Source organism: Streptomyces luomodiensis (assembly GCF_031679605.1).
Taxonomy (GTDB): Bacteria; Actinomycetota; Actinomycetes; order Streptomycetales; family Streptomycetaceae; genus Streptomyces; species Streptomyces luomodiensis.
In genome coordinates, this window is record NZ_CP117522.1 from 343,428 (window position 1) to 574,113 (window position 230,686).

Below are 230,686 nucleotides of genomic sequence, written 5' to 3' on the forward strand. Positions count from 1 at the left end.
CCTCACCTCGTACACGCTGGGCGCGGGCGACTGGCTGTGGGTGTGGCCAGGGCAGGTGCTGCGGTTCCCGGACGGAGCCGGTGCCGGCGACGCCACCGCGCTGGTCTTTCCGTCCGGCTTCCCCAGTGCGGCGACGGACGCTCTCATCCGGGACGGCGAAGACGTCCCGCACCGTCTCATCACACCGGACCCGCCCCGTCAGGCCGCCTTGCTCGGCCTCCTGGACGCGCTGGTGGCGGAGCACGCCGAGCTGTCCGGTCTGGCGCTGGAGGCGTACCTCGAGACACTGCGCAACCTGCTGTCGGTGATCGTCATCCGGCTGGTCCATCTCGCCGACCCGCGACGGCGGAGGGACTCCGGCAGCAGCGAACCGTTCCACCGGTTCCGGCGGGCTGTCGAGGAGGACTTCCACCGCACCCACCGCGTGGAGGACTACGCCGCCCGGCTCGGCTACAGCGCCCGCACGCTCACCCGTGCCACCCGGGCGGCCGTCGGCTGCGGCGCCAAGCGCTACATCGACGACCGGGTGGTGCTGGAGGCGAAACGCCTGCTCGTCCACACCTCGCTGGCACAGGCCGTCATCGGCGAGCGCGTCGGATTCGCCCTCCCGACGGTCTTCAGCGCGTTCTTCCACCGGCGCACCGGTATGACGCCGACCGAGTTCCGGTCGGTGGCCAGACCTTGAGCAGCGGTCCTCGGCGACTGTCGCCGAGATCGGCGGAGAAAACGGTGCTGTTCGACGGCGCCTTCGACGGGCCGGGAGCCGCGGTCGCGTGGGACGCGATGTCCCTCACCCCTCTCCCCGCGGATCTCCGCCGCCACCTGGACCAGCATCTGCCGGCCGGACCCCGGACGGCATCGCCGGGTGGCGGCCGAGCACGACGACCCCCGCCACCACGGCGAGCAGACCCCCCGCCTGCCAGGCCAGCGCGGCAGGATCGAGACGCAGCCGGTCGCCGAGGAAGCCGACGCCGCAGACGATCCCGGCCAGGGGCTCGGCCGCGGTGAGGCCCGGCAGGGACATCCGCAGCGGACCGGTCTCGAAAGCGCTCTGCACCAGCATGAGCCCGGTCACCGCGAGCGCGACGATCGTGTAGGGCTGCCAGCTCGTCACCACCGCCATCACACCGCCCGCGCCGAACAACTCGCTCGACATCCGGGTCAGCGCGTCCTGTAGGCCGTACAGCACACCCGCCGCGGCGGCCAGGAACGGCGGCTCCTCCGCCAGGCGCAGATGGCGAGCGACCACGACCAGCGCGAGAGCCGTGGCCAGCACACCGCCGAAGACCAGCCAGAACCGCAGCGCGCCGATCTCCGCCCTGGAGCCGCCGGCCGGCCGGCCGGCCAGCATGAACGCCGCCACCCCACCGCTGAGCAGCACCACGCCCGCCCATCCCGACCAGCCCAGACTCTGACCGCTGAGCCGCCGGGCCAGGGCCATGGCGAACAGCAGATTGGTGGCCAGCAACGGCTCGACCATGGACACATCGCCCTGGGCGAGTGCCAGCGCCCCGAAGATCTGGCCGACCACCATGCAGCCGATACCGGCCAGCCACACCCGGTCATGGAGCAGGTCGAGGAGCAGCCGGAAGGACAGCAAGTCGGCCAGGGGCGCGCTCTGCGCCGCGTGCTGCTGAAGCACGAAACCCAGTCCGAGCAGGCAGGCGGCGGTGAGTCCGTACGCGTAGACCACGCTGCCACATCCCGTTCGATGGAGTTACTCGCCGCCCGGCGCAGCGGGCTGTCCGCCCACGTCGGCACACGGGAGGTACCCCGCGACCGCGCGGCGGATGCCTCGCCGCGCCCCTCCTCGGCTATCTTTCGCCCGGTTGCCGGTGACCGTCCCTCGATGGTGTGACGGAGGGAAGGTCCCCGTCGCCCAGCAGGTCGGAGCGCGCCAGCACGAGCACGGAGAAGACCAGCAGCGCACCCCCGGCCATCGCGAGCAGCAGATATGTGCCGCCCCGCACCCGCTCGCCGAACACCGCGACCGCCCACATGACGGAGACGAGCGGATCGGCCAGCGTGAGAGCGGGCTGGGCGGCGATCAGGCGCCCGGCATGCATCGCCGACTGGAGCAGGAACATCGCCACCAGGCCGGAGACGGCCATCGCGTACACCTCCCACCCGGTCAGGACGGCCCCGATGCCGTGCCCCAGCCGGAGCGTCATCGCCTTGACGAACGCGGCCGTCATGCCGAACTGGCACCCCGCGGCCAGTCCGAACCCCGCCGCCCGCCGGGCGCTGCCCACACGCTGGTCCGTCGCGATGTCACCGCGGCGTGCCCACTCGAACGCCGCGAGCGTCAACGCCTCCGTGGCGCCGGTCGCCATCAGCCAGACCTGCCACGGCACGGATCCGGGTGGGCCCGAGGAGGGGGCCAGAAAGTACAGGACCGCGGCCAGTCCGGCCGACATCCCCAGGCAGGCGGCCCACTCGCGGTGCCGCAGCGGCGCGTGGAAAACGCGTGCCGCGATCATCAGGGTCAGCGGCAGTTCGAAGGCGAGGATCGGTGCCACCACGGACAGCTGCCCGCGGTGCAGCGCCGCCGCCTGGAGCAGGAATCCCGCGATCACCCCCAGCACCCCGGCCACCCACACCGGGCGGCGCAGCAGCTGCGTGATCAGCTGCGGCTTCAGCTCGAACTCGACGGGTACTTCCCGGTTCGCCTTCCGTTGCAGCACCGACGCCACGGCGTTGGCGCATGCCGCCAGCACCGACAACACGTACGTCAGCACGGCCATGAAGTGCACCTCGTGACGCTGGAGCCGTACCTCCCCGGGGAGCCCGCCCCCGGTGCGGGGGATGCCTCCAATCTACGGGCCCGCGGCCACCCGGGCTTCCCGGCGGGCGGCCCCCGCCGGGCTGGGCACCGGCGGCCGTGAACGCCTCCCGCGGGTGCGGCGGAGGTGTCCGGTCGGTGACCAGGACATCGGCGAGCGAGAGGTCGCCCAGTGTCATTCGGCGGACAGGCCGCCGCAGCCGAGGATCAGGACGTCGAGGTGGACGTGCGGCCGCTCCTGCGCGGCACTGATCACTGTCAGGTCGTCCCGGTGCGCGCACTGCGCGGCGACAGCGGCGCAGGTGGTACCGGTGCCGATGCCGACGGCGGCGCCGCCCTCGCGGGCTAGGCGGTCGCCGGGAGCGGATGATCGTCAGCGGGGCCGGGCCGGTCGGCATGATCGTGGCACACCTGGCACACCTCATGGGCGCCGCGTACGTGATCGTCGGCGGGCAGTCCCGGCCGGCAGGCCGGCCGGGACGCTGGGCTTCTCAGGTTCTCGAGGCGAGTGCTGTGCGGTCCGCACCGTCGAGTTCCTCGGAGTCCTCAGAAGGCGATCGCGGTGAAGCGGTAGCGGGTCTCGAAGAGCTCCGACAGGAAGGCCGACTGCGAACCGAGCATCGCGCTCTGTCCGACGCCGTACGCGACCGTCATGGCGAGCACGATGAGCACCGACTGCTCGGACCGCAGCAGGAGGAAGTACGGCGGAATGAAGAGCGCGGTGAAGACGGCGCCGCCGGCCAGGACCGGTATGCGTCCCACCCGGTCGGAGAGCCGGCCGAAGAGGGGCACGGTGAAGATGCTGCTGCCCATGGCGACGACCACACCGACCGTGGCCACGGTGCCGGACACGTCCAGGGTGTTCTTGAGGTAGCTGAGCGAGAAGGTGTTGACGAGGTAGCCGGCCACGTTCAGGCCGGAACCGCACAGCAGTCCGACCATCAGGTGGCGGGGGCGTTCCCGCATGGCCTGGACGACGGGGATCTTGCGGGCCGGGGGCTTCTTCCCCTCCTGGACCCGTACGGCTTCCCGGGCCTGGACGAAGTCCGGGGTTTCCTCGATGCGGCGCCGGATGAACAGGGCCACGGCGAAGATGACGACGCTGGCCAGGAAGGGGATGCGCCAGGCCCAGTCGAGCAGGACGTGCTCGGGGACGGTGCCCAGGATCGAGAAGAAGCCGGTGGAGAGCACGAAGGCGGCACCTACGGAGGCCTGGGCGAAGGAGGTGTAGAACCCGCGCTGCCGACCGGTGCGTATTCGGCGACGGTGGTGACGGCGCCGGCGAACTCGGCGCCCGCGCCGATGCCCCGGAGGATGCGGGTGAGCAGGAGCAGAACCGGGGCCCAGGCGCCCACGGCGTCATAGGTCGGCAGCAGACCGACCGCCACGGTGGCCGCTCCCATCAGGGTGATGGTGAAGACCAGGACCGGCTTGCGTCCGACGCGGTCACCGACGTGTGCGGCGATGAGGCCGCCGAGGGGCCGGACGAAGAACGCCACGGCGAAGACGGCGAACGAGGCGAGGGTGCCGGCCACCGAGCTCTGACTGGGGAAGAACAGCGGTCCGAAGACCAGCGCTGATGCCACGCCGTACAGGGCGAAGTCGTACCACTCGATGACGGTGCCGATGGAACTGGCGACGACGACTCGTCTGATGGCTTTCGGGTCGACTTCGGGCGCGGAGGGTGTGTGGGTCATGGGGACTCTCTTCAGGATCGCCTTGCGGATCTCACCGTTGAAGTGCAGTGCGACGCCGCTGTCCGGGGGTGCGGCTGGTGCGGTTCTCGGGGGCTGGAGGTTCCCGCGGCGGTCAGGACAGGGGTGAGCGGGGCCCTGCCGTGCAGGACGGTGTTTCTCGTCGCACGGGGCTCACCGCCTCCCGCAGCCGGGGAAGGGCGGCGGGGTCGGCCAGCGCCGACCCCACGGCGACGGCGGCGCACCCTGCCGACAGGAAGCCGGCGGCGTTGTGCGCACCGATGCCTCCGGTGGCGACGAAGTGCACATCGGGGAACGGCGCGCGGTGCGCGGTGATCCAGCCCGTGCCGAGCTGCTCCGCGGGGAACGCCTTGAGCCAGGTCAGGCCGGTGGCGGTGGCGTTGGCGACGTCGGTGGCGGTGGCGACGCCCGGCAGGTGGGGCAGCCGGGCCTGGGTGGAGGCCTCGACGACCTCCGGATGCAGACCGGGGGCCACGGTGAAGGCGGCGCCGATGTCCTGGACCTGCCGCAGGCGTCGCGCGGTGGTGACCGTGCCGGCCCCGACCTGCTTGCCGTGGGCGCGGGCCGCTTCGACGGCGGCCTCCAGGGAGGGCAGGGCCGATTCGGACTGTACGGGGATTTCGACGAGTGTGACGCCGAAGTCCCAGGCGCGGCGGCACAGTTCGACGGTGGTGGCCGGGTCCTGGCCGCGGAAGATGCCGATCACGGGGATGGCGGCCAGGTGCCGGGCGAAGAAGCCGTTGCTGAGGTCGGCGGCGGTCATGGGGTGTTTCCTTTCCAGCCCAGTTCGGTGCTGATCTGCTGGGCGGCCGAGCGGAATTCGTCGAGATGGCCACGGAGTTCGGCGAGCGGGGCGACCGCGGCCAGGGCGGTGACGGAGATGCCGTGGGTGACCTTGCCCCGGGCGTCGAAGACGGGCACGGCGACGCAGTTGATGTAGCCCTCGTGTTCGCCGTTGTCCTCCGCCCAGCCGCGGGCGCGGGTCTCCCGCAGATCCGCCACGAGGGACTCGCGGCTGGTGTGTGTGGTGTCGGTGTAGCGCTCGAACGTGGCCTGGTCGAGGATGCGTTCCTGCGCCGCCGGGTCCTGGTACGCGGTGATCACCTTGGCGACGCCGGCGGTGTGGGTCTGGGCCTGGAGGCCGATGCGGGAGCCCATGGCCACGGTGCCCTTGCCGTCGACCTTGTCGATGTAGACGACGCGGTCGCCGACGAGTTCGCCGAGATGGACCGTGTGGCCGTACCGCGCGGCCAGTTCCTGGAGGACGGGGTGGGCCAGGGAGCGGGCCTCGACCTGGTCGAGCGCGAGCTGGCCGTAGGCGATGAGCTGGAAGCCCATGGCGTAGTGGCCACCGGCGTCCTTGCGGACGAATCCGGCCTCCTCCAGGGTCTGGAGGAGTCGCAGAGCCGTCGACTTGTGTACACCGAGGTGTTCGGCGACATCGTTGAGCGAGCGCGGCTGGTGGGAGACGAAGCCGATGATGTCGATGGCGCGGGCGACGGTTTGCGACATGAAGGGGTTCCTCAGTTCCTGTCCTGGGAGCTGCTGCCGGACTCATCCTCCAGCAAGGTGATGACGTCCCCGGCCGCCGGGAGTGTCGTCAGATCGGAGGCGGACGCGAGGACCCGCGAGGCGGCATAGTGTCCGAGTCCCAGCCGCAGGCTCTCCCGCTGTCCGTGGAGCCAGCCACTCAGCCAGCCGGCCGCGAAGGCGTCTCCGGCGCCGACCGGGTCGACGACGCGGACCCGGCGGGAGGGCATCCGTACGGTGCCGGCGCCGGTGAAGGAGACCGCCTCGACGGCGGCGTCCTTCACGATGAGGTGTTCCGGCTTGTCGATCAGGGCGCGGACGCTCTCGGCGTCGGTGGTGCCCCACAGGTCGGCGGCCTCGTCTCGCCCGACGAAGACGATGTCACTGTGCTGGGCGAGGTCGTACAGCGTGTCCGCGGCCCGCTCACCGGGGGCCGGGGGGCCGTCACCCGCGCGCTGCCACAGTACGGGGCGGTGGTTGACGTCGAAGCTGACGGGTGTGTTGGGCCAGGGGCGGTCGAACACGATGTGGCGGGTGAGTTCGGCGCAGCTCGGTGAGAGGGCCGGCAGCACGCCGGACAGGTGGACGACGCGGGGGCTGAGGCTGGTCCATGCCGGGAGGTCGGCGGTGCTCAGGCCGGTGGCCGCCGATCCGCCGCGGTAGTAGGCGACCTGTGTGCCCTGCGGCGTGGGGTCCTTGAAGTAGACGGCGGTCGGGCGGTGGGGGTCGCGGCGCACCAGAGAGGTGTCCACTCCGTGGCGGGACAGTACGGTGGTGACGATGTCGCCGAGCCGGTCGGTGCCCAGGGCGCCGGCCCAGTGGGTGGGGTGGCCGAGTTCGGCGAGGAGCGCGGCGACGTTGGACTCGGCACCGCCGGGCCGCAGGACGAAGCTGGACTCGGCGTCGAGCCGGCCGCCTTCCTGAGGGGTGACCATCACCATGGTCTCGCCGATGGTGAGGGCGTCGGTGGTGTGCGGGTGGGTCCGGTTCATCGGGTGGCCTCCGCTTCCCCGGTGCGGACCACGTTGCGCAGTGGCCGTCGTGTGGCCAGGCGCGTGAGGTTGTCGGCGACTTCCCCTGCCCGGTCGCGGTAGGTGTCCTCCGCGGTGGCGGAGTAATGCGGTGTCATGATCACGTTGGTGAGTTCGTGGAAGGGCAGGGATGAGGGCGGGGTGGGTGCGGGGCCCGCCGGTGTCGTCCAGACGTCGAGCGCTGCCGCGCCCAGCCGCCGGGTGCGCAGTGCCTCGTACAGGCTCCGTTCCTGGACCAGTGCTCCGCGGCCGACGTTGACCAGGAGTGCGTCGGGTCCGAGCAGGTCCAGTTCGGTGGCACCGATCAGGTGGCGGGTGGTGTCGTCCAGGGGGCAGGCCAGCACCAGGACGTCGCTTTCGCCGAGGAGGTCGGGCAGGGCGTGGGGGCCGTCCACCCAGGCGAGGTCGGGGTCGTCGGTGCTGCGTTCGGCCGCCGAGCGCCGGATGCCGATGGGGCGCATGCCGACCGCCGAGCACAGCCGCGCGATGGACCGTCCCATGTGGCCGAGTCCCACGATTCCGACGGTGGTGCCGGGAAGGGTGCGAAAGGTGGGTGCCTCGGGGTCGGCCAGCCGGCTGTGCCAGTGTCCCTGGCGCAGCCGCGCATCGTGCCACAACAGGTGTCTGCGGGCGGCCAGCACGGTCATCAGCACGTGTTCGGCGACGGATCGGCCGTGGCCGAAGGAGTTGGCCACCGTGATCGTGGCGGGGAGATCCTGCCAGGCGATCTGGTCGGTGCCGGCCGCGGTGATCTGCAGCAGTCGCAGCCGGTGGACGGCGACGGCGAGCGGCTCGGCCAGGCCGGTTAGCTCGTCGGGCACGTCGCCGCGGATGGGGCGGGCGGCGTCCGCCCGGACCAGGACGTACTGGGCCAGGCCGCCCGGTTCGTCGACGCCGTAGAGGCCGAGGTGGGCGCAGACGTGGGAGTTCGCGGAGGCGCAGGGCCGGCACGGCGATGTGGTGTCCCGGTCGTGGCAGGAGATGAGGGGGCGGATGGCGACGTGTGTGCCGGTTCCGAGCGCCGTGTTGTCCGGTGCCGCCGCGACGACTCCGACGAATTCGTGGCCGATGATGACTCCGGGCCGGGCGCGGGCGTGCTCGCCGTGCCAGATCGCGAGGTCCGAACCGCAGATGCCGACCCGGGTGACCTCGACCAGCACCCAGTCCGGTCGAGGCGTGGGAGTGGGCACGGTGTCCTGCGCCAGCCGGCCGGCGCCGGTCCACCTGATGGCCTGCATGGTCTGTGTGGTCACTGCCAACCGCCTTCTCGCTGTCTGTGGCTCTGTTCGCCTCCGGGGCGCGTCGCTGCGGCGAGTTCCGGGTGCACCTCCACCCAAACGATCATGTTGCAATATTTGCAATACAGTGGCAGCATATGCAAAAACTAGGTTGCTTCTGCTGAACATGTCAACGGGACGGCAGCGCGTATCCCCTGGGCGCCGCGCCGGACGACCTGTCTCACCGCCACCGGCACCGCCCCTCCAGCAACGAGGTTCCACCTGAAGATCGCCAGCGTTGAAGCACGCCATGTCCCCCGCTCGATGTGGGGGAACGTCTGGCAGCAGCAGAAGAGCGTCCGCGGACCGAGTCCGATGAACGAGTTCCCCCGCCGGGGCTACGGCTGGTCCTGGTAACACCTGGCCGCAGGGCGTGGTCGTCGTCCGCGTCACCCTGGAGGACGGCACCACCGGGCTCGGCTACTCCGAGGACGGCATCGGCGCCGCCACCTTGATGGTCAACGCCCACCTGGGCCGCATCGCGACCGGCCTGGACGCCACCGCCACCGAGCAGATCTGGGAGCAGATGTACCGCTCCTCGATCGTCTACGGCCGCAAGGGCGCCGCCATCGAGGCCATCAGCGCCATCGACATCGCCATCTGGGACGCGGTCGGCACGTCGGCGGGCAAGCCGGTGTACCAGCTGCTCGGCGGCCCGTCCGGCAAGACCGTCCGGGCCTACGCCAGCAAGGTGCAGCCCGACGACGACCTGCGCGAAGTGCGCCGTATGGCACGGGACTACGCGGAGCGCGGCTACACCGGCGTCAAGGCCAACTTCCCCTTCGGTCCCGCCGACGGACGCACCGGACTGCCGGCCAACCTGCCACTAACGCGCAACGGGAGTCGAAGCCGGGCGGTGTCGGCCCGCACGGCGACACCACCCGGCTCCCGGTCCCGGCCTCACCCCTTGCCGAAGTGCACCGCGGGGAAGGCACCCGCCGCCCTGAGGGTTGCGGTGAAGCCGCCGGCCAGCTCGGTCAGGCGCGCGGTGGCGGCCGCACCGAGGTGGTCGTACGGGGCGGCGTCGAGGCGGTCGGTGAGCGCCTCGGCCTCACCGCGCAGGGCCGCGCCCGCCTTGGTGAGCTCCCCGGCCTCGTCCAGCAGACCGCGCTCGCGCAAGCCGTCCCGGGCGTCGGCCCACTGCCGGGCGGACCACCCGCGAGTCCGCATGAACAGCGCCGATGTCGGCGCCTTGCCGGTGGCGTTGTGCAGGACCAGCGCCTCGATCCCGGACAGGCCGGCGACCGCCAGGGCGGCGAGGTGACCGTCGCCCCGGTGCTCGCGCAGCAGTGTCGCGGCGTGCCACAGGGTCAGATGCGGCTCCCCGGGCACGGGCAGGTCGGCGTTGGCGGCGTACAGCGGGCGCGCCTCTCGGCGGCACGCCTCGGTGGCCCGCATCGCCAACTCGGCCGCCTCGGCCATCTCCTTCGAGGTGAGGGCCTCCTCCCCGAGCAGCCGTCGCAGTGTTCTGTCCGCGCCGCGCAGCCGGGCCGCGAGCACCGCCTCCGGTGTGGCGAGGGCCCACGCGGCGGGGATGTACCGCTTCACGTGCTCGGGGTTGAAGTTGTAGAACGTCGCCGTGACGGTGCCCGCGCCCACCGCCCCGAGCGGTGCCGCGCGGCCCGCGAAGTAGGCCATGGCGCCGGGCTCCAGCCCGAGCGCCGCGAGTTCGTCCTGCCGTTCCGGCGCGAAGTACACGCATGAGTGCAGGGGACCGACGGCGTCGTGGCAGTGGCGGCCGGCGCTCGCCTCGTACGACGTCATGCCACAGCTCCGGTGCCGGCGCTCAGGTGCGGCCGTCCGGCCAGGTCGGCGAGGTACATCAGACTTCCTCCGCGGATTCGTGGTGGGTACGGCCGGTCAGCACGGCCGCGGTCATGGTGAGGTGCTGGGCCAGTACCTCGGCCGCGGTGTCGGCGTCGCGGGCCAGCGCCGCCTCCTCCAGCCGACGGTGCTCGGCGGCGCCGTCCCGGTCGGGGTTGCGGTGCGCCGACCAGCGGCGGGCCAGCTCGCTCGCGGTCCACAGCCGGTCGAAGGTCTCCAGCAGGACCGGATTGCCGCACCCCTCCAGCAGGGTGCGGTGGAAGACCCGGTGCGCCTCGGACCACGCGCCGCTGTAGTGCGCGCCCTCCTCCGGCACGTACGGCGGGGTGCGGACCAGACGGTGGTGGGCGGCCCGCACGCGGGTCTCCCAGTCGAGGTCGCCGCGCTCGACGGACATGCGCAGCACGACCGGTTCGATGGTCCGGCGAGCCTCCGCGATCTCCTGCCAGCGGCGATCGGAGAAGGCCGGGACGGCGAAACCGCGGTTGGGCAGCCGGTCGGCGAGGCCCTCGCCGACCACCCGCACGAGCGCCTCGCGCACGACGGCCAGGCTCACGCCCTGTTCCTTGGCGAGGTCCTGCGGTTTGAGGGCGTCGCCGGGGGCGTAGTCCCCGCGCATGATCGCGTCCCGCAGATGCGCGTAGACCTGCTCGGAGAGCATCCGCTTCCCCGGTGGGGTCGAGGTGGGGGTTGTCTGGGTCATGCACTCAGGATAGATGATGGCCTCGATAATCGATTATTGCTGCTATGGTCGATCCATAGTCGATGACCGGTGACGACGGCGATACATACCGCCGCGCCACGTCGCGGGCCCTTCGCCGACCGCGTCATCGCCACCCACGGCACGGCCGGGCATCACGCCCACCCACAGCACGGCCTGAAAGGAACGACGCCATGAGCGCCAACGACCCCTTCGCCCGCCTCCCCGAGGCGGCCTCCTTCACCGTTACCAGCACCACCGTCACCGACGGCGCCGCCTGGCCGCTCGAGCAGTTCTCCGGTATCTCCGGCGTCCCCGGCGGCAAGGACATCTCCCCGCAGCTGTCCTGGAGCGGCGCCCCGGAAGGCACCAAGAGCTACGCCGTCACCGTCTACGACCCCGACGCCCCCACCGGGTCCGGGTTCTGGCACTGGGCGGTCGCCGACATCCCCGCCACCGTCACCGAACTGCCCGAGGGCGCCGGTGACGACACCGGTTCCGGTCTGCCCGAAGGCGCCTTCCACCTGCCCAACGACGCCCGCGCGGCCCGCTTCATCGGGGCCGCCCCGCCGGCCGGGCACGGCCCGCACCGCTACTTCATCGTGGTGCACGCCCTCGACGTCGAGTCCATCGGTGTCCCGGCCGACGCCACCCCGGCCGTCCTCGGCTTCACCATGGCCGCCCACATCCTCGGCCGCGCGGTCCTGACCGTCACCGCCGAAACCCCCGCCTGACGAACAGCGACGGGGAGGGTCCTCGACCGCTGGGGTGGAGGATCGTGCTCGCGGACCATGCCCGTCGCGGCAACCGCGAGGTCCCCGTGTCCAGGCCGCGACGCCCCTCCCGGCGCGGGCGGCGGTAGACCGCGCGGTGCCCTGCGGCCGGGTTCTGGGCGCCGCGACGGAGCCACCACATCGTGACCGCGGCTCAGCCCCGGGCCGGGAAGACGTCGCCCTGGGCTGTCCTCGATCGGCTCGCCCTCGCGGGGCGGACCACGCGCTCAGCTCACGGCGGCGCCGAACCACTCGGGCATCCGGCCGAGCAGATCCCGCTGGTCCTCACCGGCCCATGCCACATGGCCGTCCGGCCGCAGCAGCACCGCGGGCACATCGAGTTCCTCACTGACGTCGACGACGTGATCGACCCGGTCCGCCCAGCCCGCCACCGAGAGCCGGCCGGTCCGGTCGAGCAGCAGTCCGCGCCCGCCGTGCATCAGCTCGTACAGGCGCCCCCGCTTCAGCCGTACGTCCCGCATCCGCCCGCCCAGCAGTTCGTGACCCTCACCGAAGTCGTAGCGGACCCCGACCGCGGTGATCATCTCGGTCACGTACCGGTTCACCTCCTCGAAGTCCATCAGCTTCGAGAACAGCTCCCGCAGCGCGGTCGCACCCGGATCGGTCCCCAACAGGGTGATCTGCGCACGGGTGTTGTCCAGTACGCCGGCGCCCACCGGGTGCCGTTCGGTGTGATAGCTGTCCAGCAGCCCCTCCGGCGCCCAGCCGCCCACCTCGGCGGCCAGCTTCCAGCCGAGGTTGAACGCGTCCTGGATACCGAGGTTGAGCCCCTGCCCGCCGGTCGGCGGGTGGATGTGCGCCGCGTCGCCGGCCAGCAGCACCCGGCCGACCCGGTAGCGCTCGGCCTGCCGGGTGGCGTCGCCGAACCGGGACAGCCAACGCGGCGAGTGCACCCCGAAGTCGGTGCCCGCGACCGCCCGCAGCTGTCGCTTGAACTCCTCGAAGGTCGGGACGGTCGCACGGTCCTCGGCCACACCGTCGGCGGGCACGATGAGGCGGTACACCCCGTCCCCTTCGGGGATGGCGCCGAACCGCAGTTGGGTCCTGCGGACCTCTGCTACGACGGCGGCGACCGTCGCCGGATCCTCGATCACCTCCATATCCCCCAGCAACGTCTCCACCTGGGCGGGCTCACCGGGGAAACCGACACCGAGCCGCTTGCGCACCGTGCTGCGGCCGCCGTCGCACCCGACGAGGTAGCGCGAGCGCAGCCGCGTGCCGTCCGCCAGTTCGACGGTCACCCCGTCCTCGTCCTGGCTCAGCCCGGCCACCTCGCAGCCGCGCCGGATCTCGGCACCGAGTTCGAGGGCACGCTCGGTGAACAGCCGCTCGGTGACCGACTGCGGGGTGGCGAGGCCGTACGGGTGAGCCGTGTCCAACCGGTCCGGCCACGGCTTGACGATGCCGCCGAAGAGACCGCCGGCCTGGAACTTCTCACTGACCGCGAGGAACCGGTCCAGCAGGCCGCGCTGGTCCATCATCTCGACGCTGCGCGCGTGCAGACCGCGTCCGCGGGACTGCCCGGTCGGCTCGGTCAACTTCTCCAGCACCACCACGTGCACACCGTGCAGTCGCAATTCGCAGGCCAGCATCAAACCGGTCGGTCCGCCGCCGACCACGATCACGTCAATCATCAAACCCCCCATTGACCACGGTTGCATTTCAGCCAGCTGCTCCGGCCGGAGATTGTGCAGCACCGCCGGGGCCTTGCCGCAAGGCCCCCCGTGCGCTATACGTTGAGAGTGGCAAGGAGTGGATAACGCTCCTTGCCTTTGTCTTTTGCCGTCCGCCTTTGTCTTTTGCCGTCCGCCTTTGTCTTTTGCCGTCCGCTGTGGGCGGCCGGCCTCCTCCCGAAGCGGTGACGCGCCCCGTACGGAGCGGACGCAGTCGGCAGTCGAGGGGGCTGACAAGGAGTCACCCCATGGCCGAATCGCCGCTACCCGAGGAGGGTGAAGCGGCGCATCGCAGGACGCGGGAGGCGGATACTGAGCCTCACGGAACTCGACGCGTATGGGGTGGAGCATGCCGCGTTGGAAGGAATTACCGGATTCGCTCGACGAGCGGGTGCGGAAACTGATCATCCAGTTGCGCCGGCTGAAGGACCGCAGCGGGCTGAGCCTGGTATCGCTTGAGTCCAAGACCGGATACAGCCGCGCCTCCTGGGAGCGCTACTTCAACGGGAAGGCGCTGCCGCCACGGCAGGCGGTGGAGGCACTGGCGCGGGTCGTCGGGACGGAGCCGACCCAGGTGCTCGTCCTGCACGAGATGGCCGAGCAAGCGTGGCAGCAGCGAGAGGCCCGGTCCCCGGCGGCCGACGTGCAGGACGGCGGCGAGCAGGCGGCAGCGGAGGAGGAACGGCGCACGGCGGTGGGGACCGAGCGGCCGCCTGGGGTGCGCAGGCCCATCGCCCTCGCCGCCGTCGTGGCCGCCGCGCTCGTGGGGATGGGCGCCGGAATGCTGATCGCCGCGCCCTGGGGCGACGACGACGGCGGGGACGGGAAGGCGAAGACGGCCGTGGACAGCCCACGGCCGAGCGGCAGCACCGGCACCGCCACCGAGGGGCCAGGCCCGTACGTCTACCAGCTGGGCAAGACCTACCCCTGCGACGTGCGCAGGTCCCGGGCGGTGGGCGGGGGACTGACCGCGCGGTACAGCACCACGCGCACCGCCATCCTCGCGGGACCGGGCTGGGACGTGGTGGAGGCCCAGTGCCTGCTGCGCCATCACAAGGTGGATCCGGGCGTCGTCGACGGGATCTACGGGCAGCAGACCATCGCAGCAGTGGTGCGTCTCCAGAAGAAGGCCGGACTGCCGGAGGACGGCATCGTGGGCCCGGACACCTGGCAGGTGCTGCGAAAATGACCGGTCCCGCACCGGAATGTGCGGCGCTGGCCGAAGGACTCCGCGACGTACGGGCGCGCACGGGCCTGAGCCTGGCGGCGCTGGCCGAGCGCACCGCGTACAGCAAGTCCTCGTGGGAGCGCTACCTCAACGGCAAGAAGCCCGTGCCCCGGCAAGCCGTCCTGGCCCTGTGCGCACTGGCTCAGGAGCCCACCGGGCGGCTGTTGGCACTGTGGGAACTGGCGGACGCGGAGTGGAGCGGGCGCGCCCGGCACGCCCCCTCCACCTCCACCCCCTCCACCCCGGCCGTGCCGCCGCCCGTACCTGCCCCGGCTGCCGCCGGCGCCCCGAGCGCCACGGCCGTCCTGACCGCCACCGGCGCCACGGGCATCACCACGGCCGCGCTTGGCAAGGCTTGGCACAGGTGGCTGTTCCTCCTCGGCGCGGGAGTGGCCGCGTTGGCCGCCACCGCGGTGATCACGGCGCTGTCCGTGCAGGACTCGGGTGCCGGACAGGCGACGAGTCTGGCGTCCCCCGTCCTGGAACCCCCTGTCGGTTGCCGGGGGAAGACGTGCGAGGGGAAGGACTCCGGCGCCCCCACGTTCTGCTCGTTACCCGATCGGTCGGAGGTGCTCGGGCCCAAGCACCGCACCCGGACCGGTGCTTTCGTGCAAATCCGGTACAGCAAGGTGTGCGCGGCGGCATGGGGCCGGTTCTGGCATGCGAAGGTGGGAGACGCGATCGAGATCTCGGCTCCCGGCAGCCCGTCGCAGCGAGAAGAAGTCGCCGACGTCCACGACACCAAGGCTTACCTCTTCACCTACATGGTCGACGCGAGCGAGACCACCGGACTGCGGGTGTGCTTCGACCCGGTGGGCGTCGGCCGCCCGGAATGTTTCCGTCCCTGACCGGTCACGGCAGCGGGTTCGGAAGCGGCCGGGCGGCGGTCCGCGGTCTGACCGCCCGCGTTTCTATGCTGGTTCTCCGTCGGCGTGCAGATCAGGGGGGGACACGACATGACGACGGTGCGGTTCGAGCTGTGGGGGCCCATGCGGGTGTTCGTCGACGGCCGGGAGGCATCGATTCCGGCCGCGAAACACCGCGCCCTCCTCGCGGCGCTGCTGCTCAGGGCGGGCCAGTCCGTCCCGGTGAGCGACCTCGTCGACCGGTTGTGGGACACCGATCCCCCGCTCAGGGCCAAAGCTGTGCTACAGACCTATGTGTTACGCGCGCGCCGAGCACTGGGACCTGCCGCCGATCTGCTGCGCACGACCACCGGGGGGTACCTCCTCGCAGTGGAGCCGCACGCCCTGGACGTCACGGAGTTCCGGGACCTGACCGCACGAGCGGCCCGCCACGCGGGCAGCAAAGAAGCCACCGCGGAGGAGGCCTGCCTGGCACAAGCGGTGGCTCTCCGCCGCGGCCCCCTGCTCGCGGACGTCCCCTCCGAGGTGCTGCACCGCGAGGAGGTGCCCCACTGGGAGGAGCTGCACCTGACAGCGTGCGAGCGGCTTGCCGAGCTGGAGCTCGAGCAGGGCCGCCTCACCCAGTCGCTCGCCCGTCTCACAGCGCTCTCCGCCGCCCATCCGCTGCGGGAGCGACTGTGGTACCTGCGCATGCTCGCCTTGTACCGCGGCGGACGGCAGGCCGACGCGCTGCGCGCCTACCGCGAGCTGCATCGCCTTCTCGACGAAGAACTGGCGGTCGCCCCATCGGCCCGCCTGCAGGATCTGCACCAGGCCATCCTGGCCGGTGCGCCCGAGCTGCTGCCGCCGGCACCGGAACAGGCGACCACCGCCCCACCCGCTCAGGACGGAACGTCTTCAAGGACGCCTGTGTTCTCCCCCTGGACGGCGGCGTGCCAACTTCCTCCCTCACCCTCGGCCTTCGTCGGCCGGACGGCGGCCCTGTCGGCGATATCGCGGCACTTGGCGCCGTCCGCGCGCACCGAGGGCAACGTCCCCGTGCTCAACGTCTGCGGGCCGCCCGGCGTCGGCAAGACGGCACTGGCCGTCACGGCCGCCCACAACCTCAGCGGCCACTACCCGGACGGCCAGTGGTACCTCCCCCTGGCGGGGGCCACGCCGGCCCCCCCGAGACCCCGCTGAGGTGCTGGCCGATCTGCTGCACCTGGCGGGCTACCAGGGGCCGCTGCCGCAGACCCTGGAGGCCCGGACCGCGGCACTGCGCGGCCGTCTCACCGGGCGCCGCGTCCTGCTGGTGCTCGACGACGCCCGCGACACCGAACAGATCATGTCCCTGCTGCCTGGGACCGCCGGGTGTGCCGCGCTGGTCACCAGCCGCCGCATGAGTACCGCGTCAGCGGGCATCCATGACCTGCCGCTGTCCTCGCTCAGCCCGGACGAATCCGTTGAACTGCTGGAACGGCTGCTCGGGCGGCGACGCGTCCACGACGAGCCGGCGGCCTGCCGGGAGACCGTCCGGCTGTGCGGTCACCTCCCCTTGGCCCTGCGCGTCGCCGCGGCGCGGCTGTCCCGCCGCCCCGATGCCAGTCTGGCGTCCTTCGTGGCCCGGCTGGACAGCCCCCGGCGCCGTCTGGACGAGCTCTCCGAGGACGACGTAGGACTGCGCACCCTGTTCGACTACTCCTACGCGGTCATGACGCTGGGTGATCAGCGTGCCTTCCGGATGCTCGGTCTGCTGCCGTATCCCCACTTCGCGTGCTGGATGCTCGGTGCCCTGCTGGGCGGCGACGGTGAGCGCGCCACGGAGCGTCTCGTCGCGGGCAATCTGGTGGAGCCCGCCGGCACCGATCTGGCAGGCGAACCCGTCTACCGCCTCCACGACTTACTGGCCGTCCACGCCCGCGAACGCGCCACCCTCACCGACGGGCCCCGGGACGCCACGGAGATCGCCGCCGCACAGGACCGTCTGCTGGACGCGGTGGTCCTTCTCGCGACCACCGCCTACGCCCGCGGCGCCCGGTCCTCGGACGACCTGCCACCGGACGATACCCCCGTGCCTCCGGTACTGGCCGGCCATGACGTCGAGCGGCTTCTCGCGCACCCCACCCGCTGGATGCGCGCCAACCGGTCGCACCTCGAGGCGCTCATCGAGGACGCCTGCGCGCGGGGCCGCTACCCGGCCGCGGCGCGCCTGACCGACACCGTGCTGGCCACCCTGGGGGAGCCCGGCGACGCCCCCAGGCTGCTCCGGCATTACCGGGCCGTGGAGCGGACAGCCGCGGCCGCCGGTGACGAGCGCCTCGCCTGGCGTGCCGCCTACGGACGCGCCCAGTCCCTGCTGTACGAGGACGCCCCGCGCGCACGCGACATCTTCGCCGAGTGCGTCCAGGCCTTCAAACGACTCGGTGCCCAGCGGGAATACCTCTACGGCCTCTCCGGACTCTCCTACTGCGAGGAGACGCTCGGGAACACCGAGGCTCAGCTGTACCACGCCCGGGAGGCGGCGAGACTCGCCGATCGCTCGTTCTCGCCGGACGACAAGGGAGTCGCGCTGCGTGCCCTGGGGGCAGCGCTGCACACGGCCGGACAGTCCCAGGAGGCTCTCACCGTCTACGAGGAAGCGGCCGACATCGCCCGTGCCCAAGGACTCGCCCAGGCGGAAGCCACGACACTCTACGGCCTGGCCCGCAGCGCGGTCGCGGTCGGCCGTCTCGCTCGGGCTCGGTCCGCCTGCGGACGTGCGCTCACTCTGTACGAGGAGGTGGGAAGCGCGCACGGCGCCGCCTGGATAACGCTCATGACCGCGACCGTCGCCCTGGAGGACGGCACACCGAGGGAGTCGGCTTCGCTGGCCGCCCGTGCGATGGTCCTGCTGCGCGAATGCGGTGATCTGCGGGGTGCGGCGACCGCGATGCTGCGGCGCGGCGAAGCGCTGTTGGCCGACGGCCGCCCGGCAGAAGCGCGTGCGGTGCTGCGTGAGGCCGTCGCCGAACTCGACAGGACCGGCGCGCGAGGCCACCACGCCAGGGCGGTCGCCTTGCTCACCAGGGTGGAGGGGGAGACGCCCGGCGCGTCACCCGCTCAGCCGTGAACGGCCGAGCCGGCGTGGCGTGACAGACTTCTGATGCTCGCCCTGGGCGAGCCCCGTTCCACCGCAGAGGAGCATTCCGCGTGACCGCCACGCTCGACCACCCCCTCGTCACAGCGGCCCGTCGGCTGGCCGACGACGTCCTCTCCCCCGCCGCCGAGGCGCACGACCGGGAGGGCGTCACGCCCGCGGCCATCGACTCCGTCAAGGCGTCGGGCGTGCTGGGGGTGAGCGCACCGGCGGCGTACGGCGGCGCGGAGGCTCCGGCGGCCGTCGGCCGGGAGATCGCCGAGATTCTCGCGGGCGCCTGCTGCTCGACGTTCTTCGTCCAGGCCCAGCACCACACGCCGGTGCGCATGCTGGCCGAGGGCGAGGAGGCGATACGGAGGCGGTGGCTGCGCCCGCTGAGCGAGGGCACGCTGCTCGCCGGAATCGCCTTCTCGCACCTGCGCGCCTACCCGGAGCTGCCCGTGCGGGCCACCCGGGTGGCGGGCGGCTGGCGCTTCGACGGACGTGTGCCCTGGTACACCGGCTGGGGGCTGAACGACGTGTTCCTGCTGGGCGGTGCGACCGAGGACGGCGAGGTGGTCTTCGCCGGCGTCGCCGCCCGCGAGCAGCCGGGCCTCACCGCCACGGACCCGCTCCAGCTCGCCGCGCTCACCGGTGCGCGGACGGTGGGGCTGTTGCTCGACGGGCTCGTGCTGCCCGACGAGGCGGTGGTGGTGCGCCTTCCGTACGAGCGCTGGGCGACGGAGGACCGCCCGAAGAACACCAACACCAACCCCGCCGTCTTCGGCGTGGCCCGCGCCGCGCTCGACCTCCTCGACGCGTCCGGCGACGGCGAGGCCAAGGAGACGGCGGGTGTGCTGCGCGAACGCCTGGCCGCGGCACGCCGCGACGCCTACGCCCTGGTCGATGAGGTGCCACCCGCCGAGCGGCTGGACGACAGGCTCGCGGTCAAGGTCCGGGCCTACGACCTGATGCGCGCCGCCACCACGGCCGCGATCGCCGCGGGCGGCGGTCGTGCCTTCGGCCTCTCCCACCCGGCCCAGCGCCTCGCCAGGGAGGGCCTGTTCCTCGTCGTCCAGGGCCAGACCCGCGAGGTCCGCACGGCCCACCTGGAGGCCCTGCGGTCCTGACGCGGTGCGGCTCCCAAAAAACCGGGTCCGGTGCTTCGGGGCTTGGGGACTTCGGAGCTTGGGGACTTCGGGGTGTCCTTCCGTGGGTCGGCATGGGCACGGCGCGGTGACCGCCATGCGGACGCATGTGCGAATACCTGCCTGGTCATGCATACGATCCCGCGGTACGTCCCTGCACCACCGGAAGGCTCCCGTGAGCTCCACCTCTCCCCAACCCGCCACCACGTCGTCGAAGACGGCGTCCGGCACGGCGCTGATCCGTTCGGCGGCCGACGTCTCCGATCTGGTCAATTCGGGCACCGCACGCGGCCGGCACGCGCGCATGATCGTGATCATCGCACTCGGCGGGATCTTCCTCGACGCCTACGACCTGAGCTCCCTGGCGTACGGCCTGCCCGACATCACCCAGCAGTTCGGCCTCAGCTCCAGCCTGGCCGGGCTGGTCACCGCCTCGATCAGCATCGGTTCGCTGCTGGGTGCCCTGGTCGGCGGCTGGCTGGTGGACCGCATAGGCCGCTACCGGGTCTTCATGGCCAACATGCTCTTCTTCGTCGTCACCGCCCTGGTGTGCGCGGTGGCCCAGGACACGTGGACGCTGATCGCCGCGCGCTTCGTGATGGGCATCGGCGTCGGCATGGACATCCCGGTCGCCATCGCGTTCCTCGCCGAGTTCTCCCGGCTGCGGGGCAAGGGGAGCAAGGGCTCGCGCACGGCCGCCTGGTCGCCCGCCTGGTACGCGGCGACCAGCGGCTGCTACCTGGTGATCATGCTGCTGTACTTCCTCCTGCCCCACGCCCAGCTGGGCTGGCTGTGGCGGTTCACCGTCGGCTTCGGAGCGGTGCCCGCGCTGGTCGTGCTGCTGCTGCGCCGGCGCTATATGAACGAGTCCCCGACCTGGGCCGCCGACCAGGGTGACCTGGAGGGCGCGGCGCGGATCCTGCGTGAGTCCTACGGTGTGGACGCCCGTGTCGCCGACGGCGTGCCCGCGCGGACACCCCGTCCGCCCCGGCCCGGACTGAGCGCCTACGCACGGCTCTTCACCCCGCCCTACCGCGCACGCACGATCCAATCGGTGACGGTCGGGGTGGCCGAGACCTTCGGCTACAACGCGGTCGCGTTCGGGCTGCCGATCATCATCGCCACGCTGATGACCCAGGGCCCGCTGACCACGATCGCGTCCTCCTTCGCCCTGAACCTCGTCTTCGCCCTGACCGGCGGGCTCCTCGGCATCCGCTGGGCGTCGACCCGTGGCGCCTGGCCGATGATGACGCTGGGCTTCGCGATCCAGCTCGTCGCCATCGTGGTGCTCGGCCTGATCGGGAAGCCGTCCGGGACGGGCGTGGTGACGGCGTCGATCCTGATGCTCGGCGCCTTCATGTTCGCCCAGGGCTTCGGGCCGGGCGCGCACATCATGAGCTATGCCTCGCTGGGCTTCCCGACCTCGATGCGCGGTGTCAGCATCGGCTTCAACCAGGCCGTCCTGCGCCTCGGGTCGACGCTGACGCTGTTCTTCTTCCCCATCCTCAGCAGCGGCCTCGGAACGGACGTGTACTGGGTCATCCTCGCCGCTCCCGTCCTCGGCCTGACCGCCCTCCTGGTGAAGCGCTGGGAGCCGGTCGGCTTCGACGCGGACGCGGAGGAGCGGGCCCGGGTCGGGGCCGAGACGGCCCGGGGCTGAACCCCGGGAAACCCGCCCGGAATGGTGTGTCCGGCTTCGGGCCGGTCCAGGGGGCACCAGGGAGAAGGTCCGCATCGGGACCGCCGGCGAGGCGGTCCCGATGCGGACCCGGCCTAAGCGATACCGAACACGCGCTCGGCCGTGCGGTGGCCGATCGCCGTCCGCTGATCATCGGTCAGCGGCGCTTCCCGCAGGAAGGCCACGGCAGCCGCCGGGTCCTCGTACGGCCAGTCGATCGCGAACATGATGTTGTCCTCGCCGACCGCGCGCAGCGCCAGCCCGAGCACGTCCGGATCATCGATGCCGCTCGTGGTGACCACGAAGTTGCGCCGGAAGTACTCGCTCGGTGTGAGCGACAGTCGCGGCATCGGCGTGGCCGCCCCGGCCGTCCGGGTCGCGAACGCGTGCCGGTTGTCGATCCGCCGCAGCCAGTACGGAATGCCTTCGCCGAGGTGTCCGAGCACGACGGTCAGCCCCGGGTGGCGGTCCAGCGTGCCGCTGAGGATGAGCCGCATGGCGTGCAGCCCGGCCTCGGCCTGGTAACCCCAGATCGCCCCGAGCATCCCGTGGTCGCGGTAGGGGGCCGGCATGCTCGGTGCCCGCGGGTGCAGATAGACCGGCGCCCGGTTCGCCTCGGCCGCCTCCAGCAGCGGCGCGAACTCCGGCTCGTCCAGGTAGCGCCCGCCGGTATGCGAGTTGATCATGATGCCGTTGAGGCCGAGCGGACCCATGGCCCGCTCGATCTCGGCGGCCGCGGCGGCCGGGTCCTGCGGCGCCACCGTGGCCAGCCCGCCGAACCGGTCCGGGTGCCGCCGCACGATCGCGGCCAGCGCGTCGTTGAACTCCCGGGCCAGCGGCACCGCGTCGGCCGCCGGATAGGGCTGGACCCCGGGCGGATTGAGGCTGAGCACCGCCATGTCCTGTCCGAGCGCGTCCATCTCCCGCAGCCGGGCATCGAGATCGACGAGCCGGGCGCGCAGAGGGGGAGCCTTCTCCACCCTACGCATCAAGGCCATCTCGGTCTCGTCGCCCGGCACCACGTCCAGGCCGTGCGCGACCCGCAGGAACGCCTCGGTGGTCAGGTGCTCCTCGACCGCGACGACCCTCATGCCCGCCGTCCGCCGTCGACCGACAGGGCGATCCCGGTGACGTAGGACGCGGCGTCCGAGCAGAGCCAGACCGCCGCCGCCGCGGCCTCCTCGGGCGTGGCCATCCGGCCGAGCGGAGTGATCGCCTCCTGCATCGCGATCATGTCGGTACCGGCCGCCACCTGCTCGAACCCGGGGGTGCGGGTGGGGCCGGGGCAGACGGCGTTGACCCGGATGCCGTCCGGCGCGTAGTCGACCGCGGCGACCTTGGTGAGCCCGACGATGCCGTGCTTGGCGGCCACGTAGGCGGGGGCGGTCGGGATCGCGTACAGACCGCCGTTGGAGGCGACGTTGACGATCGCGCCGCCGCCCTTGAGCAGGGGCAGTTCGTACTTCATGCACAGGAAGGTCCCGGCCAGGTTGACGTGCACCACGCGCTCGAACTCGTCCAGGGTCATCTGGTCGAGCTGCCGGTGGTGCGAGGCCAGACCGGCGTTGTTCACGGCGAAATCGAGGCCGCCGTACGCCGCGACCGTGCGCTCGACGGCCGCCCGGACCGACTCCTCGTCGGCGATGTCGACGCGGACCGCCAGTGCCTCCCCGCCGTCCTTCCTGATCATCTCGGTGGTCTCGGCCGCCGCGCTCTCGTCGATGTCGAGCACGGCGACCGCGGCGCCGCTCCGGGCGAACTCCAGCGCCGCCGAGCGCCCGATCCCGCTGCCGGCGCCGGTGACCAGTCCCACCTTCCGGGGTCCGCCGCTCATGCCAGCGGCTCGTGGTTCGCCCAGGCGACCTTGTACGGGTGCCGCGCCTGCCAGCGGGCGATGACCTCGTGCGCGCCGGGCGCGGCGAACGCCTTCGCCAGCGCGTCGGTGTCGGCCACGGCGAACTGCACGATCGCGGTCGCGATCAGTGCCGGAATGTTCTCCTCGCCGGGGATGGGGATGTGGCGCCGGGCCACGGCCGACTGCACGAAACCGGTGTCCAGCATGACCCGTTCGATGTCCGCGAGGTATTGGTCGAGTTCGGTGGTCGGCAAGGGCTGATCGAAGGAGACGATCATCGTGTGGTTGATCATGCTTCGATTCTTCAGGACAGAGGCCACCGACGTCCAAGATCAGTTCGGAATCCGGCGATAACCTGGAGGCATGATCGAACTGGAGACCCGCGAGCTCGAGTACTTCATGGCGGTCGCCGACGAGCTGCACTTCGGCCGGGCCGCCGTCCGGCTCTCGATCGCCCAGCCGGCCCTGTCGAAGGCGATCCGGCGGATCGAGACCCGGCTCGGCGTCCAGCTGTTCGTCCGGTCCAGCCGGCACGTCGAGCTCACCCCGGCCGGGGAGGCATTGCAGGAACACGGACGGCATGCGCTCAACGCGGTCGGCGCCGCCGTCCGGAACGCCCGGCGCGCCGGCGACGCCCAGGCCCATCTGCGGCTCGTGCTCAAGCCCGGCGGCGACGCCGGCCTGCTGTCCGGGATCCTGGCCGAGTACGCCCACCAGCCCGACGCCCGGCGGGTGGACATCCTGTTCAGCGGCCCCGCCGACCGCGCCGACTTCCTGCTCGACGGCCGGGCCGACGTCGGCCTGCTCTACGCGCCGTTCGACGCTCTCGACGGACTGGCCCACGAGACGCTGCTCACCGAGGACCGCGTGGTCATCGTCCCGTCCGGGCACCGGCTGGCCGGGCACGCCTCGGTGCGCATGTCCGATCTGGAGGGTGAGACGCTGCCGCGGTGGAAAGGGGTCCCCGGGGGTGACGGCACCGGTCCCGAGGTCGTGGACGTGGTCCAGATGCTCCACATGATCACGGTGAGCCGGATGATCGGGGTACTGCCCCGCTCGCTGGTCGAACCGCTCCCGGCCGGCCTGGTCTGCGTACCGGTGACCGACGCACCGCCCAGCCGCCTGGTACTCGCCTGGAACGAGCAGGACCGCCGGCCGCTGGTCGCCTCGTTCGTGGCCGCCGCGCTCGGGACGCGCCGGCACGGAACCCGATACCGGTGACCCACGGCGGCCGACGGCGTACCGCTGCCGTCGCCGCACGCTCCAGCGGAACGGCCATGGGCTGCCGCAGAGCGCCTGACCTCCCCCGGCGTGCCGCATTGGCAACGCCACACCCGGAAGGCACGGTGGAGCCCGCGGCCGGTTCCCGGCCTGCGCGTCGCCGGCCCGCGGCCGGTGAATCAGCGGGCCGGTGGCCGGAAGCGCGGAAGGCCGCTGACAGCCGGCGGACCGCGCAGGAGGACGCATGACCGCATGGCTCTCACCGGCAGACGTGAACATGGTCGCCGGATACCTCGACCTCGCCGGGGTGCTCATCTGCGGACTGCTCGGTGGCGCGGTCGCCCGTGCCGAGGGGCTCGACCTCTTCGGCTACCTGGTCGTCGGCACCGTCTCCGGCCTCGGCGGCGGAATCATCCGCGACACCTTGCTCCAGCGCGGCACTCCGGTGGCGCTGACCGACGCCGCGTATCTGCCCACCGCCTTCGCGGGCGCCTTCCTCGCCTTTCTCATCGCCATCGGAGAAGAACACTGGCATCGCCTGTTCACCGCACTGGACGCGGCCGTTCTGGGTTTCTGGGCCATCTCCGGGGCTCAGAAGACACTGGCCGCCGGATTGGCCTGGCTGCCCGCCGTGCTCGTCGGCACCGTGACCGCTGTGGGCGGCGGGGCGGTCCGCGACTTGCTGCTCACCCGGATTCCGGCTGTGCTGGGAGGCAACGGGCTCTACGCCACGGTCGCGGTGGTGGTGTCCGGGCTGTACATCGTGTGCGCCCACTTCAGGATTCCCGCCCTCGGGATCGTCGGCGGCGTCCTGGGCGCGGTGCTGCTGCGCCTGGTGGCCAACCGCCGCGGCTGGTCCCTCCCGGGTGGCCTTCCGCTGGAGCCGTCCAGAGCGCTCGCCAGGATGCGCCGCCGGTCCAAGGGCGGGCGCCCCTCCGACCCGCCCGAGGAGTTCCCGCATGACCGTCGCGATTGACACCGTCCTGAGGGGCCTGGACGGGATCAGAACACAGGTCGAGGACCTGTACCGGGATCTGCACGCCCACCCCGAGCTCGGCCTGGCCGAGACCCGGACCTCCGCGCGGGTGGCCGAGCGCCTGCGCGCTGAGGGCTACGAGGTCATCGACGGCATCGGCGGCACCGGTGTCATCGGCGTCCTGACCCGCGGCGACGGGCCCACCGTGCTGCTGCGCGCCGACATGGACGCGCTGCCGGTGGCGGAAGCCACCGGGCTCCCCTACGCCTCGACCGTGACCGCCACCGACCGGTCCGGCCGCGCGGTCCCGGTCATGCACGCGTGCGGCCACGACGTCCATGTCGCCTGCCTGCTGGGCTTCGCGCAGCTCATGGCCCAGGCGGCCCCGGACGCGTGGCAGGGGACGCTGGTGGTGCTGTTCCAGCCGTCGGAGGAGAACGGCGACGGCGCGGACGCGATGCTCGCCGACGGTCTGGTGGACCGGATCCCGCGTCCGGACGTCGCCTTCGCCCAGCATGTGCTGCCCTACCCGGCCGGCTACGTCGGCGTCCGGGCCGGCGCGTTCCTCAGCGCCGCCGACAGCCTGCGCATCACCCTGCACGGTCGTGGCGCCCACGGCTCCATGCCGCACGCCGCCGTCGACCCGGTCGTGCTCGCCGCGATGTGCGTACTGCGGCTCCAGACCATCGTCTCCCGCGAGGTGCCGCCCACCACACCGGCGGTACTGACGGTCGGCAGCGTCACGGCCGGAGCCGGCCCGAACGTGATCCCGGAAACCGCGGTCCTCGAACTCAACGTGCGCAGCTACGACGACGCCACGCGGCGGCGGATCCTGGAGGCGATCGCCCGCTGTGTCCGCGCCGAATCCGACGCCTCCGGGGCTCCGAGGGAACCGAGCATCGAGAAGCTGGCCCAGTTCCCTCCCACCCGTAACGACGCCGAGGTGACCGCGCGGCTGGACCAGGCGTTCCGCGCCCACTTCGGCGACGGTGCGGGCACCGTGGACCCGCAGACCGCCAGCGAGGACTTCAGCGAGATTCCCCGGGCCCTGGGCGCCCCGTACTGCTACTGGGCCATCGGGGGCGCCGACCCGGACCGCTACGCCGAGGCCGAGCGCAACGGCACGGTCCACCAGGACATCCCGGTCAACCACTCGGCGCACTTCGCCCCGCTGATCCAGCCCACTCTCGACACCGGCATCACCGCACTGGCCGTCGCCGCCCTGGCCTGGCTCGGCCACGAAGCCGCCTGACGTCCGTACCCGGCCTGGTGCGTCGACAACACGGTGGTTCAGCCCCGGCGCCAGTCGTCGTTACGCAGATGGGAGCCGGCCATCGGGCCCATGCGGAGCATGCCACCGTCCACGGCCCAGGAAGCGCCGGTGACATAGCCGGCGTCCGGGCCGGCGAGGAAGGCGATCACGGCCGCGACCTCCCGGGCGTCGCCGGGCCGGCCCGCCGGCACCCCGGGGCGGTCCTCGGTCCGGACGTCGGTGCCCTCCTGGCCGGTCATGGGTGTGGCGATCTCGCCCGGTGCCACCGCGTTGACCTGGATGCCGTGTTCGGCCAGCTCAAGGGCCATCACCTGGGTGAGCAGGCCGAGTCCGCCCTTCGCCGCGCAGTAGGGTGCGGCGCCCACGCGCGGCTGGTGCTCGTGCACGCTGGTGACGTTGACGATACGGCCGCCTCCGCCTTGGCGGATCATGTGCCGGGCGGCGCGCTGACCGCACAGGAAGGGGCCCACCAGGTCGACGTCGAGCACCCGCCGGACGGTCGCCAGGTCGATGTCGAGGAACGGGGTGGCGGTGCCGGTGCCCGCGTTGTTGACCAGCACATCGAGGCGGCCGAGGCGGTCGGCGAGCCGGTCGATCACGTCTGCGGCCTCCGGCAGCCCGGTCAGGTCCATGTGCTCGACAACGGCCCGCCGTCCGAGCTCCCGGACCTCGGTCGCGGTCCGCTCGGCGCCCTCGCGGTCACTGTGCCAGGTGATGCCGATGTCCATGCCTTCGGCGGCCGGCCGTACGGCCGTGGCCCGCCCGATGCCGGAGTCCGCGCCGGTGAGAACGGCGACGCGGGCGATGCCCTCGGGTCCGGTGTTCTGGTGGGTGCTCATCCGTCGACTCCGTTGGAGAGTGGCCGGGCCGGCCGGGACGCCTTCCGAGGCGCACGGGTACCCGCCCCTCGCGGGCCGTAACCGGGGTCAGGGCCGGCGGGACGTCCGCGAGCAGTGCGAACGCAGGCTTCCCGGCCCGAGACCGCCGAAGCAGCCTCTGCCGCGGCCAACCGATACTGTGCCCCGGGACAATGAGGCTGATCCACTACCGCGACGCATCTCCTTGGGGGGACCACATGACACCCAGCCGCCGGCTGACCGCCATCCTGAGCGTGCTGCTCGGCACGATACTGCTGCTGGCCGCGCCCGCATCGGCGGTCGCCGCCCGGCAGCCCACGGCGCAAGGACAGACGGTCAACACCATCGCCGACACCGTCCTGTCCTCCACCCCGCGGAGCCACAAGCACACGGGCACCGCCCACCACCCCGCCACGGCCAAGCCCGTCCACAAGGCGTCGGTGAGCAAGGCGTCGGTGAGCAAGGAGAAGGTCAAGAAGCAGGGCAAGAAGAAGAAGCGCGGGTTCTTCAAGAAGCTGGGCATTGCCCTGATCGTGCTCCTCATCGTCCTCATCGTCATCGTGGTGCTGGTGATCTGGCTGATCGTCCACTTCGTACGGAAGGCGTTCCGCCGCCGCGGCTGACACACCGAGCCGGTCGAGGCCGAGGACGCGGCCCGTCACCGCAGACCGCGGAAGGCCTCCCGCAGCTCCCGCACCAGCAGCTCGGGCTGTTCCAGCCCGGGGAAGTGACCGCCTCGGTCCATTTCGTGCCAGGAGCGCAGGTCCGTGTAGCGTCGCTCGGCCCACCGCTTGGCCGTTGGCCATGGCTCGGCCGGGAACAGCGAGCACGCCGTCGGCACGGTCACCCGCAGGGCGTTCTCCTCTTCGGCGCTGCGCGGCACCCAGCGCAGCGCCTCCCAGTACCAGCGGGAACTGGATGCCCCGGTCCCGGTGAGCCAGTACACAGCGATGTTGTCAGCCTGCCGGTCAAGGCTCACTCCCCCGCCGGCCTCGGCCCGGGTGTCGGCGTAGGCGGCGAACTTCTCGCCCAGCCAGGCGGCCAGGCCGGCGGGTGAGTCGACCAAGGCGTAGCCGAGGGTCTGGGGGCGGGTGCCCATCTGGATTCCGAATCCGTAGCCGTCGGCCAGGTGCAGATCACGCCGTTCGATCAGCCGCGCCTCCGCGGGTGTGGCGGTCTCCCGGTCCTGTGGGAGGGGCGAGGCTATCGGCATCGTCAGGTGCAGGCCCACCACCCGTGCGGGAAACCGGCGGGCCAGCTCGGTGCTGACGTACGCGCCCCAGTCTCCGCCGTGCGCGCCGAAGCGGTCGTAGCCCAGCCGGCTCATCAGCGTCGCCCAGGCGCTCGCCGTGCGAGCGGGGTTCCATCCCGGCCGCGCGGGACGGCCGCTGAATCCGAACCCGGGCAGCGACGGAATGACCACGTCGAAGGCGTCCGCCCGGTCGCCGCCATGGCCGACCGGATCGGTCAGCGGGCCGATGACCTGCTCGAACTCCAGGATCGACCCCGGCCAGCCGTGCGTCAGCAGCAGTGGCAGCGCGGCCGGCTCCGGCGACCGCACATGCCAGAAGGCCAGTTCCAGGCCGTCGATGACCGTGCGGTAGTGGCCGATCTCGTTCCATGTCTTCTCGCGTGCTCGCCAGTCCACAGCGCGCAACGCCGCCAGGAGCGCCTGCATGTGGTCCCACCGCACGCCCTGGGACGCGTCCGGCACGGTCTGCGGTTCGGGCAGGCGGACCCGTTCCAGTCGGGCCCGCAGATCCTCGAGGTCGGCGTCGGGAACACAGATGGCGAAGGGTTCGATGTCGGGCGTCACTCCGCCCGTGGAGTAAGTCGGCACACCACGAACGCTAGAACCGATCCAGGGACACGGGAATGCGCGCGATTGCCGTTCACCGGTCATCAATTGCGGTAGGCCGACGGCCGCACCCCCGTGTGCCGCAAGAACGCCGTGGACAGTGAGCCGGGACTTCCGAAGCCGCACCGCGTGGCGACCTGAGCGACGGACAGCCCACCTGCCCGGAGGAGCCGCTGTGCCTCCTCGACCCGCAGGCGCGTGAGGTAGCGGTGCGGCGTCTGCCCCGTGGCCTCCTTGAAGACCCGGATGAAGTGGTACACGCTGAAGCCCGCCTCGGCGGCCATGTCCGCCACCGTGACGGGGTCGCTCAGCCGGTCCCGCATCATCGCCACGGCCTTGTGCAGCCAGGGCCCTTCGGCGTTCGCGCGGCTCACCTTCGGTGGCCGGACACCGCGGGTCAGCACATGCACGGCGAGAAACGCCGCCGCCGACTCCGCGTACAGGTCATCGACGGCGCCGGCGCCGGCCGCGCCCAACGCTCGCATCGTGTGTTCGACGAGCGGATCCCCCGAAGCCACCGCGGCGGCCGCCCGCTCATAGTCGATGCGTGCGCCGTCCACCTGCGCGACCGTACGCTCGACGACGACGCGCGGAACGTGCACCTGAAGGGTCCGCAAGGGAACCACGGACCGGTAGCGGCGCACCGACGCCACCCCCGGAACCGGCATCTCGAGCCCGCCGGGCATCCAATGCCGCCGCTGCCAGCGCCCACCGGTATGGGTCTCCATGGACGCATCACCCGCGACGGTGAGAACGAGATGCAGATCTCCGGTGGCGGGCAGGGCCACCTCCTCCGCTCGCGCGGTGTGATGGAACCGCTGGAGCAGCAGCGAGCGCCACCCCAGGCTGTCCCAGCTGCTGAACGTCCGCTCGACATACGGGTCCGGGTCGAATCCCAAATACGGCTCGAGGTCGAAATCTGGAGCGTCACACACCACGTCGAGCATAGCCACGAGCGGGGCCGGGTGCCGGGGTGTCAGGCGTCCCGGCGGTGCAGCGTGCACCAGCCGGCCAGCAGCGCGGCCGCTGCCCACAGCGCCGTCACCGCGAGGCCCGGCCACGGAGCGAGACCTCCCGCCGGGTCCTGGTGCAGGACTTGTTGTCCGGCGCGGTCCGGAAGGTAGCCGGCGGCGCCCCCGGCGACGTCTCCCACCACGAAGGACACGATCAAAATGAACGGGACGAGCAGGCTCAGCACCGCGACGGCGCTGCGCAGCAGGAAGGTGAGTCCCGCGGCGAACAGGGCCATCAGCGCCAGGTAGATGCCCGCGCCGAAGCAGGCCCGCAGCGCTCCCGGCTCGCTGAGGCCGATGGCGTACCGTCCCAGGAACGCCTGGCCCACGAAGAAGGTGGCGAATGTGGTGGCGAGCCCCACGGTGAGGGCGGCGGTGGTCACGACCGCGGTTTTCGCCGCGTAGAACAGGCCCCGGTGCGGCACGGCCGCCAGGGAGATCCGCAGGGCACCGCCCGCGTACTCGGAGGACACGGCCGTGGCCCCGAAGGCGATGGCGGCGATCTGTGCGAAGTTGATCGCGTAGAAGGCTCCGAAGACGGGATCCCCGCCATTGTCCGCCTCCGCTCGGCCCACGGTGGGGAAAACGAGCAGGGTGACGGCCAGCGTGGCGGCGAAGACCGCGATGAGCGATCCGAAGCTCGCCCGGACGGACCTGATCTTGATCCACTCGGAGTGGAGCACCGCGGTGACGGACATGTCAGACCTCCTGCGGTGTGGTCGGGGACGTGTGAGGCGCGGCGGCGAATTCCGTCTCGTCCGTCGTGAGAGCGAGATAGGCCTGCTCCAGGGAGGCGCGCAGCTCGACGAGTTCGAGGACGGGGATGCCCTCACGGGCGGCGATGGCCCCGATCTGTTCGGCTCTGGCGCCCTCCACGACCCATCCGCCGTCGTCGTCCGCCACGACCGGATATCCCTCGGTGATCAGCGTGGCGCGCAGCCGGGCGGGGTCGCCGGCGCGTACGCGGACACGTGCCTGGCTGTGCTGTTCGATGAAGTCCCGCATGGGGGTGTCGGCGAGGAGCCGGCCCCGGCCGAGGACGACGAGGTGGTCGGCGAAGGTGGCGGTCTCGTTCATCAAGTGGCTGGAGACCAGGACCGTGCGGCCTTCGCGGGCGAGCCGGCGCAGCAACTGGCGCATCCAGACGATCCCTTCCGGGTCGAGGCCGTTGGTGGGCTCGTCCAGCATGAGGACGGGCGGATCTCCGAGGAGCGCGGCGGCGATGCCGAGGCGCTGGCGCATGCCGAGCGAGAAGGTTCTGATGCGGCGGCCCGCGGCAGTGGCGAGCCCGGTGTCCTGGAGGACCTCGTCGATGCGGCGGGCCGGGATGCGGTTGCTGACGGCGAGGAAGCGCAGATGGTCGCGTGCGGTACGGGAACCGTTCGCCGCCTGCGCGTCCAGCAGGGCACCGACCGTGCGCAGCGGCTCGTGCACCATGGCGTACGGGCGGCCGCCGACCGTGGCGGTGCCGGAGGTGGGGCGGTCCAGGCCGAGGACGAGGCGCATGGTGGTGGACTTGCCGGCGCCGTTGGGGCCGAGGAACCCGGTGACCCGGCCCGGTTCGATACGGCACGTCAGCTGGTCAACGGCCCGGGTGCGGCCGTACTCCTTGGTGAGGTCCTCGATGTCGATGCGGCTCATGGCTTCAGCGTGATGGGGTGCGCGTGAGCGGACATCCCCCGCGGGAGGAGACCGTCTCCCCCGCCGGGGGCAACCGTCTCCCCCGCGCGGGGGAGACGCCGGCACCGTCCGCTCTGCCAGCATGACGGCATGGTGCGCCTCCTTCTGCCGCTGACCCATGCGCTCACCTACACCCGCTGGCTTCACCTGCTGGTGGGAGCGATCGTGCCGTTCGTCTGCGCCATGGTCTATCCGGGGCTGAGCAGTCCGTCGCCGGGGGACTGGGTGCTGATCGCGGTCCTTCCGGTCCCCTTGGTCCTGGCCGTCGCCATGGTGCCCTCGGCTCGCCGCGCGGAGGGGCTGCAAGCGCGACTGATGCTGTTCCCCGGTCCGCTCGCACGCGTGAGGAGCGACGAGGAGCCGGGTGTCTCCGCCGCTCCGTCCGCTTCGTGGTCCGACCGGGCCAGAACCGCTGTCTGGATGGTGCTGCGGCTGGAAACGGGGCTCGTCATCGCGCTGGTGACGGGGCAGTTGATGGCCCTGTCGCTGTCGCTGGCCGGGGCGGCCGCCGGGGATCCGGGTTTCGCCGACCCGCTCGTGCGCGTTTCCGGCGGCAGCTGGGGATACGTCCTGCTGGCACCGGTGCCCGTGCTGGCGCTGGTCGCGGTGGCCGCCGGGGCAGGCGCGCTCATGGCTCAGGCTGCCCGGCGGCTGCTCGGGCCGTCGCTCAAGGAGCGTCTGTCGGCGTTGGAGGAGCGCACCGAGCGGCTGCTGGAAGGCAACCGCATCGCACGGGAGTTGCACGACACCCTCGGCCATGCGCTGACCCTCGCCGTGGTGCAGGCGGGTGCCGCCCGCGCGGCAGCCGACCCGGAGTTCACCGACCGGGCGCTGGAGACCATCGAGGAGACGGGCCGGGCCGCGCTGGAAGACCTGGAACGCGTTCTGGCCGGGCTGCGCGAGACGGGGCGGCCCCTGGGTAGCCGCCCCGCTCTCGACGAGGCGGGCCGGTTGCTGGAGTCCGCGCGGTCCTCGGGTGCGCGGGTCGACGCCGAGGTGACGGGACCGTTGGAGAAGCTGCCGGGGCCCGTCTCCCGTGAGGCCTACCGGATGCTCCAGGAGGCCCTCACCAATGTGCTGCGGCACGCGGGCCCCGTCCGGGTCGGCGTCCGTATCGCCGTGGAGGAGGCGTGGCTACGGCTCGAGGTGCGCAACCCGCTGGCCGAGGCGGCATCAGCGGTATCGGCGGCCGGCGTGGGCGGCGGCAGCGGGCTGCGCGGAATCCGCGAGCGCGCCACGCTGCTCGGAGGCGAGGCCCGAGCGGGACAGGACGGCCGCGAGTGGCTGCTGCACGTCGACCTGCCGCTGCGATGACCTAGGCTGACCGTATGCCGCTCACCCTTCTCCTGGTCGACGACGAGCCGCTGGTCCGGGCCGGCCTGCGGGCGGTGCTGGAGGCTCAACCGGACATCGAGGTGGTGGGCGAGGCGGCCGACGGGGCCGCCGTGATCCCCCTGGTGCGGCAACTGCGCCCCGATGTCGTGGCCATGGACGTGCGGATGCCGCTGATGGACGGCATCGAGGCCACCCGGGCAGTGCTGCGCACCGTGCCCGACCCGCCGAAGATCGTGGTGGTGACGACCTTCGAGAACGACGAGTACGTGTACGGGGCGCTGCGCGCGGGAGCCGACGGCTTCCTGCTCAAGCGGGCACGGCCGGCGGAGATCGTGCATGCCGTGCGGCTGGTGGCCGAGGGCGACTCCCTGTTGTTCCCGGCGGCGGTACGGCGGTTGGCCGCCTTCCACGGCCAGGCTCCCGGCAACGCCGCGGCCCGGACGGCCATGGAGCGTGCCGCGCTGACCGAACGGGAGGAGGGGGTGCTGCGTCTCATGGCGCGCGGCCTGTCGAACGCGGAGATCGCCGCGTGCCTGACGGTGGGGACCGAGACCGTCAAATCCCATGTGAGTTCCGTGCTGGCGAAACTTGGCGCACGGGACCGCACGCAAGCGGTCATCGCGGCGTACGAGTCCGGCTTCGTCTCCCTGTCCGAGGACCAGGCGGTGCCCGACGACCGCACCGTGCGCGGCTTTGACCCTCGTGGCGGCCGCCGGCCGATGTCCTGACGAGGCCGATCAGACTGTCAGCGGCTATCCGGGGTACGCCGGCGAATCGAGGGGGCATGAGGCGCCCGTCGACCCGGGCGCCGGAATCGACAAGTGCGGGGCCGTAGGGCAGGGCGCCCCGCGGTGGCCCGAGTGAAGTGGTACGCGCCCGCGCCAGGCGCCGATGGCTCGGCCTGACGATCATGCGGCTGCCTCTGGCCTGAGCCGTGCGCGTTGCCGACGGCCGCGTGGACGGGCCCCGGGCCGGCCGGGACCCCTGCGGGTTTCCGCAGGTCCGCGCTGCGGAGAACACCACCGCTTCGGGCGGCAATCCTCATGTCGCCGCTGAGCTGCGGTTTCTAGCATTGCCAGGCGTCGGGTACCGGAAGGCGTCCCCGGCACCGACCGCCATGTTGGAGACCACGCATGCACTTGATGACCCTGGCCCTGCCTCAGGAGCCCTCGGGCGGCATCGCCGGCTGGGCCGCGGACCTCGTGGACGCGATGGGCGGGCCGGGAGCCGGTCTGGCCATCGCGCTGGAGAACCTGTTCCCGCCGCTGCCCAGTGAGGTGATCCTGCCCCTGACCGGCTTCGCGGCGGGGCAAGGCGTGATCAGCCTGGCCTCGGCGCTGTTCTGGACCACACTCGGCTCGGCCGTGGGGGCCCTGGTCCTGTACTGGATCGGCATGCTGGTCGGCCGCCGGCGCATGTACGCGATCTGGGCGAGGCTGCCGCTGGTGAAGGCGTCGGACCTGGAGCGTACGGAGAAGTGGTTCCAGAAGCACGGCACCAAGGCGGTGTTCCTCGGCCGCATGGTGCCGATCTTCCGCAGCCTCATCTCCATCCCGGCCGGGATCGAGCGCATGCCGCTGCCGGTTTTCGCCCTGCTGACCACGCTGGGCAGCCTGATCTGGAACGCGGTGCTGGTGATGGCCGGTTACTGGCTGGGCGACCAGTGGGACGAGGTGGAGTCCTACGTCGGCGTCCTGTCCAAGGCCGTCCTGGTCCTGGTCGTGGTGGCTCTCGCGGTCTACGTGGTCGTGCGCTTCCGCGGCCGTGACCGGCAGGGGCGGCACCGCACGTCATGAGTTCCGCCGCGCGCCCCGGCGGGTCCACGCTGCTCGCCACACCAGCCAGGCGATCTTGCTCCGGCTGTGGGGCCGGGCTAGGCTTGGCGCCCGTGCAGGGGGATTTGACCAATATCGCCACCCATGGCCTGTTACCCGGCTCATCCGGCCAGAGTTCCGCCCAGGGCGCCGTCACGGCGGCGAGGGCACCGTCGTGGCCGCGCAAGATCCCGGGGATGCTCGTCGGCTGTTGCACGGCCCTGCTCGGATGTGTGTACCTGCTGATCGTCGGCCTGGCCGTGGCGGTCTTCCTGCCGTGGCCGCGCACCCGGTCCCGCGCCCTGGCCGTCCTCATGTCCGGAGCCCGCCGGATCACCGCGCTGGACCGGGGGCGCCGCTTCATCTTCTTCGGCGACCGCTTCCCCGAGCACTACAAGGCGTCCGACCAGAAGGTCCTGCGCTATCTGGCGATCCACAGCTACATGGGGCTGGTGTGCAGCGTCGTGGTCGGCCTGTTGGGCGTCGGCGCCATTCTGGCCGCGGTGCTGGCCGTGCGGCTCTTCCAGGGCTATCTCGACCTGCCGGAGCTCCTCACCCAGTTGTTGCTCGGGGGTGTGCTGCTCTTCCTCGACGTGCAGGGCATCTACTCGCTGATGGCGCTGGACGCCCGGCTGGCGCGCGAGTGCTTCGGGCCTTCCGAGGGGGAGTTGCTGCGGCAGCGCATCGACGAACTGGCCACCAGCCGGGCCGCGGTCGTCCAGGCGGTCGACGCCGAGCGCCGCCGCATCGAGCGCGACCTCCATGACGGCATCCAGCAGCGCCTGGTGGCGCTCGCCATGCTGCTCGGCCGGGCGCGCCGCAGCCGCGGCCGCAGCCCCGAGCAGGTGGACGCGTTGCTGCGGCAGGCGCATCAGGAGTCCCAAGAGGTCATCACCGAACTGCGCGAGGCGGCCTGGCGGGTCTATCCCTCGGCACTGGACAGCCTGGGACTGGAGGAGGCGCTCAGCGGGGTCTCCGAGCGGTGCTCCCTCCCCATCCGCATGGATTTCGAGGTCGGCCGCCCGTTGCCGCAAGCGGTGGAGACCGCCGCGTACTTCGTGGTGTCGGAGTGCGTGACCAACGCCGCCAAGCACTCCGGCGCCACGGCCGTCTCCGTGGGGCTCGCACTGCACGGCGGGGTGCTCGTGGTGCGGATCCAGGACAACGGCGGCGGCGGAGCCGATCCGGCGGGCAGCGGACTGACCGGGCTGCGCGGCCGGGTGGGCGCGCTCGACGGTCTGCTCCACATCGACAGCCCCCTCGGGGGACCCACGACCATTACCGCGGAGCTTCCATGCGCCTGATCATCGCGGAGGACTCGACCCTGCTACGAGAGGGACTGGTGCGTCTGCTCCTGGAGGAGGGTCATGAGGTCGTCGCGGCGGTGGGCGACGCGGTGTCCCTGATGAAGGAGGTCGAGGAGAGGACGCCCGACATGGTCGTCGTCGACATCCGCATGCCGCCGACCCACACCGACGACGGGCTGCGGGCCGCGCTGGAGATCCGCAAGCGCTGGCCCACCATCGGTCTGCTCGTGCTGTCGCAGCACGTGGAGCGCAACTACGCGGCTCAGCTCCTGGCCTCCAACGCGGAGCGGGTCGGCTATCTGCTGAAGGACCGTGTCGCCCAGATCGACGAGTTCCTGGACGCGCTGGAGCGGATCCACGCGGGTGGCGCGGCCATCGACCCCGAGGTGGTGCGTCAGCTGGTCATCCGTACCACGCACGGTGACCCGCTCGCCCGGCTCTCGCCGCGCGAGCGCAGCGTCCTGGGGGCGCTGGCGCAGGGCCACACCAACACGGCCATCGCGCAGAAGCTGCACATCTCACTGAGTTCGGTGGAGAAGAACCTCAATACGATCTTCGACAAGCTCGAACTGTCGCACACCACCGGCTACAGCCGGCGGATCCTGGCGGTCCTGCGGTATCTGGAGTCCTGAAGGCCGCGGTGTCCTCGGGGTCCTGAAGGCCGCGGTGTCCTCGGGGTCCTGAGGCGAGCGGCCGGCGGCGTCGGGCGGAGTGCCGAGGCGCTCGACGACGCATGGCGGACGTCGTCGAGTTCCTCTCGGCGTCGGGGGCGCCGCCGGGCTGCCCATGACCCCACGTCCGGGCGGGCAGGCACAGCCCGGCGCCGTCACTGGAAGGAGTACGGGTTCAGCGCGTCCTCCGGCAGGTGTTCCACCTGCACCCGGTCGCCGATGGCGGCTTCCTCGGCGAGTTCGAGGAGCACGTCGAAGGCCACGTGGTCCTCCAGTCCGAATCCGGTCGAGTCGAAGACGGTCCGCTTCTCCCGCTGCGCCTTTGCGAGCGCCGGGGCGGCGCACAGCGCGGGCAGGTCGGGGCCGAGGTCGCTGTCCTCGAGTTGCTGGCACTCGCCCTCACGCAGCGCCTGTTCCCGGTGGTCCGGGGTGACGAAGGCGGACTTCAGCACCGACCGGGGCACCTCGTACTTGCCGATCAGGTCGGCGCCGATGGCGTTGATGTGGACGTGCGGGCGCAGGTTCGCGCCGTGGAGGACCGGGCCGTCACCGACCCCGACCGAGGTGACGGTGCAGATGATGTCCGCCTCCGCCTCGATCTCCGCGACCGGTGCCACCCGCACGTCGATGCCGAGGAATTCGGCGCGCTCGGCGAAGGACCGGGCGTGAGCGGGCTCGATGTCGTGGACGAGGATGCGCTCCAGCGGGAAGACCCGGCTGAGCGCGTGGGCCTGGGTCACCGCCTGCGCACCGGCGCCCACGAGGCCGAGGACCCGGCTGTCGGGGCGGGCGAGCAGCCGGCTCGCGATGGCGGATGCGGCACCGGTACGGACGGCGGTGGGCAGGATGCCGTCGCAGATCGCCAGCAGGCTGCCGGTCACATCGTCGTAGCGGGTCAGCGTGCCGACGATGGTGGGCAGCTGGTGGGTGGCCGGATTCGTGGGCGTGTACGCCACGGTCTTGATGGTGATCGCGTCACCGGGCTGGTGGTGCGGCATCCATTCCAGGATGGCCGTGTTCTCGGGACCACGCAGGAATCCATCCCGCGCCGGGGTGATGCCCCGGTGGCTTTCTTCTCTGAACGCCTCGTCGAGACGGTCGATCATCCTGTCCATGAAAAGGTCTAACCCCTTTTCCTGAACGATCTTGGCAACATGTTGCCGAGTAATGACCGCGGTTTCCATTGTTTCCCCTTGACTTGCCTCACGGTGCGACATTTACTTGCCAATGGATTTCTGAATCCATCTGAATCCACCGGAAAGTCCGACCGGAATATGAAAATAATGGCTTCTGTTTCACCCGGTCAAGCTATTCCCTGGCGATTACGGTTTTCCTCAACCCGCGCGCTACGGGTTCCCGCAGGGTGCTGACTGCGGGAAACAACGACCACCTGGGCGGTTTACCTCGTATCCATATCCAGGCCGTGGAACTAGCGTTTCAGCGTCACAACCCCGGCAGCCGCCCCAGCGGTTCCGCGACATTGGGAGGACGCAGACGGTGCGAAAGAATCCGGCAACGCTACGGGTTGCGCGATGGAGCGCCACCCACCCGTGGTCCGCGATCGGACTGTGGGTCGTGTTCGTCGCCCTGTGCATCTTCCTCGGCGGCGCCGCCGGCACGAACAAACTCGATTCCGAGGAGTCCGGGGTCCGGGAGTCGGGGCGCGCGGGCAAGATCGTCGCTTCGGGGGACTTCCCCGAGAAGCCCGAGGAGAACGTGCTCATCACCGCCGAGTCGGGCGGCCGGCTGGACCGGACGGCGGCGCTGCGGGCGGCCCGGGACGTGACCGGCCGGATGGACAAGCTCTCCGAGGTGGAGAGCGTCGGTGACCCGGTCCCCGCGCCGAACGGCAAGGCCCTGCTGGTGCCGGTGACGATGAAGGGCGACAAGGACGACGCCGCGAGCCGGGTCGTACCGCTGCTCGACGAGACCGCCGAGGCCGATGAGGCCCATCCGGGGCTCAAGATCGAGCAGGTGGGCACCGGGTCGACGGCGAAGGGCATGCAGGACACCATCGGCGAGGACTTCAAGCGGGCGGAACTGATCAGCGTTCCGCTGACCCTGCTGATCCTGCTGGTGGTGTTCGGCGCGATCATCGCCGCCGGAGTGCCCGTGCTGCTCGCCCTGTCCTGTGTGGTCTCCGCGATGGGGCTGTCGGCGCTGGCCTCCCACGTCCTTCCGGAGACCAGCGCGGTGAGCAATGTCATCCTGCTCATGGGCATGGCCGTCGGCGTCGACTACTCGCTCTTCTACCTCAAGCGGGAACGCGAGGAGCGCCGTAAGGGGAAGTCCCACCTCGACGCCATCGAGATCGCCGCGGAGACGTCGGGACACACGGTCGTGGTGTCCGGCACCACCGTGATCGTGGCGATGGCCGGGCTCTACCTGGCCCAGGAGTCCACCTTCGCCTCCCTGGCCACCGGTTCCATCATCGTCGTGGCGGTCGCGGTCCTGGGCTCGGTGACCGTGCTGCCCGCCCTCCTCGCCAAGCTGGGCCGCTGGGTGGACCGCCCCCGGGTGCCGTTCCTGTGGCGGCTCACGATGCGCTCCGGCGAGTCGCGCACCTGGCAGGTGCTGCTGCGCCCGGCGCTGCTCAGGCCGGTGCTCACGCTGGTGGTGTCGGTCGGCGCGCTCCTGCTGCTCGCCCTGCCCGCACTGGACATGAAGCTCAAGCAGCCCGGCCAGGACGACCTCTCCCGGGACATCCCGGTGGTGCAGGCGACGGACCGGCTCACCGACGCCTTCCCGAGCGAGGGAACCGTGCACAAGGTGGCGGTGCGGGCTCCCGCCGACGAGGCCGGCCAGGTCAAGGCCGCCCTGCGGGAGCTGATCGCCCGCACCGACGGCAACAGCCTGTTCGCGCACGACCAGCAGCCGGTGGTCAAGGAGTCCGGGAACCACCGGGTGCACACGGTCGACGTGGGCACGCCGTACGCGCCGAAGAACCCCAGGGCCACCGAGTCGCTCGAGGTGCTGCGCGAGTGGCTGCCCCAGGCGCTGGACGAGGTCCCGGACGCCGAGAGCGCGGTGGGCGGCACGGTGGCCCAGAGCGCGGACTTCACGACCCATCTGGAGGAGCGCATGCCGTGGGTGGTGGGCTTCGTCCTGCTGCTCACCTTCGCCACCATGGCGGTGATCTTTCGCTCTCTGGCCGTGGCGGTGTCCGCGGTGCTGCTGAACCTGCTCTCCGCGGCGGCCTCGTTCGGTGTCCTGGTGGCGGTCTTCCAGCACACCTGGGCGGAGGGCCTGCTCGACTTCGACAGCACGGGCACGGTCGTGTCGTGGCTTCCGCTCTTCCTGTTCGTGGTGTTGTTCGGGCTGTCCATGGACTACCACGTGTTCGTGGTCAGCAGGATCCGGGAGATGGCGCAGGAGGGCGCCTCGGTGAAGGACTCCGTACGCGAGGGCATCACGCGCTCGGCGGGCGTCGTGACCAGTGCCGCGATCGTCATGGTGGCCGTGTTCTCGATCTTCGGCACCCTCAACGCGGTCGAGTTCAAGCAGCTGGGCGTGGGACTGGCGGCAGCGATCCTGCTGGATGCCGTGGTCATCCGGATCTTCGTGCTGCCGGCCCTGATGACGGCGCTGGGCTCGTGGAACTGGTGGCCGGGCGGCACGGGCCGGCGGCCCTCGGCCGTGCCGGCCCCGGGCGGGAACGAGCCCGAGACCGCGACCGCGGCCAAGGCCCCCTGAGCGAACCACGACCCCCTGAAACGAGGAGGGAGGGCCGTCCGGTACCCCCGGCCGGAGGCCCTCCCTCCTCCCTTTCGCTTCCTCGTTCACCGCCCGGCCCGCGGTGTTCAGCGGGCCGCCGCCCCGGTGAAGAACTCCACGATCGCCTTGTTGACCGCCGCCGGGTCCTCCAGATAGCCGTAGTGGCCGCATCCGTCGATGAGTTCGTACCGTGCTCCCGGAATGGCGTCGGCGACCTCGCGGGCCAGATGCGGAGGGGTGATCAGGTCGTCGGCGAAGGCGATCACCTGACAGGGGACCCGGATGCCGCGGTAGGCGTCGAGCCGGCGGTCCAGCTTGCTCACCTCCATCTGGGCCCGCTGTCCGGGACCGGGCCCGGCCGACAGTTCGAACAGGTCGAGCCAGTCGGCCATCGCCGCGTCGTCGTCGAGGGTGCGCGGGGACAGCGACTTCAGGGCGCGCATGACGGCGGCGTACCGGACCGGGAGGTCCAACCCGGCGTCGTACAGGTCGATCTCGGCGCGGGTGATCGCGGCCCGCAGCGCGTCGGTACGGCCCCGGGTGGCCATCAGGACCGCCTGGCGCACCAGATCGGGCCGGGACAGGGCCAGTTCCTGGGCGATGAAGGCGCCCAGGGATGTGCCGACGATCCGGCAGGGGCCGATCCCGAGGTGCTCGATGAGCCCCGCCACGTCACCGACCATGTCCTGGAGGGTGAAGCCTCCGGGGCACTCGGACGTCGGCGGTATGCCCCGGTTGTCGAAGGTGATCACCCGGAAGCCGACGGCGGTGAGCGCGGGCACCTGGTGCAGTTCCCACACGGTGCGGCCGCCGCCGGTTCCCTGGATCATCAGGACCGGCTCACCGGCCCCGGTGTCGTCGTAATGGAGCTGTATTCCGTTGACGTGCACGACCGGCATCTCGGTCCTCTCCCTCGTTGGCCGTCCCCCGGACGTACGCCCCCGCCCTACCGGCAAAGGCGCGGCCCGCCCTTTCGGGTACGACGCGTCAAAGGCGTCCCGGCGGGGCGGGCCACTGGGTGGTCCGGGCGGTGCGGCGGCGCGGCTCAGGCCGCGCCGGCCTCTTCCATGGCCTTGATCAGGCTCTTGGGACGCATATCGGTCCAGTGGGTGTTGACGTATTCGAGCGCCGCGTCGCGCGTCGCGTCGGTGAGGACGGCGCGCCATCCGTCCGGAACCTCGACGAACGCCGGCCACAGGGAGTGCTGCCCCTCGTCGTTGACGAGCACGTGATAGGTGCCCTCGGGGTCCTCGAAGGGGTTGGTGCTCATGCGAATCGCTCCTTCTCGAAGGTTTTCTGCTCTGCCGTTCGGTGTCTGTTCGCCGCTTACAGCCGGTCCGCGATAAAACGGCCGATGCGGGCCGCGTGACGGGCGTCGGTCATCAGATCCGCGTGGTTCGAGTCTATGGGGCAGATCTCGATCGACCCGCCCACCAGGGGTTGCCACAAGTTGACATTCAGGAGGGTTTCCCGGTGGGCCTCCGGCTTCCGTTCGGCGGAGACGAAGAGCATGTCCCCGTCGAAGAACTCCGGCGTAAAACGCCGCATGATCCGGATATTGTTCACATAGACGTCCTTGAGGGACAGCACGTCCTGTGCCTCGAGGTGGCCGAGGTGGGCCATGGGGTGATGTCCTGCTTGCAGGAACTCCCGGAAGCGCAGCAGAACCCCCTCCTGGTCTGCTATGAGCTCCGCCATGTCGACGGTGAACCCCATGGCCTGGAGGTTGTTCGCGACGACCTCGTGCTCCACCGGCTCGGAGTGGTCGCTGTGTTCCCCCGGCGGATAGGAGTCGAGCACGGCCAGCAACCCGACCTCCTCGCCCTCCGCGCGCAACCGGACAGCCAGGGCGTGCGCGGTCAGCCCGCCGAAGGACCAGCCGGCGAGCCGGTAGGGGCCGTGCGGCTGCACGGAGCGGATCCGGGCGAGATAGTCCTCGGTCATCTCGTCCATGGACTCCGGGAGCCGCCCGGTGCCGTCCAGGCCGCGGGCCTGGAGGCCGTAGACCGGCACATCGGCGCCGAGGTGGCGGACCAGTCCCGAGTAGCACCAGCTGAAGCCGCCGCCCGGGTGCAGGAAGAACAGCGGCGCCGCCGTGCCGCGGGCGCGCAGCGGCAGCAGTACCCCGGTCGAGTCGCGCTCCGCGGCCGTCTCGTCCGTCAGCCGGCGCGCCAGCGCGGCCGGTGACGGGGCGTCGAAGACCGCGCGCACCGGCAGGTCGCCGCCCATCTCGTCGCGGATCCGGCCGACCAGCCGGGCGGCGAGGAAGGAGTGGCCGCCGAGTTCGAAGAACCCGTCGTCGACGCCGACCCCCGCCACGCCCAGGACCTCCGAGAACAGGGCGCACAGCGCGCGCTCCTCGGGCGTCCTCGGCGGTCGCGACGCCGCGCCGGCCCGGTACTCGGGCGCCGGGAGCGCGGCCCGGTCGAGCTTGCCGTTGGGTGTCAGCGGCAGCGCGTCCAGGACGACGAACGCGGCGGGCACCATGTGGTCGGGCAGATGCCGGGCGGCGTGCTCGCGCAGCCGGTCCGGCCGGGGCTCTCCGCCGCTCCCGGCGGCCACGTAGCCGACCAGCCGCCGGTCCCCCGGCCGGTCCTCGCGCACGACCACGGCCGCCCGCGCCACCCCCGGGGCCGCGGTGAGGACCGCCTCGATCTCGCCCGGCTCGATGCGGAAGCCGCGCACCTTGACCTGGGCGTCGGTGCGCCCCAGGTAGACGAGGTGTCCGTCGCGGGTGAGCCGGGCCAGGTCGCCAGTGCGGTACATCCGGGTGCCCGGCGGACCGTAGGGGTCGGGGACGAACCGCTCGGCGGTCCGGTCGGGGCGGCCGATGTACCCGCGGGCCAGAGCCGCTCCGGCGATGTACAGCTCGCCCGCGACGCCCGGCGGCACCGGGTTCAGCCAGGCGTCGAGCAGCCGCACGGCGGTGTTGTCGACGGGCCGCCCGATGGGCGGGGCGCCGGGCGGCCAGGCGGCCGGATCCGCCGGGAGCGGGCAGGCCGTCACCACATGGGTCTCGGCGGGCCCGTAGTGGTTGTGCAGCCGCCGGCCGGGGCGGTCGGCGCAGAACGCGCGGATGGCGCCGTGCGGGGTCAGCGCCTCCCCGGCCTGCACCAGGTCGGTGAGGTGCGGCAGCTGAAGCCGCTGGGCGGTGGCGGCCTCGCACACGGCGTCGATGACCAGGTTGGGCGCGTACAGCTCCTGGACGCCGGTGTCCTGAAGCCACCGGGCCAGGCGGGCCGGGTCGCGGCGGATGTCCTCGGGGCAGACCACCAGGGTCTTGCCGTGGGTCAGCGCGGAGAGGATCTCCTGGACGGAGACGTCGAAGCTGACCGCGGTGAACTGCGCCACCCGGGTGCCCGGCCCGCCCGGCAGCTGGGTCCGGTGCCAGTCCAGGAGGTTGCCGAGGGCTGCCGCGGGCATCGACACGCCCTTGGGGCGCCCGGTCGAGCCCGAGGTGTAGATGACGTACGCCGGGTGCGCGGGGGCGAGCGGCCCGACGCGCTCGGCGTCGGTGACATCGGTGGCCGGCTGGGCGAGGAGCGCCGAGGCGGTCTCCTCGCCGTCGACCACGATCGTGCGGTCGGCGAGCGCCTCCGGCAGGGCCGCGGCCAGCTCTCGGGTGATCAGCACCAGCGCCGGGCGGGCGTCCTGGAGCATGGAGGTGATGCGGCCGGCCGGGTACTCGGGATCGACGGGCAGGTACCCGGCGCCGGCCTTGAGGACCGCGGTCAGGGCGGTGACCAGGTCGGCGGACCGGTACATGGCGACCGCGACCAGGTCCTCGGGGCCCACTCGGCGGTCGATGAGCAACCGTGCGAGGCGGTTGGCGCGCGCGTTGAGCTCCGCGTAGCCGATCGCGCCGGCCGCGGTCTCCACGGCGACGGCGTGCGGGGTGCGGGCGACGGCCGCCTCGAACCGTCCGGGCAGCGAGAGGTCATCCGCCCGGCGGGCGGCGCCCTGTGCCCGGCTCAGCGCCTCGGCCCGCTCACCCGCTTCGAGCAACGGCAGCTCACCGAGCCTGATCTGCGGATCCTCGGTCACGGCCGCCAGCAGCCGCAGGAACCGCGCGACGAGCCGCTCCGCGGTGTCCCGCTCGAACAGGTCGGTGCTGTACTCGATGCCCGCGTTCAGCCCGTCGGGGGCGCCGTCGGGGCCGTGCCGCTCGGCGAAGGAGAGCAGCAGGTCGAACTTGGCCGTCCCGGTGTCCGAGGCCATGCGCTCGACGGTGAGGCCCGGCGCCCCCAGGCCGTCCCCCAGGGCCGCCGGATCCGCCTGCGCCTGCCGCTGCTCGGTGTTGTTGAAGGTGAGCATGGTCTGGAACAGCGGATGCCGTGCCTGCGAGCGCTGGGGGTTGAGCGCTTCCACCAGCCGCTCGAAGGGCAGGTCCTGGTGGGCGTACGCCGCCAGGTCCGTGTCGCGCACGCGGGCGATCAGCTCGCGGAAGGTGGGGTTGCCCGAGGTGTCGGTGCGCAGCACCAGGGTGTTGACGAAGAAGCCGACGAGGTCGTCCAGGGCGTCGTCAGTGCGCCCGGCCACGGGCGTGCCCAGCGGGATGTCGGTACCCGCCCCGAGCCGGGTGAGCAGCGCGGCGACCGCGGACTGGATCACCATGAAAGGGCTGGCCTTGGTGGCGCGGGCCACGGAGCGGACCCGCTCGTACAGCGGTGCGGGCACCTGGAACGGGAGGCGTTCGCCGCGATGGGCCGAGGTGGCGGGGCGCGGCCGGTCGGCGGGCAGGGTGAGTTCGTCCGGCAGTCCGGCCAGGGCGCGCTGCCAGTAGTCGAGCTGGCGGGCGATCAGGCTGTGCTCGTCGTCCTCCGAGCCGAGCACCTGGTGCTGCCACAGACTGTAGTCGGCGTACTGGACGGGAAGCGGCCGCCAGGCGGGCGCGGTGCCGGTGCGCCGTGCCGCGTAGGCGGTGACGATGTCGCGGGCCAGCAGCGGCACCGACCAGCCGTCGCCCGCGATGTGGTGGACGAGGAGGAGCAGTACCCGCTCCCGCTCGCCGGTCCCGAACAGCCAGGCCCGCCAGGGGAGTTCGCCGGACAGGTCGAAGGCGTACCCGGCGGCCTCGGCGAGCTCCCGCTCCAGGCGGTCCGGCGGCACGTCGGGGACGACGGTCAGCTCGGGCCGGGCCTCCAGGCCGTGCCGCACCACCTGGTACGGGCCTTCGTCGTCCTCGGCGAAGACCGTGCGCAGCGACTCGTGGCGCCCGGCGACGTCGGCGAGCGCGTCCCGCAGGGCGGCGCGGTCCAGATCGCCGGTGAGCCGCAGCGCGAAGGGGATGTTGTACGTCGGGGAGGGGCCCTCGAAGCGGTGCAGGAACCACAGCCTGCGCTGCGCGAAGGAGGCGGGTATCCGGCCGGGGCGCGGCTCGGCGGGTGCCGGCGCCGGCCGGGCCGACCCGGCCGTGTCCAGGGCGCGGGCGAGCCCGGCCACGGTGGGGGTGTCGAAGAGCTGCCGCACCGCCAGCTCGGCGCCGAGCACCGAACGGATGCGCCCGGCGAGGCGGGTGGCCAGCAGCGAGTGTCCACCGGACTCGAAGAAGTCGTCGTCGATGCCGACCGACGGCAGGCCGAGGACCTCCGCGAAGAGCCCGCACAGGATCTCCTCCTGGGGGCTGCGGGGGGCGCGGCGCACCCCGCCGGCGGCCGGACCGGCATCGGGCGCCGGCAGGGCCTTGCGGTCCACCTTCCCGTTGGCGGTCAGCGGCAGCGCGTCCAGGACGACGAACGCGGCGGGCACCATGTAGTCGGGAAGTTCGGCGGCGATGTGCGCCCGCAGGTCCTCCGGGGACGGGGTGGTGCCACGCTCGGGGACGAGATGGGCAACGAGGCGTCTGTCGCCGGGGCGCGGCTCCTGGACGGTGACGACGGTCTGGGCGACGTCGGGGTGGCGGCCCAGCAGCGCCTCGATCTCGCCGAGTTCGATGCGGAAACCGCGCAGCTTCACCTGTTCGTCGGCGCGCCCGAGGTATTCCAGGACGCCGTCGGAGGTCCAGCGCACCAGGTCGCCGGTGCGGTACATGCGTGAGCCCGGGGGCCCGTACGGATCGGCGACGAAGCGTTCCGCGGTGATCCCGGGGCGTCGCCAGTAGCCGCGGGCCAGGCCCGCGCCGGCGATGTGCAGCTCGCCCGCCGTACCGGGCGGCACCAGGCGCAGACCGGTGTCGAGGACCATGAGCCGGGTGTTGTCCAGGGGACCGCCGATGGGGACGGAGGCCGGCACCTCCCGCCCCCGGGGAAGCGGGTGGCGCACCGCGAACGTGGTCGTCTCGGTGGGCCCGTACACGTCGATGACGGTCGTGTCGGGGCAGGCCCGCATCACACGGCTGATCGACGCCGCGGGGACGGCCTCGCCGCCGGTCCACACCTCGGCGAGGCCCGCGAAGTGTTCCGGCGCCTCGTCGGCGACGAGCTGGAAGAGCCCGGTGGTCAGGAACAGCCCGGTGATCTCGTACTCGGCGAGCAGCTTGCCCAGGAGCGCGGCGTCCAGGTCGCCGGGCGGGGCGACGACGGCGGTGCCGCCGGTCAGCAGCGGCACCCACATCTCGTAGGTGGAGGCGTCGAAGGCGTGCGGCGAGTGCACCAGGACCCGGGTGTGGGCGCCGCCCGCGAACGCGCGGTCGTGGACGAGTTCGAGCACATGGCGGTGGGTGGCGGCGACGCCCTTGGGGGTGCCGGTGGAGCCGGAGGTGTGGGTGACGTAGGCGATCTGGTCCGGATGCACGCGCGCCCACGGCTCCGGGGCTCCCGGCGCGGGGCCGGGCTCCGCCGGGTCGTCGTCCACGACGACCATGGCGAGCCCGAGTGCCGCGGCGCGGTCGGCGTTCGCCCGGTCGGTCAGCACCAGGGAGACGCCCGCGAGGCCGGTGAGCTGCCGCAGCCGGTCGGCCGGGTCGCGCTGCCGCAGCGGGACGTACGCGCCGCCCGCCTTGAGGATGCCGAGCGCGGAGACGATGACGTCCGCCGAGCGCTCCATCAGCAGCGCCACCGGGATTTCGCAGCCCACTTTGAGCCGGGTCAGGCGGTGTGCCAGCGCGTCGGAGCGGGCGTCGAGTCCGGCGTAGTCGAGCGCGTCGGTGGCGGTGCGCACCGCGATGGCGTGCGGGGTGCGGGCCGCCTGGGCGCGGAACGCCTCGGGCAGGCTGAGGCCGGGGACGCGGGTGTCCGCGCCGCGGCCGAACTCCGAGACGGTGCGGTGCTCCTCGGCGGAGAGCAGGCCGAGCCGGCCGACGGGCCGCCGCGGGTCGGTGGCGACCGAGGTGAGGACGCGGACCACGCGGTCCAGGACGGCGCGGGCCGAGGTCTCGGGGATCAGATCGGGCTGGTGGTCCAGGCGCAGCCGCAGCCCGCCGCGGCCGATCGCGACGAGCGCGAGGGGATAGTGCGCGGCGTCGCGGTTGCGGGCGCCGACGATGGACAGACCGCTCGCCCCGCCGGGGCCGTCGGTCCCGGCCCCGAGGTCCACGGGGTAGTTCTCGAACACCATCGTGGTGTCGAAGAGCTCACCGGCTCCGGCGAGCCGCCGCACTTCGGCGAGGTCGATCTGCTGGTGGGCCTGGAGCCGGGCCTGCTCGTCCTGGACCCGGCGCGCCAGGTCCACCAGCGGCTCGCCGGGGCGCAGCCGTACCCGGACGGGCAGCGTGTTGATGAACAGGCCCACCATCGTCTCGACCCCGGCGAGTTCGGGCGGCCGTCCGGAGACGGTGGCGCCGAACACCACGTCGTCGCGGCCGGTCAGCCCACCCAGGACGATCGCCCAGGCGCTCTGCACCAGCGAGTTGAGGGTCAGCGCGCGCTCCCGGGCCAGGGCGGTGAGCGCTTGGTACGCCCCAGGGTCGAGCTCGGTGTCCAGGCGTCCGGGCACGACCGCGGGCCGGTCGCCGGCCCGGGGCGCGACGAGGGTCGGGCCGTCGACTCCGGCCATCGCCTCGCGCCACGCGGCCACCGCCGCGTCCCGGTCCTGGCCGGCCAGCCAGCTCAGGTAGTCGCGGAAGGGCCGCACCCGGGGCAGGCCGCTGTCGTCGCCACGGGCCGCGTACAGCGCGAGGAGTTCGCGCAGCAGCATGGGGCGCGACCAGCCGTCCAGCAGGATGTGGTGGTTGGTCAGGACGAACCGGTGCCGGCCGTCGCCGAGCCGTAACAGGGTGAACCGCATCAGCGGCGGTCTGCCGAGGTCGAAGCGGCGCCGCCGGTCCTCCTCCAGCACCCGGTCGGCGGCCGCGGCGCGCTCGTCCTCGGGCAGCGCGGCCAGGTCGGTCTCCGCCCAGTCCAGGGCGACCTCGTGCGGGATGAACTGGACGGGCCGCCGCAGGCCCGCGTAGCGGAAACCCGCGCGCAGATTGGCGTGGCGCCGCAGCAGGGTGCGGCAGGCGGCGCGCAGGGCCTCGGGGTCGAGGTCGCCCTCCAGGTCCATGGTGTCCTGCACGACGTAGACGTCCGGCGCCGCCTCGTCGTACACGCTGTGGAACAGCAGGCCTTCCTGTAGCGGGGCCAGCGGCAGGATGTCCTGAAGTCCGGACTGCGTCGCCATCACATGGTCCTCCACTCGTCTTCCAGCAATTCGATCTCGTCCTGGCTGAGCAGGCTCAGGGACACGTCGGAGACGGTGAGCCCGCCCGCGCCGGGACGTTCGGCGTGTTCGGTGATGGCCTCCAGGGCCTGGAACCACAGGTCCGCGAGGGTGCGGACCTCGGTCCGGTCGAGGATGCCCTCCGCCCAGGTCCAGGTGGCGGCCAGTTCGGGTCCGCGCGGCCCGTCGTCGGTGCGGGCGTTGAGCTCCAGGGGGTGGGCGAGCGGGACCCGGGGGTCGGTGCCGCCGATGCCGGCGGCGCTGGAGAGCACGGTCCAGTCGGGGATCGTGGCGCTGCCCGCCTCCTCGACGTCCGCGACCGTGAACCGTCCGAGGTAGTTGAACGCCACCTGCGGCTCGGGCAGGCCCTGGAACCCCGGTGCGGTGGCCGGGTTGAGATACCGGGCCAGGCCGTAGCCGATGCCCTTGTCGGGCACGGCCCGCACCTGCTCCTTGGTCCGTTTGACGGCCTCGCCCGCGGCCGGGCCGCCCGCGAACGCGTCGGCGAGATCGACGGCGCCGGGATCGAGCCGCACCGGGTAGAGGCTGGTGAACCAGCCCACGGTGCGGGACAGGTCCGCGGCGCCCGCGAGGTCCTCCGCACGCCCGTGGCCCTCCAGGTCCAGCAGCGTCCCGGCCACCCGGCCGCCCGTGCCCCGGCCACCGCGCCAGCGGGCCCACGCCAGCGCGAACGCCGCCAGCAGGACGTCGTTGACCTCGGCGGTGAACACCGACGGCACACGGGTGAGCAGCTTCTCGGTGACCGCCACCGGCAGGGTGACCGTCAGATGCTCCGCGCTCCCGTAGGTGTCCCGGGCCGGATCGAGCGCCCGCCGGCCCAGGCGCGGGTCTTGGGGCCGCAGCACCTCCTGCCACCAGAGGGCCTCGGCCGCCCGCGCGGGCCGCGCCGCCGCCTCCGTCAGGCGCTGCGCCCAGCGGCGCAGCGAGGTGCCCACGGGCTGGAGCTGCGGCGTGCGCCCGGTGCTCACGGCCCGGTGCGCCTCCGCCAGGTCGGGCACGAGGATACGCCAGGACACCCCGTCGACCACCAGGTGGTGGACGAGGAGGAGCAGCAGGCCGGGCGTATCGGCGCCGCGGTCGAACCAGACCACCTGGACCAGCCGCCCCGCGTCCAGGTCCAGGCGCTCCCGGGCGGCCTCGGTCTCCCGCCGGACGAGGTCCCGCTGTTGCCGTTCACCGAGTCCGGCGGCGGCCACGCGGTGGACGAGGGAGGCGGCGTCGACCGTGCCCGTCTCCCGGATCTCCAGCCGCCGTTCGGAGCCGGCGGAGAGCCGGGCCCGCAGGGCGCCGTGGTGGTCGAGTACCGCCTGCACCGCGGACCGCAGGTGCTCATGGCGGAGGGTGGCGGGCACCTGGACCAGCCGGGACTGGTTGAACTGGTCGGCGGGGCCGCCGCGCTCCAGGAACCAGCGCATGATCGGGGTCAGCGGTACGTCGCCGATGTCCGCCCCCGGCTCCTCCGCGGCCACGCGGACGGTCTCGGTGGCGATGCCGGCGAGCGCGGCGACGGTGCGGTGCTCGAAGATGTCGCGGACCGACAGTTCGAGTCCGGCCCGCCGGGCGCGGCTCACCAGCTGGATGGACATGATGCTGTCGCCGCCGAGGTCGAAGAAGCCGTCGTCGATGCCGACCCCGTCGAGCCCGAGGACATCGGCGAACAGCCCGCACAGCGTCTTCTCCCGCTCGGTGCGCGGGCCCCTCCGGTCCGCCTCCGGCCTTCCGCCGTACGCGGGGGCGGGCAGCGCGCGCCGGTCGAGCTTTCCGTTCAGGGTGAGCGGCAGCGTGTCCAGGACCACCACGGCCGACGGCACCATGTGCTCGGGCAGGGCGGTGGCGAGGTGGGCGCGCAGCGCGTCGGGCTCGGGGGCGGCCCCGGCGTCGGCGGCCGGCACGGCATAGGCCACCAGGCGTTTGTCGCCGGGCCGGTCCTCCCGCATGATCACCGCGGCCTGGGCGAGCGCGGGGTGCGCGGCGAGCGCCGCCTCGATCTCGCCGAGCTCGATGCGGAAGCCGCGCAGCTTGACCTGGTCGTCGACGCGGCCGTGGTACTCCAGGCGCCCGTCGGCCAGCCGGCGTCCGGTGTCGCCGGTGCGGTACATGCGGCCCTCGCCGAACGGGTTGGCCACGAAGCGCTCCGCGGTGAGTCCGGGCCTGCCGAGGTAGCCGCGGGCCAGACCGGCGCCGACGACGTACAGCTCCCCGACGACGCCCTTGGGCACCGGCCGGAGCCGGTCGTCCAGTACGTACACGGCCAGGTCCGGGATCGGTTCGCCGATCACCGAGCCGGGCGCCGCGGCGGCGGTCGCCTCGTCCAGGGCGATATGGGTCACGTGCACGGTGGTTTCCGTGATGCCGTACATGTTCACCAGGGACGGGGCGTCATCGGGGTGCCGGGAATACCAGTCGGCCAGCCGGCCCGGTTCGAGCGCCTCGCCGCCGAAGACGACGTGCCGCAGGCCCAGGCGCGCGGCGTCCGCCGGGTTCTCCCGGTCGGCGGCCATGAGCTGGTAGAACGCCGACGGCGTCTGGTTCAGCACGGTGACCCGCTGGTCCGCCAGGAGTTTCAGGAACCGGTCCGGGGCCCGGCTGGTCTCGTGGGAGACGACCACCAGACGCCCGCCGTGCAGCAGCGGGCCCCACAGCTCCCAGACGGAGAAGTCGAAGGCGTAGGAGTGGAACAGCGTCCACACGTCGTCGGGGCCGAAGCCGAACCAGTGGCCGGTGGCGTCCATCAGGCGGATCACGTTGCCGTGCGGCACCACGACGCCCTTGGGCCGGCCCGTGGAGCCCGAGGTGTAGATGACGTACGCCGTGTCCAGGGGCGAGAGGGCCACGTCCGGGTCGGCCGCCGGATGCCGCTCGGACTCGGCGAGCACGTCGGGCGTCACGGTGAGGATCGGCCGGGCGTCGGCGTTCATGTACGCGATGCGGTCGGCCGGATAGGCCGGGTCCACCGGTACGTACGCCGCACCCGACTTCAGGACGCCGAGGACGGCGATGACCAGCTCCTCGGTGCGCGGCATGCTCAGCGCCACGTACCGCTCCGGCCCGGCTCCCCGCTCGCGCAGCAGATGCGCCAGCCGGTTGGCCCGCGCGTTCAGCTCGCGGTAGGTGAGGGAGGTGGTCCCGTACGTCACCGCGATCGCGTCCGGAGTCACGGCCGCCTGCCGTTCGAACCGGGACACGATCGTCTCCCCGGGGGCGGAGGTGTACCGCGGCCGCGGGGTCAGCTCGCGCCGCTCGGCCGGGTCGAGGAGCTGGAGGTCCTCGACCCGGACGGCCGGGTCGGCCGCCACCTGCTCCAGTACGCGGACGAAGCGGTCGGTGATGCCCCGCGCGGTGGCCCGGTCGAACAGGTCCGTGCTGTAGTCCAGCGCGCAGCCCAGCTCGCCGGGGGCCCCGGCCGTCGGGGCGGTCTCGGAGAACTCGAAGGACAGGTCGAATTTCGCCGACGGTGCCCCGAGCGGGCGTCCGGCAACGGTGAGCCCGGTGTCCGCGGTGGTGGGCCGGGCGGCGTTGTCCAGGTTGAGGACCGTCTGGAAGAGGGGATGCCGGGCGAGTGAGCGCTCCGGGTTGACCACCTCGACCAGCCGCTCGAAGGGCAGGTCCTGGTGGGCGTACGCCTCCAGGTCATGGGTCCGGACGCGGTCGAGCAGTTCGGTGAAGGTGGGGTTGCCGGAGGTGTCGGTGCGCAGCACCAGCGTGTTGACGAAGAAGCCGACCAGGTCGTCCAGCGCGTCGTCGGTACGGCCCGCGACCGGCGTGCCGAGGGGGATGTCGGTGCCCGCCCCGAGCCGGGTCAGCAGGGTGGCCAGGGCCGCTTGCAGGACCATGTGCAGACTCGCGCGGTGCCGGCTCGCGACCCGCACCAGCCTCTCGTACAGCCCCGGCGGCAGTTCGAAGCCGACCCGGTCGCCCCGGTAGGAGGCGGCGGCCGGCCGTGGCCGGTCGAAGGGCAGGGCCAGTTCCTCCGGCAGCCCGTCCAGCGCCCGCGTCCAATGGGCGAGCTGGCGCGAGATCTCGCTGTCGGGGTCGGACTCCTCGCCGAGGGCATCACGCTGCCAGAGGCTGTAGTCGGCGTACTGCACCGGCAGCGGCTCCCAGGCGGGGGCGCGACCGGTCGTCACACGCTCCGTGTACGCCGCCGTCAGGTCCCGCACCAGGATGCCGCGCGACCAGGCGTCACCGACGATGTGATGCGTCAGCAGCAACAGGGCCGAGCGGTCGGGCCCTCCGTCATCGGGCAGCCGGAACAGCGAGGCACGGATCGGGATCTCGGCGGTGAGATCGAAGGCGTACCCGGCGGCGGCGCGCATCATCCGGTCGACGGACGCCTCGTCGGCCACCTCGACGGACAGCGGCACCCGCGCCTGGTCCGGTGCGAGCACCACCTGGTAGCCACCGCCGCCCGCGTCGTCGGCGAAGACGGTGCGCAGGCTCTCGTGCCGGGCCACCACATCGCCCAGGGCCAGGCGCAGCGCCTCCTCGTCGAGCGCGCCGGTCAGGTCGAGGGAGACGACCATGTTGTAGGCGTTGCTCGGCCCCTCCAGGTGCTGGAGGAACCACAGGCGTTGCTGCGCATGGGACAGCGGCACCCTGGCGGGCCGCTTCCTGCGCACCACCCGGCCTCGTACCGCCGTGGAGTCGTCGAGCGCGGCATCGAGTTCGGCGGCGAGTTCGGCGACGGTGGGTGCTTCGAAGACGCGGCGGACGGCGAGTTCGGTGTCCAGGACGGTACGGATACGGCTGACCAGCTTGGTGGCCAGGAGTGAATGTCCGCCGAGGTGGAAGAAGTCGTCGTCGATCGACACCGACTCCAGGCCGAGAACCTCGGCGAACAGCCCGCACAGGATCTCCTCACGCGGCGAGCGCGGAGCACGGCCTGAGGTGTCCTCCGAACCGTAGTCGGGCGCGGGCAGCGCACGCCGGTCCAGCTTCCCGTTCGCGGTCAGCGGGAACGCGTCCAGGACGACGAACGCGGAGGGCACCATGTAGCCGGGCAGCTGGGCGGCCACATGTTCGCGCAGCACTGCGGCCTCCGGCCCTGCCGCTGTTGCGGCCGTTGCCTCTGTCGTTGTCGTTGCCGCTGTCGTCGCCGTCGCCGCCGCTGTCGTCGCCGTCGCCGCCGCTGTCGTCGTCGCCGTTGCCGCTGTCGTCGCCGTCGCCGTCGCCGTCGTCGTCGCCGTCGCCGTCGCCGTCGGGATGAGGTAGGCGACCAGGCGTTTGTCGCCCGGCCGGTCCTCACGGACCAGCACCGCCGCCTGAGCCACCCCCTCACACCCCGCCAGCACCGACTCGATCTCACCCAGCTCGATCCGGAAACCCCGCAGCTTCACCTGATCATCAACCCGCGACAAGTACTCCAGCTCACCCTCAACGGTCCACCGCACCACATCACCCGTGCGATACATCCGACCGCCCACCGGACCCCCGAACGGATCAGCCACGAACCGCTCCGCGGTCAACGCCGGGCGTCCGTGATAACCACGTACGACACCCTCACCCGCGATATACAGCTCACCGGCCACACCCACCGGCACCGGACGCAACCCACCATCCAGCACATACACCCGCGTATTGGCAATCGGCCGCCCGATCCGCGGCACACCCGCACCCACACCCTCCCGGGGCACCGGCCACACCGTCGACCAGATCGTCGTCTCCGTCGGACCATACAAATTCGTCACCGACCCGGCCCGCTCCACCAACGCCACCGCCAAATCCGCCGGCAACGCCTCACCACCCACCAACACCCGCACCCCCGCCAACACCGAACCATCCTCAGCCAACACCGCCCGCCACAAACTCGGCGTCGCCTGCATCACCGAAATCCCCTCAGCAGACACCAACCCACACAACGCCACCGGATCCCGCACCACATCCCGCTCAGCCACCACCACCGCCGCACCACTGACCAACGGCACAAACAACTCCAACCCCGCAATATCGAACCCCACCGTCGTCACCGCCAACAGACGATCCCCACCCACCAACCCGAACCGACCCGCCATCGACACCAAGAAATTCACCAACGACGCCTGCGGCACCACCACACCCTTCGGCCGCCCCGTCGACCCCGACGTGTAGATCACGTAGGCGGAGGTACGGGGGTCCGTGGCCGCCCGTGGGGCATCGTCGTCGGCCGGGGTGTCGAGTGCGGTCCGCACGGCCTGGTCGTCGAGCAGCAGACGCGGGATGGGTTCGGTGTCGGGCAGGTCGGCAGCGGACTCCGTCGTGGTGAGCACGAGCGCGGGAGCCGCGTCCCGAAGCATGTACGCCAGCCGGTCCGCCGGATACTCGGTGTCCAGCGGCAGATACGCCCCACCCGCCTTCCACACCGCCAACAACGCCACCACCAGATCCACCGACCTCGGCAACGCCACCGCCACAAACCGCTCAGCACCCACCCCACGCTCAACCAACAACCGCGCCAAACGACCCGACCGAACAGCCAACTCCCCATACGACAACGACACCCCACCCCCAACCACCGCCACCGCATCCGGAGCAACCACCACCCGCTCCCCGAACAACTCCACCACCGACCGACCCGGCACCTCACACGCCGTGTCATTCCACTCGGTCAACACCGACCGCGCCTCGGCCTCATCGAGCAGGTCGATCACGTCGAGCGGGGTATCAGGGGCGTCGACCATGCCCTGGAGCACACGCAGATAGCGCCTGCCGAGCGCTTGGACGGTGCTCCGGTCGAACAGGTCGGTGCTGTACTCCAGCACCCCTCGCAGTCCGTCGGCGCCGTCCGGCTGTTCGGTGAAGGCGAAGGACAGGTCGAACTTGCCCGCGCCGGTGTCGGCCGTGACCGGCGACACGGTGAGATCCGGGATGTGCGCCACGGCCTGGTCGACCGCCGCCGTGTCGGTGTTGTTGAAGGCCAGAAGCACTTGGAAGAGGGGGTGGCGAGCGAGCGAACGCTCCGGGTTGACCACCTCGACGAGCCGCTCGAAGGGCAGGTCCTGATGGGCGTAGGCGGCCAGGTTCCGGGTGCGCACGCGCTCGATGAGCGCGCGGGCCGTGGGACGTCCCGAGGTGTCGGTGCGCAGCACCAACGTGTTGATGAAGACGCCGACCAGGTCGTCGAGCGCGGTGTCGGTGCGGCCGGCGATCGGCGTGCCGATGGGAATGTCCGTCCCCGCGCCGAGCCGGGTCAGCAGCGCCGCGAGACCCGCCTGAAGCACCATGAACGGACTCGACTGAGTCCCGCGTGCGAGCGCGGCCACCCGGTCGTAGAGGTCGGCCGGGATCTCAAACGGGATGCGGTCGCCGCGGTAGGAGGCGACGGACGGCCGCGGCCGGTCGTACGGCAGCTCCAGCTGGTCCGGCAGGCCCGCCAGGGCGGAGGTCCAGTAACCGAGCTGGCGGGAGATCTCGCTGTCTGGGTCGGACTCCTCACCGAGGACCTCACGCTGCCAGAGGCTGTAGTCGGCGTATTGCACGGGCAACGGCTCCCACTCAGGAGCCTCACCGGTGGTGAGGCGGGCGGCATAGGCCGCCGTCAGGTCGCGCGCCAGCGGGGCACGCGACCAGGCGTCGCTCACGATGTGGTGCAGGACCAGAAGGAGAATGTGCTCGTTGCCACCGTCGAGTGCGAACAGCGTTGCTCGGAAGGGGAGTTCGTCCGAGTCGGCCGACAGCTCGAACCCGCGGCGGGCGGCCTCACGCAGCCGGCCTTCGACCTGTGCCCGGTCCGTCTCGACCGTCGTCAGCACGGGTCCCGCCTCGTCCAGCGCACGGACGACCTGGTACGCGCCGTCGGCGTCCTCGGTGAAGACGGTGCGCAGGCTCTCGTGGCGGGCGACCACATCGCCCAGCGCGAGGCGCAGCGCCTCCCGGTCCAGCGGACCGGTCAGCCGCAGCGCGATCGGGATGTTGTAGGTGGCGCTGGGGCCTTCGAACTGGTTGAGGAACCACAGACGCTGCTGGGCGTACGACAACGGAACGCGCACCGGGCGCGGGTCCACCACGGCCACCCGACGGCGCACACCATCGGTCGCCAGGGCCGAGGAAATACCGGCAACGGTCGGGGTCTCGAAGAGCTGCCGGATGCGCAGCTCAGCGCCCAACGCGCTCCGGATCCGGCTGACCAGCCGAGTGGCCAGCAGCGAATGCCCACCGAGCCGGAAGAAGTCGTCGTCGATCGACACCGACTCCACGCCGAGAACCTCGGCGAACAGACCGCACACGATCTCCTCGCGGGGCGAGCGCGGGGCACGTCCGACGGCGGTGCTCGGACCGTAGTCGGGCGCGGGCAGCGCACGCCGGTCCAGCTTCCCATTCGGCGTCAACGGCAACCCATCCAGAACCACGAACGCCGACGGCACCATGTAATCCGGCAACAGACCCGACGCATACTCCCGCAACACGGTCTCGGAAACCGCCTGAGCCGCCACCACATAGGCCACCAGACGCTGATCCCCAGGCCGGTCCTCCCGCACGATCACGGCCGCCTGAACCACATCCGGGTGACCCCTCAGAACAGCCTGGATCTCCCCCAGCTCGATACGGAAACCACGCACCTTGACCTGGTCATCAACCCGCCCCACATACACCAACTGACCATCCGCACTCCACCGCGCCACATCCCCCGTGCGATACATCCGCGCACCAGCAGGACCATACGGATCAGCCGTGAACCGCTCCGCCGTCAAACCCGCACGACCCCAATAACCACGCGCGAGAACCACACCCGCCACATACAGCTCCCCCACCACACCCGGCGGCACCGGACGCAACGCCGCATCCAGGACGTAGGCCCGGGTGTTCCAGAACGGCCGGCCGATCGGCACCGCACCACCAGCAACCTCCTGACCCGGCTCGATCCGGAAATCCGTGCAGTTGACCGTCGCCTCCGTCGGACCATAAGCATTCACCACCGTCACACCCGGATGCGCCAACCGCCACGACACCAACGCCTCACCCACCAACGCCTCACCACCGGTCATCAACATCCCCGACGGCGACACCACCCCCGGCAACGCCTCCAACAACCCCAAATGCGACGGCGTCACCTTCATAAACGACGGCCGACCCACATCCGCCGCACGCTCATCCAGCTCACCCAACACCACCCGACCACCGCTGACCAACGGCGTGTACAACCCGGTCACCGTCAGATCGAACGCCACCGACGAATGCAGCAACACCGTCCCCGACGCATCCGGATACACCACACGCGCCCGCTCCAGATACGCCCCCACCGAACGATGCTCAACCACCACACCCTTCGGACGCCCCGTCGAACCCGACGTAAAGATCACATAGACAGGCGTATTCAGATCCACCGACACCCGCACCGGCTCAGCCGACAACCCATCAGCCGCCGCGAGATCCGCCACATCATCAATCACCAGAACCGGCTCTGCGTCGTCCAGGATGTGAGCCCTGCGCTCCGCCGGATACTCCGGATCCACCGGCACATACGCACCACCCGCCTTCACCACACTCAGCAACACCACCACCAACTCCACCGACCGCGGCAACACCACCCCCACAAACCGCTCCGGCCCCACACCCCGCCCGACCAGCCACCGAGCCACCCGGTTCGACCACGCATCCAACTCCGCATATGTCAGAGCACGATCACCGGCGACAACCGCCACCGCGTCCGGCGTCCGGGCCGCCTGCTCGGCGAACAACACCGGCAACGACACACCCCGCACATCCCGCGACTCACCGTTCCACTCCACCAGCACCCGCTCCCGCTCCACCGCATCCAGCAACTCCACCTCACCGATACGACGGTCAGGGTGCTCGGCGAGTGCGGTCAGAAGGCGGACGAAGCGGTCGGCGATGCTCTGCGCGGTGGCCCGGTCGAACAGATCAGTGCTGAAGTCCAACGCCCCATCCAGGACCACACACTCGTCCCCTTCGCCGCGACGCTCGGCGAGCCGGAAGGACAGGTCGAACTTCGCCGCGCCCGCGGCCACCGGCTCGCCGGTCACCGTCAGGCCGGGCAGGGAGGCGACGGCCGACGCCCCAGCCTGCTCCGTGTTGTTCAGGGTGAGCATGGTCTGGAAGAGCGGGTGCCGGGACAGCGAACGCTCCGGATTGACCACCTCGACCAGCCGCTCGAAGGGCAGGTCCTGATGCGCGTACGCCTCCAGGTCACGCACCCGCACCCGCTCGATCAACTCGGTGAAGGTGGGGTTGCCGGACGTGTCCGTCCGCAGCACCAGCGTGTTGACGAAGAAACCGACGAGATCGTCCAGCGCGTCATCGGTACGCCCGGCGATCGCCGTGCCCAGCGGGATGTCCGTCCCGCCGCCCAGCCGCGTCAGCAACGCCGACAGCGCCGCCTGCACCACCATGAACAGACTGGCCCGGGACTCACGGGCGATCCGCGTCAGATCGTCGTGAAGGGCGGACGGCAGCTCAAAGGTGATCCGATCGCCCTCGAACGTGGATGTCGCCGGGCGCGACCGGTCGAAGGGCAGCGACAACTCCTCCGGAAGGTAGGCCAACCTCTCCTTCCAGTAGGCGAGCTGGCGGGAGACCTCGCTGTTCGCATCCTGTTCCGCCCCCAGCACCTGGCGCTGCCAGAGGCTGTAGTCCGCGTACTGAACAGGCAGCGGTTCCCACACGGGAGCGTCACCGGTGGCCACGCGAGCCGCGTACGCCGCCGTCAGATCACGGGCCAAGGGGCCCATCGACCACGCGTCACTCGCGATGTGATGCGCCACGACCAGCAACACGTACTCGTCCCCGCCGAGCTCGAACAACCACGCACGCAGCGGCACATTGTCCGTGAGGTCGAAGGGAGTCCGTATCGCGTGATGCAGTTCTTCCGGCACGGCTTCCCGGTCCACGGCGGCCACCGCCAGTTCCACCTCGGCGGTGTCGAGAATCATCTGGTACGGGCCGTCGGCGTCCTCGGCGAAGACCGTGCGCAGGCTCTCGTGCCGGGCCACCACATCCCCCAGCGCCCGCCGCAGCGCGCCATGGTCCAGCGCGCCCGTCAGCCGCAACGCCACCGGAATGTTGTACGTCGCACTCGGCCCCTCGAACTGATGCAGGAACCACAGACGCTGCTGCGCCAACGACAACGGCAACCGCGCCGGCCGCGGCACCACCGCACGCAGCCGCGTCCGTGCCACCGCCGAGTCGTCCAGCAGGCCGGCGAGTTCGGCGACGGTGGGTGCTTCGAAGACGCGGCGGACGGCGAGTTCGGTGTCCAGGACGGTACGGATACGGCTGACCAGCTTGGTGGCCAGCAGGGAATGCCCGCCGAGGTGGAAGAAGTCATCGTCGATCGTCACCGACTCCAGGCCGAGGACTTCGGCGAACAGCCCGCACAGGATCTCCTCACGCGGCGAGCGCGGAGCACGGCCGCCCGTCGAGCCCGGACCGTAGTCGGGGGCGGGCAGCGCACGCCGGTCCAGCTTCCCGTTCGCGGTCAGCGGGAACGCGTCCAGGACGACGAACGCCGAGGGCACCATGTAGCCGGGCAGCCGCGTAGCCACATGCTCCCTCAGGACCGCGGCCTCCGGCCCCGCCGTCGCCGTCGCCGTCGCCGGGATGAGGTAGGCGACCAGGCGCTTGTCGCCCGGCCGGTCCTCACGGACCAGCACCGCCGCCTGCGCCACCCCCTCACACCCCGCCAGCACCGACTCGATCTCACCCAACTCGATCCGGAAACCCCGCAACTTCACCTGATCATCAACCCGCGACAAGTACTCCAACTCACCCTCAACGGTCCACCGCACCACATCACCCGTGCGATACATCCGACCGCCCACCAGGCCCCCGAACGGATCAGCCACGAACCGCTCCGCGGTCAACGCCGGGCGCCCGTGATAACCACGCACGACACCCTCACCCGCGATATACAGCTCACCGGCCACACCCACCGGCACCGGACGCAACCCACCATCCAGCACATACACCCGCGTATTGGCAATCGGCCGCCCGATCCGCGGCACACCCGCACCCACACCCTCCCGGGGCACCGGCCACACCGTCGACCAGATCGTCGTCTCCGTCGGACCATACAAATTCGTCACCGACCCGGCCCGCTCCACCAACGCCACCGCCAAATCCCCCGGCAACGCCTCACCACCCACCAACACCCGCACCCCCGCCAACACCGAACCATCCTCAGCCAACACCGCCCGCCACAAACTCGGCGTCGCCTGCATCACCGAAATCCCCTCAGCAGACACCAACCCACACAACGCCACCGGATCCCGCACCACATCCCGCTCAGCCACCACCACCGCCGCACCACTCACCAACGGCACAAACAACTCCAACCCCGCAATATCGAACCCCACCGTCGTCACCGCCAGCAGACGATCCCCACCCACCAACCCGAACCGACCCGCCATCGACACCAAGAAATTCACCAACGACGCCTGCGGCACCACCACACCCTTCGGCCGCCCCGTCGACCCCGACGTATAAATCACATACGCCGCACGCGACAACACCGAACCACCAACACCCGACAACACCTCCGCACACCCAAGCTCCTCAACCGTCGCCGGATCATCCAGCAGCAGACGCGGGATGGGGTCGATGTCGGGCAGGTCGGCAGCGGACTCCGTCGTGGTCAGGACGAGCGCGGGAGCCGCGTCCCGAAGCATGTACGCCAGCCGGTCCGCCGGATACTCGGTATCCAGCGGCAGATACGCCCCACCCGCCTTCCACACCGCCAACAACGCCACCACCAAATCCACCGACCTCGGCAACGCCACCGCCACAAACCGCTCAGCCCCCACCCCACGCTCAACCAACAACCGCGCCAAACGACCCGACCGAACATCCAACTCCCCATACGACAACGACACCCCACCCCCAACCACCGCCACCGCATCCGGAGCAACCACCACCCGCTCCCCGAACAACTCCACCACCGACCGACCCGGCACCCCACACGCCGTGTCATTCCACTCGGTCAACACCGACCGCGCCTCGGCCTCATCCAGCAGATCGATGCGGGCCACGGGGGCGGTCGGCTCGGCCACGGCCTCGGCGAGGAGCCGGAGGAGTCGTGCGGTGAAGGACTGCGCGGTCTCGCGGTCGAACAGGTCGGTGCTGAACTCCAGGACACCGTTGAGCGCGCACACCCGCCCGTCCTGGTCATGGCTCTCCACGAAGCCGAAGGCGAGGTCGAACTTGGCCACGGACGTCTCGATCTGCTGCCGAGCTGCGGTGAGTCCGGGAAGACCGTCCAGGGAGTCCAAGGCCCCCTGGTAGTCGGTGTTGTTGAGGGTCAGCAACACCTGGAAGAGAGGGTGGCGGGCGAGCGAGCGCTCCGGGTTCAGCACTTCCACCAACCGCTCGAAGGGCAGGTCCTGATGGGCGTAGGCACCGAGGTTCGCCTCACGGACACGGTCGAGGAGCTCGGCGAAGCTGGGGTTCCCCGAGGTGTCCGTACGCAGTACCAACGTGTTCAGGAAGACGCCCACCAGATCGTCGAGCGCGGTGTCGGTGCGGCCGGCGATCGGCGTACCGATGGGGATGTCGGTGCCCGCGCCGAGCCGGGTCAGCAGCGCCGCGAGACCCGCCTGCAACACCATGAACGGGCTGGCTTGCGCCTCCCGGGCCACCTCGCTGATCCGCGCGTACAGCTCCGGGGACACCTGGAAGGGCACGCGGTCGCCGCGGTAGGAGGCGACGGACGGCCGCGGCCGGTCGTACGGCAGCTCCAGCTGGTCCGGCAGGCCCGCCAGGGCGGAGGTCCAGTAACCGAGCTGCCGCGAGATCTCGCTGTCGGGGGCGGACTCCTCACCGAGGACGTCACGCTGCCAGAGGCTGTAGTCGGCGTACTGCACGGGCAGCGGCTCCCACTCAGGAGCCTCACCGCTGGTGACCCGAGCCGCGTACGCCGCTGCCACGTCGCGCGCCAGCGGAGCGCGCGACCAGGCGTCGCTCACGATGTGGTGCGTCAAGGCGAGCAGTACGTGCACCTCCTCCGCGACCGCGAACAGCACGGCCCGGAAGGGGATTTCGGTGGCGAGGTCGAAGGGACGGGCCGCCGCTTCGGCCAACGCCTCGTCCAGCCCCTGCTCGTCGGTCTCCACGGCCGGAAGCTCTGTCCGGGTCTCGTCCATGGACAGGACGATCTGCCGGGAGCCGTCGGCGTCCTCAGTGAAGACGGTGCGCAGGCTCTCGTGGCGGGCGACCACATCGCCCAGCGCCAGGCGCAGCGCCTCCCGGTCCAGCGGACCGGTCAGCCGCAGCGCGACCGGGGCGTTGTAGGTGGCGCTGGGGCCTTCGAACTGGTTGAGGAACCACAGACGCTGCTGGGCGTACGACAACGGAACGCGCACCGGGCGCGGGTCCACCACGGCCACCCGACGGCGCACACCATCGGTCGCCAGGGCCGAGGAAATACCGGCGACGGTCGGGGTCTCGAAGAGCTGCCGGATGCGCAGCTCAGCGCCCAACGCGCTCCGGATCCGGCTGACCAGCCGAGTGGCCAGCAGCGAATGCCCACCGAGCCGGAAGAAGTCGTCATCGATCGACACCGACTCCACACCGAGAACCTCCGCGAACAAGTCGCACAGGATCTCCTCGCGAGGTGAGCGCGGAGTACGGCCTGAGGTGTCCTCCGGACCGTAGTCGGGCGCGGGCAGCGCACGCCGGTCCAGCTTCCCATTCGGCGTCAACGGCAACCCATCCAGAACCACGAACGCCGACGGCACCATGTAATCCGGCAACAGACCCGACGCATACTCCCGCAAAGCCGCGTCACCAACACCATCCGCCACCACATAGGCCACCAGACGCTGATCCCCAGGCCGGTCCTCCCGCACGATCACGGCCGCCTGAACCACATCCGGGTGGCCCCTCAGAACAGCCTGGATCTCCCCCAGCTCGATACGGAAACCACGCACCTTGACCTGATCATCAACCCGCCCCACATACACCAACTGACCATCCGCACTCCACCGCGCCACATCACCCGTGCGATACATCCGCGCACCGGCAGGACCATACGGATCAGCCGTGAACCGCTCCGCCGTCAGATCCGCACGACCCCAATAACCACGCGCGAGAACCACACCCGCCACATACAGCTCCCCCGCCACCCCCGGCGGCACCGGACGCAACGCCGCATCCAGGACGTAGGCCCGGGTGTTCCAGAACGGCCGGCCGATCGGCACCGCACCACCAGCAACCTCCTGACCCGGCTCGATCCGGAAATCCGTACAGTTGACCGTCGCCTCCGTCGGACCATAAGCATTCACCACCGTCACACCCGGATGCGCCAACCGCCACGACACCAACGCCTCACCCACCAACGCCTCACCACCGGTCATCAACATCCCCGACGGCGACACCACCCCCGGCAACGCCTCCAACAACCCCAAATGCGACGGCGTCACCTTCATAAACGACGGCCGACCAGCGTGGGCCGCACGCTCATCCAACTCACCCAACACCACCCGACCACCACTGACCAACGGCGTGTACAACCCGGTCACCGTCAGATCGAACGCCACCGACGAATGCAGCAACACCGTCCCCGACGCATCCGGATACACCACACGCGCCCGCTCCAGATACGCCCCCACCGAACGATGCTCAACCACCACACCCTTCGGACGCCCCGTCGAACCCGACGTAAAGATCACATAGACAGGCGTATTCAGATCCACCGACACCCGCACCGGCTCAGCCGACAACCCATCAGCCGCCGCCAGATCCGCGACATCATCAACCACCACAACCGGCTCTGCGTCGTCCAGAATGTGGGCCCTGCGCTCCGCCGGATACTCCGGATCCACCGGCACATACGCACCACCCGCCTTCACCACACCCAGCAACACCACCACCAACTCCACCGACCGCGGCAACACCACCCCCACAAACCGCTCCGGCCCCACACCCCGCCCCATCAACCACCGAGCCACCCGATTCGACCACGCATCCAACTCCGCATACGACACCTCACGCCCACCACACACCACCGCCACCGCATCCGGCGTCCGCTCCACCTGCTCGGCGAACAACACCGGCAACGACACACCCCGCACACCCCGCACCTCACCATTCCACCCCACCAGCACCCGCTCCCGCTCCACCGCATCCAGCAACTCCACCTCACCGATACGACGGTCAGGGTGCTCGGCGAGTGCGGTCAGCACACGCACGAAGCGGTCGGCGATGCTCTGCGCGGTGGCCCGGTCGAACAGATCGGTGCTGAAGTCCAACGCTCCCTCGAGCACCACACCCCCGTCCGCCTCGTCGTCCCGACGCTCAGCCAGCCGGAACGAGAGGTCGAACTTCGCCGCCCCCGCCTCCACCGGCTCGCCGGTCACCGCCAGGCCCGGCAACGAGGCCACCGCCGACGCCGCGCCCTGGTCCGTGTTGTTCAGCGTGAGCATCGTCTGGAAGAGCGGGTGCCGGGACAGCGAACGCTCCGGATTGACCACTTCGACGAGCCGCTCGAAGGGCAGGTCCTGATGCGCGTACGCCTCCAGGTCACGCACCCGCACCCGCTCGATCAGCTCCGCGAACGTCGGATCGCCGGACGTGTCCGTCCGCAGCACCAGCGTGTTGACGAAGAAACCGACGAGATCGTCCAGCGCGTCATCGGTACGCCCGGCGACCGGTGTGCCCAGCGGGATGTCCGTTCCGCCGCCCAGCCGTGTCAGCAACGCCGACAGCGCCGCCTGCACCACCATGAACAGGCTGGCCCGGGACTCACCGGCGATCCGCGTCAGCCGCTGGTACAGCTCGGGAGCGAGGTCGAGGGTGACGGCGTCACCCTGGTAGGAGGACACCGCCGGGCGGGGACGGTCGAAGGGCAGCGACAACTCCTCCGGAACGTCGGCCAACGCCGCCTTCCAGTAGGTCAGCTGGCGGTTGATCTCACTGTCGGCATCGTCCTCAGCGCCCAGCAGTTCACGCTGCCAGAGGCTGTAGTCCGCGTACTGAACAGGCAGCGGTTCCCACGCGGGAGCGTCACCGGTGGCCACGCGAGCCGCGTACGCCGACGTCAGATCACGGGCCAAGGGGCCCATCGACCACGCGTCACTCGCGATGTGATGCGCCACGACCAACAACACGTACTCGTCCCCGCCGAGCTCGAACAACCACGCCCGCAGGGGGGCTTCGGACCGCAGGTCGAAGGCGTGGCGGGCCGCATCGAGGAGTTCGGCACGCAGACGGGTCTCGTCGGTCCGGGCAACGCTGAGCTGGACCTCGACGGTGTCGAGGATCATCTGGTACGGGCCGTCGGCGTCCTCGGCGAAGACCGTGCGCAGGCTCTCGTGCCGGGCCACCACATCACCCAGCGCCCGCCGCAGTGCGCCGTGGTCCAGCGCGCCCGTCAGCCGCAACGCCACCGGAATGTTGTACGTCGCACTCGGCCCCTCGAACTGATGCAGGAACCACAGACGCTGCTGCGCCAACGACAACGGCAACCGCGCCGGCCGCGGCACCACCGCACGCAGCGGGGACCGCGCCGTCGCCGAGGCGTCGAGTACGGCGGCGAGTTCGGCGACCGTGGGTGCCTCGAAGATCCGCCGCACCGCCAGTTCCACGTCCAGCACCGAGCGGACCCGGCTGACCAGCTTCGTCGCCAGGAGTGAATGTCCACCGAGTTCGAAGAAGTCGTCATCGATCGTCACCGACTCCAGGCCGAGGACTTCGGCGAACAGCCCGCACAGGATCTCCTCACGCGGCGAGCGCGGAGCACGGCCGCCCGTCGAGCCCGGACCGTAGTCGGGGGCGGGCAGCGCACGCCGGTCCAGCTTCCCGTTCGCGGTCAGCGGGAAGGACTCCAGCGTCATGAACGCCGACGGCACCATGTAGCCGGGCAGCTGGGCCGCCATGTGCGCGCGCAGGTCGGCAGTGCGCAGCAGGACGCCGGCGCCGCCGCTGTCCACGGCCGGGATGAGGTAGGCGACCAGGCGTTTGTCACCCGGCCGGTCCTCACGGACCAGCACCGCCGCCTGCGCCACCCCCTCACACCCCGCCAGCACCGACTCGATCTCACCCAACTCGATCCGGAAACCCCGCAACTTCACCTGATCATCAACCCGCGACAAGTACTCCAACTCACCCTCAACGGTCCACCGCACCACATCACCCGTGCGATACATCCGACCGCCCACCGGACCCCCGAACGGATCAGCCACAAACCGCTCCGCGGTCAGACCCGCGCGCCCGTGATAACCACGCACGACACCCTCACCCGCGATATACAGCTCACCAGCCACACCCACCGGCACCGGACGCAACCCACCATCCAGCACATACACCCGCGTATTGGCAATCGGCCGCCCGATCCGCGGCACACCCGCACCCACACCCTCCCGGGGCACCGGCCACACCGTCGACCAGATCGTCGTCTCCGTCGGACCATACAGATTCATCACCGACCCGGCCCGCTCCACCAACGCCACCGCCAAATCCCCCGGCAACGCCTCACCCCCCACCAACACCCGCACCCCCGCCAACACCGAACCATCCTCAGCCAACACCGCCCGCCACAAACTCGGCGTCGCCTGCATCACCGAAATCCCCTCAGCAGACACCAACCCACACAACGCCACCGGATCCCGCACCACATCCCGCTCAGCCACCACCACCGCCGCACCACTGACCAACGGCACAAACAACTCCAACCCCGCAATATCGAACCCCACCGTCGTCACCGCCAACAGACGATCCCCACCCACCAACCCGAACCGACCCGCCATCGACACCAAGAAATTCACCAACGACGCCTGCGGCACCACCACACCCTTCGGCCGCCCCGTCGACCCCGACGTATAAATCACATACGCCGCACGCGACAACACCGCCCCACCAACACCCGACAACACCTCCGCACACCCAAGCTCCTCAACCGTCGCCGGATCATCCAGCAGAAGCTGGGGCACCTCCAGATCGCTCGGGAGCGTCGAACGCAGTTCACCCGTGGTGAGGACGAGCGCGGGAGCCGCGTCCCGAAGCATGTACGCCAGCCGGTCGGACGGATACTCGGTGTCCAGCGGCAGATACGCCCCACCCGCCTTCCACACCGCCAACAACGCCACCACCAGATCCACCGACCTCGGCAACGCCACCGCCACAAACCGCTCAGCCCCCACCCCACGCTCAACCAACAACCGCGCCAAACGACCCGACCGAACATCCAACTCCCCATACGACAACGACACCCCACCCCCAACCACCGCCACCGCATCCGGAGCAACCGCCACCCGCTCCGCGAACAACTCCACCACCGACCGACCCGGCACCTCACACGCCGTGTCATTCCACTCGGTCAACACCGACCGCGCCTCGGCCTCATCGAGCAGGTCGACACGGCCGACGGGCAGCTCGGGGTCGGCGGCGAAGGCGTGCAGAACCCGTACGAAGTGGTCCAGGATCCGCTGGGCGGCGGGCTCGTCGAAGATGTCGGGCCGGTAGTTGAGCCTGAACAGCATGGTGTCGCGCGCGGAGCCGACCAGCATCAGCGGGTAGTGGGTGGCTTCGCGGTCCTTGCCGGGGACGAGGCGGACGGCGGCGCCGATGCCCTCGCCCGCGGTGGTGGCGCGGTCGACGGGATAGTTCTGGAACACCATGGAGGTGTCGAACAGCTCGCCGTGTCCCACCGCGCGCTGGATCTCGGTGAGTTCGAGGTGCTGGTGCGGGTTGAGCCGGGTCTGCTCGCCCTGGACGCGGGTGAGGAGTTCGGTGAGCGGTTCGGCGGCGCGCAGCCGTACCCGGGTGGGCAGGGTGTTGATGAACAGGCCCACCATCCGTTCGACGCCCTCGATCTCCGGTGGCCGCCCGGAGACGGTGGTGCCGAAGACGATGTCGTCGCGTCCGGTGTGCCGGCCGAGGACGATGGCCCAGGCGGTCTGCACGACGGTGTTGAGGGTGAGGCCGCGGCTTCGGGCGATCTCGGTGAGGGCGGCGGTGTCCGACCGGGAGAAGGAGGCGAGGACCTCGGCGGAGGCGACCGTGGTGCGGGCGACTCCGGGGGCCATCAGGCTGGGTTCGGCGAGGTCGCCGAGCGCCTCGCGCCAGGCGGTGCGCGCCGCCTCGCGGTCCTGTGCCGCCAGCCAGGTGAGGTAGTCGCGGTAGGGGCGCACGCGGGGCATGGCGCCGGCGTCGCCGTGGGCGTCGTACAGCGCGCACAGTTCGCCCATGAGGACGGGGAGCGACCAGCCGTCCAGCACCAGGTGGTGGTTGGTGAGCACCAGGCGGTGCAGCGATGCGCCGAGCCGGATGAGCGTGAAGCGCAGCAGCGGGGGCCGGGTGACGTCGAACCGTGTGCTCCGGTCCGCGGCCATGGCCTCGGCCACGGCCGCGGACCGCTCCTCCTCGGGCAGCGCGCTCAGGTCGGTCTCGGTCCAGGGCAGCGGGACCGCGCGCATCACCACTTGCGCCCAGTCGCCGTTTTTGCGCTGGCGGAAGGCGGCGCGCAGGATGGCGTGGCGGGCCAGGAGGGTTTCGGCGGCGCCGCGGAGGGCGGCCGTGTCCACCGGGCCCTCGATGTCGAAGGACGCCTGGACGACGTAGGGGTCGAGTTCGCCCTCGTCGTAGACGCTGTGGAACAGCAGGCCCTCCTGGAGCGGGGCCAGCGGCAGGATGTCCTCGATCTTCCGCGGGGTGCGACTCACTTCGGCCTCTTCTTCGTCTTCAGGTGCGTGTACGTCGTCGGATGCGGTCGGCTCGTCGTCGGCCGGGGCGCGGGAGGGTCATTCGAAAAGGTCGTCGAACTCGTCCTCGAACGCCTCGATCTCGTCCTGCGTGATCGAGGACAGGGAGACGTCGGAGGGGGTGAGCCCCCCGGCGTGGGGGTTCTGGGCATGGGCCACGAGGGCTTCGAGCGCCTGGAACCACAGGCCGGCGAGTTCCCGGACCTCGGTTTCGTCCAGGAGGTGGCCGGCCCAGGTCCAGTACGCGACGAGTTCCGATCCTTGCGGGGAGTCGTGCGTACGGGCGTTGAGCTCCAGGGCGTGGGCGAGCGGCAGATGCGGTGGATCGCCCGCCACGCCGTCGATGCCGATGAGCGGGGTCCAGTCGCCGGTCTGCCCGGCGGCGGTGGAGAAGCGTCCGAGGTAGTTGAAGGAGACCTGGGGGTCCGGCAGGCCCTGGAACCCCTCCGCCGTGCCGGGGTTGAGGTGTCGGACGAGGCCGTAGCCCATGCCCTTGTCGGGCACGGCCCTCAGCTGTTCCTTGATCCGCTTGAGGATGTCCCCCGCGCTCTGTCCGCCGGCGAAGGCGTCGGTGAGGTCGGCGGTGCCCGTCTCCAGGCGTACGGGGTACAGGTTGGTGAACCACCCCACCGTGCGGGACAGGTCGGCGCCCTGGACCAGGTGTTCCTCGCGGCCGTGGCCCTCCAGGTGGAGCAGCAGTCCGGGGTTGCGCCGCCAGCGCTCCCACGCCAGGGTGAACGCGGTCAGCAGGACGTCGTTGACCTCGGCGTTGAACGCGGCGGGCACCTGGGTCAGCACGGCTTCGGTGACGCCGGTCGGCAGGGTGAGGCTGATCCGGCCGGCGGTCGCGGTGGTGTCCCGGGCCGGGTCCAGCGCCCGGCGTCCGAGCCTGCGCTCCTCGCTCCGCAGTGTCCGCTGCCACCAGGCCGCGTCGGCGACCCAGGCCGGTTTGCCGGCCTCCTCGGTCAGCCGCTGGGCCCAGCGGCGCAGTGAGGTTCCCACGGGCTGGAGTTCCGGGTCGCGCCCGGTGGCGACGGCCTCGTAGGCTTCGGCGAGGTCGGGCACCAGGATCCGCCAGGACACCCCGTCCACGACGAGGTGGTGGGCGAGGAACAGCAGCAGGCCCGGTGTGTCCGTGCCGCGGTCGAACCACACGAACTGCGTGACCGTGCCCTGGTCCAGGTCGAGCCGGTCCCTGGCGGCTTCCCCCGCGGACCGCACCAGGGTGCCCAGCGCCTCGTCGTCGAGGGCAAGGCCGTCCGGTCCGGTGGCCGCCACGCGGTGGACGAGGGGTGCGGCGTCGACCGCGCCCGGTTCCCGGATCTCCATCCGGCGCTCCGGGCCGGTGGTGAGCCGGGCGCGCAGGGCGTCGTGGTGGTCCAGGAGGGTCCGCAGGGTCCGGGTGAGGGTGTCGGCGCTCAGTGCGGCGGGGGTCTGGAGGAGGACGGACATGTTGTACCCGTCCAGGTCCTCGCCGCGCGCCAGCAGCCAGTGGGCGATCGGGGTGAGGGGGACGTCGCCGATGCCGGCGCCCGGCTCCTCGGCGGCCGTGTCCGCCACCTCGGTGACGACGTCGGCGAGCGCGGCGACGGTGCGGTGCTCGAAGATGTCGCGGACCGACAGTTCGAGCCCGGCCCGCCGGGCGCGGCCGACCAGCTGGATGGACATGATGCTGTCGCCGCCGAAGTCGAAGAAACCGTCGTCGATGCCGACCCCGTCGAGCCCGAGGACCTCGGCGAACAGCCCGCACAGCGTCTTCTCCCGCTCGGTGCGCGGCCCTTGGCCCGTGCCGTCGGGGAGGGTGGAGGGGGCGGGCAGTGCGCGCCGGTCGAGTTTTCCGTTGGCGGTGAGGGGCAGTTCCTCCAGGACCGTCACGGCCGACGGGACCATGTAGTGCGGCAGGTGCTGTTCGAGGTGGCCGCGCAGGGTGCGGACGAGGTCGGCGTCCTCGTGGGGACCGTCCGGTACGACGTAGGCGACCAGCCGCGTGGTACCGGTGTCCTCGCGGGTGACGACCACCGCCGTGTCGACGGCCGGGTGGTCGCCGAGCACGGCCTCGATCTCGCCCGGTTCCACGCGGAAGCCGCCGATCTTCACCTGGTCGTCGGCTCGGCCCAGGAACTCCAGCTGCTCGGAGCCGGTCCAGCGGACGATGTCGCCGGTCCGGTAGATGCGGTCGCCGGGGGCGCCGAACGGGCTGGCGACGAAGCGTTCCGCGGTGCGGCCGGGCCGGTTCAGGTAGCCGCGGGCGAGCTGGGCGCCGCCGATGTAGAGCTCTCCGCGCACACCGGGCGGCACCGGCCGCAGGTCCGCGTCGAGCACGTACACCCGGGCGTTCCACAGCGGCTGGCCGATGGGCGCGGAGGACGGCCACTCGTCGGTGTCCGCGGGGAGGGTGGTGGACGTCGCCGCGTGGGTCTCGGCGGGGCCGTAGATGTTGTGCGCCATGTGCCGCCAGTCGCCCTGGCAGAACCGGCGCAGTTCGCCGCTGAGCCGGAACTGCTCACCGCCCTGGAAGATGTCGGTGAGCGAGTCGAGCGGTTCGCCGAGGTCCTCCGCGGCCGCGAGCACCGCGTCGATGACGAGCGTGGGCGCGAACAGCTCGTTGACCTCGTGGCGGGTGATCCAGCGGACCAGTTCGTAGGCGTCGCGCCGGACGTGTTCCTCGGGCAGGACGAGCGTCTTGCCCGCCACCAGTGCCTGGAGGATCTCCTGCACCGCGAAGTCGAAGGAGACGGCGAGGAACTGGGCGGTGCGGGTGTCGACGCCGCCGCTGTAGGTGTTGGTGTGCCAGGCGAGGAGGTTCATCAGTGACGCCATGGGCATCACCACGCCCTTGGGGGTGCCGGTGGATCCCGAGGTGTAGACGACGTAGGCCGGATGGCGCGGGTCGAGCGCACGGCCGCGGTCGGCGTCGGTGAGGTCGGCCGCCGGGGCGCCGGCGAGCGCGCGTACGGTCGCCGGGTCGTCCAGGACGAGAGGACGGACCGGCCCGGCGGTGCCCAGGAGGGGGCGGGTGGCCGCATCGGTGATCACGGCGCGGGGCGCACAGTCGTCGAGGACGGCGCGCAGCCGCTGCTCGGGAGCCGAGGTGTCGAGGGTGAGGTAGGCGGCCCCCGTTTTGAGGACCGCTACCAGGGCAGTGATCATCTCCGCCGACCGGGGCAGGGCGATCGCCACGATGTCCTCGCCCCCGACGTCCTGGGCCGCCAGCAGCCGGGCCAGCCGGTTGGCGCGGGCGTTGAGCTCCTCGTAGGACAGGGTGGTGTCCTGGGAGATCACCGCGGTGGCGCCGGGCGCCTGGGCGGTCTGCCGCTCGAAGAGCACGGGCACGGTCTGTGGCGGCACGGGGTGCGGGTCCCCGTTCCAGTCGTGCAGGATCTGCCGGGTTTCGACGGGCGTCAGGACGTCCAGCCGCCCGATGGGGCCGTCCGGTTCTGCCGTGACGCCTTCGAGCACCCGCAGCAGTCGTTCGGCGAAGCCATTGACGGTCTCGCGGTCGAAGAGGTCGGCGTTGTACTCGACGGCCGCGTGCATGCCCGCCGCCTCGCCCGTGGGCCCGTAGGTCTCGTCGAAGAAGAACGCGAGGTCGAACTTGGCGCGCCCGGTCTCCGGGGCCCGTACGTCCACGGTCAGGCCCGGCAGCCGCAGCACATCAAGGGCTTCCTGGTTGTTGTCGAAACCCAGCAGCACCTGGAACAAGGGGTGCCGGGCGAGCGAGCGCACCGGGCTCAGCACCTCGACGAGCCGTTCGAACGGCAGGTCCTGGTGTGCGTACGCGCCGAGGTTCGTCTCGCGGACCCGGCCGACGAGTTCGGCGAAGGTGGGGTTGCCGGAGGTGTCGGTGCGCAGCACCAGCGTGTTGACGAAGAAGCCGACCAGCTCCTCGACGGCGGCGTCGGTGCGGCCCGCGATGGGGCTGCCGATGGGTATGTCCGTACCGGCCCCGATCCGGGTCAGCAGCGTGGCCAGGGCGGCCTGCACCACCATGAACAGGCTCGACCGGGTGTCGCGCGCCAGGTCCACGAGGCCCGCGTGCAGCTCGGCGGGGACCTCGAAGGTCACCCGGCCGCCCTGGTGGGACTGGCGCGGCGGACGTGGCCGGTCGGTGGGCAGCTCCAGTTCCGCCGGCAGATCCGCCAGCGCCCGCTGCCAGTGGGCGAGCTGGCGGGAGATCTCGCTGTCGGGGTCGGACTCCTCACCGAGCACCTCGCGCTGCCACAGTGTGTAGTCGGCGTACTGCACCGGCAGTGGCCGCCACCGAGGGGCGTCGCCGGTGGTGACGCGGGCCGTGTACGCGGCCGACAGATCACGGGCCAGCGGGCCGAGCGACCAGCCGTCGCCCGCGATGTGGTGGACCACCACGACGAGGACGCGCTGGACGCCCTCCTCCGACTCGGCGGTGAACAGCCAGCCACGGACGGGGAGTTCGGCGGTCAGGTCGAACGGGTGGGAGGCCGCGGTGCGCACCTTGTCGTCCAGTTCCGCGGGCGCGACGGTCTCCTCGATCAGCTCCGGCCGTGCCTGCGGGGCGGGCAGGATGACCTGCCGCGCGCCGGCTCCTTCCTCCGCGAACAGGGTGCGCAGGCTCTCGTGGCGGGCGACGACATCGGCCAGGGCCAGGCGCAGCGCGGCGCGGTCCAGCGCACCGTCGAGCCGCAGGGTGACCGGGATGTTGTACGTGGCGCTGGGGCCTTCCAGATGGTGCAGGAACCACAGCCGCTGCTGGGCGTACGACAGGGGGATGCGCGGCGGGCGCTGGGCGGGAGCCACGGGACGCCGGGCACCGGACGCTTCGTCGATCGCCGCGGACAGCCCCGCGACGGTCGGGGTCTCGAAGAGCCGGCGGATGGAGATCTCCACCCCGAGCACCGAGCGCACGCGGCTGAGCAGCCGCACGGCAGACAGCGAGTGGCCACCGCGGGCGAAGAAGTCCTCGTCGATGCCCACGGAGGACACGCCCAGCAGTTCCGCGAAGATGGTGCACAGGATCTGTTCCCGCGGGCTGCGCGGAGCTCGGTACGGCGCGGCCCCCCGGTCCGGTCCGGCGGTCCCGGCCGGCTCCTCGGCGGGAGCCCCGACCAGCCGTAGCTCGCCGTCGTGGGACCAGCGGGCCGTCCGGCCGGTGCGGTACATCGTGCTGCCGCCCTCGAAGGGGCATGGCACCAGCCGGTCCTCGTGCGCGGCGTCGGGGCCGTCGGCGGGGCCGGTGCCGTCCGCGTCGGCCGGGGCCGGGCCCTCCTGCGCCACGTACAGCTGCCCGGCCACGCCCGGGACCACCGAGCGCAGGGCCTCGTCCAGCACATAGACCCGGGTGCCGGTCACCGTGTCGGGCAGGTCCGCCCGCGCCAGCGCGGCGGCCACTTCTGGACGTCCGGCCTGGCTCCAGTTCTCGACAACGGTCGCCCGCTCGGCCGTGTCGAATATCTCGGCCTCGGAGATCCGCAGGTCCGGCCGGTCGGCCAGGGCGGCCAGCAGTCGCAGAAAACGGTCCCGGAGGGCGCGGACCGTGCGGGGCTCGAACAGATCGGCGCTGTACTCCAGGTCGGCGGCGATGCCCGCGGGCCTTCCCTCGGTGTCGAACCGCTCGGTCAGCTCGAAGTTGAGGTCGAACTTGGTGTCCTCGATCGGCAGCCGCTCCAGCTCCGCGGCGAGCCGCGGCAGCCGGGCGACCTCGGCGACCGTGGCCCGGGGGTCGGTGTGGTGGAGCGACAAGGACACCTGGAAGAGGGGGTGGCGGGCGAGCGAACGCTCCGGGTTCAGCACCTCCACCAGCCGCTCGAACGGCAGGTCCTGATGCGCGTACGCGCCGAGGTCCGTCTCGCGCACCCGGCCCACGAGTTCGCTGAACGCCGGATCGCCCGAGGTGTCCGTGCGCAGCACCAGTGTGTTGGCGAAGAACCCGACCAGTTCCTCGACCGCGGTGTCGGTGCGGCCGGCGATCGGGGTGCCGATGGGGATGTCGGTGCCCGCGCCGAGCCGGGTCAGCAGCGCCGCGAGCCCCGCCTGCAACACCATGAACAGACTGGCGCGGGTCTCGCGCGCCAACGCGTAGAGCGCCTGGTGGAGTTCGGCCGGAATGCGGAAGGAGTCCTGGCCGCCGCGCTGGGTCAGCTCGTCGGTGCGCGCCCGGTCGACGGGCAGCGCGAGTTCGTCCGGGAGGCCCGACAGGGCCCAGGACCAGTAGGCGAGCTGGCGGGAGATCTCGCTGTCGGGGTCGGCCTCGTCGCCGAGCACCTCGCGCTGCCAGAGGCTGTAGTCGGCGTACTGCACGGGCAGCGGCTCCCACCGCGGGGCCTCGCCCGTGGTGACACGTGCCGTGTACGCCGCCGTCACATCCCGCGTCAGCGGCCGCATCGACCAGCCGTCGCCCGCGATGTGGTGCAGAAGCAGCAACAGTACGTGCTGGTCGGGACCGCATGCGAAGAGCGTGACCCGCAGCGGTGGCTCATGCGACAGGTCGAAGACGCACCGGGCCGCGGCGACCAGCTCGGCCGCGACCCGGTCCTCGTCCACCGTCCGGATATCGATGTCGACCAGCGCCTGGCGCGGTTCGAGGACGACTTGGGTGAAACCCTCCTCGTCCTCGGCGAAGACGGTGCGCAGGCTCTCGTGGCGGGCGACCACGTCGTCCAGCGCCAGGCGCAGCGCCTCCCGGTCCAGCGGACCGGTCAGCCGCAGCGCGCCGGGCGCGTTGTAGGCGGTGCTCCCGTCGCCCAGCAGATCCAGGAAGCGAAGGCGCGCTTGTGCGTACGAGACGGGGATGCGGGACGGACGTGGGGCCGCGGTCAGCGCGGGGCGGGGGGCGGCGGTGCCGGGGGCCAACCGGTCCAGGGTGGGTGAGATACCGGCGACGGTGGGGGTCTCGAAGAGCTGCCGGATGGGCAGTTCCGCGCCCAGGACGGTACGGATCCGGCTGACCAGTTTGGTGGCCAGGAGTGAGTGGCCACCGAGCCGGAAGAAGTCATCGTCGATCGACACCGACTCCAGACCAAGGACCTCGGCGAACAAGCCGCACAAGATCTCCTCGCGGGGCGAGCGCGGAGGACGGCCTGAGGCGGCCTCCGGACCGTAGTCGGGCGCGGGCAGCGCACGCCGGTCCAGCTTCCCGTTCGGCGTCAACGGCAACCCATCCAGAACCACGAACGCCGACGGCACCATGTAATCCGGCAACAGGCTCGACGCATACTCCCGCAAAGCCGCGTCACCAACACCATCCGCCACCACATAGGCCACCAGACGCTGATCCCCGGCCCGGTCCTCCCGCACGATCACGGCCGCCTGGGCCACATCCGGGCGGCCCCTCAAAACAGCCTGGATCTCGCCCAGCTCGATACGGAAACCACGCACCTTGACCTGATCATCAACCCGCCCCACATACACCAACTGACCATCCGCACTCCACCGCGCCACATCCCCGGTGCGATACATCCGCGCACCGGCAGGACCATACGGATCAGCCGTGAACCGCTCCGCCGTCAGATCCGCACGACCCCAATAGCCACGCGCGAGCACCACACCCGCCACATACAGCTCCCCCGCCACACCCGGCGGCACCGGACGCAACGCCCCATCCAGGACGTAGACCCGGGTGTTCCAGAACGGCCGGCCGATCGGCACCGCACCACCAGCAACCTCCTGACCCGGCTCGATCCGGAAATCCGTGCAGTTGACCGTCGCCTCCGTCGGACCATAAGCATTCACCACCGTCACACCCGGATGCGCCAACCGCCACGACACCAACGCCTCACCCACCAACGCCTCACCACCGGTCATCAACATCCCCGACGGCGACACCACCCCCGGCAACGCCTCCAACAACCCCAAATGCGACGGCGTCACCTTCATAAACGACGGCCGACCCACATCCGCCGCACGCTCATCCAGCTCACCCAGCACCACCCGACCACCACTCACCAACGGCGTATACAACCCCGTCACCGTCAGATCAAACGCCACCGACGAATGCAACAACACCGTCCCCGACGCATCCGGATACACCACACGCGCCCGCTCCAGATACGCCCCCACCGAACGATGCTCAACCACCACACCCTTCGGACGCCCCGTCGAACCCGACGTATAAATCACATACACCGGAAGCGACAGCTCACCCGCCACCTCTACCGGCTCAGCCGACAACCCATCAGCCGCCGCCAGATCCGCGACATCATCAACCACCACAACCGGCTCTGCGTCGTCCAGAATGTGAGCCCTGCGCTCCGCCGGATACTCCGGATCCACCGGCACATACGCACCACCCGCCTTCACCACACCCAGCAACACCACCACCAACTCCACCGACCGCGGCAACACCACCCCCACAAACCGCTCCGGCCCCACACCCCGCCCCATCAACCACCGAGCCACCCGATTCGACCACGCATCCAACTCCGCATACGACACCTCACGCCCACCACACACCACCGCCACCGCATCCGGCGTCCGCTCCACCTGCTCGGCGAACAACACCGGCAACGACACACCCCGCACACCCCGCACCTCACCATTCCACCCCACCAGCACCCGCTCCCGCTCCACCGCATCCAGCAACTCCACCTCACCGATACGACGATCGGGGTGCCCCGCCACCCACTCCAGCACCCGCACCAGCCGCTTCTGGTGGGCAACGAGTTCACGCTCGTCGTAGAGGCCGGGGTCGGCGTCGAATTCCACGCGGATGCCGGTGCGGGAGGCCGCCGTGCCATAGAAGTTGATCTTCAGGTCGTTGACGGGCCCGGTGGACAGCGGGTGGCCGATGGCCCGGGTGTCGCCGAAGGACAGTTCGTGGGCGAAGGCCAGGACGTTGAGCGTCGGGCCGAGGCGGGTCAGGCGGCCGCCGGAGAGCCCGAGTTCGGTGACGAGTTCCTCACCGCGGAAGCGCTGATGCCTGATGACGTCGGCCAGCGAGTGGGAGACGGATGCCACGAGTTCGGCGAAGGTGGTCCGCGAGGTGACGTTCACGCGGATGGGCAGGACGTTGACCATCACGCTCGGCGTGGTCAGGGACAGGCGGCCGGTGCGGCCGGCCAGGGGCAGCGAGAAGGTGAAGTCCGTCCGGCCGGTCATGCGGTGGAAGAAGACGGCGGTGGCGGCGATGGCGAGGGCGGGCCACTGCGCCTGGAGCCGGTCGCCCAGCGCGGTGAGCCGATCGGCCAGGGCGGTGGGCAGGGTGAGGATGCGGCGCAGGCTGCTGTGGGTGCTGCCGGTGGCGCGTCCCGCGAGTGCGAGCGGGTCGGGCAGGTCGCTGAACAGGTCGAGCCAGTAGGCCCGGTCCTGGGCGTGGCGGCGTGAACCCGGATAGGCCGCTCCCTCGTCGGCCACCCGGTCGAGGGTGACGAAGTGGGTCGCGGTGGGCTCGGCGCCGGTGGCCAGGGCGGTGTAGAGGGCCGCTACCCGGTCGGCGTACACGGAGTGGCCGAACCCGTCGAGGACGGCGTGGTGGTAGCGGTGGAAGTAGAAGGACCGGTCGTCGGCCAGGAGCAGCAGGGTCTGCTCGCTCAGCGGACCGTGCCCGAGGTCGAAGGGGGTGGCCATCTTCTCGTTCATCCACTGGTGCGCGGCGGCATCCGCATCCGCGGTGGCGCGCAGGTCGCGCACGCGCAGGGGCGTGGCCTCCGCGGCCTCGACGATCTGGTGCAGCCTGGTCTCCTCGCCGTGGGCTTCGGCCCCGGGGGGCGCGGTGTCCTCGGCGAAGTGCGACCGCAGCGCCTCGGTCTCCTCGACGGCCCGCCGTACCGCCTCTTCCAGGACGCCGATGTCGATCGGGCCGTCGATCTGGAAGTAGGCGCCGCAGTTGTAGAGGGGGCTGTCCGGCTGCAGTTGCTGGGCGACCCAGATGCCCAGCTGGGCGGCGGTGACGGGTCGACGGAGCGTACGGGCGGCGTCGGACATGAGGGGGCGGTCCTCTCGGTTCTGCCAAGTGGCGGACTGCGGGGGCGGAGGCGGTGGCGGATGCGGTGGACGTGCCCGTCAGGCGTACTGGGCCAGTTCCTTGACGAGGGCCTCGCTGAGTGCGTCGATGGTCGGGTTGTCCCACAGGAGCGTCGGGTCGAGGGAGATGTCGAGGTGGTCCTCGAGCTCTCCGGCGACGGACAGCACGTACAGCGAGTCGAGTCCGTAGTCGGAAAGCCGTGCGCCGGGGTCGATGGCGTCGGCGGGCCGCCCCAGGTGGGAGGCGACGCAGTTGATCAGCCATGTCCGCAGGCTGTCGACGGTATGCTGCGCGGCGCCGGGGTCGGTCATGGGTGTCTCCTCAAGGTGGCGACGGTCGGAGTGCGGCTGGGGGCTAGGGACGGTCGGGCAGGGAGCGTTCGGCCAGGTCGAACGAGCGGCCGGTGTCGTACCGGCGGTTGAGTTCCGCGTACAGCCGCTCCTGGGCGGGGCCCGTCGGCTGCGGTGTCCGTCGCGCTCGTGTGGTGAGGGTGCCGCCGGGCGCCGCGGCGAGCAGTTCGGGGTCGTACAGGGCGGTGATGGCCGGTGCGGTGACGAGGTCGGTGACGGTGATGCCGGTGAGCGGGGCGGTGTCGGCGGGCGCCGCCGGCCGGGCCGGTCGGCCGGCGGCCGTGAAGAGGGATGCCTGCATCTCGTTCAGCAGCAGGGGGAAGGCGGCGTGTTCTCCTTCCGTGATGTAGAAGCGCGAGCCCATGGCGATCGAGAGGCGGTCCATCGCGCCCTGGAGGACGCGTGGTACGAGGGCCCGGACCAGCTCGGCGTGGGCGCCCGGCCGCGTGGGCAGGACGTCGGTGCCCCGGGCCGCGAGGGTGGTCAGCGCGTCGCACAGCAGCAGGTCGGCGTAGGCCCCCGCGAGCACGGCGCGCAGCTGGGGGATGTCGACGGCCGCCGCGCCGTACAGGCGCCGGGTCCGCAGGTGGCGCAGTGTCATGCGCAGACCGGAGTCGAGGGTGCCGACCGCCGCCCCGGCCGTCATGGCGCCGCTCCCCCACCGGGCCGTGTGGCCGGTCCGGGTGAGCGCGGGCGATCTGCGGTATCCGGCGCGCAGGGCGTGCAGCAGCGCTTCGGGATCGTCGTCGCCGTCCGCGGCGCCGATGACGTCGATGGCGTCGATGGCGTCAAAAGCGTCAAAGGGCGTGTCGTCGAGCGGCTGCCGGGCCTCCCGTGCGGCGAGGATCGCCCGGAAGCCGTACGGGTTCGCGGGGTCGTAGGGGTCGCCGAGGCGTTCCTCGAGGGTGGCGGCGAGGGCGACGGGGCCGGAGGTGGTGTTCACTGGGCGGTCCCCTCGGGGGAGCCGGTGGGCTCCAGGCGGTCGTGGATCGACGGGAAGGGGGCGGACGGGTGGGCGAGAACCTCGTCGGCGAGGTCGTCGAGGACGGCGCGGTCGGCGTCGTCGACGGGCTCGCGGAGGTCGGTGAGGGCCTTGACGAGACACCCCAGTAGCCAGGTTTCGGAGCGGGGGTGTTCGGCGCGGGTGGCGGCGCGCAGCCACAACTGGAGCGCCGAGGCCGCCGCGAAGCACAGCTCGAACCGCTCGGCGAGCTCGAAGGCCCGGACGGGTACGGCGCGGGGTGAGAACCGGATGGCCGCCATGTCCTCGTGCAGCCGGTCGGCCGCGTCGAACAGGCGCCCCGCCAGGGTCGTGAGCGGCGCGGAGGCGTGGCCGCGACCGGCCAGGTCGCGCAGCTCGGCGACCGCCGCGGGCAGGCCGGCGACGACGGAGCAGCCGCCGCTGGAGACCAGGCCGAGCGCGCGGGGCCGGAACGGGCGCAGGGGGACGTGCGGGCTGGTGGCCTCGGCGAGGCCGTCGGCGTCCCACCGGCCCTTGGCGTAGCCACGGGCGATGCGGGGGAACTGTTCGATCAGCGCGTTGCGGTTGACCAGGCTGCTGCCGTCGAAGATGCCGATGATGCGGTGGTCGCGTTCCACCTTGGCGAGGCCGCGGTGCGGGTCGTCGGGGTCGAGCAGTCCGTAGGGGCCGAGGAGGTGCAGCAGGCGCGCGATGAGGTCGTCGACCTCGGCGGGCACATAGGCCTTCGCGACGGCGGAGACGACGCTCATCTCGCCGGTGAGCGCGTGCAGGGAGCGCGCCGCCACCAGGCCGGTCGCGTCGGCGAGCAGCAGTCCCGCGGCGGCCTCGCCCAGCTCCCGCCGCAGGTGCGGGCCGGGCGCGAGCCGTCCGCCGTCGGCCCCGGCCAGGAACGCCCCGGCCAGGAACGTGGCGGCCAGGGCGAGCGCGTGGTCTCCCGCGCCCAGGGACATCGCGGCGCAGCCGGTACGGGTCAGGTGCAGCGCCTTCACGATGATCTCGATGCCCTCGCCGGGCCGCCCGATGAGTGCGTCCTCGGGCAGCGGTGCGTCGTGGAACGCGATGCCGCTGATGTCCGCGCCCCGGATGCCGTAGGTGGGCACCTTGGGCAGGTGGCTGAAGTGCTCGGGGGCGAGGCGGGCCTTGTCGACGAGGAAGAGGCTGAAGCCGCGCGGTCCGCCGTTGTCGTCGGTGCGGGCGAGGACGGTGACCAGGTCGGCGCGGGTGGCGAGGTTGATCAGCCACTTCTCGCCGGAGAGCAGCCAGCCGCCGCCGGGGGCGGGAGTGGCGACCACCTCGCCGGCCAGCAGGTCGCTGCCGTGGTGGCGTTCGGTCAGGGCGCAGGAGACCGACGCCCCGTCGGATATCCGCCGCCCCAGCCGCCGGGCGGCCTCCGGTTCCCCCGCGATCCAGGTGGCGACGGCCCCCAGGTAGGTCTTGCCGTGCGAGACGGCCACGGTGAGGTCGGTCCGGGACACCGTCCGCAGCAGCCGCATGACGGTGCCGAAGTCGTCGAGTGTGCCGCCGTGTTCGGCCGGCACGTAGCGGCGGCGCAGTCCGAACGTGTCGAGGGCCTGGCACGCCGCGGCGGGGAAGTCCTGCGTCCGGTCGAGCGCGGCGAGCGCCTCGGGCGAGAAGGGCAGTCCGGGTCCGGTGAGCTCGTCCAGCAGCCGGGTGAGCCGCTCGACGGCCTCCGTGCCGTGGGTGGGTGTGGCGCGGGAGGCGGTGGTCATACGGAAGCCTCCCGGGCCTCGGGTAAGGGGCGGAGCAGGCTCTCCTCGTAGGCGGCGTACGTGGGCCGCAGCGCGCCGGTGCGGAACAGGTCGCGCATCGCCGACCGCTGGATCTTGCCGCTGGTGGTGCGGCGCACCCCGCCGGGGCGCAGCAGCAGGACGGCGCCGACGGGGGCGCCGAATTCCCGGGCGACGGTGAGCCGCATCTCGGCGGCGAGTTCGCGCAGCCGCTCCTCTTCCTTGATACCGCGCACCTCCTGGGTGACCACGAGCACGTCGTCGCCCTGTGGGCCCTCGCCCGGTACGGCGAAGCAGGCGCCGACGAGGTTGCCCAGCTCGGGCCACTGGGTGCGCAGTTCGTGCTCGATGTCCTGGGGGTAGAGGTTGCGGCCACGCAGGATGAGGACGTCCTTGATGCGGCCGGTGATGTGCAGTTCGCCCTCGTGGAGGACGCCGAGGTCGCCGGTGCGCAGATAGCCGGTGTCACCGTCGACGGTGGTGGCGCGGAACTCGGCCTCGTTGGTGGCCTCGCGGTTCCAGTAGCCCCGGCCGACGATCTCGCCCCGTATCCAGATCTCGCCGACGGCCCCTTCGGGCAGGACGCGCCGGGTGTCCGGTTCGACGATGCGTACCTCGGCGCCGAGCGGCGGGCCGCAGCCGACGACGGCGCGGACGGGCTCGTCGGGGGCCGCGGGCCGGAACTCGTGGCGTTCCAGGAGGCCGGCGGCGACGTGCCGGATCCGGGGCGGGGTTCCGACGGCCCCGGAGATGAAGAGGGTCGCCTCGGCCATGCCGTAGCAGGGGGTCAGGGCGTCGGGGCGCAGGCCGTGGCGGGCGAAGCGCCGCTGGAACCGTTCGAGCACGGCGGCGCGTACGGGTTCGGAGCCGTCCAGCGCGTGCCGCCAGCGGGACAGGTCGAGGCCCTCGCTGTGTGCTTCGGTGACCCGGCGGCTGCACAGGTCGTACGCGAAGTCCGGCGCCGCGGAGGCCTCGATGCCGAAGCGGTCGATCATGTGCAGCCACAGGTGGGGGCGTTTGAGGAAGGTGCTGGGACTCATCAGGACGGTCGTCGAGCCGAGCAGCAGCGGCGGGAGGATCGAGCCCATCAGCCCCATGTCGTGGAAGTGCGGGATCCATCCGCCGATGGTGGTGGTGTCGTGCAGGTCGAGGGCGGCGGCGAGGTTGGCGCTGTTGTGCAGCACATTGCCGTGGCTGATCATGACGCCCTTGGGGTCGCCCGTGGAGCCGGAGGTGTACTGGAGCACGGCCAGGGTGTCGTGGCCGGCGGGCGGCATGGTCCACTGCCGGGGGCCGGGCCCGGTGTCGTCGTCGGTGACCAGCAGGGGGATGGTGCCGAGTCCCTCCTCGGCGGTCCACGCCTCGATGTCGGGGCGGGTGGCGGTGTCGGTGAGGATCGCCGTGGCGCCCGCGTCGTCCGCGATGCGCTTGACCCGGTACCGCTCGTGCCGGTACCGGCCGGGCAGGGAGGAGGGGACCGCGACGGCGCCGGCGTACAGGCAGCCGACGAAGGCGGTGAGGAAGGCGAGCCCGGCGGGGTGGAGCAGGAGGACGCGGCCGCCCGGGGGGACATGGGCGCGGAGCCGTGCGGCGACGCTCCGGGCCTGCGCGTCGAGTTCCGCGTAGCTGAGCCGGCGCGCTCCGTCCTCGCGCAACGGGTCCGTCACGAATACGGCCGCCGTCTTTTCCGGGCGCTTTTCCGCATGCTCCCGGAGCACTGCGCCAACGCTGGGGGCGGTGATGATTCCCGCCATATCCGAGGCCTGCCCTTCGTGTCCGCGAACTGAATATCCGTGCGCCTTACCGGCACTGCCGTGCATTTCTACCGAGGGCTTCGGGACAAGGGGAAGGACGCTGACAACAAGTGGCACCGTGTACCTCACCCCCTCGGGACAAAAGCACCAAAACACCCATACAGCAGGGAGATTCCTGGGCGAGCAGGCCAGTACTGGCCAGGAATTGCCCCGTCGGGACCATTTCCGCGCGATAGAGTCGGAACGCGATCGTATGGACGACGCAGCTTTCCAGCACATCCCCCCGACGCCCAGTCATCGCGCAGCCGGTCATGGCGGCGGATCATTTCATCCTGCCTTTTTCGATGACTGCTCCAGGAATTGGGCGCGCCATTCCGCGCGCACGCGGGCGCACGACTCCCGGAGGACATCAATGACCCTTGCCACCTCGCTGCCAAAGGCCGGCGCCGCCGCTCCCGCATGGCACGGCAGCGGCCCCGGAACGCAGCTGCTGATCCTCACCCAGCGGTCGGTCAAGGCCCATCTCGCACACCGCCGGACGCTGGTGCTCGCCATGTTGCAGCCGGTTTTCATGCTGCTCCTGCTCAGCCAGGTCTTCGGCAGCATCGTCGACCTCGGACATCTGCCCGACGGCGTCTCCTACCTGGACTACCTGCTGCCCGCGCTGCTGGTGACCACGGGCATCGGACCGGCGATCGCCTCGGGCATCGGCCTGGTCCGGGACATGGACAACGGCGCGGTGGCGCGGCTGCGCACCCTGCCCATCAACGCCTCACTGCTGCTGTTCGCCCGCAGCTTCGCCGATCTGCTGCGGTCCACCGCCCAGCTGGCGATCCTGGTCGTGGTGGCCGTGGTGTTCATGGGCGCCGACCCGGCGGGCGGCGCGCTGGGGCTGATCGCCGCGCTGCTGCTGACCTGTGTGGTGGTGTGGGCGCTGACCTGGATCTTCCTGGCGCTCGCGGCCTGGCTGCGCAGCGCGGAGGCGATGCAGTCCACCGCGTATCTGGTGACGTTCCCGCTGATGTTCGCCTCCAGCGCGTTCGTCCCCGTGGACCGCATGCCGGGCTGGCTACAGGTGCTGGCGACCTGCAATCCGCTGTCGTACGCGATGGACGCCTCGCGTGCGCTCTGCCTCGACCAGCCCCTGGGTGCCCAGGTGTGGTCCTCCCTGGCCGCGAGTGCCCTGGTCGCGCTGGCCGGATCGAGCGCGGCGGTATGGGGGTTCCGGCGGCCCCTGGTCTGACCGGCGACCCCTTACCGCTCCCCCTTCCTGTCCCCCCAGATGAAACGGAGAGCCCTCATGCCCGAGCCACGACCGGATTCCCTGCGGCTGCTGGACGCCGCCCCGGAGCCCGGCACCGACGCCACGACCTGGGTCACCGAACACCGCGCGGAGATACGGGCGCTGGTCGCCCGGCACGGTGCCGTGATGGTCCGCGGGCTGCACCTGGACGATGCCGGTCACGCCGTCTCGGTGGTCCGCCGGATCATCGGCGACGGCATGGCCGAGCGCGAGGGGTTCGCTCCCCGCGACACGTACGGACCGGGACTGTACTCGTCCTCGCACTGGCCGGCCGACCAGCCCATGTGCATGCATCATGAGCTCAGCTACGCGGCCGAGGCACCCCGGCTGATGGTCTTCGCCTGCGTCACCCCGCCGTCGGCCGGCGGGGTGACGGCCGTCGCCGACGCCCGTGCCGTACTGCGCGATCTGCCCACCGGGCTGGTCGAGCGCTTCGAACGCCACGGCTGGCTGCTGACCCGCCACTACAACCCGTTCGTCGGGCTCGGGTGGGAGGACGCCTTCGGCGCCAAGGACCCCGCCGAGGTGGAGCGTTACTGCGCCGCCCAGGGCATCGAGGTGCGCTGGGACGCGGACGGCGGCCTGCGCACCCGGCAGACCCGCCCGGCCGTCCGCACCGACCCCGAGTCGGGCGAGCGGTCCTGGTTCAACCAGATCGCCTTCCTGAACGAGTGGACGATGGCGCCCGAGGTGCGCGAGTTCCTCACCTCGGAGTTCGGCCCCGACGGGCTGCCGTTCAACACCTTCTACGGCGACGGCTCGCCCCTGGACCGCGCCACCGTCGACCTCATCAACGACGTCTACGCGCAGCACACGGTGCGCGAACCCTGGCAGCGGGGCGATGTGATGGTCGTCGACAACATCCGCATGGCGCACAGCCGCGAACCCTACCGGGGCGCCCGGGAGATCATCGTCGGCCTCGGCGAACCGTTCCGCGCCTAGCCCGGGGCCGGTCCCGGTCCCGGTTTCGACGGCCACGGACGAGGGGGTGTCCCCAAGGCTTGCCCTGGGGACACCCCCTCGTTGACGTCAGCTCGCCAGTCCGGGCCGGTCCCCCGGCTCCGGCGGTGCGGCGCAGGCGCGCCGTACCAGCGCGGCGGTCTCCGCCGGCCGGGCGCGGACGAAGTAGTGGCCGCCGCCGTCGAGTTGGTGGAGGGTGATCCGGTCGGAGACGGCCTTCCAGCCGCCGTGTCCCTCGGCGAAGGCCGCCGTGGCGGCGTCGTCCCGTGCGACGACCACCTCCACCGGGGCGTCGAGGCGGTAGCCGTCCGGGTCCTCGCGCACCGCGCGCAGATGGCTGCCCGCGGTCAGTACGTCGTGCTGGTAGGCGCGGGCCACCACCTCGGCGCGCTCCGGCCCCAGCTCGTCCAGCTCCGCGTAGACCTCACCGGCCCGCAGCCGGGTCAGCAGGCCCTGCGTGTCCGCCGTGGCCGCCTGGGCCATTTCGGCGGCCAGCGTTCCGGCGTCCCCCAGTAGCAGCGCGCCGATGAAGAAGCGCTCGACGGGGCGGTCCGCCTCCGCCAGCAGCCGCGCCGTCTCCAGCGCGGCGGCCGCGCCCGTGGAGTGCCCCCAGATCGTCACGGGCGTGCTGACCTGCGCGGTGATCTCATCCCGTACCCACCGGGCGAGGGTGGGCACATCCTGCATCGGCTCGCCGTCGCCCGCGAAGTCGTGGCCGGGCGGCTCCACCCCGAGGACCGCGACGCCGTCCCGCTGGAGCTCCGCGGCCAGGGGCCGGAAGTTGAGGGCGTTGCCGCCCGCGAAGGGGAAGCAGACCAGGGTGTGGTGCGGGTCCGGCACGGAGGACAGCGGTTGCAGCAGACGGGTGTGCACCGGGCGCGCGAAGGCGCCGCGGCCACGGGGTTCGAGCGCCGCGGCGCAGTCGGCGAGCACCGGGTTGGCGGCCAGGTCCTTCAACGACAGCGCCCGGTCCAGCCGAACCAGGAGCCGGACCGCGGCCAGCGAGGTGCCGCCGAGTTCGAAGAAGTCGTCGGCCCGGCCGATGCGCTCCGGCGGTATGCCGAGGACGTCGGCCCACAGCGCGGCCAGCCGCTGTTCGGCAGGGGTGCTCGGGGGGACGTGGCCGGCGCGTCCGGCCCCCTCACCGGCCGGCCGGGCCAGCGCCTTCTTGTCGACCTTCCCGTTCTCGGTGAGCGGCAGCCGGTCCACCCGGTGGATGTGGGTGGGCACCATGTAGTCGGGCACGACGGTGGCGAGGAACGCGCGGACGCCCTCCGCGGACACCTCGTCGGCGCCGCTGAAGAAGGCGACCAGGACGCGCTCCTCGCCGACGTCGCCCTCGGTCACCACCGCCGCCTCGCGGACACCGGGCATCGACAGCAGCCTGTTCTCGATCTCGCCGATCTCGATGCGGAAGCCACGGATCTTGACCTGTGCGTCGCGGCGGCCCAGGAACTCCAGGCGGTCCTCGGGCAGCCAGCGGCCGAAATCGCCGGTCCGGTACATCCGGTTGCCGGGCCGGAACGGGTCCGGTACGAACGCCTCCCTGGTGCGCTCCTCGTCGTTGATGTAGCCGCGGCCCACGCACACCCCGGCGAACGCGATCTCGCCGGGCGTGCCCAGCGGCGCCAGCGCGAGGTTCTCGTCGAGCACATAGGTGTGGACGTTGCGCAGTGCGCGGCCGACGGTCACGAAGTCGCGTTCGGGCACACCGCGCAGCACCTCGTGCATCGGGTCGTCGGACGTCTCGGTGGCACCGTAGGCGTTGACCAGCTGGATGTCCGGGTAGGCGGCGAACCAGCGCTGCACCGACTCGTAGCCGAGCGCCTCGCCCGTCACCGACACCGAGCGCAGGGCGTCGAGCGGGCGGGGGTGCTGTTCCAGATGGGTGAGCAGCACCTCCAGATACGACGGGACGATCTGCAGCACGGTCACCCGGCCCTGGACGATCTCCTCCACGAAGGCGCCGACGTCGAGCTGGGTGGCGGTGTCCACGATGCGTACGGTGCCGCCGAGCAGCAGCGGCGCGGCGAACTGCCACAGGGAGATGTCGAAGCACTGCGAGGCGATCTGGGCGACGACGTCCCCGGCACCGGCCGTCATCCCGGTGTCCTCGATCTTCGCGTACAGGTGGTTGAGGAAGCCGGCGTGCTCGCACAGGGCTCCCTTGGGGCTTCCGGTGGAGCCCGAGGTGAAGTAGATGTAGGCCGCCTGTCCGGGCGTCACCGGCACACCGGGCGGCTCCGTCAGGCCGCCCCGCGACTGGATCCGCCGCACGGACAGCGTGGTGAGCGGGGCGGCCAGCCGGGCGGAGGCCGCGCGCACCAGCTTCTCGCTGCCCGGCTCGGTCAGCGCGACGGCGCAGGCGCTGCGCTCCAGCTGGGTGACCACGCGCTCGACCGGGAAGTCCGGCCGGACGGGCAGGTAGACGCCGCCCGCCAGGAAGACGCCGAGGGCGGCCGCGATCCAGTCCGGGGAGCGGTCCATCACGACGGCGACCACGTCCTCGCGTGCCACCCCGGCCGTCAACAGCGTGTGCGCGATCCGGTTGGCGCGGTGCTCCAGCTCCCGGTACGTCCACCGGACGGAACCGTGCTCGACCGCGATGGCGTCGGGGCAGTCGCGCGCCCGCTGCTGGAACAGGTCCACGAAGGTGGCCTCGGGCAGTTCGACGCGCGGCCCCGCGAGCCCGTGCAGCTGTTTCTCGGTCTCCTCGGGCGACAGCAGGCTCTTCCGCTCGTGGCTCCCGTGCGGATCGGCCACCAGCAGCCGCAGCGCGGCGAGGTGGTACCCGGCGAGGCGGCGCGCGTAGGTGCCGTCGACCGCCGCGCGGTCGTGCAGCACCCGCAGCGCCAGGCCCTGTGCGTCGCGCGTCCAGGCCACGCGCAGCACGGCGCCGTCGTCCGGGGCGGCGGACGGGTCGTGGCCCGGGGCCGGGGTGGGCTCGTCCCCGGCCAGCCCGGACAGGTCCAGTACGGCCTCGGGCCGGATGCCCTCGGCGGGGCGCACCTCCTCCAGGGCCTTCGCCGCGTGCGCCGCCAGCTCCGCCCAGGTGGAGTCGGTGACGGACAGGCTGAGCGGTCCCGCGGGGCCCGGCCCGTCCTGGGGCACACAGCCGATGAGCAGACTGCGCTCGGCGGCGACGGTCGCCAGGACCCGGGCGTGGCCGGCGAGCAGCAGGGCGGGCAGGGTGGTGTTCAGTCGTGTGGCCGTAACTGCCAACGCGTCCGCGAGCTCCGCGTCCAGCCGTACGCCGTGCACCGCGGTGCCCGTCTCCGCCTGGGACGGTGGGGTCCACCGGGGGACCCGGGTGAACGCCAGGGTCTTCGGGTCGTCGCTCATCGGCCCGCGACTCCTTCCTCCGGCTTCGCCGGCTTCTCCAGCTCGATCCTGATCAGCCGTGCGGCGGCCGCCGCGCGTGCTCCGGCCTGCTCCCCGTCCGCCCCGGTGGCGACCACGCATCCCAGGCGGTCCTGGAAGGAGTGCGTCACGCGGACCGTCCGCCCGGGGGCGGTGCCGACCGCGACGGCCACGACACCGGGCGCCGCCTGTGCGGCCTCGACGCCCTCGACGGCCGTGACCCGCCCCTCGCGCTCGTTGTGCAGGAAGCGGACCGCGGCGTGGCCCCGGCCCGCCACCGCGGGCGTCCGGCTCTGGCCCGCCGCACGGGCGATCACGGCGTCGATCAGGTCGATGCCGAGCGCGGCCCGTACCGCGACGGGGATCATGCCGCCCGCCAGCCGCGGGTTGACCTCGATGACGACGGGGCCGTCCGGGGACATCCGCAGTTCGGTGTGGGCGGATCCCCAGCCGAGGCCCAGCGCGGCGAGCGCCCGCAGGGCGGTGTCGCCGAGGGCGGCGGCGGTCGTCCCGGGCACGGGTGCGGGCACCTGGTGCCCGGTCTCCACGAAGAACGGCCGGGGGCCGATCCGTTTGGCGACGACGGTGACGACGGCGTCGTCGAAGGTCTCGACCGAGAACTCCGGCCCCTCGACGGCCGACTGGACGAGGATCCGGGCCGGCACCGGGTTGCCGCGTTCGTCGGTGGCCCTGCCCAGCAGTTCGCCCGCCCACGACCGGGTCTCCGCCGGGGTCCGGCACAGCCGGACACCCACCGAGCCCGAACCGAGGACCGGTTTGAGCACGACCGGGTGGCCGATCCGGTCGGCGGCGCGCACCGCGTCGGCCACCTCGGTGACGGCCTGCGAGGCGGGCACCGGAACGCCGGCCGCCGCGAGCGCGAGGACCTGCGCCGCCTTGTCCCGGCACCGGGCGATGGCGTCCCCGTCCGCCGCGGGGAGGCCGAGCTTGGCGGCGGCGCGGGCGGCGGTGGACACGAAGTACTCGGAGCTGGAGGCGACTCCGGCGAGCCCGCCGTCCTGGGTGAGCTCTGCGCAGCACTCCACCACGGCGGCCGTGTCACCGGTGTCGAGCACCCTGGTGTCGATGCCGTCCCGCTCGACGTACACATAGCGGCCCGGGTCCCGGGTCAGCAGCACCGGCCGCAGGCCCCGGGCCCGCGCCGCCACGCAGAACTCCCGCCCCGTACCGGTGGTGTTGCTCTCCACGAACGCGAGCCACCGCCCGGTCGCGGTCTCGTTCCCGTTCACGTTTGTCCTTCCCTTCCGTCCGCGGGTCCCCGGCCCGGCAGGAGGGCGTCGACCGCCGCGCCCAGTGTCCGCGCCGCGTCCCGCGTCCGGCCCCGGTGCTCGGCGAGCCGCCGTCCGTGGGCGGAGAGCCGCTCCCGCAGCAGGCGCACGGTGGCGTCGCACTCACCGGGGCCGCCGCCGCGGTCGTGGGCGTCGACGACCTCGCCCAGGGAGGGCAGTTCGGTGACCACCCCGGCGGGGGCCCCGTCCGGCAGGGCGATTTTGGTGAGTTCGGTGGCCCCGCTCTCGATCGCCTCCCGCACGGCGGCGCCCACGATGTGGTGCGCGGTGCGGAACGGAACCCCTTGGGCGACCAGCCGGTTGGCGATCACGGTGGCGGTCACGAAGCTCTCCCGTGCGCGCCGCGCCATCCGCTCCGCGGCCGGCCGGGCGCCGCTGACGAGCACCTGGGCGAGGAGGACGGAGTCCCGTACGGCGGCCAGCGCGGGCCAGGCCGGGGCCACGGCCTCGGTGCCGACCTCGATGGAGTTGGTGAACGGCGCCGACTTCATGGCGGAGGCGGAGGCGGTCCAGGCGCCGATGGCGGCGCCCGCCTTGGCCTTGACGTGTTCCAGCAGGAACGCGTTGCGCTTCTGGGGCATCGCGGAGCTGCCGCCGACCAGCCGTTCCGGGAACTCCACGAGCCCGAACTCCTGGGTGCTCCACAGCTGGAGGTCGGTGGCGAGCCGGCTGAGCGTCACCCCGGCTGAGGCGGCCGCGGCGAGGGCGCGCAGCAGCGTGTCCCGTGCGGCCACCGCGTCGGTGGCGTGCAGCGGCGGACCGGAGAACCCCAACAGGGAGGCGGTGCGCGCGGGTTCGATGGGCAGGTCCGTGCCGGACACCGCCCCGGCGCCCAGCGGGCACCGGTCCAGTTCGTCCAGCGTCTGGCGCAGGGCGGTGATGTCGCGGTCGAGCGCGGTGGCGATGCCGGCCAGGTAGTAGCCGTAGCTGACCGGCATGGCGGGCTGGAAGTGGGTGTAGACGGGCATCACCACGGCGCGGTGGGCGCGGGCCCGGGAGAGCAGGACCGCCTGGAGCCGGAGCACCTCGCCGAGGAGGTCGGTCAGTTCGGCGCGCAGTCGCATCGCGGTGACGGTCGCCTTGATGTCGTTGCGGGAGCGTCCGGTGTGCAGTTTGCCGCCCACGTCCGCGCCGAGTTCGGCCACCAGGTGGCCCTCGTACATCAGGTACAGGCCGCGCGGGGCGGGCAGCCCGTCCAGTGCGCGGAAGCGCTCCGCCCGCAGTCGGGTGATGCGTTCCAGGAGCACGGTGGCCGTGTCGGCGGGCAGCAGCCCGCATTCGGTGAGCATGACCACGTGTGCCAGGTCGATGGTGCTGATGGGCTCCAGTTCCTCGCGGAGGGACTGGGGGCTCGGTTCGCCGTAGACGACACGGCGGGTGCGCGGGCCGAGGGTGCGGGTGAGCCGTCCGGTGGAGGTCACGACATGGCCCGCTCGGCGAGGGGGTGGGTCACCCTGGGCACCACGCCGGGGACCTCCTCGTAGGAGCGGCGGCCCCAGGCCAGCCGGGTCCAGGTGTCGCCGGCCTCCGCCGGGGAGGAGACGGTCACCGGCTCGGTGGGACGTTCGGCGAGCAGGAAGCCGTTCTCGGCGAGCCACGCGTCGTCGTAGACGGTGGCCTGGTAGCGGTATCCCTCGTCGGGCAGCATCACCACGCACAGTCCGTCCGGGTTCCGGTCCGCCCACCACTGGGCGACCAGGTGGGCGGCACCGCTGGTGGGGCCCTGGAAGAGGGCGGATTCGGCGTGCAGGGCCCGGGTCTGGGCGTAGGCCTCGGCCGCGGAACACCAGTGGATCTCGTCGAAGAGGGTGTGGTCGAGGTTGGCGGGCCACAGGCTGTTGCCCAGACCGCGCAGCGAGCGGGGCCCGTCGGGCTGGCCGAACAACACGCTGCGGTGGCTGTCGACGCCGATGACCTGGGTGTGCGGGCTGTGTTCGCGCAGGCCACCCGCGGTGCCGCACATCGATCCCGCGGTGCCGACGGTGCCGACCAGGCAGTCGACGGTGCCGAAGGTGCGCAGCAGCTGTTCGGCCACCACGTGGTAGGAGCGGGCGTTGTCGGGGTTGTTGTACTGCTCGGGGCAGAAGGTGGACGGCAGCGAGGCGCGGATCTCCGCGAGCCTGACCAGCCGGGCTCCCTGGTATCCGCCGACCGGCGCGGGCTCCAGGCACATCTCCACCCGCGCGCCGAGATCGGTCAGTCTGCGGTGGAGGTTGGCGTCGATCGCGGGGTCGCTCACCAGGATCAGGTCGCGCTCCATCAGCGCCGCCTGCATGGCGAGGGCGAGCCCGAAGGTGCCCGAGGTGGTTTCGACGATCACGGTGTCGTCGGTCAGCTCGCCGCGCTGCAGCGCGCGACGCAGGATGTACTGGGCGGGCACCAGTTTCATCAGGGTGAAGACCGCGCCGTACAGATTCGGGCCGAGCCGGATGAGGCGTGGCAGCATCTGCGCCTCGGTGATGGAGCGGTACGTCAGGGTGGACAGCGTCATGGAGACTCCTCTGGATCCGGAGGCGGGGCTAAGGGGCCGGGGACGGGGCTTCAGGAGAGGACCGGCAGGTCGGGGAGTCCCTCGGCAAGGGCCACGTAGACGTCGTCGAGGGTCGGCTCGGACAGCGAGATCCCGGTGATCGCCACTCCCCCCTCGTCCAGGGCCCGTACGACGGCGGCGAGGGCGGCGGACTCCCGGACCGGGACCCGGACCGTGCCCGCGGGCTCGCCGGGCTGCGGCTCCAGGCCCGCCGCGCGCAGCGCGGCCAGTGCGGCCGGTACGGCCGTCGGTGTGGCGAGGGTGGCGCGGACCGAGCTGACGCCGAGCTGTTCCTTGAGCTGTGCCACCGAGCCGTCGGCGATGGTCTTGCCGCGGCCCAGCACGATCACGCGGTCCGCGAGCTGTTCGGCCTCTTCGAGGTACTGAGTGGTCAGCAGGACGGTGGTGCCGCCGGCCACCGCCGACCGGACCGAGTCCCACAGCCCGCTGCGGCTGATCGGGTCGAGCCCGGTGGTGGGCTCGTCGAGGAACAGCACCTGGGGGCGGCCGACGAAGCTGCTGGCCAGGTCGAGGCGGCGGCGCATGCCTCCCGAGTACGTCGCGGCCGCCCGGTCGGCCGCGCCGGTCAGGGCGAAGACTTCCAGCAGCTCCTGCGCCCTCGCCCTGGCCTCGGTACGCCTCGCGCCGAGCAGCCGGGCCACCAGGATGAGGTTGTCGCGGCCGGAGAGGGTTTCGTCCACCGCGGCGTACTGCCCCGTCAGGCCGATGCGCCGACGTACCTCACGGGCCTCGCGCACCACGTCGTACCCCGCCACCCGCGCGGTGCCCCGGCTGGGCGGCAGCGCGGTGGCGAGGATGCTCACCAGCGTGCTCTTGCCCGCTCCGTTGTGGCCCAGCAGACACAGCACCTCACCTTCCCCGATCCGGAAACTGACACCGTCCAGAGCCCGCGTGCTGCCAAAGGACCGGCCTAATTCCATCACTTCGATCATCACGCTGTTCACCAGACGTCATTCCTCGCAGGGAGCGGACCGGGCAATGCCGTGAGAGACTGGGAAATTCCTACATTCGCGGCTCTGCCTCGGCAAGGTGCCCTACAACAAGTTGCCAGGCGCCACGGGGGCAGGTGAGGGAAGCAACTCGGCCTGACAGCTTGTTACCGCGAACGAATGATTACGCGGGCCGCTGGTCCCCCTCGTCGGTCAGCTCCGCATAGAACAGCAGACCGAGCTCCACCGCTCGGGCGCCCGCTTGAAATCGCGAATTTGCGCCGAGTTCACGAGTAATCTCGGCCACATTTCTCCGGTACGTGCGAACCGACATACCGATTTCCCGCGCGGCGGCTTCGTCCGTGCGTCCCGAACTGAGGGCCTGGAGTATCCGCCGGGCCATGGCACTGCGGGTCCGGCTGCTGAGGCGGCGGTGGTCCGCGAGCGCCGCACTGCCGCCCCAGGAGACCATGAACAGGGTGCGCAGGTTGCGCAGCACGGCCGGCGCCCGCACCACCACCGCTTCGCGCGAACGCTTACCGGAGCCGGACCACACCACGCTCACCGAACCGTCGGCCAGCACCATGTCGTGCAGCGGCGCTTCGACGAGCCGGACGTCGACTCCGGACGCGTACTTGTCCAGGGCCTTCAGCAGATAGCGCTCCTCCACCAGCCCCACCCGCCCCAGCAGCCGGACGTCCACCCCCCGGGCCACGGCCCTGCCCAGCAGCGCGACCAGCCGGGCGGTCCCCTGATCACTGCCACCGGTGAGCACGACATCGAGGGTCCGCTCGGCCGACTCGACGACTTGCTCGGCGGCGTCCACGCCCTCCTCCGGCTCCATCGAGGTGAGGAGCCGTTCTTCGTGGCGATGGCGGTCGACAGCCGTCTTGACCAGCCTGCCCGCCTCCAGCAGCATGCGTTCTATCTCTCCGCTGGAGAACCTGCCGCCCGGTCTTAACGGCGTGATATCGGGGTCTGGTTCGGGGTCCTGCCCGGCAAAACTGCCGGCGATGATGAACGCGTCATTGCAAGAATTTGGCACAGCTCCCCCTGAAAGAGCATGGCACTGACACCCTAATCGGACATACCCACCAAAAAGCGAGGGTCGCGACTCACGCATACGCCACGGAGGTCAAGGCAGCCCGGAGAGAATGGAGAGCGCACTATCGACCGCTGCCCCCGTGGTCGATACGCGGGTCATGCTCTCCATGCCCACCGCACGGGCTAAGCGGAAACGATACGACCTTGACCATCCATGGCGTTGGACTATACCCACCCGCCGCACACTCGCGAAATGGTCGATCCCCTAAAGACAATGGGGGAAACCTCATTGCCGCAATGTGGATTCACGCATCCGGACCATGCGGGAACCCGCACCACCTGCCACCGCACCAGGGACTCAGGGGGATACGGCGCCCGGCCGGCGGGTTCCGGCGACTCCTCGCGAAGAGTCGCCGGAACCCATTATTCCGACTCAGGACAACTGGCCGTCGTAGTCAGGCAGTTTGAACGTCCGTTCGGCGTGTCCGCCCACAAGATCGCTCGTATTATTCCCTATGTTGGCGATGATGGTGTAGCCGAGGGACTCGATCTCCGCCCGCTTCGCCGTCTTGAACTCGGCGGCGTCACCGAAGATGTCACCCAGCGGCCGCTGGTACAGACCGGTGATGGGGTAGTCGACGTACTTGAGGTTGCCCCGGGTCACGTCATCGAGGACATCCGGGCGCGCGGTGATGAAGAAGACGCCCACGCCGTGCTCGTTGGCGTACTTCGCGAGGTCCAGGACCGGCTGGACGGCGGGGGTCGGCGGGAAGAGCTGGAAGTAGGTCTCCAGCGAGGTGTTGTCGATGTCGAGGACGATCGCCTGCTTCTGGCCACCGCCGTTCTGGATGCGCTGTTCGAGGTAGGGCCGGGCCTCCCCGTCGATCACCTTGGTGACATCGGCCTTCCACGTCTCGTAGTCGACGGCGGCAGCGGCGCTGGGCACCGTGACAGCGGACGAGGCGCGCGCCCGGTCCCCGTCAAGGGCCTGCGCGTCGACCGTCCCCGCCAGCCCCAGAAGGGCCGCCGTGGCGACGACGATCCCCACGCGCGCCTTGCGTAACGCCACGCTCATGGTTGGTTCCTCCATTCCGTCAGGACGTGACCGGTGGTCACGATTCGGCTCGAAGCTAAGGCCGCTACCGGCGGTTTTGCGAGTCCGTGGCCGCAACCGGAGCGAGCCACCCGGACTGCACGCGGGCACCGCGAGCGCAACCCCGCGCTTCTTGCCAGTCCGGCCGATATCGTGGCCAGTACTTGCCACCGGACGGCGGAAGACAACCGCGGCGCCGTCGGTTCGCGGTGTCGTCGGTTCGAGTCCGGGCCACCCCCCTTCGCAGCAGCACGAAGTGCTGTAAGGAGCACCAGGAATGACGCACGCACACGCAGCCAAGTTCGACTGGGACGTAACCAGATCCCGCGCACGGCGAACGAAACGCTGGTCGGTGTACGGCGATGACGTACTCGACCTGACCGTCGCCGAGATGGACCTGCCGATCGCGGACCCCATCATGGCCGTCCTGAAGGAGGCGGTCGAGCGGCAGTCCTTCGGGTACCCCGTCCCCCGCGCGCGGTCCCCCCTGCCCGAGATCGCCGCGCGGTGGTTGACCGAGCACCACGGGCTGGCCACCGAACCCGCCGCGGTCCACCTGCTGCCCGAGCTGATGAGCGGCATCACCAACGCCGTGCGCCTGTTCACCCGGCCCGGCTCCGCGGTGGTCGTACCGACACCGACGTACCGCAGCTTCTTCGGCGCGATCGAGCTCGCCGGCCGCGAGGCCGTCCAAGCGCCCCTGGTCCGCGCCGAGGACGGCTACCGGCTCGACTACGACCGGATCGACGCCGCCCTCGCGGCGGGTGCCGGGAGCGTCCTGCTCTGCCACCCGGCCAATCCCGTGGGCCGGATCTACCGTCCGGAGGAGCTACGGCAGCTCGCGGGCCTCGTCACCCGCCACGGCGCCCGGGTGATCAGCGACGAGATCCACGCGCCGCTGCGCTACCAGGAGGACTTCACCCCCTACGCGTCGGTCGGCGACGAGGCCCGCGAGCACGCCGTGACCCTGTTCAGCGCCACCAAGGCGTGGAACATCCCCGGTTTGCGCTGCGGGTTCATCGCCCTCCCCAACGCGGCCGACCAAGCGCTGTGGGCGGCCCTTCCGGCGGCGGCGACCGGGGGTATCAGCCCCCTCGGGATGGTCGCCTCCGCGGCCGCTTTCCAGCACGGGAAGCCCTGGCTCGACCAGGCGGTGGGCTACCTCGCGGCCAACCGTGCGCTGCTGGGACGGCTCCTCGCCGATGCCGGGCTCCCGGATGTCTACACCCCGCCCGAGGCAACCTACCTCGCCTGGCTCGACCTGCGGGGACTGGGGCTGCCCGACCCGTCGGTCCGGCTGCTCGAACACGGCGGCGTGGCCACCACCGCCGGACCCGATCACGGGCAGGCCGGCACCGGCTTCGTCCGGCTCAACTTCGCCACCCAGCCGGACGTCCTCGAAGAGGCCGCCACACGCATCACCAAGGCGGTGGCGGGCCTGCCGCGCGCCTGACCCGCTACCGCACCGCCTGGGCCCGGCACAACGTGCCGCACCGAGGCTCGGTCCTCGCCGAGGATCAGCCTCGCAGGCCGTAGAAGTGGATCGGTGAGTTCGGCCTGAAGCCGATGCGCGGGTACACGGGGGCCCCGGCGGCGGTCGCGTGCAAGGTGGCGCGGGTCAGTCCGGTGGCCCGGAAGCCCTCGTACAGTGCCTTGCGCGTGACCGCCTCACCGTAGCCCCTGCGCTGCCACTGTGGGTCCGTGGCGACCAGCAGGACGAAGAGGCGGCCCTCTGCTTCGACGGTGGCGGCGCACGCCACCGGAGTGTCGCCCCGCATGCCGAGGCAGGCGTACACCTCGTTCTTCCAGAGTGTGGATCCGACGAGTCCGTCGCGGCCCTCCGCCAAGGGGAACCCGTAGCCACGCGAGTTGAGGTCGGCGTAGGCGCGCACCTGCTCGTCGGTTCTCACGCGCACGAACCTCAGATCGGGGTGGACCGGTTCGGGGACCGGGAGCACGTCACCGGCCATGCCCGTACCGGAGAAGGCGTGCTGAAGGCCCGCCCGCTCGGCCGCGGTCCGCAAGGTGGAGCGAGCCTCGTCGTCGAGAAGGTCTTCGAAGAGCCACAGAAAGCCCGGGTGCTTCTTCGAGCGCATGATGTCCGCTGCCCGGCCCAGACGCTGCCCGAGGAGCTCCGCGTCCGCGCCCACATCGGTCAAGGTGACGCAGTTCCAGAAAGCGAACCGGCAGTCGGCCCAGCGGACGGCGATACCCGGAAGGTCACGCACATCCGCACCTGGATCGCGGTCGAGCACCATGGCACGCCAGACCACGGCGAGTTGCTCCATCGACTCGACGGACTCCGCGAGATCGGTCATCGTCACCCCACAGCTCGTTGAGGAACCCACCCCGTGCTCACGCAGTATCCCGCTTGGGGCGGCCGTACGGTCAGGCGTCCGCCGAGTACCACGAGCCGTCCTCATCGGGCGTTTTGGGAGCGGGGGTGAACTCGACCGGCAAGGCGGTCAGCCCCCGCATCCAGGGTGAGGGCCGCCAGACGAGGTCCTGCTCGGGCACGGCGAGGTCGACGTCGGGGAGCCGGTCCAGGAGGGCCTCGACACCGGCCCTCGCGATGGTCTCGGCGCTCTCGCGGCCGGTCATGGGGCAGCCGTGCACACCGTGGCCGAAGGAGAGGAAGGCGTTGTTCCCCTGGGTGGAGGCGGCCGGGTCGGGGCGTATCTGGGGGTCGGTGTGGGCGGCGGCGAAGCTGAGGACGAGCAGATCGCCGGCGCGGACCTGCTGCCCGCCGAGGACCGTGTCATGGGTGGGCCAGCGGCCCGCGATGTTCTGGGACGGGGTGTCCTCCCACAGCGCCTCGTTCATCGCCCATCCGACGCTGTGGCGGCCGCCGGAGAGCAACAGGGCGAACCGCTCATCGGTGAGCATCAGCCGGAGCGTGTTGCCGATCCACTCGGCCGTCGGCTGGTGGCCCGCCGAGAACATCACCATGAGGTCCTGGACGATCTCCTCCTCGGAACCCGTCGGGGAACAGGCGATGAGCCGGGAGGTGGCGTCCACTCCGGGGTGTTCCCGCTTGGCCGCCACCAGTTCCCGGCAGGCGGTGTAGAACGCCGCCTGGGACCGAACGGCGGTCTCGCCCCCGTCCATCATGTCGTTGATGACGTGCGTGACCTCCTGGGCCTCGCGGTCGGAGAAGCCGAAGAAGTACGCGAGGACCAGCGCCGGAAGAAGCCTGGCGTACTCGGCGATCAGATCGCCGGAGCCCCGCTCGCAGAAGCCGTCGATCAGCGCGTCGGCGACGCGCTCGGACCGGTCGTGCAGGGCGAAGGGATCGATGCCGAACAGCGCTTCGTTGACGGCGTCGGCACGCTTGCGGTGGACCTCACCGACGGTGAAGAGGATGGATTCCTGCTTCTCGCCGATCAGGGGCCGCAGCGGCCAGTCCTCGGGGATATGGCTCCACAGGCTCCACAGCGAGGAATCGCGGCTGAACAGCGCGGCGTCTCCGGTCACCTGGAGCAGCTCGCGATAGCCGAGCACCAGCCACGCCGGCACACCGCCGTGGAGCAGCACGGGGGCCACCGACCCGTGTCGCTGCCGTAGCTCCTGGTAGACCTGGGCGGGTTCGGTCTGGAATCGCGGGCCGCCGAGCTCCACGGCGTCCACATGGCTGTCCGGGAGGCTCAGGAGGGGAAGCGGCTCGGGCTGGGTCATCGTTCAGGTCCTCGGCATGCACAGGAGACGGCGGCCAGTGCCGGCATTCGATCATCCGACTGGGTGGCTCAATATAAGCGCAGTCGGCGGCCGGTGGCACCGCATGGGTCAGCACCGGCTCCCGGCACCGTCCACAAGGCCGTGATCCGGCCGCGGTTCGGGCCGCCGACCCGCGCTACGCCTCCTTCCGCGTACGGCCGCTCGGGGAACTCGGCGTCGCGGGCGTCGCCACTTCGGTGAGCCGATGGGCACGGTGGTCCCGGCGTGCGGCGGCGCGCGGGTGCCGCGGCTGTGGGAGCCGGAGCCGTTCGCGGAGGGTGGCGGCGGTGTACTCCGTCTGGAAGAGCCCGCGTGCCTGCAGAATCGGGACCACCAAGCGGGTGAAGTTCTCGAAGTCGACCGCGGTGTCGGCCGGCATGATGGTGAAGCCGTCGGCCGTGCCCCCGCGGAACCAGCTCTCGAGGTCGTCGGCGACCTGTGTGGCGGAGCCGACCAGGAGCCGATGGCCCGCACCGCCGGCTGAGCGGTGGACGAGTTCCCGCGGTGTCCGGGGCCGCTCGGCGATCAGGGCGCGCGTCGACGCGTTGAAGCCGGCGGAGAACGCCCCCTCCGCGGGAGCCTCCGGTAGGGCATCGGTGGTGATGACGTCGTCGGGGCCGAACCGGCCCGCGGGCAGGCCGAGACTGGTGACGACGGCCGCGACGAGTTTCTCCAGGGGGAGCGTTTCGTACAGCTCCCGCTCCCGTCGCCGGGCCTCTTCCTCGGTCTCGGACACGAGGACGACCACACCGAGTGAGACCTTGACGTCGTCCGGGTGACGCCCGGCCGCCGTGGCGCGCCGGCGGATGTCGTCGCGGAAGGCCACCGCCTTCGGCTGGGTCTGCGCCACGGTGAAGACGACATCGGCGAAGTCACCGGCGAGTCTCAGTCCGCCTTCCGACCCTCCGGCCTGGACGATCACGGGTCGGCCCTGGGGCCCGGCGGGTACGGGCAACGGTCCGCGCACCGAGAAGAACTCGCCGTGGTGGTCGATGGTTCGGATCCGCTTCGGGTCGGCGTATGTGCCGCTCGTCCTGTCGGCGACGACCGCCCCCGGCTCCCAGGCGTCCCACAACCGGGTGACCACGTCGAGGAACTCATGGGCCCGGCGGTATCGCGTCGGTTTGTCCGGGTGGTCGTCCAGACCGAAGTTCGCCGCGGCGGCGGGGGTTCCGGTGGTCACGATGTTGACCGCGGCGCGTCCCTTGCTCACATGGTCCAGTGCGTTGAAGCGGCGTGCCAGGTTGTAGGGCGAGTTGTACGCCGTCGAGCTGGTGATGACGAATCCGCGGTGCTCCGTGCTCCCGGACAGGTGGGCGAGCAGGATCAGCGGGTCGAGTCCGGTGTCCGGTGCGTGCTCGATACCGGCTCCCAGAGCGGGGCCGTCTCCGAGGAAGACAGCGTCGATCTTGGCGTCCTCGGCGGCTTGCGCGAGTCGCCTGAAGTGGCCGATGTCCAAGTGGGCGAGCGGATCGACGTGCGGCAGTCGCCAGGCCTGCCGGAAGTGCCAGGGAGTCAGTAGCGAGAGGTTGAGGTGAAAGCCGGTCACGGCAGTGGTGCTCCCCTCCGGGGGATCGGCGGTTGGGACACGGTGGCTCACGGCTTCTGAAGGATTCGGCGCTCGCCCCGGCCGGCCCGAGCCACCGGCAGGAAGGCGAGCCGGAAGGGGCGGCCGTCCGCCACCCCGGCTCCGACCGCCCCGGTTCGCTCAGACACGGAGGCCGGTCCCGTGGACGCCGTGCTGGTCGATGAGTGCGAGTTCCTCATCGGTCAGCGGCGGGAAGTCCAGCGCTTGGGTGTTGTGGTCCAGCTGCCAGGTCGAACTCGCGCCGATGAGCGCGCTGGTCACCTGCGGCTGCCGCAGCACCCATTGCAGTGCGAGCTGCGCCAGCGACTGTCCGCGCTGCCGGGCGATCTCATTGAGCGCGGTCGCTCGTTCGCGGTAGGTGTCGTCGATGTCGTCGGCCGACAGGAAGGCGCTGTTCTGGGCTCGGGCGTCCGGCGGGATCGTGCCGTCGAGGTACTTGTTGGTCAGCAGTCCCTGGGCGAGCGGGCTGTAGACGACGAGGCCGAAGCCGTCTTCCGCGGCGAGCTTGAGAAGTCCGTTGGTCTCCGGGCGGCGATCGAAGATCGAGTACCTGGGCTGGTGGACCAGCAGCGGTACCCCTGCTCGGCGGAGCAGCTCGGCCGCTTCATGGGCGCGCTCCGGGGTGTAGTTGGAGATTGCGGCGTACAGCGCCTTCCCGGACCGGACCGCGGTGACCAGCGCGCCGACCGTCTCCTCCAGCGGGGTGGTGAGGTCGGGGCTGTGGCTGTAGAAGATGTCGACGTAGTCGGTGCCGAGGTCACGCAGGCTGTGGTCGAGCGAGGTCAGCAGCGACTTGCGCGAGCCCCCCTTGTGGTAGGGGCTCGGGCCGATCGGGTTGCCGGCCTTGGTCGACAGGATCAGCTCATCCCGGTGGGGCGCGAGGTCCTTCCGCAGCACCGTGCCGAAGAACTTCTCGGCGGAGCGGTGCGGCGGGCCGTAGCGATTGGCGTTGTCGAAGTGGGTGATCCCGAGGTCGAAGGCGTGCAGCACGATCTCGCGCTGGGTCGCGTAGGGGTGATCGGTCCCGAACTTCTGCCAGAGGCCGAAAGAGAAAGCGGGCAGGTCCAGGCCCGAGTGCCCGGTACGGCGGTACTCCTGCTTGGTGTAGCGATCGTCCGCCGCGTGGTAGGGGGTCTCGAAGGGGTTGAAGGCCGGCATTTCGCGAACGTCGGGGGAGGTGGCGGCGGTTGCGGGCCGGGCGTGGCCGTCAGAAGAGCCCGGTGGTCGGTGGTTCCTCACCGGCGAGGTGGTGGGCGCCGACCACGGCGGCCTTCCAGTCCCGGGGGTTGTGGTTGGCGACGGTCCGGGCGTTGCGCCAGCGCCGGTCGAAGGCGTACTCCCGGTTGGTCGCGGAGCCTCCGCCCACGTCGAAGAGCAGCTCCGCGGCCTTGAGGGCCGACTCGATGGCGATGTACTGCGCCTGGGCGACGGCGACGGCCGCGGTGGCGCCGGCCGTACGTACCTCGGTGTCCGGGGTGTGCCGGACCCGCTCCAGTGTCTCGGCCGCGAGGACGACGGAAGCACGGGCGGCGTGCGCGCGAGCCGCTATCCGGCCGACGACATGCCGGACGTACGGGTCGTCGGCGCATGACCGCCCTTCCCGACCTCGCTCCCACCGATACCGCGCCGCCCGCGGAGCTGCTGCGCCGCACCCTGCGCCGTCACCCCTCCGGGGTGACCGTGGTGACCGTGCCCGGCCCCGCGGGATTCACGGCCACCTCCTTCACCTCCGTCTCCCTCGAACCCGCCCTGGTCTCCTTCTATCTGTCAGCCGTCGCCTCGACCGCACCCGCCGTCCGCTCCGCGGAGGTGTTCGCCGTCCATCTCCTCGGGGCCGACCAGCAGCAGCTGGCCCGCGACTTCGCACGCAGCGGTGTCGACCGCTTCGCCGGCGTCGGCTGGACCCCGGCAGCGGGCGGTGTGCCCATCCTCACCGATGTGCCCGCCTGGCTGTCCGCCCAGCCCGTCCTGCGCCAGCGGATAGGTGACCACCTGCTGGTCGTCGGCCGTGTGCTCGATGCCGGAGGCCCGGCCACCGGCGCGCCCCTCGTCCACCACGACGGAGGTTTCGGAACCTTCCACGGCAGCTCGTCCGGCTGACGGCCGGCGGCGCCCGCGACACGACGGCCAGTTCCCTGTGTGTACGCGCTTCAGCGTGCCGAACCGGGGTTGGGCGGTGGCCGTATTCGTATGGCGTTGCCCAAGGGATGGTTGTGATACGGCAAAATTCTCTTTACTGTGCCGCCACAGCACTGGACAGCACAGACCGGGCGCCTCTTCCGACGAGGGGCACCCGGCCTGTCTGGTGCGGAACATGCCGCGCGGCCACGGCTTTCGCAGGCAGACGGCCGCGACGGTGGAAAGCCCACACAACCAGTTCCCCGGAGGGTACCGTGAGCCACCCCAATCGGCTACGTCAGGCCATCAGCGCAGGCGGCACCACGCCCCTGATCGGCGTGTTCGACATGTTCTCCGCGTCCGTCGCGGCCCGGCACTACGACGGGATGTTCATTTCCGGATTCGGCTTCGCCGCGTCCCACTACGGCTTACCCGATATCGGCTTCATCGCCTGGCCGGACATCATCGCCTTCGTCCAGCGCCTGCGTCTGGCCTTCCCGCGGCAGCACCTGCTCGTGGACATCGACGACGGCTACGTCGATCCGGAGACCGCCTGCCATGTCGTGCGGAGCCTGGAGGCGATCGGCGCTTCCGGCGTCATCCTGGAGGACCAGAAGCGCCCGCGGCGCTGCGGACACGTGGACGGCAAGCAGGTGTTGCCGTTGGAGGAGTATCTGGAGAAGCTCGACATGGTTCTGTCCTCGCGCCGGGATCTCGTCGTGGTCGCCCGCACCGACGCGACCGAGGAGGACGAGATCCTGCGTCGTGCCAAGGCGTTGGCCGCGACCGACGCCGACGTCGTGCTCGTGGACGGGGTGCGCAGCGTCGACTGGATCCACAAGGTACGGCGTGTCATCGGTGACAAGCCCCTGCTGTTCAACCAGATCGCCGGCGGCAAGTCGCCCCGGCTGTCGTTGAGCGAGTTGTCGGCGCTGGGCGTCGATGTCGCCATCTACAGCACTCCCTGCCTGTTCGCGGCGCAGACCGCCATCGACCGGGCGCTGACCGAGCTGCGGGAGGCCGACGGCCGCCTCCCGCAGACCGGTCCGGACACCGTCGGTGTCGCCGAGTGCCTGGCACTGCTGGAGAAGAACATCAGCCGCCACCACGAGCACGTCCCGGCCTGACATCCGGGGCCGACGGGGGATCGCGGCCGCCCGCGACACGGGCCGCAGGCGGTCCCCCGGCCTTCCCGCGCCCGGTTCGCCCGGTACCGGCCGGGCGCGGGTTCCACGCCATCGGACAAGGCAGGAGCGCATGTCCCGGATCCTCACCCGCGCCGCGCGCGGTCTGGCGCGCCGCGTCGACTGGTACATCGTCGCGCTGTTCGGCGCCATCGGCGTCGCCACCCTCGCCCCGGCCGAGCGACAGGCGGCGGAGGTCGTCTCCTGGCTGACCCAGGTGGCGATCGGACTGCTGTTCTTCCTCTACGGAGCCAGGCTCTCCCCGTCGGCCGCGCTCGAGGGCGTTCGGCACTGGCGGTTGCACCTGCCCGTGCTGGCGCTGACGTTCGCCGCCTTCCCGCTGGTCGGGCTGGCCATCGCGCTGCTGCCGGACCGGATGCTCGGTGCCGAGCTCACCGCCGGTGTGCTCTTCCTGGCCGTGCTGCCGTCCACCGTGCAGTCCTCCATCGCCTTCACCTCCATGGCACGTGGCAACGTGGCCGCGGCCCTGTGCTCGGCGTCGTTCTCCACGGTGCTGGGTGTCGTCCTCACCCCGGTGCTGGCGGTCCTGCTGATCCGGCGCACCGAGGGCGGTGGCATCCCGATCGGGTTCGGCCAACTCGGCGACATCGCCGTGCAGTTGCTGCTGCCGTTTCTCGCGGGGCAAGTGGTGCGGCGCTGGATTTCCGACTGGCTCGGCCGGTACCGCGGTGTGATCGGCGTCTGTGACCGCGGTTCGATTCTGCTGGTGGTCTACTCGGCGTTCAGCCGGGGCATGACCACCGGCATCTGGCAGCGGGTGTCGCCGGCCCGGCTGGTGCTGCTCGGCGCGTTGTGCGTGCTGCTGCTGTGTGTCGCGCTGCTCCTGGCCGACCGTTCCGCGCGGATGCTGCGCCTGCCTCGCGAGGACCGGGTGACCGCGGTGTTCTGCGGCGCCACCAAGAGCCTGGCCAGCGGGCTGCCGATGGCCTCCGTGCTGTTTCCGGCGAGCCGGGTCGCCATGACCGTGCTGCCCTTGATGCTGTACCACACCCTCCAGCTCGTGGTCTGTGCCTGGCTGGCCCGCCGCTGGCCGACCACTTTGCACAGCGCGACGACGAAGCCGCCTCCCCGCACTCCCGCCCCGGCCACCGGCCGCCGCTCCGACTCCCCGGCCGGCTGACTCCCGGGCTCGCTCTCCCGACAGCTGAACGCTGCAGCTCTTGCGGGGCCGGCCGGGCAGCGGTTCGTACGGACCGCTGCCCGGCCGCCGGTCGCCGTCGGGTCAGCGGTCGCCCTGTGGGGTGAGCGGGTCCATCTGCCGGGTGCCGCGGGCGAGCGTCGCGGTGCGCTGGTGTTCTTCGAAGTAACGCAGGACCTCCGGGGCGAGTTCGGGCACGCTGACCGGCGTACCGTTCGCGCGCAGCGATGTCGTCGCCGCGACCGCGGCGGCGACCGCCTCGCGGGCGGCGATCGGTGAGGTCTCGGTCGGGCCTCCGGTGGTGGCGAAGCGGAGGAACTCCTCGACCAGCGCCTGGTCCGCGCCGCCGTGCAGGCCGTCACTCGGTGAGGTGAGCGGGATGGAGTGGTCGGCGTCGCTCCGATAGCCGGAGCGGCGCCGGTTCCAGACGTTGATCGTCGCGGGGTCGCCGTCGATGCCGTCGCCGAGGTTCTCCAGGCGGCCCTCGTCCCCGATGACGGTGTAGTTGCGCCAGTAGTCGGGGGTGAAGTGGCACTGCTGGTAGCTGGCGAGCACCCCGTTGTCCAGCTGGGCGAGCATCATGCTGAGGTCCTCGACGTCGATGACCGGGTTCAGGTCGCGCAGGGCGGCCGGTGGCCAGATGTCCGGGTCGAACCAGTCGGGCATCCGCTGACCGTGGGGTGCGGCGTCCTGCGCGGTGCGACGCGGGTTGTCGCCGTAGACCGCGAGGGCACCGTAGGCGACGACGCTTCGGGTGTAGCCCCCGGCCAGCCAGTGGATCACATCGAGGTCGTGGGCGCCCTTCTGGAGGAGCAGCCCGGTGGTGTTGGCCCGCTCCGCGTGCCAGTCCTTGAAGTAGTAGTCCCCGCCGTGTCCGACGAAGTGGCGGCACCACACCGCGCGGACCCGGCCGATCGCACCGTCGTCGATCAGCTCGCGCATGCGCCGGAGCATCGGGAGGTGGCGCAGGTTGTGGCCCACATAGAGGCGGCTGCGGGAGCTGAAGGCGGCCCCCAGCAGCGCGTCGCAGTCGGCGACGGTGATCGCGAGCGGCTTCTCCACGAACACCGCGATCCCGGCCGCGAGGAAGAACAGCGCGGGCTGTGTGTGCAGCTGGTCGGGCGTGAGGACGAACACCGCGTCCAGGTCGTCGTCGAGCATCCGCTCGTACCGGTCGTGTATCGCGACGTCCGCTCCGAAAAGGCGTCTGGCGTCGTCCTGGCCGCGCGGGTCCGGATCGGCGCAGGACACGATCCGGGCGATGCCCGAGCGGTTCGCCAGCGCGGCCATGGGCGCGCGCTGCCCGACACCGACCACTCCGAGGCGCAATTCCGACGCTGGTGCCTGGTCACGCTCACTCACTCGGCTATCCCTTCGTTCGGTCAGACGGTGCCTTCTCATGCGGTGACGCAGGACACCGGGGCCCGGTGCACCGTGTCCCGGGTGCCGTGGCGGCCGGGACGCTTTTCCGTCCCTACCGCCGCGGGGCGGTCGGGGCCGCCAGTCCGTCCCTCAGCAGCCGGCTGTCGACCTCGTCCAGGGCCAGGCGCACCGCCCCCAGGGCCACGCTCTCGTCGCCGAGGGTGGAGGCGCGCAGCTCCGGCAGTCGCAGACAGTGCTTGGCGAGTTCGCGGCGCAGCGGGTCCAGGACCACGTCGGCGGACCGGGAGAACCCGCCGCCGTAGACGACGACTTGCGGGTCCAGGGCGAGGACCAGCGCGGCGACTCCCACCGCGAGGTCGCGGGTGTAGCGCCGGATGGCCGTCTTCGCGGCCCGGTCGCCGTCCCGGGCCGCCTGGAACACCCATGCCGCCGCCTCGCCCGGCGCGGCCGTGGCCGGTATGCCGGGGCAGGACTCGAGGTGTCCGGGCGCGGTCAGCCACCGCACGGCCTTGAGGGCACCGATCTCCCCCGCGGCACCGCCGTGGCCGCGGCGCAGGGTGCCGTCAAGGATGAGTCCGGCACCGGTGCGCAGGCCGGCGAGGAGGAAGACGATGTCGTCGGCGTCCTGTGCCACTCCGTTCCAGCGTTCGGCCACGGCGGCGAGCTTGCAGTCGTTCTCCACCTGGATCGGGCAGGGGAAACGGGCCCCGAGGTGGGCTGACGGGTCGATGGTGTGCCAGCCGGGCAGCGGTGTGGACAAGGTGGTGCGGCCGGTGGCGTCGACCGGGCCGGTCACCCCGACCGTCACGGCCCAGATGTCGGCCGGTGCCATGCCCGCGTCCCGCAGGACCTCGTCGATGACCCGGTCGACCGCCGCCAGCCGGGCCTCGGGCCCCGCCTCGGGGTCGGCCGGGCGGCGCACGGTCCGGATGAGGTTGCCCTCCAGGTCGCTCAGCATGACGAGGATCTTGTGCACGCCGATGTCGATGCCGAGCACATGGCCGGCGGTGGCCCGGAACCGGAACCGGCGGGCCGGGCGCCCCACCACACTGCTGGCCCCCGGCTCCTCGACCTCGGCCCACCCGTCGGCCACCAGCGCCTGCACCAGGACGTCCACGGCGGGACGGGACAGGCCGGCCCGCCGGGCGAGTTCGGTGACCGTGGAGGGCGGATTGCCGCGCAGCGCCCATACGATGGACAGCTGGTTCATCTCACGCATCCGGGACATGTCTGTTCCGGTGGTCGCCATGCTGGTGCTCCTCGGAGGGGGTGCGGGGCCCGCCGCAGAATATCGCTGAGCAGTTTACTAATTCCCGGCGGTGGCCGCGTCCGCGAACGGGGTCAGGCGATCGGATACCGCTGTTCCGTCTCAGGACTGACCGCCGGTGTGAAGTCGACCTCCCGTCCGTCGAGCGTGAACCGGTAGCGGCCGAGCCTGCGCACCTCGGGCCGGGTGGCCAGGTACGCCGTCATCGCCTCCAGTTCGTCGGGGCGCAGCCACCCGGGCGGGTCGGACACCGCCCGGAAGCCGCAGATGTCGGCGAGGTCGCGCAGCCAGCTCTGCTGCTGTTCGGTCAGCAGGTTGAGCCGGCTGCGGAAGTACACGATGTCCGGGTCGACCTCGAGCAGGGGCGACTGCCACAGCCGGTGCAGAGTGTTGACGACCGCGTTGCGGGCCAGGGCGTCGGAGGGGTCCTGGGTGGCGTAGTGCTCCCACAGCGGGGCGACGTCCGGACCGCTGCGCATTCCGTCGGCCAGGCCGAGGGAGGGCAGCAGCGGCGCCCCGCTGGCCAGCAGATACGCGTCCGGTCCCGCCGCCTCACGGATGATCCGCAGTCCGGTCCGGTACGCCTCCTCGCGGCCGACGTCCGCCGACCGTACGCCGGGCACCGCGGCGCCCTGGAGGAAGTCCAGCTTGAGATAGGTGAACCCCCATTCCCGGCTGACCCGGTGGATCATCTCCCGCAGATGCTCCTGCGCCGCCGGCAGGGTGAGGTCCAGCGCCCAGTAGCCGGTGCCCCAGTTGTGGCCGGCCACCACCGGCTCGCCGCGGCCGTCGCGCAGCAGCAACTCCGGCCGCCGGCGGGCGGTGTCGGACCGGGGGTGGACGATGAACGGGGCGATCCACAGTCCGGGCCGCAGCCCCGCGTCCGTGATCCGGCCGGCCAGCGCCCGCATGCCGGCCGGGAACTTGGCGTTGGCCTCCCAGTCCCCCACCGCCCGCTCCCAGCCGTCGTCGACCTGTACGACGTCGAAGGGCAGGCCGCGCAGGGCGGTGATGTCCTTGGTGAGCTGTTCCTCGGTGATGTTCTCGTAGTACGCGTACCAGCTGCACCACACGTTGCCCGCCCGCTTGCGGCTGTGCCCCAGACGCTCGCCGAGGTGCCGGGCGTAGGCGGCGAAGACCTCCTCCTCGCCGCCGTAGGCGAGGAACCACGGCGCTCCGCCGCGCTCGTACCACCCGACGAGTGTGTCCTGGTCCGCGGTCAGGCGCGGTACGTCCAGGCCGAGCGCGCCGAGCAGCAGCACCCGTCCGTCGGTCTTCTGGAGGGCGGCGACGGCGGACGAGTGGTGGCGGGCCGGGTCGTCCCATACGGTGTCGTCGGCGGTGAGGCGGCGTTCGGCGCTCTCGATGCGCAGGGGGGCCTCGGAGAGCCGGCGCCAGCCGCACGGGCTCCATGAGTTGTGTCCGTGGCGGTAGAAGAGGGCGTCGCCGAGACCGTGCAGTACGGCCGTCCGGCCGGGCGGCAGCAGCAGACCGCCGTCGACGGACCGCGGCGGGGCGTCGCCTTCGAGCTCGACGGCGAACGTGCGCTCGCCGAGGTCCAGGAGCTGGGCCATGGGTCTCCTTGCGTCTGGGGGTGCGAGTACGGTTCCGCGGGTTCCGGCCGCTACTTGAGGAGGCCGTTCGCCTTGTCGTTGGCCGACTTCAGGGCGGCTTCCGGCGATGCCTGACCGAGGATCGCCGACTGGATGGCGTCCTGGACGATGGGACTGATCTCGGTGCCGTTCTCGGTGACGGGCAGCAGGAAGGTGCCGTCCTTCGCCGCGGCGGCGTCGGTGAAGACGTGCACGTCCTCACCCTTGGCCCGGTGCACGGCCAGCGCCTTTTGGGTGGCGCTCTTCAGCGCGGGGAAGACGATGCCCCGCTTGGCGACCAGGTTCTGGCATTCGGGCGAGGCGAGGAATTTGACCCACTTCCACGCCTGTTCCTTGTGCTTGGTCCCGGCCCAGATGGCGTCCGACGAGCCGTTGAGGGCGCTCTTGCGGCCGGCCGGGCCGGTGGGCAGCGGTGCGAAGGCGAACTTCTGCTTCACCTTGGGTTTGGTGAAGGTGGAAATGGTCCAGGAGCCCGTGACCATCATGGCGCCCTTGCCGGCCATGAGCAGCTCGGAGTTGGCGAGGGTCGACTTCTTGTCCAAGGGGGGCGCGTAGCCCTTGTCGATCAGGTGCTTGAACCAGGTGATGGTCTCGGCGAGTTTCGGGTCGTCGTACTGGTAGTGCGTCCCCCACGGGTTCTTGTCGAGGAAGGTGAAGCCGTTCGAGGCGGCGAAATCGCCCCAGCCGTTCTGGCCCTGGGAGCCGTCGGCCCACTCGGCCAGGAACCCGTAGGTCTTCACATGGTTCTTGTCGAAGCCCGGATCGAGGCCGTTGCGGCCCTTGGTGTCGACGGTGGCCTTGGCGATCACCTTCTCCAGGGTGCCGCCGTCGGAGGGGTTCCAGGTCAGGTCGTTCAGCTGGGCGGCGTCGACGCCCTGCTTCTCGAACATGGTGGTGTTGTAGACGAGCGCCATGGTGTCCCAGTCCTTCGGCAGGCCGTAGCGCTTGCCGTCCTTGACCCATACCCCGGTGAGGCCGGGCTGGTAGGCGGACAGGTCCACCTTGTCGCGCTCCACCAGGGGCTGAAGGTCCAGCAGCTGGCCGCCGGCGGCGTACTGCGGATAGTAGGTGCTCTGGTTGGTCCAGACGTCGGGGGCGTCGCCGGAGACCAGCTCGACGGTGAGGTTCTGCCAGTACTGGGTCCACGCGGTCTGGGTGATCTTCACGGTGATGTCGGGATTGGCCTGGTGGAAGGCGGTCGCACAGTCCTGGTAGCCGGGCAGCTGCAAGTCGTCCCACAGCCAGTAGTCGATGGTCGTCCTGGATCCGGCCGTGTCGTCGTCGGAGCTGCCGCAGGAGACAAGGGTGGCGGTGGCGGCCAGGCACAGCAGGACGGCCGCGCCGGCGCGCAGGTGTCGGGGGCTCATCGCGGGGGCCTCTCTGGCTCGTACCGGGGGTGGTTACTTCATGCCGGTGAAGTTGAGGGACTCGACCAGTCGGCGGCCCAGCACGATCAGCAGCACCAGGACGGGCAGGACCGACAGGGCGGATCCCGCCATCAGGCCGGTCCAGTCGGGCTGGGTGTTGGGCGACTGCTGCTGGAAGATGCCGAGTGCGACGGTGAGCACCCGGGTCTGCTCCTCGCGGCCGGTCAGCAGCGGCCACAGGTAGTCCTTCCAGGCCCACACCGTGGTGGTGAGTCCGATGGTGATGAGCGGGCCGCGGCTCATGGGCATCACCACCCGCCAGAAGATGCCCCAGGCCCCCACGCCGTCCAGGACCGCCGCCTCCTCCACATCACGCGGAATCGACAGGAAGAACTGGCGCAGGAAGAAGACCGCGAACGGCGTCATGAGCACACTCGGTGCCACCATGCCGGTGAAGGTGTTCAGCCAGCCGAGGTTCTTCACCAGGACGAAGTTGGGCAGCACGGTGAAGATCGGCGGCACCATGAGCGCGGCGATCAGCACCCCGAAGACCGCGTCCCGGCCGGGGAAGCGCAACCGGGCGAAGGCGTAGCCGGCCATCGCGCAGAACAGCGTCTGCAGGGCCGCGATCAGCCCGCTGTAGACGACGGAGTTGAGCAGATAGCGCAGGAAGTCCACGTGCGCGCCGGAGCCCCCGGCGGCCTGTGCCTCCTCCTGGCTGGTCAGCCCGAGCACCCGCAGGAAGTTGATCATCGTGGGGTGGTCCGGGACGAGCCCGGTGGAGTCGGTGTAGAGGTCGGCCGCCGGGGTCAGGGCGGTGCGGACCATCCAGTAGAACGGGAAGACGGTCACGAACAGCGCGATGACGAGCACCGTCCATGCGGCGATCCGGCCGGGCGAGACCTTCGTACGGATGCGGGTCATGGTCTGCTCCTCAGGCCAGGTCCGAGCGGGAAGCACGCAACAGGCGTATCTGCACGGCGGTCAGTACGCCGAGGATCACCGCGAGCACCACGGCCACGGCGGAGGCATAGCCCATGTGGAAGTAGTTGAAGGCCTGTTCGTAGATGTAGAAGTAGATGACCCGGGTGGCGCTGACCGGTCCGCCCTTGGTGGTCACCGCGATCGTGTCGAAGATCTGGAACGAGCCGATCAGCGACACCACCAGCACCAGGGCGAGAACCGGCCGCAGCAGCGGCAGGGTGATCCGGGTGAACATCCGCCACTCGCCGGCGCCGTCCAGGGCGGCGCTCTCGTACAGGTACTGCGGGACCTGGAGCATCCCGGCGTACAGCAGCAGCGCCGTATAGCCGGTGTACGCCCAGGTGTTGACCGCGGCCACGGTCGGCATCGCCCAGTCGGGCGAGGTGAAGAAGCCGGTGGTGCCCAGGCCGAGGGCGTTCAGCACATGGTTGACGAGGCCGAGGTTGGCGTCCAGCAGCCACATCCACACCAGGCCGACGGTGACGTTGGGCACCAGCCAGGGCACCAGCAGCATCGCGCGCAGCGCCACCGACCGGGTCAGCCGGTGCATGAGCGTCGCCAGCAGCAGAGCCAGTACGGTCTGCGACCCGATGTTGAGCACCACGTAGTAGCCGGTGACCTTCAGCGCGTTCCAGAACTGCTCGTCGCCGATCAGCCGGCGGTAGTTGTCCGCGCCGACGAAGCCGGGCGTGGAGAGCAGGTTGTAGTCGGTGAGCGAGTAGTAGACGCCGCGCACGGTCGGATACGCGTAGAAGAGCGCGAACCCCACCAGCGCGGGCGCCAGGAACAGCCAGGCGGCCCTCCGGTCGTCGCGGCGCCGGCGCTGCCTGCCCGGAGCTGGGGCTTTGCCCAGGGGTGCGCCTGCGCTCTCATGCGGTGGCGCAACGGCGGTGTCCGCGCCCATGGTTCCCCTCCGAAGGGATTTGCGCCACACCTCTTGTCAGTGGGGCACCGTGGACACATATTGATGAGCAACAGCGAAACTTTGTCAATTCTGTCGCATAACAAAGCGGGGCTTCCGCTCCGCGGCGGACAGCGGAGACGAGGAGCCGGACGCCCGCGTCGGGCCCGAACTCACACGTGCCACAACGGCCGTTGACGGAGGGACGGTGGGCCGTCCCGGCGCCGCTGGACGGCACCCCCACCCGTCTTCGGAGGTTGACACCATGCGCACCTTCGCGCACCGGCGCGGCAGAGGACTGCTGGCCGCGCTCTGTTCCACAGCCGTGGTCCTCGCCCTGGCCGTGTTACCGCACACCGCCCAGGCCACCCAGGGCGCCGACACCGCCGGCGCCGCGGCCGGTTCGGCCCAGGGCGCGCCCGAGCGCCCGGCACCCGGCCCGGATCCGGACCCCGCGCTGCCGGCGCACACCCTCACCCGCGCCGACGCGCCGCTGGACAACCCGCTCAAGGGCTTCGCCCGCTTCTACCAGCCCGGAGTCGATCAGAACACGGGCTACCCGCACTCGCTGACCTGGAGCTACTTCGGCCTGTCCGAGGTCATGAACGACGCGTCGGACTGCGGACACTACGACTGGAGCGTGCTGGACAGCGCGCTCAAGGAGACCGCCTCCTACGGCAACCAGGCCGCCATCCGCTTCTACATCGAGTATCCCTACAGCAGCGGCAGCCACCCCACCAACGCCATCCCCCCGTGCTTCGACGGACACGTCGACAACCGCACCAACGCCTACTGGAACACCACCAGCCCCGACTACGACAGCGCCTACCTGCTGGATGCGCTCAAGGACTTCATCGCCGCGTTCGGCGCCCGCTACGACGGTGACCCGCGCATCGGCTTCATCCACATGGGCCTGATCGGGCTGTGGGGCGAGTGGCACACCTGGCCCTACGACACGGACACCTCGAGCGACTCATACCCCAACTACATGCCCACCGACGCCCACGCCGCCGAGATCATGCGGGCCTACAACAGCGCCTTCACCCACACCAAGGTGGAGGCCAGGTACGCGGACCTGGCCGGCGGCGCCGCCGACAGCCTCCCGGCCATCGGCTACCACGACGACTCCTTCTGCTTCCGCGAGGGCAGCCCCCTGGCCGGTGTCACCCTGCCGGCGTCGATGGGCGGGGCCTCGTACTCCCAACTGCAGAAAGCCCTCGAACACGGCGTGGAGAACCGCTGGATCACCGCCTCCATGGGCGGCGAGGTCCGTCCCGACATCCAGGGCAGGGCCTTCGCCAACTGGCCCGGCGGCTCCGGCGACGTGGACAACATGAAGGCGTGCCTGGAACTGGAGCACACCACCTGGAAGATCAATGAGGGCAGCGCCAACTACTCCGCCGACGACGCGGGCGTGGCGGCCGCGGTCCGGCTCATGGGCTACGACCTCACCGTCGACGACGCCTACTTCCACGACACCGCACAGGGCAGCACCAAGGTCGGCGTGCGGATCAGCAACAACGGCGTCGCCCCGTTCTACTACCCCTGGACGGTCAGCCTCGGGCTGAAGGACTCCACCGGCAAGGTCGTCAAGACCTGGGACACCACCTGGGACCTGCGCAAGGTGATGCCCAAGAAGATCCGGGCCTTCCCCGACTGGGGCGTGGGCTCCGATCCCACCTACCTCGACTACGGCTACCCCCGGTACTTCGACGCCACCGTCGACCTCTCCGGCGTCTCCACCGGCGACTACCAGCTCGTCATGAAGGTCAAGAACCCTCTGGAGGACACCAGTTCCCACGCCAAGAAGCTGCGCTTCGCCAACGCCACGCAGAACGCGGACGGCTGGCTCGGCCTCGGCGCCATGACCGTCGGCTGACCCGGCGACGGCGTGACCTCGGGTGTCCGGGCCGGGTCCGCCCCGGCCCGGACACCCGAGCGGCAGCGGGCCGCCTCGGGTCAGCCGGTGATGAGTTCCGTGAACCGCTGGGTGTCGATGTTGCCGCCGGAGGCGATGATGCCGATCCTGCGCGGCGCGCCTTCGAGGCGCCCGGCCATGAGGGCGGCCAGGCCGGTGGCTCCGCTGGGTTCGAGGACGATCTTCAGTCGTTCGAAGGCGAACCGCATGGCGGTGGTGATGTCCTCGTCGCTGACGAGGGTGACGGCGTCGACCAGGCGCTGGTTGATGGCGAAGGTGAGCTCGCCGGGTGTGGGCAGGGCCTGACCGTCGGCGATGGTACGGGGCACGGGGATGGTGACGCGTTCGCCGCTTTCCAGGGAGCGCTTGGTGTCGTCGCCCGCTTCGGGCTCGACGCCGATGACCGTGGTCGCGGGGTGGAGTGCCTTGGCGGTGACGGCACAGCCGGCGATGAGGCCGCCGCCCCCGACGGGCGCGACGAGGGCGTCCAGCGGGCCGGTCTCCTCGACGAGTTCCAGGGCGGCGGTGCCTTGTCCGGCGATGACGTGGGGGTGGTCGTAGGGCGGGATGAGGGCCAGGCCGCGATCCACGGCGAGGGCCTCGCCGAGGCTGGTGCGCTCCTCGGTGTAGCGGTCGTAGGTGACGATCTCCGCGCCGTAGCCGGCGGTGGCTTCCATCTTGGAGCGGGGGGCGTCCTCGGGCATGAGGATGACCGCGGAGGTGCCCAGTTCACGGGCGGCCAGGGCGGTGGCCTGGGCGTGGTTGCCGGAGGAGTAGGCGGCGATGCCCCGGGCGAGTTGCTCGGCGGACAGTTGGGCGGCGGCGTTGTAGGCGCCGCGGAACTTGAAGGCCCCGACGCGCTGGAAGTTCTCGCACTTGATGAACACCTCCGCACCGACCATGGCGTTCAGGGTGCGGGAGGTGAGGACGGGGGTGCGGTGGGCGATCCCTTCCAGACGCGCGGCGGCCTGGCGGACGTCGTCGAAGGAAACGGGCAATGCGGCGGCCATGGCGGGTCCTTGCGGGGATGGGCGGTCGGGTGTCTTTCGGGGTGCTCGGGGCGGCAGGTCACCAGCCGGTGACGCGCGGCCAGAAAGCCTTGATGGCGGGCGTGGGGGCGGTGTCGTGAGCGGCGCTGTCGATGACGTGATAGCCCTGGTGCTGGGCCGCGGTGGCGCAGGCGTGGTTGGGCAGGATGCGCAGGCGGGTGCCGATGGGCAGCTCGGGCGGGGTGGCGCCGTCACGGGTGGTGAGAGTGCCGTGTTCCTGGCTCGCGGCCGTCATGACCAGGTCCGGGATCAGGTGGCCGGCCAGGTCGGTGACCAGGCCGTAGCCCTGGTCCTGTGCCTGGACGGCGGTCCCGCGATCGCGGGACATGGCCATCCAGCCGCCGTCGGTGACGATCCACCCGTACTCGGGCCGGTGGCCGATGACGGTGACGACGACGGACAGGGCGAGGTCCTCGACGCGGCAGACGCCGAGGCCGGCCATCACCAGGTCGAAGAAGACGTAGTTGCCCGCACGCAGTTCGGTGACTCCGGTGAGGTCCTCGGCCGCGTGGGCGGTGGGGGTGGAGCCGACGCTGACGGTGGGCACGGGCAGACCGGCCGCGCGCAGCCGTTCGGCCGCGGCGACCGCGGTGTCACGCTCGTTCTTCGCCGCCAGCCCCTGCTCCTCGGTGCCGTAGGCGACGTAGGACTCGCCCGCGTGGGTGAGCACACCGTCCAGGCAGTCCGCGCTGTGCAGGATGCGGCCGATCTCCAGGAGACCGGGCGCGTCGGGCTTCAGGCCGCCGCGGTGGCCGTCGCAGTCGATCTCGATCTGGGCCGGGATGGGGAGCCCGGCCTGTCGGGAGGTCTCGGCGACGAACGTGGCCTGCTCGGCGCTGTCCAGCAGAATCCGCAGGCGCACGCCGCGGCGCAGCAGGGCGATCACACGGGGCAGCTTGTGCGGGTCGATGCCGACGGCGTAGGTGATGTCGGTGTAGCCGCCGTCGGCGAACGCTTCGGCCTCGGCCAGCGTGGACACGGTGACGGGACAGGGGGTGCCGTCGTGCAGGAGCGCCGCGACGTCGAGGCTCTTGGCCGTCTTGACGTGCGGACGCAAGGTGACGCCGAGCCGGGCGGCCCTGGTCCCCAGGCGCTCGATGTTGCGCAGCGCCTTGTGCACGTCGAGGACGGCGAACGGGGTGCCGGGGTCGGCCAGGGTCCGGGCGGAGGCAGTGGCGGTGTTCACAGGGGGCTGTCCATTCTCTTCAGAAGGGCCAGGCCCAGACAGGTCACCGGCGGTCATGAAGAGTCCTTCACTTGGTGTAGTTGTAGACGGTCGTGCGGGAGACACCGAGGAGGTCGGCGATGGTCCGAGCGGCGTCGCGCGAGTCGAAGTAGCCGTCATGGTGCAGTTGCCGCACCAGTGCCTTCTTGTCCGCCCGGCTGAGCGACCTCGGGGTGCCGGCCCGCTCGGCGGCCAGAGCCTCCACCGTCCGGCGCAGCTCGCGCGCGTTGCGGTCCCGGAGCGTCTCCAGAGGTTGTTCGCGGTGGTCGGTGTCCGTGGCGACCAGGTTCGACAACGCGAGTGTGACCGGTGACAGCACGGAGACGTCGAGGTTCAGGCACAACGCCGCGATGTACTCGCCCGCGGCGTTCTTGATGCCGATGGAGGTGCTCTTCGCGGGACGGCCGTCCGGGAACTGGTTGGGGTAGTTCTGGATCACGCTCGGGTACTCGGGGTCCGCGATACGGGCCAGGCCCAGCTCGGTCGCGGAGTCCCCGACCTGACGGCCGGACAGGTTGTTCTCGATGGCGCGGATCGCGTGCCGCGGATCGCGCAGGTCGTGCAGGACCACCTCGCACAGGCCGGGGAACATCCGCCCCAGGGCGACAGCGATCTTCTCCGCCTCACGGATGAGGTGGTCATCCGCGTCGGCCGGGACCCGCGGAGCCTGGCCGGTGTGCCGGTCCCGCTCCGTGGTTTCCGCGGTGTGGTCCATGGATCCTCTTCGTGGCTTTGAGGCATACGCCCAGGCGGGCCGCCTCGGCGTCACCTTTCACCGGCAAAAGTAATCCGCTCTGGCTCAATAGTCCAGATCTGAATTCTCCGTCCAACGCCCGGTGTCGAACGCACATGACCTCACCGCACGGGCGGGCCGGTCCGGCCGGTGGGGAATTCCTCGATACCGAGCACCCGCAGCAGCTCCAGTCGTTCGCGGGTCTCGGCGTCCGCCGGGGTGAGCACGAGCAGCAGCTGCCCCTGGTCGGGGGTGACGAGGGTCTCGCAGTCCATCAGCAGGCGGCCCACCCTCGGGTGCAGCATGGTCTTGCGGTCGGCGCGCCGGACCGCCACCTCGTGCTCGGCCCAGAGCCGGCGGAAGTCGGCACTGGCGGCCCGCAACCGGTCGACGAGCCCGGCCACGGTGGGGTCGCCGGACCTGCGGCCGGCGGCCGCCCGCAGGTCGGCCACGAGCCGGCGGGCGTGGTACTCGTGTTCCTCGGGCGGGTAGACGGCGCGGGTGGCGGGGTCGGTGAACCAGCGGTGCACGAGGTAGCGCCGGTCGCCGGAGAGGCCGGTGTGGTCGCCCGACAGCAGGACGGCCGCCCGGTTCTGGGCGAGGACCTCGCTCAGGTCGGACAGCACCAGGGCCGGGGTGTCGCCGAGCAGATCGAGCATGCGCACCAGACCGGCGCGGGCCAGCCGGGCCACCGTGTCGGCGGGCGGGGGCCGGTGGCCGGCCAGGTGGAACAGGTGGTCGCGCTCGTCGTCGGAGAGGCGCAGGGCTCGGGCCAGCGCACCGAGCAACTGGGGCGAGGGCTGGCTGCTGCGGCCTTGCTCCAGGCGTACGACATAGTCCACCGACACACCGGCGAGCATCGCCACCTCTTCCCGGCGCAGACCGGTGGTGCGGCGGCGGGGACCGTCGGCGATGCCGACCTCGGCCGGGCGGATCGCCTCGCGGCGGCGGCGCAGGAAGTCGGCGAGCTGGTCACGTTGCATGACCTCATGATCCCTCGCGGCGGACGCGCCGATCCAGGGAGCGGCGCTCCCAGGATGCACGCTCCGCTTCCGTACGTCGCGGCGCGAACCCAAGGTGGGTCACACATCGACGACGAAGGAGAGCACGATGCAGGCACGAACCCTGGGCAGCACCGGCCCGGCCGTCTCCGCGCTGGGTCTGGGCGCGATGGGCATGTCGGGCGCCTACGGCGCGGCCGACCGCGCGGAGAGCATCGCCACCGTGCACGCCGCGCTGGAGTCCGGCGTCACGCTGATCGACACCGGTGACTTCTACGCCACGGGCCACAACGAGCTGCTGCTCGCCGAAGCGCTGCGCGGCCGGGACCGGGACAGCTACCAGCTGAGTGTGAAGTTCGGTGAGCTGATGAGCCCGGGAGCGGGCTTCGGCGGGCGCGACTGCCGCCCCGAGGCGGTGAAGAACTTCCTGGCCCACTCGCTGACCCGGCTGGGCACCGACCACATCGACATCTACCGTCCCGCCCGGCTGGACCCGGCGGTACCGATCGAGGAGACGGTGGGCGCGATCAAGGAGATGATCGACGCGGGGTACGTGCGGCACCTCGGCCTCTCGGAGGTCGATGCGGCGACGATCCGCCGGGCGCACGCCGTACACCCGGTCGCCGACCTACAGATCGAGTACTCGCTGGTGTCCCGCGCGGTGGAGGCGGACGTTCTGCCCACGCTGCGGGAGCTCGGCATCGGCATGACCGCGTACGGCGTCCTCAGCCGCGGCCTGATCTCCGGGCACTGGTCCGCCGGCCACACCGCCGGTCCGGGCGACTTCCGCGGCATGAGCCCGCGGTTCACGAGCGGGAACGTGGAACACAACCTGGCCCTCGTGGCGGCTCTGCGCCGGATCGCCGAGGCGAAGGGGTGCACCGTCGCCCAGCTGGCCATCGCCTGGGTGGCCGCGCAGGGCGAGGACATCGTGCCGCTGGTCGGCGCTCGCACCCGCGAGCGGCTGGCCGAGGCGCTGCCCGCCATCGAGCTGCACCTCACCGCGGACGACCTGGCCGAGATCGAGAAGGCGGTGCCGCCGGGCGCGGCACGCGGCGACCGGTACCCGTCCGCCTTCATGGCCGACCTCGGCGTGGGCAACTGAGTCCGGCCCCGGCGGGGCCCGCTCCGGCGCGGGTTCCGCCGGGGAAGCCGGCACCCTGGCGCCGAGGTGGGCCGGGCCTCGGCGGTCGCGGTCACCGCGGCACCTCCTCCGCTATTAGGTAGACTGACCTACCCAATACCCGGGAGGAACGTGATGAGCGATACCGGCGCCACGGCAGCGCGGCCCAGCAGACGACGGGGGACCGCCCGGGAGCGGCTGCTCGCCGCCGCATCGCGTCGCTTCTACGCGCACGGCGTGGCGGCGACGGGGATCGACACGATCACCGCCGAGGCAGGCGTGGCGAAGATGAGCCTGTACAACAACTTCTCCTCCAAGGCCGACCTGGTGCGGGCCTACCTCGAAGCGCGGCACGAGGAGTGGATGGGCCTGTACCGGCGGCGCCTGGAAGGCGTCCGGGACGGCCGCGACGGCGTCCTGGCCGTCTTCGACGCGTACGCCGATCACGCGGCTTTCGCCTATGAGCACGGTTTCCGGGGGTGCGGTCTGCTGAACGCGGCCGCCGAGCTGCCCGCCGGGGACGAGGGGCGGGCCGTCGTGCGCCGGCACAAGGAGGAAGTCGAGTCCCTGCTCGCCGGGCACCTGGAGCGACTGCTGCCCGATCGGCCCGAGGAGGCTCGCGCGGTGGCGGAGCACCTGGCGTTCCTGCTGGAGGGCGCGATGGCGCGCGCCGGACTGGAGGGCGCGGGCACGCGCCTGGAGCATGCGCGGACGATGGCGGCGAACCTGCTGGACCGGCTGTGACGCGGTCCCCCTCAGACGCGGCCGGCTCGGTGGGCGTGGGGTCGTTGTGTGTGCTCGTGGCGTCGGTGCTGTGGGGCACCACGGGCACGGCCGCGACGTTCGCCCCGGCGGTGGGGCCCCTCGCGATCGGGGCCGTCGCCATGGGCCTGGGCGGTCTGCTCCAGGCCCTGATCGCCGCCCCGCGGATGGCGGGACAAGCGCCGGGCCTGCGCGCGCGGCGAGGGGTGGTGCTGCTCGGCGCGCTGGCGGTGGGGGCCTACCCGCTGGCGTTCTACAGCTCCATGCGTCTGGCGGGGGTCGCCGCCGGGACCGTGGTGTCGATCGGTTCGGCTCCGCTCGCCTCGGCCGTGATCGAGCGCGCGGTCGACGGACGCCGCCTCACGCGCCGCTGGATGACCGGCGCCACGCTGGGCCTGTCCGGGACGGTGCTGCTGTGCGCGGCCGAAGCGGCCAAGGGACACTCCGGCCCCGGGGACCAGTCGGTGGGGTCCACCGTGCTCGGGGTGGCGCTGGGCCTGGTGGCCGGCTGCACCTACGCCCTGTACTCCTGGGCGGCCCACCGCCTGATCAGCCGCGGCATCACCTCAGGCGCGGCCATGGGTGCCGTCTTCGGGCTGGGCGGTCTGCTGCTCCTGCCCGTACTGCTGGCCACCGGCGCCCCGCTCCTCAGCTCCTGGACCAACACGGCCGTCGGCGCCTATATGGCGCTGGTGCCGATGTTCCTCGGCTACGTGCTGTTCGGCTGGGGTCTGGCGCATGTCCCGGCGAGCACCGCGACCACACTCTCCCTGCTGGAACCCGCCGTCGCCGCCGTACTGGCCGTCCTGGTCGTCGGCGAACGCCTGCCCCCGCTGGGGTGGGTCGGCATCGCCCTGGTCGTCGGCTGCCTCGCCGTCCTCACCGCGCCGACCCGCACCGCCGCTCCGAGGCCCCGAGCGACCACCCCGCGTCCGGACACCGGCGCCCGAGACGACAGCGCGGCTCGGCCCAGCCGCGCTCCGGTCCCGGACGCCATGCCGTCCGAATCCGCCGCGGTGCACGGGGACGTCGCCGGAGCCGATGCTCCGCGCCCGCCCCGTGCCCGCGACCCGTTCACCGCTTGACGGGACGTCAGCAGACCGCGGTGCGGTCGTAACGTCCGCCAACGGTGTGGAAGTACCGGCTCTGCTTGTTCGGGATGGACTGGCAGGAGGTGTCCCGCCAGGAGTGGACGACGACCTTGACGCGCATCGTCTTGCCGCAGTTGTTGTACACGTAGCCCGCGATGCCTCCGTCGGGGTTGTTGGTGACATCGCTCCGGTCGATGCACGCGGGTGCCGTACCGCCGGCGGCGGCGACGGGTGCGGGGGCGGCCTGCGCGGAAGCCGCGCCGCCCAGGACGCCCGCCAGGACGATCGCGGCCGAGCCGATGATGGCGTTGCGCTTCGTGGTCAGCATGAGTCGTTGCCTTCCCTTCGGATGGTGGGGGCGGCGCGGGATGACCCGCGTCGCCCTTCCGGCTGTGGAACGAGGTTGCGGCCCGGTCACCGTGCGTTGCCAGGGGCTGTGCCGGAATGGGGGCTTCATGCGACGTCCCACCGGCTGACCTGCTGGGACGGTGCGGCGTATGACGCGAGTGTGGGACGCGCCGGAGCAACGGACCGAAGCCGGAGCTGCTGACGGGACGTTGTCGACCGCGCCCGTTTCCACCGGGGCGGCTCCGTGCACCCCGGCAGGGGCGGTGCGTCAGCTCGCCGTCCGGTCGGCCTGACCGTAATGTCTCGACTGCCCTGATGGCGGATGGTTGATGGATGCGGGGTCACGGGCACGTCGGCGGGCCTCCGGCGTGTCTTCGACGAGGTGTTCGCGCTGGAGGTGGCGATCGCCGCCTTCGTCTTCCTGGTGGTGCTGGGTGCGCTGGTGTTCTCCGTGGCGCGCCGCCGCGCAGGTGTCGCCGGCACGCCGTCAGGGCGTGCCGAACGGCCCCGGCTGGAGCTGTATTACGTGGCGACTCTCGCCGCTGTCGCCGTCTCCCTGGTCCTCTAACACCGCGCTGGCGAACCACCGTGAACAGCGCGCCGCCGCACGGCCGACGGTGCGGGTGGATGTCACCGGGTTCCAGTGGTGCTGGCGATTCCGCAACACCCAGCGGCAGGCGGGACCGGTGTCGGTCATGGCGACCTGTCGCCCACCGGGCAGACGATCGAGTTCCGGGTCACCTCGCGGGATGTGATCCACTCCATGTGGGTGCCCGCCCTGCGGTACAAGATGGACGCCTTTCCGCATCACCTGAACACCTTCACGCTGACCATCGACCGGGAGGGCCGGTGGATCGGGCCGGTGTGCCGAGTTCCGCGGGCAGCGGCACCGGTCCATGGACTTCTGGCTCAAGACCGTCTCGCCCACGCAGTACACCAAGTGGCTGCACCAGCACGCGGTGGCCGGCTCAGGGGCCGCGGTATGACCCTGGCGCCCGAGGCGCGGACCGGCTCCACACGGCCCCCGGCGCCCGGCGGGTGGCTGGGCTGGATCACGACGACCGACCACAAGCGCATCGGGCTGCTGACCGCCGCCGGGGCGGCCGCCGGAGCCCTCGTCTGCGCCCTGGTCCTCCGTAGCAACCGACACGCTCCGCCGCCGGCTCACGGGGCAGCCCGGACCGTCCGCCGCACCACCGGTTGACCGCGGGCGCGTTTCCCCGGCTTCGCCCTGGACCGGGTCCGGTCGGCTTCGCTGCTTGCCGACACCTTGCCAGTTGCTCAGGCGTCGCTCTACCCTCACAGGCAGAAAGCGCTTTCCGACCGCAGAGCCGCACCGGTGGAGGCGACGTCCGCGGTCTCTGCGGCGTTCGCGCAAGAGCCGCGGTCGACCAGGGTGCGACGCCTGGCGGGTGCGGCGCTTCCCCGGGTGCCGTCGCGCGCCGAAGCGAGAAGCGGTCCGGCAACACGACCGGCACCAGGGGTGAAAGCGTTTTCCCCGCAAGCCATCGCAAGTTCATCGCATGCCATCGCACGCCATCGCAAGGCCAAGGACAGCGGGGCCAACGCCCCGGCCCAGCAAGCTCGCCTTCACAGACCGATGGAGACCAGAATGAGACGATTAGTCGCGCTGCGGCTCTACGCAGCGCTGTTCGTGGCGGCCCTTACGGGCGCGGCCGCCGCGTTCCTGTCGATGCCCGCGGCGTCCGCGGCGACGGGCAGCGCCACCGGCTATGCGACCCAGAACGGGGGGACCACCGGCGGGGCGGGCGGCCAGACGGTCCGGGCCACCACGGGAACCGAGATCCACGCGGCCCTGTGCGACCGGGCCAGCAGCAGCACCCCGATCACCATCGAGGTCCAGGGGACCATCAATCACGGCAACACCGAGAAGGTGTCGGGCGACAGTTGCAACACGGCCGCCGGGGTGATCGAGCTCAAGCAGATCAGCAACGTCACGCTCGTCGGGGTCGGCAACGGGGCCGTCTTCGACCAACTGGGCATCCACGTCCGCGAATCCAGCAACATCATCATCCAGAACGTGACGGTCCGGAACGTGAAGAAGTCCGGCTCGCCCACGTCCAACGGCGGCGACGCGATCGGCATGGAGAGCGACGTCCGCAACGTCTGGGTCGACCACGTCACGCTGGAGGCGTCGGGCGGGGAGGACGAGGGATACGACGGCCTGATCGACATGAAGAACAACACCCAGTACGTGACCCTGTCCTACAGCATCCTGCGCAACTCCGGCCGTGGCGGCCTCATCGGGTCCAGCGAGAGCGACCTCTCCAACGGCTTCGTCACCTTCCACCACAACCGGTACGAGAACATCGACTCCCGTACGCCCCTGCTGCGCGGCGGCACGGCCCACGTCTACAACAACCACTACGTGAGCCTCAACGAGTCCGGCATCAACTCCCGCGCCGGCGCCAAGGCCAAGGTGGACAACAACTACTTCGAGGACTCCAAGGACGTCCTGGGCACCTTCTACACCGACGCGGCCGGCTACTGGCAGGTCAGCGGCAACGTCTTCGACAATGTGACCTGGTCCAGCCCCGGTGACGAGAACAACCCGGCCGGTCCCGACCCGAAGTCCAACACCACGGTCAGCATCCCCTACTCCTACACCCTCGACCGGGCCGACTGCGTACCGGACATCGTGAGCCGGACGGCAGGGGCCAACACGGGGCTGCGGGTGTCGGACGGCAACTGCACACCGCAGAGCCCCGACCCGACCGAGCCCACACCGGAACCCACCGATCCCACACCCGGACCGACCGAGCCCGGCGGGACCAACCTCAGCATCGGAGCCGGCGCCGACGGCTCCAGCAAGGCCAGCGGTACGAGCTACGGGAATGTGCGCGACGGTGATGTGAGCACGTACTGGTCGCCGGCCGCCTCGACCGGGTCCATCTCGATCAAGTGGGGCTCCGCCACCACCGTGTCCAAGATCAACATTGTGGAGACATCGGCCTCCGCGGGCCGCATCGGGCCCTGGCGAGTCGTCAACGCCGACACCGGCGCCGTCCTGACCTCCGGCAGCGGAGCGGGTGTCATCACCTTCCCCCAGACCTCGCTCCGCAAGATCACCTTTGAGATCACCGGCTCCTCCGGCACACCGCAGATCGCCGAGTACGAGACGTACGCCGGGTAGCGGCGATACCTCCACCGCGGACGTGCGCTGCCTGGGTGTGCGGCACCCAGGCAGCGCACGTCCTGGTTGGCGGCTCGCCGGGCGGCCAAGCTCGGTGGCGACGGAACGACGCCGAGGGGTGAGCGCGGTGTACCGCACCAGTGCGCCCGCGAACGCCCACACGGCTCAGCAGCGAGGAAGATGACGATGACGACGGATGACGACGCGTTGCGCGGCTCGGTGGCGGTGGTCACCGGTGCCGCGCGTGGCGTGGGCAGGGCCACCGTGGCGTGGCTGCACGCCCGGGGCGTACATGTACTGGCCGAGGACATCCGGCCCGAGGTGCGGGATCTGAGCGCCCGGTTCGACGGTGTGGCCACCTTGGTCGGCGATGTCTCCCGGGAGGAGACGGCCCTGCGCGCCGTGGAGCTGGCACAGGAGCGTTTCGGCGGCTTGGACATCCTGGTCAACAACGCCGGGCGGACGCTGAACAAACCGCTCACCGAGACCTCGGCGGCGGACTGGGACACCCTGATGGCCGTCAACGCCCGTGGCGCCTTCCTCCATGCCCGGGAGGCGTTCCGGGCCATGCGCGAGCAGGGCCGGGGCGGGGCGATCGTCAACGTCGGCTCCTACACCTGCACCGTCGCCCTGCCCGAGGGGTCGGCGTACACGGCGTCCAAGGGAGCTCTGGCACAGCTGACCAAGGTCATCGCGCTGGAGGGCGGGCCCCACAACATCCGGGCCAACATCGTGGCGCCGGGCGTGATCGAAACCGACATGCTCGACCACATCCGCGACGACAGCCGCGCCTATCTGCGCTCCTTCGCCGGGGCGCATCCGCTGGGCCGCGTCGCGCAGCCGGAGGAAATCGCCGAGATCATCGGCTTCCTCGCCTCGGCCCGCTCCAGCTTCATGACCGGCGCCGTGGTAGCCGCCGACGGCGGCTTCACCGCCGCATGACCCGGCACACCGCCGGCCCACCGGAGCAGGGCGCGGTCCGCCCCTGCCCACCACGATCGAAAGAGAGCGACACCGCTATGACTGGACGACGACTCGACCACAAGGTCACGCTGATCACCGGCGCCACCGGAGGAATCGGCGCGGCGACCGCCGAACTGTTCGCCCGCGAAGGCGCACGGCTGATCATCACCGATGTCGCCGAGGAGCCCCTCCAGGCACTGGCACGTAAGATCGAGGCGATCGGCGCGGAGGTGGTCACCGCCTGTCTGGACGTCTCCTCCGCCCCGCAGTGGCACGAGGTGATCACTTCCGTACGGGAGCGATTCGGCACCCTGGACGTCCTCGTCAACCTCGCCGGCATCCTGGACTGGCCAGGCATCGAGGACACCGAGGAAGACGCGTGGGACCGCGTCATCGACATCGACCAGAAGGGCACCTGGCTCGGAATGAAGGCGGCCATGCCCCTGCTGCGGGCCACCGGCAACGCCTCAGTGATCAACACCTCGTCCGTCCTGGGCCTCGTGGGAAGCGGGGCAGCCGCGGCATACCAGGCGGCCAAGGGCGCCGTGCGGCTGCTGAGCAAGACGGCCGCCGTCGAGTACGCCCTCCAGGGGGTGCGGGTCAACTCCATCCATCCCGGTGTCATCGCCACGCCGATGATCCAGGACATCCTGGACGAGCAGGGCGATCAGCAGCCGGACATCGTACGCACCCCGATGCGCCGCGCGGGCCGCCCCGACGAGATCGCCTCCGCGATCCTCTTCCTCGCCAGTGACGAGTCCTCATACGTCACCGGTGCCGAACTCGTGGTCGACGGCGGCCTCACCGCCCACTGACCCCGGAGGCCAGCACACCGGCGGTCATGGTGCGCGGGTGTGGAGTCCTTCCAGCAGGACGGTGAGGTAGCGGCGGGCGGCCGCCGCGCGGTCCTCGGCGTCCGTGGCCGGGTGGACGGTCGCCGCGAACGCCACTCCGCACATCAGCGGCACCATGTCGGCCTGTGACACGTTCGGGTCGGCCACACCGGCCGCGTGTGCCCGGTCGAGGAGCTGTCCGAACAGCGTGCTGAGCCGCTGCTTCAGCTCGGTGGTGTGCGGCAGGGCGTTCACCGCCGCGGCGAACACCGGAGAGAGCGACGCGTCGGCGATCTGGGCGTCGATGGCCGCGAAGAGGAAGTCGCACAGCGACGTCCAGGGGTCGCCGCCGGACAGTGCCCGCTCGGCGTCCGCCACCAGCGCTTCGAGCCCGGGGGTGGCCACGGTCTCGAGCAGCGCCTCCGGGGTCGGGAAGTGCCGGTAGACCGTGGCCACCCCGACCGAGGCGGCCCGCGCCACGTCGTTGAGCTGGATGGGCGTGCCCTCGTCCACGAGCCGACGGCCCACCTCCACGATGCGTTGCCAATTGCGGGCGGCGTCCTTGCGGAGCGGGGCGGTGGTCATGCGCCCAGCATAACCGGATGACCCATCCGGTTATGCTACGGTGAAACGGATAGGCCATCCGGTTAGCTGGGTGGCCCTGACCACCCCTCCCCTGGAGATTTCTGTGGGCTCGGGCGGGGCGGTCGCACAGGTCATGCGGAGGAACCATCATGCGCGACAGCGTCACCGTGGGCGGCAGGCGGCGAACCTACACCGTGGTAGGACCGGCGGACGGCAAGCCGTCGCGGGATCTGATCCTCATTTTCCACGGGTCCCGGCAGAACGGTGCGAAACACCGGACGTTCACCGGGCGGGCCTTTGACGCACTGGCGGACAACGGCGCGGCCGTGATCGTCTACCTGGACGGCCACAAGGGCAACTGGAACGACGCGCGCCGGGAGAGTTCCTTCCCGGCCCGCAAGGAGAACATCGACGACATCGGCTTCACCCGCGCGGTGATCGAGAAGCTGACGGGCAGTCACCGTATCGATCCTGGGCGGGTGTTCGCGGTCGGCTACTCCAACGGCGGGCAGATGGTGCTGCGCCTGGCCCACGAGGTGCCGGAGCTGCTCGCGGGGGCCGCGGTGCTGGCGGCGACCATGCCGGCGCCGGAGGACTTCCTGGTGGCCGACGCGCCGCCCGCGCCGATGCCGGTGCTGCTGGTCCACGGAACGAAGGACCCGATCGTCGGCTACGCGGGCGGCAGGATGAGCTGGTGGGTACGGACGCTGTTCAAGGTCGGCGGGCGGAACCTGTCGATGCCGCAGACCGCGGCCTACTTCGCGGCGCGCAACGGCATCACCGGTGAGCCGGTCAGCAGGACGCTGCCGAAGCGGGCGGGCTCGGCCGGCCGAACATCGGTCGAACGCACCGACTACCGGCAGCAGGGGCGGCCGCCGGTGACGCTGTACACGGTGCACGGCGGCGGGCACACCATCCCCGGCCCCGGTAAGGCACCCGCCGTGCTCGGCAGGACCAACCAGGACGTGAACACCGCCGAGCTGGTCGACGAGTTCTTCGGGGTATCGCGGTAGCTGGTCCGGTCGTGGTGAGTGCTGCTACAGGGCAGCCAGGGCCGTGGCGCCGAGGGCGATCAGGGCCGGCACCTTCAGCATTTCGAGGGTGACGTAGACGTGGTGGGCACCCGAGCGGGGAGGGTGCTCCCCGGCCAGCACCCGGCTGCTGCGCCGCTGGAGGAACGGCCGGACCGCCGCCAGTTGCACGGTCAGCAGCACCGCGACGATGCCGGTGAGCACGGCAACGGCCACCGTGGGGCCCGCGACCAGGACCGCCACCACGGTCACGACGGCGAGGACCGCCTCGGCGGTGTTGAGCGCCCGGAAGACCAGCCGGCCGATGCCGAGGCCCAGGCGAGTGGCCTCGGCGTCCTCTTCGACGTGGTTGCGGAGTGCGCGGAACCTGAGCGGCGTCTCCAGTAGGGAGACGCCCACGACCGTGCCCAGCCAGGTGAAGGCGGTGGCGGCCGTCAGCGCGGCCAGGCTGTGGTTCATCACGAGCTCTCCGTGTTCTCGACGGTACTTGCCCGGGGCGCCGGCCCAGCGGTCGGTCCCCACACGTCCCGCAGTGTCGCATTGATCGGTTCGGGCTGCCGGGCGGACCCCCTGCTCACCGCCACGCCGTCATCGGCCCGTGGTGCGTGGACACCAGGACATGTGGGTGGCTGGTCCGGGTGCACCAGGGGAAGACGGCGCCGGGAGACGATGCCCCGCGGAGCCTTCGGAGGGAAGTGTGGGAGGCGCGTGAATCCCGCACGTTCCTTGCCCAGCGATGTCCGGAGTGATCGGCAGGTGGCGGGTCCACGCACGTGCTCGCAACCAACGATGAAAAGGACGTCCATGTCCCAAGCCGCGGTTTCCCCGGTCCGTATCGGGAGGCTGTCGATCGGTGCCCTCGGCATCCTGGCACTCGCCCTCGGCACCCTTCAGTCAGTGGTGGAGCCTGCGCTCCCGATGCTCCAACGTGAGCTGGAAGTCAGTCCCGCCGAAGGGGCATTGGTCGGCAACACGTTGCTGGTCACCGGTGCGGTCGTCGCACCCGTCGCAGGCAAACTCGGCGACCGCTACGGCGGGAAGTCGGTGCTGGTCCGGCTGATGGCCGTGGTCTCGGCCGGTGGTCTGCTGGCCGGCCTGGCGCCGAACCTGCCGGTGTTGTTGCTCGGTCAGATATTGCAGGGCGTCATGGTGGGTGCGCTGCCCCTCTCCTTCATCCTGGTGCGCGACCACCTCCCGGCAGGAGCGTCACAGCTGGCGATCGGTGTGGTCATGGCGCTGTTCACCGGCGGCGGCATGGTGGGAACGCTGTTTGCCGGGCCGATCGCCGAAGGGCTGTCCTGGCATTGGATGTTCGTGCTGCCGACGATCGTGATCATCGCGATGACGTTGGTCGTGACTCGGCTGATGCCGCATGATCCGCCGGCCCGATCGGAGACCGGCATCGACTGGCCCGGCATGGTTCTGCTGAGCGGCACGTTGCTCGCCTTCATGCTCGGGCTCGTGAAGATGACGGGCGACGGCATGCCGCCACTCGCCGTCGGTGCCATCGCGGTGGTGGTGGCCGCCCTGGCGACCGGATGGGTCGTGGTCGAGCGCCGGGCAGCCTCGCCGATGGTCGATCTACGCATGCTGGCCAAGCCCGCGATGTGGCATTCCTGCGTGCTCACCCTCGTCATCACCACCAGCTTCGGGATGGTGGCCTTTCTGCTCCCGCAGCTGTTCGCGGTATCGGCCGACGGGTACGGCTTCGGACTCGGCACCACCGACATCGGACTGTTCCTGCTGCCCGGCGCCATCGCCGGGGCGGTAAGCGATTCGCTCGGCGGGGTCGCGGCGCGGCGTTTCGGCCTGCGTGCCGTGCTCATCGTGGGCGCCGTCGTCACGGCGGCCACGATGATCGCCCTGGTGTCACTGCACACCGCGGCATGGCAGCTCGTGCTCGCGAAGGCACTGGCCGCTATCGGCGCGGGCGTCGGTACCACGGCGTTGCTCACCCGAACCGCCACCGCTGTCGAGACCAGGGACACCGGCATCGCCACCAGCCTGCTCGTGGTGACACGCGTGATCGGCGTCGCCGGGGGCTCCCAGGTCGCCGGCGCGATCCTCGACGCCGGGGCCCTCCCGGGGACGGACCGCCCGGCCGAATCGGCCTTCGTCACCGGTTTCGCCGTCGCCGGCCTCGTCGCCGCACTGTCACTGCTCGTTGTCCGTATCACGAAGAAGGAAGCCCAGGCATGACACCTACCGGTCTGTCGATGGACGTGCGTACTCCCGTGAAGCGCAACGTCCTGATCTCCGGGGCCAGCATCTCCGGACCCGCGCTGGCGTACTGGCTGCACCGGTCCGGATGCGCGGTCACCGTGGTGGAGAAGGCAGGCGCACTGCGCGGCGGTGGCTATCCGATCGACATCCGCGGTACCGCGATAGAGGTGGTCCGGCGGATGGGAATACTGCCGCAGCTGCGGGACGCGCACATCGACTCGCGTCGCTGCACTTTCCTCAACGCCGATGGCAGCACATTGACCTCGCTCCGCCCGAGCGCCGTCGCCGGCGGTGTCGAGGGACAGGACCTCGAGGTGCGTCGTGGGGACCTGGCCACGGCCCTGTACGGAAAAGTCCGCGACGACGTGGAATTCCTGTTCGGTGACGCCATCGACACCCTCGACCAGTCCGGACAAGGCGTCGACGTCACCTTCCGCAGTGGGCGGCGGCGCACGTTCGACCTGGTGGTCGGCGCCGACGGGATGCACTCAGCCACCCGTGAGTCCCTGTTCGGCCCGGAAGAGCAGTTCCACCGCTACCTCGGCTACTGCTTCGCCCTCTTCACCATGCCGAACACCTTCGGGCTCTCCCGCGAGCTGGTGTTGTGGAACACCCCGGGGAAAGCCGCGGCCCTCTACGCCGTCGGGGACAGCGACGAGCTGCACGCCTTCTTGAACTTCCACCAGCCGGAACCGCCGTTGGACGCCCTCCGCAACCCCGACGCCCAGCGGGATCTGGTCGCCACGGTCTTCGCAGACGCGGGGTGGGAGGTGCCTGGCATGGTCAGCGCCATGCGCGACGCGGATGACCTGTTCTTCGACACGGCCGGTCAGATCCGCATGCCCCACTGGTCCAGCGGCCGCGTCGCGCTCGTCGGCGACGCCGCGTACGCACCCTCGTTCCTCACCGGACAAGGCTCGAGCCTTGCGCTGGTCGGTGCCTATATGCTCGCCAACGCCCTGGCCACGAACCGGGACCACACCGCGGCCTTCGCCGCCTACGAACGCGATGTGCGCGGGTTCGTCGCCATGAATCAGGCCCTGGTCGACAACGGTGGGGCCAGGCTCTTCCCCACCACGGCGCGGGCCCTGGAGCAACGCAACACCATGCTGCGTGACCTCGTCACCATGCCCGCCGCGCCGGCACGACCGGCCCACTCAGCGCTTACGCTGCCCGAATGCGCCCCGCTGCCGAGACCAGGCGGTCCGCGCTGATGGGTGCGCCGGACCGGAGCCCGTCGCCGACCTCCACGGTCGGCGACGGGCCGTCCGTTGGCGGCCCTCGGTACCGGACTACGACGGGCGGTCGGTGCCGCCGTCGGGGGCGGCGTGGGCCAGGCCCGTCCGGTAGGCGATGACGACGAGTTGCGCCCGGTCGCGGGCCTCCAGCTTCGTCATGGCGCGCTGCACGTGGGCGCGGACGGTGAAGGGGCTGAGGAACATCCGCTCGGCGATCTCCTGGTTGGACAGGCCGGTCGCGACCAGAGCCACCATCTCGCGTTCGCGCGGGGTGAGCACGGCGAGCTGTTCGGGGTGGTGCGGCGGAGCGCCCTCCGGCGTGGCCAGGAAACGGGCGACCAAGGAGCGGGTCGCGGCGGGGGACAGAAGAGTGTCGCCGTCGGCGATCGTACGCACGGCGTCCAGCAGGGCCTCGGCCCCGATGCCCTTGCCGATGAAGCCGCCGGCCCCCGCGCGCAGCGCCTGGGCGACGTACTCGTCGGTCTCGTAGGTGGTGAGGATCAGGATGCGGCTGGTACGCAGTTCCGGGTCCGCGCAGATCTCCGACGTGGCGGTGAGACCGTCCACCTCGGGCATACGGATGTCCATGATCACCACGTCCGGGCGCAGCTCCCGGGTCAGTCTCACCGCCTCCCTGCCGTCGGCGGCCTCACCGACCACGGTGATGTCCTCGGCGGTGTCGAGAAGTATCCGGAAGGCATCGCGCAGCAGGGCTTGATCGTCGGCGAGCAGTACCCGGAGCGTCACGGCGCACCCCCGGCCTCTCCGTCGCCCGTCCGTCCGTCGCCCGTCCGTCCGTCGCCTGTCGCCCCGTCGGCCGTCCGCCCCGCGGTGGTTGTCGCTCCGTCAGTCCCGCGCGTCGTGTCCTTGGCGGGTGGGAGGGGCAGCTGGGTGGAGACGAGGAAGCCGCCCTCCGGGCGCCTGCCCGCGGAGAGGTGTCCCCCGACCGCGGTGGCGCGTTCACGCATCCCGATCAGACCGTAACCGGACGGACGGTCCGGCACCGCGGCCGTACTCGGTCCCGTGGCCGCACTCGGTCCTGTCGACGGGGTCGGCGCCGTACGGGCACCGACCCCGTCGTCGGCGACGGTGATGGTCACGCGATCGCGGCTCCAGGCGAGGCGCACCCGGGCGCTACCGGTACCGGCGTGCTTGGTCACGTTGGTCAGGGCCTCCTGGATGATGCGGTAGGCGGTGAGGTCCACTCCCGGCGGCAGCGGCCTGGCCGTGCCCTCCTGGTGCACCGACACCTCCAGGCCCGCGCGGCGGAAGGACTCGAGGAGCGTGGGAAGCCGGGACAGGCCGGGCGCCGGTTCGGCGGGCGCGGCCGTGTCCCCGGACTGGCGCAGCAGACCGACCGTGGCCCGCAGTTCGTCGAGCGCGTTGCCGGTGGTCTCGACGAGTTCCTTCAGGCTCTTGCGGGTCTGCTCCGGGCGGGTGTCGAAGAGGTGGGCGGCGACCGTGGCCTGCGCGTTGGCCAGGGTGATCTGATGGGCCACCAGGTCGTGCAGTTCCCGGGCGATGCGCACCCGTTCCTCGGCCACCCTCCGGCGCGCCTCGCTGTCCCGGCTCTCCTCGGCCCGCCGGGCCCGCTCCTCCACGGCCGCCAGGTAGGCCCGTCGGTTCTGCGCCGAGTGCCCGAGTACGCCGGCCACCAGGGGGAACGCCGCCACCGCTGCCATCCTGCTCGCGTCCTGCCACGAGAGGGCCCCGAACAAGGGGGCGAAGGCGACCAGCAGCGCCGCGGAGGTGAGCGACACCGCGCTCGCCGCGTGTCGTTCGGTGCGCACGATGAGCGAGTAGGCGGTGATCACGGCGGGGGCCACGATGAGCGGGCTCAGCAGGAGGCCCAAGGACGGTGCCAGCACCCCGCTCACGGTCGTGACCGCCATGGCGGCCAGGGGCGCCCTGTGCCGCACCGGCAGCACGGCACAGGACACCACGGCGATGACGTAGGCGGCGGCAGGCGGCGGTGACAGCCTGCTGCCGTCGTCCTGCACCATGCCGCCGAGCAGACACAGCGCGAACGCCGTCGCCGTGATCGCTGCCTCCCGCCACCATGTGTCGCGTGGTCGCGGGCCACCGCCGCCCGTGTTCGTCATGGCAGGTCCCGGCCGACGGGGAGCCGCGGCACCGCTGCGTCCGGCGCGGTCGCGGAGGCCGGGACATGCCTGCTCAGTGCCTCACCCTCGATATCCACATTCGGCAGCACACGGTTCAGGATACGGGGCAGCCACCAGGCCCGGTGGCCGAGCAGTGCCATGACCGCGGGTGCGATCGCCATCCTGACCACGAAGGCGTCGAAGGCGACGGCGGCGGCCAGGCCGACGCCCATCGTCTGGATGGTGGGGCTGCTCATCCCGATGAATCCGGCGAACACGCTGACCATGATGATCGCCGCCGCGGCCACCACCCGTCCGCTGTGCCGGAAACCGCCCACGATCGCCTCGCCCGGGGACGCGCCATGGACGTAGGCCTCCCGCATCCGGGTGAGGAGGAAGACCTCGTAATCCATGGCGAGGCCGAACACGATGCCGATGATGAGAATCGGCATCAGCGACATGACCGGTCCGGTCTGCTCGATGCCGGCCAGGTCCGCCGCCCAGCCCCACTGGAAGACGGCGACCAGGACGCCGAACGCGGCACCCACCGACAGCAGGAAGCCGAGCGCGGCCTTGACCGGGACCAGGACCGAGCGGAAGACCACCATCAGCAGGAGCACCGCCAGCCCGATGACCACGGTCAGATAGGGGATGAGGGCGTCGGACATGGCTTCGGAGATGTCGATGTTCATCGCGGTGGTGCCGGTCACCAGGATGCCGGCGCCCGTTTCGGCCTCGACGCCGGAGACCGCGCCCCGGATCGCGTGCACCAGGTCCTTGGTCTCGCCGCTGTTCGGCGCGGTCCGCGGGACGACGGTGAGGACGGCGGTGTCCTTGGTCCGGCTGAGCACCGGATCACCGACCGAGGCGACCCCGTCCACTCCCCGTACGGTCGTGGCGACCAGGTCCGTGGTGGTCCGGGTGTCCCCGGACCCCGAAGACGCCGATGTGTCCACGACCACGGTCAACGGGCCGTTGAAGCCGGGGCCGAAGCCTTCTGACAGCAGGTCGTAGGCACGGCGCTGGGTGGTCTCCACCGACTTGGACTCGTCTCCGGGCAGCCCGAGTTCGAGGCTCAGCGCCGGTAGCGCGACGGCGCCGAGACCGAGTCCGGCGGTCAGCAGCACGGCGGCCGGCCGGCGCAGCACGAACCGCGCCCAGCGGGTGCCGAGCCCGGCCCGGCCGGCCGCGGTGGGCGCCGGGCGCGGGCGCTCGCCTCCCGAGCGGCGATACGAGGGTGCCTTGCGGACGGCGCGGGACAGTACCCGGCGACCGAAGAAGCCGAACAGCGCGGGGACCAAGGTCAGTGCGACGAGTACGGCAAGGGCCACGGCGCCCGCGCCGCCCATGCCCATCTTGGTGAGTTCGGGGATTCCGACGACCCCCAGCCCGACCAGGGCGATGAAGACGGTCGCGCCGGCGAAGACGACGGCGGAACCGGCCGTGCCCACCGCCCGGCCGGCGGCCTCCTCCGGCTCGCTGCCCCGGGCGCGCTCGTCGCGGAAGCGGGAGGTGATGAAGAGTGCGTAGTCGATGCCGACCGCCAGCCCCAGCATCAACGCCAGGATGGCGACGGTGGACGTCAGGCCCAGCGGAACGGCCAGCGCGGAGACCAGGCCGAAGGCGACGGCCACGCCCACGAAGGCGGTCAGCAGCGACAATCCGGCCGCGACCACCGACCCGAGGGCGAGGACCAGCACCACCGCCGCCACCGCCACGCCGATGATCTCCGTCGTACCGCCCGGTGCCTCGTCCGCATCCAGGGCCGAGCCGCCGATCTCCACGGTCAGCCCGGCGTCCCGGGCCTGGTTCGCGGCGTCCTCGAGGGCATTCTTCGTCGGCTCGGTCAGGTCGACGGCGTCCGCGGTGTAGGTGATCGTGGAGTAGGCGATGGTGCCGTCCTCGCTGACATCGCCGGTCTCATAGGGGTCGGTGGCCGACGCGACCTGATCTCCCCCGTCCAGCGAGCCGAGCGTGTCCTCGACGGCCGTCTTGTTCTCCCTGGCCGTCACCCGCTGCCCGGCCGGGGCCCGGAACACCAAACGGGCCTCGGCACCCTGGGAGTTGCTTTCGGGGAAGCGCTCGTCCAGCAGGTCGAACGCCTTCTGCGACTCGGTGCCGGGCATGGAGAGGTCCTCTTCCTTCCCCTCCGGCGCCATGGCGGCCGCGGCGAGGGCCAGCACCAGGACACCCAGCCACAGACCACCCACGAGCCGGCGCCGCCGGAAGGCCCACCGTCCGATCCGGTAAAGAAAGGTCGCCACCTGTCGATCACTCCAGACACCGCTAGGAAAGGGAAGTTGCGCGGGATTCACGCGCCTCCAACCCTTCCCTCCGGTGCCTCTGCCGGGCATCGTCCCCCGCCGCCGTCTTCCCCTGGTGCACCCGGACCAGCCGCTCCTACGTCCTGGTGCCTACGCACTACGGACCGGGGCCGGGGCGGGCTCTGACAGCGGAGTTCACACCGGCGGCGCGGCCCCCGTTCCCCGTACGGACATCCCCACCGCCTTACGCCGGGACGGCGCCATCGGTGTGCTGCTCGTCGGTCTCCGGCTCATGCGCCGGGGTACTGAGCTGCTCGCGCAGATAGTTCCAGACCACCCCGATCAGCGCGGCCACCGGTACGGCGAGCAGACTGCCCACGATGCCGGCCAGGCTCCCGCCCAGCGTCACCGCCAGCAGGATCACCGCCGCGTGCAGGCCGAGTCCACGGCTTTGGATCATGGGCTGGAACACGTTGCCCTCGAGTTGCTGCACCACGACAATGATCGCCAGTGCGATCAGAGCGTCCGTCACACCGTTGAACACCAACGCGATGAGCACCGCGACCGCACCCGCGAACAGGGCACCCACGATCGGCACAAAGGCGGAGACAAAGGTCAGGACCGCCAGCGGGAGGACCAGGGGTACCCCCAGAGCCCACAGGCCGAGTCCGATGCAGACGGCGTCGAGCAGGCCGACGAATGCCTGGGACCGCACGAAGGCGCTCAGCGTGTCCCAACCGCGTGCGGCCACGACCGGGATGTCGGTGGCGAGCCGGCCGGGCAGTTGACGGCTGAGCCACGGCAGGAACCGCGGGCCGTCCTTGAGGAAGAAGAACATCAAGAAGAGCGCCAGAACGGCGGTGACCAGACCGTCGACCACGGTGCTCAACCCCGTGACGGCAGCGGTGACCACGGTGCCGGCACTGTCCTGGAGACGGGCGACCGCGGCGTCGGCGGCCTTGTCGATCTGGTCGTCGCCGATGTTCAACGGCGGCCCGGCGGCCCACTGGCGCACCTGGTGGATGCCTTCGGTCACACCATCGGTCAGTTCCCCGGACTGGGCGGCCACCGGTACCGCGATCAGCGCCACGACGCCCGCGGCGACCAGGAGGAACAGCACGGTCACGGTCGCCGCGGCCAGGGCGGGCGGCCACCCGTGCCCGCGCAGAAAACGGGCCAGGGGCCAGGTCAGTGTGGTCAGGAGCAGGCCGACGACGAGTGGCCAGACGACCGACCACATCTGGCCCAGAAGCCACAGGGCCGCCGCGGCCATCACAAGGACGAGAAGCACATCAAGGGATGTACGCGCCGATGCGCGGAGCGCGGCACGGGTTTTCGTTGAACTCAACATGGCGGGCATGGCACCACCGGTACCACATTTCCCGCCTCGCTATCGCCGCTGTCGGGCGGCCACCAGGAGGTCCACCAGGTAGGTCTCCTCCACCGTCCCGTCCGGGAAGACCTCGTGGAGGCGATCACGCTCGGCGGCGAGGAACGACTGGATACCGGCCTCGCCGAGCACGAGGAACGCCGAGTGGCTGGTGATGTTGGCGAGGTGGGTGTCGAGGGGCACGGCGCGGCTCCATCGCACCTGACGGCGCGTGAAATGCAGACCGGAGAGGCCCGCGAGCTGCGCGGCACGGTTGTCGTCCGGTCGCCTCCGGTCAGTCGGCCTCACCCCGCAGTGCGTTGCGATGCGCTCGTGCTGGGCGGCGATCCACGGTACGTCGAAGGCGGTGGTGTTCCACCAGACCGCCAGCGCGCCACCCGGGCGCAGGACGCGCAACGCCTCGGGAACGGACCGGCCGGTATCGGTCCAGTGCCAGGACTGCGCGTACGTGACCAGGTCACAGGAGCCGTCGGCCAGCGGCAGGGCATTGCCGTCGCCCCGCACGACCGGGACATCCGGGAGCGTGCGGCGGAACTGGGCGGCCATGCCCGCACCCGGTTCGACGGCGATCACATCGGCGCCGCGCTCGCGCAACAGGACGGTGGCGATTCCGGTGCCCGCGCCGATGTCGGCGACGCGGGCGCCCGCGAGGGGACGTCCGATGAACTCCTGGACGGCGTCGAGGACGGCGGGCGGGTACGACGGGCGGTACGCGGCGTACTGCGCGGCGGCCGCGTTGAACGAGTGGGCACGCGAGAGAGCGGTCATCCGCTCATCCTCGTCCTTGCTCACGTTCGTCGGCCACCCTCTTCTGTTTCTGTGCGTGGACGGGCCATTGTGCGTGGACCGGCCATACAACGACTTCGGCCGACCGTGTGACGAGTGTTGACGGGTGCACGGCTAGTCCATAACTTCACTGCAATTGTTGAAGAAGGCACGCTCGATCCGCTCCACCCGATTCAAAGGAATGAAGACATGGGTCGTTTGCGCAGGCGCACTCTCCTCACCGCCGCCAGTGGAACCGTCGCCGTCGGCATCGCCGGCGGCGGGACGGCGCGGGCGGACGAAGGGTCGGCAGGGACGGGCGGGGCGGCCTCCGCCGACGGCGCCGGCGGAGGCGGAGGCCGGAAGGGCGGGCCGTACGATGCGAAGGTCCGGGCGCTGCTGGGGCGGATGACCGTCGATGAGAAGCTCGGACAGCTCCAGCAGCTGTCCTGGACCGGCGACACCGGTCCCGGCGGTGGGCAGACCGCGGAGGCGGAGGAGGCCGCCCGCAAAGGAAAGCTCGGGTCGGTGCTGAACGTCTACGGGGCGAAGTCCACCAACGCGCTCCAGCGCATCGCGGTCGAGGAGTCGCGGCTCGGCATCCCGCTGCTGTTCGGCCTGGACGTCATCCACGGCTTCTGGACGACATTCCCCATCCCGCTCGCCCAGGCGTCGAGCTTCGACCCCGCCGTGTCCGAACGCGACGGAGAAGTGTCGGCGAAGGAGGCCCGGTCGAACGGGGTGCACTGGACGTTCTCCCCGATGATGGACGTCACCCACGAGCCGCGCTGGGGCCGGATCGCGGAGGGCAGCGGTGAGGACACGTATCTCGCCGCGGCCTTCGCGGCGGCCAAGACACGCGGCTACCAGGGGGACCGCGAGGCCGGTGGGCTCGCCGCGAAGGACCGGGTCGCGGCGTGCGCCAAGCACTTCGTGGCGTACGGGGGCGCCGAGGGCGGCCGGGACTACAACACCGTGGACGTGTCCGAGGCGAAGCTCCGCAACGTCTACCTCCCGCCGTTCAAGGCCGCCCTGGACGCCGGTGTGGCGACCGTCATGGCGTCCTTCAACACCATCAGCGGGGTCCCGGCACACGGCAACCAGCACACGCTGACCGACATCCTCAAGAAGGAGTGGGGGTTCGACGGGTTCGTCGTCAGCGACTACACCGGCATCCAGGAGCTGATCGCCCATGGCTTCGCCGCCGACGGAGCCGACGCCGGGCGGCTGGCGCTGGGCGCCGGGGTGGACATGGAGATGGTCAGCACCCACCTCGTCGACCACGGCCGAAAGCTCCTCAAGAGCGGGCGGATCACGGTCGGCCGCCTGGACGACGCGGTGGCCCGCATCCTGCGTCTGAAGTTCGAGCTGGGGCTCTTCGACCACCCGTACGTCGACGAGGACAGCGCGATCACCGAGCCGTCGAAGGCAGCGCGGAGCGCGGCCCGGAAGGCGGCCGCGCGTTCCATGGTGCTGCTGAAGAACGACCAGGAAGCACTGCCGCTGAGCCCCTCCGTCGGCTCGGTCGCGGTCGTCGGCCCGTTCGCCGACTCCACCGACCTGCACGGCACCTGGTCCGGGCCCGGGGCCCAGAAGTTCCCCGCCGTCACCGTGGCCGACGCGGTACGGGCGGCGGCCCCGAAGGCGAAGGTCACCGCCGTCAAGGGAGTGGATGCCGAGGGCAAGGACACCTCGGGGGTGCAGGACGCGGTCGCGGCGGCCAAGGCGGCGGACGTCACGGTGGTCGTGGTCGGTGAGCCCCCGGCGTGGAGCGGCGAGGCGAGCTCGCGCAGCGACATCACACTTCCCGGGGCGCAGGAGGAGCTGATCTCGGCCATCGCGGGGACCGGCAAGCCGTTCGTCGTCGTGCTGGTCAACGGACGGCCCCTCACCGTGGGCGGCTGGCTGGACTCCGCGCCCGCCGTACTGGAGGCGTGGCACCCGGGGATCGAGGCCGGCCACGCCATCGCCGATGTGCTGTTCGGCACGGTCAACCCGGGCGGCAAGCTGCCGGTCACGTTCCCGCGCACGGTCGGTCAGGTCCCGATCTACTACAACCACGAGAACACCGGCCGCCCGTACGACGCCGACAACAAATACACCTCGAAGTACCTGGACCTCGCCCACGGGCCGCAGTTCGCGTTCGGGCACGGTCTGAGTTACACCTCGTTCAGCGTGGGCGAGCCGAAGGCGAGCACCCGACGCATCTCGGCCGGCGCGTTGCGCAAGGGCGACACGGTCGAGGTCGCGGTGTCCGTGCGCAACACCGGCGAACGGGCGGGCGATGAGGTCGTACAGCTGTACCTGCACGACCCGGTGGCGAGCATCGTGCAGCCGGTGCGCAGGTTGCGCGGGTTCCGCAGGGTCTCCCTGGAGGCCGGGAAGAGCACCACCGTCCGGTTCCGCCTCCGGGCCGAGGACTTCGGCTTCTGGACGAACGACACGGGTGGAACGTTCGTGTTGGAGAAGGGGGATGTGGACATCTACGTGGGCAACAGCTCGCTCGCCACGAACAAGACGAGCCTGACGATCGCGTAACCCCGGCCGCCCAATGCCGTGGCGCAGCGGCCCGTCTCGGCCGGCACCGACCAGGTGCCGGCCGAGACGCCCACTGCCCCCGGCGGCCGCGAGGCCCAGGACGCCGAGCGCGAAGACGGTGACCACGGCGACGGTGACGCCGATACTCACCGCGGTGACCTGGCCGAGTGCGGTCCAGTCGAGATGCATCGTTTTCCACTCTCCGTGAGGGGACGGGACTTACGCGGCCGTGCCGACCACGAGAGGGCCACGATGCCCATGGCGAGGGCCGCGCCGACCACGGCGACGATCGCCGTCCCGACGTTGCCGCCGTCGGTGACCACGCTCGCGGAGACGCCGCCGACCAGCGCGGCGGCAGGCAGCGTGACCAACCAAGCGATCACCATGCGGCCCGCGCCGCCCCAGCCACCTCCGCCAGCCGTCGGCCCAGACCCGTGCCGACGATGCTGCCGGAGGCGACCTGAGTGGTGGACAGGGCGAAGCCGATGACGGTCGTGGACGCGGCCTCGGCGGCGAAGCCCTGCGGTGACTGGATCTCGGTGAGGCCCTTGCCCATGGTGCGGATGATCCGCCAGCCGCCCAGGTAGGTGCCGAGGCCGATGGCGAGCCCCGCGGACCCGGAGACGGCCGGCGAGGCCACCGCCGGGATCAGCACCTTCTCGACGCACGCCACGGCGGGCCTCCCCGGCCTCCCGGCGGAACCGTGGTGCACTTCTCACGAGACGTCAGGTGTGTGCGGAGCGGACCCATGGACGAGCGGATGAGGTGGATGCTCGGCCGAACCACACGGCGCCCACGGCTACGGTTCGACGGCTGGATCGCCGGCATGGGCACCTCCTCCGGGACGCGCGTCGTGCTCGGACACTGGCAGCGGTCACCGTTCGGACCGTTCAGCGATGTGATGCTCGAACGTGCCGATGGCGAGCGGCTGCTGCTGGCCCCCACGCGGGAGACGGCGGACTTCATCCGCGACACCTACACGTTCGACACGGTGCGCCTCGTCCCGGTCGGTGTGCACGTCGTCGGCGACACCTGGACCGTCACCGCCGGACCGCTCGATCTGCGCTTCACCACCGGCCGACGACGGCTCCTGGGATGCGTGCTGCGCGCCGTTCCCGGCGGGCTCGCGGGGCGTCCGGCCTGGAGCGCGCTGATGGACTGGCCCGCCCGCGTGCTGCTGCCCGGTGTGCGCACCCGCGGCAGCACCGACGCCGGCCACCGCGAGTGGTACGGCGCCCGGGACCTGCTGCCGATCCGCACGGTGTCGGCGGCCTTCGAGGACACCGACCTCGGCGGGGCGGCGCCCGTCGAACCGCCCGTGCGCTTCGGGTTCGGTTCGGCGCCCAGGAAACCCGCCCTCACCCGGGTCACCACGACGGTGGCGCTCGATTCCCGGTGCGGGCCGGTCGCCCGGCAGAGTGGACAACGGGCCGGCGGCCGTCACGGAGGCCGATGGCGGGGAAGCGTAGGGCATGGGCGATGACAAGGACGAGAAGACCCTGCTGGACCGTCTCACTCTGCTGGCGGATGCCGGAACGGCACTGGCCAGCACGCTGGACCTGCTGGAGGGGCTGCGGCGAGCGTGCCAGGTGCTGACCGGGCGGCTGGGCGACTGGTGCGTGGTCGACCTGCTGGACGAACGCGGCCGGCTGGAGCGGGCCGTCGTGTCCCACCGCACCCCCCATGTGTTGCCTCCCGGCGGATACGAAGGGCCGCTTCCGCCGGTGCCGCAGAACGCCACCGGGCCACTGCCGCGGGTGCTGCACGGGGCGGGCCCGCTGCTGCTCGCCGACATCCCCCCGGCGAGCCGGGCAGCCGATCCGCTGCACGCCCGGCAACTGGAACTGTTCGAGCAACTGGGCGCGCGGAGCGCCGTCGTCACCCCGCTGCGGGCCCGGCGCGAGGTGCTCGGCGCCATGACCGTGGCCCGCACCGACCCCGCCCACCCCTTCACCGAGGACGATTTCCCGCTCATCGAGAACCTGGTCCGCAGCTTGGCGCTCCAGGTGGACAACGCACGGCTGCACGAGCAGACCCAGCGCATCGCCGAGCGCTTCCAGCGCGACCTGTTGCCCGATCTGCCGCATGTCGGCGACCTCCAGATCGCCACCCGCTACACGACCGCGCAGAGCATCGCGCAGGTCGGCGGTGACTGGTACGACGTCTTCGTCCTGCCGCAGGGCGACACCGTCCTGGTCATCGGCGATGTCACCGGCCACGACCTGCAAGCGGCCATCGCCATGAGCGCCTTGCGCAATATGCTGCGCGGAATCGCCGTGGACCGCCAAGAGCCTCCCGGTGAGGTTCTGCGCCGCCTGGACATCGCCACCCACACGCTGAACCAGGAGGCGACCGCCACGTGCATCTACGGCCTGGTCAAACGCCCCGGGGAAGGCGGCCTGTGGGGTCTGCACCACGCCTCCGCCGGGCATCTGCCGCCGCTGCTGACCACGGCCGAGGGCGACACCCACTACCTCGAGACGGGCGCCGGACTGATGATCGGCGTGGACCCCGCGCACCAGCGCCCGACCGCCTTCGACGATCTGCCCGCCCACTCCACGGTGCTGCTGTACACCGATGGACTGATCGAGCGCCGCAGCGAATCCCTCGACCAGGGGCTCACCCGGCTGCGCCAGCACACCGCCGCGCTGTCCCGCGAGCCCCTGGACACCTTCTGCGACGAACTGCTCACCGGGCTGGCCGCCGACACCAGCGATGACGCCGCCCTGCTCGCGGTGCGTCCCGCCCCACCGGCCGACACCTGAGCCTCCAAGGCCGGTGGTCCTTCCCGGGTTTGCTAAGTGGCGGGCCCCGCCGTATCGTGGCACATGTAAACGGTGGGCCCCGCCGTTTAGTGAGCGACTACCGCCATTCGAGGAGCGTCATGTCCGCAGATTCCGCACCCGTCCTGGTCACCGGCGCCACCGGCAGGCAGGGCGGGGCCACCGCCCGCGCACTGCTCGCGGCGGGCGTTTCCGTCCGCGCCCTGGTGCGCGACCCGGCCACCGACCGGGCCAGGGCCATCGAGGCACTCGGCGCCGACCTGGTCACCGGCGATCTCCACGACCGCGCATCCGTGATCCGGGCCGCCGAGGGGGTCCGCGCCGTCTTCTCCGTGCAGATGCCCGCCATGACCGCGGACAGCGTCGACTTCGACGGGGAGGTGACCCAGGGCGTCAACCTCGTCGAGGGCGCGAAGGCCGCCGGAGTGCCGCAGTTCGTGCACACGTCCGTCAGCGGCGCCGGCCAGCACACCGAAACCCCCGGCTGGGCCGAAGGCCGCTGGGCCTGGATGGAACCCACCCTGGGCGCGAAGAGCGCGATCCAGGACCGGGTCCGCGCGGCCGGCTTCGCCCACTGGACACTTCTCAAGCCGGCCTTCTTCATGGAGAACTTCCTCCCGTCCATGGCCTATCTGTTCCCGCGCGGCATCGAGGGCGGCCTGGTGAGCATCCTGCGTCCCGAGACCCGGCTGTCCCTCATCGCCGTGCGCGACATCGGCAGGGCGGCCGCCGCGGCCATCGCCGCGCCGGAGCGGTTCAGCGGGGTCGAGCTGGAGCTGGCGGGCGACTACCTGCCGATGACGGAGATCGCCGAGGTCCTCTCCCGCGCCCTGGGCACACCATTGTCCGCGCCGGACATGACCGAGGAGGAGGCCATCGCCGCCGGAATGCCCGCGATGGGCGCCTCGCACAAGTGGCTGAACGCGGTCGGCCAGCCGGCCCGCCCGGAATTCGCGAGGGACCTCGGCATCCCGCTCACCAGCTTCGAGGAATGGGCGCGGGAGCACCTGCGCCCCACGGCCTGACATGGGTTCCGGACCTGGCTCGGCGGACCGGCCGAAGCAGGTCCCGCCGAACCACGGGATCGCGGCCATGGGTCGCCTGGTCCGGCGCCGGCCACGCGCGCCGCGTCCGTCCCGTCAGGACGTGGCGGAGTTGCCGTCCGGCGGTCCGGCGGCTCCGCCGGACGCTCCGCCGCCCACCAGGCGTCGTTCCAGAGGACGGATGGCCACGCTCGCCGTCAGTGCCAGGCAGCCCACGGCCACCCAGGGCAGCACCCGGTTCACGCCGTACAGGACGCCGAACAGGGCCGGCGTCACCATGTCCGCCGTCGTGAACGAGTACTGGAACGCCGCCAGGTAGGTCCCTCGTGCCCCCTCGGGCGCCGCCCGGGCGGAGAGCGCGTTCGAGGCCGGCCCGTGCAGCATCTCCGCCGCCGCCCACAGCAGCATCGCCGGCGCCAGATAGCCGACCAGCAACGGGCCCGGTGGCAGCAGCACCGCCATGGTGGCGGCCGCGCACCAGGCCGCCCACAGCCGACCGCCCCAGGCCATCGCGCCGCCGCGGGAGGTGCGTCGCCGGGAGCGGCGGGTGACCTCCGCCGTACAGGTGGCCACGACCGCCGTGGTGATCGTGAGGAAGGCACCGACCGCCCAGCCCGGCGCGTGCAGTCCTCGGGTCACGTACACGGGTACCGCCACGGCGAGGAAGACGGTACAGATGTTGAACAGGACGTTCACGCCGATGAGCGCCAGATACGGCCGGTTGCGCAGCAACTGCCGTATGCCGGCCGGGGATTCCCCGTCGGAGCCGTCGGCCGACCGCTGCGCACCGCGTACGAACAGCCCGACGGCCGCCGCCGCGACGACGAAGGAGATCGCGTCCGCCAGCACCATCCCCCGGTACGCGTGCTGCGAGGCGAGCGCGAGCAGCCCGCCCGCGAGCACCGTGCCGGCGCCGGTGCCGGCCGCCCGGATCATGCCCGCTCGGGCGAACCACTCGTCCTTGGCCTCCCCGTCCGCCTGCTCGGCGATCAGCGCGAAGACCGACGACCAGTACACCCGCAGCCCCACCGCCTCCACCAGCGCCGCGAGGAACAGCGACACCGCACCGGACACCCCCAGGTACAGGAAGAACCCGGCGGCCTGGAGCAACTGACCCGCGATCACCACCGGTCGCGGCCCGATGCGGTCGACGAGCCGCCCGACGAGCAGCGGCAGCAGGAGCGAGCAGGCGGTGGCGGCGGTCAGCAGCAGCCCGGCACCGGCCTCCGACAGGTCGGTGACGGCGAGGAAGTAGACCATGGACAACGGAAGATAGAGTCCGGTGCCGATGGCGTCGACGGCCAGCGCCAACGGTATCGCCCAGGCGGCGCCGTCGCGCGCCCGCGGCCACCTCACGGCTCATCGGGGGCGGCGTGCGCCACCGCTCGGCACCCGTCCGGGGCCGGGAGCCCCAGGCGGCACACGGGCCGGTCCGGGGCAGGTCTTCGCATGGCGGTCAGACACCCCCCGGGTCCCGCTGGGTGCCGGATTCCCGCAGCGCCCGCAGGCCGTGCACGAGCAGGCGCAGGCCGAATTCGAAGTGGGCGGTGAAGTCGGTGCTGGTGAGGGTGGGCAGGGCCGCGACGAGGTGGTGGAACGTCCCGGACTCCACCGCCTGCCGCAGGGGTTCGGGGTCGGCGGTCCCCTCGTCGCCGGGCCGGAGGGCGGCCTGTTCCTCCAGGGTGTGGCCGACCGTGAAGTTGACGACCGCCATCAGCGCGCGAGCCGCGTCCTCGTCGGCGAAGCCCGCCTCGCGCAGCACGCCGGTCACGGTGTCGGAGAAGCGCAGGGTGTGCGCCCCCGTCGAGTGCGTACCGGCGTAGACGCGAGCGCCGTCGCGATGGGCGAGCAGGGCCGTGCGCATCGCTCGGGCCAGACCGGCCAGACGCTCCTCCCAGTCGCCGTCCGCGCGGGGTGCCGGGATGTCGGCCAGCATCCGTTCGGCCATCGCGGTCAGCAGGTCCCGCTTGGTGGCGAAGTGGCGGTAGAGCGCCCCGGCCCGCACGCCCAGGGAGTCGGCCAGGCGGCGCATGGTCAGGTCGTCCAGACCGAGGGAGTCCAGCAGTTCAAGGGCGGTGTCGACGGTGCCTGACCGGTCGAGCCGGGCGGGCCTGCCCCGGCCGGGGCTTGACGTGGAGCTCATGCGCCCCACTATAGTGAACAACGTTCTCGTGAACGTCGTTCACAAAATAATCTCACTCTGTAAGGACTCCCCCATGCATGCCGATGTGATCGTCGTCGGTGCCGGACCGGCCGGCCTGATGCTCTCCTGCGAGCTGGCGCTGGCCGGCGTCCGGACCCGGATCGTCGAGCGGCGCACCGAACCGCAGCGGGACTCCCGTGCGTTGACCCTGCATCCGCGCAGTGTGGAACTGATGGACCTGCGCGGCCTCGCCCCCCGTTTCCTCGCGCTCGGCCGGACGACGCCGGGCTGGCACTTCGCGAACCTGGAGACCCAGCTGGACTTCACGGCGCTCGACAGCCGGCACGGCTACACCCTGTTCCTCCCCCAGGCGCGCACCGAACAACTCCTCACGGAGCGGGCGTTGGAGCTGGGCGTGGAGATCAGCCGCGGCTACCAGAGCACCGGTGTCTCCCAGGACGCGGACGGCGTCGAGGTACAGGTCCGCGGGCCGAACGACGGCGTCGAGACGCTGCGCGCGCGGTACGTCGTCGGGTGCGACGGCAGCCGCAGCGGGGTGCGCGAGGCCGCCGGTATCGGCTTCCCGGGCACCGAGGAGACCATGACCGGGGTGCTCGGGGACTTCGCGGTGGTCGATGCCGAGCCGGCCGCGCTCGATGAGGCGCGGGCGCGCGGCGTGCTGGTCGCACCCCTGGAGGGTGGGCTGACCCGCTTGGTGTACCTGGATCCGGAGCGGATGCGCACACCGAGTCGGATGCCGGTGTCCTTGCCGGAATTCCGTACCTCGCTGATCCGGGTCTGCGGCTCCGACCTCGGGATCGCCGAGCCGCGGTGGCTGTCGCGCTTCGGCAACGCCACCCGCCTGGCGGACACCTACCGGCGCGGCCGTGTGCTGCTGGCGGGCGACGCCGCCCACATCCACTTCCCGGCAGGCGGCCAAGGGCTGAACACCGGTCTCCAGGACGCCATGAACCTGGGGTGGAAGCTGGCCGCCGAGATCAACGGCTGGGCACCGCCCGGCCTGCTGGACAGCTACGAGGCCGAGCGGCGCCCGGTCGGGCGGGCCGTCACCGAGGACACCGAGGTGCAGACCCTGCTCGCGGAGCTGACGCTCGTCCCGCAGTACCAGCGCCCCGCCGCCGCCCTGCGTGGCCTGCTGAACGAACTGCTGGGCATCCCGGAGGTCAACCGCCTGCTCGCCGGCCGGACTTCCGCGCTCGCCACCAACTACGTCGACGCCACCGTCCAGGGCGCCGATCCGTTGGTGGGCCGGCGGATGCCCGACATCGGACTCGTCAGCGCCGCATCGGCGGCCACACGGGTCTACGAGCTGCTCACCCAGGGCCACTTCGTCCTGCTCGACCTCACCGGGGACGCCGACGCGGAGCAGGCCGTCGACGCCGACTGGGGCTCGCGGGTCACCGCCGTCACCGTCACCCGGCACGACGGCCATCCCGAGCTGGACGGGGTCACCGAGGTGCTCGTCCGCCCCGACGGGCACATCGCCTGGGCCACGCGCGGCACGGAGCCGGTCGTCCGGCGCGCCGAGCGGGCCACGGCCCTCGCCGCCTGGGCCGGCACACCGCGCGGGGCGGTCGCCCGATGACCGTGACCCGTCTCAACCCCCCGGGCGTGCACAACCCGACCGACGCCATCGCCCAGGTGGTCACCGTCGAAGGCGTACGGCTGGTCCATCTGTCGGGGCAGGTCGCCTGGGACGCCGAGGGACAGCCGGTCGGGCTGGGCGACCACGCGGCCCAGGCGGCACAGATCGCCCGCAATCTCGACGCGGCGCTCGCCTCGGTCGGCGCCACCCGGGACGACATCGTCCAGGAGACCGTTTTCGTCGTCGGCTACACCCCCGAGCTGCTGCCCGCCATCTTCGCTCCGCTGCGGGCGGGCACGGTACGGGCACCGGCCAGCACGCTGGTGGGCGTGTCGGCGCTGTTCTCCCCCGACTTCCTGATCGAGGTCCAGGTGGTCGCCGCGGTCGGCCCGGACCCGGCAGCCCCGCCGCCCGCGGCGGGGCACGAAGGCCGCGTCTAGCCGCGTACGTTGCGGGCGAGCCAGGCGCTGAGCGTGTGGCGGGGGATCAGCTCTCGATAGGTCTCATCCCCCGGCACGGGGACGATCAGCCACTGGCCCGGCGGGAACAGCCTCCCCTTCACGAAGGCCAGACCGCCGTAGACGGAGCGCAGGAACGCCGGGACGCGGTCACGGGGAACGTCCTCGAAGTCCACCCCGTCGACGGTGATCCTCGCATCGTCCTCCGGGAAGATCCGGACGGTGACCGCAGGAGCGCCTCCCAGCTCGATGAACGCCTCGTGCGGCAGTGAGCCGTCCGGGTCGAGGACGGTGAACGCCCCGGCCGAGGTGCGACGGGACGTCTGGTCCGCGCCGATGTCGTCGGTGACGGTCAGCTCCCGGTGGTACTCCCGGGCGATCTCCCGAATCGCCGTGACGGCGGCCTCGGTGCTCGGCAGACGCGGATGCCTCCGGGGGTTCACCGGCGCTCCGCCGCTCCGCCGCTCTTCGCGCGGCGGCACACCTCGCCCGTTCCCACCCCGGACAGTACGGCGCGCGCGATGTCCTCCGAGAACTCAGGTCCGAGTTCGGAGTGGCCGAAGAGCGCCCGGAAGACGACGGGGGCGGCGAACAGGTCCAGGACGAGGTCGGTGTCGAGGCCGGGGCGGAGGTCGCCGCGTGCCACGCCCTTGCGCAGGGACACGGCACACGCTTCCCGGCGAGGTCCCCAGAACGCGGTGAGGAAACCTTCCCTGAGCGTGGGATCGTCGGCGAGGTCGGCGACGAGAGCCGGGAGCACATGGCCGAGTTCCGAATGCGCCATCGCGAGCCGGAGGGCTTCGAGATGGCCGACGATGTCGCAGTGCGTGCACCCGGTGTCCATCTCCACGACGCCGGCCCGGTTCTCTGCCATGGCCTCGACGACCAGGTGTTTCTGGCTCTTCCAGCGGCGGCGGATGGCGGGTTTGGTGGTGCCCGCGCGCTTGGCGATGGCTTCCATGGTCAGGGCCGGGTAACCGACTTCCCGCACGAGTTCGGTCACGGCGGCCAGCAGGGCCTGGTCGATCCGCTCGTCCCGTCGGCGTGCCATCCAACTCTCCTGGAACCGCGCAGAAACACAAAAAACGCTGCCGCCCGGCGGGCTACCGGGGAAGCAGAACGACCTTACCGAACGGTTTTCCGCTCTCCACCCACCGCAGTGCCGCATCGGCCTCGGTGAGCGGGAAACGGCGGTCGATCACGGCCGAGAGCCGGCCTTCCTCCAGCAGAGCGACGATCCTCTTCCAGGAGAGTGCGAGGTCCTCCGGGGCCACCGAATTCAGGCTGAACGCGAAGAGTGTCGGTGACCGGTGGAAATCGCGCAGCAGCGGCTCCAGGGACGCCACCTCGGGAGCGCCGCCGACGCCGCCGCAGAGGATGTAACGGCCGTTGGGCCGCAGGAGTGCCAGATGGTCGGCCAGGTCCGGGCCGGCGACCGTGTCCACGACGACGTCGTAGGTCTCACCGGCCGGCGCGGAGTCGTCGTCGGAACCGGCGGTGGCCGGCCGCGTCCGGTCGACGATGTGCGCGGCCCCCAGATCCCGCAGACGTGCGCCACGGGCCGGCGCCGAGGTGACGGCCGTGACCTCGGCCCCGCGCGCACGAGCGATCTGGGTGGCGAGCACGCCGATCCCGCCGCCGGCGCCACGGACCAGCACACGGTCTCCGGCCGTCGCTCCCACCCGGTGGAGGGCGATCTCGGCAACCATCGCGTTCACACCCGCCGCGACCGCGTCGACCGCGTCGATGCTCCCCGGAACCGTGAGCACCCGGTCGGCCTCGGTGACGACCTTCTCGGCGTAACCGCCGAAGGCGGGCAGGGCCAGCACCCGGCGCCCGACCAGCCCTTCGGGCACGTCCGGCCCGACCGCCGCCACACGGCCGACGACTTCCAGGCCCGGCACCGAGCCCACACCGGGGAAGTAGGCGTACTCCCCCCGCCGGGCCATGACGTCCACGTACCCGGCGCCGATCGCGTCGACGTCGACGAGCACCTGGCCACGGCCGGGAACCGGTTCCGGCGCGTCGACCACGGCGAGTTCCGCGGACGACCTGACAACAACGGCTTTCACTGCGACTCCTCACGCATCCATTCCGTTCCGGATCGGAACGTTATGCTGGTATCCACCGAGCGTCAAGGCCGTCGGCCGGCCGGTGGCCGCGCTGACGGTCGTCGACGGCGGCGGCTACGCCGAGGTGGTGCGCACGTCCGCGGACCTGGTCGCGAGACGGGGCGTGCCCTGTGCCGCGCGGTGCGGGCCGTGGCGCGGGGAACCCTGCGGGTGCGGGTCGAGGACGGACCTGCCGCTGGAGCGGGCCGCCGAGGCACACCGCCGCATCGAGTCGAGTCGAGTCGAGTCGGGTCGGGTCGGGTCGGACCATCGGCACGCTGGTACTCGGCGTCGCGACACGGTGAGCGCATGGCGGGTGACCCGCTCTTTCCGGGTGGATCAGGAGCCGGGCGGCCGCGCCTCATCTGCGGCCGCCCCCGCCGTCGTGCCCGCTGCCGCCCCCGCCGTTGTGCCCGTGCACCGGCCGGCGGGGCCCGCCTTGGGCAGCCGCATAAGGCCCGCTGGAGTCCGTGGCGGGAAAGCCGAGGCGAGGAAGTCGGCGGCGGCCGAGGGGCGCGGGCGTCCGGCTTCCGGCCTGTGTCGAGCCTGGGTAACCTCGCGAGAATGACCGGAGACTGGACCGCGGGAACGGCTCCGCCGCTGTACGGCCGGAGCAGCCAACGGCAAGCTGTGGCCGCACTGTTGGACCGGGTACGGGCGAGCGGGGCGGACCGGCCGCGGACCGGTCGGCCGGCCCCCGGGCGGGCGCCGGGAACGAACGGGCCGGACCGGCGGCGGGCGGACGTCCGCGTCCTGGTCGTGACCGGGGAGCGGGGCTGCGGCCGGACCGCCCTCCTCGAGCACGCGGCACTCCGCTTCGACGCGGGTCCTGTGCTCCGAGTGCCGGGCGGCGCACCGCGGCCCCACGGCCCGTACGGCATCCGGCAGGCCCTGTCCGAGGCGGCGGCGCGGGCCGGCTGCCCGTCCGCCGAGGGGCCGGACACCGCGACGGCGCCCGACGCGCTGCTCCACATCCTGCGGGCCGCGGCCCGGCGGGCGCCGGTTCTGGTGTGTGCCGACGACGCGCACCTGTGGGACCCGGCGTCCCGCGCGGCACTCGGCCAGGTGGCGCGGCATCTGCACACCGCGGGCCCGGTGGGGCTGATCCTGGCGGTGGCCGGACCGCGCTCGGTGGACCGCGACCTGACCGGGCTGCCGGTGGTGCACGTGGGCCCGCTGTCCCGGGCCCGGTCCGCCGCGCTGCTGTACGACCTCGTCGGCCCGTCGGTGGACCCGGCCGTCCGTGACGCGCTGCTGGAGGAGGCCGAGGGGAATCCGGCCCTGCTGACCGCCCTGGCCCGTCGTCTGTCCGCCGCCGAGCTGTGCGGGCGCCGCCCGCTGCCGCGGCCGTTGGCGGACGCGGATCTGCTGGCCTCGATGGTCGGGGGCATCCCGGGCGGGTCGGCTCCCGGTGCCGACGCCCTTCAGCTGACCGTGGCGGCGGCGCTGCGCGAGCCGGAGCAGCCCGACGCCGATGCCGATGTCGTGCTGCGGGCCGTGGCACGGCTGCGGGGCGGCGCGGACATCGGGCCCCCGCCCCAGACGCTGCTGTGGGCGGACGGCCGGGTCCGGTTCGCCGACACGCTGACCCGCAGGGCCGTGTACGCGGCGGCGGACCCGGAGCGGCGCCGCGCCGCCCACCGGGCCTTGGCCGCTGTGCTGGCGGGCGACGGCCGCCGGCTGCTCGGGCTGCTGCACCGCGCCTGGTCCGCGACCGGTCCCGCGCCCCGGACGGCGACCGCGTTGGCGGACGCCGCCGAGGCGGGGGTGTCCGGCCCGCATCGGCTGCGTTCGGCGGCGTACGCCAGGGCCGCCGAGCTGACGACGGACGAGCGGACCAGGGCGGAGAGATACACGGCCGCCGCCGAGCAGGCGTCCTGCGCGGGCCGTCCGCACCAGGCCCTGCGGCTGGTCGCGGCGGCCCGCGGCGGTGCGGCGCCGGCCGCGGTGCACGGCCGCGCGGAACTGGTCCGGGGGGCCACGCTGCTGCGCGACGGTCCCGTGGCCGATGCCCGCGAGTCCTTCCTGCTGGCCGCTTCCCTGCTCGACGCCGACCTGCCCGCCCTGGCCACGGCCGCCGTGCTGGCCGCCGCCGACGCCGCGTGGGCGGCCGGCGATGTGACGGGCTGCCGGCGCGTACTCGACTCGGCGGTCTCCGCGCGGGTGCGTGCGCCGGGGCGACGTGATCCGGACGACGGCCACCGGGCGGTGCCCCGCGACACAGCGGTGCCCCGCGCTACGGTGCCCCGCCCTACGGTGTTCTGTGATGCAGCGCGGGACGACCCGGCACCCGGCGCCGGGCCCCGCCCGAGAAGCGTGCGCGCGCCAGGAGGCCACGGGAGCCACATGGCGGAACCGACCGCACCTCACCGGGACCCGGTGCACGACTACCGTCTCGGCATGCGGGCCGCCCTCGACGGACACTTCGACCGCGCCGCGCCCTCGCTGACCCGCGTACTGGAGAGCGCCGCCGGACCGGCCCACGACCCCGTGAGCCCGCTGCGCGCGGCGGCGGCCGCCCTGCTGCTGGGCGAGGTGGACGAGGCCGGCCGGGCCGCCACCAGGGCGCTGGTGGCCGCGCGGGCCCGGGGCCACGCCGCGATGGTGCCGCAGGCGCTGGAGTACCTGGCCTACGCCGAGTTGCGGGCGGGGCGGCACGCACAGGCCCGCGCGCACGCCGAGGAGGGGCTCCGGGCGGCGGAGCGGACCGAACAGCGCAATGCGGCGGCCCACCATCACGCGGTGCTGGCCCTGGCCGCCTCCATCGAGGGGGAAGAGGCGGCCGTCTCGCACCATGTGCGGGCGGCGCTGGCCACGGCCCGGCGCCACGGGCTGGCGCAGGCGGCCACCCTCGCCCAGTGGGCGGCGGCCCGCGCCGACCTGGGACGCGGCCGTCCGCTGGAGGCCGCCGACCGGCTCGGGCCCCTGGTGCGGCCGGGGCCCCGGCGCGGGCACTTCGCGGTGTGGATGCTGGCCGTGCCCTGCTTCGTCGAGGCGGCGGCGCTCGCCGGGCGGCCGGAGCAGGCCAGGGCGGTGGTGGAGGACTTCGCCCGGTGGGCGGCGTGTGGCGCGGACCCGCAGGCCCCCGCCCAACTGCTGCGCTGCCGCGCGCTCCTGGCCCCCGTGGACCGTGCGGACAGCCTGTACCTGACCGCTCTGGCGCTGCACGACGAGGCGGGCGGCGAGTTCGAGGCGGGCCGCACCGAGCTGAGTTACGGCAAGTGGCTGCGCCGGCGCCGCAGGCCGCGCGAAGCGCGCACCAGGCTCGGGTCGGCGCTGGTGGCCTTCGAGCGCTGCGGTGCCCGTGCGTGGGCGGACCAGACGGAGGCGGAGTTGCGGGCGAACGGGGCGGCCGCGAAGGGAGTGACCGCGAGGGGGACGGCCGGCGCCGGAGCGGGCGCGTGCCCGGAGCTGGCGGGCCTGACGCCGCAACAGCTGCGCATCGTCCGGTACGTGGCCGAGGGTGCCACCAACCGCGAGGTCGCCCGGAGCATGTCCGTCAGCCCCCGCACCGTCGACTACCACCTGCGCAACGTCTTCGCCACGCTCGGGATCCGCTCCCGGGTGGAGCTCGCCCTCTTGGTCGAGCAGGCCGAGAAGACCGGTGCACCGCTCTAGGGACCGACCGGACGGTATGCCATGCTTCGGTGCGGGGCCAGTGGGGTGAGGCATCTGGACGGGGTCACCGCCGTGGTGCGGCTCGCCCCCGCCCGGCCTCAGGGAGCACCCGACGCGTATCCTCGCCGGGCCGCCGAACCGACCACGAGCCCCACAACACCTCTGGAGTAGCTTCCCGATGGCAGATCATCCGCCTGCCGAGCACCTGCGTCTGGACATCGCCGACCACGTCGCGACCCTGACCATCGACCGGCCCGCCAAGCGCAACGCCATGACCTTGGGCATGTGGTCGTCCTTCCCCCCGCTGCTGCGGAAGGCCGCCGATGACGAGCGCGTCAAGGTCCTGATCGTGCGCGGCACACCGCACTTCTCCGCCGGCGCCGACATCGGCGAGTTCGGCACCGTCCGCAGCGGGGCAGCGGGCGGACGCCACTACAACGAGGTGGTGGACGCGGCGGAGACCGCGCTCGCCTCGTTCCCCAAGCCCACCATCGCCGCCGTGAGCGGGTACTGCATCGGCGGCGGCTGCGAACTGGCCATCGCCTGCGACCTGCGGATCGCCGCCCGGGACGCCCGGCTGGCCATCACACCGGCCAAGGTGGGACTCGTCTACACCCACCAGTCCACCAAGGCGCTGGCCCAGCTGGTCGGACCGGCCTGGGCCAAGCAGATCCTGTTCACCGGCGAGCAGCTCGACGCGGCGCAGGCCCTGCGCATCGGCCTGGTCAACGAGGTCGTCGACGATCTCGACGCCCGGGTCGGCGAGCTCGCCCGCACGATCGCCGGCCGCGCCCAGCTCACCGTGCGCGCCGCCAAGACCATCCTGCGCCGCATCCAGGACGGCGCCGACACCGAGGACGAGGCCGTACGCGCCCTGTACGACGCCGGTTACGAGAGCGCCGACTACGCGGAGGGCGTCGCGGCCTTCGCCGCCAAGCGGCAGCCCCGGTTCTCCTGACCCTCCTGACCCTCCTGAGCCGGATCCCGCCGGTACCGGATCCCGCCGGGGCCGAAGGCCGCCAGTAACCCACTCCCGCCCAGCACGCACCCCTGGAGCAGCGATGAAGATCACCGGAGCAGTCCTGGAGGACATCGGGCGCCCCGCGCCCTACCAGCGCTCCCGTCCCCTGTCCATCAGCGAGCTGGACCTCGCCGCGCCCGGCCCGCAGGAAGTCCTCGTCCGTGTCGAGGCCGCCGGCCTGTGCCACTCCGACCTGTCGGTCGTCGACGGCAACCGGGTCCGCCCCACCCCCATGCTCCTGGGGCACGAGTCCGCGGGCATCGTCGAGGAGGTCGGCAGCGCCGTTACCGATCTCGCGCCGGGGCGGCGCGTCACCATGACGTTCCTGCCGCGGTGCGGTCACTGCGCGGCGTGCGCCACGGGCGGCCTCATCCCCTGCCAGCCGGGCTCCGTCGCCAACAACGCGGGCACGCTGCTCGCCGGTGAGGTACGGCTGCGCCGCGGCGACGAGAAGGTGCTGCATCACCTCGGTGTCTCCGGTTTCGCCACGCACACCGTCGTGGACCGCCGCTCGGTGGTCCCGGTCGACGCCGATATCCCCCCGGAGGTCGCCGCCGTCCTGGGGTGCGCGGTACTCACCGGCGGTGGCGCGGTGGTCAACGCGGGCAAGCCACGGCCCGGTGACACCGTGGTGATCGTCGGCTTGGGCGGAGTCGGCATGGCGGCCCTGCTCACGGCCCTGAGCGAGCCCGAGGTGACCGTGATCGCCGTCGACAGCCTCCGGGCCAAGCTGGACCGCGCGCTGGAGCTGGGCGCACAGGCCGCGCTCACCCCCGCCGAGGCGCTGGAATCCGGGGTGCGAGGCGCCGTCGTGATCGAGGCGGCGGGCAACGCGCGCGCCTTCGAATCCGCCGTGGAACTGACCGCTCCGGGCGGCCGCACCGTCACGGTGGGCCTGCCCTCCCCTGACGCCCGCTCCGCCATCTCCCCGCTCGGCCTCGTCGCCGAAGGCCGCTCCATCATCGGCAGCTACCTGGGATCCGCCGTTCCCGCCCGCGACATCCCCGTCTTCATCGAACGATGGCGCACCGGCCGCCTCCCGGTGGAGGAACTGATCTCCTCCCGCATCCGCCTCGAGGAGATCAACGAGGGCCTGGACGAGCTCGCGGCAGGGCGCGCGGTGCGCCAGGTGATCACCTTCGACGGCGGGGGAACCCGGTGAGCCGGCCTCCCGCGGACCGCGATCCGCTTCCCGGACACTTCGCCGCCACCCGTGTCTTCCCGACGCGATGGGCCGACAACGACATGTACGGCCACATGAACAACGCGGTCTACTACCAGCTGTTCGACACCATGATCAACGGATGGCTGGCCACACATGCCGCCGTCGATCCCATGGGGAGCACGGCGCTCAATCTCGTGGTCGAGTCCGGCTGCCGGTTCTTCTCCGAGGTCGGTTTCCCCGACGATGTCCTGGTCGGCCTGAACGTCGCCCGGCTGGGCAACAGCAGCGTCACCTACGCGCTCGGCCTCTTCTCACTCCCCCGCCGCCCCGGCACCGGCGCCGGTTCCGATACCGACGCCGACGCCGATGCCCCGACGCTCGCGGCACTGGGGAACTGGGTGCACGTCTACGTCGATGCCAAGACCCGCCGGCCGACGCCGATCCCGGCCTCGGTCAGGGCCGCACTCACCCCCCTGGTCAGGGAGCCGCGCCCCTGAGCGCCGGTCTCGGGGCAGCGTCCCGGCCCCCGCCGGAGGCGCCCGTGGCCCATCGGCGGTAGGCGGCGGCCCGGTCCCAGGCGTCCTCCCAGACACCGCTGGGCGCGCGGGAGACGCCGCATGCCGCCACGAAGTGGAGCAGCAGTGTCTTCGAGGGCATCCGCTCACCGCGGAGGACCGCCCCGACGGTGCTGTGCGGCAGGAGGGTCACTCCGTACGAGGTGGCCCGGTCCTCCAGCTCCCGCAGGGAAGGGCCGCCGGCCTCGAGCCGCATGGCCCGCATCGCCTGGAGCAGCTGGGCCGGGGTGTGGATGAACTCCGGCCCGAGGACCGGCTCGCGGCCACTGCTGGGCGCGGCGGAGTGGACGGAGTGGTGCTGCTCGGCGGCAGCGGTCCACATCCGTCGGGCCTGTGCCAGATCGCCGCCGCAGGCGGTGACGAAGGCCGCGACGACGGGCCAGCGCGGCACCGTGGTGCCGCGGGCAGCCCGCCAGAGCGTGGCCGGCGCGAAGCCGGCCGAGGGTGTTTCACGCGCCATCCGCTGGTAGGTCAGTCCCGCCTGCCGGCGCAGTGACCGCAGCCACTGCGCCAGCTCGACGGCGGGATCGGCCTCCGCGTGGGCGCCTGGGGTGCGCCCCATCCCGGTGCTCCTCTACCGCATCCGGGAACGGGGGGCGACGGCCGCGATCGTACGGCGCAGGAGCTCCACCCCGAGGAGACCGCCGGCGGTGAGGGTGGTGAGGACCGTCTCCAGTGTCATCCCGCAGGACACCAGGGCGCCGGTGAGGAGCACGACCACGATCACGACGGTCACGGCAGGGGCCGGCAGCGCTATGCCGCCGGCCCGGCCGGGACCCTCCACACACGGCGTGTGCGCGGCAACCACGTTGTTCAATTCTTCTCCCTCGGCTCGTTGCCACTCGACTCGGTCCCGGTACGCGATTCACCGCGTTGCAGCGCGGCGAACGCAGGACCTCAGCGAAATGGTCGACTGTCCGGGGACGGGGCAGCAAGGCGTCAACGGCCCGTCATTTCACCTTGTCCCACCGCACGTTGAAACGAGACCAGCCGAACGATCCAGGTCGCCGGGGGCCGGTGGGCGTCGGCGCGGAGCTCGGCCTCCGGGTCTGTCCGAGGTAGCGGCCGCGATCGACGTTGCGCGACGCCACCCTCACCTGCTTACTTGTACTCGTTACCGAATGCGCGCCGATGCGAAGGGGAGGTGGAGATGACCCTGGCGCTCTACGGGGGAAGGCCAGCATGCCTATGCTCGCACCACCCCGCTCTTGTGTGCCTATGAGGTCCCGTCCACGCATACGCGTGTGACGCCCGAGGGCCCGCACCTCTCACACCAGGCTTCCCCGGCCGTTGCCACTCGACGCAACAGGGGAATTCGGTCGTCGGCTGTTGCAGCGGCGGCGACCTTCGGTGTGGCCGTCCGCTGATCGCGGGCGGCCACACCACAGCTCACCGAGCCGTATGTACTCAGACCCGTTCCGGGAAGATTGTTAGACAATCGGTGGGAGGGTGTGCCCACAAGGACAGATGTCCTCACAAGGGAATCGACATACCCAACGGCCTGTTAAACAATCCAGACGTCCATTAGTGTGTCAGCCGGTTGACGAGACCGGACCGGGCAACTCAGCCTGACAGCGGAAGCGCGGGGCGGAGCACCGTCCTCACGACGACACAGGGACGATCACAGGTGGACGACAACGGCATCACGGGTGCGGCCAAGGGCTCCGCCACGCGCGCGGACCAGGCGTACGACACCTTGCGTTCGCTCCTGCTCTCCGGCCACTTCCCGCCGAACACCCGGCTCACCGAGGCCGACCTGACCCAGCTGCTCAACGTCTCGCGCGGCACGATCCGTTCGGTCCTGGCCCGGCTGGTGCAGGAGGGCTACGTCACCAGCGAGGTCAACCGCGGGGTGCGGACACGGGCGTTCTCCGTCGAGGAGGCCGCCGACATCCTGGAGACACGGGAGGTCCTGGAGTCCGCCCTCGCGGGCAAGGCCGCCGAGCGGGCGACGGAGGAGGAGATGAACGGCCTGCGCGGCACGCTGGACGGTATGCGGCAGGCCCAGGACCGCGGCGACCAGGCGGCGTACTCGCGCGGCAACCGCGCCTTCCACCAGAGCATCAAGGAAGCCGCTCATCAGGAGACACTGGCGCGGGCCCTGGACGCGCTGCTGTACCCGCTGGTGATGCGGCAGTACCGCAACCTCTCGGCGCACCATCCGCGCAAGGGGTCGCTCGAAGAGCACGAGGCCATCCTCGCCGCGATCGTCACCCGCAACCCGGAGGCGGCGAGCGCGGCGATGCGCCACCACGTCGCATCGGCCCGGCGGGCGCTGTTGCTGGAGTACGCGGGGCGGGACGCCGCCGCCACGTAGTCCCGGACGTGGTGGCCGCCGTCCGGCCGGCGGGCGGCGGCCACCTGCCGGGAGGCCGGCTCAGGCACCCTGGCTCCTCGGCCGCCGATCGCCCAGGCCCAGGCGCTTGAGGGCGTACGTGTCCAGGGCCGTCAGCACCCCGTTGAGGGCGAGTGTCATCGCCACCAGGACGATCAGGCCCGCGAACTCGGTGGGGGCGTCGAGATTGGTGGCCGCGGTGAACAGTTGGTGGCCGACCCCCTCGGTCGAGGCGATGAACTCCCCGCCGATGACCCCGAGGATGGCCAGCGGTCCGCCCGTCTTGAGGGCCGCGAAGAACGGTGCGGCCAGCGTGGGGATCGTCACGTAGCTGAGCACGTGGTGCCGGCGCCCGCCCATCACCTGGACGATCTCCACGAGTTCGCGTTCCCTCAGCCGCAGGCCCAGGTAGATGTTGTAGAAGACCACGAAGGCCACACCCATCGCCGCGATCGTGATCTTCGACAAGGGACCGATGCCGAAGAACAGCAGGAAGAGCGGGGCGAGCGCGATCTTGGGGATGCCGTTCAGGGCCGCGATCAGCGGCTCGAACACCCGGCCCATGAGCGGGACCGAGCCGAGCACCAGGCCCATCACCGTGCCGATCGCCACGCCGATGCCGAACCCGGCCACCACCTCGAAAGTCGTCGTCTTGATGTCGGTCCACCCGGCCGACGAGCCGAGCAGCTTCCACAGGGCGTGTGACACATCGGTCGGCTTGCTGACGGCGTATTCGGGCAGGACGGAACCGCTCATCACCTGCCAGAGGCCCAGGACGAGGGCGATCACCGCGATGCGCAGCACCACCACCAGGGCCGTGCTCCGCCACGCATCGCTTCCGACGCCTCTCTTCCTGGTCGCCACCTTGACCTCGGTCTTGCTCTCCACACTGCTGGTCGCAGTCACCATCGTCTGCTCCTTCCAGTCCTCATCGGGTGCGGCGGGCCCGGCCGTCTCACGGCAGGTAGGTATTGGTCCAGTCGTCAGAAGTGATCTTCGGGTCCTTGGCGAGGGTGTCCAGGCTGCGCACGAAGCCCAGGGTGGACGTCCAGCCGGCGGCCGTCATCGAGACCTTCCTGGGCCACTCGACCTGCCGGAGGCTGCTCCGCAGCGCCTCGGCGGGCACGCCGGGCAGCGCCTTTTGGGCCACGCTCACCAGCGCCTTGTCCTTGCCGGCTTGCACATGTGTGCTCATGTAGTCCGTCGCCCGCTGGACGGCCGTGACGAACTTCGTCACGATCTCGGGGTGATCGGTGGCGTAGCTCTTCTCCGCCACCACGAACTGCCCGTAGCCGGCCTGTTCGGCGGACCACTCGGGCACCTTGTCCGGATCGGCGACCACGACGCCGTCCCCGTCGCTCTGGACCTGTAGCGGAATGGGCTCGTTGGTGATGAACCAGTCGATCTGGCCGCTGTTCAGGGCGGCCTTGTCCGCCGCCGGACTCGGCAGCGTCGCCCACTTCACCTCGCCCGGGTCGACGCCGTGGGCCTTGAGGAAGATCCCCGCCTCGGCCTTGGTATTGGCGGAGCTGATGCCACCGGTCGAGTCCGCCAGCGCCTTGGCCACCTGGGCGGCGGGGGTCCTCGCGGTCAGCCCGTGCCGCTGGGCGAACTTCCTTCCGACGACGATGCCGAGCGGGTTGCCGCCGCCGTCGGCGGCCACCGCGATCTCCGGGATTCCCTTGGAGACAGCGGACAGGAACCCCGTCGGACTGTCGTGGAGGAACTGCACCGAATCCGCGTGCAGCGCCGCGGGCCCCGTCGAGGCGGTCAGCGTCACCAGCTTGACCTTCAGGCCCTGCGCGCGGAAGTAGCCGTTCGCCTCGGCCACCTGAAGCGGCATGTCGTAGATATTGCCCCCGGCCCCCACGGTGAGGCTGGTGAGTCCGTCCGAGGAGTCGCTGCCGCAGGCGGTGAGGAGCGCCGAACCGAACACCGCGGCCGAGGCCAGGGCGCACAGCCGCCGGCCCCTGCCGGGCCGTGGCCGGGCGCCCCTTCGGGCGGTACCGGCCGCCGGGTTGTCGTGTGTCATGAACAGTCTCCTGTCACCAGGCCCGCTGGGTACGGAAAAAGCGCTGCCAGAAGTCGAGTCGGGGCGGGTCCGCCAGCGGGATCGGCGCGAAGCCGCCCCCGACCTCCATGACCGCGGGCGCCTCCGGTGTCCACGCCGGCCAGTGCGGCAGGCCAGGGCCGTTGGGGTCGCCGGTGGCCACGAAGTTGGCCCAGTAGCCGCTCATGGTCCGTGCGATGTCGCGGTCCTCGTCGGTCCACTCGGCACGGTCCGGGTGGAGGTTGCCGAACACGAAGTCGATCTCGGAGCCGTGCGCGGCGCGGCGGGTGCCCTGCCCCGTCGCCGGGGAGGCATGGGTCCAGAAGTACGTGTACACGGGCCGACTGGCGTGTGCGGCCCAGTCCTTCGCCCACAGCCAGGTGGAGATCCTGGCGTTGTCGCGCACCGCCTCGCAGTGGGCGCGCGCCGCCTCGTCGTCGGTGTCCGCCGGGTAGAGCCGCAGGAATTCCCCGGCCATCGCCCCGAACTTCCGACGTGCCGCCGCGACGTAGTCCTCCCGGGTCACATGGACCGGAGGCGCGCCCGCCCGCCGGTCCTTGCGCCCCGCCGCCCGGTGGGCCGCGAAGGTGCTCTCCGGAACCGCCCCGCCCTCGTCGAGGTTGTTCCCGGCCAAGTACCAGACGTCGTTCTGCAGCCCCTTGCCGTACGTCTCCGCATAGCCGTGGGGGATCACCCGGCCGTCGACGACCGGGCGGAACATCGGCGGTTTCGCCGAACTCCCCGTCTCGACGGCGGTGTCGACGGCCGAGACGTTGCCTTCGATCAGCTTCTGCCACGGCAGCGACCGCAGCCGCTGGAGGGTCCGCGCCCCGCGCTCCGCCGCGAACCGGGCGCCGGCGCTTTCGGCATCGGCCAGGGTCCGGTAGGACGTCGCCAGGTAGCGCAGTTCGGGGTCGCGGGAGTGGCGGGCGTGGCTCTGCGCGACCGCCCGCTGGAAGAGCCCCTTGGCCAGCGGTGACATGGCCAGGAAGTTCACCGATCCGGCGCCGGCCGACTGCCCGGCCACCGTGACCCGGTCCGGGTCGCCGCCGAAGTGGGCGATGTTGCGCCGGACCCATCGGAGCGCCGCGATCTGGTCGAGCAGTCCGTAGTTGCCGGAGACGTGGTGGCCGGATTCCTCGCTGAGCTCGGGGGTGGCCAGGAACCCGAAGGCGCCCAGGCGGTAGTTGAAGGTCACCACCACCACGCCCTGGCCGGCCAGGTGCTCGCCGTCGTAGCGGGGGTCGGCACCCGTGCCGATGCGGAAGCCGCCGCCGTAGATCCAGACGAGCACCGGACGCGGCCGCTCATCCGCCGGGCCCGCCCCGGTCCAGACGTTGAGGTACAGGCAGTCCTCACTCATCGGCAGGTCGAGGCCGGCCAGCTCGGGGCCCGGCGCCTGCGGGCATATCGGGCCGAAGCCGTTGGCCTTGCGCACCCCGGTCCAGGGCACCGGGGGCTGGGGCGGTCTCCAGCGGAGATCCGCGACCGGCGGGGCGGCGTAGGGGATACCGCGGAAGACGGTGATCGACCGGTCCCGTCCCGGTATGCCCTCCACCAGGCCCGCTTCGGTCTTCGCTGGCTGGTGCATGGTTCTCTTTTCGGTCGGCGGCGGGCCTTCGTCACCGGGACGAGGCGTCGGCCGCGGAGGGGGCGCCCTCCCGTCGCGCCTGGAGGAGCAGTGCCTGCCGGGCGGCGGCGACGTGGTGGCGCATGGCGGCGATAGCCGCCTGGGGATTGCGGGTGACGATGGCCAGGAAGACGGCCTGGTGCTCCGCCAGCGATCCGGTGCGCGGATGCGGTGCGGAAAGGTCGCGGTACTGGCGCATCACCAGGGGGTACAGCAGGGTGTCGTACGCTCGGGCCAGGGTGTGCTGGTGGGCGGCCTCCTTCACCTGCTGGTGGAAGCGCCGGTTGCCCCGGGAGTAGCCCGCCTCGTCCTCCCGGGACGCGCAGTCCTCCATCGTCTCCAGCGTGCCGCGCAGCGCTTGGACGTCTTCGTCGGTGGCCCGCTCCGCGGCCTTGCCCGCCAGGGCGGATTCCAGTGTTTCGCGCGCCTCCAGGATGTCCGCGGCCTCCTCGACCGAGAAGCTCCGCGTGCGCACCCCGCGGTTGACCTCACTGGTGACGTAGCCCTCCTGGGTCAGCTGGACCAGGACCGCCCGCATGGTGCTGCGCGAGACGTCGAACATCCGGGTCAGGTCGGCCTCGGTGAGCCGGGTGCCCGGCTCGATGCTTCCCGACAGCAGCAGTGAGCGCAGCCCTTCGCATGTCTGGCTCTGCCGGGTCGGTGAGGGGCCCGCGTCCGCGTCGTCGAAGCCGTGGGAATCCACTGTGATCACCCTGTAGGTCTGCTCGAAGAGGACAACTGTTCGGGGAAGTATCACCGACGCGCGGTCGGCCTCCGGCGAGCGCGGAACGGCCGCGGGCGGGCGGTCAGGCGCGGGCGCCGGCCAGTCCCGGGTACAGGCGCCGGGCCGTACCCGCGAAGATCTCCTGCCGGTCGTGCTCCGACAGCACCACCAGGACCGCCTGGGCGAGGGCGAGGAGTTCCGGCAGGGACTGCTCGGCCGCCGGGCAGTTCGAGCCCCAGGCGATCCGCTCGGCGCCGAACGCCTCGACGACCGGTCCGAGGAAGTCACCCGCCCGCTCGCCGGCATCGCGCAGCCGTTCCAGGTTGCGGTGGGTGAGCTTGAGGTGCAGGCCCGGATGCACGGCGAGCTCCGCGACCTCGGCTCCGGCGCGGGCGGGCGAGGCGGCGATGTCGGGGTAGCCGATGTGGTCGAGCAGCACCCGCACGCCGGGGAACCGCTCCAGGAGTTCCACCAGGTGCTTGGTGGCCGGCCCGAGGCGCATCTGGAGGCACACGGGTACGCCCAGGTCCCCGGCCCGCTCCCAGAACGCGTACGTCTCCGGTGCGGCGAACCACTCGCCCTGGGTGGGCACGGTGCTGCCGCTGGTGAACAGCCGCACCCCGGCCAGACCGCCCTCGCCGAACGCGGCCTCGAGCGAGTCGGCGGCGTCCGGGCGCAGCGGGTCGACGGTGCCGACGGCCACGAAGCGCCCCGGCCGGCGGCGGCTGCTGTCGAGGACGTACGCGTTGTCGTAGCCGTAGTGCGTGGTGGCCTGGACCAGGACGGCCTGGTCGATGCCCGTCGCGTCCATGCGGTCGACCATGCCCTCGGCGGTCACCGGCCGGGCGGCGGCCCATTCCGACTGCTTGCCGCCGATCGGCGCCTTGGGGTAACGGGTCAGGTCATCGGAGATGATGTGGCAGTGTGCGTCGACGACGTCCACGATGGGTGCTCCCTTGTGTTCGGTGTCTTCTGTACGAGCCGGCTCAGGCGTCCGGGTAGTCGCCCGCGGCGAACAGCGATCGCGGGTCGGCGGGGAAGTCCGCGTCGAGCAGACCCTGGTCCGTGGCGAACCGCACCATCGCGTGCAGGCTGGGCTCGTTGGCCGTGATGCCGTAGGGGACGGGGTCGCCGCCGATCTGCTTCCCCTGACGGGCCAGCCGGGGCACCGCCGACCACTCGGGCCGGGCGGCGAGGTGCCGGCGCTTGCTCTCCGCGAACGCCGCGTACAGCTTGCCCGGCAGACCGGGGTCGCGCTCGACGAGCTCGGAGCGCACCGAGATCAGCGAGTGCAGCGGGTAGACGCCGGTCCGCAGGTAGTGGTCCACGGCGAGCGTCCCGGCCTCGGGGAAGAGCGGGTACGGCCCGTCTTCGCCACCGGGCTCCGGTTCGGCCGCCGCCGTCCACCCGGCCCGGGGCGCGCCCGCCCGCCCGGTCCCGGCGTTGCCGGTCAGCGCGGCGTCGATCTCACCGTTGCGCAGCAGCTCGCCCAGCGAGCGGCCGTCGGTGACCCGTTCGACGTTGGGCGGGACCCGGCCCTCGATGTGGTCGTCGTCGTCGACCACCCAGGTGATCGTGTCAAGGTCCACGCCGTACTCGTCGCGCAGGACGCCCCGCACCCATACGCCCGTGCTCACCGAGTAGGCGCGTACGCCGATCCGGCGTCCCTCCAGGTCCCGCGGCACACGGATACCGGAGTGCGCGGCGCACTGCACGTCGCCGTGGTGGAAGCGCCGGTTGAGGAACACCGGGATCGCGGTCAGCGGTATCCCTTCCTGGCGTGCCATCAGATACGACACCGGCGCCAGTTCGCACACGTCGAACTCCAGGTCCCGGATCATCCGCCGGTAGGCGCCGATGACCGGCGTGACCTCCACCGGCTCGACCAGGTAGCCGTCGATCCCGACGTCACCGTCCAGCAGCGGCCGCGCGTGCGGGTAATCCCCGAAGACCACCGTGAGCTTGTCCATACCCTGTTTTCCTTCTTTCCGTAGGTGATCCGGCCGCCCCCGCCGCGGCCTCAGCCGCCGAGCCGGGACGGCGGTACGCCGAGTGCCGCGCAGGTCCGCTCGACGAGTTCGTCGTAGTCCACCGCCCGCGGGATCACGCCCTGCTCCAGCGCGTAGGCGGCGGCCTTGGTGAACGCGCCGCGCAGGGCGCCGAAGCCCACGGGGTGCAGGGGCACCGGCCCCGGCTCGGCCGTGGCGGTGAGCACCGACCGCATCGCGTCGTAGGCGGCGAGGATGGCGGCGGAGTGCTCCGCGGCGGCTTTCCCGGAGACCCCGACCACATGGTTGACCGGGATGAACCCCTGGTCCCTCGACCACTGTTCGGCGATCCGGTGGGCGTCTGCGATGGCGGTGCGGATGCGGTCGTCGGAGGGCAGTCCATTGCCCATGATCCCGAAGTCGAGCCGGCCTTCCAGGAAGTCCGCCTGGAGCTTGGCCCCCTCCGGGGCCCGCTGCACCCAGGACGGGTCGTCGGCACCGTCGACGTGGCTGCCCTCGTACGTCGTCCAGTCCACCGTGCGCAGGTCGACGCCGTAGCTCTCGGTGAGGAAGCCGCGCATCCACACGCCGGTGGTCTGGCTCCAGGAGCGGACTCCGACGCTGTGCCCTGCCACATCGGCGACCGACAGTCTGCCGAGGGTCACCAGGGTCTGGTGCTGGTGGCGTCCGAGGGTGGTGACCGGCAGCAGCAGTACCGGCTTGCCGTGGGCGACGGCCTGGAGAACGGTCACGATCGCCACTTCGCACAGGTCCGCGTCCGACTCGTTCACGAAACCGCGGGAGGCCTTGTGCACCGGGCTGATGTCGAGCCGTTCGGGCTCCGTGCCCGCCTCGCGGACCGCCGACACCGCGGCGGCCGCGAGATCGTCACGGCCGAGCACCAACTTCATGTTTCTCTCTCTCCTTTTGTCCAGCGGACGGCGGGGCGTCTCAGACCTGCTGACCGGGGTTGGCGGTCCGCGCTGTGTGGTGCCGCTCGTGGTGCTGCCGCAGCAGGTCGACGCCGAAGTCATTGCCGTTGGGGGTACGGACGATCGTGTGGATGTGCCGGCGCGAGTGGTAGTCGTTGTCGAAGATGACGCCGGGCATGTGCTCGAACTCGACGAGGATCACCGGGCTGTGGAAGCGGTAGTAGAAGGTGGAGTCGGGGTCGCCGATCCACCCGAAGTGCGTGTCCCCCTCATGGGCCAGCACCTCCCGCATGCGCACCCTGGCCTGGTCGTCACGGGCCCGGTTGACGTACAGGCCGAGGAGTCGGAGCGCGGTGTCCCGCTGGCCGGACGACATCTCACTCAGCCGCAGTCCCTCGTAGTCGAGCTCCCAGTTGTCCCGGAAGGCTCCGACGAACAGTTCCTCCGGCTGTGTGTCCGCGATGGTGGCGCGTTCCCGCTGCCGGCGGCCCAGTTGGGTGAACAGCTCGTGGCCGAGTCCCTCCTCGGCGCGGAAGGCCATGGTCCCGGCGTACTTCCCGGACCCGGCGACCGCCGGCTCGGCGCCGAGGAAGGAGGGGGTGAGGACCATCTGGTCCCCGATGAGAACGCAGTTGACGTTGACGTGGTGTCCGTCGAGCTGCCAGCCCCACGGGCCGCCGTTCTCCGGCTCCCCGTAGACGGAGAACCAGTACAGCCACTCGTTGAGCCCTTCCTCGTTGTCGCTCAGCTCGCCGATGGTGCGGTTGAGGTGCATCAGGTCGACCAGCTGGCCGTACCCGTACGCGCTGAGGCTTTCCCGCATGACGTTCATGGCCCGCAGGCGCTGCACATCGTCGAAGTCCTCGAGCAACATGCCGTGGCGCAGGAAGTACCGGGCGCCGTTGTTCCAGTGCCGCCAGCTCACGTCGTCCATCGGGAACCGGCCCTCGGCGAGCTGCCGCTCGGTCAGGCCCGCCAGGTAGTCCTCCGCGGCCTGGTACACCTTGCGGACGTCCGCGCCGGTGCCGCGCAGCGGGAACAGTCCCGGCCGGATGCCGTCCGAAGTGGCCACTCCCCGAAAGGGCTCGTTCGCCGCCTTCACCCGCCAGGCGACCTTTTCGAGCAGCTCCGGTGTCCAGACCTTCGGCTTGCGCGTGGGCGGGTTGCCCCGCTTCCTCAGCCCTACCGGCTCCTTCATGACCGCCCCTCCTTTCGATGTTCCGGCACGGGTGCGCCGCCCAGGTGGCGCACCCGTGCCGAGCGCCTCCTCAGGTGTCGAGGAAGGCCGTCTTCTCCTGTGGCTCCGCGACATCCACCGGTTGCGTGATGAGGCCCGGTTCCAGGGCGTAGCGGCCGGCGATCTCCAGACAGGCGACCAGCGACGCGCTCCACCCGGCCGCGACCGCGCGTCCGGCGGATGAGTCGTCACCGGTGGTCCGGCCGTACGCGCGGACGCCCAGGCGCCGGCCGGTGAGCACCGTCAGCGGTGTGGCCACGCGTGTCCCGCTCCGCCCGCTCACACGTCTTCGCCGTACTGGATGCGGCGGTAGGGGGTGCTCAGCACCTGGCGGGTGATGCGGACGTCGATCACGGTCGGCCGGGGGGCCGCCACGTACTCGGCCAGCGCGGCGCGCAGTTCCTCCGGTGTGCGGACGGTGGCCCCGCCGCCGCCGAGTGCCTGGGCGACCCGGCCCAGTTCGGGGGTGGAGATGGTCGCCAGCTCCGGGTCGAGTCCCTTCGCCTTCGCCTTGTGGTACTCGGCGCCGAGGCCCTGGTCGTTCATCACGACGACCAGCAGCGGGATGTCGTACCGGCACGCCGTCTCGAACTCGGACAGGTGCATGAGGAAGCTGGCGTCGCCCTCCACCACGAAGCCGGGCTTGTTGCCCCGCGCGACCATCTGGCCGAGAGCGATCAGCGGGGCCTGGCCGATGGCGCCGAACATGCCGTAGTTGGAGAGCACCTCGCGCGACCGCTGGAAGAGCATGGTGCCGAAGTCGGTCTGGTGGCCGCTGCCCAGTACCAGCCCCATCTCGCCGGGGAGTTCCTGGTCGAGGATCCAGATCGCCTCGCGCGGGTCGAGCCGTCCGGGCTCGCGTACGTACTCGGCCGGCGGCTGGAGCCGGGCGGCCAGGTGCTGCCGGACGGCGTCGATGTGGAAGCCCTCCAGCCGGACGGACCGCTCCTGAAGCGCCCGGGTCAGCTCGGTGAGGGCGGTGACCGCGTCGGCCTGGAGGTAGCAGTCCGCCGTCTTGCCGTTGCCCATCACCAGGTGCGGGGCGGTGTCGATCTGGATGTAGGTGGCCTCGGGGTAGAGGTAGCCGCTCTCGATGGTGTAGTGGTTCAGGCTGGCGCCCACCGCGATCACGCAGTCGGCCTCCTGGAGCAGTTCCATCGACGCCTTGTCGCCGAACAGACCCGACAGGCCGACGTGGAAGTCGGTGCGGTCGCACAGCCAGTTCTTCGCCTGGAGGGTGGTCGCCAGCAGGGCGCCGGTCTGTTCCTGGAGGGCGAGGATCTGCTCGCCGGAGTCCGCCTTGCGCGCGCCCCGCCCGGCGATGATCACCACGCGCTTGGCGTTCTGGATCAGATCGCAGGCGGCCTGGAGCCTGGCCGGGTCCGGCAGCAGCCGGGGCTTCTCGATCAGGGCGGTGGACGGCACGTAGTCCTCGTCGTAGTCGTCCAGCTCGGCCACCTGGACGTCGAAGGGCGCGCTGATCATGACCGGCTTGGACTCGGTACGGGCCAGGTAGAAGGCCCGCCGCACGGCCTCCTGGGCGTTCTCGGGCCGGGTCACGTGGATGAACTCGCACTCGATCGCGGCGGCGAAGCGCCGCTGGTCGAGGTACTGGGTGGCGCCCTCGTCGCCCAGCGGGGTCTCACCGCAGAAGGCGATCAGCGGAGTACGCGCCCGGCTCGCCACGATCATCGAGGTGGCCAGCTGCGAGACGCCGGGGCCGCTGGTCGTGGTGACCACACCCGGCGCTCCCGCGCCGCGGGCCCAGCCGTCCGCCATGCCGAGCCCGGAGCCCTCGTGCCGCACCTCGTACAAGCGCACCCCGCGGTCGGCGAGTGCCGCCATCCAGTGCATGTTGGCGTCGCCCATCATGCCGAAGACATCACTGGTGCCTTCCCGGACGAACGCCTCGGCCAGTGCCTCGTAGACCTTCACTTTCCGGACTCCTTCACGTTCGCCGCGGCCGTCGCCCGCGCCTTCAGGACGCCGTCGAGCCGTGCGAAGACCCGCAGCGCGTTGCCTCCGTAGACCGCCTGCCGGTCGGCGTCGCTCAGGCTGTCGATGGAGTCGAGGGTGTACTTGGTGTCGTCGAACCGCCGCCCGGTCTCGGGGTCCACGCTGCGGACGGCGCCGATCATCTCCGAGGCGAACAGCACGTTCCGGGCGGGGATGATGTCCAGCAGCAGTTCCATGCCCCGCTTGTGGTACACGCAGGTGTCGAAGTAGACGTTGCGCAGGACCGACTCCTCCAGCGGCGGCCGGCCCCGGTCCTGCATCATTCCCCGGTAGCGGCCCCAGTGGTACGGGACGGCGCCGCCGCCGTGCGGCAGGATCAGCTTCAGCGTCGGGAAGTCCTTGAACAGATCCGACTCGCACAGCTGCATGAACGCCGCGGTGTCGCCGGCGAGGTAGTGGGCGCAGGTGCCCTGGAGCGCGGGGTTCCGCGACATCGCGACATGGACCATCGCGGGGACGTCGAGCTCGACCATCTTCTCGTAGAGCGGGTAGTAGACCCGGTCGGTCAGCGGCGGGGCCTGGTAGTACCCGTCGGACGGGTCCGGGTTGAGCAGACAGCCGACGAAACCCAACTCCTCGACGCAGCGTTCGAGTTCGGCGACCGAGTTGCGGACGGAGGTGGCGAGGGCGTCACCCGGGGACTGCGGAAGCTGGCACACCGCCACGAACCGCTCGGGGAAGAGGCCGCTCACCCGGGCGATCAGGTCGTTGCTGACCCGGGACCAGTCGAGGCTGGTCCGCTCGTCACCGTAGTGGTGGGCCATCTTGCCCGCGCCCGGCGAGAAGATCGTCAGGTCGGTGCCACGCTCGGTCTGGAGCTTCAGCTGCCCGTTCTCGATGGCGGTGCGGATCTCGTCGTCGGTGATGTGGAGTTCGTCGGGCGAGATGCGCGCGCCGGACTCCTCGAAGGCCCTGATCTGCCGCTCCCGCCACCTGCCCAGCGCGGGGGGCGCTGTGGTGAAGTGGCCATGGCAGTCGATGATCATGTATTACTCCGAAACTCGCGTTGCGGTGGTCCGTGGTGTGCGGCCGGCTCCGGGGGTGCGCCTCAGGCCCGGCCGGTCAGCTCCCGGCCCTTGTCCAGGCCGGGGTAGGTGCGCACCGGCGCCGACATCAGGAACCGGTAGCCGTCGTCGAGCACCTGCTTGACGTTGCCGGCCGTCACATGGGGGTGGCCCACGGCCACCCCGCGTTCGCCGCAGATGTCGAGGATCCGTCGCTTGCACTCCAGGACGCGCGGGTGTTCGTACTGGCGCGGTACCCCCAGTTCCTGGCTCATGTCGCCCTCGCCGACGAGGACGAGGCCGATGCCCGGCACCTGGTCGAGGATGTCCGGCAGGTTCTCGATGCCGAGCTGGTCCTCGATCATGAGGCCCACGAGGATCTCCCCGTCCGGCACGAGCGGCCACACATCGGCCCTGGCGTAGTACTCGGTGTTCGGGATGCCCCAGTAGCGCGTCGCCGCGTGCGGGCCGTCCCCGCGCAGACCGGCGGGCTCGTAGTGCGGGGCGTCGGGCAGCCGCGGGTAGCGGCAGGCGGCGACGGCGTTGCGGGCCTCCTCCACGGTGGAGACATGCGGCCAGACGATGCCGAACGCACCGAGGTCGAGGGCCTGTTTGGCGTGCCACTGGGCCTTCTCGGCGCCGTTGGCGGGGATGCGCACCAGCGGGGTGACGGTGGGCGCGAGGCTGTCCGCGTCGAAGATCCGGCGCCGGTTGAGCAGGTACTGGAAGCTGTCCCGGAGCCCGTTGATGTCCCAGGGCTTGTGCTCCATCTCGAACACCACCGCGTCGTAGTCCGAGGTGCTGAACTCGATCGCGGACGCCGGGTCGGCCGCCGAGAAGGACGCGAAGACGTGCTGCCCCGCGTCCAGGGCGCCGATCACCTTGTTGAGCCTGGACGTTGTCATCGCCGACCTCCCTGGCCGAGTGCGTCACCGGATGTGTGCGCCGAGCGGGATGCCGCCTGCGGCGGCTGCCCCTTCCGCCGGGATCGCAGCCCTGCCCACCAGGCACGCAGGCGGCCGAACAGGCCGGTCGGCCGGGGCGGAGCCGCGACCGCGCGCGGCTCGGACGACGCCGCCGCGGACGGCTCGGGGGACACCGCCGTGAGCGGCTCGGGGGCGCCTGCCGCGCCTGCCGTGTGCGGCTCGGAGGGCGCCGCACACACCTTGACCAGTTCGTCGGTGAACTCCTTGGTCATCCTGGAGACCACCATCCCGGCACCGGACTCGATCAGCTTGGCGAGCTTGCCGTTGAGTTTGATCTCACCGTCGCAGAAGACCCGTGAGGTGCCGGGGGTCTCCCCCTCGACGACCCGGAAGGTGGCGCCGGCGTGGAAGCGGGTGGCGCCCTGCCCGTCCGCGCCGCGGGCCGAGAGACGGCCCTCACGTGCGGACTCGTCCAGGTCCAGGGAGACCCGGGCGGCGAACTTGACCCGGAGACCGCCGAACCTGATGGCCAGGGTTCCGTCGAAGGACCCGTCCTCGTGCGACGGGCCGAGTTCGGCGCCGCCGATGCAGGACACGACGGCCGAGGGATCGGAGATGACCTCCCAGACACGTTCGGGCGGACTCGGTACCGCGATCTCTTCCGTGATCGATATCAAAGCTGTGAACCTCACTCGGCGGTGGTGGTGTTACGCGGCGGCCTGCTGCTCGGCGGCGAAGAGACCCCACAGGTCGTTGTAGAGCTCCGAGAACTCGCGCGACTCGACGAGCGAGCCGATGGTCCGTGGCCGCTCGAAGGGAACCGTGATGACACGGCGGACCGTGCCGGGCCCGCGCGACATCACGATGACCTCATCGGCCAGGTAGATCGCCTCGTTGAGGTCGTGCGTGACGAAGACCAGCGTCCCGTTCTGCTCCTGCCAGATGTTGAGGAGTTCCTGCTGGAGGTTGAGGCGGGTGATGGCGTCCAGCGGCCCGAACGGCTCGTCCATCAGCACGATGGACGGGTTGTAGATCAGCGCCCGCGCGATCGCGCAGCGCTTCTGCATACCGCCGGACAGCTCCCGGGGGAAGTGGTTCTCGAAGCCGGTCAGGCCGACCAGCCTGACCCAGTGGGCGATGCGTTCCTCGCGTTCCTCCTTGGGGACCTTGCGGAACTTGAGCGCCAGGCCGATGTTGCCCCTGACGCTGAGCCAGGGCAGCAGATGGGACTGCTGCGTCACGTAGGCCGCTTCGGAGTTGACGGCGGTGACGCGCTCGCCGGCGAAGTGGACCTGTCCCTGGCTGGGGGTGAGCAGACCGGCGGCCAGGTTGAGGATGGTGCTCTTTCCGCACCCACTGGGTCCGATCACGGCGACGACCTTGCCGCGATCGATGGTGAGCGACACGTCCTCGATCGCCGGTCGGTGGCTGCCGGGAAACTCCAGGGTGACGTATTCGAAGCGGAGTGCCTCCGGATGGGAGTTGCGCTGACTGGTCGACATATCTGTCTCCTCGGCCTCCTCCTCGCCAGGACGAAGGGGGGCCGTGCGCTCGCGCCTGGGGCGGCGTTGGTAGGTGGCGGTGCGGTGACCTGCTGGACGGCGTGACGGTTGTTTCGACTGATGCACACGCGGGAGCACCAGCGCTGGCCGAATTCTTCTGCTGATGCGATGCGGCGACACTGCCTGTCGCCAAGATTGTCTGACAAGCGGTGACGGGAACGTAACACCGCCAACCCAAAGCCACAAGAAGTTCGCAGGAAAAACCTTGCCTTGCCCGTCGACGCCGGATCGACGCGAGCTAGGATTGATGGACAACATTGGCGTCGACGGGGCGAACACAGATCCCGGCGCGGGTGGCGCGAAGGCGGTGCTGTGGGACGCTTCGGGCGGTGCCGGAAATCCCGGCCCGCTGCTTGCTCACAGGCGCGGGGGCCGTTACGGTCTCCGTCGCGAAGTCCGGCTCGCAAACGCCCGCCAGGCCCCGTTTCCCGGGCAACTGGCCCGGGGCGTACGCACGTTGACCGGCACACCGCCCACCCCCGCGTCGTCCGCGACCGCGCCCGTATCCGCCTGCCGTCCCGAGGGAGACCGCCATGCACGCGTCCGCAACAGCCACCGGAGGGAGCACCCGGCTCCGGCCGGTGCGCCCATGACCGACCTCGACCGCGACCCGTGGCATCCGGCGCGGCCCACGGCTCCGACCGGCGGCACCGGGCGGCAGAGCGGCTTCGCCTCGCTCAGGGTCAGGAACTACCGCCTGTTCGCGCTGGGGCAGACCACGTCCGTGGTCGGCAACTGGATGCAGAACATCGCGGTCGGCTGGCTGACGCTGGAGCTCACGCACAGCGGGACGATGCTCGGCGTCGTGACCGGTGCCCGGTACCTGCCCATCCTGCTGCTGGGCGCCTGGGGCGGGCTCGTGGTGGACCGCCACGACCGCCGTCGGCTGCTCATGCTCACGCAGATGTGCTTCGCCGTCGAGGCCGCCCTGCTGACGGCACTGTCCTGGGCCGGCCTCATGACGTTACCGACGCTCGTCGTGATCATGCTGACGATCGGCTGTACCAACGTTTTCGACAGTCCCGCGCGACAGAGTCTGATCAGCGAACTCGTCGGCCCGGAGCATCTGGCCAACGCCATCGCGATCAACAGCACGCTCGTCAACACGGCCAAGCTCATCGGGCCGGGCCCGGCCGGGGTCGTCATCGCCGCCCTGGGCGTGACACCGTGCTTCGACCTGGACACCGTGTCGTTCCTGGCCGTCATCGCAAGCCTGGTCGCGCTGCGCACGGCGGAGATGCGCCCGGCCGAGCGCGAGATACCCGCGGGGGGACAGATCCGCGCCGGGATCGCCTACATCCGCCGTACGCCCGAGCTGCTCCACCCGATGGTCATGGTGCTGTCGATCTGGTCGGTCGGCTGGCTGGGGGGCACCGTCATCGGCGCACCGGCCGTCGGGGCGATCGGCGCGTCGTGGGGAGCCCGCAGCGCGCTGCTCGTCGGCGGGCTGGCCGCGGCGGGGATCGGCGTCACCATGCTGGTCCTGTCACCGGCCGGCCGCGCGCAGGGACACCGTTGACCGACACGGCGGGCGCCCTTTTGCGAGGAAGTGCGGCACTTGCTCTGATGTTGTCCAGTGCCGTCGTCGGATGTGCCGGCCGGGCGGCCTGAACCGAAGGGCTGGGCGGATGACGGAGCGGCGGAACATCACGCTGGCGGTGACGGGTGCGGGTGGCACCCGGATGGCGCGGTTCGTACTCGAGGCCCTGGTCAAGGAGGACAGGGTGGGGCAGATCGACCTGATGGTCTCCCCGGCGGGCCGCCGGTTGATCGCGCACGAGACCGGCCGGGACGCCTCCGGGCCCGCGCCCGAACTGGTGCTGGGCGCCCGGCCGGCCGCGGACAAGGTCGTGGACTGGGATCCGGAGGACCTGGCGGGCGGGCCGACGTCCGGCAGTTACCCGTCCTGGGGGATGCTGGTGGTGCCCTGCGCGCTCGGCGTGGTCGGCCGGATCGCCCACGGCACGGCGAACACCCTGATCGAGCGGGCCGCGGACGTGTCGCTGAAGGAGCGGCGCCCGCTGGTGCTGTGCGTGCGGGAGACGCCGTTCAACCTCATCCATCTGCGCAACCTCACCCAGGTGGCGGAGGCGGGCGGCACCGTGTACCCGATGATTCCCACCTACTACAACCTGCCGCAGACGGTGGACCAGTTCTACGAGGAGTTCACCGCGCGGCTGCTGGCCTTCGTCGGCCTGCCCCAGACGGACTACTACGCCTACTCGGGCACCGAGTCACGCGCCCATCACGACCGGACGGTCCGTGCCTGAGGCGTGGCAGCCGCTCGCCGGCCCGGCGGCGCCTCCTCCCCCGGTTCGCCGCATATCGGGCGGGGGATCACCGCCCCGCCGGCTGACCGCCGGTGCGGGCGCGGGAGCGGAAGGCGGACGGGGTCTCCCCGGTGCAGCGGCGGAAGAACTTGGTGAAGACGGTGGGAGTGGTGAAGCCGAGCCGGTCGGCGATCCGTACGGGGGCGAGGTCGGTGTGGACCAGGAGGCGCTTGGCCTCCAGGGCCACCCGGTCGTCGAGGTACTGCTTGGCGGTGCGTCCGGTGGCGGCCAGGCACGCGCGCGTGAGGGTGCGGGCGCTGTAGCCGAGGGCGGCGGCGTAGTCCTCGACCCGGCGCGCGGCGGTAAAGTCCCGCTCGACGGCCCGGTGGAAGCGGTGGAACGTCCCCGCGCCGGGCTCACCGCGGCGGGCGGCGTCCCGGCCCCGGAGGTGTCCCAGGCGCAGGACCAGCGCGGCCAGCAGATGGCGTACGAGGGCGATGTGGGCGTCGACGGGCAGCGCGGCGCTGCGGCGATAGGCGTCCTCCAGCAGGCCGAGGGTGGTCTGGAGAGCGGCCGCGTCCTCCGGCCGCTCGGCGGTGAGCGGTCCCTCGGGGTACGGCGGGCCGAAGCGGGCGGCGTCGACGGTGGCGGCGTCCAGGAAGCCGGGGGTGAACAGCACGACCGCGCCCTCGGCGAGGCCGAGGGCGCCGAGGAAGCGGTAGACCTGGTCCGGACGGATCCACAGCCAGGCACCGGGCGGCACGGTGTGCTCCGCGCCGTCCAGCCACATGCGCAGCGACCCGGACCGCACGCTGATCAGATGGTGGAACTCGGCGCGCAGCGGCTGGTACAGGTCCACGCCGTGGCGCCCGGCGCGCTCGGCGAGCCACGGGAAATCCCACACCTCCACGCCCGGCGGCCCTCCGGGCGACGGCCGGAACGGGACGTCGGTGATGCGGTCTCGGTGATCCTGTCCAATTCGGTCCATGGTGTGTCCACAGCGTACGCCGGTCCGCCCTGCCGCGACACCTACCGTGGAATGCGAAGGAGCTGGTCAGGGGCTCGCCTCCGGAGCGGCGCGGTGAATGGCGCCTACCGCTTCGGTGACCGAAAAGCTCCGCAGCGTTCTCACCCATGAGCACACGGAGCAGAGGGGCCGTACACCATGCGACTGATAGTGGGCATGACAGGAGCAACCGGCGCGGTCTTCGGTGTCCGCCTGCTGGCGGCACTGCGCGAGCTGCCCGAGGTGGAAACCCATCTCGTGCTCTCCCGATGGGCGCGCACCACCCTCGAACTGGAGTGCGGCCTGTCCGTGGCCGAGGTCGGTGAGCTGGCCGATGTCACCCACAGCCCCGACGACCAGGGAGCGTCCATCTCCTCCGGGTCGTTCCGCACCGACGGGATGGTCATCGCGCCCTGCTCGATGAAGACCCTCGCCGGCATCCGGGCCGGTTACGCGGACGGTCTGGTGGCCCGCGCCGCGGACGTGGTCCTCAAGGAGCGCCGGAAGCTGGTGCTGGTCCCCCGTGAGACACCGCTGAGCGAGATCCACCTGGAGAACATGCTGGCGCTCACGCGCATGGGGGCGCAGATGGTGCCGCCCATGCCGGCCTTCTACAACCACCCGGCCTCGGTGGACGACATCGTCGACCACATCACCGCCCGCGTCCTGGACCAGTTCGGCCTGCCCGCCCCCACGGCCCGGCGCTGGACCGGTATGCGCGCCGCGCGCGAGCAGCGGCCGCCCCAGGAACTCACCGTGGCCTGAACCGGGCTCCCTTCACCCCTGACACACCGCTCACCCCGCTCACCCCGACGAAACCCCTATGGAGTTCTCCATGGCCTACGACGACCTGCGCAGCTTCCTCCAGACCCTCGACAAGGAGGGCCAGCTGCTGCACATCACCGAGGAGGTGATGCCCGAGCCGGACATCGCCGCCGCGGCCAACGCGGCCCCCCGGCTCGGGGACGCCGCCCCCGCCCTGTACTTCGACAACGTCCACGGCTTCACCAGCGCGCGCATCGCGATGAACGTGCACGGCTCGTGGGCCAACCACGCCCTGGCCCTGGGCATGGACAAGAACAGCCCCACCAAGGACCAGGTGGACGAGTTCATCCGGCGCTGGGCGAAGTTCCCCGTCCAGCCGGAGTGGCGGGATGACCCCCTGTGGTCGGAGAACACGGTCGAGGGCGATGACATCAACATCTTCGACATCCTCCCGCTGTTCCGCCTCAACGACGGGGACGGCGGCTCCTACATCGACAAGGCCGCGGTCGTCTCCAAGGACCCCGACGATCCGGAGAACTCCGGCAAGCAGAACGTCGGCGTCTACCGCATCGAGGTCAAGGGCCGGCGCAAGCTCGCCCTCCAGCCCGTCCCCATGCACGACATCGCCCAGCACCTGCGCAAGGCCGAGGAGAGGGGCGAGGACCTGCCCGTCGCCATCACCCTCGGCAACGACCCGGTGATCTCCATCGTCGCCTCCACCCCCATGGAGTACGACCAGAACGAGTACGAACTGGCCGGCGCCCTGCGCGGCGCCCCCGCGCCCATCGCCACGGCACCGCTGACCGGCCTGCCCGTGCCGTGGGGCTCCGAGGTGGTCATCGAGGGCGTCATCGAGGGCCGCAAGCGCGAGATCGAGGGCCCCTTCGGCGAGTTCACCGGCCACTACTCCGGCGGCCGCAACATGACCGTGATCCGCGTCGACAAGATCTCCTACCGCACCGACCCGATCTTCGAGCACCTGTACCTGGGCATGCCGTGGACGGAGATCGACTACCTGATGGCCGCGAACACCTGCGTCCCGCTGTACGAGCAGCTGAAGCGGGACTTCCCCGAGGTCCAGGCGGTCAACGCCATGTACACCCACGGCCTCGTCGTCATCGTCTCCACCAAGAAGCGCTACGGCGGCTTCGCCAAGGCCGTCGGCATGCGGGTGCTGACCACCCCGCACGGCCTCGGCTACGCCGCCACCGTGATCGTCGTCGACGAGGACGTGGACCCCTTCAACCTGCCGCAGGTGATGTGGGCGCTCTCCACCAAGATGAACCCCTCCGGCGACCTGGTCGTCGTCCCGAACCTGCCGGTGCTGGAACTCGCCCCCCAGGCGCAGAGTCCGGGCATCGTCGACAAGCTCATCATCGACGCCACCACCCCCGCCGAGCCCGACAAGCGCGGCAACTACGGCAACCAGGTCCGTGACCTGCCCGAGATGGGTGCCTGGCTCGCCAAGCTCCAGTCCCTCACCACCCGCTGACCGCCCCGCACCTCCCCCATCACCCCACCGAAGGACATCCGACATGGCCGTGGAGAAGACCACCATCTGCCCGCGCTGCGCCTACGAGAGCATTGAGCAGCTGCACACCTCGCCGGTCCCCGGCGCCTGGGACGTGCTGCAATGCCGGCAGTGCCTGTACACCTGGCGCACCAGCGAACCCGCCCGCCGCACCCAGCGCGACGCCTACCCCGAGAGCTTCCGGATGACCGCCGAGGACATCGCCGGCGCCCCCGAGGTCCCCACCATCCCCCCGCTGCGCAACCAGCCCTGACCCCGCCCACCGCCGCCGGGGGCCCGGAGCCGGCATCCGGGCCCCCGGCGCGGCGCCTACGCTGCGACCGCCTGGTCGGCCCCGGCGTGGTCGCCCGGCACAGTGTGCGTCGCGCCGGGGGCGGTCGGGCGAGCGCCCGTTCATGGGCGGCCGTTTCGCCTGCGGACCCCCGGCGTTCCGCGAGCACTCCTCAGTCGCCCGTGGGGTTCCCCGCCCACACCGTGGGGGTCCGGCCCGCCCACGGGCTGGCCTGTTCGAGTTGTCCGGCGAGGCGGAAGAGGCTGCCTTCGAACCCGTAACCGGCGGCGAACTGGAGGCCGATCGGGAGCCCCGTCCCGGTGTCGGCCGTTACGGGTACGGACATGGCGGGCGTGCCCGCCACGTTGAACACCGCGGTGAACGGCGAGCGGTCGAGGATGCGGTCGAGCCAGCCGAGGCCGTCCAGCGCCTCGGCACCCTCGGCGTAGGTGCCCAACGGCACGGGAAGCTCGGGCAAGGTCGGGGTGAGCAGCATGTCGTAAGCGTCGAAGTACCGTGCCAGGCTTCGAGCGACCCGGTTCCGGACCGCGAGCGCGGTGACGAACTGGGCGCCGGTCACCCGCTGCCCGTAGTGGTAGCTCGCCAGGATCACCGGCTCGAGGGTCGAGGAGTCGACGGGCCGGTCCGAGGCGGCGGCCAGCTCGTCGACCGAGGCCGTGAGATTCGCCGTCCACAGAAGGGCGTTGGCCCGTACGAACTCTTCCCAGTCGACCCCGAGGCCGACGTCGGCCTCCGTCACCTGATGGCCGAGGGATTCCAGCAGACGCGCGGTGCGGGAGAGCGCGTCGGCCACCGGTGGGGCCGTGCGGCGTCCGCCCCATGCCTGGGTGAGGACACCGATCCGCAGTGCACCCGGATGGCGGGTGACCTCCTCCGCGTACGGCCGGGACGGTTGCTGGGCGAAGTAGGGGTCGCCCGGTTCCGGGCCCCGGATCTGGTCGAGCAGGACCGCACTGTCACGTACGGTGCGGCTGACGCTGCCCTGCACGCCCAGGCCGTTGAAGATCTCGTCGATGCCGGGACCCACGGAGACCCGGCCACGGGTCGGCTTCAACCCGAAGAGGCCGTTGTAGGCGGCGGGGACACGGATCGAGCCGGCGGCGTCGGTGGCGTGTGCGATCGGCACCACCCCGGCAGCGACCGCCGCGCCCGCTCCCCCGCTGGATCCGCCCGCGCTCCGCTCCAGGTCCCACGGGTTGCGGGTCGCGCCGTACAGCACGGGTTCCGTCGTGATGCTGTAGGCCATCTCCGGTGTCGCGGTACGCCCGAACGTCACGAGGCCGGCGCGACGGAAGCGCCGCATCAGGGAGGAGTCGGCGCGGGCGACATTGCCCGCCGCGAGGCGGCTGCCCAGCTCCATCCGCCTGCCGGCCATGGAGACGCCGAGGTCCTTGATCAGGAACGGGACTCCGGCCAGTGGCGTACTGCCGGGGCTGGGCTCGTCGTCGGTCCGCCATGTCTCCACGATGGCGTTGATCCGCGGATTGACCGCCTCCGCGGCCGCGCGTGCGGCTGCTTCCAGTTCGGCGGGGGTCACCTCGCCGTCGGCCACCAGCTGCGCCAGCCCGACCGCGTCGAAACTCACGTACTCGGAAACTTTCACTGTCACTCCTGTCGATGAACGGAAAACGGAAAACGGAAACGAAGAGCGGAAAGCGGGACAGCAGGAAGCGATACCCGCGAGTACCGAATGATACCCAGCGGTATCGCATGGGACGAGCTGGTACCGTAGCAGAGAGACGAGGACCCCAAGACCCACCGGACGTCTACGGAGTAGTCATGGCAACGACCGCCGGCAGGCCGGGCAGGGTGGCGAAGCTGCCACCTCGCGAGCGCATCCTGGACGCGGCGGAAGAGCTCTTCCAGCGCGAGGGGATCCGGCGGGTGGGCGTCCAGGCGATCGCCGAGAAGGCCGAGACCACCAAAATGGCGATCTACCGGCACTTCGAAACCAAGGACGCCCTGGTCGCGGAGTGGCTGCGAATCGTCGCCGCCGACTACCAGGAGGCGTTCGACCGGGTCGAGGCCGAATACCCCGGTCGGCCCCGGGAGCAGATCCTGGGCATGGCCCGCTTCATCGCCGAGGGCTTGCCGGCGATCTCATATCGGGGCTGCCCGTTCATCAACTCCATCGCCGAGCTGCCCGACCGCTCCCATCCCGCCCGGCAGGTGATCGAGAAGCACAAGGCCCGCCAGACCCGCCGGCTGGTCGGCATGTGCGCCGAGGCCGGACTGCCCGACCCCGAGCAGGCGGCGGCCGAGATCACCTTCGTCCTCGAAGGTGCGCAGGTCAGCACGCAGAACGGAAGCATCGATCAGACGGGGGACCGGCTGATGCGGATCGTCGAGGGCATCGTGGACCGGCACCACTCCCCCGTCAGCGCCTCCCGGACGACCACCGGCTGACCGTGCGGCCGGTGGCCCGAGGACGGCCACTCCCGGGCCACTCCTGACGGCCCATCAGGCGCGTTCCGTGAGCAGTACCGCGAGGTGGTCCACGAATTGCGTGAGGCCGTCCAGCCGCGGACCGCCCCGGGCGATCCGGAAGCCATGACGGCGCCCCCAGAACGCCGCCTGAACGGCATGGAACTGGGCCCAGCGCCGCACCCGTGTCCGATCGAGTTCCGCGGTCTCGGCGAAGACGTCCAGAACGCGGTGGACTGACGCGCGCAGGTCGTCCGCCCCCAGAAGCGTCAGCGCACGTGACTTGAGCAGCGTGCCGGCGTCGTAGGCGGGGTCCCCCACGTATCCCTTGGGATCGACGGCCAGCCATGGCTCACGGTCGGCCCGCAGAATGTTCCGCGCGTGGAGATCGCCGTGGACGAGGGTGTCCGGCTGGTCACGGCCCAGTTCGCGGGCGGTCGCCACGGCGGCGTCCACCACCTGACGCGGGAGGGTGTGTCTCAACTCCTCGGCATCCCCGCGCAGTTCCTCCTCCCAGGCGTCGGCCCGCTCACGCAGCCGGGGCAGGCCGGGCGGTGCGGGAACGGCCAGGCGACGGCTGAGCCGCCCGGCGATCGTCACCACCTCATCGCCGTCTTCGACCTCGGCCAGGGTCGCAGTCCGGACCCGCTCGAGCAGCATCGCGAAACGCTCGTCGTCGCGCTCGTACAGCAGGACGGCCCCGCGTCCGGCCCACGCCGCGAAGGCGTCCGGTTCATGCACGTTTCCTGGGTGCGGAAACGACACCTTCAGCACAGCGGGCCCCTCGGCCCGCCCGCGCACCGGGACGACGACCCCGACACCGCCGTACATCACCTCGCCGTCCGCCGCACAGCCCCAGCGTTCCAGCAACTCCTTCACGATCCCGGGCACCGTGGCCAACCACGCCGCTCCCGGGTCACCTTCGCGCTCCACGGTGCTCCGCGCGAACACCTCCGGTACCACGATCACCCGGGCACCTTACTCGGCCGCCACCGCGTGAGCGGGGCGCATTCCCATTGCACGCAGGTAAAGCCACCAGTGACAAGCATGCACTTGCTGTTAATCAACGGCCCTGCCTACCGTCGATGCGCAGACGGCGAAGCGCGCGCCACGCCCCTCCTTGTCCACCTTTCACCGGAACCCCGTTGTCCGGCCAAGCCCTGTAGGAGCACCCCTCGTGTCCACTGTCACCCACACCGGCGCCGACGCCGACGCCGACGCCGCCCTGCTCGCCCAGGTCACCACCGCCGTCCACGCCGCCGGCGACCGGCTGCGGGAGCGCTACACCCCGCATGCCCGCGGCGTCAGTGCCGACGAGATCGTCACGGAGATCCACGCCAACGACGACGCCGTGCTCGACATCCTCAAAGCGCCGCTGCTGGCGGCCCGGCCCGGCGCGAACTGGGCCGACGACGAACTGGCCGGCGGCGCGCTGCCGCCCGGCGAGTGGTGGATCGTCGATCCGGCCGAGGGCAACATCAACCACGTCCACGGCACACCGGAGTGGGCCGTGACCGCCACGCTCGTCCGCGACAATCGCCCGGTCCTCAGCGTCGTTCACCTCCCGCTGACCGGCGACGACTACACCGCGCTGGCCGGGCGCGGCGCCCATCTCAACGGCGCGCCGCTGCGTGTGTCGGCCAAGACCGACCTGGGCGCGGCCCTGACCGGTACCGGCCAGGCGCGGCCCGGGGAGGACGCGCACACGTTCCGCCGGATCGGCGCGTCCGTCACGCAGATGCTCATCAACGGCCTCGTCGTCCGCGTCTCGGTACCCGCCACCCTCCAGCTGATCCACGTCGCCGCCGGCCGCATGGACGCCTTCTGGCAGTTCTCCGACGTCCGCTCGGGGCTGATGGCCGGCGCTCTGCTGGTCGCCGAGGCCGGCGGCGCCGTCACCGACACCCACGGCAACCCGTGGACCCCGGCCAGCCCCGACTTCCTGGCCGCCGCCCCCGGTATCCACGCCGCGGCCGTCGCGGCCCTGTCCCCCATCGCCTGACCAGCCGTCACCTATCGCTCGTCACCCAGCACTCACCACCTCACCACCCACCACCCGGTAAGGAGCACACCACCATGACCAGCATCGGCATCCTCGGCACCGGCCGCGTCGGCAGCGGTCTGGCCCGCGCACTCGCCGCCGCCGGCCACGAGGTCGTCCTCGGCCACCGGCAGCCTCCCGAGGAGACCGCGGCCCACGACACCGACCCCGCCCGGCCGCTCCGCCACACCGACCAGCGGACCACCGCCGCCACCGCCGACATCGTGCTCAACGCCACCCCGGGCGACACCTCCCTGGAGCGCCTGTCCGCCCTGGAGGCCGAACTGGCGGGCAAGATCCTCATCGACGTCTCCAACGCCACCCACCACGGCCCCGACGGACTGCCCTCGGACCTCTGCTACCCCGGCGGCAGCCTCGCCGAGCGGCTCCAGCGGGCCCTGCCCGCCACCCGGGTCGTCAAGACGCTCAACACCATGCTCTTCCCGGTCATGACCGCCCCCGGGTCCCTGTCCACCCCGCCCACCGTCTACCTGTCCGGCGACGACGCGGACGCCAAGACCGTCACCGCGGGCCTCCTTGCCGATCTGGGCTGGCGGCCCGAGTGGATCGAGGACCTCGGCGACATCACCACCGCCCGCGCCACCGAAGCACTGATGCTGCTCGTCCCCCACGTTCTGCGCCGCCGCGGATTCCAGCCGTTCGCCGTCTCCCTCGCCCGCTGAGTTTACAAAGTGGAGCGCCGTTCCGTATTCTCTAATCGGAACGGCGTTCCGCTTTGTTGGCCATGAGGAGAGGACGGGTCGTATGACACACCAGCAGCACCCCATCGGATCGGGATTCACCGCCGCGTCGACGGCCGACGAGGTCCTCGCCGGCATCGACCTGGCCGGCCAGAACGTCATCGTCACCGCTGGTCATGCCGGTATCGGCCGCGAGGTCACCCGTGCGCTGGTCACGGCCGGCGCGTCCGTGACCGTGGGCTCGCGCAACCCGGACCGTGCCAGGACGGCGCTGGCCGGGATCGAGGGCGTCGAGGTCAGCCGGCTGGACCTGCTCGACCCGGCGTCGGTCGACGCCTTCGCCGAGCGCTGGCTGGAGTCAGGCCGTCCGCTCCACATCCTGGTCAACAACGCCGCCCTGCCGGCTCCCGAGAAACTCGAGCGGGACGCGCGCGGATACGAGGCGCAGTTCGCGACCAACCATCTGGGCCACTTTCAGCTGACGCTCGGTCTGCTGCCCGCTCTGCGCGCCGCCCACGGCGCCCGCGTGGTCAACGTGACCTCCGGAGCCCAGCGGTTCTCCGACATCCGGTGGGACGACCCGCACTTCGCCGGCGGCTACCACCCCACCATGGCCTACGCGCAGTCCAAGACCGCCAATGTGCTCTTCGCCGTCGAGCTGGACCGCCGGTGGGCCGAGGACGGGATCCGCGGCTACGCCGTACACCCGGGGGTGGTGGTCGGCACGAGCCTGAACAGCGCGGCGGGCCAGGAGGCTCTGCGGGCCGAGGGGCTGATCGACGAGTCCGGTCAGCCGATCATCGACCCCGAACGGGGGAAGAAGACCCCGCGGCAAGGCGCCGGCACCATCGTGTTCGCCGCGACCAGCCCGCTGCTCGCCGAGATCGGCGGTGTCTATCTGAAGGACAACGACATCTCGCCGCTCGATGACGAGCCCAGGCCCGTCACCGCGGAGGACATCCCGTCCGAGGTGGCGTCGCACTCCATCGACCCGCGATCCGCCCAGCGGCTCTGGGAGCTGAGCGAGCAGCTGCTCACTGCCTGAGTACGCGGGGGCAGTGACGGTCCACTGCCCCGTCGGCACCGCCGGACGGGGCCGACCGGGGCCGGCCGCCCTCCGGCGCTGCATGACCGGTCCTCAGCACCGCGCCCAGAACTCGGTCAGGGCGCGGGCTCCACGCGCGGGGTCCTGGGTCATCCACCAGTGCCCGAGTCCGTCCAGGGTCTCGACGCGGGCGCCCGCGCGCTGGGCCGCGCGTCGGCGTTGCCGCTCGGTGCCGACCATGTGGTCCTCGGTGGCGAGGATCGCCAGGCCGGGCCGCTGGGACGCACGTTCCAGGTCCCGGCCGAGCTCGGACATCATCGGCTGTGCGGCGGAGCGGTAGAGCGCGAGCACGGCCCGGCCCATCGTCTCGTCCTGCGCCGCGGCGATCTGCTCGGCCACCGGCCTGTTCACGCCGCGTTCGACGAGTGCCACGACCCGCGTTTCCAGGGCCGCGCCGAACCGTTCGGCGACATCGGCCTCTCCCACTCCAGGGGTCTGCCAACGCTGGGCGAGTTCATGCCAGACGTAGTCGCGGTCGAAGGCTCCGACGACGTCGCTCGCCCAGCTGCGCAGCAGATCCGGCCGGGCGATGGCGACGTTCACGACGTGTCCGCCGCCCCAGTCGTGGCCCACCAGATCGACGGGTTCGCCCACCTTCTCCAACTCGCCGATCAGCCAGTCCCGGTACTCACCCACCGTCGCGCCGAACCCGGTCGGCAGAGGTGCACCGAATCCGTACGGCGAGAGGCAGATCAGCTCGGAGCGTGCCGCACCGGCGCGTTCCAGCTCGGCGAGCAACGGGCCCCACACCGCCGCCGTTTCCGGATTGCCATGCACGAAGACCTTCGGCACCGCGCTCACCTCCCGATCGGCGAGGTCGGCCGCCGTACCGCCGCCACCAGCGGCTCACCGCGCAGGGGAACCGCCACGCGGTACCCGGAGTCCCCGATCATGTCCACGAACGCCTGCCGGTCCCGGCAGTGCACCAGAGCAACCATGTCTCCAGCTTGCCCGCCCCCGGCGACCCGTGTCGACCGCGTCGGGGATCAAGCGCCTTCTCGGGACTGATCCGAGAGCCCTATGGCCACCCGGCGCGAGGGCCGCTGCGTCACCCCGTCAGCGGCTCGTCGGGCAACATCGAGGCGATGGCCGTGGCCACCGCCTCGTGATGGGACAGTGGGGAGAGGTGACTGCTGGGAAGCTCGGTGACGACCGCTCCGGCCCGCAGCGCGAACCATCGTTGCAGCCCCGGATCGAGAATCCGGTCCTGGGTGGAGAGCACATAGCCGCAGGGCAGGTCATGCCAGGCGCCCGGAAGTGCCGGCGCCGTCAGACATGCCCCGTGGGTCGGCTTCTGCACGGCGGCCAGGGTCCGGGCGAGGCGGGGCGGCAGGTCGTGGGCGAGCGCGTCGCCGAACATCTCCGGGTCCACGGTCGACCAGCCGTCCGGACCGAACCGGATGGCCGCGCGGCCGGGCATCTCGGCGCCCTTGTCGCTCAGCATCGGGATGGTCTCCCCTTCGTCAGGCGCGTAGCCGGCGACGAAGACCAGGGAGCCGACCCGGGGATGCTCCAGCGCCGCGCCGGAGATGACGGTGCCGCCGTAGGAGTGGCCGACCACGGTGACCGGGCCGTCCAGCGCGTCGATGTGCCGACGGGTCCAGGCGATGTCGTCCGCGAGCGAGGACATCGGCAGTTGGACGGCCAGCGCCCGATGGCCGCTGTCGTGCAGGTCGCCGATGACCTCCTGCCAGATCGAGCCGTCACTCCACGCGCCGTGGACCAGCACCACGTTTCCCATGTCCCGCTTCCCTTCGTCACGACCGTCACGGCCGCCGCGGCCGGGCGCCTCCCGGCCGCGGCGGACTGCCGGGTTCCTCCGACATGGGACAGGACCACGGCACCGTCACCGACACGGCGGAGGAAACCGCGAGGTTCTCGACATGAGCCGGGGTCATCGCGGCGGAAACCGACGCGCACGGCCGGGTGGCACCGCGCGCTACCGCAGGGCGGTGGCGTTCGCGGGTGAGCCGACTCCCCCGGTCAGGTTCAGGGGCTTGACGGTGAGGAGGCTGTCCCAGCGGCCGGTGGTACGGCAGTCCAGGGCGAGGGCGGTGAGGTTCCACAGTTCGCCGAGCGGCAGGCCCAGTTTGGCGATCAGCTCCTGGTGCATCATCCCGTCGTCCTCGGGCGCGCTGCGGCGGAAGTCGCTGGTGTCCAGCACGGGGAGGACCTCGACGGCGAAGGTGTCGGTGGCCATCAGGGCGATGCGGTGGTCCCAGCACCAGGCGGCGAAGGCACGGCTCTGGGCGAAGCCGGTGGCACGCCGCTGTGCGCGGACCTCGGCGCGTTCCTCGGGGGTCGTGGTGAGGTACCAGGCCGCCCAGCCGGTGTGGACGAGGACGAGATCTCCGGGTTCGACGCCACAGCCCTGTTCCTTCAGGGCGTCGTCGAGGAGGTCGGTGGTGAGGGCGGGGCCGTCGGCATGGCGGACAGGTGTGCCGCGGTCGCGGAGCAGACCGTCGATGTCGATGAGGAGACCGCGGCCGACGAGGGGCACTTCGGCCCACAGCTGGACACCCAGGCGGGGGCTGCGGGGGGCGATCTCGTCGTCGGGTACGCCGTTGTAGAAGCCGTGTCCGGAGGCGCGGCGGTGGCGCAGTCCGTCGATCTGAGTGCCCGCCTGGAGGTGGAAGTTGTCCAGGACGTCGTCGCGGGCCTGGTCGTGCTTGGCGGTGATGCGGTGGTGGGGGATGCCGCGGGCCTTGGACATGGGCGGGTCGAAGGCGTCGAGCGGGTAGTCCAGGTTGAAGGCGTGCCCCTCGACGACGGTGGCGGCCGCGCGGCGGATCTGCTGGGGGCCGGCGAAGTTGGCCATGCCGCGTTCGGGGTGGTCGGTGAAGAGGTGCCAGCTGGATCCGGGGGGAGCGTCGGTGCGTTCGGTGAGCTGTCGATGGGTGGGCAGTGACACGTGGGTGGCTCCTGTCAGGGGCAGCGGGCGGCGATCGCGTCGGCTGCCCGGCACACTTCGCCGATGAGGCGGGTGTGGTCGGTTTCGGTGAGTTCGCTGCTGGGTCCGGCGATGCTGAGCGCGCCGAGGACGTCCTCGGCGTGGCGGATGGGAGCGCTGACGGCGGTGACGTTCACCGCGCGTTCGCTCAGGGACAGGGCGTAGCCCGCCTTCCTGACCTGGTCGAGGTCGGCGGCCAGGTCCTCGGCGGTGACGTGCTCGCCGGAGACCCGGGTGAAGGGCGCGGACTGTTCGATGAGCGAGTGGAGCTCGGCGTCGGGCAGCCAGGCGGCCAGGGCCTTCCCGGCGCCCAGGTACAGGGGGAGCTTCTCGCCGATGGGCAGCTGGTAGCGCAGCGGGTTGCGGCCCTGGACGCGTGCGATGAGCACGCGGAAGTGTCCGACGCGTACGTACAGGCTGGCCGTCAGGCTGGTGGTGGCGGCCAGTTCCTGGAGAACGGGGAGGGCGACCTGGCTGAGACGGTTGTTGACCAGGAAGGCGTGGGCGGTGGCGACGGCGGCGGGGCCGGCGACGTAGCCGGTCTCCTCCTTGGCGGCGTAGCCGCGCTCGATGAGCACGTTGAGGATGCGCTGGGCGGTGGCCACGTGCAGTTCCGCGCGGCGGGCGACCTCGCTCAGGCGCAGGGGCTGCCGGGTGTCCTCGAGGACGCCCAGGACATCGAAGGCCCGGTCGAGGGAACGCATGGCGGAGGAGGGGGTGGTGGCCATTGAAGGGCTCCTGGATGGTCGGCTCGGCACACGGCGGTCCCGATAAGACTTATCACCATGCGAGCGGAGTGTGGATCGCACACGATCCACCCAGGGAGCGGCTGTCTCATTCCGGCTGGGTCACCGCGGCGGCCCGCTCGGGCGAGCGGTCGTCGGTGGCGGCGTCGGCGTTCTCCCGTGGGTCGGTGTCCCGCCGGTAGGAGAGGGCGAAGGAGAGGATGCCGCAGATGCTCGCGACGACGCAGGTGGGCGGTTGGGCGCTGGTTTCCACCTCCGCCACCCACTGGGCGTCGCCGAGCAGGATGCCGATGGCCTGGCCGAGGACGATGATGACGCCGCCGAGCAGGAAGACGATGACGCTGAGGCGGAAGAGCGGTTGCAGCAGACGGTGAGCCATGGTGGGTCCTTGACGTTCAGACGGGCAGGACGCCGGTGGCCACCGCGGCGCCGATGAGCAGGATGGGAACGCAGTAGTACGCGGCCAGCGGTACGAACGTGCGGGCCGGGTCGATGCCGGCGATGCCGCTGGCGACGTAGATGGGGGCACCGGACGGGGGCGAGGCGCCCTCGGTCGAGGCGAAGATGAGGACCGCGACGCAGGCCGTGGCCGGCGGCACCCCGGCCCCGACGAGGGAGGAGACCGCCACCGGGCCGATGGCCGCCATGGTGGCGCTGGCGGTGAGCGGGATGGCGACGCCGACCACGAGGACACCCACGATCAGCGCCATGGCCCACAGGGGAGCGTCCACCCCGGCCAGCAGATCGGTCAGCTGCTGCGGCAGTCCGAGTTCGCCCAGCACGTTGGAGGCGGAGAAGGCGGCGACGATGGTGACGCCGATCACTCCGAACTGGGGTGCCGCATGGCCCAGCACCCGCCACCACTCGGGGCCCGAGCGCGGAAGGTGACGCCGGCCCAGGATCAGGACCGTGGCGATCAGCAGGACGGGGATCCAGGTGATCAGGCTGATGGCGTCCGACATCCTGGCGCCGACCCAGTCGCCGAGGGCGCCGCCCGAGGGGCCCCGCGTCAGCAGCAGCGGCACCACGATCGCGGCGAACAGGAACAGACTCGTCCAGCCCGCGCTCAGGCTGGTGCGCAGGGGCAGCAGGTCGGCGCGGTCCATGGACTGGATCTTGTGACGGCGCACCATGACGAAGGCGGCCAGCATGCGATAGCCCAGACACCACAGGCCGCCCAGGAACAGGGGGAGCACGATGTCGTCGGTGGTCGCCATGGACGCCACACCGGCCGAGCCCATGAGGATGAACATGGTGGAGCTGAAGGGGAAGGTCACGCCCATGCCCGCGCCGCCGGCGGCGACGGTGGCCGCGAGCTCGCCACTCACCTTCGAGCGTTTCATCCAGGGGATCGTCACGGATCCGACGGCCGCGGTCACCGCCGCCCCGACATGGGCGATGGCGCCGAAGATGCCCGCGGCGATGGTGGAGGTGTAGACGGGGCCGCCCCGTACCCGGCCCAGCAGGGAGTTCAGGATCGCCAGCAGCTGGTCCAGCACCGGTGTGCGGGAGAGCAGATAGCTCATGAACACGAAGGCCAGGGCGGCGAAGGTGACTTCCTCCTGCATGGCCTCGACGAGCCCGTGCCACATGACGTGTCCGATGTCGCGCCCGGCGAACAGGCCGGTGACCAGGAATCCGACGAGCAGCGCCTCGCCGATGTTGCGCTTGAGGACGGCGTTCCACACGATGATGGCCATCACATAGCAGGCCAGGGCCCATACGGCGATCACGACGCGTCTCCTGGCGTGGCGGTGGCAGTGGCGAGGGTGGTGGCAGTGGCGGTGGCGGTGGCCGCGGCGCGGATGCCGGCGCGCCGACGCGCTTCCTCGGCCTCCACCTCGCGCGCGGCGGCCAGGACGGACGCGGCGCGGTCGGCCGGGACGACCGCGACGCCGTCGCCGTCTCCCACCACCAGGTCTCCCGGTTGGCAGACCACCCCGCCCACGGCGACCGGCACCCCGACGCGGCCGGGCCCGAACTTGTAGGGGCCGGCCGGGGTCACCGCCCGCGCCCACACGGGGAAGCCCATCTCGGCCAGGACCTCGACATCGCGAGCGGCTCCGTCCAGCACCATGCCCACCACGCCTCTGGCTCGGGCGCGCTCCGCGATCAGCTCTCCGATCAGCGCGCGGGATACGTCGCCCTCCCCATTGACCACAATGATGTCACCCGGTTCGGCGATCTTTACGGCCTGGTGAATCGCCTGGTTGTCCCCCGCCCGGGTCCACACCGTCACAGCGCGGCCAACGGCGCGCGCACCGGGCCACAGGGCGCTGATACCGGAGTCCAGCAGCCCCAGCCGCTCGGTGGCATCGCCGATGTTCGCCGTCGGCAGCCCCTGGTAGGCCGCCAGCACCGCAGGCGTCAGCCGGGTGGTGTCCCGCAGCCCCTCGGGGCGGCCGGTGAGCGTGTGCAGCCGGCTGACGGCGCGGGCCAGCCCGGGGTCGAGGCCGAGTTCCCGCAGGAGGTCCGCGGCCGCCGCCACCTCGCGCGCCCGGCGGTCGGCGTGCTTGTACGTTCCCCGGTACAGGCGCTCCAGTGTGGCCTCGCCGCCGGTGAGCTCCGCCGCGATCTGCCCGCGGACCCACCGTTCGTCGCCGGCCGCCCGCCCCGCGTCGACAGCCTCCACGATGACCGCGGCCACCCCCTTCATGAACAGGCTGCGCAGCAGCTTGCGCGCCGAGGCGGCCCCGGGTTCGGCGCCCAGGTCCTCCACCGGTGCCTGGAGGGCACCGAAGTGGCCGACGACCGCCGGGGCTCCGGGGCCACTGGCCAGCAGAGCGGTCCGGTGGCGGTACTTCGGCACCGAGCCGATCACCGACACGTCCGAAAACAGCGCCCGGGAGGATGCGGCGATCACATCAGCGATCTTCCTCTTCAGCTCCGGCGCCCCGGCGTTCATGTCCGCATAGACGGTCGCGTCCGGCAGGTACGGAGCGGCCTCCTCCGCCACGGCCAGCGCCGCCTTCGCACCGGTCAGGCTGAGCACCAGGTCACAGCCCTGAACGGCGTCAGCCGGCGAGGCCGCCCGCGCGACACCCGCCGGGGTGGGCACATCGCCCGGATCGAAGCCGGCCACCTGCCAGCCGTGTTCCGAAAAACCCGTCGCATACAGGGCCCCGGCCTCGCCCAGGCCCAGAATTCCGACCTTCATCACACCTACGCTTTCTCATACAGTGATAGCTTCTCTCATTGAGTGCGTGAGGATGTTGCTCTGCCGTTACGCGGACGTCAAGAGCTGACGAATGATCGATCAAAATCGGCCAGGGAGCAGGGGGCTGCCGGGCCCTTCGGCCCGGTCGCCGCCGACGGTGGCCGGTCAGGCACGCGGGCGCCATCACGCTGTTCACCGCAACCAGGGCATCATCACAACAAGGCAGCACCACACCAGCAGCGGCACCCGCCTGAGGAGGGCACATGCGAGTCAAGGGCTTACTGCACTACGGCATTGAGGTTCCGTCACTGGACGTCGGCGAGAGCTTCTACGCCGCCTTCGGGCTGGAGACCTCGGAGCGCGGCAACACGGTCGTGGTGCGCTGCGAAGGCCGTGACCTGGACCAGACGGTGCTGACCGAGGGTCCGGTCAAGCGCCTGCACCACATCGCCTTCGCCGTGGAGCCGCATTCACTCCAGGAATGGCAGCGTCATCTGGAGGGGCTGGGAGTGCCACTCGTGGATGCCCCGAAGGAGCTGGAAGGCGGCCTGTGGCTACGCGACCACGAAGGCAATCTCGTGAACCTGCGGGAGGACGAGCCGGCCCCCTGGCGCGACTTCGGCACGACGGATGCGCAGGAGGTCAACTTCGGCGACCGGGTCCGGCGCGTCGACCAGGCCCGCTGGCTCACCGCCGAGGAGAAGCCACGCCCACGGCGGCTCGGCCACATGCTGATCTTCAGCACCGATCTGGCCGCTTCCGAGCGGTTCTACGGCCATGTCCTCGGCCTGCGTACCTCCGACCGCGTCCGCTCCATGGCCACCTTCATGAACTCCGGCCCCGGCGACCACCATGTCTTCGGCTTCGTCCCCGGCACCCATCCCGGCCTGCACCACTCCAGCTGGGAGGTGGCGGACATCGATCAGATCGCCATGGGCGCCCGGAGCATGGCCGAGGCCGGTCACGCCGACGGCTGGGGGCTGGGCCGGCACACCTTGGGGTCGAACTTCTTCCACTACATCAAGGACCCATGGGGCAGCTGGATCGAGTACTCCAGCGACATGGACCGCATCACCGAGAACTGGCAGGCGAACGACTGGGACTGCCCGCCGGCGGTGTGGAGCCCGCGGATGCCCGCCGACTTCATCGTCAACCACGAGGAGCAGCCCACCTGAGGGCGACGTCGAGGACGCCGGGCCCGCGCTACGAGCCCGGCGAGACGTACCGGCCGTCGACCCGTAGCGAGGTCACCCCGCTGATGTGCCGGGCACCGCAACGGTCCTGCGGGACCACGAGCTGCGGGCCGTGCGGATCGAGCGGCGTGTCGTCGATACGGGTCGCCAGCAACACCGGGGCGTTCCCGAAGTCGGGGTCGATCTCGGCCCAACTCAGCACCGTGTGATGGCCGTCGCCGCCGGTTACGGCGATGAGGAAACGCAGTCTGTCCTTGCGTCGTGCGGGATCGAAGGAGGGCCCCGCCGTATGCAGCACGTCATAGAGGAGCGGTCCCTCGAACCGGTGGTGCCGCACACCGCTGGTCGCGCACTCGAAGCTGACCTGTGCCCGCCGCAGGGGCAGGGCGCACAGATCAGCCACGGCCAGGCAGGCGGGGCGGAGGACATCGCCGCTCACGGTGAAGCGGGCGGGCGGCGCGATCGCAGAAGTCGGGCTCACGGGCTTCCACCTCCCCGATGACCGTACCCGCACTTCTCGCCCGGGGAAACGCACATGCCAAGAGATCCCGGACCTCAGCTCGGATATGCGAGGCTTTTTCGCCTGTCACGCTCGCATCCGCGCGAAGTGCTCACAGCTTCTGGAAGGGGTCGTGCTCGGCGAGCAGTTTCTCCACCCGCGCCTGATCGACCCGGCTGACGATCTGTCCGGCCTCCTGCCGGTCCCGGATCACCTTGGCCAGGGTGAAGGCGGAAGTCACCAGGTAGAGCACGGCGATGGCCAGGAAGCCGCGCACCCAGGCGTCGGCGTTCAGCCGGAAGATGCCGATGGCGGTGGCCACCATGGCGACGGCGAAGGAGGCGACCGCCTGACCGTAGAACGCGGCCGTACTCTGCTGCTTGACCGGTGTCTCACTCATGCGGACAAGAGTGTGCGGGCCCGATCGGCCGCACATCCGTCCGGATACTCAGTTACGTACTCAGAACAGGCGTAACGTGATCGCCTCCGGACCGGAGCCCGGACGGGTGGCGGGCCGGCCTCCCAGCGCTTCGCTGGGCCGTCCGGTACAGCTTCCCTCCCCCTTACGAGTCACCTGTGTCCACGACCGGTGTCCGAGGGGCGGGCGAAGGGGCACCTCGTTCCCGTAACACGACGACGGGACCGCGCGGCTCCGCCGAGGAAGCCGAGAAAGGAATGCCCCGGTGAAAACCGTCAAGGGCGCCACCGACCATGTGGTGGTCATCGGCGCCGGGCTGTCCGGACTCGCCGCCGCCCTGCATCTGCTCGGTGCCGGACGCCGGGTCACCGTCGTGGAGCGCGCCGCGGTCCCCGGCGGCCGGGCCGGACTCCTGGAGCGCGGCGGGTACCGCATGGACACCGGACCCACCGTGCTGACCATGCCTCACCTCGCCGACGAGGCCCTGGCCGCCGTCGGGGACTCCCTCGCGGCACGGCTGGAGCTGAACGCCCTGCACCCCGCCTATCGCGCGGAGTTCGCCGACGGCAGCCGGCTCGATGTCCACACCGCGGCCGAGGCGATGGAGTCCGAGATCCACCGTTTCGCCGGGGCGCGGGAGGCCCTCGGCTACCGGCGGCTGCGGACGTGGCTGACCGACCTCTACACCGCCCAGATGCGGCGCTTCATCGACACCAACTTCGACTCGCCGTTCCAGCTGCTGCACCCCGACCTCGCCCGGCTGGCGGCCCTGGGCGGCTTCGGACGGCTCGACAGGCGGATCGGCCGGTTCCTGACGGACGAACGGCTGCGCCGGGTGTTCTCCTTCCAAGCCCTGTACGCCGGGCTGCCGCCCGCCAGGGCGCTGGCCGCCTATGCCGTGATCGCCTACATGGACACCGTCGCCGGGGTGTACTTCCCGAGCGGCGGTATGCACGCCCTGCCCCGGGCCATGGCCGACTCCGCCGCCGAGGCGGGCGCCGACTTCCGCTGGCACACCACGGTGACCCGGCTGGAACGGTCCCTGGACCGGATCACCGCCGTGCACACCGCGGACGGTGAGCGCATCGGCTGTGACGCCGTCGTCCTCACCCCCGACCTGCCGGTCGTGCACCGGCTCCTCGGGCGCACCCCGCGGCGCGCCCTCCCCCTGCGGCACGCGCCGTCCGCCGTGGTCCTGCACCTGGGCACCGACCGCACCTGGAGCCGGCTGGCCCATCACACGATCTCCTTCGGTGCCGCCTGGCGGAACACCTTCCGGGAGATCATCCGCGATGGCACGGTCATGAGCGACCCCTCGCTGCTGATCACCCGGCCCACCACGCACGATCCCTCCCTGGCCCCTCCGGGACGGCATCTGCATTACGTCCTCGCGCCATGCCCCAACACTGACACCGGCCCCGGCACCCGCCAGTGGGCGGACCTGGGACCGCGCTACCGCGACCGGCTGATCGCCGAACTCGAACGCCGGGGCCTGACCGGCCTCGGCACCGCCATCGAGGAAGAGTGCCTGGTGACGCCCGCCGACTGGGCACGCCACCGGCACGCGGCCGGCACCCCCTTCTCCGCCGCGCACACCTTCGCCCAGACCGGCCCCTTCCGCCCCCGCAACCTGGTGCGCGGTCTGGACAACGCCGTACTCGCCGGCTGCGGCACCACCCCCGGGGTCGGCGTCCCCACCGTCCTGATCTCCGGCAAGCTGGCCGCGGCCCGGATCACCGGTGTCCACCGCCCGTCACCGCTGTTCGCGTCGGCCGGCCCCACCACCGCTCCCGCCCGGCCGCGCTCCCCCGAGGGCGCCGTCCCATGACCCGGTATCCGGTCCGCTCCAGGGCACGGACAGCACCGCTCGTGGCGGAGCGGGAGCTCGACGCGGCGGGTATCACCGAGCCCGCCCTGCGGGACGCCTACCAGCGGTGCCGACGCCTCAACGCCCGCCACGGCAAGACGTACTTCCTCGCCACCCGGCTGCTCCCGCCGGCCAGGCGTCCCGCCGTGCACGCCCTGTACGGCTTCGCCCGCTGGGCCGACGACATCGTCGACGACCAGGGCTCCGCCGTGGCCCCCGACGTCCGCGCGCGGGCGCTGCGCACCCTGTGGAACCGGCTGGAGGACGGGCTGCGCGACGGCGGCAGCCACGACGAGCCGGTGGTCCGGGCCCTGGCGCACACCGCCGCCGTCCACGGCATCGACCACCGGCACTTCCACGACTTCATGGTCTCCATGCACCGCGATCTGACGGTCACCGAATACGCCGACTACGACGCGCTGATGACATACATGCACGGCTCCGCCGCCGCCATCGGACTCCAGATGCTGCCCGTCCTCGGTACGGTCGTGCCGCGCGAGGTGGCCGCGCCGCACGCCGCCGCGCTCGGTGTCGCCTTCCAGCTGACCAACTTCCTGCGCGACGTGGGCGAGGACCTCGACCGGGGACGGGTGTATCTGCCGGCCGACCTGCTCGCGGCGCACGGCGTCGACCGGGAGCTGCTGCGGTGGAGCCGGGACACCGGCGTCCGCGACCCGCGGATCCGGGCGGCCCTGGCGGCCGTCGCCGACCTCACCCGTGGCGTCTACCAGGAGGCGGCGCCCGGCTTGGCCATGCTCGACCCACTGGCCCGGCCGTGCATCCGGACCGCCTTCGTGCTCTACGGGGGCATCCTCGACGCCATCACGGCCGATGACTACCCGGTACTGCACCACAGGGCCGTCGTGCCGCGCCGCCGCCGGGCGGCCGTCGCCTTCGACGGCCTGGGCCGGGTGGCCGCGGCCCGGCTGCGCGCGAGGGCCGGTCGGCGTGGCATGCGGCCCGCGCCGGGCCCGGAGGCCGTGCCGGTGCGGGGAGGCACGGCGTGACCGGCGGCGCGCGGGAACGGGACCGGTGGCATCCGCCGCTGCAGCTGCGTCGTGGCTCCGCACGCTGGGAGGATCAGCGGCCGACCTGGCGTGACGCGAAACCCGGGGTCATCGCGGAGGCGCTCGGACGGGCCATCGCCCGTCCGAGCGGCAACTGGTACGTGGTCGGGGCCGGCCGCGACCTGGCCGGCCCGGGTCCGGTGGGGCGCACGGTGGCCGGCGCCGAGGTCGTGCTCTGGCGCGGCTCCGACGGGCGGCGGCGGGCGGGCCCCGGCGTCTGTCCCCATCTGGGCGCCCCGCTGCGCGGCGGCTCGGTGCGGTGCTCCACGCTGATCTGCCACTGGCACGGACTCGCCCTGGACGGCTCGCCGTTCGCGGGCTGGGAACCGTATCCCGTGCACGACGACGGGGTGCTCGTGTGGGTGCGACTGGACGCGGTGGGGGGCGAGGAGCCCCTGGAGCGGCCCGTGGTGCCGGACCGGCCCGCCCCGAAGCGCTCGCTGACCGCGGTGCACACGGCTGTGGGCCGCTGCGAACCGCAGGACGTGGTGGCCAACCGGCTCGACCCCTGGCACGGCGGCTGGTTCCATCCGTACTCCTTCACCGATCTGACGGTGGTGCGCACTCCCGGAGACAGAGACGGGTCCGAGTCCGGGTCCGGCGACGACGGCTTCGCGGTGGACGTGTCCTTCAAGGTCGCGGGGCGGGCCGTGGTGCCGGTGCGCGCCGTGTTCACCGCGCCCGAGCCCCGTACCGTCGTCATGCGCATCGCCGACGGCGAGGGAGCCGGATCGGTGGTGGAGACCCACGCCACCCCCGTGACACCGGCGGCCGGTGGCCCGCCGCGCACCGCCGTCGTGGAGGCGGTCGTCGCCACCTCGGACCGGCCCGGTTTCGCCCTGGCCCGTGCGTCGGCGCCGCTGCTACGGCCCCTGATGCGGGCCGCGGCGCGCCGGCTGTGGCGGGACGACCTGGCGTACGCCGAGCGCCGGTGGCGGCTACGCCACGACGGCCGCTTCCCCGGCTGACAGCTGCCCCCGCGCTTGCCCGCGCCGGCGCCGATGCCGATGCCCGTGCCGGTGCCCATGCCCGTGTCGGTGCTTGGTGCCATGCCCGGTGCCAGCGCCCGTGTCGGTGCCCAACGTCCGGTGCGGTGCCCGGCGCCCGGTGCCCATGCCGACGCCCGTGCCAGCGCCCGTGCCGATGCCCCTGCCCATGCCCATGCCCGTGCCGGTGCTTGGTGTCCAGTGCCGGCGCCCGTGCCAGCGCCCGTGCCGGTGCCGATGCCCATGCCGGGGCCCGTGTCGGGGCCCAACGTCCGGTGCGGTGCCCGGTGCCCATGCCGACGCCCGTGCCCGTGCCCGTGCCGATGCCCCTGCCCATGCCCATGCCCGTGCCGGTGCTTGGTGTCCAGTGCCGGCGCCCGTGCCAGCGCCCGTGCCGGTGCCGATGCCCGTGCCGGCGCCCGTGTCAGGGCTCGGTGCCATACCTGGTGTCCGCGCCCGTGCCCATGCCCGGCGCCCGTGTCGCTGCCGATGCCCGTGCCCATGCCCGTGTCGGTGCCCGTGCTCGTGCCCGGTGCCGGGGCCCGTGCCGGAGCTCGGTGCCGGTGCCCGTGCTCGCACCCGGTGTCAGCGTCCGTGCCGGGGCCCGGTGCCCGGTGCCGGCGCCCGTGCCAGCGCCCGTGCTCGTGCCCGGCGCCGGTGACCGGCGCCCGTGCCGGCGCCCGGTGCCCGTGTCCCCCTCTCAGTGGTCGGTGGGCCGCGTCAGGTCATGGCCGCTCAGCCGGGACAGGGCGCGCAACGGCGTCGACCGTCCCCGTGTGGGTACCGTCCACAGTGTCTGGCCGTGCACCCCCCACCGCTCCAGCAGGGCGTTCGCCGCCTGGAAGCCGGTCGTCGCGGCCCGTTCCATGAGCGCTACCGGAAGATCGGTGCGCACATGGTCGCCGGCCAGCACGACGGCCGGGTCCGGGGTGCGCACGGACGGCCGGTCGCGGAAGCCGCCCACCGGGAACAACGGGCAGTCGTCGTGCCACTCGTGGCGTGCGTCGATCAGCCGGGCGTCCCGTGTCTCGGGGTAGACGCGGCGCAGCCGGTCGACGAGCAGCTCCTGCTGTACGGCCCGGTCCGCCCCCGGCGAGACGGCGTAGGCGTGCAGCTCCACCACGGATCCGCGGGTGCGGGCCGCCCAGCGGGCCGCTTCGCCCTCCCACCGTTCCAGCACGCTGACGTTGTCCAGCGGTCCGAGGCCGCTGGTGCCCAGGAAGCCGGGGCGGTGCGCGGCGACCGGCCGGTCCAGCCAGAGCCGGGAGACCAGGAAGGGGGGCGCGGTGCGCAGCCGTCCGATACGGGTGCGCCACTCCTCGTCACCCAGGTGCGGCGAGTCAGCGACCAGCCGCCGCAGCCCTGCCGCGTCCAGCGCCAGCACCACCGCCGCGTACCGCTCGTCCCGCCCCGTGGCCCCGAGGAGTTCGATCCCACCGCCCGCCACGGGCCGTACGGCGGCCACGGGGGCCGAGGTGCGGATGTCCACGCCGTGTCCGCGCAGATAGCCGGCCAGTGGCTGCCACAGGGCCCGCGGGTAGGGTTCGCCGGGGACGTCGAAGAGCAGGCCCTCGCTCGATCCCAGGAAGTAGATGTGGAACATCAGCGCCAGTTCGGCGGCGGACAACTCGCCCGGGTCGGCGAAGAAACTGCGCGAGAACACCTCGAACGCCAGGTGCTGGGCGGCCGGGGGAAACCCGATGGCGTCGAGGAACTCCCGGGCGCTGGTCCCGTCCAGGCGCTCGTACACCTCCGGCATCCGCACATCGAGCAAGGGCAGCGCGGCCCGGACGCGCATCCGGGCCAGATCGGCCCAGCCGAAGGACGGGCTGAGCGCGACGAAGCCGAGGGCGCTCAACGGCGGGGTGCGGGGGACGTGCGCGAAGCTGTCCCGCAGTCCGCTGCCGTGCCACAGCGGATAGTCGGGCAGCGGGGTGAGGGTGGCCAAGGTGGGATCGGCCCGCCGGAGCAGCCCTCGCAGGTTGTAGTACTGCCGGAAGAAGGCGTGGAATCCGCGGCTCATGGTGGCGCGGGAGCCGTCGGCCAGCTCCACCGGCCACCCGGCGAGCCGTCCGCCGAGCCACGGAGCCCGCTCGAACAGGGTGACCCGGACTCCGCGCTCGGCCAGTGCCGTGGCCGCCGCCAGTCCCGCGATGCCGCCGCCCACCACCGCCACGCCGGGCGGCTCCCCCGTGACCCGGGCCGCTCCGGGGGCCGCCGGGAGCCGCCGCGCCCGCCGGTCCCTGCCCCGGCGGGGCACCGCCGCTCCGCCCGCGCGCCCGCCCGTCACCCGGCCGCCCCTCCCCCGGTCCGCCGCGTGTGTACGGCTGTCTCGGGAGCGCGGCCGACGACCGTGTGCACGATGCCGGTCTGCCAGCCGGGCATCGGGGCGCTGCGTACCTGGTCGAAACCGGCGCGGCGCATCCGGGCCGCGAAGGCGTCCACGGTGTCGAACTCCGCGACGCTGCGCCCCAGATGGCGGTAGAGCCCGCCGTCGCCCATGAGCGTGCCGAGGGGCAGCACGACCGCCCGGTGCACCACCGTCCAGACGAGGCGGGCCGACGGCCCGCCGCTCAGTGTGTACTCGTGGACGGCGAGCCGCCCGCCGGGCCGCAGCAGGGTCCGCACCGCCGCCAGCACGGCGTCCGGGTCCCCGACGTTGCGGAAGAGGTACGCGGCGAAGGCGGCGTCGTAGTGGCCGCCGAGCCCCGCTTCGGCGATCCGCTCCACGGGTGCGTGCACGAACCGCACGTTCGGTGGCCAGCGTTTGGCCAGCGCGTGTGCCAGCATGCCCGCCGAGGCGTCCACGGCCGTGATGGCGGCCAGCGGCGCGGCGCGCAGCAGCGCCGCCGTCGAGGCACCGGTGCCGCAGCCGAGGTCGAGCAGCCGCAGCCGTGCCCCGTCCCCGGGGAGCCGCAGTCTGCGCGCGGAACGCCGCAGATGGGCGTGGTAGCCGGGGTTCACGGCCACCAGACGGTCGTAGCGGCGGGCCGCGTGGTCGAACGCGGCCGACAGCTCCTCGCCGCACAGCGGCTCGGCGTGGCGTGACCCGGCGGGGTCGGGTGGCGGGGTCCCGGCAGGGCCGGGTGATAGTGACCCGACCGGGCCGGGTGACGGTGACCCGGTGGGGTCTGATGACGGTGACCCGGCCGGGCCGGGTGGCCGTGTCCCGGCAGGGCCGGGTAGCGGTGACCCGGCCGGGCCGGGTGGCCGTGTCCCGACCGGGCCGGGTGACGGTGACCCGGTGGGGTCTGATGACGGTGACCCGGCAGGGCCGGGTGGCCGTGTCCCGGCAGGGCCGGGTAGCGGGGTCCCGGCAGGGCCGGGTGATAGTGACCCGACCGGGCCGGGTGACGGTGACCCGGTGGGGTCTGATGACGGTGACCCGGCAGGGCCGGGTGGCCGTGTCCCGGCAGGGCCGGGTAGCGGGGTCCCGGCAGGGTCGAGTGGCGGGGTCCCGGCCGGTGTCATGAACGCTCCCCTGCCGGGCCGGATACGGGCAGGGACACGGGGGCGGGGTACGCGCACCGGCCGTGTGCGCGGCGGGGCAACAGCGGCAGCTCGGCGGCGGTGCGCAGCATGGCCGGCACGGGGGTCCGCAGTCCGACGGCCAGATCCTCCAGGAGACCGGTGTCCCCGTCGAGGAAGCGCAGCAGCCGCTCGGCCGGGCAGCGGCGGAAGAGGCCGGTGAAGAACCGCGGCCCGTCGATCCTGCCCCGGTCCAGGGCGCGCAGAAGGACCGCGTCCATGGCCCGCGTCCGGGCGCTGTGGGCGGGCGGCGGCACCGGCACCCGGCCGGCGCGGCAGGCGTCGGCGATCGCGGCGGCCTGCCGGCGTACGGCGGTGAAGGTGTATCCGGTGGCGGGGCGCGTGGCCCCGCCCGCCGCGCCGATGCGGAAGACCGACGCGCCGGCCCGCCGGGGGAAGACGGCGTCGGTCATCGGGATCACGCCCTGTTCGGCGGCGACGACCCGGGCCGCGCCCACGCCGAGCACCTCCCGTGCGTAGTGGTCCAGGAGCCGGTCGTAGGCCGCACCGCCGAGGACACGGGGCGAGAACTCGGTGTACTCCACCAACGCCTCCCGCGCGCCCAGCGGAAGGACGTAACCGAACGACAGGCCACGGGCGGGCTGCGGGGTGCGGAAGTCCATGAGCTCGGCGGCTTCGGGGTCGAAGGAGGGGCGCTCGGTGCGCAGGAACCAGCCGCGGAAGTGCTGGAGCAGTACGGTCCGTGCGGGTGGCAGCCGGGGCGGCGGCCGGGAGTCGAAGACCCAGCGGGCCCGCAGCGTCAGCGGCGCGCCCCCGGCCGTGGTCCCGCGCACCTCGGCTCCGCCCCGGACGTCCCGTACCTCCGCGACCGTGGCCTCGACCCCGCGGAACACCGGCCGGCCGGCCAGCCGCTGCCGCAGCAGCGCCTCGAAACCGCGCGAGCGGATCATCTTGTAGCGCAGCGGGACGGGCCTGGCCTCCACCGTCGCCCCGCCGGGCGCCCGTACCCGCAGCCGCTCCCAGAAGCCGACCACGGCGTCGTCGTAGTCCCCTCCGGGCGGTTCCCAGAAGCACCAGGTGCGCTCGGCGGGGCGGGCCGGCCCCGGCGGCGCGGACACCAGGACGACGGACGGGCCGGGCCGGGCCCCGCCGGGACGGGTCAGCCGGTCGGCGAGCGAGAGCCCGGCGGCGCCCGCGCCGACCACGACGATGTCCGTGTCCGCCTCCCGCATGCCGGATGCCTCCCACGTCCTCCAGGGTTGCCGGGCCCGCTTCGCGGGACCACGGACCGTCCAGTGTTCCGCCCGGCGGGCGGCGCGGGTCGGTACGACGCGCGGGCATCATCACCGGCGGGCGGGGCCTGCTGTGACGGTTCCGCCGTACGGAAGGGCGACAGCGCCCGGACCGGGATTGACCTTGCGGCGTGCGTTGCGTTTTCTTTGGTCCATGGTGAACCGCACGCACCGTGAAGTCCGCTTGGCCGCCCGCCCCACCGGGCCGGTGACCGATGACCTCTTCGAGATCGTGGAAGTGCCGGTCCCCGAGCCGGGGCCGGGTCAGGTTCTCGTCCGCAACACCCACATGGGCGTCGCCGCCGTGATGCGCACCCTGATGGACGAGACCACGGATGTGCCGATGCCGTCCTTCGAGATCGGGGCGCCGCTGCACGGTCCGGCGATCGGCGAGGTGGTGGCCGCCCCCGGGACCGGCCTCGCCCCCGGCGACCTGGTGGAGCACCGGCTGGGCTGGCGCGAGTACGCACTGGTCGGCGCGGACGCGGCGCACCGCCTGGAGCCGGGCCTGATGTCCGACCCGGCCGCGTACCTCTCCCAGGGTCCCACCGCCCTGATGGGCATCGAGCGCGGCGCCGAAGTACGGCCCGGCGACACGGTGTTCGTCACCGGGGCTGCGGGCGGTGTGGGCTCCCTGGCGGGACAGATCGCCCGGCAGTTCGGCGCGGTCCGGGTCATCGGGAGCACCGGCTCGCGCCAGAAGGCCGACCGGCTGGTCAAGGAGCTGGGCTATGACGCGGTGGTCGTCCGTGGCGCGGGCCCCATCGAGGACCAACTGCGCGAGGCCGCTCCGGACGGCGTCGACGCGGTCTTCGACAACGTGGGCGGCGAGCAGCTGGTGGCCGCCCTGGCCGTCGCCAACCGGGGCGCCCGGATCGCCCTCGTGGGCGCCCTGGCCAGTCAGCTCTCGGCGGACGGCACGGCTGCCGCCAGGACGGAGCTGGACACGCTCTCGCTGCTCTCCCGTGGCATCACCCTGCGGGGTATCGCCCTCTACGACCACCTGGACCTGATCCCCCAGTGGAACCGGCGCTTCGCCGAGGGCCTGCGCGCGGGCACCCTCACCTTCCCGCACTCCCGGCTGCACGGTGTCGAGCAGGCACCCCGGGCGCTGCGCGAGCTGACCGAGGGACGCCATCTGGGTGCCGTCCTCGTGGAGCTGTGAAACGCGGTGATCAGCGTGTCGCGACGAGCCGGCGCCGGTACCGCACTCCCGGGCGTCCACCGACGACGGTGTATCCCACCACGGTGAATCCGTTACGGCCGAGCACGGTCCTGGAGGCCCTGTTGTCGAGGGTGGTGACCGCGGTGAGGGTGGACAGCCGGTAGGCCGTGGCGGCCAGGCGGCACACTTCCCGCACCGCAGCCGTCGCCACCCCCCGGCCCGCGGCGCGCTCGCCGATCCGGTAGCCGAGTTCGGCGTCCCCGTCGTCGACGTCCACCAGGTTGACCCGGCCGACCAGCTCTCCCTGGTCGTCCAGGACGAGGTGGAAGTGGCACACACCGGCGTCCTGTTCGGCGAGCCGGGCACGGTGGAAGGAGGCGAACTCGGCGAAGTACGCGTCCCCGCGGTCCGAGATTGTCCGGGCGAAGTACTCCCGGTTCTCACGCTCGAAGGCCAGCAGGGCGGGCGCGTGGTCGGCCCGGAGCCGTTCCAACGTCAACATGGTCGACAGCATACGAGGGCGAAGGCGCTGCGGGCCCGGTGAGCCGTCGGCCCGTTGTCCAGCCGACGCGCGGCCATCGTCCTGCCGCCTCCGGTGACGGCAGGACGACGGCCGCGGGTGCGGTCCACCGCGCACTCGCCGGTGCCGTCAGGAGGCGGGCCGCTCGCGGTACAGCACCAGATGCTCGTGGTAGAGCACACCGTCGCGGATGTCACCCGTGGCGGTGAAGCCGGTGTCGTCGACGTAGTCGAGGTGGCTGCCGGTGACGGTGTACCGACCGGTGTAGGCGCTGGCACGCGTGCCGCGCGCCTCGTCGTAGCGGCCGTCCGCACGCAACTCCTGGCGGATGTGACCGTCTGCGGTGACCCACATGCCGACGACGTCGATGTCCGGGCCGTGTGCCGAATGCGCGCTCATGGCAAACCTCTCGCTGGTGGGGTGATGTCCTGCCACGCCGAGTCTGGGCAGAGCCGCACCGGTCGGCCAGGGCGCCTCGTGCCTGGGTGCGGCACACCCAGGCACCCGGTCGCGGCGCCGCGTAGCCTGGCGGCATGGCTGACAACGACCTGGGAGAATTCCTGCGAAGCCGCAGGTCCGGCCTGCGGCCCGATGAGGTCGGCATGGCGAGCTACGGCACCCGCCGCGTCCCCGGGCTGCGCCGCGAGGAGGTCGCGGTGCTCGCCGGCGTCAACGCCGACTACTACACCCGCCTGGAGCAGGGCCGGGAGCGCCACCCCTCCGCCCAGGTGCTCGACGCGCTCAGCCGCGCGCTGCGGCTCGACGACGACGCGCGGGGACATCTGTACCGGCTCGCAGGCACGGCGCCCGGCGACCCCGCGCCCCGGGTGTCCGACCAGGTCAGCGCCGCGTTGCGGCAACTGCTGGACGGCTATCCGCACACCCCCGCCTTCGTGCTCAACCGGACCCTGGACATCCTCGCCGGCAACGCGCTCGCCGACGCCCTCTACTCGCCGTTCCGCCCCGCGGACAACCTGGCCCGCATGGCGTTCGCGGACCCCGCGGGCCGCACCTTCTACACGGACTGGAACAGGGCGGCCCAGGCCACCGTCGCGAATCTGCGCCACGCGGCCGGCTACGAACCGGACAACCCGCGCCTGCGTGAACTCGTGGACACCCTGACCCGGAGCAGCGCGGACTTCGCCCGTCTGTGGGACAGCCACACCGTGCGCGGCAAGACCCATGAGGCCAAGCGGTTCCTGCACCCCGACGTCGGTCCGCTCACCCTCGACTACCAGGCATTCGACGTGCGTGAGGCCCCGGGCCAGCAACTCGTCATCTACCACGCGGAGCCGGGCAGCAGCAGCGCGGAAGCCCTGCACCTGCTCGGCTCGATCCACGCGACACGCACCCGGCCCGCGCCACGCGGTGCGGACCGCTCCTGAACCCCGCTCGCGACCGTCCCGCCGCACCCCGTGGCCGGCGCGGGCCGGGCTGGGCGCGTGCCGGTGCGGCGTCAGCCGCTTGAGCATCTTCGGCTCCGCGTACGGCAGATGGCGGCAGATGGCAGGATGCGCACATGGCCGATGTCCGGGAAGTGACGTGTCGTCCCCTCTGGAAACGCACCCTGTGGTTCTTCGTCGCACTTGGGGCGGCCGGGGTGGCGCCGGCCACGGTGCGCATGGCGTACCAGGGCACGCTCTGGGACGTGGGGCTGGGCATCGGCCTGCCGGCCGCGCTGACCGGCCTGGTCTCGCTCCGCGCGGTCACGGTCCGGGTGCGCGCCGACGCACACGGGCTGCACGTGCGGACGCTGCTGCGCCGCCGGAGCGTGCCGTGGCACGACATCGCCGACCTGCGCGTACGCCTGACGTACGTCAACACCTCCCGGGGCCAGGAGACCCGTCGGGTCAGCCTGGCACTGCGCGACGGACGCAAGCGGCTGCTTCCCCTGCCGCGGAGCCGGTCAACCGACGACCCGCACTTCGACGCGCAGCTGGACGCGCTCCGCGCGCTGCACCGCCACTACGGGGCTCCGGAGTCGAGCCATGTCCCCGTCGTCTCGAACCGCACCGCCGGGCGCGGCTGGGTCGTGCCGCTGGGCCTGTGCGTCCTGCTGCTCGGGGGCGCGGGCGTGGCCGCGTCGTTCGTGCCCGACGCCGCCTCGGACGAGCGGGCGTGGCGGTCCGCCGCCGCGTGCACCGCCAAGGCGCCCGCCCTTCGGGGAGAGTGCCGGACCACCCTGTCGGCCGTGATCGCGCGAACCGAAGCCAACCAGCCCAAACGAGACAGCTGGCTGTACTTCGCCAACAGCCGGCCGCTGCCGCGGCTGGCGGTCTCACACGAGGCCGCGGAGGACTTCCGGGCCGGTGACAGGGTGCGGCTGACCGTCTGGCGGGGCCAGGTGAGGGAGGTCGCCGGCGCGGGCCACGTATGGCGCGCGCACATGACCGGCGCCGGGGAACTGGCCGTCGTCACGGCCACGCTCGCCCTCGCCGCGGGGTGTCCCGCGGCCCAGGTCCTGCTGCGCCTGCGCGGGCGCCGGCTGCCCGATGACGACGTCCTCCCGTCGGCCGTTCCGTTCGCGGGGGCGCTCGCCGGTACCGCGCTGTGGCTGCTGCCCCTGTGTTACCTCCACCCCACGACCCTGCTCACCTCCCGCGAGGCGATCGCGTGGGCGGCCGCGGGCTCACTGGCCACGGTGGGCCTGTTCACCTGGGCGTGGCGCGCCACCCGGGTCCGCACACCAGAGGCGACCACGGCCGAGGTGTCCGTCGCGTCGGAGGAGGCGGAGACAGAGCCGGAGAAGGAGAAGGAGAGGCAGAAGCAGGACGTGTTCCTGGCCGCCCGCTTCCTGGAGCACACCGACTACAACCCGCACGGCTTCGGCACGCACATCGTCCTCGGTGGCGGCCCAGCCGCGGTGACCCCTCACCCCGGTCCGGGCCGTTTCGCGGCGAAACGGATACCAGTGGAGCGGCTCACCGTCAGGAACGTGCGGCGCGTCCGGGGTGGCGACGGCGACACCGTCCCCAGAAGCTGGCACATCGCCGAACTGGACGACGCGGGCAAGCCGGTCCGCCTGGCGGCCGCCCCGGCCGACCTGACCCGCGTCATCCGCGAACTGGGCTCTGCCGCGAGCCCCTGACGGTCAGCCGCGCGCGAGCAGCTCGAGCGTGTCGATGACGCGGTTGGAGAAGCCCCACTCGTTGTCGTACCAGGCCACCACCTTGATGTGCTTGCCGTCGACGCGGGTGAGCGCGGCGTCGAAGATCGACGACGCCGGGTGGCCGGTGATGTCGCTGGAGACCAGCGGCTCGCTGGCGTACTCGAGGATGCCCTTGAGCTTGCCGTCGGCGGCGGCGCGGTAGGCCGCGAGCACCTCGTCGCGGGTGACCTCGCGCGAGACCGCGGTGTTCAGCTCCACGATCGACCCCACCGGGACCGGTACGCGGATCGAGTCGCCGGACAGCTTGCCGTCGAGGTTCGGCAGCACCAGGCCGATGGCCTTGGCGGCCCCGGTGGTGGTGGGCACGATGTTCACCCCGGCGGCGCGGGCGCGGCGCAGGTCGCGGTGGGGGCCGTCCTGGAGGTTCTGCTCCTGGGTGTAGGCGTGCACCGTGGTCATGAAGCCGTGCTCGATGCCGGCCAGGTCGTCCAGCACGGATGCCAGCGGAGCCAGCGCGTTCGTGGTGCACGAGGCGTTCGAGACGACCACGTGTTCCGCGGGGTCGTAGGCATCGGTGTTCACACCGTAGGCGAGCGTGACGTCGGCGCCCGCGGAGGGCGCGCTCACCAGCACCCGCTTGGCACCCGCGGTGATGTGCGCGCGGGCCGCGTCCGCCGCGGTGAAGCGGCCGGTGGACTCGAGCACGAGCTCGACGCCGAGTTCGGCCCACGGCAGCTTGGCGGGCTCGCGTTCGGCGAGCACCTTGATGCGGCGGCCCTCGACCACCAGCTCGGTTCCGTCGGCCTCGACGGAGCGGCCGAGGCGGCCGAGCGAACTGTCGAACTTGAGCAGGTGGGCGAGGGTTTCGGGGGCGGTGAGGTCGTTGATGGCGACCACCTCGAGGCCGCTGTCGCGCTCGAACAGGGCGCGGAGGGTGTTGCGTCCGATGCGGCCGAATCCGTTGACGGCGATGCGGGTCATGGAGATTCCTTTCGTTTCGCCTCCCATCGTCGGCATCCGGATACCGGACCGACAGTGGCCCGAACGACAGCACACGCAAGTATCTCGCCACACCGGCCGGACCCCGGCCACACCGTCAGGCGGAAAAGGTGTGCCGGTACTCCGTCGGGGAGGTGCCGAGGATGCGCTGGAAGTGCAGACGCAGGTTCGCGCCGGTGCCGAGCCCGACCCGGTCGGCGATCTGCTCCACGCCCAGATCGGTGCGTTCGAGCAGTTCACGGGCCAGGTCCACGCGGGCCCGGAGCACCCATTGCATCGGTGTGTAGCCGGTGTCCTCCACGAACCGCCGGGAGAAGGTGCGCGCCGACACCCGCGCGTTGCGGGCGAGCGCCTCGAGGGTCAGCGGTTCGGCGAGGTGCGCCAGGGCCCACTCACGTGTGCTCGCGAACAGGTCGCCGAGCGGCTCGGGCACGCTGCGCGGCACGTACTGCGCCTGCCCACCGCTGCGGTAGGGCGCCGCCACCAGCCGTCTCGCCACGTGGTTGGAGAGCCCGACACCGTGGTCGCGCCGCACCAGGTGCAGGCACAGGTCGATACCGGATGCCGCGCCCGCCGAGGTGAGCACCTCGCCCTCGTCCACGAACAGCACGTTCTCGTCCACCTTCACCAGCGGATGCCGCTCGGCGAGCGCCTTCGTGTAGTGCCAGTGGGTCGTCGCCCGCTTGCCGTCGAGCAGGCCCGTCGCCGCCAGCGCGAACGCCCCCGTCGAGATGGCCGCGAGCCGTGTCCCCCGCTCGTGGGCGGCCATGAGCGCGTCGACGACCGCCGTCGGCGGCTCCGTGGTCGACGGATCCCGATAGCCGGGGATGAAGACGGTGTCGGCGTGCTCGAACGCCTCGAGGCCCTCGGCCACGTGGTACGACAGGCCGTCACCGCCGGCCACGAGTCCGGGCGCGGCGCCGCACACCCGCACCTCGTACGGCATGCTCGACCGGTGGGAGAACACCTGCGCGGGGATGCCGACGTCGAGGGGCTTGGCACCTTCGAGCACGAGCACGGCGACGCGGTGGTTCTTCCGACTCATCGGGCCTCCTTCGACCCTCCCGCGATCCGACGGGCATCCGCTCGCTCCCGTGACCGCGATGGCAGCTGTCGCAAGCATCGTGCCACTGGCCGGCGGACGGACACCAAGGGCGCCGGCCGCGCCGGGGTGTCGCGGCACCTGGCGGGTGCTTGGATGCCGCGGTATGGAGCCCGCCCCTGCGCCGAGGCCGACGGCCGTCCCACCCTTCGACCCTGAACTGGGCGCCGTGCTGGCGTCCTTGGGCAACGGGCCGACAGAGCCGGTCACTCCGGAGAACCTCGCGGCCCGGCAGGAGCGGGATGCCGCGACCCGGCCCAGGCCGACGGCCGAGGAGCTGCGGGCCGATGGCCGTTTCGAGGTGACGGAGCTGTCTGTTCCGGGACCGCGGGACGGGCCCGAGGTCACGCTCGTGAGCGTGCGGCCCACCGGGCCGAGCGGGCCGCTGCCGCTGCTGTACTACCTGCACGGCGGTGCGATGATCATGGGCAACGCGTGGTCGGTGCTGCCGCGGATCCTCCGCGAGTGGGCCCTCCCGCTGGAGATGGCCGTCCTCTCGGTCGAGTACCGGTTGGCACCGGGAACGCGGTACCCCGGACCGCTGGAGGACTGCTACGCGGGACTGGTCTGGGCGGCCGGGCACGCGGGCGAACTGGGCATCGACGCCGGCCGCGTCATCATCGGCGGAAAGAGCGCCGGGGGCGGTCTCGCCGCGGCCCTCGCCCTGCTGGCCCGGGACCGCGGCGGTCCCGGCATCCTCGGGCAGCTCCTGCTGTGCCCGATGCTGGACGACCGCGCACGCACCGTCTCCAGCCACCAGATGTCGGGCCTCGGCGGGTGGGACCTCGTCTCCGCCGAGACCGCCTGGAAAGCGCTGCTGGGTGACCGCTACGGCGCCGCGGACCTGCCGCCCTACGCGGCCCCTGCCCGCGCCACGGATCTGTCCGGTCTCCCCCCGGCGTTCATCGACGTCGGATCGGCGGAGATGTTCCGCGACGAGGACGTGGCGTACGCGAACGCGCTCTGGCAGGCCGGCGGCCAGGCCGAACTGCACGTATGGCCCGGCGCCTGCCACGGCTTCGACAGCGTGGCGCCGCGGGCGGCGCTCAGCCAGGACGCACGCGATGCCCGCACCCGCTGGCTCAGGCGGCTCCTCGCCCGCTCCGGGAGGTGAACCAGGACGCGGCGAGCGGTGACCACGAGAAATCAGTGGACGCCCCCCACGCCGACGGTGGAGGTTGGCGGCATGAGACAAGAGGAGATCTGGGACACCGACGCCGCCCAGCGCTATGACACCCCCGGCACGGGTATGTTCGCGCCCGAGGTCTTGGGGCCGACCGTGAGCCGCCTGGCCGAGCTCGCGGGCGGCGGAGCGGCGCTGGAGTTCGCCATCGGCACCGGCCGGGTGGCCGTCCCGCTCGTCGAGCGAGGGGTCCCGGTCACCGGGATCGAGCTGTCGCTCCCGATGATCGACCGGCTGCGGACCAAGGCGGACGAGGCGACGATCCCGGTGGTCACGGGTGATATGGCGACGTCCACGGCTCCCGGGGCCGGGGAGTACACGCTCGTCTATCTCGTCTTCAACACCATCTCCAACCTGCTCACCCAAGCCGAGCAGGTCGAGTGCTTCCGCAACGCCGCCCGCCACCTCACACCCGGTGGCCGGTTCGTGATCGAGCTGTGGGTGCCCGAGCTGCGCAAGCTCCCACCGGGCCAGACGGCCACCGTCTGGCATACCGAGTCCGGCTACATCGGTCTGGACACCTACGACGTACTGCGCCAGCACGTGGTGTCGCACCACTTCTCGTTCGACGACACCAAGGAGGCCCGGCTGTTCCGCAGCCCGCACCGTTACATCTGGCCGGCCGAGCTCGACCTCATGGCCCAGCTCGCCGGATTCGAGCTGGAGACCAGGCACGCGGACTGGTCCGGCGCCGAGTTCACCGCCGAGTCACGTTCCCACGTCTCCGTGTACCGGATCCCGCCGATCCGGTAGTCGCGCGCCGACAGGGTGAGCAGGGCACCAGAGGGCCGTCCAGATGCGCGCCAAAGTTATTTACTGGTAAAACACCTGGTACCCTATCTGTATGAGCACCACGGAACCCGCCACCAGACAGCCCCCCATCCGCAGACTCCCGCTATCCGGCGTGCTCCGTGTCAACCGGCCCTCCGACATCTGGTTCAAGCCCGCCACCAGCGTCGCGGTGGCCGCCACCCTCGTCCTGGTACCGCTGCTGGTCATCGGCCGGAGCGAGCTGGCGATGTATGTGATGTCCGGCGCCTTCTGCGCCCTGTACGGACACCACCTGCCGTACGCCGCCCGCCTCCGGGCCGGCGTCTGGGTCGTGATCGGCATGACCGCGGGTATGGCCGTGGCGCTGGTCTGCGCCTCCCTGGTGCACAGCGTCATCGCGCTGATCGCGATCGCCTCGCTGATCGCCGGGCTTCAGAAGGCGGTGTGTGACGCCACCCGGATCGGCCCGCCCGGCCATGTGATCCTCGTCTTCGTCGTCTCGGGCACCCTCTTCGCACCGCAGGAGCTGCACGAGGTCCCCTTCCACACCGCGCTGACGCTCGGCGCCGGCATCCTGGGCGGCCTGATCGCCCTGGCCCCCGCGCTGATCCGGCGCGAGGGCCCCGAGCGCCGCGCCACCGCCCGCGCGCTGGAGGCCGCGGCCGGCTACCTCGTCTCGCCGGACGGCGCCGGACGGCGCCGCGCCCGGCACGCCGCGGCGGCGGCCGTGCACGGCGCCTGGCAGTCGCTGCTCGCCGCCGGAAAGCCCACTCGCGTACGGCACGCGCTGGAGCACCTCGTCCTGCACGCCGAGGCCTCCCTCATCGGCCCGTCCGGCGCGAGCGATCCCGACCGGCTGCGCGCGTGGGCCCGCCAGGTGCGCGGCCGCGGCCCGCTGCCCGAGGTGCCGATGCCGGCGGGCACCGGCGACGAGCTGCTGGGCGTCGGCGCCGAGCGCGAGGGGCGCCGCAAGCAGGGCCGCGAGCCGCTGCTGCGGGGTCTGCTGCGGGCCGGCTCACCGCTGCTGCCCATCGCCGTGCGCTGCGCCGTCGGCTGCGCCGCGGCCGGCTACGTCGGCCTGGCCCTCGGCGTCGGCCACCCGTACTGGGCGATCGTCTCGGCCTCGGCGATCTACCAGGCGAACGTCACCCTCACCTGGCACCGTGTGCTCCAGCGCCTGGTCGGCAACGTCTGCGGGGTCGCGGTCTTCGCCGCGGTCGTCCCGCTGGCCCGGACCAGCGTCGTGGTCCTGGCGATCCTCTGCATCGTCTTCAGCTTCTGCAACGAGATGCTGATCAGCCGCAACTACTGGCTCGGCTCGGTGTCGGTCACCCCGATGGCGCTGCTGATCACCGAGTTCGCCCATGTCCGGCCCGCCGGCGAGCTCATCACGGACCGCGTTCTGGACACTCTGGCCGGTGTGGCGGTCGGCATGGTCGTCGCCATTCTCATCACCAACCGGCGCACCGGCGGCCGCATGGAGCAGGCGCTCGGCGCCGCCGAACGGGCCACCGACACCGCCGAGCAGGTGCTGGCCTCGGCCACGAGCTCCGCCGCCGAACTGGCCACCGCCCGCCGCCGGCTCACCGCCAGCCTGGTGGTACTGCGGGACGCGGCCGACACGGCGGCCGGCGAGTGGTGGCAGCGTGCGCTCCCCGAGGAGAGGCTGATGCGGACCGAGCAGCGGGCACACCGTACGCTCGCCGCGACGGTACGACGACAGGGGCTGGCGAGGGACCGCCATCTCATCGAGGAGCAGAGGACATGACGGATGACACCGTGGCCGCGGTGGTGCAGCAGTGGAAGGCCGTCCACCCGGGCTTGGACACCAGCCCCATGGAGATCATCGGCCGGATCAACCGCTGCGCCTCGCTTCTCCAGCAGGCGGAGAGCGGACCCCTGCGGGACGCGGATCTGTCCCGCACCGAGTTCGACCTGCTGGGCGCGCTGCGCCGGACCGGCCGCGACCTGACCCCCGGCGAACTGGCCCGGGAGACGTTCGTGTCCGGCGCCGCGGTCACCAAGCGGCTGCGGCAGCTGATCGAACGCGGCCTGGTCGAGCGGCACACCGACGACCGCGACCGCCGAGTGGCGCATGTGCGGCTGACCGAGGCGGGCCGGGAGGTCATGGACACCGTGCTGCCCGCCCAGCTGGCGTTCGAACGTGCCGCCCTCGCCGGGCTGGACGCGGGCCGGCGTGACCAGCTCGCCGAACAGCTGGGCGAGCTGCTCATCCAGCTGGAAGGCCGCCTGGGAATCCACCGCCGCTAGGAAGTCCGGGGATCAGCCCGCTTCGCGGTGACATGCGGTCACACGGCCGGATCGGAAGAACGCGAGTATTTTCTGGGCGGCGTCGGGCGACATCAGTGTTTCCTGCACGCGCGCGGACTGCCGGCCGGCGGCGCTGGTGCGTTCGAACATCTCGCGTTCGTATTCCTTGACAGCGGTGGGAAAGTCGTCCGGGTGCGCGGCCAGCGCGAGGCCGAGCAAGGCACCGTCGAGCAGCGCCATGTTGGCGCCCTGCCCCACCGGCGGCATCAGGTGCGCGGCGTCGCCGAGCAGCGTGACACCTGGCCTCGACGGCCAGGTCAGGCCGACCGGGAGAGTGGTGATCGACCGCGGCGAAACCGTGTCGTCGCAGGCTGCGATCAGTGCGGTGAACCGTGCGTCCCAGCCGGTGAACAGCTCGATCAGCCGCATCCGGGCGGCGGCTGGGTCGCCGAACGGGATCCCGCTGGTCGCGAACCAGTCCTCGGCGGTGCGGTAGAAGCTGAGGCCGATACGTACACGGCCGTCGCCGTTGCGCTGCGCCGCCAGGGACTGTCCGTCGCCGAGCACCCAGTAGTTGCCGCGCCCGACCATGGCCGCGAGATCGGGGTGGGTGCGGTCGATGTCGGGAATACCGAGCTCAACGATGTTCTGGCCGGTGTGTGTCGGCCGGGCGTCGGTGAGCAGCGCGCGGACCCGGGAGTTCGCGCCGTCGGCGCCGACCAGCAGGTCATACGTCGCACTGCTGCCGTCGGCGAAGTGCAGCAGGCCGTCGTCGGCGGAGGCGAACACGTGCCCCCAGCGCACCGCGTGTTCGGGGAGAGAGTCCAGCAGCAGGTTGCGCAGATCGGCACGGTCGACCTCGGGCCGGTCGAGCGGGGCGTCGTCGGGCGTGTCCTCCTGGAGCAGCAGGGTGCCGTCCGGCTCGAGAAGACGCATGTCCTGCCCGGCGCGACGGGCAATCGCGTGGAACTGGTCGATCAGGCCGGCCTCGCGCAGCGCCCGCTGCCCGGTCCCGGCGTGCAGATCGAGCATGCCGCCCTGGCCGCGCGCGCCGCGCGACGCTTCACGTTCGTACACGACGGCGTCGATGCCGTTCAGATGCAGCACACGGGCGAGGGCCAGACCGCCCAAACCGGCTCCGATGATGGTGATGGTCATGGTTGCCTCCGCTTCACCGTGTCGTGTTGCCTGTTCGCGGGAGATCGAGCCGGTTCACCGGCGGAGCCGGGGGGCGAGCACCGTGCGCACGGTCTTGGCCACGTTGCTCGCGGCGGATCCGTCCTCGTCCTCGGGTTCCGGTTGCAGCAGGCGCTGGATCTGTAGCAGCAGCTGGTTGGTCGACCGCCAGAGCGGGACGAACATGCCGGCGACCGGCCCGACGCCCTGGATCGGGCCACGGGACAGCTCGGTGACCTTCTTGGCGGCCGTGACCGTGGTCGGGTCCCGCAGGATCAGGTGCACCTCATCGTCGACCAGCCGGATTTCCATCGTGCGCGCGGCGGCTTCCTCCGGGTTCGCGTCCGTGGTCGTCTCCGGGTCCAGTTCGTCGATCTTGGCGGCGACCGCCTCCGGGTCGACCCCGAGTTCGCGCAACGCCCTGGCCGCCATGCTGTTCTCCGCCCGCAGCATCGCCTCCAGGAGGTGATGGCTGCCCACCGGTGCGCCACCGGCCAGCGCGCTGGCGGCGGCCACGGTGTCCTCGGTGGCAGGTGTGCCGGCCGGCCATGGGCCGGCCGCGACGTCCTGCGCTCCCTCCACTGATGCCAGCACCGCGGCACGGATCTTGCTGATGGGATGGATCCGCTCGGCGAGCACCTTCGCGCCGACGCCCTCGCCGTCCCTGACCAGCGCGAGCAGGATGTGTTCGGTACCGATGGAGGTGTGGCGCAGTTGCTGCGCCTCGCGCAGGGCGAGGTCCAGCGTCCTCCTCGCGCCCGGCGCGAACGGGATATGGCCGCTCAGCTCCTGCGTGCCGGGCTCGACCAGCGCGGTGATATCGGCCTGCGCCGTCTCCTTGTCGTATCCGAGCCGGTGCAGAACGTTCGCCGCCACGCCGTCCGGCACGTCGAGCAGCCCCAACAGGAGGTGCTCGGTGCCGATGTGATGGTGCTTGAGCAGCCTCGCCTCCTCCTGAGCCCTGACGACCACCTTGCGGGCTTTCACCGTGAACCGTTCAAACGTCATGGTTCTATGCTCCCAACCCTGTCAATACACTGTTATTGATAGGGTCACCGTGTCGAAGGGAGGGTGTGATGGAGACACCGTCGGACTGGGAGGACCGGCTCGCGCGCTGGCGCGATGAGCTGGAGCTGTTCGAGCGGCTGGACGAGACACCCTGGGTCACGCTGGCCAAGGCGGCAGCCGAGACCGGGGTTTCCCGCTCGGCCCTGCGGTCCTGGTACCGCAACGGCGAGATCCAGTCCCGGCTGGTGGACGGCCCGAACGGACCGCAGCGCCTGGTCCAGCTGGACGCGGTGATCGAGCGCGCCGCCGCGTCACCGCGCATTCAGCGCAGGGCCGAACGGGAAGTCAGTCTGGAAGCCCAGGTCACCCTGCTACGGCACCGAGTTGACCAGCTTGAGCTGCGGCTGGCCGCGCTGGAGCGGAAGTGAAACCGGCGGAGCATCACCGCGCCATCGGCCCGGAGTCGTCACCGGGCAGCCCCGCGAGGCCGAGGACGGCCTTGCCTTGCCGTGGCGGCCGAGCGGCGACACCGACCATGGCCCATATCGTCCACACCTCCGAGTCCCCACGGCATCGACGCGGGCGTGATGCGCGCGGCCGAGGGCATGGCCCCCGACGCGCCATCGGGCTGGGCCACGTCGCGGACGGGTTCATCCGGATCGCCGAGGTTCTGGGCCGCCGTTGAGGGCTGCCGGATGAGCTGGTCCCCTTCCGGGTGCGTGTGATGCGACCTCACGCTCCCGGAACGGGATCAGCACGGCCCGCTCATGCCGGCTTACGGGCCAGGAAGCTGGCAACCGGCCTCTTCAAGCCCTCGCCGGGCGCTTGTACCAATCGTGCGGTGACGGTGAACCCGGCCTGCTCCAGCAGCCCGGCGAGCCGGTCCGCGGGCAGCAGATGCGATGCGTAGGACACGGGGTGGTCGCCGTAGGCTCGGGTCGGACGCAGCAGCTCGTCGTTTCCCACATAGCCGGCCTGCATCAGATGGCCACCAGGCGCCAGGGTGCGGTGGAACTCGGCGAACACCACGGGCAGCAGCTCCGGTGGCGTGTGGTGAGTGGAGTAGTACGCCAGGATGCCGCCGAGCCGGTCGTCCTCGATCTCCAGCGCGGTCATCGACCCTACGGTGAACCGCAGGCCCGGATGAGCCTTCCGGGCCAGTTCGACCATCTTCGGCGACAGGTCGACGCCGAACGCCGGCACTCCCAGCCCGGCCAGGTGTGCCGTCACCTTGCCGGGCCCGCACCCCAGGTCCGCGACGGGGCCGCGCCCGGCGTTCCGCACGAGTTCGGCGAACGCGGCCAGCATGCCCCGCGACAGCGGATCCAACTCGGCCGGGTTCTTGACGCGTTGGGCGTAGGCCGTGGCGACGGTGTCGTAGGACTCCCGGACGGCGGCGAGGTAAGAGGGCTCGGTCACGCGGCGAATCTAGCCGGGGCCACCGACACAGGCGCGGCGGGGTGTGGACCATCCGGTCGGCTTCGGACCGGAGGAGCGGTCGTTTCCGGCGTGTCCACGCGTCGGCGGGCGCGCCATCGCCCGCCGGCCGTCGCGGACCCCCTCTGAAGTTATCGCAGAGCGATGGCCTACTATCACATAACGATTCCCTGGCGGAAGACCGAGTGGTCGAATACGCCGATCAGCGAGGAACGGAGTGGTAGTGAGCACGGGCAGTGGGTGCCAAGGTGTGGGCCCGTCGCGGGCTTTCGCCGAGCAGTATCCGGTGGACCCGGTCGACGCGCTGGTGAGGGTGGCCGCCCCATGCCGCACGTGACCGTCGATTACTCCTCCCGGCTGGGCGGCGTCCTCGCCGGGACCTCCTTCGTGGCGGAACTGCATCAGCTGGTGCTCGATGTGAGCCGCTCCGAAGGGGTGTGCAAGGTGTTTCTCCGTGCCGCGGCCGAGACGTACATCGGGGGCGGCGAGGGCGACCGGCACACGGCACTCGTGCACGTGGGGATCGGTCTGCTCCCCGGCCGCCCCGACAGCCTCAAGGACCAGCTGTCCGAGAGGGTGCTGGCACTGCTCAGACGGTACCTGCCACGGGACCCCGGCGGCACCGGGACGGTGTGCACGGTCGAGGTACGGGACCTTTCCCCTTCCTACCGCCTTTCCCGGGAGGCACCTGCTGTGGCGCCCCACCGCGAAGAGCCGGGCAGACACCCCTCGGCAGCCCGCTGACCGACGACGGCGCTTCAGGCGACCGGTGAGGTCTTCTCCGCTCCGCTCCGCGGGTGGTCATCACGGGTTCGCCTGGCGCCACCGGCCCGTACGGGGGCGATGACCAGGATCGCGAGGACGGGGCCGATGGCGAGGGTCACGAAGGCCGCGTCGAAGGAATCCGTCGCAGAGAAGACGGCACCGACCGCGAGCGGCACCAGGACGCTGCCGAGCTGCCAGATGGCGTTGGCGATCCCCGATGCCGTGCCGGTCACCGAGGACGGGACGAGTCGTGGCACCAGCGCGACGATCAGCGGCGTCCATCCGTAAGCCGCGGCGCCGAGCAGCGGTGAGAGCAGGATGAACGCGGTCGGCGTCGAGAGTTGGCCGAACCACATGAGAGCGAGGGCGAAGACGCCGAGGATGGCGATGGTCGGTATTTTGCGGGCGCCACCGCAAAAGCGGTCGGTGACATAGCCGATGACGGGCTTCGCCACCACGGCGGTGATGGCGAAGACCGAGACGACGAGTCCCGCGGTTCCGGGGGACATGTCGTGTCCCCTGATCATGAGGGCGTTGGCCCAGGTGATGAAACCGTACAGTCCCCAGAAGCCGCAGAAGCCGGTCACACAGACGAGCACGTAGTCGCGGTTGCGAGCGATGCCGCCGAAATCGAGCCGGCCGCGCGAGCCGCTCCGCACGGCCCCGGTCACTGGGTCCGTGTCCTTCTCGGCTCCTCCCGACACGGGTCTCGCGGTCATGGCGTCCGGTTGGTTGCGGACCAGCAGGAACAGCGGGACGGCCACCACTATGGAGAGCACTCCGAAGACGTGGTACGAGGTGCCCCACCCGTGCCAGGCGATCAGCGCGGGGACGACGGCGTTCGCGATGGCTGTTCCGAGGGAGGTCGCGGTGGTGAAGATGCCCATCGGCAGCCCGAGACGACGGGACGGGAACCAGCTGGAGATGAGGCGCACGCCCGCCGAGTAGTCGGCACCGGCGAAGAGGCCGACAACGGCCTGGACGGCGATGCCGACCGTGGCGGAAGGAGTGGAACCGAAGACGGTCATGAAGACTCCGGCGCCGGTCAAGGAGGTGGTGAGAACGATGCGTGGCCCGTACCGGTCGACACCGAGGCCGCCCAGCGCGTTGGAGATGACATAGCCGATGTAGTAGGCGGTGGCGAACACGCCGAGGCTGGCGATCGGCACCCCCAGTCCGTCCCCGACGAAGACGGAGGCCGGACCCCAGGTGGAGCGGTCGATGGACGTGAGGGTGAAGGACAGCCAGCAGGCTATGAGGATCACCCAGCGGTAGGGCGAGGGCCGTGCGAGGGAGGCGTCGCGGGAGGCACTGGCGGTGGTACAGCCGGAGGAATGGGGCAGGTTCATCTTTGAACCTCCGCGGTCAGTGGTGCTGCGGTGGACTGGGCGCACAAGGGGTCGTGCGATCGGCGCGCCGGTGGAGAGGGTGCTCCGGGCAGGGGCCCGACAGGACGGGCCGGGCCCCGCCGACCGGTTCGGTCAGAGGTCCAGGACGAGCCGGCGTGAGGCGCAGCCGCCGACGCAGATCATCATGGATGCGCTGACTTCACGCTCCCGCTCGTTCAGGATGCTGTCGGCGTGGATCGGCTTACCGGCGAGGACCTTGGTCTCGCAGGTGCCGCAGAAGCCCTCTTCGCAGGAGGAGAGGACGTCGGGGCACACGGTGCGTACCGCGTCGAGTATGGATGTTCCGGGCTCGACGGTGACCGTGGCCCCGGTGCGGGCGAGTTCGACCTCGAAGGACTCGCCCTCGGCCGCGCCGGAGACGTCCGGCGCGGTGCCCGGAGCTGTCCGTGCCTTCGGGTCGGCGGTGAACTGCTCGGTGTACAGGGTGGTGCCGGTGTCCGTGCACAGCTCCCGCAGTGCTGTCAGGAGTCCGGCCGGCCCGCACGCGTACACCGCCGCACCGGACGGGGCCCGAGAGACGATGGAGGCCAGGTCGAGGGGCCGGCCCTCGACGAGCGAGATCTCGCCGCCGAGGCCGCGCACCTCATGGGTGAACGCCATACTGGCCGCGCTGCGGCCGCCGTAGTGGAGTTCCCAGGAATCCCCGCGGCGGCTCGCCTCGCGGGCGAGGGCGAGGACCGGGGTGATCCCGATGCCGCCCGCGACGAGGACATGGTGCTCGGCGGAGCGCAACGGGAAGTGGTTGCGCGGACCGCGGATCGGGAGCGTGCGGCCGACGAACGCGGTGTCGTGGATCTCCGCGGAACCACCGCGCCCGTTGTCCTCCCGCAGCACGGCGACGGTGTAGGCAGCCGCGTCAGGGGCTCCGCACAGCGAGTACTGGCGCACCGTGCCCGAGGGCAGACGCACGTCGATGTGCGCGCCCGCTTCCCAGGAGGGCAGAGGGCGGCCGTCAGCCGCGGCGAGAGTGAGCGACACGACCCCCTCAGCCTCCAGCCGGACCTGGGTGACGACGGTATCGCGCCAGCTGTCCGTCGTCCCGGTCATGCCGTCACCTCCGCCGCATCCCGGCTGCCGCCACGCAGGACCTGGAGCAGGTGCAGGACGGGCGGCATGTCCCGGACGATGACGACGGTGTCGGCGTACTCCCGCACCACGGCGGCGCCGGCATCCTCGTCCGCCCCGCTCCAGGCGAGACACGGCGTGACGACAACCGCACCGAGGAGGGTGCCGGTATCCCGGGCCGCGTGGCCCAGACGGATCACCGTGTCATGGTCGACGGCGGCCAGGTCCCGTACGAGCAGGGTGATGACGTCGGCACGCTCGAGGTGCTTCCGCTCGTCGGCGAGCGACGCTCCGTCGGCGACGGTGATCCCGGGGAGCTGGTCGATCAGGGCGGCGGCGGAGGTACGGGCCGCGGGGTCGAGAGGGACGAGCAGCACGTCGGCTTCATAGGACCGCCGGGTCCAGGAGTTCGTCGGCATGGGCCACCTCTCCTTTCTTTCTTCCTTGGCTGAGCCTTCGCAGACGGTGCGAGAGGCAGCGTGTGGTGCTAAGGAGGTGCGTCAGATGGAGACGAAGTCTTCGCCGTCGCGGACCACCAGCGCGTCCGCGGCGCCCTCCTGGAACGGAACCGACTTCGGCACCAGCACCGAGGCGGAGCGGACGCGGTGGTGCGCGCCCTGGTCGCCGGGGACGGGGTCGCCCTTGGCCGCGGTCTCGGCGGCGGCGAGGAGGCGCCTGCGGGCGAGGATGATCGCGGCGTCGGAGGTGCCGAGGCGTTCCTTGGTGCGATCGACGATGGCGCCCATGCTCTCCTGGAGGGAGAAGTCCTGGGCGGCGATGCCCTCGACACCGGAGAAGGACTTCTTGTCCTTCTGCGCCTGGCGGTCGATCAGGTAGTCGTTGGAGGCGTTGGCGAGGGTGTCGTACGTGCCTGGGATGTACTTGGCGTGGATGCCCTCGCCGTTGCGCATCGCGGTGAGTTCCGCCTCGGTGAGGTCGCGGGTGGGATGGTAGTTGATGGACCAGGCCCAGCAGGTCTCGTCGTCGATGGGAACCCAGGCGTGGGCGCCGAGCGGGTTGTGCGTGCCGAACGGCGGGATGATCGTGTACCAGGGCATGATCCACTGCGTGATGCGCCAGTAGTACTGCTCGTCCTCCGCGTTGCGCCGGGCGCCGATGAGGAGCCCGCCGTCGGACTCGACCACCTCGAACTTCGGCCGGGTGTCGGCCTTCAGGTAGGCGAGACCGGCGGTGCCGGCGTGCATCGGGTCGTCGTCCATGTTGAAGCGGTGGGCGAAGGAGACGTGGCTGGAGTCGATACCGCCCTCCATCGCCTGCATGAAGTTGGTCATCTGGCGGCGCTTGGAGACGAACACCCTGCTCGCCGGCAGGCCCGCCCACTCCAGGTCCGGGAGCTCGGGCTTGAGCTCGGCGGGGCCCATGTAGGTCCAGATGACACCGCCCCGCTCGACGCACGGGTAGGCAGGCTGCTTGATCTTCTCGCACATGCGGCTCTCCGGCGGCTCGGAGGGCATGTCGACGCAGTTGCCCGCCACGTCGTACTTCCAGCCGTGGTAGGCGCAGCGCAGTCCGCCCTCCTCGTTGCGGCCGAAGAAGAGGGAGGCGGTGCGGTGGCTGCACAGCTCGTCCAGGAGGCCGACCCGCCCCTCGGTGTCGCGGAAGGCGATGAGCCGTTCGCCCAGCAGCTTGACGCGCACCGGCGGGCAGTCCGGCTCGGGCAGCTCCTCCGCGAGAAGGGCCGGTATCCAGTAGCGGCGGAGCAGGGTGCCCATCTCGGTGCCGCGGTCGGTGCGGACGAGCCGCTCGTTCTGTTCTCGGGTCAGCATGATGAGGCTCCTCAGGTGTACGAGTGAGATGCGCGTGCGGCGGTGAAGCGGGGCCGCACGGCCGTGGGAGTGATGTCCTGTGTCGGTCAGTGCGCGTGGGGGCGCACCACGACGTGCGGGGTCTCGGGGCCGGTGCCGGCGGCGAGGTGGCCGAGCATGGCGCCGGTTCCCTCCAGCGTGGTGTCGGCCGAGGGGACGAGCTGGAGGCGGGACGTTCCGTCGGCCAGGGAGGTGAGCGCGGTGGCGATCGCCTCGGGGCGTCGGCCGCGGACCGCGGTGACGGTGAGGTTGCGCCGGGTCATGGCGGTGGTGTCGACGGGGACGTGGGCGGGGTTCTTGGGAGTGGTGAGAACGAGCCTGCCGCCTTGTCCCAGGAGATCGACAGCGACGGCGATGACGTGCGGCGCGGGTCCGACGGTGTCGACCACGACGTCGGCGGGATCGGACCCGAGCACCCGCTGGATGCTCGCGGCGAGTTCGTCGCCGGAGTCAGCGGTGACGGTGTGCGCGCCGAGCAGCTCGGCGATGTCCAGCCGCGCGCGGTCCCGGCTCAGTCCCGCGACGACCACGTGCGCTCCGGCCCAGCGGGCAGCCGCGGTGACGGCCAGCCCGTGGTAGCCGGGGCCGAGCACGATGACACGGTCCCCCTTGGTCACGCCACCCGCCCGGACCGTCCAGTCGAGAGCGTTGGCGTAGGGAAGCACCCAGGCGGCGAGTTCGTCGGACAGGCCGCCGGGCAGTGGGTGCAGCACCGCGTTGGGCGGCAGCAGCAGGTACTCGGCGTTGCCACCGTAGAGCCCGGGTTCCTCGTCGGCGGGGATGGTTCCTATGCGCCGGCCACCTCCCCACAGATCGGTGTCGGGGCACAGCCGGTACGTGCCGGCCAGGCAGGCCCGGCAGGTTCCGCACGGCAGGTACTCCTCCACCACCACGCGCTGTCCCACCGTTCCCGACCATCGGCGCGGGCCGGGCTCGTCGGCGACAGCCGCGATCGTGCCGGCGACGTGGTGGCCCAGGACGGTGGGGGCCGCCAGACCCTGTGCGTAGAGGTTGACGTCGGTGCCGCAGATCCCGGAGGACGCGACGCGCAGCCAGCCCTCACCGGGCCGCGGGGATCTCGTCGGCATGCGGCGTACCTCGCTGCGCGCTCCGGGGAGGGCCACGCCGGCGCGCGCCGAGTCCGGTACCGCTGCGGCGGATGTGTCGCCCACAACTTCCTCCTTATTATCACTAGGCGATACATGGATATCGCTTAGCGATTCGATACGGTAGGGGCTGCACGCAGCCCCGTCAACAGGTGCGAAACGGCTGTTCAACGTGGCCACAGCTGGTAGACCAGCAGCGCGTTCAGGCTGGTGATGACCACGGCGATGAGCACCAGGACCGCTGTGAACGTCCGGGAGTTGGCGAACTCCCCCATGAGGCACCGATCGCGCGCCGCTGCGATCAGCGGCACCAGCGCGCAGGGGATGCCGAAACTCAGGACCACCTGGCTCGCGTTCAACACCGTGGTGCCGTCGATCCCCAGGCCGAGAACCGCCAGAGACGGTGCCATCGTGATCAGGCGTCGGAGCAGCAAGGGGATGCCGAGCCGTACGAATCCGGACATCACCACCTGCCCGGCATAGGTGCCGACAGCGGACGAGGAGATCCCGGAGGCCAGCAGCGCGACGGCGAAGACCAGGGCGGCCGTGCCCCCGAGCCCGTGCGCCAGCGCCGCGTGGACCCCTTCGAGAGAAGACCCGTCCCCGCCCGAGCCGTCGTGGAGCACCGCGGCGGCCACCATCAGCATCGCCGCGTTCACCAGGCCGGCCAGCCCGAGGCCGGCCAGCACGGACCAGCGTGCGCCACGCAGCATGCCGACGCACTCGGCGCGGCTGCGAGCGACAGCGCCCCTGGCCGTCAGCGCCGAATGCAGATACACCGCATGGGGCATGACGGTCGCGCCGACGATTCCCACCGCGAGGAAGAGCCGCTCTCCGCCGGGGACAGCCGGTACCAGTCCCGAGAAGACATCCCGGGGGGCCGGATCCGAACGCAGCAACTGATAGCCGAATCCGCCGACGACCAGCAGCAGGAGCGCGGTGACAGCACGCTCGAAGGGCCTGCTCCCCCGCGCCTGCAACCCCAGCACGGCGAAGGCCGCCACGGCCGTGATGAGTCCGGCCGGGAACAGCGGCACTCCGAACAGCAGACGCAGTCCCAACGCGGCGCCGATGAACTCGGCCAAGTCGGTCGCCATGGCGACGAGTTCCGCCTGTGCCCACAGTGGCCACCGGACCCAGGACCGGTACCGGCCGGCGCACACCTCCGGCAGCGACTTGCCGGTGACCACACCGAGCTTGGCCGCGCAGTACTGCACCGGCATCGCCATCAGACCGGCCGCCACCACCACCCACATCAGCTGGTATCCGAACCGGGCCCCGGCGCCGAAGTTCGTGGCGAAGTTGCCGGGATCGACGTAGGCGGTCGCCGCCACGAGCGCCGGTCCGAGAACCCCGAGGACAACACCGCCCGAGAGCACCGCCCGCGGCGTCGAGGGCGGGATATCCCGCTCCGGCGCCTGCTCGGTACTGAGGGCCACAGGGACACACCTCCGGAAATGTGCGGGGAAGAGGCGAACCGCGCGACGCCCTCGCTCCCCCTCTAGCCGACGGGCAGATGGATGTGCTTGGTCTCCGTGAACTGCGCGACACCGTGGATGCCGCGGACCCGGCCCAGCCCCGAGGACTTCATGCCGCCACCCGGCGCGTCGGGGTACGACGTGTTCCATCCGTTGACCCAGACGGTTCCGGCCTCCAGCCGTGCGGCAACCCGCAGGGCGCGTCCGGGGTCACCGGTCCACACCGCGGCGACGAGGCCGTAGCGCGTCACGTTGGCACGTGTGACGGCGTCTTCCTCGTTGTCGAAGGGCTCGATGGTCAGCACCGGGCCGAAGACGTCGGTGTGGATGATCGCCGCGTCGCGGTCAGGGTCGTCGACGACGGCCGGCGTCACCGCATGGCCCGCGATCCCGTCGGGGTGGACGAGTTCCCCGCCGCTGACACCTGCCTGCCCTCGCACACCATCGATGTGCCCCATGACCGATGCGGCGTGAGCGGGCGAGACGAGGGGGCCGATCTCGGTGGCATCCTTCGCGGGATCACCGAGCCGCATGGCCCGGAGGGTATCCCGGACCGCGCCGACCGCCTCACGGTGCACGGAACGGTGGACCAACAGCCGTGAGCAGGCCATGCACATCTGCCCCGCGGTGATGACGGCCGCACGGGCCAGTGTCGGCAGGGCGGAGTCGAGGTCGGCGTCGGGCAGGACGACTGCGGCGTTCTTGCCTCCGAGTTCGAGCAGCGGCCGCAGCATACGGTCCGCCGTCGACCTCAGGACGGCCTCGCCCACCTTGGTGGAGCCGGTGAATGCCACGGCCCGCATGCGGGGATCGTGGAGCAGGTGCTGCGCGACCGCCACATCGCCGTAGACCACCTGCACCACCTCCTCGGGCAGACCGGCACGGCGGCCGAGCCTCAGTACGCGTGTGGTGACGTGGCTGGTCTGCGGGGAGGGCTTGACGATGCACGTCACACCGGCCGCGAGAGCGGGGGCGATGTCACGGAGCAGGAGCAGCACGGGCCAGTTCCACGGGACCAGGAAGAGGCTCGGTCCGACCGGTTCGCGCACCACGTGGCTGACGCTGCCGTCGGGCAGGCTGCCGGCTGTGCCGAGGTGGATACGGGTCAGACCCGCGTTGTACTCCAGGGCGTCCGCGGCAGCGGCCACCTCGGCCCGCGCCTCGGTGATCGGCTTGCCCGTCTCCGCGACGAGATCCGCACTCAGCTCCCCGGCGTCGGCCCGTAGCGCCTCCGCCCAGTCGCGCATGACGCGCGAGCGTCGTCTGGGGTCCGCGGCCCAGGTCCGAAGGCCCGCCGCGGCCGATGACGCCACGGCGTCCAGTTCGTCCGCGGTCGTGGGCTGGATCTCCGGGAGAGGGGCCAAGGTGGTGGGGTTGAGCGGCCGGATGAGGGGATCCCAGCCGGCTCCGTCCTCCCTCGAAGCGTCCTGCGTCGCGGCCTGCGATATCTGCCGTGCCGCGGTCACAGGTCGAAGACCTTCCGGGCGTTGCCACCGAGGATGTTCAGCTTCGCCTGCTCATCGAGGAAGGGAATGCCCATGATGCGACCGGGGACGTCGAAGTCCCAGTGCGGCCAGTCCGAGGAGTAGAGCAGGGTGTCCTTGGCGTTCATGGCGTTGAAGGTGGATTCCAGCAGCGCCATGTCCGTGATCTCGATGGGCTGCGAGGTGTAGTACATCTGCCGCATGTAGTCGCTGGGGAGCCGGCGCAGCAGGGGCGCCTCGGACTGCCGCATCAGGTACTCGTGGTCCAGGCGCTGCATCATGAACGGGAGCCAGGCGAGCCCGCTCTCGATCCAGATGGTCTTCAGGCGGGGGAACCGTTCCGGGATGCCGTTGACGATCCAGTTGGTCAGGTGCGTCATGTTGCAGGTGACGAACGACATGGCGTGGACGGACAGGAACCGGTTCATCGTGGAGGTCATGGAGTCCTCCCACGTCGGGCCGGCGTGGAAGCCGATGGGCAGGCCCCGCTCCTCCAGCTCGGCGTACAGCGGCATGTACTCGTTGCGGTGCACGCCCGCGTGCCGTTGACTGGTCACGAGGAAGCCCAGGACGTCCGGGTGGTCCCCGAACTCGCGGATGGTCTCCAGGGACGCCTGCGGGTCCTCGAAGGGAAGACCGAGCATGGTCTTGATCCTGGGGTCCTTCGGCAGGACGTTCTCGACGAACCACCGGTTGTAGGCCTTCATCAGCTGCACGGCGATACCCTTCTCGGGGTGCAGTCCGATCTCCAGCATCGGCTGGGGGAAGACCACCTGGACGTCGATGCTCATCGCGTCCATCGCCCGGCGCACCAGCTCGACATCACGGGCGTCGCCGGTGTCCGGTACCGACTCCGCGAGACCCGACTGGTGCGGAATGCGCGCACCGGCGTCCTGGAGGGCAAGTCCGGCCTTGTAGTTGCTCAGGGCGAGCTGCCCCGCCTGCGGGCGGTGGATCATCATCTGTTGCGCGATGTCGCGCAGGACGGGGTCCTCGACGTAGGAGATGATGTCCT

General features: G+C 71.5%; 178 protein-coding genes and 5 pseudogenes (2 of these 183 only partly in view). 72 read left to right on the top strand and 111 right to left on the bottom strand.

The window, feature by feature from the left end:
- Positions 1-685 carry the 3' portion of a helix-turn-helix transcriptional regulator gene (locus tag PS467_RS01610; RefSeq protein ID WP_311033599.1) on the top strand. The gene continues 221 nt to the left of window position 1, outside the view, so only the last 685 of its 906 coding nucleotides appear in the window; its start codon lies beyond the left edge, outside the window; it ends in the stop codon at positions 683-685.
- Between the two features lie 105 nt (positions 686-790).
- Here the strand turns inward: PS467_RS01610 and PS467_RS01615 are convergent, their stop codons facing one another.
- Complete coding sequence (locus PS467_RS01615) at positions 791-1,693, bottom strand: DMT family transporter (protein ID WP_311033600.1); 903 nt, start codon at positions 1,691-1,693, stop codon at positions 791-793.
- Between the two features lie 121 nt (positions 1,694-1,814).
- Positions 1,815-2,744: a DMT family transporter gene (locus PS467_RS01620; protein WP_311033601.1), complete on the bottom strand. Its 930-nt coding sequence runs from the start codon at positions 2,742-2,744 to the stop codon at positions 1,815-1,817.
- A gap of 210 nt (positions 2,745-2,954) precedes the next feature.
- Here PS467_RS01620 and PS467_RS01625 point away from each other — a divergent pair, with 210 nt between their 5' ends.
- Positions 2,955-3,131, top strand: coding sequence for a hypothetical protein (locus PS467_RS01625; RefSeq protein ID WP_311033602.1), 177 nt, complete (start codon positions 2,955-2,957; stop codon positions 3,129-3,131).
- Between the two features lie 197 nt (positions 3,132-3,328).
- Here the strand turns inward: PS467_RS01625 and PS467_RS42005 are convergent.
- The 5 genes and pseudogenes from PS467_RS42005 to PS467_RS01655 all read right to left on the bottom strand — a co-directional run bounded on the left by PS467_RS42005 (position 3,329) and on the right by PS467_RS01655 (position 8,311).
- Positions 3,329-4,479: pseudogene (locus PS467_RS42005) on the bottom strand (MFS transporter).
- A gap of 112 nt (positions 4,480-4,591) precedes the next feature.
- Positions 4,592-5,260 (bottom strand): bifunctional 4-hydroxy-2-oxoglutarate aldolase/2-dehydro-3-deoxy-phosphogluconate aldolase, encoded by a 669-nt coding sequence (locus tag PS467_RS01640; RefSeq protein WP_311033605.1) that lies wholly within the window; start codon positions 5,258-5,260, stop codon positions 4,592-4,594.
- Positions 5,257-6,009: an IclR family transcriptional regulator gene (locus PS467_RS01645; RefSeq protein ID WP_311033606.1), complete on the bottom strand. Its 753-nt coding sequence runs from the start codon at positions 6,007-6,009 to the stop codon at positions 5,257-5,259. The genes PS467_RS01640 and PS467_RS01645 overlap by 4 nt, the downstream gene beginning before the upstream one ends.
- Positions 6,010-6,020: 11 nt before the next feature.
- A complete protein-coding gene (locus tag PS467_RS01650) occupies positions 6,021-7,019 on the bottom strand; it encodes a sugar kinase (RefSeq protein ID WP_311033607.1) in 999 nt (332 codons plus the stop codon).
- Positions 7,016-8,311: an NAD(P)-dependent oxidoreductase gene (locus tag PS467_RS01655; protein WP_311033608.1), complete on the bottom strand. Its 1,296-nt coding sequence runs from the start codon at positions 8,309-8,311 to the stop codon at positions 7,016-7,018. The genes PS467_RS01650 and PS467_RS01655 overlap by 4 nt, the downstream gene beginning before the upstream one ends.
- A gap of 397 nt (positions 8,312-8,708) precedes the next feature.
- On the opposite strand from PS467_RS01655, the pseudogene PS467_RS42010 reads away from it, so the two are divergent.
- Positions 8,709-8,975, top strand: a pseudogene (locus PS467_RS42010) (uroporphyrinogen decarboxylase); the annotation flags it as partial.
- Positions 8,976-9,235: 260 nt separating this feature from the next.
- On the opposite strand, the gene PS467_RS01660 reads toward PS467_RS42010, so the two are convergent.
- A complete protein-coding gene (locus PS467_RS01660) occupies positions 9,236-10,099 on the bottom strand; it encodes an SCO6745 family protein (protein WP_311033609.1) in 864 nt (287 codons plus the stop codon).
- A 58-nt stretch (positions 10,100-10,157) separates the two neighbouring features.
- Entirely contained in the window at positions 10,158-10,862 is a 705-nt protein-coding gene (locus PS467_RS01665; RefSeq protein ID WP_311033610.1) for a GntR family transcriptional regulator, read from the bottom strand.
- A 191-nt stretch (positions 10,863-11,053) separates the two neighbouring features.
- Between PS467_RS01665 and PS467_RS01670 the strand changes: the two genes are divergently transcribed.
- Positions 11,054-11,593, top strand: a complete 540-nt coding sequence (locus PS467_RS01670) for a YbhB/YbcL family Raf kinase inhibitor-like protein (RefSeq protein ID WP_311033611.1) — start codon at positions 11,054-11,056, stop codon at positions 11,591-11,593.
- Positions 11,594-11,859: 266 nt separating this feature from the next.
- On the opposite strand, the gene rox is transcribed toward PS467_RS01670, so the two are convergent.
- Entirely contained in the window at positions 11,860-13,287 is a 1,428-nt protein-coding gene (gene rox / locus PS467_RS01675; RefSeq protein ID WP_311033612.1) for a rifampin monooxygenase, read from the bottom strand.
- 388 nt (positions 13,288-13,675) lie between these two features.
- Between rox and PS467_RS01680 the strand changes: the two genes are divergently transcribed.
- The 6 genes from PS467_RS01680 (at position 13,676) to PS467_RS01705 (ending at position 21,325) form a co-directional block, all read left to right on the top strand.
- Complete coding sequence (locus PS467_RS01680; protein ID WP_311033613.1) at positions 13,676-14,515, top strand: peptidoglycan-binding protein; 840 nt, start codon at positions 13,676-13,678, stop codon at positions 14,513-14,515.
- Positions 14,512-15,402, top strand: coding sequence for a helix-turn-helix domain-containing protein (locus PS467_RS01685; RefSeq protein WP_311033614.1), 891 nt, complete (start codon positions 14,512-14,514; stop codon positions 15,400-15,402). The genes PS467_RS01680 and PS467_RS01685 overlap by 4 nt, the downstream gene beginning before the upstream one ends.
- 108 nt (positions 15,403-15,510) lie before the next feature.
- Positions 15,511-16,602, top strand: a complete 1,092-nt coding sequence (locus PS467_RS01690) for an AfsR/SARP family transcriptional regulator (protein ID WP_311033615.1) — start codon at positions 15,511-15,513, stop codon at positions 16,600-16,602.
- Position 16,603: 1 nt separating this feature from the next.
- Positions 16,604-18,511 (top strand): NB-ARC domain-containing protein, encoded by a 1,908-nt coding sequence (locus tag PS467_RS01695; RefSeq protein WP_311033616.1) that lies wholly within the window; start codon positions 16,604-16,606, stop codon positions 18,509-18,511.
- Between the two features lie 80 nt (positions 18,512-18,591).
- Positions 18,592-19,647, top strand: a complete 1,056-nt coding sequence (locus PS467_RS01700; protein ID WP_311033617.1) for an acyl-CoA dehydrogenase family protein — start codon at positions 18,592-18,594, stop codon at positions 19,645-19,647.
- Positions 19,648-19,840: 193 nt separating this feature from the next.
- Positions 19,841-21,325: an MFS transporter gene (locus PS467_RS01705; RefSeq protein WP_311033618.1), complete on the top strand. Its 1,485-nt coding sequence runs from the start codon at positions 19,841-19,843 to the stop codon at positions 21,323-21,325.
- 113 nt (positions 21,326-21,438) lie between these two features.
- Here PS467_RS01705 and PS467_RS01710 read toward each other — a convergent pair whose 3' ends face one another.
- The 3 genes from PS467_RS01710 to PS467_RS01720 are packed head-to-tail and all read right to left on the bottom strand — an operon-like array spanning position 21,439 to position 23,491.
- Positions 21,439-22,434 carry an amidohydrolase family protein gene (locus PS467_RS01710; RefSeq protein WP_311033619.1) on the bottom strand — a complete coding sequence of 332 codons (996 nt, stop codon included), beginning with the start codon at positions 22,432-22,434 and terminating at the stop codon, positions 21,439-21,441.
- Positions 22,431-23,177, bottom strand: coding sequence for an SDR family NAD(P)-dependent oxidoreductase (locus tag PS467_RS01715; protein WP_311033620.1), 747 nt, complete (start codon positions 23,175-23,177; stop codon positions 22,431-22,433). Before PS467_RS01715 ends, PS467_RS01710 begins: the two co-directional genes overlap by 4 nt.
- Positions 23,174-23,491, bottom strand: a complete 318-nt coding sequence (locus tag PS467_RS01720; RefSeq protein WP_311033621.1) for a hypothetical protein — start codon at positions 23,489-23,491, stop codon at positions 23,174-23,176. The genes PS467_RS01715 and PS467_RS01720 overlap by 4 nt, the downstream gene beginning before the upstream one ends.
- 70 nt (positions 23,492-23,561) lie before the next feature.
- On the opposite strand from PS467_RS01720, the gene PS467_RS01725 reads away from it, so the two are divergent.
- From PS467_RS01725 to PS467_RS01735, 3 genes are all read left to right on the top strand, one after another.
- The gene (locus PS467_RS01725; RefSeq protein WP_311033622.1) at positions 23,562-24,419 is read left to right on the top strand and encodes a LysR family transcriptional regulator; all 858 of its coding nucleotides are present in this window, start codon (positions 23,562-23,564) and stop codon (positions 24,417-24,419) included.
- Between the two features lie 244 nt (positions 24,420-24,663).
- Positions 24,664-25,395, top strand: a complete 732-nt coding sequence (locus tag PS467_RS01730; RefSeq protein WP_311033623.1) for a trimeric intracellular cation channel family protein — start codon at positions 24,664-24,666, stop codon at positions 25,393-25,395.
- The gene (locus PS467_RS01735) at positions 25,379-26,647 is read left to right on the top strand and encodes an amidohydrolase (RefSeq protein ID WP_311033624.1); all 1,269 of its coding nucleotides are present in this window, start codon (positions 25,379-25,381) and stop codon (positions 26,645-26,647) included. The genes PS467_RS01730 and PS467_RS01735 overlap by 17 nt, the downstream gene beginning before the upstream one ends.
- Before the next feature lie 38 nt (positions 26,648-26,685).
- On the opposite strand, the gene PS467_RS01740 is transcribed toward PS467_RS01735, so the two are convergent.
- Positions 26,686-27,507 (bottom strand): SDR family oxidoreductase, encoded by an 822-nt coding sequence (locus tag PS467_RS01740; RefSeq protein WP_311033625.1) that lies wholly within the window; start codon positions 27,505-27,507, stop codon positions 26,686-26,688.
- Positions 27,508-27,743: 236 nt separating this feature from the next.
- Between PS467_RS01740 and PS467_RS01745 the strand changes: the two genes are divergently transcribed.
- Positions 27,744-28,148 carry a hypothetical protein gene (locus tag PS467_RS01745; RefSeq protein ID WP_311033626.1) on the top strand — a complete coding sequence of 135 codons (405 nt, stop codon included), beginning with the start codon at positions 27,744-27,746 and terminating at the stop codon, positions 28,146-28,148.
- Between the two features lie 35 nt (positions 28,149-28,183).
- Here the strand turns inward: PS467_RS01745 and PS467_RS01750 are convergent, their stop codons facing one another.
- The 4 genes from PS467_RS01750 to PS467_RS01765 all read right to left on the bottom strand — a co-directional run bounded on the left by PS467_RS01750 (position 28,184) and on the right by PS467_RS01765 (position 32,037).
- Positions 28,184-29,365, bottom strand: a complete 1,182-nt coding sequence (locus PS467_RS01750) for an epoxide hydrolase family protein (RefSeq protein WP_311033627.1) — start codon at positions 29,363-29,365, stop codon at positions 28,184-28,186.
- A gap of 62 nt (positions 29,366-29,427) precedes the next feature.
- A complete protein-coding gene (locus tag PS467_RS01755) occupies positions 29,428-30,318 on the bottom strand; it encodes an AraC family transcriptional regulator (RefSeq protein WP_311033628.1) in 891 nt (296 codons plus the stop codon).
- A 41-nt stretch (positions 30,319-30,359) separates the two neighbouring features.
- Positions 30,360-31,094 carry an ABC-2 transporter permease gene (locus PS467_RS01760; protein ID WP_311033629.1) on the bottom strand — a complete coding sequence of 245 codons (735 nt, stop codon included), beginning with the start codon at positions 31,092-31,094 and terminating at the stop codon, positions 30,360-30,362.
- A gap of 1 nt (position 31,095) precedes the next feature.
- On the bottom strand, positions 31,096-32,037 hold the full coding sequence (locus PS467_RS01765) for an ABC transporter ATP-binding protein (RefSeq protein WP_311033630.1): 942 nt from the start codon (positions 32,035-32,037) through the stop codon (positions 31,096-31,098).
- 129 nt (positions 32,038-32,166) lie between these two features.
- Between PS467_RS01765 and PS467_RS01770 the strand changes: the two genes are divergently transcribed.
- The 5 genes and pseudogenes from PS467_RS01770 (at position 32,167) to PS467_RS01790 (ending at position 37,164) form a co-directional block, all read left to right on the top strand.
- Positions 32,167-33,390 carry a sensor histidine kinase gene (locus PS467_RS01770; protein WP_311033631.1) on the top strand — a complete coding sequence of 408 codons (1,224 nt, stop codon included), beginning with the start codon at positions 32,167-32,169 and terminating at the stop codon, positions 33,388-33,390.
- 14 nt (positions 33,391-33,404) lie between these two features.
- Positions 33,405-34,058 (top strand): annotated as a pseudogene (locus PS467_RS01775) (response regulator transcription factor); the annotation flags it as partial.
- A 486-nt stretch (positions 34,059-34,544) separates the two neighbouring features.
- Positions 34,545-35,207, top strand: a complete 663-nt coding sequence (locus PS467_RS01780; protein WP_311033632.1) for a DedA family protein — start codon at positions 34,545-34,547, stop codon at positions 35,205-35,207.
- A gap of 92 nt (positions 35,208-35,299) precedes the next feature.
- Complete coding sequence (locus PS467_RS01785) at positions 35,300-36,529, top strand: sensor histidine kinase (protein WP_311033633.1); 1,230 nt, start codon at positions 35,300-35,302, stop codon at positions 36,527-36,529.
- The gene (locus PS467_RS01790) at positions 36,520-37,164 is read left to right on the top strand and encodes a response regulator (RefSeq protein ID WP_311033634.1); all 645 of its coding nucleotides are present in this window, start codon (positions 36,520-36,522) and stop codon (positions 37,162-37,164) included. The genes PS467_RS01785 and PS467_RS01790 overlap by 10 nt, the downstream gene beginning before the upstream one ends.
- A gap of 194 nt (positions 37,165-37,358) precedes the next feature.
- Here the strand turns inward: PS467_RS01790 and PS467_RS01795 are convergent, their stop codons facing one another.
- On the bottom strand, positions 37,359-38,420 hold the full coding sequence (locus PS467_RS01795; protein ID WP_311033635.1) for an ornithine cyclodeaminase family protein: 1,062 nt from the start codon (positions 38,418-38,420) through the stop codon (positions 37,359-37,361).
- Positions 38,421-38,778: 358 nt separating this feature from the next.
- On the opposite strand from PS467_RS01795, the gene PS467_RS01800 reads away from it, so the two are divergent.
- Complete coding sequence (locus tag PS467_RS01800) at positions 38,779-40,896, top strand: MMPL family transporter (protein WP_311033636.1); 2,118 nt, start codon at positions 38,779-38,781, stop codon at positions 40,894-40,896.
- Between the two features lie 107 nt (positions 40,897-41,003).
- Here the strand turns inward: PS467_RS01800 and PS467_RS01805 are convergent, their stop codons facing one another.
- From PS467_RS01805 to PS467_RS01845, 9 genes are all read right to left on the bottom strand, one after another.
- A complete protein-coding gene (locus PS467_RS01805) occupies positions 41,004-41,816 on the bottom strand; it encodes an alpha/beta fold hydrolase (protein ID WP_311033637.1) in 813 nt (270 codons plus the stop codon).
- 146 nt (positions 41,817-41,962) lie between these two features.
- Positions 41,963-42,187: an MbtH family protein gene (locus tag PS467_RS01810; protein WP_268969635.1), complete on the bottom strand. Its 225-nt coding sequence runs from the start codon at positions 42,185-42,187 to the stop codon at positions 41,963-41,965.
- 56 nt (positions 42,188-42,243) lie between these two features.
- Positions 42,244-49,455, bottom strand: coding sequence for a non-ribosomal peptide synthetase (locus PS467_RS01815; protein WP_311033638.1), 7,212 nt, complete (start codon positions 49,453-49,455; stop codon positions 42,244-42,246).
- Positions 49,455-70,100 (bottom strand): non-ribosomal peptide synthase/polyketide synthase, encoded by a 20,646-nt coding sequence (locus PS467_RS01820; protein ID WP_311033639.1) that lies wholly within the window; start codon positions 70,098-70,100, stop codon positions 49,455-49,457. The genes PS467_RS01815 and PS467_RS01820 overlap by 1 nt, the downstream gene beginning before the upstream one ends.
- A 78-nt stretch (positions 70,101-70,178) precedes the next feature.
- Positions 70,179-80,033, bottom strand: coding sequence for a non-ribosomal peptide synthetase (locus PS467_RS01825; RefSeq protein WP_311033640.1), 9,855 nt, complete (start codon positions 80,031-80,033; stop codon positions 70,179-70,181).
- Between the two features lie 78 nt (positions 80,034-80,111).
- Positions 80,112-80,384: an acyl carrier protein gene (locus PS467_RS01830; protein WP_311033641.1), complete on the bottom strand. Its 273-nt coding sequence runs from the start codon at positions 80,382-80,384 to the stop codon at positions 80,112-80,114.
- Between the two features lie 43 nt (positions 80,385-80,427).
- Positions 80,428-81,366, bottom strand: coding sequence for a hypothetical protein (locus PS467_RS01835; RefSeq protein WP_311033642.1), 939 nt, complete (start codon positions 81,364-81,366; stop codon positions 80,428-80,430).
- Positions 81,363-83,135 (bottom strand): acyl-CoA dehydrogenase family protein, encoded by a 1,773-nt coding sequence (locus PS467_RS01840; RefSeq protein WP_311033643.1) that lies wholly within the window; start codon positions 83,133-83,135, stop codon positions 81,363-81,365. Before PS467_RS01840 ends, PS467_RS01835 begins: the two co-directional genes overlap by 4 nt.
- Positions 83,132-84,907, bottom strand: a complete 1,776-nt coding sequence (locus PS467_RS01845; protein ID WP_311033644.1) for a fatty acyl-AMP ligase — start codon at positions 84,905-84,907, stop codon at positions 83,132-83,134. The genes PS467_RS01840 and PS467_RS01845 overlap by 4 nt, the downstream gene beginning before the upstream one ends.
- Positions 84,908-85,319: 412 nt before the next feature.
- On the opposite strand from PS467_RS01845, the gene PS467_RS01850 reads away from it, so the two are divergent.
- Together PS467_RS01850 and PS467_RS01855 are read left to right on the top strand one after the other, a co-directional pair.
- Complete coding sequence (locus tag PS467_RS01850) at positions 85,320-86,150, top strand: ABC transporter permease (RefSeq protein ID WP_311033645.1); 831 nt, start codon at positions 85,320-85,322, stop codon at positions 86,148-86,150.
- Positions 86,151-86,207: 57 nt separating this feature from the next.
- Positions 86,208-87,152, top strand: coding sequence for a TauD/TfdA family dioxygenase (locus tag PS467_RS01855; protein ID WP_311033646.1), 945 nt, complete (start codon positions 86,208-86,210; stop codon positions 87,150-87,152).
- 87 nt (positions 87,153-87,239) lie between these two features.
- Here PS467_RS01855 and PS467_RS01860 read toward each other — a convergent pair whose 3' ends face one another.
- From PS467_RS01860 to PS467_RS01890, 7 genes are all read right to left on the bottom strand, one after another.
- The gene (locus PS467_RS01860; protein WP_311033647.1) at positions 87,240-90,512 is read right to left on the bottom strand and encodes a non-ribosomal peptide synthetase family protein; all 3,273 of its coding nucleotides are present in this window, start codon (positions 90,510-90,512) and stop codon (positions 87,240-87,242) included.
- Positions 90,509-91,780, bottom strand: coding sequence for an ATP-grasp domain-containing protein (locus tag PS467_RS01865; RefSeq protein ID WP_311033648.1), 1,272 nt, complete (start codon positions 91,778-91,780; stop codon positions 90,509-90,511). Before PS467_RS01865 ends, PS467_RS01860 begins: the two co-directional genes overlap by 4 nt.
- Positions 91,777-93,261: an argininosuccinate lyase gene (argH, locus tag PS467_RS01870; RefSeq protein ID WP_311033649.1), complete on the bottom strand. Its 1,485-nt coding sequence runs from the start codon at positions 93,259-93,261 to the stop codon at positions 91,777-91,779. Before argH ends, PS467_RS01865 begins: the two co-directional genes overlap by 4 nt.
- Entirely contained in the window at positions 93,258-94,331 is a 1,074-nt protein-coding gene (locus PS467_RS01875) for a pyridoxal-phosphate dependent enzyme (protein WP_311033650.1), read from the bottom strand. Before PS467_RS01875 ends, argH begins: the two co-directional genes overlap by 4 nt.
- Before the next feature lie 50 nt (positions 94,332-94,381).
- Positions 94,382-95,323, bottom strand: a complete 942-nt coding sequence (locus tag PS467_RS01880; protein ID WP_311039740.1) for an ATP-binding cassette domain-containing protein — start codon at positions 95,321-95,323, stop codon at positions 94,382-94,384.
- A 181-nt stretch (positions 95,324-95,504) separates the two neighbouring features.
- On the bottom strand, positions 95,505-96,239 hold the full coding sequence (locus tag PS467_RS01885; protein ID WP_311033651.1) for a TrmB family transcriptional regulator sugar-binding domain-containing protein: 735 nt from the start codon (positions 96,237-96,239) through the stop codon (positions 95,505-95,507).
- 558 nt (positions 96,240-96,797) lie between these two features.
- A complete protein-coding gene (locus PS467_RS01890) occupies positions 96,798-97,439 on the bottom strand; it encodes an HAD family acid phosphatase (RefSeq protein ID WP_311033652.1) in 642 nt (213 codons plus the stop codon).
- Between the two features lie 295 nt (positions 97,440-97,734).
- Between PS467_RS01890 and PS467_RS01895 the strand changes: the two genes are divergently transcribed.
- Positions 97,735-98,910 (top strand): MalY/PatB family protein, encoded by a 1,176-nt coding sequence (locus PS467_RS01895; RefSeq protein ID WP_311033653.1) that lies wholly within the window; start codon positions 97,735-97,737, stop codon positions 98,908-98,910.
- Between the two features lie 64 nt (positions 98,911-98,974).
- Here the strand turns inward: PS467_RS01895 and PS467_RS01900 are convergent, their stop codons facing one another.
- From PS467_RS01900 to PS467_RS01920, 5 genes are all read right to left on the bottom strand, one after another.
- On the bottom strand, positions 98,975-99,775 hold the full coding sequence (locus PS467_RS01900; RefSeq protein ID WP_311033654.1) for a GNAT family N-acetyltransferase: 801 nt from the start codon (positions 99,773-99,775) through the stop codon (positions 98,975-98,977).
- A gap of 70 nt (positions 99,776-99,845) precedes the next feature.
- Positions 99,846-101,132 (bottom strand): cytochrome P450, encoded by a 1,287-nt coding sequence (locus PS467_RS01905; protein WP_311033655.1) that lies wholly within the window; start codon positions 101,130-101,132, stop codon positions 99,846-99,848.
- Positions 101,133-101,307: 175 nt separating this feature from the next.
- On the bottom strand, positions 101,308-102,720 hold the full coding sequence (locus tag PS467_RS01910) for an NtaA/DmoA family FMN-dependent monooxygenase (RefSeq protein ID WP_311033656.1): 1,413 nt from the start codon (positions 102,718-102,720) through the stop codon (positions 101,308-101,310).
- A 159-nt stretch (positions 102,721-102,879) separates the two neighbouring features.
- Positions 102,880-103,917 carry an aldo/keto reductase gene (locus PS467_RS01915; protein ID WP_311033657.1) on the bottom strand — a complete coding sequence of 346 codons (1,038 nt, stop codon included), beginning with the start codon at positions 103,915-103,917 and terminating at the stop codon, positions 102,880-102,882.
- A gap of 49 nt (positions 103,918-103,966) precedes the next feature.
- Entirely contained in the window at positions 103,967-104,467 is a 501-nt protein-coding gene (locus tag PS467_RS01920) for an acyl-CoA dehydrogenase family protein (RefSeq protein ID WP_311039741.1), read from the bottom strand.
- Here PS467_RS01920 and PS467_RS01925 point away from each other — a divergent pair.
- The 3 genes from PS467_RS01925 to PS467_RS01935 all read left to right on the top strand — a co-directional run bounded on the left by PS467_RS01925 (position 104,413) and on the right by PS467_RS01935 (position 107,202).
- Positions 104,413-104,859 carry a flavin reductase family protein gene (locus PS467_RS01925; RefSeq protein WP_311039742.1) on the top strand — a complete coding sequence of 149 codons (447 nt, stop codon included), beginning with the start codon at positions 104,413-104,415 and terminating at the stop codon, positions 104,857-104,859. The genes PS467_RS01920 and PS467_RS01925 overlap by 55 nt on opposite strands.
- Positions 104,860-105,152: 293 nt before the next feature.
- Positions 105,153-106,004, top strand: a complete 852-nt coding sequence (locus tag PS467_RS01930) for an isocitrate lyase/PEP mutase family protein (RefSeq protein WP_311033658.1) — start codon at positions 105,153-105,155, stop codon at positions 106,002-106,004.
- Positions 106,005-106,134: 130 nt separating this feature from the next.
- The gene (locus PS467_RS01935) at positions 106,135-107,202 is read left to right on the top strand and encodes a bile acid:sodium symporter family protein (protein WP_311033659.1); all 1,068 of its coding nucleotides are present in this window, start codon (positions 106,135-106,137) and stop codon (positions 107,200-107,202) included.
- Positions 107,203-107,304: 102 nt separating this feature from the next.
- Here PS467_RS01935 and PS467_RS01940 read toward each other — a convergent pair whose 3' ends face one another.
- The 6 genes from PS467_RS01940 to PS467_RS01965 form a co-directional block, all read right to left on the bottom strand.
- Entirely contained in the window at positions 107,305-108,582 is a 1,278-nt protein-coding gene (locus PS467_RS01940) for a Gfo/Idh/MocA family protein (protein WP_311033660.1), read from the bottom strand.
- Between the two features lie 112 nt (positions 108,583-108,694).
- On the bottom strand, positions 108,695-109,852 hold the full coding sequence (locus PS467_RS01945) for an ROK family transcriptional regulator (RefSeq protein ID WP_311033661.1): 1,158 nt from the start codon (positions 109,850-109,852) through the stop codon (positions 108,695-108,697).
- 92 nt (positions 109,853-109,944) lie between these two features.
- On the bottom strand, positions 109,945-111,444 hold the full coding sequence (locus tag PS467_RS01950) for a glycoside hydrolase family 36 protein (RefSeq protein WP_311033662.1): 1,500 nt from the start codon (positions 111,442-111,444) through the stop codon (positions 109,945-109,947).
- A 50-nt stretch (positions 111,445-111,494) separates the two neighbouring features.
- Complete coding sequence (locus PS467_RS01955; RefSeq protein ID WP_311033663.1) at positions 111,495-112,850, bottom strand: ABC transporter substrate-binding protein; 1,356 nt, start codon at positions 112,848-112,850, stop codon at positions 111,495-111,497.
- A 33-nt stretch (positions 112,851-112,883) separates the two neighbouring features.
- Complete coding sequence (locus PS467_RS01960; RefSeq protein WP_268969647.1) at positions 112,884-113,774, bottom strand: carbohydrate ABC transporter permease; 891 nt, start codon at positions 113,772-113,774, stop codon at positions 112,884-112,886.
- 10 nt (positions 113,775-113,784) lie between these two features.
- A complete protein-coding gene (locus PS467_RS01965) occupies positions 113,785-114,738 on the bottom strand; it encodes a carbohydrate ABC transporter permease (protein WP_311033664.1) in 954 nt (317 codons plus the stop codon).
- 262 nt (positions 114,739-115,000) lie between these two features.
- On the opposite strand from PS467_RS01965, the gene PS467_RS01970 reads away from it, so the two are divergent.
- Positions 115,001-116,614 (top strand): DUF4832 domain-containing protein, encoded by a 1,614-nt coding sequence (locus tag PS467_RS01970; RefSeq protein ID WP_311033665.1) that lies wholly within the window; start codon positions 115,001-115,003, stop codon positions 116,612-116,614.
- Positions 116,615-116,694: 80 nt separating this feature from the next.
- On the opposite strand, the gene PS467_RS01975 is transcribed toward PS467_RS01970, so the two are convergent.
- The 4 genes from PS467_RS01975 to PS467_RS01990 form a co-directional block, all read right to left on the bottom strand.
- On the bottom strand, positions 116,695-117,663 hold the full coding sequence (locus PS467_RS01975) for a threo-3-hydroxy-L-aspartate ammonia-lyase (protein WP_311033666.1): 969 nt from the start codon (positions 117,661-117,663) through the stop codon (positions 116,695-116,697).
- A gap of 58 nt (positions 117,664-117,721) precedes the next feature.
- Positions 117,722-118,945 (bottom strand): DSD1 family PLP-dependent enzyme, encoded by a 1,224-nt coding sequence (locus PS467_RS01980; protein ID WP_311033667.1) that lies wholly within the window; start codon positions 118,943-118,945, stop codon positions 117,722-117,724.
- A 10-nt stretch (positions 118,946-118,955) separates the two neighbouring features.
- A complete protein-coding gene (locus PS467_RS01985) occupies positions 118,956-119,642 on the bottom strand; it encodes a helix-turn-helix transcriptional regulator (protein ID WP_311033668.1) in 687 nt (228 codons plus the stop codon).
- A gap of 140 nt (positions 119,643-119,782) precedes the next feature.
- Positions 119,783-120,643: a helix-turn-helix transcriptional regulator gene (locus tag PS467_RS01990; protein ID WP_311033669.1), complete on the bottom strand. Its 861-nt coding sequence runs from the start codon at positions 120,641-120,643 to the stop codon at positions 119,783-119,785.
- 127 nt (positions 120,644-120,770) lie between these two features.
- Here PS467_RS01990 and PS467_RS01995 point away from each other — a divergent pair, with 127 nt between their 5' ends.
- The 3 genes from PS467_RS01995 to PS467_RS02005 all read left to right on the top strand — a co-directional run bounded on the left by PS467_RS01995 (position 120,771) and on the right by PS467_RS02005 (position 123,631).
- The gene (locus tag PS467_RS01995; protein ID WP_311033670.1) at positions 120,771-121,766 is read left to right on the top strand and encodes an aldo/keto reductase; all 996 of its coding nucleotides are present in this window, start codon (positions 120,771-120,773) and stop codon (positions 121,764-121,766) included.
- Between the two features lie 153 nt (positions 121,767-121,919).
- The gene (locus tag PS467_RS02000; RefSeq protein ID WP_311033671.1) at positions 121,920-122,528 is read left to right on the top strand and encodes a TetR/AcrR family transcriptional regulator; all 609 of its coding nucleotides are present in this window, start codon (positions 121,920-121,922) and stop codon (positions 122,526-122,528) included.
- Positions 122,525-123,631 carry a DMT family transporter gene (locus PS467_RS02005; RefSeq protein ID WP_311033672.1) on the top strand — a complete coding sequence of 369 codons (1,107 nt, stop codon included), beginning with the start codon at positions 122,525-122,527 and terminating at the stop codon, positions 123,629-123,631. Before PS467_RS02000 ends, PS467_RS02005 begins: the two co-directional genes overlap by 4 nt.
- Before the next feature lie 7 nt (positions 123,632-123,638).
- Here the strand turns inward: PS467_RS02005 and PS467_RS02010 are convergent, their stop codons facing one another.
- Positions 123,639-123,965, bottom strand: a complete 327-nt coding sequence (locus PS467_RS02010; protein WP_268969658.1) for an alpha-amylase inhibitor — start codon at positions 123,963-123,965, stop codon at positions 123,639-123,641.
- Positions 123,966-124,307: 342 nt separating this feature from the next.
- Between PS467_RS02010 and PS467_RS02015 the strand changes: the two genes are divergently transcribed.
- The 5 genes from PS467_RS02015 (at position 124,308) to PS467_RS02035 (ending at position 128,917) form a co-directional block, all read left to right on the top strand.
- Positions 124,308-124,553 carry a cytochrome c oxidase subunit II gene (locus PS467_RS02015; RefSeq protein WP_311033673.1) on the top strand — a complete coding sequence of 82 codons (246 nt, stop codon included), beginning with the start codon at positions 124,308-124,310 and terminating at the stop codon, positions 124,551-124,553.
- A gap of 414 nt (positions 124,554-124,967) precedes the next feature.
- Positions 124,968-125,189 (top strand): hypothetical protein, encoded by a 222-nt coding sequence (locus PS467_RS02020; RefSeq protein ID WP_311033674.1) that lies wholly within the window; start codon positions 124,968-124,970, stop codon positions 125,187-125,189.
- Positions 125,190-125,597: 408 nt separating this feature from the next.
- On the top strand, positions 125,598-127,139 hold the full coding sequence (locus tag PS467_RS02025; protein WP_311033675.1) for a pectate lyase family protein: 1,542 nt from the start codon (positions 125,598-125,600) through the stop codon (positions 127,137-127,139).
- Positions 127,140-127,325: 186 nt separating this feature from the next.
- Positions 127,326-128,081, top strand: a complete 756-nt coding sequence (locus PS467_RS02030; RefSeq protein ID WP_311033676.1) for an SDR family NAD(P)-dependent oxidoreductase — start codon at positions 127,326-127,328, stop codon at positions 128,079-128,081.
- Between the two features lie 77 nt (positions 128,082-128,158).
- On the top strand, positions 128,159-128,917 hold the full coding sequence (locus tag PS467_RS02035) for an SDR family NAD(P)-dependent oxidoreductase (protein WP_311033677.1): 759 nt from the start codon (positions 128,159-128,161) through the stop codon (positions 128,915-128,917).
- A gap of 24 nt (positions 128,918-128,941) precedes the next feature.
- Here the strand turns inward: PS467_RS02035 and PS467_RS02040 are convergent, their stop codons facing one another.
- Complete coding sequence (locus PS467_RS02040; RefSeq protein ID WP_311033678.1) at positions 128,942-129,520, bottom strand: TetR/AcrR family transcriptional regulator; 579 nt, start codon at positions 129,518-129,520, stop codon at positions 128,942-128,944.
- A gap of 149 nt (positions 129,521-129,669) precedes the next feature.
- Between PS467_RS02040 and PS467_RS02045 the strand changes: the two genes are divergently transcribed.
- Entirely contained in the window at positions 129,670-130,533 is an 864-nt protein-coding gene (locus tag PS467_RS02045) for a CE1 family esterase (RefSeq protein WP_311033679.1), read from the top strand.
- Between the two features lie 24 nt (positions 130,534-130,557).
- On the opposite strand, the gene PS467_RS02050 is transcribed toward PS467_RS02045, so the two are convergent.
- Positions 130,558-131,010 (bottom strand): hypothetical protein, encoded by a 453-nt coding sequence (locus PS467_RS02050; RefSeq protein ID WP_311033680.1) that lies wholly within the window; start codon positions 131,008-131,010, stop codon positions 130,558-130,560.
- 345 nt (positions 131,011-131,355) lie between these two features.
- On the opposite strand from PS467_RS02050, the gene PS467_RS02055 reads away from it, so the two are divergent.
- Together PS467_RS02055 and PS467_RS02060 are read left to right on the top strand one after the other, a co-directional pair.
- Complete coding sequence (locus PS467_RS02055) at positions 131,356-132,750, top strand: MFS transporter (protein WP_311033681.1); 1,395 nt, start codon at positions 131,356-131,358, stop codon at positions 132,748-132,750.
- Positions 132,747-133,988, top strand: coding sequence for an FAD-dependent monooxygenase (locus tag PS467_RS02060; protein ID WP_311033682.1), 1,242 nt, complete (start codon positions 132,747-132,749; stop codon positions 133,986-133,988). The genes PS467_RS02055 and PS467_RS02060 overlap by 4 nt, the downstream gene beginning before the upstream one ends.
- Before the next feature lie 78 nt (positions 133,989-134,066).
- Here the strand turns inward: PS467_RS02060 and PS467_RS02065 are convergent, their stop codons facing one another.
- The 5 genes from PS467_RS02065 to PS467_RS02085 all read right to left on the bottom strand — a co-directional run bounded on the left by PS467_RS02065 (position 134,067) and on the right by PS467_RS02085 (position 140,536).
- Complete coding sequence (locus PS467_RS02065) at positions 134,067-134,759, bottom strand: response regulator transcription factor (protein WP_311033683.1); 693 nt, start codon at positions 134,757-134,759, stop codon at positions 134,067-134,069.
- Positions 134,756-136,114, bottom strand: coding sequence for a sensor histidine kinase (locus PS467_RS02070; protein ID WP_311033684.1), 1,359 nt, complete (start codon positions 136,112-136,114; stop codon positions 134,756-134,758). Before PS467_RS02070 ends, PS467_RS02065 begins: the two co-directional genes overlap by 4 nt.
- Positions 136,111-138,378, bottom strand: a complete 2,268-nt coding sequence (locus PS467_RS02075) for an MMPL family transporter (protein ID WP_311033685.1) — start codon at positions 138,376-138,378, stop codon at positions 136,111-136,113. The genes PS467_RS02070 and PS467_RS02075 overlap by 4 nt, the downstream gene beginning before the upstream one ends.
- A 244-nt stretch (positions 138,379-138,622) precedes the next feature.
- A complete protein-coding gene (locus PS467_RS02080) occupies positions 138,623-139,738 on the bottom strand; it encodes an AI-2E family transporter (protein ID WP_311033686.1) in 1,116 nt (371 codons plus the stop codon).
- Positions 139,739-139,768: 30 nt separating this feature from the next.
- Positions 139,769-140,536 carry a class I SAM-dependent methyltransferase gene (locus PS467_RS02085; RefSeq protein WP_311039743.1) on the bottom strand — a complete coding sequence of 256 codons (768 nt, stop codon included), beginning with the start codon at positions 140,534-140,536 and terminating at the stop codon, positions 139,769-139,771.
- A 207-nt stretch (positions 140,537-140,743) separates the two neighbouring features.
- Here PS467_RS02085 and PS467_RS02090 point away from each other — a divergent pair, with 207 nt between their 5' ends.
- Entirely contained in the window at positions 140,744-143,071 is a 2,328-nt protein-coding gene (locus PS467_RS02090) for a glycoside hydrolase family 3 N-terminal domain-containing protein (RefSeq protein WP_311033687.1), read from the top strand.
- A 146-nt stretch (positions 143,072-143,217) separates the two neighbouring features.
- Here PS467_RS02090 and PS467_RS02095 read toward each other — a convergent pair.
- A pseudogene (locus PS467_RS02095) lies at positions 143,218-143,696 on the bottom strand (inorganic phosphate transporter); the annotation flags it as partial.
- Positions 143,697-143,819: 123 nt separating this feature from the next.
- On the opposite strand from PS467_RS02095, the gene PS467_RS02100 reads away from it, so the two are divergent.
- From PS467_RS02100 to PS467_RS02110, 3 genes are all read left to right on the top strand, one after another.
- Positions 143,820-144,554, top strand: coding sequence for a hypothetical protein (locus PS467_RS02100; RefSeq protein ID WP_311033688.1), 735 nt, complete (start codon positions 143,820-143,822; stop codon positions 144,552-144,554).
- The gene (locus PS467_RS02105) at positions 144,544-145,836 is read left to right on the top strand and encodes a PP2C family protein-serine/threonine phosphatase (protein WP_311033689.1); all 1,293 of its coding nucleotides are present in this window, start codon (positions 144,544-144,546) and stop codon (positions 145,834-145,836) included. The genes PS467_RS02100 and PS467_RS02105 overlap by 11 nt, the downstream gene beginning before the upstream one ends.
- A gap of 119 nt (positions 145,837-145,955) precedes the next feature.
- The gene (locus PS467_RS02110; protein ID WP_311033690.1) at positions 145,956-146,879 is read left to right on the top strand and encodes an NmrA family NAD(P)-binding protein; all 924 of its coding nucleotides are present in this window, start codon (positions 145,956-145,958) and stop codon (positions 146,877-146,879) included.
- 114 nt (positions 146,880-146,993) lie between these two features.
- Here PS467_RS02110 and PS467_RS02115 read toward each other — a convergent pair whose 3' ends face one another.
- Both PS467_RS02115 and PS467_RS02120 read right to left on the bottom strand, forming a co-directional pair.
- Positions 146,994-148,253: an MFS transporter gene (locus PS467_RS02115; RefSeq protein WP_311033691.1), complete on the bottom strand. Its 1,260-nt coding sequence runs from the start codon at positions 148,251-148,253 to the stop codon at positions 146,994-146,996.
- 100 nt (positions 148,254-148,353) lie between these two features.
- Positions 148,354-149,040 (bottom strand): TetR/AcrR family transcriptional regulator, encoded by a 687-nt coding sequence (locus PS467_RS02120; protein ID WP_311033692.1) that lies wholly within the window; start codon positions 149,038-149,040, stop codon positions 148,354-148,356.
- A gap of 73 nt (positions 149,041-149,113) precedes the next feature.
- Between PS467_RS02120 and PS467_RS02125 the strand changes: the two genes are divergently transcribed.
- Complete coding sequence (locus PS467_RS02125; protein WP_311033693.1) at positions 149,114-150,646, top strand: monooxygenase; 1,533 nt, start codon at positions 149,114-149,116, stop codon at positions 150,644-150,646.
- A complete protein-coding gene (locus tag PS467_RS02130; RefSeq protein WP_311033694.1) occupies positions 150,643-151,086 on the top strand; it encodes a RidA family protein in 444 nt (147 codons plus the stop codon). Before PS467_RS02125 ends, PS467_RS02130 begins: the two co-directional genes overlap by 4 nt.
- Here PS467_RS02130 and PS467_RS02135 read toward each other — a convergent pair.
- Genes PS467_RS02135 through PS467_RS02145 form a run of 3 tightly spaced genes read right to left on the bottom strand, consistent with a single transcriptional unit; the run spans position 151,083 to position 153,176 of the window.
- Positions 151,083-151,547: a hypothetical protein gene (locus PS467_RS02135; protein WP_311033695.1), complete on the bottom strand. Its 465-nt coding sequence runs from the start codon at positions 151,545-151,547 to the stop codon at positions 151,083-151,085. The genes PS467_RS02130 and PS467_RS02135 overlap by 4 nt on opposite strands.
- The gene (locus PS467_RS02140; protein WP_311033696.1) at positions 151,544-152,155 is read right to left on the bottom strand and encodes a TetR/AcrR family transcriptional regulator; all 612 of its coding nucleotides are present in this window, start codon (positions 152,153-152,155) and stop codon (positions 151,544-151,546) included. Before PS467_RS02140 ends, PS467_RS02135 begins: the two co-directional genes overlap by 4 nt.
- Before the next feature lie 52 nt (positions 152,156-152,207).
- Positions 152,208-153,176, bottom strand: a complete 969-nt coding sequence (locus PS467_RS02145; protein WP_311033697.1) for a quinone oxidoreductase family protein — start codon at positions 153,174-153,176, stop codon at positions 152,208-152,210.
- Between the two features lie 603 nt (positions 153,177-153,779).
- Between PS467_RS02145 and PS467_RS02150 the strand changes: the two genes are divergently transcribed.
- From PS467_RS02150 to PS467_RS02165, 4 genes are all read left to right on the top strand, one after another.
- Positions 153,780-156,833, top strand: a complete 3,054-nt coding sequence (locus tag PS467_RS02150) for a helix-turn-helix transcriptional regulator (protein WP_311033698.1) — start codon at positions 153,780-153,782, stop codon at positions 156,831-156,833.
- 178 nt (positions 156,834-157,011) lie between these two features.
- Positions 157,012-157,791: an enoyl-CoA hydratase-related protein gene (locus PS467_RS02155; RefSeq protein WP_311033699.1), complete on the top strand. Its 780-nt coding sequence runs from the start codon at positions 157,012-157,014 to the stop codon at positions 157,789-157,791.
- Positions 157,792-157,894: 103 nt separating this feature from the next.
- Complete coding sequence (locus PS467_RS02160) at positions 157,895-159,016, top strand: alcohol dehydrogenase catalytic domain-containing protein (RefSeq protein ID WP_311033700.1); 1,122 nt, start codon at positions 157,895-157,897, stop codon at positions 159,014-159,016.
- Positions 159,013-159,516: an acyl-CoA thioesterase gene (locus PS467_RS02165; protein WP_311033701.1), complete on the top strand. Its 504-nt coding sequence runs from the start codon at positions 159,013-159,015 to the stop codon at positions 159,514-159,516. Before PS467_RS02160 ends, PS467_RS02165 begins: the two co-directional genes overlap by 4 nt.
- Here PS467_RS02165 and PS467_RS02170 read toward each other — a convergent pair.
- Both PS467_RS02170 and PS467_RS02175 read right to left on the bottom strand, forming a co-directional pair.
- Positions 159,497-160,156 (bottom strand): helix-turn-helix domain-containing protein, encoded by a 660-nt coding sequence (locus tag PS467_RS02170; RefSeq protein ID WP_311033702.1) that lies wholly within the window; start codon positions 160,154-160,156, stop codon positions 159,497-159,499. The two genes, PS467_RS02165 and PS467_RS02170, sit on opposite strands and share 20 nt — an antisense overlap.
- Positions 160,157-160,168: 12 nt before the next feature.
- Complete coding sequence (locus tag PS467_RS02175; protein ID WP_311033703.1) at positions 160,169-160,411, bottom strand: hypothetical protein; 243 nt, start codon at positions 160,409-160,411, stop codon at positions 160,169-160,171.
- A gap of 810 nt (positions 160,412-161,221) precedes the next feature.
- Here PS467_RS02175 and PS467_RS02180 point away from each other — a divergent pair.
- Complete coding sequence (locus tag PS467_RS02180; protein ID WP_268969698.1) at positions 161,222-161,911, top strand: GntR family transcriptional regulator; 690 nt, start codon at positions 161,222-161,224, stop codon at positions 161,909-161,911.
- Positions 161,912-161,971: 60 nt separating this feature from the next.
- Here PS467_RS02180 and PS467_RS02185 read toward each other — a convergent pair whose 3' ends face one another.
- The 14 genes from PS467_RS02185 to PS467_RS02250 all read right to left on the bottom strand — a co-directional run bounded on the left by PS467_RS02185 (position 161,972) and on the right by PS467_RS02250 (position 175,938).
- Entirely contained in the window at positions 161,972-162,838 is an 867-nt protein-coding gene (locus tag PS467_RS02185; RefSeq protein ID WP_311033704.1) for an ABC transporter permease, read from the bottom strand.
- Positions 162,839-162,884: 46 nt separating this feature from the next.
- Complete coding sequence (locus tag PS467_RS02190; protein WP_311033705.1) at positions 162,885-163,961, bottom strand: ABC transporter substrate-binding protein; 1,077 nt, start codon at positions 163,959-163,961, stop codon at positions 162,885-162,887.
- Between the two features lie 13 nt (positions 163,962-163,974).
- Positions 163,975-165,570, bottom strand: a complete 1,596-nt coding sequence (locus PS467_RS02195; RefSeq protein ID WP_311033706.1) for a carboxylesterase/lipase family protein — start codon at positions 165,568-165,570, stop codon at positions 163,975-163,977.
- A 31-nt stretch (positions 165,571-165,601) separates the two neighbouring features.
- The gene (locus PS467_RS02200) at positions 165,602-166,321 is read right to left on the bottom strand and encodes a GntR family transcriptional regulator (RefSeq protein ID WP_311033707.1); all 720 of its coding nucleotides are present in this window, start codon (positions 166,319-166,321) and stop codon (positions 165,602-165,604) included.
- Between the two features lie 94 nt (positions 166,322-166,415).
- Complete coding sequence (locus PS467_RS02205; protein WP_311033708.1) at positions 166,416-167,276, bottom strand: amidohydrolase family protein; 861 nt, start codon at positions 167,274-167,276, stop codon at positions 166,416-166,418.
- 43 nt (positions 167,277-167,319) lie between these two features.
- The gene (locus PS467_RS02210; protein ID WP_311033709.1) at positions 167,320-168,303 is read right to left on the bottom strand and encodes an ABC transporter substrate-binding protein; all 984 of its coding nucleotides are present in this window, start codon (positions 168,301-168,303) and stop codon (positions 167,320-167,322) included.
- A gap of 50 nt (positions 168,304-168,353) precedes the next feature.
- Complete coding sequence (locus PS467_RS02215; protein ID WP_311033710.1) at positions 168,354-169,232, bottom strand: hypothetical protein; 879 nt, start codon at positions 169,230-169,232, stop codon at positions 168,354-168,356.
- Positions 169,233-169,272: 40 nt separating this feature from the next.
- The gene (locus PS467_RS02220) at positions 169,273-170,451 is read right to left on the bottom strand and encodes a DUF3500 domain-containing protein (RefSeq protein WP_311033711.1); all 1,179 of its coding nucleotides are present in this window, start codon (positions 170,449-170,451) and stop codon (positions 169,273-169,275) included.
- A 70-nt stretch (positions 170,452-170,521) separates the two neighbouring features.
- On the bottom strand, positions 170,522-170,749 hold the full coding sequence (locus PS467_RS02225) for a hypothetical protein (protein WP_311033712.1): 228 nt from the start codon (positions 170,747-170,749) through the stop codon (positions 170,522-170,524).
- Positions 170,750-170,769: 20 nt separating this feature from the next.
- A complete protein-coding gene (locus tag PS467_RS02230; RefSeq protein WP_311033713.1) occupies positions 170,770-172,425 on the bottom strand; it encodes a thiamine pyrophosphate-binding protein in 1,656 nt (551 codons plus the stop codon).
- Complete coding sequence (locus tag PS467_RS02235; RefSeq protein WP_311033714.1) at positions 172,422-173,492, bottom strand: amidohydrolase family protein; 1,071 nt, start codon at positions 173,490-173,492, stop codon at positions 172,422-172,424. Before PS467_RS02235 ends, PS467_RS02230 begins: the two co-directional genes overlap by 4 nt.
- A gap of 62 nt (positions 173,493-173,554) precedes the next feature.
- Positions 173,555-174,415 carry an HpcH/HpaI aldolase family protein gene (locus PS467_RS02240; RefSeq protein ID WP_311033715.1) on the bottom strand — a complete coding sequence of 287 codons (861 nt, stop codon included), beginning with the start codon at positions 174,413-174,415 and terminating at the stop codon, positions 173,555-173,557.
- Positions 174,412-175,113, bottom strand: a complete 702-nt coding sequence (locus tag PS467_RS02245; RefSeq protein ID WP_311033716.1) for an SRPBCC domain-containing protein — start codon at positions 175,111-175,113, stop codon at positions 174,412-174,414. Before PS467_RS02245 ends, PS467_RS02240 begins: the two co-directional genes overlap by 4 nt.
- 30 nt (positions 175,114-175,143) lie before the next feature.
- Positions 175,144-175,938, bottom strand: coding sequence for an ABC transporter ATP-binding protein (locus tag PS467_RS02250; RefSeq protein WP_311033717.1), 795 nt, complete (start codon positions 175,936-175,938; stop codon positions 175,144-175,146).
- A 649-nt stretch (positions 175,939-176,587) separates the two neighbouring features.
- On the opposite strand from PS467_RS02250, the gene PS467_RS02255 reads away from it, so the two are divergent.
- Positions 176,588-177,517, top strand: a complete 930-nt coding sequence (locus PS467_RS02255; RefSeq protein WP_311033718.1) for an MFS transporter — start codon at positions 176,588-176,590, stop codon at positions 177,515-177,517.
- Between the two features lie 109 nt (positions 177,518-177,626).
- Positions 177,627-178,268, top strand: a complete 642-nt coding sequence (locus PS467_RS02260; protein ID WP_268969714.1) for a UbiX family flavin prenyltransferase — start codon at positions 177,627-177,629, stop codon at positions 178,266-178,268.
- Between the two features lie 67 nt (positions 178,269-178,335).
- Here the strand turns inward: PS467_RS02260 and PS467_RS02265 are convergent, their stop codons facing one another.
- Entirely contained in the window at positions 178,336-179,178 is an 843-nt protein-coding gene (locus PS467_RS02265; protein WP_311033719.1) for a helix-turn-helix transcriptional regulator, read from the bottom strand.
- Positions 179,179-179,433: 255 nt separating this feature from the next.
- Here PS467_RS02265 and PS467_RS02270 point away from each other — a divergent pair, with 255 nt between their 5' ends.
- From PS467_RS02270 to PS467_RS02280, 3 genes are all read left to right on the top strand, one after another.
- Positions 179,434-180,039 carry a non-oxidative hydroxyarylic acid decarboxylases subunit B gene (locus PS467_RS02270; RefSeq protein ID WP_311033720.1) on the top strand — a complete coding sequence of 202 codons (606 nt, stop codon included), beginning with the start codon at positions 179,434-179,436 and terminating at the stop codon, positions 180,037-180,039.
- Positions 180,040-180,109: 70 nt separating this feature from the next.
- On the top strand, positions 180,110-181,531 hold the full coding sequence (locus PS467_RS02275; protein WP_268969717.1) for a non-oxidative hydroxyarylic acid decarboxylases subunit C: 1,422 nt from the start codon (positions 180,110-180,112) through the stop codon (positions 181,529-181,531).
- 43 nt (positions 181,532-181,574) lie between these two features.
- The gene (locus tag PS467_RS02280; RefSeq protein WP_311033721.1) at positions 181,575-181,823 is read left to right on the top strand and encodes a non-oxidative hydroxyarylic acid decarboxylases subunit D; all 249 of its coding nucleotides are present in this window, start codon (positions 181,575-181,577) and stop codon (positions 181,821-181,823) included.
- A 190-nt stretch (positions 181,824-182,013) separates the two neighbouring features.
- Here PS467_RS02280 and PS467_RS02285 read toward each other — a convergent pair whose 3' ends face one another.
- Positions 182,014-183,465: an amidase gene (locus PS467_RS02285; protein ID WP_311033722.1), complete on the bottom strand. Its 1,452-nt coding sequence runs from the start codon at positions 183,463-183,465 to the stop codon at positions 182,014-182,016.
- A gap of 176 nt (positions 183,466-183,641) precedes the next feature.
- On the opposite strand from PS467_RS02285, the gene PS467_RS02290 reads away from it, so the two are divergent.
- Entirely contained in the window at positions 183,642-184,268 is a 627-nt protein-coding gene (locus PS467_RS02290) for a TetR/AcrR family transcriptional regulator (RefSeq protein ID WP_268969720.1), read from the top strand.
- Between the two features lie 54 nt (positions 184,269-184,322).
- Here the strand turns inward: PS467_RS02290 and PS467_RS02295 are convergent, their stop codons facing one another.
- Complete coding sequence (locus tag PS467_RS02295) at positions 184,323-185,255, bottom strand: aminoglycoside phosphotransferase family protein (protein WP_311033723.1); 933 nt, start codon at positions 185,253-185,255, stop codon at positions 184,323-184,325.
- 208 nt (positions 185,256-185,463) lie between these two features.
- On the opposite strand from PS467_RS02295, the gene PS467_RS02300 reads away from it, so the two are divergent.
- The 3 genes from PS467_RS02300 (at position 185,464) to PS467_RS02310 (ending at position 188,073) form a co-directional block, all read left to right on the top strand.
- Positions 185,464-186,288, top strand: a complete 825-nt coding sequence (locus tag PS467_RS02300) for an inositol monophosphatase family protein (protein WP_311033724.1) — start codon at positions 185,464-185,466, stop codon at positions 186,286-186,288.
- Positions 186,289-186,362: 74 nt separating this feature from the next.
- Positions 186,363-187,010 (top strand): NADPH-dependent F420 reductase, encoded by a 648-nt coding sequence (locus tag PS467_RS02305; RefSeq protein WP_311033725.1) that lies wholly within the window; start codon positions 186,363-186,365, stop codon positions 187,008-187,010.
- Between the two features lie 82 nt (positions 187,011-187,092).
- Positions 187,093-188,073: an SDR family NAD(P)-dependent oxidoreductase gene (locus PS467_RS02310; RefSeq protein WP_311033726.1), complete on the top strand. Its 981-nt coding sequence runs from the start codon at positions 187,093-187,095 to the stop codon at positions 188,071-188,073.
- Positions 188,074-188,166: 93 nt separating this feature from the next.
- On the opposite strand, the gene PS467_RS02315 is transcribed toward PS467_RS02310, so the two are convergent.
- From PS467_RS02315 to PS467_RS02350, 8 genes are all read right to left on the bottom strand, one after another.
- A complete protein-coding gene (locus PS467_RS02315) occupies positions 188,167-188,925 on the bottom strand; it encodes an alpha/beta fold hydrolase (RefSeq protein ID WP_311033727.1) in 759 nt (252 codons plus the stop codon).
- 5 nt (positions 188,926-188,930) lie between these two features.
- A complete protein-coding gene (locus tag PS467_RS02320; RefSeq protein ID WP_311033728.1) occupies positions 188,931-189,071 on the bottom strand; it encodes a hypothetical protein in 141 nt (46 codons plus the stop codon).
- Between the two features lie 110 nt (positions 189,072-189,181).
- A complete protein-coding gene (locus PS467_RS02325) occupies positions 189,182-189,874 on the bottom strand; it encodes an alpha/beta fold hydrolase (protein WP_311033729.1) in 693 nt (230 codons plus the stop codon).
- A gap of 198 nt (positions 189,875-190,072) precedes the next feature.
- Positions 190,073-191,044: a cyclase family protein gene (locus PS467_RS02330; RefSeq protein WP_311033730.1), complete on the bottom strand. Its 972-nt coding sequence runs from the start codon at positions 191,042-191,044 to the stop codon at positions 190,073-190,075.
- A gap of 14 nt (positions 191,045-191,058) precedes the next feature.
- Positions 191,059-191,811, bottom strand: coding sequence for an IclR family transcriptional regulator (locus PS467_RS02335; RefSeq protein ID WP_311033731.1), 753 nt, complete (start codon positions 191,809-191,811; stop codon positions 191,059-191,061).
- A 106-nt stretch (positions 191,812-191,917) separates the two neighbouring features.
- A complete protein-coding gene (locus PS467_RS02340) occupies positions 191,918-192,208 on the bottom strand; it encodes a hypothetical protein (RefSeq protein WP_311033732.1) in 291 nt (96 codons plus the stop codon).
- 16 nt (positions 192,209-192,224) lie between these two features.
- A complete protein-coding gene (locus PS467_RS02345; RefSeq protein WP_311033733.1) occupies positions 192,225-193,562 on the bottom strand; it encodes a TRAP transporter large permease subunit in 1,338 nt (445 codons plus the stop codon).
- On the bottom strand, positions 193,559-194,986 hold the full coding sequence (locus tag PS467_RS02350; protein WP_311033734.1) for an RraA family protein: 1,428 nt from the start codon (positions 194,984-194,986) through the stop codon (positions 193,559-193,561). The genes PS467_RS02345 and PS467_RS02350 overlap by 4 nt, the downstream gene beginning before the upstream one ends.
- Positions 194,987-195,249: 263 nt before the next feature.
- On the opposite strand from PS467_RS02350, the gene PS467_RS02355 reads away from it, so the two are divergent.
- Positions 195,250-196,161, top strand: a complete 912-nt coding sequence (locus tag PS467_RS02355) for a VOC family protein (RefSeq protein WP_311033735.1) — start codon at positions 195,250-195,252, stop codon at positions 196,159-196,161.
- Between the two features lie 28 nt (positions 196,162-196,189).
- Here the strand turns inward: PS467_RS02355 and PS467_RS02360 are convergent, their stop codons facing one another.
- Complete coding sequence (locus PS467_RS02360) at positions 196,190-196,660, bottom strand: molybdopterin-dependent oxidoreductase (RefSeq protein ID WP_311033736.1); 471 nt, start codon at positions 196,658-196,660, stop codon at positions 196,190-196,192.
- Positions 196,661-196,790: 130 nt separating this feature from the next.
- Positions 196,791-197,078, bottom strand: a complete 288-nt coding sequence (locus PS467_RS02365) for a YiaA/YiaB family inner membrane protein (RefSeq protein ID WP_311033737.1) — start codon at positions 197,076-197,078, stop codon at positions 196,791-196,793.
- 283 nt (positions 197,079-197,361) lie between these two features.
- Here PS467_RS02365 and crtI point away from each other — a divergent pair, with 283 nt between their 5' ends.
- Genes crtI through PS467_RS02380 form a run of 3 tightly spaced genes read left to right on the top strand, consistent with a single transcriptional unit; the run spans position 197,362 to position 200,998 of the window.
- Positions 197,362-198,924 carry a phytoene desaturase family protein gene (gene crtI / locus PS467_RS02370; RefSeq protein ID WP_311033738.1) on the top strand — a complete coding sequence of 521 codons (1,563 nt, stop codon included), beginning with the start codon at positions 197,362-197,364 and terminating at the stop codon, positions 198,922-198,924.
- 41 nt (positions 198,925-198,965) lie between these two features.
- On the top strand, positions 198,966-199,970 hold the full coding sequence (locus PS467_RS02375) for a phytoene/squalene synthase family protein (protein WP_311039744.1): 1,005 nt from the start codon (positions 198,966-198,968) through the stop codon (positions 199,968-199,970).
- Entirely contained in the window at positions 199,967-200,998 is a 1,032-nt protein-coding gene (locus tag PS467_RS02380) for a DUF5914 domain-containing protein (protein WP_311033739.1), read from the top strand. The genes PS467_RS02375 and PS467_RS02380 overlap by 4 nt, the downstream gene beginning before the upstream one ends.
- A gap of 718 nt (positions 200,999-201,716) precedes the next feature.
- Here the strand turns inward: PS467_RS02380 and PS467_RS02385 are convergent.
- From PS467_RS02385 to PS467_RS02395, 3 genes are all read right to left on the bottom strand, one after another.
- Positions 201,717-203,306 (bottom strand): FAD-dependent oxidoreductase, encoded by a 1,590-nt coding sequence (locus PS467_RS02385; RefSeq protein WP_311033740.1) that lies wholly within the window; start codon positions 203,304-203,306, stop codon positions 201,717-201,719.
- Positions 203,303-203,986, bottom strand: coding sequence for a methyltransferase (locus PS467_RS02390; protein ID WP_432280526.1), 684 nt, complete (start codon positions 203,984-203,986; stop codon positions 203,303-203,305). Before PS467_RS02390 ends, PS467_RS02385 begins: the two co-directional genes overlap by 4 nt.
- Before the next feature lie 497 nt (positions 203,987-204,483).
- Positions 204,484-205,737: a lycopene cyclase family protein gene (locus PS467_RS02395; protein ID WP_311033741.1), complete on the bottom strand. Its 1,254-nt coding sequence runs from the start codon at positions 205,735-205,737 to the stop codon at positions 204,484-204,486.
- Positions 205,738-205,951: 214 nt separating this feature from the next.
- Between PS467_RS02395 and PS467_RS02400 the strand changes: the two genes are divergently transcribed.
- Positions 205,952-206,962, top strand: coding sequence for an MDR family NADP-dependent oxidoreductase (locus PS467_RS02400; protein WP_311033742.1), 1,011 nt, complete (start codon positions 205,952-205,954; stop codon positions 206,960-206,962).
- A 10-nt stretch (positions 206,963-206,972) separates the two neighbouring features.
- On the opposite strand, the gene PS467_RS02405 is transcribed toward PS467_RS02400, so the two are convergent.
- Both PS467_RS02405 and PS467_RS02410 read right to left on the bottom strand, forming a co-directional pair.
- Entirely contained in the window at positions 206,973-207,464 is a 492-nt protein-coding gene (locus PS467_RS02405) for a GNAT family N-acetyltransferase (RefSeq protein WP_268969742.1), read from the bottom strand.
- Between the two features lie 147 nt (positions 207,465-207,611).
- Complete coding sequence (locus tag PS467_RS02410; protein WP_311033743.1) at positions 207,612-207,881, bottom strand: Atu4866 domain-containing protein; 270 nt, start codon at positions 207,879-207,881, stop codon at positions 207,612-207,614.
- A 134-nt stretch (positions 207,882-208,015) separates the two neighbouring features.
- On the opposite strand from PS467_RS02410, the gene PS467_RS02415 reads away from it, so the two are divergent.
- Positions 208,016-208,867, top strand: coding sequence for a helix-turn-helix domain-containing protein (locus tag PS467_RS02415; protein ID WP_311033744.1), 852 nt, complete (start codon positions 208,016-208,018; stop codon positions 208,865-208,867).
- A gap of 134 nt (positions 208,868-209,001) precedes the next feature.
- Entirely contained in the window at positions 209,002-210,570 is a 1,569-nt protein-coding gene (locus PS467_RS02420) for a PH domain-containing protein (protein ID WP_311033745.1), read from the top strand.
- Positions 210,571-210,573: 3 nt separating this feature from the next.
- On the opposite strand, the gene gap is transcribed toward PS467_RS02420, so the two are convergent.
- Positions 210,574-211,572, bottom strand: a complete 999-nt coding sequence (gene gap, locus PS467_RS02425; protein ID WP_311033746.1) for a type I glyceraldehyde-3-phosphate dehydrogenase — start codon at positions 211,570-211,572, stop codon at positions 210,574-210,576.
- A gap of 115 nt (positions 211,573-211,687) precedes the next feature.
- Complete coding sequence (locus PS467_RS02430) at positions 211,688-212,635, bottom strand: GlxA family transcriptional regulator (protein ID WP_311033747.1); 948 nt, start codon at positions 212,633-212,635, stop codon at positions 211,688-211,690.
- Positions 212,636-212,798: 163 nt separating this feature from the next.
- Between PS467_RS02430 and PS467_RS02435 the strand changes: the two genes are divergently transcribed.
- The 4 genes from PS467_RS02435 (at position 212,799) to PS467_RS02450 (ending at position 216,917) form a co-directional block, all read left to right on the top strand.
- Positions 212,799-213,806, top strand: a complete 1,008-nt coding sequence (locus PS467_RS02435) for an alpha/beta hydrolase (RefSeq protein ID WP_432280527.1) — start codon at positions 212,799-212,801, stop codon at positions 213,804-213,806.
- 72 nt (positions 213,807-213,878) lie between these two features.
- Positions 213,879-214,628 carry a class I SAM-dependent methyltransferase gene (locus PS467_RS02440; protein WP_311033748.1) on the top strand — a complete coding sequence of 250 codons (750 nt, stop codon included), beginning with the start codon at positions 213,879-213,881 and terminating at the stop codon, positions 214,626-214,628.
- A gap of 91 nt (positions 214,629-214,719) precedes the next feature.
- On the top strand, positions 214,720-216,414 hold the full coding sequence (locus tag PS467_RS02445; protein WP_311033749.1) for an FUSC family protein: 1,695 nt from the start codon (positions 214,720-214,722) through the stop codon (positions 216,412-216,414).
- Positions 216,411-216,917: a MarR family winged helix-turn-helix transcriptional regulator gene (locus PS467_RS02450; protein WP_268969750.1), complete on the top strand. Its 507-nt coding sequence runs from the start codon at positions 216,411-216,413 to the stop codon at positions 216,915-216,917. The genes PS467_RS02445 and PS467_RS02450 overlap by 4 nt, the downstream gene beginning before the upstream one ends.
- A gap of 12 nt (positions 216,918-216,929) precedes the next feature.
- On the opposite strand, the gene PS467_RS02455 is transcribed toward PS467_RS02450, so the two are convergent.
- Complete coding sequence (locus tag PS467_RS02455; RefSeq protein ID WP_311033750.1) at positions 216,930-218,075, bottom strand: FAD-dependent oxidoreductase; 1,146 nt, start codon at positions 218,073-218,075, stop codon at positions 216,930-216,932.
- Between the two features lie 54 nt (positions 218,076-218,129).
- Positions 218,130-219,101, bottom strand: coding sequence for a Clp protease N-terminal domain-containing protein (locus PS467_RS02460; protein WP_311033751.1), 972 nt, complete (start codon positions 219,099-219,101; stop codon positions 218,130-218,132).
- 68 nt (positions 219,102-219,169) lie between these two features.
- Between PS467_RS02460 and PS467_RS02465 the strand changes: the two genes are divergently transcribed.
- Both PS467_RS02465 and PS467_RS02470 read left to right on the top strand, forming a co-directional pair.
- Complete coding sequence (locus tag PS467_RS02465) at positions 219,170-219,529, top strand: excisionase (RefSeq protein WP_311033752.1); 360 nt, start codon at positions 219,170-219,172, stop codon at positions 219,527-219,529.
- 92 nt (positions 219,530-219,621) lie between these two features.
- Positions 219,622-219,786, top strand: a pseudogene (locus PS467_RS02470) (imine reductase family protein); the annotation flags it as partial.
- Positions 219,787-219,866: 80 nt separating this feature from the next.
- Here the strand turns inward: PS467_RS02470 and PS467_RS02475 are convergent.
- Positions 219,867-220,520 carry a class I SAM-dependent methyltransferase gene (locus PS467_RS02475; protein ID WP_311033753.1) on the bottom strand — a complete coding sequence of 218 codons (654 nt, stop codon included), beginning with the start codon at positions 220,518-220,520 and terminating at the stop codon, positions 219,867-219,869.
- Positions 220,521-220,862: 342 nt separating this feature from the next.
- Between PS467_RS02475 and PS467_RS02480 the strand changes: the two genes are divergently transcribed.
- A complete protein-coding gene (locus PS467_RS02480) occupies positions 220,863-221,282 on the top strand; it encodes a 5-carboxymethyl-2-hydroxymuconate Delta-isomerase (RefSeq protein ID WP_311033754.1) in 420 nt (139 codons plus the stop codon).
- Between the two features lie 14 nt (positions 221,283-221,296).
- Here the strand turns inward: PS467_RS02480 and PS467_RS02485 are convergent, their stop codons facing one another.
- The 8 genes from PS467_RS02485 to PS467_RS02520 form a co-directional block, all read right to left on the bottom strand.
- Positions 221,297-222,652 (bottom strand): MFS transporter, encoded by a 1,356-nt coding sequence (locus tag PS467_RS02485; RefSeq protein WP_311033755.1) that lies wholly within the window; start codon positions 222,650-222,652, stop codon positions 221,297-221,299.
- 132 nt (positions 222,653-222,784) lie between these two features.
- Positions 222,785-223,759, bottom strand: a complete 975-nt coding sequence (locus PS467_RS02490) for a PDR/VanB family oxidoreductase (RefSeq protein WP_311033756.1) — start codon at positions 223,757-223,759, stop codon at positions 222,785-222,787.
- Complete coding sequence (locus PS467_RS02495) at positions 223,756-224,196, bottom strand: hypothetical protein (protein WP_311033757.1); 441 nt, start codon at positions 224,194-224,196, stop codon at positions 223,756-223,758. The genes PS467_RS02490 and PS467_RS02495 overlap by 4 nt, the downstream gene beginning before the upstream one ends.
- 81 nt (positions 224,197-224,277) lie before the next feature.
- Entirely contained in the window at positions 224,278-225,564 is a 1,287-nt protein-coding gene (locus PS467_RS02500) for a Rieske 2Fe-2S domain-containing protein (RefSeq protein ID WP_311033758.1), read from the bottom strand.
- 86 nt (positions 225,565-225,650) lie between these two features.
- Positions 225,651-226,691: a zinc-dependent alcohol dehydrogenase gene (locus PS467_RS02505; protein WP_311033759.1), complete on the bottom strand. Its 1,041-nt coding sequence runs from the start codon at positions 226,689-226,691 to the stop codon at positions 225,651-225,653.
- 185 nt (positions 226,692-226,876) lie between these two features.
- Positions 226,877-228,148 (bottom strand): Nramp family divalent metal transporter, encoded by a 1,272-nt coding sequence (locus tag PS467_RS02510; protein ID WP_311033760.1) that lies wholly within the window; start codon positions 228,146-228,148, stop codon positions 226,877-226,879.
- A 62-nt stretch (positions 228,149-228,210) separates the two neighbouring features.
- Positions 228,211-229,653 (bottom strand): aldehyde dehydrogenase family protein, encoded by a 1,443-nt coding sequence (locus PS467_RS02515; protein ID WP_311033761.1) that lies wholly within the window; start codon positions 229,651-229,653, stop codon positions 228,211-228,213.
- Positions 229,650-230,686, bottom strand: the 3' portion of a protein-coding gene (locus PS467_RS02520) for an amidohydrolase family protein (RefSeq protein ID WP_311033762.1). It continues 166 nt past the right edge of the window; 1,037 of the gene's 1,203 nt are visible here — the last part of the coding sequence; the start codon falls outside the window, past its right edge — the gene reads right to left on this strand; the stop codon is at positions 229,650-229,652. The genes PS467_RS02515 and PS467_RS02520 overlap by 4 nt, the downstream gene beginning before the upstream one ends.

What these genes read in the sequence shown, in the direction of transcription:
- PS467_RS02420 (WP_311033745.1), top strand. Translation starts at nt 209,002, where the DNA reads ATGGCCGATGTCCGGGAAGTGACGTGTCGTCCCCTCTGGAAACGCACC.
- PS467_RS02310 (WP_311033726.1), top strand. Translation starts at nt 187,093, where the DNA reads ATGACACACCAGCAGCACCCCATCGGATCGGGATTCACCGCCGCGTCG.
- PS467_RS02280 (WP_311033721.1), top strand. Translation starts at nt 181,575, where the DNA reads ATGGCCGTGGAGAAGACCACCATCTGCCCGCGCTGCGCCTACGAGAGC.
- PS467_RS01885 (WP_311033651.1), bottom strand. Translation starts at nt 96,239, where the DNA reads ATGCTGCTGGAGGCGGGCAGGCTGGTCAAGACGGCTGTCGACCGCCAT.
- PS467_RS01770 (WP_311033631.1), top strand. Translation starts at nt 32,167, where the DNA reads ATGGTGCGCCTCCTTCTGCCGCTGACCCATGCGCTCACCTACACCCGC.
- PS467_RS02480 (WP_311033754.1), top strand. Translation starts at nt 220,863, where the DNA reads ATGCCGCACGTGACCGTCGATTACTCCTCCCGGCTGGGCGGCGTCCTC.
- PS467_RS01645 (WP_311033606.1), bottom strand. Translation starts at nt 6,009, where the DNA reads ATGTCGCAAACCGTCGCCCGCGCCATCGACATCATCGGCTTCGTCTCC.
- PS467_RS02215 (WP_311033710.1), bottom strand. Translation starts at nt 169,232, where the DNA reads ATGAAGTTGGTGCTCGGCCGTGACGATCTCGCGGCCGCCGCGGTGTCG.
- PS467_RS02030 (WP_311033676.1), top strand. Translation starts at nt 127,326, where the DNA reads ATGACGACGGATGACGACGCGTTGCGCGGCTCGGTGGCGGTGGTCACC.
- PS467_RS02185 (WP_311033704.1), bottom strand. Translation starts at nt 162,838, where the DNA reads ATGGTGACTGCGACCAGCAGTGTGGAGAGCAAGACCGAGGTCAAGGTG.
- PS467_RS02260 (WP_268969714.1), top strand. Translation starts at nt 177,627, where the DNA reads ATGACGGAGCGGCGGAACATCACGCTGGCGGTGACGGGTGCGGGTGGC.
- PS467_RS01765 (WP_311033630.1), bottom strand. Translation starts at nt 32,037, where the DNA reads ATGAGCCGCATCGACATCGAGGACCTCACCAAGGAGTACGGCCGCACC.
- PS467_RS01915 (WP_311033657.1), bottom strand. Translation starts at nt 103,917, where the DNA reads ATGCCGGCCTTCAACCCCTTCGAGACCCCCTACCACGCGGCGGACGAT.
- PS467_RS01850 (WP_311033645.1), top strand. Translation starts at nt 85,320, where the DNA reads ATGACCCTTGCCACCTCGCTGCCAAAGGCCGGCGCCGCCGCTCCCGCA.
- PS467_RS02125 (WP_311033693.1), top strand. Translation starts at nt 149,114, where the DNA reads ATGCATGCCGATGTGATCGTCGTCGGTGCCGGACCGGCCGGCCTGATG.
- PS467_RS01855 (WP_311033646.1), top strand. Translation starts at nt 86,208, where the DNA reads ATGCCCGAGCCACGACCGGATTCCCTGCGGCTGCTGGACGCCGCCCCG.
- PS467_RS01690 (WP_311033615.1), top strand. Translation starts at nt 15,511, where the DNA reads ATGACGACGGTGCGGTTCGAGCTGTGGGGGCCCATGCGGGTGTTCGTC.
- PS467_RS02020 (WP_311033674.1), top strand. Translation starts at nt 124,968, where the DNA reads ATGACCCTGGCGCCCGAGGCGCGGACCGGCTCCACACGGCCCCCGGCG.
- PS467_RS01735 (WP_311033624.1), top strand. Translation starts at nt 25,379, where the DNA reads ATGACCGTCGCGATTGACACCGTCCTGAGGGGCCTGGACGGGATCAGA.
- PS467_RS02100 (WP_311033688.1), top strand. Translation starts at nt 143,820, where the DNA reads ATGGACGAGCGGATGAGGTGGATGCTCGGCCGAACCACACGGCGCCCA.
- PS467_RS02365 (WP_311033737.1), bottom strand. Translation starts at nt 197,078, where the DNA reads ATGAGTGAGACACCGGTCAAGCAGCAGAGTACGGCCGCGTTCTACGGT.
- PS467_RS01845 (WP_311033644.1), bottom strand. Translation starts at nt 84,907, where the DNA reads ATGGCGGGAATCATCACCGCCCCCAGCGTTGGCGCAGTGCTCCGGGAG.
- PS467_RS02110 (WP_311033690.1), top strand. Translation starts at nt 145,956, where the DNA reads ATGTCCGCAGATTCCGCACCCGTCCTGGTCACCGGCGCCACCGGCAGG.
- PS467_RS02220 (WP_311033711.1), bottom strand. Translation starts at nt 170,451, where the DNA reads ATGAAGGAGCCGGTAGGGCTGAGGAAGCGGGGCAACCCGCCCACGCGC.
- PS467_RS02045 (WP_311033679.1), top strand. Translation starts at nt 129,670, where the DNA reads ATGCGCGACAGCGTCACCGTGGGCGGCAGGCGGCGAACCTACACCGTG.
- PS467_RS02040 (WP_311033678.1), bottom strand. Translation starts at nt 129,520, where the DNA reads ATGACCACCGCCCCGCTCCGCAAGGACGCCGCCCGCAATTGGCAACGC.
- PS467_RS01825 (WP_311033640.1), bottom strand. Translation starts at nt 80,033, where the DNA reads ATGTCCGACGCCGCCCGTACGCTCCGTCGACCCGTCACCGCCGCCCAG.
- PS467_RS01795 (WP_311033635.1), bottom strand. Translation starts at nt 38,420, where the DNA reads ATGTCGCACCGTGAGGCAAGTCAAGGGGAAACAATGGAAACCGCGGTC.
- PS467_RS02210 (WP_311033709.1), bottom strand. Translation starts at nt 168,303, where the DNA reads ATGGACAAGCTCACGGTGGTCTTCGGGGATTACCCGCACGCGCGGCCG.
- PS467_RS02085 (WP_311039743.1), bottom strand. Translation starts at nt 140,536, where the DNA reads ATGACCGCTCTCTCGCGTGCCCACTCGTTCAACGCGGCCGCCGCGCAG.
- PS467_RS01740 (WP_311033625.1), bottom strand. Translation starts at nt 27,507, where the DNA reads ATGAGCACCCACCAGAACACCGGACCCGAGGGCATCGCCCGCGTCGCC.
- PS467_RS02130 (WP_311033694.1), top strand. Translation starts at nt 150,643, where the DNA reads ATGACCGTGACCCGTCTCAACCCCCCGGGCGTGCACAACCCGACCGAC.
- PS467_RS01860 (WP_311033647.1), bottom strand. Translation starts at nt 90,512, where the DNA reads ATGAGCGACGACCCGAAGACCCTGGCGTTCACCCGGGTCCCCCGGTGG.
- PS467_RS01875 (WP_311033650.1), bottom strand. Translation starts at nt 94,331, where the DNA reads ATGACGCTGTCCACCCTGACGTACCGCTCCATCACCGAGGCGCAGATG.
- PS467_RS02025 (WP_311033675.1), top strand. Translation starts at nt 125,598, where the DNA reads ATGAGACGATTAGTCGCGCTGCGGCTCTACGCAGCGCTGTTCGTGGCG.
- PS467_RS01830 (WP_311033641.1), bottom strand. Translation starts at nt 80,384, where the DNA reads ATGACCGACCCCGGCGCCGCGCAGCATACCGTCGACAGCCTGCGGACA.
- PS467_RS02050 (WP_311033680.1), bottom strand. Translation starts at nt 131,010, where the DNA reads ATGAACCACAGCCTGGCCGCGCTGACGGCCGCCACCGCCTTCACCTGG.
- PS467_RS02235 (WP_311033714.1), bottom strand. Translation starts at nt 173,492, where the DNA reads ATGATCATCGACTGCCATGGCCACTTCACCACAGCGCCCCCCGCGCTG.
- PS467_RS02465 (WP_311033752.1), top strand. Translation starts at nt 219,170, where the DNA reads ATGGAGACACCGTCGGACTGGGAGGACCGGCTCGCGCGCTGGCGCGAT.
- PS467_RS01745 (WP_311033626.1), top strand. Translation starts at nt 27,744, where the DNA reads ATGACACCCAGCCGCCGGCTGACCGCCATCCTGAGCGTGCTGCTCGGC.
- PS467_RS01965 (WP_311033664.1), bottom strand. Translation starts at nt 114,738, where the DNA reads ATGGGCGCGGACACCGCCGTTGCGCCACCGCATGAGAGCGCAGGCGCA.
- PS467_RS01805 (WP_311033637.1), bottom strand. Translation starts at nt 41,816, where the DNA reads ATGCCGGTCGTGCACGTCAACGGAATACAGCTCCATTACGACGACACC.
- PS467_RS01660 (WP_311033609.1), bottom strand. Translation starts at nt 10,099, where the DNA reads ATGACGTCGTACGAGGCGAGCGCCGGCCGCCACTGCCACGACGCCGTC.
- PS467_RS01790 (WP_311033634.1), top strand. Translation starts at nt 36,520, where the DNA reads ATGCGCCTGATCATCGCGGAGGACTCGACCCTGCTACGAGAGGGACTG.
- PS467_RS01720 (WP_311033621.1), bottom strand. Translation starts at nt 23,491, where the DNA reads ATGATCAACCACACGATGATCGTCTCCTTCGATCAGCCCTTGCCGACC.
- PS467_RS02080 (WP_311033686.1), bottom strand. Translation starts at nt 139,738, where the DNA reads ATGCCCGCCATGTTGAGTTCAACGAAAACCCGTGCCGCGCTCCGCGCA.
- PS467_RS01975 (WP_311033666.1), bottom strand. Translation starts at nt 117,663, where the DNA reads ATGGCCGCCGCATTGCCCGTTTCCTTCGACGACGTCCGCCAGGCCGCC.
- PS467_RS02320 (WP_311033728.1), bottom strand. Translation starts at nt 189,071, where the DNA reads ATGGTTGCTCTGGTGCACTGCCGGGACCGGCAGGCGTTCGTGGACATG.
- PS467_RS02255 (WP_311033718.1), top strand. Translation starts at nt 176,588, where the DNA reads ATGACCGACCTCGACCGCGACCCGTGGCATCCGGCGCGGCCCACGGCT.
- PS467_RS02495 (WP_311033757.1), bottom strand. Translation starts at nt 224,196, where the DNA reads ATGCCGACGAACTCCTGGACCCGGCGGTCCTATGAAGCCGACGTGCTG.
- PS467_RS02440 (WP_311033748.1), top strand. Translation starts at nt 213,879, where the DNA reads ATGAGACAAGAGGAGATCTGGGACACCGACGCCGCCCAGCGCTATGAC.
- PS467_RS02435 (WP_432280527.1), top strand. Translation starts at nt 212,799, where the DNA reads ATGGAGCCCGCCCCTGCGCCGAGGCCGACGGCCGTCCCACCCTTCGAC.
- PS467_RS01640 (WP_311033605.1), bottom strand. Translation starts at nt 5,260, where the DNA reads ATGACCGCCGCCGACCTCAGCAACGGCTTCTTCGCCCGGCACCTGGCC.
- PS467_RS02340 (WP_311033732.1), bottom strand. Translation starts at nt 192,208, where the DNA reads ATGGCTCACCGTCTGCTGCAACCGCTCTTCCGCCTCAGCGTCATCGTC.
- PS467_RS01685 (WP_311033614.1), top strand. Translation starts at nt 14,512, where the DNA reads ATGACCGGTCCCGCACCGGAATGTGCGGCGCTGGCCGAAGGACTCCGC.
- PS467_RS02170 (WP_311033702.1), bottom strand. Translation starts at nt 160,156, where the DNA reads ATGGGGCGCACCCCAGGCGCCCACGCGGAGGCCGATCCCGCCGTCGAG.
- PS467_RS02250 (WP_311033717.1), bottom strand. Translation starts at nt 175,938, where the DNA reads ATGTCGACCAGTCAGCGCAACTCCCATCCGGAGGCACTCCGCTTCGAA.
- PS467_RS02505 (WP_311033759.1), bottom strand. Translation starts at nt 226,691, where the DNA reads ATGCCGACGAGATCCCCGCGGCCCGGTGAGGGCTGGCTGCGCGTCGCG.
- PS467_RS02070 (WP_311033684.1), bottom strand. Translation starts at nt 136,114, where the DNA reads ATGACGAACACGGGCGGCGGTGGCCCGCGACCACGCGACACATGGTGG.
- PS467_RS02160 (WP_311033700.1), top strand. Translation starts at nt 157,895, where the DNA reads ATGAAGATCACCGGAGCAGTCCTGGAGGACATCGGGCGCCCCGCGCCC.
- PS467_RS02190 (WP_311033705.1), bottom strand. Translation starts at nt 163,961, where the DNA reads ATGACACACGACAACCCGGCGGCCGGTACCGCCCGAAGGGGCGCCCGG.
- PS467_RS01880 (WP_311039740.1), bottom strand. Translation starts at nt 95,323, where the DNA reads ATGATCGAAGTGATGGAATTAGGCCGGTCCTTTGGCAGCACGCGGGCT.
- PS467_RS02290 (WP_268969720.1), top strand. Translation starts at nt 183,642, where the DNA reads ATGGCAACGACCGCCGGCAGGCCGGGCAGGGTGGCGAAGCTGCCACCT.
- PS467_RS02150 (WP_311033698.1), top strand. Translation starts at nt 153,780, where the DNA reads ATGACCGGAGACTGGACCGCGGGAACGGCTCCGCCGCTGTACGGCCGG.
- PS467_RS02155 (WP_311033699.1), top strand. Translation starts at nt 157,012, where the DNA reads ATGGCAGATCATCCGCCTGCCGAGCACCTGCGTCTGGACATCGCCGAC.
- PS467_RS01810 (WP_268969635.1), bottom strand. Translation starts at nt 42,187, where the DNA reads ATGAGCACCAACCCCTTCGAGGACCCCGAGGGCACCTATCACGTGCTC.
- PS467_RS01945 (WP_311033661.1), bottom strand. Translation starts at nt 109,852, where the DNA reads ATGGCGACCACCGGAACAGACATGTCCCGGATGCGTGAGATGAACCAG.
- PS467_RS02455 (WP_311033750.1), bottom strand. Translation starts at nt 218,075, where the DNA reads ATGACCATCACCATCATCGGAGCCGGTTTGGGCGGTCTGGCCCTCGCC.
- PS467_RS01985 (WP_311033668.1), bottom strand. Translation starts at nt 119,642, where the DNA reads ATGGACCACACCGCGGAAACCACGGAGCGGGACCGGCACACCGGCCAG.
- PS467_RS02485 (WP_311033755.1), bottom strand. Translation starts at nt 222,652, where the DNA reads ATGAACCTGCCCCATTCCTCCGGCTGTACCACCGCCAGTGCCTCCCGC.
- PS467_RS02415 (WP_311033744.1), top strand. Translation starts at nt 208,016, where the DNA reads ATGGCTGACAACGACCTGGGAGAATTCCTGCGAAGCCGCAGGTCCGGC.
- PS467_RS01935 (WP_311033659.1), top strand. Translation starts at nt 106,135, where the DNA reads ATGTCCCGGATCCTCACCCGCGCCGCGCGCGGTCTGGCGCGCCGCGTC.
- PS467_RS01715 (WP_311033620.1), bottom strand. Translation starts at nt 23,177, where the DNA reads ATGAGCGGCGGACCCCGGAAGGTGGGACTGGTCACCGGCGCCGGCAGC.
- PS467_RS02000 (WP_311033671.1), top strand. Translation starts at nt 121,920, where the DNA reads ATGAGCGATACCGGCGCCACGGCAGCGCGGCCCAGCAGACGACGGGGG.
- PS467_RS02445 (WP_311033749.1), top strand. Translation starts at nt 214,720, where the DNA reads ATGAGCACCACGGAACCCGCCACCAGACAGCCCCCCATCCGCAGACTC.
- PS467_RS02460 (WP_311033751.1), bottom strand. Translation starts at nt 219,101, where the DNA reads ATGACGTTTGAACGGTTCACGGTGAAAGCCCGCAAGGTGGTCGTCAGG.
- PS467_RS02140 (WP_311033696.1), bottom strand. Translation starts at nt 152,155, where the DNA reads ATGGCACGCCGACGGGACGAGCGGATCGACCAGGCCCTGCTGGCCGCC.
- PS467_RS01725 (WP_311033622.1), top strand. Translation starts at nt 23,562, where the DNA reads ATGATCGAACTGGAGACCCGCGAGCTCGAGTACTTCATGGCGGTCGCC.
- PS467_RS02430 (WP_311033747.1), bottom strand. Translation starts at nt 212,635, where the DNA reads ATGAGTCGGAAGAACCACCGCGTCGCCGTGCTCGTGCTCGAAGGTGCC.
- PS467_RS01900 (WP_311033654.1), bottom strand. Translation starts at nt 99,775, where the DNA reads ATGACCGATCTCGCGGAGTCCGTCGAGTCGATGGAGCAACTCGCCGTG.
- PS467_RS02355 (WP_311033735.1), top strand. Translation starts at nt 195,250, where the DNA reads ATGCGAGTCAAGGGCTTACTGCACTACGGCATTGAGGTTCCGTCACTG.
- PS467_RS02015 (WP_311033673.1), top strand. Translation starts at nt 124,308, where the DNA reads ATGGTTGATGGATGCGGGGTCACGGGCACGTCGGCGGGCCTCCGGCGT.
- PS467_RS02450 (WP_268969750.1), top strand. Translation starts at nt 216,411, where the DNA reads ATGACGGATGACACCGTGGCCGCGGTGGTGCAGCAGTGGAAGGCCGTC.
- PS467_RS01895 (WP_311033653.1), top strand. Translation starts at nt 97,735, where the DNA reads ATGACGCACGCACACGCAGCCAAGTTCGACTGGGACGTAACCAGATCC.
- PS467_RS02275 (WP_268969717.1), top strand. Translation starts at nt 180,110, where the DNA reads ATGGCCTACGACGACCTGCGCAGCTTCCTCCAGACCCTCGACAAGGAG.
- PS467_RS02060 (WP_311033682.1), top strand. Translation starts at nt 132,747, where the DNA reads ATGACACCTACCGGTCTGTCGATGGACGTGCGTACTCCCGTGAAGCGC.
- PS467_RS01650 (WP_311033607.1), bottom strand. Translation starts at nt 7,019, where the DNA reads ATGAACCGGACCCACCCGCACACCACCGACGCCCTCACCATCGGCGAG.
- PS467_RS02305 (WP_311033725.1), top strand. Translation starts at nt 186,363, where the DNA reads ATGACCAGCATCGGCATCCTCGGCACCGGCCGCGTCGGCAGCGGTCTG.
- PS467_RS01670 (WP_311033611.1), top strand. Translation starts at nt 11,054, where the DNA reads ATGAGCGCCAACGACCCCTTCGCCCGCCTCCCCGAGGCGGCCTCCTTC.
- PS467_RS02350 (WP_311033734.1), bottom strand. Translation starts at nt 194,986, where the DNA reads ATGAAGGTCGGAATTCTGGGCCTGGGCGAGGCCGGGGCCCTGTATGCG.
- PS467_RS02400 (WP_311033742.1), top strand. Translation starts at nt 205,952, where the DNA reads ATGGTGAACCGCACGCACCGTGAAGTCCGCTTGGCCGCCCGCCCCACC.
- PS467_RS01890 (WP_311033652.1), bottom strand. Translation starts at nt 97,439, where the DNA reads ATGAGCGTGGCGTTACGCAAGGCGCGCGTGGGGATCGTCGTCGCCACG.
- PS467_RS02090 (WP_311033687.1), top strand. Translation starts at nt 140,744, where the DNA reads ATGGGTCGTTTGCGCAGGCGCACTCTCCTCACCGCCGCCAGTGGAACC.
- PS467_RS02395 (WP_311033741.1), bottom strand. Translation starts at nt 205,737, where the DNA reads ATGCGGGAGGCGGACACGGACATCGTCGTGGTCGGCGCGGGCGCCGCC.
- PS467_RS01990 (WP_311033669.1), bottom strand. Translation starts at nt 120,643, where the DNA reads ATGCAACGTGACCAGCTCGCCGACTTCCTGCGCCGCCGCCGCGAGGCG.
- PS467_RS01840 (WP_311033643.1), bottom strand. Translation starts at nt 83,135, where the DNA reads ATGACCACCGCCTCCCGCGCCACACCCACCCACGGCACGGAGGCCGTC.
- PS467_RS02335 (WP_311033731.1), bottom strand. Translation starts at nt 191,811, where the DNA reads ATGGCCACCACCCCCTCCTCCGCCATGCGTTCCCTCGACCGGGCCTTC.
- PS467_RS02240 (WP_311033715.1), bottom strand. Translation starts at nt 174,415, where the DNA reads ATGACAACGTCCAGGCTCAACAAGGTGATCGGCGCCCTGGACGCGGGG.
- PS467_RS01665 (WP_311033610.1), bottom strand. Translation starts at nt 10,862, where the DNA reads ATGACCCAGACAACCCCCACCTCGACCCCACCGGGGAAGCGGATGCTC.
- gap (WP_311033746.1), bottom strand. Translation starts at nt 211,572, where the DNA reads ATGACCCGCATCGCCGTCAACGGATTCGGCCGCATCGGACGCAACACC.
- PS467_RS01710 (WP_311033619.1), bottom strand. Translation starts at nt 22,434, where the DNA reads ATGAGGGTCGTCGCGGTCGAGGAGCACCTGACCACCGAGGCGTTCCTG.
- PS467_RS01780 (WP_311033632.1), top strand. Translation starts at nt 34,545, where the DNA reads ATGCACTTGATGACCCTGGCCCTGCCTCAGGAGCCCTCGGGCGGCATC.
- PS467_RS01960 (WP_268969647.1), bottom strand. Translation starts at nt 113,774, where the DNA reads ATGACCCGCATCCGTACGAAGGTCTCGCCCGGCCGGATCGCCGCATGG.
- PS467_RS01620 (WP_311033601.1), bottom strand. Translation starts at nt 2,744, where the DNA reads ATGGCCGTGCTGACGTACGTGTTGTCGGTGCTGGCGGCATGCGCCAAC.
- PS467_RS01980 (WP_311033667.1), bottom strand. Translation starts at nt 118,945, where the DNA reads ATGACCGCCGGTGACCTGTCTGGGCCTGGCCCTTCTGAAGAGAATGGA.
- PS467_RS02055 (WP_311033681.1), top strand. Translation starts at nt 131,356, where the DNA reads ATGTCCCAAGCCGCGGTTTCCCCGGTCCGTATCGGGAGGCTGTCGATC.
- PS467_RS02035 (WP_311033677.1), top strand. Translation starts at nt 128,159, where the DNA reads ATGACTGGACGACGACTCGACCACAAGGTCACGCTGATCACCGGCGCC.
- PS467_RS02120 (WP_311033692.1), bottom strand. Translation starts at nt 149,040, where the DNA reads ATGAGCTCCACGTCAAGCCCCGGCCGGGGCAGGCCCGCCCGGCTCGAC.
- PS467_RS01730 (WP_311033623.1), top strand. Translation starts at nt 24,664, where the DNA reads ATGACCGCATGGCTCTCACCGGCAGACGTGAACATGGTCGCCGGATAC.
- PS467_RS02500 (WP_311033758.1), bottom strand. Translation starts at nt 225,564, where the DNA reads ATGCTGACCCGAGAACAGAACGAGCGGCTCGTCCGCACCGACCGCGGC.
- PS467_RS02010 (WP_268969658.1), bottom strand. Translation starts at nt 123,965, where the DNA reads ATGCTGACCACGAAGCGCAACGCCATCATCGGCTCGGCCGCGATCGTC.
- PS467_RS01950 (WP_311033662.1), bottom strand. Translation starts at nt 111,444, where the DNA reads ATGGCCCAGCTCCTGGACCTCGGCGAGCGCACGTTCGCCGTCGAGCTC.
- PS467_RS02195 (WP_311033706.1), bottom strand. Translation starts at nt 165,570, where the DNA reads ATGCACCAGCCAGCGAAGACCGAAGCGGGCCTGGTGGAGGGCATACCG.
- PS467_RS01955 (WP_311033663.1), bottom strand. Translation starts at nt 112,850, where the DNA reads ATGAGCCCCCGACACCTGCGCGCCGGCGCGGCCGTCCTGCTGTGCCTG.
- PS467_RS01995 (WP_311033670.1), top strand. Translation starts at nt 120,771, where the DNA reads ATGCAGGCACGAACCCTGGGCAGCACCGGCCCGGCCGTCTCCGCGCTG.
- PS467_RS02490 (WP_311033756.1), bottom strand. Translation starts at nt 223,759, where the DNA reads ATGACCGGGACGACGGACAGCTGGCGCGATACCGTCGTCACCCAGGTC.
- rox (WP_311033612.1), bottom strand. Translation starts at nt 13,287, where the DNA reads ATGATTGACGTGATCGTGGTCGGCGGCGGACCGACCGGTTTGATGCTG.
- PS467_RS01760 (WP_311033629.1), bottom strand. Translation starts at nt 31,094, where the DNA reads ATGTCCGTCACCGCGGTGCTCCACTCCGAGTGGATCAAGATCAGGTCC.
- PS467_RS01680 (WP_311033613.1), top strand. Translation starts at nt 13,676, where the DNA reads ATGCCGCGTTGGAAGGAATTACCGGATTCGCTCGACGAGCGGGTGCGG.
- PS467_RS02410 (WP_311033743.1), bottom strand. Translation starts at nt 207,881, where the DNA reads ATGAGCGCGCATTCGGCACACGGCCCGGACATCGACGTCGTCGGCATG.
- PS467_RS02405 (WP_268969742.1), bottom strand. Translation starts at nt 207,464, where the DNA reads ATGTTGACGTTGGAACGGCTCCGGGCCGACCACGCGCCCGCCCTGCTG.
- PS467_RS02270 (WP_311033720.1), top strand. Translation starts at nt 179,434, where the DNA reads ATGCGACTGATAGTGGGCATGACAGGAGCAACCGGCGCGGTCTTCGGT.
- PS467_RS01905 (WP_311033655.1), bottom strand. Translation starts at nt 101,132, where the DNA reads ATGACCCAGCCCGAGCCGCTTCCCCTCCTGAGCCTCCCGGACAGCCAT.
- PS467_RS02105 (WP_311033689.1), top strand. Translation starts at nt 144,544, where the DNA reads ATGGGCGATGACAAGGACGAGAAGACCCTGCTGGACCGTCTCACTCTG.
- PS467_RS01815 (WP_311033638.1), bottom strand. Translation starts at nt 49,455, where the DNA reads ATGGCGACGCAGTCCGGACTTCAGGACATCCTGCCGCTGGCCCCGCTA.
- PS467_RS01970 (WP_311033665.1), top strand. Translation starts at nt 115,001, where the DNA reads ATGCGCACCTTCGCGCACCGGCGCGGCAGAGGACTGCTGGCCGCGCTC.
- PS467_RS02325 (WP_311033729.1), bottom strand. Translation starts at nt 189,874, where the DNA reads ATGGGAAACGTGGTGCTGGTCCACGGCGCGTGGAGTGACGGCTCGATC.